Origin of the sequence: Burkholderia lata (assembly GCF_000012945.1) — a bacterium.
Taxonomy (GTDB): Bacteria; Pseudomonadota; Gammaproteobacteria; order Burkholderiales; family Burkholderiaceae; genus Burkholderia; species Burkholderia lata.
The window spans coordinates 1,707,468-1,938,153 of the sequence record NC_007511.1 but is presented as its reverse complement, the minus strand read 5'-3'; the positions used below and the strand labels follow the sequence as shown (position 1 = coordinate 1,938,153).

The following is a 230,686-nucleotide window of genomic DNA, read 5'->3' as shown; positions in this document are numbered from 1 at the left end:
TGCAATCGCAGAGCTTACTGTTGCGCGGAATGCGTGGCAAGCGAACCGGAATCGTCTGTCGGGATGCGACATTTATGCCGACCGGGAAAGAATCCGGTGCGGTGTTCCCGCAGACGAATCCACCGATCGGCATCTGCCCGGAAACGTGCCGCGGAACCTCGGATGATTGCGGGCGTTTCGCCACGCATCACCGCATTCCGCAGCACATCCCGGGTTCGACGTGCTTGCTGCCTTCGACGTTGCGGGATGCCGCGTGCTCAGCCTGCGGTCGCGTAGCGCGGCGCAGGCGTGTCGGCCGACAGGTGCGGCGCCATCGTGCGGCGCGCGGCCTCGTAGGCAGTCCATTCGTCACCCGCGTGCAGCGACGGGATCGTCACGAGTTCGCCGCGATCGAAGCCGACCAGCGCCGCGTCGACCATGTCGTTCGCCGACATCACGATTTCCTTCGGCAGATGTTCGAGCGGCAGGCCGCCCGTCTGCCAGAAGTCGGTGGCGGTCGCGCCGGGCAGCACCGCCTGCACCTGCACGCCCTTGCCGGCGAGCTCGTGATGCAGCGACTGGCTGAACGCGAGCACGAACGCCTTGCTGCCGCCGTACACGCCGTTCAGCGTTTCCGGCGAGATCGCGACGATCGACGAAATGTTGATCACCGAGCCGCGGCCGCGGGCGACGAAGCCGGGCACCGCCGCATAGGTGAGGCGTGTGAGCGCGGTCACGTTGAGGTCGATCATCCGCGTCATCGCGTCGACGTCGCTGTCGAGCAGCGGCGCGTGCGTGCCGATGCCCGCGTTGTTCACGAGCAGCGTGATGCTCGCATCCTGCTTCAGCTTGGCCTCGACGGTGGCGAGTGCCGCCCGGTCGTTGAGATCGGCGCCGATGATCTCGACGCTGCGCCGGGTCTCGTTCGTGATGCGCTCGGCGAGGGCGACCAGGCGGTCTCGGTTGCGTGCGACCAGGATCAGGTCGTAGCCGCGGCGTGCGAGGCGGTCGGCGTAGACGGCGCCGATGCCCGACGAGGCGCCGGTAATGAGGGCGGTACCGCGATGTGCTTGCGTCATGATGTGCTCCGTTTCGAGGGAAATGGCCGGATGGCGTGAAGCCATTCTGGTCTCGAATCGCTGCGACACAAATGACGTAGATGGGTATGATTCAGGACATCGGGCGACCCACTCGACCGGGACAGGAGAGCGCACATGCACCGCATCGGTTTTCTGATCAGCGACGGCTTCCAGATCATGGCGCTCGCCGCGCAATCGGTGTTCGAGTACGCGAACATGGGCATGAGCAAGCCGTTCTACGTGATGGACAACTATTCGGTCGACGGCGGCGACGTGCGCTCGTCGCTCGGCCTGCCGGTGGCCACGCACGCGCTGCGCGGGCGGATCGCCGTCGATACGTGGATCGTCGCGGGCGTCAACGATCCGATCGCTTCGCCGGCACCGGCCGACGTCGTCACGTTCCTGCGCCGCAGCCATGCCCGCGCGCGACGGATCGCCGGCATCTGCACCGGCGCATTCGTGCTGGCCGAGGCCGGGCTGCTCGCGCAGCGCCGCGCAACGACGCACTGGGCGTATGGCCGCGACATGCAACGGAACTACCCGGAGATCCGCGTCGAGGAAGACCGGATCTACATCGTCGATGGCCCGATCTGGACGTCGGCCGGGATGACGGCCGGTCTCGACCTCGCGCTCGCGATGGTCGAAAAGGATCTCGGCGCCGATGCCGCACGCTCGGTCGCGCACAAGCTCGTGATGCACCAGCGGCGGGCCGGCGGCCAGTCGCAGCATTCGGAAATGCTGGAGCTCGCGCCGAAATCCGACCGGATCCAGAACGCGCTGAACTACGCTCGGCAGCATCTCGGCCGCGCGCTGACCGTCGAGGATCTCGCCGAAGCCGTCCATCTGAGCCCGCGCCAGTTCAGCCGCGTGTTCACGCTCGAAACGGGGCAGTCGCCCGCGAAGGCGATCGAGCGGCTGCGGCTCGAATCCGCGCGGCTGATGATCGAGCAGAGCCGCCATTCGCTCGACGTGATCGCGAAGGAAAACGGCTTTCGCGATCGCCGGCACATGCGAGAGGCGTTCGTGCGCGGGTTCGGCGTACCGCCGCAGGCGATGCGGCGCGACGCACGCACGGACGAGCGGGAAACAGGCTGACGCCCGTGGGCGCGAGACGCCAGCGCGAGTCGGAAAAATCGCGCAGAATTTCCGGCATCCTTTGCGAGGAGACACCATGCACGCCGAGCCGTTCGACATTGCGATACCCGATCACGCGCTGGATGACCTGCGTCGGCGCCTGCGCGACCGTCGTCCGCCGATGCTCACGCCCGCCGAGCCGTGGCAGCAGGGTATGGACGGCGCGTGGCTGCGTGAACTGAACGGGTATTGGGCCGAACGCTTCGACTGGCGTGCGGTGGAGCGTGCGCTGAACCGGTTGCCGCAGTTCGTCGCGGATGCCGATGGCCAGCGCGTGCATTTCATCCATCGGCGTGGGGCGGGACCGAAACCTTATCCGCTCGTCATCACGCACGGCTGGCCCGGCTCCGTGTTCGAATTCCACGCGCTGATCGATCGTCTCTGCGATCCGGCGGCATTCGGCGGCAATCCTGACGACGCGTTCGATGTCGTCGTACCGTCACTGCCGGGCTTCCTGTTCTCGCCCGCGCCAACTGCGCCCGGCACGTCGGCATTTCAGGTCGCCGACCGCTGGGTGGCGTTGATGTCCGGTCTCGGCTATCGACGCTTCGGCGCACAGGGCGGCGATCTCGGCGCAGGTGTGTCGATTGCGCTCGGCGCGCGCCATGCCGACCGGGTGGACGGGATCCATTTGAACTACCTGCCCGGCAGCTACGAGCCGCCGACGGACGCGGCTTTGCCGCTGACCGAGGACGAACGGGCCTTCGTGACGCAGCGCGGCGAGTGGGCCGCGCTGGAAGGTGGATACGCGCATGTGCACATGACGAAGCCGCAGACGCTGGCCGTCGCGCTCAACGATTCGCCGGCCGGCCTGGCCGCATGGATCGCCGAGAAATTCCGTGCGTGGAGCGATTGCGACGGCGACGTCGCACGGCGGTTTTCGCACGATGCGCTGCTGACCGGAATCTCGCTCTACTGGTTCACCGGCTGTATCGGCTCTTCAATGCAGATGTATTGGGAAAACCGGCTGCAGCCCATGCGCTTCGCGGCCGGGCAACGCGTGACGGCGCCCGTCGCGTTCGCGCGCTTTCCGAAGGAAATCAGCCGTCCGCCGCGCAGCTGGCTCGAACGCGTGTTCGACGTCGTGCAATGGACCGACATGCCGAGCGGCGGCCATTTCGCGGCGATGGAAGAGCCGGATCTGCTGGCCAGCGATATTCGGCGATTTTTCCGGCGGTTTCGGTCATGAGCCGGTCGGCCGGCGAAGCGGGTGCAGTGCACCGGTGGCCATCCAGGCGATAGAGCGCACGAACGCCGCGCGGATCGTGACGCGACGCTGTCGCCCGCGTTACCGCGTGACGAACGGCGCGGCGTCGTCCGGCGCCGTGCGCGCGTGCTTGCGCTGGCGCAGCAGCGCGACGCGGCAGTTCTCGCGTGCGGCTTCGCGGCCGTCGTCGTCGAGCAGCACGAGATCGCCGCGCATCACGTTGAGCGTGATCACGTCCTCGCCCGGCGCGCCGAGCGTTTCCGGCGTATGCACCGAGCCGGCCGGTTCGAGCACCGTCGAGCCGGCGTGCGCCACCCAGTCGTATTCGCGGTAGCGCCACGCACCCTGCAGCGTATGGACGAACACCTCGCCGTCGTGACGGTGGCGCGGCAGCGTGCCGCCGGCCGGCATCTTCAGCAGCGCGGTCAGCGTGTCCTCGGCCGCATTGATGTGCAGGTACTTGATTTCCAGCCCCGGCAGGTCGGCGCTCATCGGCAGCCACGGCAGCGCTTCGCCAGGCAGGCACGAGATCGGCGGCAGGTCGGTGGAGAGCGGGGCGGACGGCTGCGTCATGGCGGGAGGCGGAGCGGAAATGGGGAGCCCGCATTATCGCAGAGCCGGCTCGTGCAGCCGAACAGGACGTTTCGCGTTGGTTCTCGCGCGCATGCGCAGAGGCGATCCTTACAGCTTGAAATATGCAGCTAAACTGTACAGTTTGACTGTCTATCTGCTATCTTGAATTTATGAACACGCCATTGCCTTCGTCCGAAGCGCTCCCGCTGGCCGGCCTTGCCGGCGACCTCCGCATCTCGGTCGGCAAGCTGATGCGGCGGATGCGGGAGCAGATCCACCCGAACGACCTCACGTCATCGCAGAAGTCGGTGCTGTTGCGGCTCGACCGCGACGGCCCCGCGACCGTGTCGGCGCTCGCACGCGCCGAAAGCGTGCGGCCGCAGTCGATGCGCGTGACGGTCGCGACGCTCGAGACGCTGGGCGCCGTCAGCGGCGAGCCCGATCCCTCCGACGGCCGGCAGACGCTGATCGCGCTCACATCCGGTTTCCGCAAGGTGCTGCAGGCCAACCGCGCGGCCAAGGACGACTGGCTGTTCCGCGCGCTTCACGCGCAACTGTCGGAGGCCGAGCAGGCCGAGCTCGCGTCGGCCGTGAAGCTGCTGCAGCGGCTTGCCGAATTCCAGGAACCGCCGCGTCCGTAATCTGACTCGCCCCGTTTGCCGAAAGGACAGCCTGAACATGAACCTCCCGCATCTCGTGTCGTATTTCTTCGGCGGCGCGTTTCTCGCGAACGTCGTGCCGCATCTCGTCAGCGGGTTGCGCGGCGAGCCGTTCCAGACCCCGTTCGCGAATCCGCCCGGGCGCGGCTTGTCGTCGTCCACGGTGAATGTCTTGTGGGGAGTCGCGAACCTCGTGGTGGCCTATGTGCTGGTGTGCCGGGTTGGCGATTTCGACGTCCGGATCACGTCCGACGCGGCGGCGTTCGGCCTCGGCATCCTCGCGCTCGGCCTGTTCCTCGCGCGGCACTTCGGCGACCTGCACGGCGGCAACGAGCCCGAAAGGGAGCGGCCATGAGCGTGCCGGCGGCGGGTGTCTTCCGCTCGCTTCGCAGCTTCAACTATCGCGTGTGGGCGATCGGCTCGCTCGTGTCGAACATCGGCACGTGGATCCAGCGTACCGCGCAGGACTGGCTCGTCCTCACGCAGCTCACGCATCACGACGCGTCGGCCGTCGGCATCGTGATGTCGCTGCAGTTCGGCCCGCAGCTTTTGCTGCTGCCGTGGACGGGGTACGCGGCCGACCGTTTCGACCAGCGCAAGCTGCTGATGGCGACGCAGACGCTGATGGGCGGGCTCGCGCTGTTGCTGGGGCTGCTGACGGTGACCGGCGTCGCGCAACTGTGGCACGTGTATCTGTTCGCGTTCCTGTTCGGCTGCGCGTCGGCGTTCGATGCGCCGGTGCGGCAGACGTTCGTCGCGGAACTGGTCGCCGATCGGGAGCTGGCGAATGCCGTCGCGCTCAACTCGACGTCGTTCAACGCGGCGCGGATGATCGGGCCGGCGGCGGCCGGCTTCATCATCGCGTCGGTCGGCACGGGTTGGGCGTTCCTGCTCAACGGGCTCAGCTTCGTCGCGGTGCTGGCGTCGCTGTCGATGCTGCGTGCCGACGAACTGCGTGCGCACGCGCGGGCCGACCGCACGCGCGGCAGCCTGCTCGATGGGTTCCGTTACGTGTGGCAGCGCCCGGACCTGAAAGCGATCCTCGTGATGCTGTTCCTGATCGGCACGTTCGGGCTCAATTTCCAGCTGTTCATCTCGACGATGGCGGCCAGCGTGTTTCATGTCGACGCGCGCGGCTTCGGCGTGCTGTCGTCGATGATGGCCGTCGGCACGATTACCGGTGCGCTGCTCGCGGCGCGTCGCGACCGGCCGCGTTTCCGGCATCTGTGGATCGGTGCGGCGTTGTTCGGGCTCGGCTGTACGCTCGCCGCGCTGGCGCCGGGCTACTGGCTGTTCGGCGCCGCGCTCGTGCTGACCGGGATCGCCGCGATCACCTTCATGAACTCGACCAACAGCCTCGTGCAACTGTCGACCGAGCCGGCGATGCGCGGGCGCGTGATGGCGCTGCGTCTCGCGGTGGCGCTCGGCGGCACGCCGATCGGCGCGCCGGTGGCCGGCTGGGTCGCGAATCATCTTGGCCCGCGCTGGACGCTTGGTGTCGGCGCGATGTCCGGTTTTGCCGCGGCGCTGGTCGCGACGCATTTCATGAAGCAGATGCGCGCGCAGTCGAGCACGGGCGACGGCGCTTGACCAGCAGTGAAGCCGGCGTAGGCTGCCCGACCGTTCAGCCGTTCAGCCGTTCAGCCGTTCAGCCGTTCAGCCGTTCAGCCGTTCAGCCGTTCAGCCACCCAGCCACCCAGCCACCCAGCCACCCAGCCACCCAGCCACCCAGCCACCCAGCCACCCAGCCACCCAGCCACCCAGCCACCCAGCCACCCAGCCACGACAGTCGTTACGCCGCCGGCCGCGCCACGGCATGCGCGGCTTCGAGACAGGTCTGGAACAGCAGCGCGGCCCGCGACGGCCGCGGCGAGCGCCGCAGCAGGCTCACGAACCGGCACCGGTAATTGAACCGGTGCGGTGCGATCGGCTGCATCAGCCCCTTGTTTTCAAAGCTTTCCGCGTAATGGTCGGGAAGGAAGCCAAGATAGCGGCCGGACAGGATCAGCGTGGCGATCGACTCCTGGTCCGACGCGGTCGCGCTGCGAGTGAGCTTCGCGCGGTGGCTCAGCTCCATGTTCGGCGAATGGAAGCCGAGGCCCGCGAACGCATGGTGGCCGATCGTCGTCCACGTGAGCTTGCCGTGCGGCGCATCGTAGAGCGGATGCTGGCGGCCGCAGTAGAGCAGCATCCGTTCGTCGAACAGCTCCGAGTACACGAGGCTGCCCGAGTTGCGGTGCGCGGGAATGATCCCGACCTGATAGCTGCCGTCGATGATCCCGCGCTCGACCTCGTTGATCGACGCGACATGCAGGTTCAGCGCGACGTCGGGGGCTTCGTCGGCGAACTGGCGGATCGCGTCGCCGAGCCGCGCGTTTGCGTTGGTGGCCGTCTTGTCGAATACCGCGATGTGCAGTTCGCCGCCCATCCGGTCGTGAATGCCGTCTATCCTGCTGCGAAATGCTTCCATCGACGCGAGCAGCCGCAACGTTTCCTCGTACACCGTCTGGCCTTCGGGCGTCAGCGTGAAGCCCGCGCGGCCGCGCCGGCACAGCACGAGGCCGAGGCGCGTTTCCAGATCCTTCACGTGCCGGCTGATCGTCGAGATGCCGATATTCAGTTCCAGTTCGGCCGCGGCCATCCCGCCGCACTGCACGACGCCCTTGAAGACCCGCAGCAGGCGGAGATCCATGTCGCTGAGCTGCCCGAGCAGCGCGCGACTCTTCGGTTTCTTTGCTTGCATAAATGTGCAAGTGAACATTGATATTGCGATATTCAAAAGACTAATTGGCCTCCCGACAATGCGCAATATCAACATAAGGAGGAGGGGCGCCGCGCGCCGACCGACATGACCGACATCACCACCGCCCAGCAGGACGAAACAAACCTCCGCACCGACGCCGCGTGGCTCGACGCGCACTGGATGCCGTTCACGGCCAACCGCCAGTTCAAGGCCGATCCGCGCATGATCGTGTCGGGCAAGGGCGCGTACTACACGGATGGCGAAGGCCGCAAGATTTTCGACGGCCTGTCGGGTCTCTGGTGCACGGGCCTCGGTCACGGCCGCACGGAAATCGTCGAAGCCGTGAGCCGCCAGGTCGCGCAGCTCGACTACGCGCCGGCGTTCCAGTTCGGCCATCCGAAATCGTTCGAACTCGCGAACAAGATCAAGGACCTGACGCCGGCCGGCCTCGACTACGTGTTCTTCACGGGCTCGGGCTCGGAAGCGGCCGACACCTCGCTGAAGCTGGCCCGCGCTTACTGGCGCGCGAAGGGCAAGGGCACGAAGACGCGCCTGATCGGCCGCGAGAAGGGCTATCACGGTGTGAACTTCGGCGGCATCTCGGTCGGCGGGATCGGGCCGAACCGCAAGCTGTTCGGCCAGGGCCTCGACGCCGATTTCCTGCCGCACACGCAACTGGCTGAAAACAAGTTCTCGCGCGGGATGCCCGAGCACGGCGCCGAACTGGCCGACCGCCTGCTCGAGCTGATCGCGCTGCACGACGCATCGAACATCGCCGCCGTGATCGTCGAGCCGTTCTCCGGTTCGGCGGGCGTGGTGGTGCCGCCGAAGGGTTACCTGAAGCGCCTGCGCGACATCTGTACCGCACACGACATCCTGCTGATTTTCGACGAAGTCATCACGGGCTTCGGCCGTGCCGGTGCAATGACGGGCGCCGACGCGTTCGGCGTGGTGCCGGACATCATGAACTTCGCGAAGCAGGTGACGAACGGCGTGCAGCCGCTCGGCGGCGTGATCGCGACGAAGGAAATCTACGACACGTTCATGGCCGCGGGCGGCCCCGAGTACATGCTCGAGTTCCCGCATGGCTACACGTATTCGGCGCACCCGGTGGCATGCGCGGCCGGCGTCGCGGCGCTCGACCTGCTGGTGAAGGAAGACGCAGTGGCCCGCGTGCGCGATCTCGCGCCGCATTTCGAGGCTGCGGTGCACGGGCTGAAGGGCCAGCGCCATATCACCGACATCCGCAACTACGGGCTGGCTGCCGGCCTGACGATCGCCGCGCTGCCGGGCGAGCCGGCACGGCGCCCGTACGAGATCGCGATGCGCTGCTGGGCGAAGGGTTTCTACGTGCGCTACGGCGGCGACACGATTCAGCTGGCGCCCCCGTTCATCTCGGAGAAGCGTGAGATCGACAACCTGGTCAACGCGCTGTCCGACGCATTGAACGAAGTGGACTGAGCCGCGGCTTGCCCTGAGCGATAACCGAATTCACGAAAGAGTCAGATACATGAAACACGACAGCAATGTGACGTCCACCGTCGGCCACCTGATCGACGGCAAGCGCGTCGACGGCGGCAGCCGCGTCCAGCCGGTGTTCGACCCGGCCACCGGCGAATCGCACAAGAGCGTCGCGCTCGCCGACAAGCTGACCGTCGAAGCCGCGATCGCGTCCGCGCAGGCCGCGTTCCCGGCCTGGCGCAATACGCCGCCGCTGAAGCGCGCCCGCGTGATGAGCCGCTTCAAGACGCTGCTCGAGGAGCACGCCGACGAGCTGTGCGCGCTGATCACCGCCGAGCACGGCAAGGTGCTCGCCGATGCGATGGGCGAGCTGCAGCGCGGGATCGAGAACGTCGAATACGCGACCTACGTGCCTGAGCTGCTGAAGGGCGAGCACAGCAAGAACGTCGGCCCCGCGATCGATTCGTGGAGCGAGTTCCAGGCGCTCGGCGTCGCGGCCGGCATCACGCCGTTCAACTTTCCGGTGATGGTGCCGCTGTGGATGTGGCCGATGGCCGTCGCATGCGGCAACACGTTCGTGCTGAAGCCGTCGGAGCGCACGCCGTCGTCAACGCTGCGCATGGCCGAGCTCGCGCTCGAAGCCGGCCTGCCGCCGGGCGTGCTGAACGTCGTGAACGGCGACAAGGAAGCGGTCGACACGCTGCTGACCGACCCGCGCGTGAAGGCCGTGAGCTTCGTCGGCTCGACGCCGATCGCCGAATACATCTACTCGACCGGCTGCGCGCACGGCAAGCGCGTGCAGGCGCTCGGCGGCGCGAAGAACTTCGCGGTCGTGATGCCCGACGCCGATATCGGCAACGCGGTGAACGCGCTGATGGGCGCCGCATACGGCTCGTGCGGCGAGCGCTGCATGGCGATTCCGCTGGTCGTCGCGATCGGCGACGAGACGGGCGACCAGGTCGTCGCAGGCTTGAAGGCCGAGATCGAGAAGATGAAGGTCGGCCCGGGCAACGGCGCGGGCGTCGACATGGGCCCGCTCGTCACGCAGCAGCATTTCGAGAAGGTGACGGGCTTCGTCGAAGCCGGTGTGGAAGCGGGCGCGACGCTCGTCGTCGACGGCCGCAGCGTGAAGGTCGACGGCCACGACGGCGGCTATTACCTCGGCCCGTGCCTGTTCGACAACGTGAAGCCCGGCATGCCGATCTACCAGCACGAGATCTTCGGGCCCGTGCTCGGCGTGATCCGGCTGAAGTCGCTCGACGAGGCGATGGCGCTGATCGACGCGCACGAGTACGGCAACGGCACGTGCCTGTTCACGCGCGACGGCGAGGCCGCACGCTACTTCGGCGACAACATCCAGATCGGCATGGTCGGCATCAACGTGCCGCTGCCGGTGCCGGTTGCGTACCACTCGTTCGGCGGCTGGAAGCGTTCACTGTTCGGCGACCTGCACGCGTACGGCCCGGACGCCGTGCGCTTTTACACAAAGCGCAAGACGATCACGCAGCGCTGGCCGTCGGCTGGCGTGCGCGAAGGGACGGTGTTCAGCTTCCCGTCGAACCGCTGACGCGCCACTCGGCTGCGCGCGTCGTCCGCCCGCCTGACGGCGGACGATGCAACGCGGCCGGCGTGATCGCCAGCGGCAGAAGGCCCGCCCGGATCGATGATCCGCGCGGGCTTTTTGACGTCCGCGCGGCGCGCGCGGAAGACGGCGGAATGACGCTTACGGCGCGACCACGTGCCACATGTCCTTGAAGTTGTCGCCGTTGCGGTCGCCCTGCTTCATGTCCTTCGAGAAGAAGTACAGCGGCTTGCCCTTGTAGGCCCATTGCGGGCTGCCGTCTTCGCGCTTGACGATCGTGTAGGGCCCGACCGGAACGTCGGTCGCGCTGGCCTTGTACGGCGGCCAGAAGGATTCGCACTGGCCCGTGCACGCGCTGGTGCCGGCGTTGGCCTTGTCCTTGTCGAACGTATAGACGGTCATCCCGTTCGCGGCGACGAGCGAACCGTTTTCGACTTTCGTGATCGAGCCTTGGGCCGACGCCGAAGCGGATGCAATGACGAGCAGGGCGGAGCTGACGAGCAGCGCGGCTTTCATGAGGGCCTCCTGTAATCCGGTGGGCGGCCGCGATCGTGCACGGGCGAGCGTGCGCCAGGATCGCGATGAATGGTGCCGGAACGCGGTGCCGTCGCCGCCGGTGCGAGCGACGCAGGGTCGAATGGCGGCGAACGGAGCGCTCCATTCACGATAGGCGGTTTTTGGCGGGGCTGCGAGAACATCGGGGGCGTATCGGCCGCGCGTGGGCGTTACACAACGGCGCGGCGATTGCCATCATGCTCCGGCTCCGCGATTTGCCATCCGTCCCCTTGGTACGAAGTACGCATGCCAATGCGTCAGCGCCGCGCGCGATTGGTCAGCGCGACGCCCGCGATCACGAGCGCCCCGCCGGCCAGCATCGACGGCGACAGCGGCTCGCCGAGCAGCGCAACCGACAGCAGCACGCCGAACACGGGCACCAGGTTGGTGAATACGGCCGCGCGGGCCGGCCCGAGTTCGCGGATGCCCTGCGAATACCAGACGAACGCGACCACGGTGCCGACCGCACCGAGGTAGAGCATCGACGCGATGGCCTGCCACGTCAGCGGCGTGGTGCTTCCGGCGGGCGAGCCGACCAGGTGCGCGACGATCAGCAGCGCGAGGCCCCACAGCGCCGCATACGTCGTGGCCGCCAGCGGCGACAGCCCGTCGAGCGCGCGCCGGCCGATCACCGTATAGGCGGCCCAGCTCAGCACCGCACAGAGCATGTAGCGTTCGCCTGCGCCGAACGTGTTGCCGAGATCGGTCAGCACGCGCAGCAATTCGCCTCGGCTGATCACGACCAGCGCGCCGAACAGCGCGACGGCAATGCCGGCCCAGCGCGACAGCGACAGGCGTTCCCCGCGCACGACGATCGACAGCAGCACGGCGGTGGCCACCGGGTTCAGCGCGACGAACAGCGCGGTGCGCCCCGCCGGCATCCGCGCGAGCGCTGCGAAAAAGCACACGTTGTACAGGAAGATGCCGGTCGCGCCGAGCCCGAAGGTCGTCACGACCTGGCGGCTGCTCAGTTTCGGCAGCCCGCCTTCGATCTTCCACGTCAGCACGACCAGCAGCAGCGCGGCGATCGCGAAGCGGCCGGTGGCCGCGGTGGTCGCCGGCATCGACGCGGCCAGGATCCGGCCCGCGATGAACGTGCCGCCCCAGAACAGCGCGACGAGCGTGAGCTTCACGTAGATGGCCGCGTGCGGCCGGGTGGCGACGAGGGCGGCAGGCGGGGCGGGAGCGTTCATGCGACGGCGTTTCTCGATTAATGCCTGTGGCGGCAACGCGTGTTCGACCGCGCACGGCAGACGATGCGGAATCGCGCGATGGCCGGCTGGCAGGCTGGATTCAGGTGAATGGGGGCGGATGTTGCGTCGTCAGCGAAACACCGGCGCCGACGCGAGCGCGGTCAGCACGACGGGCATCGCGAGCGCTGCAGCGATCGTCTGGAACGCGGTGATGCCGGCCATCAGCGGCGCATCGCCGCCGAGCTGGCGCGCCATGATGTAGGACGCCGACGACGTCGGCAGCGCCTGGAACAGCAGCGCGACCGTCAGCGCCGCATCGCCGAGCCCGAACAGGCGGCCGGCGGCGAACGTGATGAGCGGCATCGCCATGAACTTGAACGCCGACGCGACGCACACCGGTTGCAGCCACGCACGCGCCGCATCGAATTTCAGCGCCGCGCCGACGCACAGCAGGCCGAGCGGCATCGACGCGACGCCGAGCGCGCGCACGGCCGGTTCGACGGCCGCCGGGAACGAGACGCCGCCGGCCTGCATCGCGATCCCGAGCACACACGCGACGACGAGCGGATTCGACAGGATCTGGCGCGCGAGCGCCGCCGCGCCGAACCGCGTATCGCCGTAGCGCGCGAACACGAGCACGCACATCAGGTTGACGGTCGGGACGATCGCCGCGACGCACACGGCCGCGAGCGCGATGCCTTTTGCGCCGAACAGGCCGGCCGCGAGTGCGGTGCCGACATAGTTGTTGAAGCGCACGGCGCCCTGGAACACCGACGTGAAGCCGGCGCCGTCGACCCGCACGAACCGGCGGACCAGCAGAAGAAGCGCCGCGGCGAGTGCGGTCGAACCGACCAGCGCTGCCGCGAGCGGTAAAACCGGCAGCGATTGCAGCCGCGCGTTCGCGAGGCCGTCCGCGAACAGCGCGGGCAGCAGCACGTAGTAGCACAGCCGCTCGGCCTGCGGCCAGAACGCGTCGGCGATGAAGCCCGTGCGCCGCAGGCCGTGGCCGAACGCGACCAGCAGCGCAACCGGCGCCAGCGCGAGCAGGATCGGGCCGATCATCGGCGTGCCTTCACGCAAGCTGTGCCGGCGGTGCGGGCCGCCTCGAGCGGCTGGCACGCAAAGCGACGGAACGAGGCGGGAATCCATCCGGCGGGCAACATGGCGACATGCAATCGAAAGAGTCACGATGCCGCCAAGTTAACACGCGCAAGCAACAGGAATAATTGTTAATTATCGGGTGTTCAATGAGAAATTCTCATTGATGATGCGGTGACTTCGGCGGCCAGCGCACGCGCGAAACGTTCGGCAGGGCGCGACTGGTGCTCGAGCAGGACCACCGCGCGCCCCATCTGCGGCTGGCCGAACGGCAAGCGCGTGACGGGCGGCAGGCGCGCGAGCGTCGAATCGGGGAGCGCGACGATCGCAGCACCGAGCCCTCTCGCGACCATGCGCGCGATCGTTTCCGCACTGTCCAGCACCATCTCCTCGCGCACGCGCACGCCCATGCGGCGCAGCTCCGCGGCGATCATGCGGCCGGCCCATGCCTGCGCATCGAAGCGGATGAACGGCAGCGAATCGAGCAGCGTGACCGCGTCGCGTTCCGCATGGTCCGGCGGCGCGAGCAGCCAGAAGCGGTCCTCGTACAGCGTGGTCCACGTCAGTTCCGCCGGATGCGGGCGCACGGGGTTGGTCGTGATCGCCGCATCGAGTTCGCCGGCCGCGACGCGGTTCGCCAGTTCGGCCGACATCCCGGCCGACACGTGCACGCGTAGCCCCGGGTGCGCCGCGCGCAACGCGAGCAGTGCGTCGGGCAACGGGCCGGACAGCGCGGTCTGGATCGCGCCGATCCGCAGGCGGCCGACCAGCTTCTTCTCGTCACTGAGCGCATCGGGAATCCGGTCGACCATCGCGAGCACCTGCTCGGCCTGCGCCAGCAGGATATTGCCGGCCTCGGTGAGCACCGGCTGCCGGCGCGAGCGATCGAACAACTGCACGTTGTATTCGCTTTCGAGCGTCTTGATCTGCAGGCTCACCGCCGATTGCGTGAGGCCGATGGCTTCGCCGGCGCGCGCGAACGTCCGGTATCGGGCGATGGCGACCAGCGTTCTGAATGCGCGTAATGACATGAGCGGACGGAGGTGGGCAGAGGCGGCCCCGGCCGGCGCGATTGACGGTCGCGTTGCGGGTAACGGCTCGCAGGGCCGCCGCCAGGGTTCGCGACATCATGCCCGCGCGTCTCGAATCGGGCAACCGGGCTGCATGGGGCGCGCCGGGCGTCGTCGATGAGTCACGGTGCCTCGGGCATTCTTTAAAATGATATAGTTCTATTTTTAGAATGTTTAAGCCGAGCAAGCGTGCTTGATGGAGCACCGTGACGCGGGCGCCGGCGTGTCGAGACCGAAGTGGAAAGAGGAGCAGGGGCATGACGAAGGTGGCACATCCGGGTTTGTCGTCGCAGCGGCTGAAGGCGCTCGACACGCGGCTGAACGAGCGGTACGTGGCGTCCGGGCGCTTGCCGGGCGCGGTGACGATGATTCATCGCCGTGGCGAGCTGGCGCACGTGAACGTCGTTGGGTCGATGGACGTCGAGCGGGCGAAGCCGATGCGCGAGGACGCGATTTTCCGCATCTATTCGATGACCAAGCCGATCACGAGCGTCGCGTTCATGACGCTGGTCGAGCAGGGGCTGGTCGCGCTGGACGATCCCGTGTCGAGCGTGATTCCGGCCTGGAAGGATCTGGGCGTTGCCGTGGCGGGCGCACGGAGTCTCGGCGGGTTCCAGACCCGGCCGGTCGAACGCGAGATGCTGATGGTCGACCTGCTCCGCCATACGGCCGGGTTGTCGTATTTCTTCCAGGCCCGCACGAACGTCGATGCCGCGTACCGCGAACTCGCACTCGGCGAACCGGGCAACCCGGGCGGTCTCGACGGCATGATCGCGGACCTGGCCCGGCTGCCGCTCGACTACTCGCCGGGCGACGAATGGAATTATTCGGTCGCGACGCACGTGCTCGGCTATCTCGTCGAGAAGATTTCCGGGCAGCCGTTTGCCGACTACCTGAAGCAAACGCTGTTCGACCCGATCGGCATGCCTGACACCGGCTTCTTCGTACCGGACGAGCAGGCCGAGCGTCTGTGCGCGTGCTATCGCCCGGGCGCCGATGGCGGCCTCGTGTTGCAGGACGACCCGGCGGCCAGCGCGTTTCTCCGGCCGCCGGCGCTGGCGTCTGGCGGCAGCGGGCTCGTGTCGACGGCGGGCGACTACCTGCGCTTCTGCCGGATGCTGCTGAATCGCGGCTCGATCGACGGGCACCGGATCCTGAGCCCGAAGACCGTCGAGCTGATGACGATCAACCATCTGCCGGGTGGCCAGACGCTCGACCGGATGTCGCGTTCCACGTTCAGCGAGGCTGTCTACCCGGGGCTCGGTTTCGGGCTCGGCTTCGCGGTGACGCAGGACCTGGCCGCGACGATGCAGCCGGGCAGCGTCGGCGATTACTTCTGGGGCGGCGGCGCCAGCACGGCCTTCTGGATCGATCCGGCCGAGGACCTGATCGTCGTGTTCATGACGCAGTTGCTGCCGTCGACGACGTACCGGATCCGTCGCGACCTGCGGCATTGGGTCTACGGTGCGATGGGCGACGACGATGGCGGTGCGCCGGCGTGACGCGGTGAGCGCGTCAGGCCGCCGGCTTGCGGGTGGTTTTCCGGGTGCCCGTGCGCGGCGACGGGATCAGGTCGGCACTGCGATCGTCGCCGTCGAGATCGTGCGTGATGTCGAGCACGAAGCGGTCGGCGCGATAGAGATAGAGCCCGGCGTGGACGATGCAACCGTCGTCGTCGCTCCACCAGCGACGCATGCGAATCAGCATGTCGGCCATGCTGCAGTCGGCGCCGTCCGACGCGAGCAGGTCGGCCGTCTCCTGGTCCGCATACGCGGCCGTGATTTCCTGGCGGGCCTTCGCGAGCGGAAGGCGGTTGTATTGACGGACGAGATAGCCGACCTTGTGCCGCGCGTCGCTGCCTTTCGGAAACCGGTCGTAGGTTTCGCGCGCGACGTAGCTGTCCATCACGCCGTAAGGCGTGCCGTCGTGCAGATGAAGCGTGCGGATCCGCATGTAGGCGGCGCGCATGGGCTGGCCGGTCTGCAACGCGGCGGGCAATTCGGTCACGGCTTCACGCAGCAGCACGCGCAGCGTCTGGCCGGGCGCAAGCTGCAGCGGATCGTTGATCGCGGCGCGCAGCGCCGGGTTATCCGCCGGCGAGACGACATCGGCCGTGACGAACGTGCCGCGGCCGCGGGCGCTGCTCACGAGCCCTTCGGCGCTCAGTTCGGCCAGCGCCTGGCGCACGGTGATCGTGCCCGCCTGATAGAACGCGCACAGTTCGGGAATCGGCGGCAACTGGTCGCCGCGCTTCCATTCGCCCTGATGGATGCGTCCACGCAGCAGGCTGGCAATCCGCGCATAAAGGGCGACCCCTTTGCGCTCGGGGGACGACGACGGGTTCAATCACGGGCTCCTGGAATGATGCGGGCGGCGGGATGGCAGAGCGTGGCGCGGCGGGTGTGTCGGGCGCGGCTCAGATAAATGCCTAACATTCTACTCTTGGAATGTATGGGCTCAGGCAGGCGTCCGTGCCGGTGCGCCGCCGATCGTCACACCCACAGCCGGTACATCCAGAACGATTCGTCTTCGATGAAGCGTTGCGTGAATTCGCTCGGCGAGAACCCCGTGATGCGCTTGACCTCGCGGCTCAGGTGCGCCTGGTCGGCGAACCCTTCGTCCAGCGCCAGCGTGGCCCAGTTGAACGCGGCGCCGGCTTCGAACCGGTCGCGCGCCGCAAAGAACGCGCTTTCCGTCCTGACGAGCGTTTGCCATTCGCGCAGCGATCGGCCGCTGTAGGTCTTGATACGTCGCTCGACCTGGCGTGGGCTGTGGGTATGCCGCCATTCGCGCGCCTGCAGGGCGAGGCGCTCGACCCAACTGCGTCCCGCATTGCGTAGCGACGACAGCGGCGTCGCGGGTCGTAACGCCCGCCAGCGGGGCGCAAGATGACGCTCGATCGCCGCCAGCGCGTCGGCATCGCGGTCCGCGCCGACCAGTGCATCGAGCAACGGATGCCAGTCGCCGCCGAGGCAAGCGTGCGCGTCCAGCACGCGGTCATGGATGTCCGCCAGCGCGAGGTCGAACAGCGCCCGCGCTGCATCGGCCGTGAAACAGATCATGCCGATCTGCCCGCCTGTCGGCGACCAGGCGACGGTGGGGAACGAATGACTGCCCGAGAGCGTTGCCGCCGCGTCGAAGGGGCGCCACCGCGGGCCGTCGACCGTGTTTTCGACGAAGCCCGCGTCGAGGCCGCGGTACCACGACACGCACACGAGCGGCGTGGCCGGAAAATGCGAGAGCCGCTGCGCGTCGCTCAATGCGAATCCGCGCGTGTCTTGCAGGGCGATCGCAACGACCGCGCCCTGGAGCGCAGCCGGCGCAGGATACAGCCGCGCATGCGGCGGCCGGCCGCCGCTCGGCACACGGGGCGCACGGGCAAGCGGGTCAGGGCACGATGACGGGATCGGAGGCGGGCCGGAGCACATGTCGCCGGAGTATAGGGACGGTTCACATGGCTGTCGATGTCGTTTGCGTTCAAGACCGCATGCGTACCGGTGCAGATAATCCGCTCCATGAACACGCGATCCACTTCCCAATGTCCATTCCATGCGGGCGCTTCGGCTTCGGCGCCCGTGCTTCACCCGCCCGGCGTATGGCCGCCGGGGCCGCCTGCCGGCCTGACGGGTTGGGGTCTGTTGCGCGCGATGTCGCGCGACCTGCTCGGCACACTTGCCGGCTGGCAGCGTACCTACGGCGACGTCGTGCACTTGCGCGTACGGCCCGAGCATGCGGTGGTCGTGACCGACCCCGCGCTCGTGCGCGAACTCCTGGTTACGCATCACGATGCGCTCGGGCGCTGGGAGCGAGCCATCCGGGTGTTCGCGCAGGTCCACGGCCATAGCGTGCTGGTCGCCGAAGGCGATGCGTGGCGCGACAAGCGGCAGGCGTTGCAACCGAATTTCATGCCGAAGCCGGTGCAGGCGTTCGTACCTTCGATCGCGGCGACGGCCGGACATGCGCTCGCGCAGTGGCCCGCGCGCGATCCGGACTGGCCGATCGAAAGCGCGCTGACGTCGCTGGCGATGGACGTGATCATGCGCACGATGTTTTCCGACGCGATCGGCGACGATGCGCGTGCAGCCGAGGAAGCCGTGCGCACGGTGAGCGCGGCAGCCAACGCCGATTTCTACTGGCCCGCGAGCACGCCGGACTGGGTGCCGTGGAAGCGCGGCAAGGCGCGGGCGATGGCCGTGCTGAACGGGCTGATCGATCGGCAACTGCATGCGCGTCTCGACCTGCCGGCGCGTGCGTGGCCCGACGATCTGCTGTCGCGCCTGTTGCGACTGCATCGGGACGACGCGCGGCGATGGCCGTTGCAGGCGGTGCACGACGAATGCATGACCGCGTTCCTCGCCGGCCACGAGACGACGGCCGGGGCGCTGACCTGGTGGGCGTGGTGCATGGCAACGAATCCGGCGGCGCAGGCCGCCGCGCGCGACGAGGTGTCGCGTGTACTAGGCGGTTGCGCACCGTCCGCCGAGACGCGATCGTCGTTGCGCTACCTGACGCACACGCTCGAGGAAACGCTGCGCCTCTATCCTTCCGCGCCGATCCTGATCAGCCGCCGCGCGTCGCGGCCGATCGTGCTGGGACCGTGGCAGTTTCCCGCGCGGACGCTGTTCATGCTGCCGCTGCAACTGATGCAGCGCGATGCGCGATGGTTTGCGGAGCCTGACGTGTTCCGTCCCGAGCGTTTTGCGGACGGCGCGCCGGCCGCGCCGCGCGGAACCTACATGCCGTTCGGCACGGGGCCGCGCGTGTGTCTCGGGCAGCATCTGGCGATGACGGAAATGACGGTCGTCGCGGCGATGATCCTGCAGCGCTACGAATTGTCGGCGCAGCCCGGCATGATGCCGCCGCGGCCGGTGCTGAACGTGACGCTGCGGCCGGAGCGGCTGCTGCATCTCGCGATCGCGCCCGCCGCGGACGGCGGTACCGTGTGATTCGAGCGGCGCGCTGAATCGACGGCGCATCGAACGCGACGACGTTCGCGGCGGATTCGCGTGTCGCGAACGATTGCCGTTCGCGCGATGCGGCGTCATCGAATCGTCGGAATGTCAATGCGTGCCGGTCGCTGCTTTCGGCGCCCCTGGCGCGGCATTGCGCAGCACCTATGCTTGAAGGGCCCGGCCCGGGCGAGCCCAAGGAGGATGGTCATGCGCATGCTTCTCAACATACGAATCCCTCACGAGCCGTTCAACACGCTGGTGCGCGACGGCAGCGTCGGCGACGTGATCTCGCGAATACTCGAAGCGGTCAAGCCGGAGGCCGTGTATTTCACGGAGCAGAACGGCGGGCGCGGGGCGGTCGTGATCGTCGACCTGAATGATCCGTCGCAGATCCCGGCGCTCGCGGAGCCGTGGTTCCTGATGTTGAATGCGGACTGCGAGTTCCGCGTGGTGATGTTGCCGGACGATCTCAAGAACGCCGGGCTCGCGCAGATCGGGGCGAAGTGGAAGTAGACGTGGCGGAAATCAGCGCATGACGATGCCCCTGCCCGGGAACCGGGCAGGGGCATGGCGCAGCCTTCGCGTGCCGGCTATCGCGCAGGCTGCGTCGGTTCGGCGTTCGCCGCTTGCGTGTCTTTCGGCCGCAATAGCAACAGCAGGCCGCTCAGTGCCGCCGCCGCGACGAACACGAAAAAGAACTGTTCGTTCCATCGGCGCAGGCTGTCGGACGCCACGCCGCCGGCACTCCCGGCCGCGGCGCCGGCTTCCAGCAGGAACGTGAAGACGGCCGGCACCGGCGCGGAACCCAGGTAGGCCAGGAATGCGAACTGCAACCGGCCGCGGGTCAGGAGCGACCAGACGTCCTTGCCCATCAGGCCGGCGACCAGCACCACGGGCGGGACGAGCACGATCGATGCGGCACTGATCGCGCACAGAAACAGCCAGCCAAGTCCGATGATCGGAATGAGCGACATGAGTCGGGGCTCCTGTTTTCGGGCAATCCTGTTGTCGACGGCGTATCCGCATCGGCCTTGCCGGATGACCACGGCATGCGGCGCTTCACGGAGTGTGCCCGATTCCACGCCGGTTGCCATCCGTCGGCATCGGTGCGGTCATCCCGCCGCGTCTTCTCCCAGCGCCTGGATGAAGCGCGAAAACAGCTCGGGCTGCGACGAAATCCCGAGCTTCGCGTACAGGTGCCGCCGGTGCACCTTCACCGTTTCGGGTGATATCGCGAGCCGCTCGGCGATCGCCTTCGACGAATTGCCGCGCAGCACCATTCGCGCGATCGACATCTCGCGATCGGTCAGCACGCCCGCGCCGAAGCGGGCGAGCGCCTGCTCGACCCGCGCGCCGAGATCGGCATCGGGTGTCACGCGTGCCGCGTCGCCCACCAGCCGCCAGTGCTGCCGGATCGCCGCGAGCACCCACGGCATCGCGGCCGTCAGCTTGCCGAGCGGCTCGACGTCGAACCGCGTGCCCGCACCGAGCGACAGCGACAGCAGCATGTCGGCGTTCGGCCGGACGAGAATCTGGATCTCGTCGTCGCCGACCGCGTCGCGGAAGTAGCTCAGGAAATATTCGCTCTGCCGGAACAGGTCGGGCGCGACTTCCTCGAGCCGGTAGCAGCCGTCGGCGAGCCCGTCGTGCGCGGCCTGCAGGAACGGGTCGAGCAGGTACACGCCGTTCAGGTAGAGCGGCACGGGCGACGCGGCATCGGTGCCGCCCGTGTCGTATTCGTCGAGCACGAGCGGCACGCCGTCGCGGCCGATCGCGGTCGCGAGCGCGTTGTCGAACGGCACCATTTCATTGAGCAACAGCACCAGGAATCGCCAGAAGCGCGGCTGGCCGAGATGATCGATTGCGCGGCCGAGCGCCTGGTGCATCGCGATTTCGGAAAAGAGACGATCCATACCACCACCGGAAGGGCGTAACACGAAGGGGGAATAGCGGTCCTGAAATTGGCTTCCTAGACTGCCACGCAATCAATCGGGCCCGAGTATGGGCGTTCAAAAAAAAGTGGCAAAGGATTGGCCAAGCACAGGAGAACGAAATGGCGATGATGTCGGAATCGACGGGCACGCTGCAAGCGGCGCCTGCAACGGAAGACGCGCCGCGCGCGCTGTCGCAGACGCTCAGTGTGCGCGATGCGGTGATGATCACCGTATCGGGCGTGACACCCGCGAGCTCGATCTTCGTGATCGCGCCATTCGCGATCCAGCAGGCCGGCAGCGGTGCGGTGCTGTCGTTCCTGCTCGGCGGCGTGCTCGCGCTGGCGTTCGCGCTCTGCTATGCGGAGCTCAGCGCCGCGCACCGCAGCGCGGGCGGCGAGTACGTGATGGCCAAGCGCGTGTTCGGCACGCTGCCCGGCTACCTGACCTTCATTACGGTGCTGTCCGTCAGCGTGTTCATCCCGGCCGTGCTGGCGAGCGGCGCCGCGCCATACCTGAACAACGCACTCGGCACGCACTTCAGCAACCAGTCGGTCGCGTTGACGATCGTGCTGCTCAGCTACCTGCTCGGCATGCTGAACATCAAGACGAACGCGTGGATCACGGGCGCGTTTCTCGTCGTCGAGATCGGCGTGCTGATGCTGATCGCGGGCCTCGGCTTCGGTTCGCCGCATCGTGGCGCCGACGCGCTGATCGCGCCGGTCGTCGCGAGCGGCAACGCGCTCGTGCCGGCGACGCTTGCCGCGATCGTCCCGGCGATCGGCACGGCGATCTTCTGCTACAACGGCTTCGGCTCGGCCGCCTATCTCGCGGAAGACCTGCGCGGCGGCAACCGCAATGTCGCGAAGGCGGTGATCTACTCGCTGCTCGTGATTCTCGTTGTCGAACTGATTCCGCTCACCGCGATCGTGCTCGGTGCACCGTCGCTGACCGAACTGACGAAGAGCGCCGACCCGATCGGCTATGTCGTGCGCTCGCTGAGCAACCCGGCCGTGTCGCGCGTGGTCAGCGGCGGGATCTTCCTGTCGGTGTTCAACGCGATCATCGCGATCGTGATCACGATGGGCCGGCTGCTGTACAGCAGCGGCCGCCATGCGCTCTGGTCGCGCACCTGCAACCGCGCGTTCTCGACGATTCACCCGCGCTTCGAATCGCCGTGGCTCGCCACCATCGCGCTCGCGGTGCCGTCGGCAGGGCTCGTGTTCGTGTCGAGCCTCGACGAGCTGACCGCGTTCACGGTCGACCTGCTGCTGCTCATCTATCTGGTCGTCGGGCTGGCCGCGCTCGCGAGCCGCTTCGTGCGCCGTGACGTCGAGCATCATTACCGGATGCCGTTGTGGCCCGTGACGCCGCTCGTCGCGGTGGTGGGCGCCGCCTATACGCTCTACACGACGCTCGCAACGGCCACGAAACCGACCGACCTGATCATCATCGCGGGGCTGCTGATCGCCGCGCTCGTGATGTATGCGGTCTGGGCGCGCCACAGCGAAGCCTTCCGCACGCTCTGAGCGCCGGATCGAAGCTTGTCCCATCGAAACACTGAAACACCGAACCATTGAAAGACTGGAGGAAATGCATCATGCGCACGAGGGATCTCGGCATCCGCATCGGACTCGGCACACCGGGCCGCTTCAACGCGATCACGGACGTTCCGGGTGTGCGGGTCGGACATTGCACGCTGAACGTCGAGAACGGCGACGCATCGATCCGCACCGGCGTCACCGTCATCGAGCCGCGCGCCGGCGCCGTGCACGATTCGCCGTGCTTCGCGGGCGTGCACGTGCTGAACGGCAACGGCGACGCAACGGGTCTTGAATGGATCCGCGAGGCCGGCCTGCTGACCACGCCGATCGCCTATACGAACACGCACAGCGTCGGCGCGGTGCGCGATGCGCTCGTCGCGAACGAGCGCGAAGCGGCGGCCGGCCGCGTTTACTGGTGCATGCCGGTCGTGATGGAAACCTACGATGGTTTGCTGAACGACATCTGGGGGCAGCACGTGAGCGCCGCGCATGTGCAGCGCGCGCTGGCCGCCGCGCAGTCGGGGCCGGTTGCCGAAGGCGGCGTGGGCGGCGGCACGGGGATGATCTGCCACGAGTTCAAGGGCGGTATCGGCACCGCGTCGCGCGTGCTGGCGGCCGATGCGGGCGGCTGGACCGTCGGCGCACTCGTGCAGGCGAACTACGGCGTACGCGAAATGCTGCGCGTGGCCGGCTACCCGGTCGGCGAAGTGCTGCGGCACGTGCCTTCGCCGTTCCGTGCGCCGGACGCGCAAGGCGAGGCCGGAATGGGCTCGATCGTCGTGACGATCGCGACCGACGCGCCGTTGCTGCCGCACCAGTGCACGCGCCTGGCGCAGCGTGCGAGCGTCGGGCTGGCGCGCGTCGGCGGCGGCACCGAGGATTCGAGCGGCGACATCTTCCTTGCGTTCGCAACGGGCAACGACGGCCTGCCGGCGGCGAACTACGGCAGCAAGGGTGCGCCGACCACCGGCGTGAAGATGGTCAACAACGACCATATTTCCGCGCTGTTCGTCGCGGCGGCGGAAGCGGTGGAGGAAGCGATCGTGAATGCGCTCGTCGCGGGCGGCGACGTCGAGTCGCGCGGGGCGCGGGTCGAAGGGCTGGGGCAGGCGCGCTTGCTGGATGCGTTGCGCGAGGTGGGCTGGCGGCCGGGGCGCGGCGCCTGAAACGGCATGCGCCGCTTCAATCGAAGCGGCGTGGAGGGGAGCGGCGATGCGGCGATCGGCCGGGCCGCGATCGGCCGGGCCGCCGCTCACCCGCGCATGCGATGCGGGCGGTGCGGGCCTGGCCGTGACGACGCGGCGTCATGCTCAGCTGCCGAAGTAGATGTTGCAGAAGCTGACGGGGCCGACACACGCGTTCGGGTCTTCCTGCTTCGATTGCGAACGATCGACACGGCCGGCGGTTGCGACGGCTTCGGCGCGGTTCGCCTGTTGCTGTGCGACGTCTGCCGGTGCCGGCTGTGCGTGAGCAACAGCAGCGGTGAGCGACAGGGCAACGAGGGCGAGGTGCAGCGGCTTCATTTTGGTTTCTCCTGGGTGAGTGCCAGTCTCGCTGGCAGTGAGGAAACTATAGGCTCGCACTGCTTAAAGATTAATCACCGCGGCTGTAGAGCTTATTTCCATCCGGAACAAGGATCCCGTTGCGCACGCACCGATCGTCAATGGCGGTGCCGGTTGAACGGCGCGTCCTTGTCCAGCAGCGCGCTGCGCATGAAGTGCAGGCAGCCGACGATGCGCTGCATGCGATGCCGCTCGTTGGGCACCGCGTACCACGCCTGCAACGTGTGCTGCGCCGCGCGGATCGCGAGATTCACCGATTTCAGCGTGCGCGCGTGATGGCCGGGCGTCGGATCGTCGAAGAAGCGCGGCAGCTCGTGCAGCACCGCGTCGATCGAGCCGGTCCAGCGCAGCGTTTGCGGCGGCTTCGATGCGCAGAACGCGTTCAGCTCGTCGCGCAGGTCGATCACCGCGTGGCCCACCTCGAGTGTCGACAGCATCCAGCGCATCGCGTCGCGATGCTGTCGCGTGCGCCGCACGAGCAGCGTGCGCAGTTGCGCCATCAGGTCGTGCGTGCTCGACTGGAAGCGCTGCGCGAGGCGCTCCGTCGACCCTTCGCACGCCAGCGTGACCTGGCGGCGCAGGTCGTGCGCGATGCGGCCCGTGAGCCACGGCATGTGGGTGGGGAACACGACCGCGAATACGAGCGAGCACGCGAGCATCGCGATGACGATCGCCAGCCCGTTGTTGATCAGCACCTCGGGCGTATAGGCGATCACGTTGTCGGGCCCCGCGAGCAGGCAGAAAAACACCGCGAAGCCGATCCCGTAGCCGGACAATCCCGGCCGCATCGCGAGAAACGCGCCGAGGCCGAGCACCGGCGCGAGCGCGGCGCACAGCAGCGGGAAGCCGTCGATGTTCGGATAGACGTAGCACAGGAACAGGTAGCCGACGGCAGTCGCGAACGCCGCGCCGACGCTCATCTGCGCGACGAACTTCGGCGCGCGCGGCGACGTCGAGCTGAGCGCGCACGCGATCGCGGTAGCGATCACGGCGAGCGGGCCGCTCGGCCATTCGGAGGCAAGCCAGAACGCGCTCATTGCACCGACGGCAACGATCGTGCGCAGGAACGCGAACCCGACGAAGAACGAATTGGTCTTCACCGCGTAATGCGTGACCGAGCGCTCGAACGCGTGATCATCCTGGTCGAGCGACGCATAGGTGTCGGCGTAGCCGAGATATTCGCCGATGAAGCGGTACAGCAGCTCGATCGCCGTATCGAAATCGAGCAGCCCGCCGGCCGCATGCGCCTCGATGTCTCGCCGCGACGCGCGCGCGGCTTTCGGCAGCGCGCTGTGGAAGCGGCGCAGTTCGAGCAGGGCGCCGGTGGCCGGCGCGATGCCGCGCTGCCGCTCGTCGCGAAGCGCGGCGAAGCGTTGCGCGAGCGCGTCGACGTGCGGCGCCAGCGCATCGAGCACCGCGTCCGAGCCACTGGCGCGCAATCGCTTGACGAGCTGGTGCAGCGCATGCAGCCGCGTGCACGCGTTCATGAACTCGCTGTTCAGCCGCGCGAGGCGGCGGCTGCGTGCGCGAATGTGCGGATCCTCGAACGACGCGAACGCGCGGTTGGCCTCGAAGCCGACGATGTCGTCGACAAAATCGGCGAAGCGCCGCTCGAAATCGCCGCGCGCGACGTCGCCCGCGAGCGCGCCGGCCGTGAACGCCGCGAACGTCGCATGGCGGGTGCCCAGCGAGCGCATTAGCGCCTTCGCGGAGCTGAGCGGCAGGATCAGCGCGCTGACCGCGCCCGAGCACGCGATGCCGAGCGCGACTTCCGCGGCGCGGGTGAGCGCGGACTGGAACAGTGTCTGCGGGGTCATCACCGCCGGCAGGCCGATCAGCGCCGCGGTGTAGCCGGCGAGCACGAAGCCGTACCAGCGGAAGTGGCGGTTGCGCACCGCGAGCGCGATGCAGGTGCCGATCCACAGCGTGATGCCGGCCATGTACAGCTCGGGCTGCTGCGCGAACAGCCCGCCGAGCGCGAGCGCGGCGACGAGGCCGGCCGCCGTGCCGAGCACGCGGTAGAAACTCTTCGCGAACACCATCCCCGACAGCGGTTGCATCAGCACGAACACGGTCGTCATCGCCGTGCGCGGCTGCGACATCTCCAGGCGCATCGCGATGCCCATCGCGAGGAGCGCCGCGAACACGGTTTTCGCGAGGTGCAGCCAGATCAGCCCGTCGCTCGCGGCCCAGTCGCGCGCCGCGTCGCCGAGTGGATCGAGCCATGTCCTCCATCGTGCCGGTTCGATGGAAGGTCGCTCGATCGCAGGTTGTGGCTTCATGAAAAGAGGGGGCCGGTACGGGGCCGTGCGAGGTGCGCGGCGCGTCCGAACGGGTCCGTTCGACTGTTGAGGCGCCGATTGTAGGAGTGCGGCGCCCGCGCATTAACGCAGTTGCGGGGAAACGATAGTTGCAGCCGGAGTAACAATCTGTCGCATCCCGTGGAGGAAAATAGCGGCTCCGCTACAGGTTGCTCACAGGAATGGATACCCTACAAAACATGCGGGTGTTTTCGCGCGTCGTCGAGACGGGCAGTTTCACCGCCGCCGCGCAATCGCTGAATTCGACGACGGGCGCGATGTCGCGCGCGGTGTCGGAGCTCGAGGCGCGCCTGCGCACCCGTCTGATGAATCGTTCGACGCGCCGTCTCGCGCTCACGTCGGCCGGCGAAAGCTATCTGCGGCGCTGCCGCCAGATCCTCGCCGACGTCGACCGCGCGGAAGAAGAGGCGAGCTGCGCGCACGAACGGCCCGCGGGTGTGCTGCGCATGCACAGCTTCGCGAGCGTCGGTCATCACTATGTATTGCCCGCGCTGACGCGCTATCACGCGCAGTTCCCGGACGTGTCGATCGAGCTGTCGCTGTCGCAGCGCATGCCCGACCTGTTCGACGGGACGAGCGACATGGCTGTCGTCACCGCGTCGTCGCTGCCCGATTCGGAACTCGTGTCGCACCTGCTCGGCTCGACCTTCAGCATCCTGTGCGCGTCGCCCGACTATGTGAAACGCCACGGCGCGCCGGTCCGCCCGCAGGATCTCTCCGCGCACGCGTGCCTGACGCTGTGCACGCCGGCGTTCCCGACGCACGAATGGGTGCTCGAAGGGCCCGAAGGCGTCGAGCAGATCCACGTCACGGGGCCGGTGCAGACCAATACGGCCGAATCGCTTGCCCTGGCAATCCGCGACGGCATCGGGATCGGCATGCTGCCGCTGTACTCGGCGATCGACGCGTTGCGCGACGGCACGCTCGTCCGCGTGCTGCCCGCGCATATCCTGCAGAAGATGAACGTGTACGCGCTGTATCCGTCGCGCCGCTTCGTCGATGCGAAGGTGCGGACCTGGGTCGAGATGCTGCGGGCCCAGGTGCCGGGGATGATCGCGCGCGACGTCGAGATGCTGAACGCGATCGATCGCGAACCGCAGGCCGCCTGAGCGGCGGACGCGCACCGGCGCATTGCCGGCTTCTTTTCTTCACGCAAACCACGCGAACGCAACCCGCGCCGCACCCGCAAGACATCGTTCACGCGGGTGCGGCGCTTCGTCATGCCGTTACAGCGCGGGCTTGGCGGCCGCGCCCGATTCAGTTACCGGTTCGGCGGCGTGGCCGTAGGCGGCCTGCGCAGCCTTCTGTTCCGCGAGACGCTTTTCATGAAGTCGTTCCTGCGCCGCCATGATGTCGTCCGGATAGTTGTTGACTTCGCCGCGCGCCGGGTTGTAGCCGACCGACTCGAGATCGATCAGCTCCTGCAGCACTTGCGCGCGCGTGACGGGCGACTTGGCGGACTGGGCGAAGGACAGGGCCGGTGCAGCGAGCAGGACGGCAGCGGCGGCGGTAACGACGAGCGATTTCACGAGGTTCTCCTGGGTACGGGGTGGGCGGCCGGATCGACGCGCGATGCGTGACCCTGACCTTTGCTGGCAGTCTACGCAGCGCCTGCGCGCGTAAAAACCCCGATTCCAGGCAGGCTGCCTTCCAGATGGAACAACATTGATGCGGGCCGCCCGCAGCCAGCGAACCCGCGTGCGAACGCAGGTTCACGGCCGGCGGGCGACGATCCACTACGCCGATCAGAAGCGCGTGCGCATGCCGATCGTGCCGACGATCTGGTTCGCCGTGCTCGATGCGCCGCCCGAGCCGTTGATGAACGCCTGGTAGCCGCGGCCCGCTGCGTGCTGATACATCGCTTCCGCGTAGACGTCCGTGCGGCGCGACAGCTTGTAGACGGCCTGCAGGTCGACCTGGTGCCACTTCGGATCGGTGCCGTGCTTGCTGTCGGGGTTCGACACGCTGGCGTCCGTGTACACGTAGGCCGCGCCGAGGCTGACGGCCGGCGTCACCGCATAGCGCACGTTCACGTCGTAGTTGTTGAACGCGACCTGGCCGGTCGAGCCGAACGAGCCCGTGTTGTCGTACTGCGAACGCGTATAGACGAAGCCGACGGTGGCCGGGCCGAATCCGTAGCTGATGCCGCCGCCGTACGAACGCATGCGGTCCGAACCGATCGACCAGCCGCCCTGGTTCAGGCTCTTCGCTTCGGCCGCATCGGTCGCGCCGGGGCTCGCGCTCGTCGAGCCCTTCGTGCCGTTCATCTGCAGGTACGCGCCGGCCAGCTTCAGCGGGCCGTTCGTGTAGCTCGCCGCGACGCTGTACGCGCGGTTCGCGCCGAAGTTCGTCGCGTTCGAGAACGCATACATCGCGCCGACCTTGAAGCCCGCATAGGTCTCGCTCGTGTACTTGACCGCGTTGTTGATGCGCAGCGAGTGGTTCAGGTTGTCGTTGTCGAACGGATGCGCGAAGCTCGCGTCGCCGAAGTCGCCGGCCGTGGCCGACAGCGGCGCGACGAAGTCGACCATCGTGTCGTACTGGCGGCCGAGCGTCAGCGTGCCATAGCCGTTCTGGCTCAGGCCGACGTACGCGTGACGGCCGAACAGCTTGCCGTCCTGCCCGAGCCCGCCGTTGTTCACGTTGAAGCCGTTCTCGAGCACGAACAGCGCCTTCAGGCCGCCGCCGAGATCCTCGGTGCCGCGAAACCCGACGCGGCTGCCGTTGACGGTGCCGCTGTTCAGGCGCCACAGCGACGCACCGTTGGCGTTGTTGGTGTAGACGATGCCGGCGTCGATCAGGCCGTACAGCGTGACCGAGCTCTGTGCGTGAGCGACGGGGGCGAACAGCGCGGCGGTGCATGCGCCGGCGATGAGGGTTTTTTTCAAGTCAGGGCTCCTGCGTGTGGGACTGGGAACGAAAGTTCGGCGCAAGTATAGGAACGCATCGCGCGTGCAAGGCCGCCGGGGCCGCGAGCGCACCTTTCCGGATCCGGCAAGAGTCCTTCACAAAACTGACACGACGTGCGGCGCGTGCCTGACGCTGGCGGTTTCTGCGTGGTCGCGCGCGGCGGGTATCCGTTCATCGCGGGCCGGTTGTCGCGTCGCTGCAACATGAGCGGGACGCGGCGCGTCGGTTGATCGGTGCGCATCGACACTGTTCACCGTGAAGCGCGCGGGCCTGAACTTCATCTCGTGCCCGACCTAGAGCATCCACCTGCAGGGGCGCTTCGACACGTTTCCGAAGCGGTGCGCCGGTAGGCCAACGCCACGCGGTCGATCCGCCACGGGCACGTGATCCTGCGGCGCGAACCGGAGCACGTCACCTGTCCGGATTGACGCGGACTGCGCGCTGACGGCGGGCGGCCAAAGTCCGTCCGACATCGTGTATTCATGAAATGCATGAGTCGATTCGAAAAATACGTTTGTCTCATGATGAGCGCCGGCCTACGATGCGGTCCTGTTGACGGCGTGCGGGTTGCACGCCGTCTTTTCGATTCCATTCGCCGACTCCATGCGCCTCGATCTCCCGTCCGCCCCCGCATCCTCTTCGCCGGCCGCCAGCCCGTTCGCGCGCTTGGCCGTCGTCACGATCCTGACCGGCGTCGGCGCGGGCCTCGGCGGCATGCTGCTCGCGCTGCTGCTACATGCGATCCAGCACGTCGCGTACGGCTACAGCGTCGCGCACGTGATCGGCACCGAAAGCTTCCTCACCGGCGTGACCGGCGCCGATCCGCTGCGCCGCCTCGTGGTGCTGGTCGTCTGCGGGATCGTCGCCGGCGGCGGCTGGTGGGCGCTGTACCGGTATGGCCGGCCGCTCGTCAGCATCCGTCGCGCGGTGCGCGCCGCCGACCCGCGGATGCCGGTCGTCAGCACGACGGTTCACGCGCTGCTGCAGATCGTCACCGTCGCGCTCGGTTCACCGCTCGGCCGCGAAGTCGCCCCGCGCGAGATCGGTTCGCTGCTTGCCGGGCGGCTTGCGCATGCGGCGGGCCTCACGCCCGACGACTGCCGGCTGATGGTCGCGTGTGGTGCCGGCGCGGGCCTCGCGGCCGTCTATAACGTGCCGCTCGGCGGTGCGATCTTCGTGCTCGAAGTGCTGCTCGGCACGTTCGAACTGCGTGCGCTGGTCGTGGCGGTCGCGACGTCGGCGATCGCCGCGGCCGTCGCGTGGATCGGCCTCGGCAACGAACACCAGTACACGGTGCCGCCGTTCGTGCTGAGCACGCCGCTGGTCGCGTGGTCGATCATCTGCGGTCCGCTGTTCGGTTTTGCCGCGTACGGCTTCGTGCGGCTTACGACGCGTGCCCGCGCGAACGCGCCGAAAGATTGGCGGCTGCCCGTGCTCGCGCTGGTCAACTTCGCGGTGATCGGCGTGCTTGCGATGCGGTTTCCGCAATTGCTCGGCAACGGCAAGGGCCCGGCATCGCTGGGTTTCGACGGCACGCTGACGATCGGCCTTGCCGCGGCGCTGCTCGTGCTGAAAGTGCTGATCGAGGCCGGCAGCCTGCGCGCCGGCGCGGAAGGCGGCCTGCTGACGCCGGGCCTGGCGAACGGCGCGCTGCTCGGCGTCGTGCTCGGCGGGCTGTGGAGCCTCGTGTGGCCGGGCGCGTCGATCGGCGGGTGTGCACTTGTCGGTGCGACGGCGTTTCTCGCCGCGTCGATGCAGATGCCGATCACGGCAGTGGTGCTGCTGGCCGAGTTCACGCGCGTGGATCACGACAGCCTCGTGCCGATGCTGCTTGCGGTAGTCGGCTCGCTGGTCGCGTACCGGTTCGCGCAGCGGCTGGCCGAGCGTCGGGTGAATTCGGTTGCAACCGTGAGCACACCTGCGACCGCCGTTCGATAACGCACCCGCATTCGTCCTTTTCACCGGCGGTGCCGATTGCACCGCCGGTCGTCGTTTTCCTCCCCGTTTCCCCGTTCGCGCCGGCACGCGATCGCAGCCGCGCTCCCAAGCGCGTCCGCCGGTTCTGTGCAAGAATCCGCGCGTTTCCGCGCCTCAACCAACAACGACACGCGCGGACGTCCCTATCAGGAAACGAGGAGCTCAAGTTGATTCAGCGTATTTCCCAATTCTTCACGCAGGTGGTCCACCGCGTGTTGCCCGACCCGTTGATTTTCGCGATCCTGCTGACGGTCGTCGCGTTCGCACTCGCGTTCGGCCTCACGCCGAACACGCCCGTGCAGCTCACGACGATGTGGGGTTCGGGTTTCTGGAACCTGCTCGCGTTCTCGATGCAGATGGTGATGATTCTCGTCACCGGCCACGCACTCGCGAGTTCGCCGCCGGTGAAGCGCATGCTCGTCGCGCTCGCGAGCACCGCGCGCACGCCGGGGCAGGGCGTGATGCTCGTCGCGTTCGTCGGCGCGCTCGCGTGCGCGATCAACTGGGGCTTCGGCCTCGTGCTCGGTGCGATGCTCGCGCGCGAAGTGGCGCGCCGTGTCGCCGGCAGCGATTACCGGCTGCTCGTTGCGTCCGCGTACATGGGCTTCCTGAGCTGGCACGGCGGATTGTCGGGTTCGGTCCCGCTCGTCGCGGCCACGAAGGGCAATCCGATGGAAAAGACCATCGGGCTGATTCCCGTGTCGCAGACGATCTTCACCGGCTACAACGCGTTCATCACGATCGGCCTGATCGTGATGCTGCCGTTCCTCGCGCGGATGATGATGCCGAAGCCGGGTGAGGTCGTCAGCGTCGATCCGGCGCTGCTGGCCGAACCGCCGAGCGTGGAGCGCCAGCTCGGGCCCGACGCGACGTTCGCGGAACGGCTGGAGGAAAGCCGCTTGCTGTCGGTTCTCGTCGCGGCGCTGTGCGCGGCGTTCCTCGTGCTGAAGTTCGTGCAGAAGGGCTTCGCGCTCGACATCGACACCGTGAACCTTGCGTTCCTCGCGGCCGGCATCCTGCTGCACCGTACGCCGATGGCCTATGCGCGCGCGGTGGCCGGTGCGGCGCGCGGCGCGTCGGGGATCATGATCCAGTTCCCGTTCTACGCGGGCATCCAGGCGCTGATGGATCACTCGGGGCTCGCGGGCGTGATCACGAAATGGTTCGTCGATATCGCGAACGTGCACACGTTCCCGCTGCTCGCGTTCCTGAGCTCGGCCGTGATCAATTTCGCGGTGCCGTCCGGCGGCGGCCACTGGGTCGTGCAGGGTCCGTTCGTGATGCCGGCCGCCCAGGCGCTCGGCGCCGATCTCGGCAAGGCCGCGATGGCGATCGCGTATGGCGAAGCGTGGACCAACATGGCGCAGCCGTTCTGGGCGCTGCCCGCGCTGGCGATTGCCGGGCTCGGCGTGCGCGACATCATGGGGTATTGCGTGACGACGCTGCTGTTCTCGGGTGTTGTGTTCGTCGCGGGGATGTATCTGTTCTGACGCGGCGGGGCGAGAGGCGGGCGGCACGACCTGACATCGGCGGCCCGAACGCAGATCGCCATCCGCCACTGGATCGGGCAGAATCGGTTCCCCCAGTTTCCGCCGACGGAGCCTGCATGACCGATCCGAACGAACCAACCGGCCGCCAGGCGTACGCGAGCTTCGCGCAACGTTACGCCGACATCGCGCCGACGAAGGCGCACAACGCGCTCTACGAACGTCCGGCAACGATGGCGCTGCTGGGCGATGTCGACGGCCTGACGGTGCTCGACGCCGGCTGCGGGCCCGGCATCTGCAGCGCGCACCTCGCAAGTCACGGCGCGACGGTGCATGCGTTCGACGTCACGCCGGAGATGGTCGCGCTGGCGAGAACGCGCTGCGCGGGCCTCGCGGTCGACATCGTGGAGGGCGATCTGGAGGGGCCGCTCGCGTGGTTGCCCGACGCAGCGTTCGACAAGGTCGTCTGTTCGCTCGCGTTCGACTACGTGCGCGATCTTGCGCCGACGCTGCGCGAATTCCGGCGCGTCGCGCGGCCGGGCGCTACGCTCGTGTTCTCGATGGCGCATCCGATGCGCGACTGGATGGACGAACGCACGCGCGGCGAGGGCACCTATTTCGATACGTCCCGCTTCGGCTTTCACTGGTCGGGTTTCGGTGAACCGAAGCCCTACGTCGAAGCGTGGCGGCGGCCGCTCGCCGACATCCTGAACGCCGTGGCCGACAGCGGCTGGCGGCTCGACCGGTTCGTCGAGCCGAAGCCGCTGCCCGAGATGAAGGCCGCATCGGAGCGCCTTCATGCGGAGCTGTCGCTGGCCCCGGCCTTCCTTTGCATCCGCGCGCGCTGCTGACACGACGCAGCGCGGCGGTCATCCTGCACTCAGCGTTTCACCGGTTCATCGTTCAACGTACCGAGGAACGCTTCGATATCCTTGATATCCTGCGCCGTCATCGCGGGCTTGTCGCCCGGCTTGCGATCGAACGGCGCGTCGGTCACGTCGACGTTCGCGCGATATTTCGGCGGGATGTCGTCGTACTCGTCGACCTTGCCGTCCGCACCGCGTGAATAAAACTTCTGCGGCGAGATGCTGCGCTCGTTGTAGAACGCCATCACCTGGTCGAGCGTGTGGAACACGCCGTTGTGGAAGAACACGTGGCGCGTCGCCGAATTGCGCAGCGTCGGCGTCAGGAACATCGCGCAATACTGCGTCTGGTCCTTCAGGTCGTCGCGGAATGGCCCGCACACGCCGAGATCGTAGAACGCCGGGTTGCGGTTCTGCGCCAGTTCCTTGTTGCGCGGCGCGCCGAGCGCCTCGTACTGGTAATCGGTAAACATCGGCGGCAGCCCGTCCTTGCCGGGCTTCGACAGATGGCAGCCCGCGCAATTCGCCTTGTCCGGATCGTTGAACAGGCGCAGCCCGCGCAGTTCGGCCTGCGAGAGGCGCGCACGGCCTTCGAGCCAGCGGTCGTACTTGCTGTTGTACGGGTGGAACGACGGATCTTCCACCTGGTAGCGCGCGATCGCGAACATCGCTTCCGATACCGCGAGCTGCGGGCTGTCGAACACGCGTGCGCCGAACAGTTGCTCGAGTTGCGCACGGTGCGACGACTGCTTGAGCTTGCGCGCGACGTCGTCGATGCTCGCGTTCGCCATCTCGACCGGATTCAGCAGCGGGCCGAACGCCTGCTGCTGCAGCGTATCGGCGCGGCCGTCCCAGAACATCCCGCCCTGCGGCACGAGCTGCGGCGCGGCCGACGTGCCGGCCACCTTCTGCGCCTTGACGACACCGGCCGCGGACGCAGCCTGCTGCGCGACGGTCGGCGCGGCGTCGTTTTCACCGGCATCGGGGCCGATGCTGAAATTCGGCTGGCGGTACAGGTACATCAGCGACGGCGGCGGGCGATAGCCCTGCTGCGTCATCGCGAGGCCGCCCGGCTGCACGTCGAGCGCGTTCGGCGGGCCGTACGCGTGATCGGGGCTGTGGCACGACGCGCACGACTGCTTGCCCGACGCGGACAGCGACGGATCGGCGAACAGCGCGCGGCCGAGCTGCGCGACCGCCGACAGCGGCTGCGCGGCCGGCCGCTGCAGCACGACCGGATGCGGGTTCGCGCCTGTCCAGTCGGCGACGACGGTGCCGATCGCCGCGGGCACCTGCGCGGGGAATGCGATCGCGAACGCGCCATAGCCGAGTACGGCGGCGCCGATCACGAACGCCGCGCGGCGCAGGAGGCGGGACGGCGTGCGCGACGCGCGGGGGCCGGTGGTGTCGGGAGACGGGAACGCGGGGCGAGCTGTCATGCTGTCGGTCGGAAATCGGGCACCGCACGAAGCGGCGCGTTAAACGGAAACGGCCGGCGCGTACTGCGCCGGCCATGCGGTCACGAAGTACCGGTCAGATCGCCGGTGCCGCGCTCAACGCGGTGCCGAGCGTCGGGTCGAGATACAGCGGCGTCGTGTTCGGCTTCGACGAGAAGTCGAACAGCGCGCGCAGGTCGCCTGCCGTCGCATCGAACGAACCGCCGCCGATGCGCTGGCCGCCGAGCCAGTTGTCCTCGATGAAGCGCACGACGGACGACTGGTCGAGCATCGTGTGGTCGACGTAGTTCTGCTTCGCATACGGCGAGATCACGATCAGCGGGATGCGCACGCCCGGGCCGCAGCGACCGTTCACGGTCGCGCCGTTCACGCCGGTGGTGCCGCCCGTGCCGCACTTGCCGCTGCCGTTGACCTGGTCGACCGGGTCCGACGATGCGCGCGTCGGCGCCGTGTACACGTGGTCGTACCAGCCGTCCGAGTCGTCATAGGTGACGATCACGGCCGTGTTCTGCCAGTCCGGCTGCTGCTGCAGGAAGTTGACGACCTTCGTCACGAACGCCTGCTCGTCGAGCGGATCCGAATAGCCTGCGTGCGCGTCCTGTGCGGCCGGGGCCTTCAGGTAGCTGACCGACGGGAAGTTGCCGGCCTTCACGGCGGCGAAGAAGTCGTCCGTGTCGTACTGGTGGTTCGCCGGTTCGGCGGTCTTGCCGTCCGTCTGGAGGCTCGAACCGATCGCGGCGACCGAGCTCGGGCGCGTGTGCTGCGGGTTCGAGGTCGACGCGTAGTACTGGAACCAGTTGTGGTGCGGGATGTAGTCGGACGTCGCGGCGTTCACGGCGGTGGCGACCGTGCTGCGGCTGCAGCCCGTGGTGCCGTTGCCGTTCGTCGTCGACAGGTTGAAGCCACCCATGAAGCCGCCCCACGTGATCTTTGCGCCGTTCAGCAGGTCGCCGATGTTCTTGCCCGTCATCAGTGCCTGGTCGGTCGTGCTCGAGCACACGTCGTTGCCCGGGTCGACGTCGTTGATCATCGTGAAGCCGCCCTGGCCGTCATTGATGTAGTACGAGCTCTTCGCGAGCGTCGACGGCTGCGCGGACGTCTTGACGATCTGCATCCCGTTGGTCTGGCCCGACACCACGTTCAGCGCGCCCGGCGTCGACGGGCCGTACGACGTCGTGTACATGTTGTCGCTCATCGCGAAGCGCTGCGCGTAGTTCCACAGTGCGGTCACGGTGTTGCCGTCGAAGTAGCCCATCACCTGGCCCTTCGTGCCGAACGCGCCGGCGCCGCCGGACGAGCCCTTGCCGGTGTATTTCGGGAACAGGTCGGCGAGGCCGTTGTCCTCGGCCTGCTGCTCGGCCGTGTATGCGTGGTTCTGGTCGGCGGTCGCGGCCTGCGTGCGGTCGAGGCGGAACGGGTTCGCCGCGTCGGTGCCATTGGCCGTGTTCGTGAAGTTCGGGTTCGCGGTGAGCAGCGTGCCCGTCAGGCCGTTGGGCGTCGGCGTGCCGGACTTCGCGTTGAACGCCGGTTCGCCCGACGGGTTCGTCGCGTTCGGGTAGGTACCGAAGTAGTGGTCGAACGAGATGTTTTCACCGTAGATCACGACGACGTGCTTGATCGGCGTGGCGGTCTGCAGCGCATCCTGCGACGACACGGCGGGCGTCGACGTGGGGTCGTCGCTGCCGCCGCAGGCGAACAGCGCCAGCGCTGCGGCTGCGCAGGCGGTGACGAGCAAGGCTTGACGGAACATCGGGAAACTCCAGGTAAGGTCTTCGATGGTGGAGAGCGGCCCCGTCGCCGTGTCGGTTCGGCGCGGAGCTCGTGAGAGAGCACGCGCATTGGAACAGTCCCGTATGAAGATATGGGGACGGAGTGGTTTCGTCGCGATTGCGCTGCGGTATCGATTTCATTACGGCGGAACGCGCAGCGAAAGTGAACGGAAAGGGGCAGACCGCATGCCTCCTGCGCGTCACATACCGCGGCGCGTGGGCCCGCTGCCGCGGATGCCGCGCGGGGCGGGCGAAAGGGCGTCGTCGACCCGTTCGCGCACGGTGCTGCGCTGCGCCCGTTTTTTGACAATCGGATGACGTATTCATACGATGAACGCCCTGCGGCGACGATTCCGCGTCGCCGACCGTCAGCGAGTATTCAGCGTGCCGATCCCCGTTTTGTTTGCCGTTCTGTGCGCGGCGTTCCTGCACGCGTCATGGAACGCGCTCGTCCGCAGCAGCGGCGACCGGCTCCGGTCGGCCACGGTGCTGCAGATCGCGATCGGGTCGTTCGCGCTGCTGTTCCTGCCGGCCGCTGCGCCGATCTCGGCGGCGAGTTGGGCGTGCGTCGTCGCGTCGGCCGTGCTGCACGTCGTCTACACGCTGCTGCTGGTGCGCGCGTACGAGCACGGCGACCTGACCGTCGCGTATCCGGTCGCGCGCGGCACCGCGCCGCTGCTCGTCACGCTCGGCGCGGCGGCGTTTGCGGGCGAGCGGCTGAATCTGGGCGCGCAGGCGGGGCTCGTGCTGATCTGCGCGGGCATCCTGGCGATCGGCCTGGAGCGCGGGCGCGGCGCGAAGCACCGGATGAGGCAGGTACTGCCGACCGCGTTCGCGACCGGCGTGTCGATCGCGGCCTACAGCGTGGTCGACGGGATCGGCGTGCGGGAAAGCGGCAACACGGTCGGCTATACCGCGTGGATGTTCGTGCTGACGGGCGCGATGATGGCCGCGTACTACCGGCTGCGGGCGGGGCCGTTGCGGCTGACGCAGGATGTCGGCGAAACGGCGAAGGCTGCGTGCGGCGGCGTGTTCGCGGCGCTCGCGTACGGCATCGTGATCTGGGCGATGGATCGCGCGCCGATGGGGCCGGTCTCGGCGTTGCGCGAAACGAGCGTGGTGTTCGCGGCGCTGATCGCCCGCGTGTATCTCGGCGAGCGGTTGACGCCGCGCCGGGCGGCCGGTTGCGTGGTGATCGCGGCGGGGGCGTTGCTGATCAGTGCGTTTGAAGCGGTGAGATAAACGGGCCGGACTGGCGCGCGGCCCGCCATATCAGGCCTCGACCGGCATCGCACTCGTGCACTTGATCTCGTCGAGGCACACGCTCGAATGCACGCCGCTCACGCCGGGAATGCGCATCAGCGTCTCGAGCAGGAACCGCGACAAGCCTTTCAGATCGTGCGCGACGACCTTCAACACGTAGTCGATGTCGCCCGTCACGGAGAAGCATTCCTGGATCTGCGCGAGATCGGACACCAGTTTCTGGAACTTCGACAGGTCGCGGATATGTCCGCGCTCCATCGTTACGTGCACGAAAGCGGTGACGCCGAAACCGAGTGTGTCGGGGCACAGCCGGGTTTCATATCGGCGGATCGCGCCGATTTCTTCCAGCCGCCGGTGGCGGCGCAGCGTCTGCGCGGGCGACAGGCCGACGGCCTTCGCCAGGTCGAGGTTCGACGCGCGGCCGTTCTCCTGCAGGATCGAGAGCAAGTGGCGATCGAGGCGATCCAGAACCGGTTCATGCATTTTTGTTTCCTCATCTGTCTCCTGGATGCAATCTTATCTCATAATGTAGGGTTTGCATGAACGGGTTACGAAACCCGATTTCGCCGTCGCGACGCTAAACTGACGCCGGATTTTCGTGTGCGAACGCAGCAATGCGGATGCGGCGACAGTCGGCGGCCGGTCTGGCAGGCACGCCGACGCGAATCGGGCGCCGCCACGCGAAGATTGCAGTCCCCAACCCGGCGGCTCCACGAACGGCCCCGGCACAGCAAAACAGCGCCCGGCACACCGAGGCGCGCCGCACCTCGCTGCAGGCGGGGGCGGACAGAGTGGAGAAGACATGGTTTCTGGAAACGAGAGCGACGGCCTGAAGCGCGGGCTGAAGAACCGGCACATCCAGCTGATTGCGCTCGGCGGCGCGCTCGGCACAGGACTGTTCCTCGGCATCGCGCAGACGATCAAGATGGCAGGCCCGTCCGTGCTGCTCGGCTACGGGGTGGCCGGCATCATTGCGTTCTTCATCATGCGCCAGCTCGGCGAGATGGTTGTCGACGAGCCCGTCGCCGGCTCGTTCAGCTACTTCGCCGACAAGTACGTCGGCCACTTCACCGGCTTCCTGTCCGGCTGGAACTACTGGGTGCTGTACATCCTCGTCAGCATGGCCGAGCTGTCGGCCGTCGGGATCTACGTGCAGTACTGGTGGCCCGGCGTGCCGACCTGGGTGTCGGCGCTGGTCTTCTTCGTCGCGATCAACCTGCTCAACCTGGCCAGCGTGAAGTCGTACGGCGAGACGGAATTCTGGTTCTCGATCATCAAGGTCGCCGCGATCGTCGGGATGATCGGCTTCGGCGGCTGGCTGCTCGCGAGCGGCCATGCGGGGCCGGAGGCAAGTGTCCGGAACCTGTGGCAGCACGGCGGCTTCTTCCCGAACGGCGTGTCGGGGCTCGTGATGTCGATGGCCGCGATCATGTTCTCGTTCGGCGGGCTGGAGCTGATCGGCATCACCGCGGCCGAGGCCGACGATCCGAAGCGCAGCATCCCGCGCGCGACCAACCAGGTGATCTACCGAATCCTGATTTTCTACATCGGCGCGCTCGCCGTGCTGCTGTCGCTGTACCCGTGGGAAAAGGTCGTCACCGGCGGCAGCCCGTTCGTGCTGATCTTCCACGCACTGAGCAGCAACCTGGTGGCCAACGTGCTGAACGTGGTCGTGCTGACGGCCGCGCTGTCGGTCTACAACAGCGGCGTGTACAGCAACAGCCGGATGCTGTTCGGCCTCGCGAAGCAGGGCAACGCGCCGAAGGTGCTGTGCTCGGTGAACAAGCGCGGCATTCCGCTCGCCGCGCTCGGCGCGTCGGCGCTCGCGACCGGCGTATGCGTGCTGGTCAACTACTTCATGCCGGGCAAGGCGTTCGAGGTGCTGATGGGCCTCGTCGTGTCGGCGCTGATCATCAACTGGGCGATGATCACGCTGATCCACCTGAAGTTCCGCCAGGCGAAGCGCGCAGCCGGGGAGGAGACTTCCTTCCGCAGTCTGGGCTATCCTTTCACGAATTACCTGTGCCTGGCATTCATGGCCGGCATTCTCGTCGTGATGTACCTGACGCCGGATCTCCGCCTGTCGGTGTACCTGATCCCGGTATGGCTCGCGGTGCTCGCGGTCGGGTATCGCTTCCGTCAGAAGAATGCAGGCTATGCGGTGCACGACAGCGCATCCGCACGCTGATACAGGCCACGACCGACCATTCTTCCAAACGAGACCGACATAGCCATGTTCGAACACATCGACGCGTACCCGGGCGACCCGATCCTGACGCTCAACGAGAACTTCCAGAAAGATCCGCGCGACCAGAAGGTCAACCTGAGCATCGGCATCTACTTCGACGCCGAAGGCCGGATTCCGGTGATGGGCGCCGTGCGCGAAGCCGAAACCGCGCTGCAGCGCGACAGCGGCGCGAAGCCGTACCTGCCGATGGTTGGCCTGCCCGCGTATCGCGACGCCGTGCAGGCGCTCGTGTTCGGCGCCGATCACCCGGCCCGCGCGGCCGGCCGCATCGCGACGCTGCAGACGCTCGGCGGCTCCGGCGCGCTGAAGGTGGGCGCCGATTTCCTGAAGCGCTACTTCCCGGACTCGCAGGTGTGGCTCAGCGATCCGAGCTGGGAAAACCACCGCTTCATCTTCGAGCGCGCCGGCTTCACGGTGAACACGTATCCGTACTACGACGAAGCGACGGGCGGCCTGAAGTTCGACGCGATGCTCGCGGCGATCGACGCGCTGCCGGCGCGCAGCATCGTGCTGCTGCACGCGTGCTGCCATAACCCGACCGGTGTCGACCTCGACGAAGGCCAGTGGGAGAAGCTGATCGACGTGATCGAGGCGCGCGGGCTGCTGCCGTTCGTCGACATGGCGTACCAGGGCTTCGGCGCGGGCCTCGACGCAGATGCTTTCGCGGTGCGCGAACTGGCTCGCCGCGGCGTGCCGGCGCTGGTCGCGAACTCGTTCTCGAAGAACTTCTCGCTGTACGGCGAGCGCGTGGGCGGCCTGAGCGTCGTCTGCGAGGATGCGGCCGCAGCCGACCGCGTGCTCGGCCAGCTGGCCGGCGCCGTGCGCTCGAACTACAGCAACCCGCAAACCTACGGCGCGAAGGTCGTGGCGGCCGTGCTCGGCACGCCCGCGCTGCGCAAGCAGTGGGAAGAGGAACTGGCGGCGATGTGCCGCCGCATCGCGCGGATGCGCCAGTCGATCCATGACGGCCTGCGCGACCACGTCAGCGGCGAGGCACTCACGCGCTATGTGAAGCAGCGCGGGATGTTTACGTACACGGGCCTGACCGAATCGCAGGTCGACGCGCTGCGCGAAGTGCACGGCGTGTACGTGCTGCGTTCGGGCCGGATGTGCGTCGCGGGCCTGAACGACTCGAACGTCGCCATCGTCGCGGATGCCATCGGCAAGGTGCTGAAGAGCGGCGTCTGAGCGCGGCGCGCCCCGGCGCGCAACGCGGCTGGCCGAACCGGCTGCCTCCCGCAAGGGGGCAGCCGGTTTTTTGTTGGGCGGCCGCAATGTGCGCCACCGGGCTGACGCGGGGGCACGCACGGGGGTACGATCACGGCATCCAACGCATTTCGGAAGGAGCGACATGGGCATCCGGATCATCCAGCTCGGCACGCCGCGCGCGGCCGGCGAGGGCCTGCGGATCGGGACGGTGCGGCGGCCGCCGCGCGGCGTTCCGAAGGCGGAATTCGCGTCGCGCAACTACTATGATGTATGGCTGCCGACGCTGTCGCCGAGCCCGGAACTCGTCGCACAGGCGCAAGCGGCCGAAACCGATGCCGAATGGAACGCGTTCCGGCGTCACTTCCGCGCGGAAATGGCGCATGGCGATGCGCCGAAGGTGCTCGACCTGCTGGCGGCGCTGTCGGCGACCACCGCGTTCTCGATCGGCTGCTACTGCGACGATGAACGCCATTGCCACCGCAGCGTGCTGCGCGAACTGCTTGCAGAGCGCGGCGCGGCGATCGAGCCGGACGCGGGCTGAAAGCGGTTTGAGGCGCCGCCGCGCAGCCGCGCCGGCATGCTGCCGCGCCGTTATCGTGCGGCGCAGCGAAGCGGTTGACGTGGGTCAAGCGTGCGGGCGCGCGCGCCACTATGCTCTTGTCATGGAGCCATCACGACGATGACAGGCGGACAGATGCAGATTGCCTTCCCGCCGGAACCACCCGAATATTGCGCACGCGACCTGGTCGTGGCGTTTTCGGCACTGGTCGACGGGCGTTGCGTACAGTGTGCGATCACGGCCGAGGCGCTGGAAGATCATTTCGGCGCGCCGTCGCTGCTCGAACGCGACCTGCTGGCCGCATTCGACGCGCACCGGTCGGCGATCGAGGCGATGGCGCGACGGATGCTCGAGGAAATCGGCGGCCGGCCGGTGCTGCTGCACAGCGGCCACTTCCGGCTCTGAGACGGATATCGCAGGAGGGCGCATGACACTGCAGGGCAACATTCACGAACGCGACTGGTCCGTCGAAGTCGAGACGCGTCCGTGCGAATCGGGCGAATTCCGCTGCCGCGTGTCGGTCGAGCACGGCGCCGGTGCCGCGCGTTTTCATCACACGTTCGAGCACAGCCATGCGTATCCGACCGAGCGCGAGGCGATGATCGAAGGGCTGCGGGCCGGCATGACGTGGATCGAGATGAAGACGTCGCAGACCTTCAACGTATGACCGGTTCCGCGCCAGCAAAGGCGCGGGCAGGCTATCGGCCGGGCAGCGATCGAAGAAGTCGCGCCGCGCCACGGGTAACGCGTGCCGCCGCCTTTCGGTGCGGGCGGCACATGCAAGGCGGTCGACGAGCGGGCGGCCCCGTCAGGAGACACGACATGGGCGTGGGCATGCAGATCGCCTGCCACGGATTCGCGGCTTCGGCCGCGGTCGAAGCCGAAGCCGGCGCGCAGCTGGTGCGGCTCGAGCGGTTTCGCGCGCTGATCGGCGGGTGCCACCTCGCGATCGAATCGCGTGCTGCCGCCGACGGCGCACGCCGGTACGACGTGCGGCTCGACCTCGTGATGCACGACACGGCGCTCTGGCCGCTGCCGCCGTGTGTCGGCGACGACGTGGACGACGCGCTGCGCCGCGCGTTCATGCAGGCCGAACAGGCGCTGATCGCGTGCCAGGCTGGCGGTGCAAGGGTGGGGCTGCGCAACGCGGCGACCGGCGGCGCGGTGCAATGATGCGCCGCGCGCGGGGCCGGGCGTCGTCCTGGTCTTGTTCCGTCAGACCCGTGCGAGCGCTTGCGAGTCGATGATGCGCACGCGCTTGCCGCGCGTTTCGACCAGCGCTTCGCGATGGAACCGCGAGAACATCCGGCTCACGGTTTCGAGCTTCATCCCGAGATAGCAGCCGATTTCCTCGCGCGTCATCCGCAGGTTGAATTCCGTCGCCGAATAGCCGCGCGCCTCGAAGCGCGACGACAGGTTCAGCAGGAAATGCGCGACGCGTTGCTCGGCCGACATCGTGCCGAGCAGCAGCATCTGGCTCGATTCGCGGACGATCTCGCTGCTCAGCATCTGGTAGAGGAAGTGCTGCATCGGCTTGATCTCGCGGCACGCCGCTTCGAGCGCGCCGAACGGGATGATGCACACGACACTGTCCTCGAGTGCGATCGCGTCGCAGCAGTGCTGGCCGCCGCCGATGCCGTCCATCCCGAGCGTTTCACCGGCAATCTGGAAGCCCGTCACGTGCTCGCGGCCGTCGCGATGCATCATCACCGTCTTGAACGAACCCGCGCGCACCGCATAGATGCTCTGGAACGGATCGTCGGTGCGGAACAGCGCGTCGCCCTGGCGTACCTGCCGGGTCGTGCAGATGATCGAGTCGAGGCGGCCGAATTCGGCCGCGGTCAGGTGCGGCGGCAGGCACATCGAACGCATCGCGCACACCGAGCAGCGCGCGGCGGGATGTTTGGCGGCGTCGGCGCGCGTGACCGCGCGAAGCGGAATCGTCGGCCGAGGCGTGATGGATACGTCGGCGGCGCAAGGGGTGGCTGTGGACATGAGTCACTCCGGCTCGTCAGGGGCGGTGCACGCGAGTGTGCACCAGGGATTCGATGACCTGGCATGCGGCGTCGAATTCGACGGTCTTGTCGAAGAAGTAGTCGGCTCCGGCCGACGCGCATGCCTCTCTGAATGCCGGCGCCGAGTGATTCGTCAGCACGATCGTGACGATGCGCGGCGCGGCCTTCGACAGCGTCCCGATCAGGTCGAGGCCGCTGCCGTCCGCCAGCCGCAGGTCGACGATCACCACATCCGCCTGGCTGCTGCGGATATGCATCCACGCGTCCTGGCCGTCTTCCGCCTCGCCGACGACGGCGACACCGCGGATCGCGCCGACGAGCAGCGCGATCCGCTGCCGGACGGCGACGGCGTGATCGACGAGAAACACCCGGAGCGCGGCGGGTAACTGGCTGGCATTCATGCCGGCAGTATCGTGTTGCGCCGCCGAAAATGAAATCGGCCGAATTGGAAGTTGATGTAGGCCGCTGCGACGCGTTGTAGGGCGATTCCTACAACGCGTACGGGAAACCGCCGGAGCGGCCCCGAGGTGGCGATGCCGCGAGCGCGGCTGAAGGGTTGCGCCGCCGGGTCAGCCGGCCCGGCGTGCGGCCAGCGCATCGCGCGCGGTGCGGCACGCGGCCAGATCCCACGCGGCACAGCCGACGCTCTTGAACAGCAGCGGCCCGCTGCGGTCGAATGCGCCGCGCAGCACGTCGGCGAGCGACGCGACATCCTGCCAGTCGACCTGCGCGACGATCAGGTCGCCGGCTTCGTGGCGCGCGCCGGCCGGATCGTCGACGACCAGCCGGCTGGCGCGCACGGTGTTCGCGTCGATCTCGGCCGCGTCCGCGGTGAACGCGCCGACGCCGACCACCAGCCGGCCTTCGCGCGCGGCTTCGCGATAGACGGGCGTGCGGCTGGTCGTGAGCGTGACGACGACGTCGATCGCATCGGGAATCGCGTCGCCGTCGAGCGGCACGAGATGCGGTGCCTGTGTGCGGTGCGCGGCGCAGAAGGCAGCCGCGCTGTCGGCGCTCGTGCCGCGCACGTGAAGGCGCGCGTCGGGAAAGATCGCGGCGAGCGCTTCCGCGTGATTCGCTGCCTGTTTCCCGGTGCCGATCAGCAGGATGTCGCGCGGGGCGACGCCATGCAGCGCCTGGATGCCGAGCGCGGTGATGGCCGCCGTGCGGCGTCCGGTGACCGTCGGGCCGTCGAGCGCGAAACGCATCTCGCCGGTGGTCGCGTCGTATGCGGTGACCTGGCCGAGGATCGTCGGCAGCCCGCGCGCGCCGTTGCCCGGGCACACGTTCACGAGCTTGTGGGTCGCGAGGTCGCGCGCGCTCGACGGCATCGACAGCATCACGCCGCCCGCCTGCAACGGCACGACCAGGCGTTCGGGGCTGACGATCTCGCCCGCCGCATAGTCGGCGACGGCCTGCCTGAGCGTGGCGAGCAGCGCCGGGTAGTCGAGCAGCGCGGCCGTGTCGGCCGCATCGAAAACGGGAATCGGGGAAAGAGCGGTCATCGTGTACGTCGTATGCGTCGGTGAGCGTGGACGACGGGCGCATGCCGCGCCCGCCACAGGGCTGCCGGATACCGTGACACAGGGCAGTGTGGATCGAATCTATACCACTTGCTGGCCCACCCGCAACCCAGAAAATAAAGCGGCTTGCCGGTTTTGGTTCTAATATCTGTCCAGAAGGGCCGCCGTAGCCTCGATGCCGGCGCGCTCCGGTATAGTGCGAACCCATTCCAGATTCACGCCCGCGACCGGGCAGGAGCGACAACGATGATGTCCGCGCGTCCCGACACACTCGAAGGCGGTTTCAGGCCGCTGCAGATCTACGAGCAGGTGGCCGAGAAGATCCGCGACGAGATCCGCGCGGGGCGCTATGCCGCCGAGTCGCGGCTGCCGTCCGAACGCGAGCTCGCGGGGCTGTTCCAGGTCGGCCGGCCGGCCGTGCGCGAGGCGCTCGGCGCACTGCAGAACGAAGGGCTCGTGTTCACGAAGCGCAATTCGGGCACCTACGTCGTCGCGTCGCCGCTCGACGTGCTCGCACAGCGCGGCGACACGCACCGGGCGTCCGAGCCCGATTTCAGCCCGACGTCGACGCTCGACGTGCGGCTGATCCTGGAGCCAGCGATCGCACGCCTCGCGGCCGCGCACGGCCGTGCCGACCCGGGCGCCGAACGCTATCTGGCTCAGATGGAGACCATTACCGACGTCGACGACCCGCATCAGCGCGCGCTCTGGAACGAGAGCGACCGGCTGTTCCACCGGCAACTCGCGTTGATGACCGGCGACGCGCTGATGGTGAAGATCGCGGACGAAGTCGCGAAGACGATGGACCAGCCGCTGTGGAAGCGGCTGAAGGACGACGGCATCTACGATGCGGGCCGGATCCGGCTCTACGTGTCCGAGCACCGGCTGATCTACGAGGCGATCGTGTCCGGCGACGCCGATGCGGCGGCGTTCTATGTCGAGCAGCACATCCTCCGCGTGCGGCGCGACATCGCACCAAAGTGACCGCGCCCGGTTCGTTCTGGTCTGAAAAATGACCAGAATCGAAGTTTTTATTTTTTAATTGCTTGCATGGTGACCACGCGTGTCCTACATTGGTTTCACACAAAACCAATCAGGAGACATCATGCGACACCTCGTTACCGCGCTCTCGGTGGCTCTCGCCGCCGGCGCGCTGACTTCCGCGCATGCGCAGGAAGTCGTGATGATCGGCCATTCGGCGCCGCTGACCGGCCCGCAGGCCGCGAACGGCAAGGACAATGAAAACGGCGCGCGCCTGGCCGTCGACGAGCTCAACAAGGCCGGCATCAAGGTCGCCGGCAAGGCCGTCACCTTCAAACTGGTTTCCGACGACGACCAGGCCGACCCGAAGGCCGGCGTGCAGGTTGCACAGAACCTCGTCGACAAGGGCGTCGTCGCGGTGCTCGGGCCGTACAACTCGGGCGTCGCGATTCCCGCATCGCGCGTGTACTCGACTGCCGGCGTGCCGATGCTGCCGGTCGCGTCGAACCCCGCGCTGACCAAGCAGGGCTTCAAGAACATCTTCCGGATCGGCGCGAGCGACGAACAGCTCGGCGGCACGATGGCCACTTTCGCCGCGAAGACGCTGAACGCGAAGACCGCCGCCGTGATCGACGATCGCACCGCTTACGGGCAGGGCGTGGCCGAGCAGTTCATGAACGTCGCGAAAGCGAACGGGATCAAGATCGTCGACCAGGAATACACGAGCTCGTCGGCCACCGATTTCCTCGGCATTCTCACCAAGATCAAGGCCAGCAACCCCGACGTGATCTTCCTCGGCGGCTATGCGGCACAGGGCGCGCCGATGGCCAAGCAGATGAAGCAGCGCGGTCTGCGCGCGAAGCTGCTCGGCGGCGACGGCATCTGCTCGGCGGACATGGGCAAGGTCGCGGGCGACGCGGCGTCGATCGTCTACTGCGCGCAGGGCGGCGTCGCGCTCGAGAAGACGGCGGCCGGCCGCGAATTCCTGAAGAAGTACCACGACACGTATCACACCGATCCGCAGGTCTACGGCGTGAACTACTACGACGGGATGAAGCTGCTCGCCGACGCGATGGTCAAGGCCGGCACGACCACCGACAAGGCGAAGCTGATCGCGCAGCTTGCGAAGTCGGACTACAAGGGCGTCGCGGGCACCTATTCGTTCGACGCGAACGGCGACCTGAAGGGCGCGCCGACCACCGTCTACGTGATCCGCAACGGCCTGCCGGAACCGTACGCGAAGTAACCGGCCAGCCTGCCATCGGACGGCGGCGCGGCCGCCGTTCTTCGTTTCAACGCTTTCGATCACCCATGAAAATTACCCGATCCCTTTCCACCGTCGAAGTCCATACCGGCGGCGAAGCGTTCCGCATCGTCACGAGCGGGCTGCCGCGCCTGCCGGGCGACACGATCGTCCAGCGCCGCGCGTGGCTCAAGGAAAACGCCGACGAGATCCGCCGCGCGCTGATGTTCGAACCGCGCGGCCACGCCGACATGTACGGCGGCTACCTGACCGAGCCCGTGTCGCCGAATGCGGATTTCGGCGTGATCTTCCTGCACAACGAAGGCTACAGCGACCATTGCGGACACGGCGTGATCGCACTGTCGACCGCGGCCGTCGAGCTCGGCTGGGTGCAGCGCACGGTGCCGGAAACGCGGGTCGGCATCGACGCGCCGTGCGGCTTCATCGAGGCGTTCGTCAAATGGGACGGCGAGCATGCGGGACCGGTGCGCTTCGTCAACGTGCCGTCGTTCATCTGGCAACGCGACGTGTCGGTCGAGACGCCGTCGTTCGGCACCGTGACCGGCGACATCGCGTACGGCGGCGCGTTCTATTTCTACGTCGACGGTGCGCCGTTCGACCTGCCGGTGCGCGAAGCGGCCGTGGAAAAGCTGATCCGCTTCGGCGCGGAAGTGAAGGCCGCCGCGAACGCGAAGTACCCGGTCGTCCATCCGGAGATTCCGGAAATCAACCACATCTACGGCACGATCATCGCGAACGCGCCGCGCCACCCGGGCTCGACGCAGGCGAACTGCTGCGTGTTCGCGGATCGCGAGGTCGACCGCTCGCCGACGGGTTCCGGCACCGGCGGCCGGGTCGCGCAGCTCTACCAGCGCGGGCTGCTCGCGGCCGGCGACACGCTCGTCAACGAATCGATCGTCGGCACGGTCTTCAAGGGGCGCGTGCTGCGCGAAACGACGGTCGGCGACATCCCGGCCGTGATTCCGGAAGTGGAGGGCAGCGCGCATATCTGCGGGTTCGCAAACTGGATCGTCGACGAACGCGATCCGCTGACCTACGGTTTTCTCGTGCGCTGAGTTGCGGCGCCGATCGGCTGCGCGTGGCGCGGCCTCCCGTTTGTAGTACCAGGCTTGGCGCGTCGTTCCCGTTACGGGGCGCGCGCCTTTTTTGCGTGTGAACCGCCGCGCAGCCGCCCCGCGTGTGCCGCCGCCGCGCCATTGCAGTCCGGCGGGCCGCGCGAGTTTGGTACGATGCACCCTTTTCAGCCGAGCTCCACCCGCGTGAATCGCCGAAACGTGTCGTCAGTGCGTGACTTCTGTGCCAGATGGGTCGCGCGCGCCCAACCCGTCGCGGCTGCCGCCGTCGCGCGGGTCAAGCCTCTCGCCGCCACCGCGTGGCACCATGTCCGTCACCCGACCCGCCGCGGCGTGCTGCTCGCCGGCGCCGCCGTGCCGACGCTGTTCGTGGTGTACGTGGTCGTGCTCATCCCGTTCACGCCGGGCATTGGCGACATCCGCAAGGCACGCGTCGACCAGCCCGCGCAGGTGCTGTCCGCCGACGGCAAGCTGCTGGCCGAATTCAAGCCGTCGAACCGCGAGTGGGTGCCGCTCAAGCAGATCTCGCCGCACATGGTCGACGCGCTGATCGCGACCGAGGATCACCGTTTCTACGAACACCACGGCCTCGACTGGAAGCGCACGGCATCGGCCGCACTCCATACGTTCTCGGGCAGCCGCCAGGGCGGCTCGACGATCACGCAGCAGCTCGCGCGCAACCTGTACCCGGACGAGATCGGCCGCGCGCCGACGCTCACGCGCAAGGTGAAGGAGGCGATCACCGCGCTGAAGATCGAGGCGGTCTACAGCAAGGACCAGATCCTCGAGACCTACCTGAACACGGTGCCGTTCCTGTACAACGCGTACGGCGTCGAGATGGCCGCGCGCACCTATTTCGACAAGTCGGCCGACGAGCTCGACGTGCTCGACAGCGCGACGCTCGTCGGGATGCTGAAGGGCAACAGCTACTACAACCCGGTGCTGAATCCCGAGCGCGCGCTGCAGCGGCGCAACACGGTGCTCGGCCAGATGGTGAAGTACGGCAAGCTGTCGCCCGCGCAGTTCACGCAGTTGCAGCGCCGGCCGCTGCGGATCGACTTCGAGCGGCAGAAGGAGCCGCCGGGGCCGGCGCCGCATTTCGCGCAGCAGCTGCGCAAATGGCTGATCGCGTGGGCCGACCGCAACGACTACAACATCTATGCGGACGGGCTGATCGTGCGCACCACGATCGACTCGCGGCTGCAGCAGATGGCGACGCAAGCACTCACGCTGCAGGGCAACCAGCTGCAGGGCATCGCCAACAATGCATGGAGCGGCCGCGACGGCTGCGGCACCGACAACGAGGTGTTCCGCACCTTCATGCGCGAGTCGCCCGAATACAAGGCTGCGCAGGACGCCGGCAAGGACGACGCGGCCGCGATGAAGCTGCTCGCGGCCGACCGTGGTTTCATGCGCGCGCTGTGCAAGACGAAGACCGACGTGCAGGCCGGCTTCCTCGCGATCGATCCGCGCGACGGTCAGATCCGCGCGTGGGTCGGCAGCCGCGATTTCACGAACGAACCGTTCGACCACGTCGCGCAGGCGCGGCGCCAGCCGGGCTCGACGTTCAAGCCGTTCGTCTATGGCGTCGCGTTTGCAAACGGGATGAAGCCGGACGACACGTTCATCGACCAGCCGGTCGAGATCCCGTTGAAGGGTGGCGAGATCTGGCGGCCGAATGACGACGTGCCGCCGACCGGCAAACCGATGACGTTGCGCGACGCGGTCGCGCTGTCGCGCAACCGGATCACCGCGCAGGTGATGGAGAAGGTCGGGCCGGCTTCCGTGGCCAGGCTCGCGCGCGACATGGGCGTGCGCGAAAGCCCGCTCGAACGCGTGCCGTCGCTGGCGCTCGGCACGAGCCCCGTCACGCTGAAGGAAATGGTCGCGTCGTACGCGACGATCGCGAACGGCGGGCTGTATGTCGAGCCGCAGATGGTGACGCGGATCGAGAACCGCCAGGGCGACGTGCTCGCCGAATACGCGCCGGCGCCGCCCGAGCGCGCGCTCGACGCCGAAACCGACAAGACGCTGCTCAGCGTGATGCGCGATGTCGTGACGCGCGGCACGGGCGGCAGCATCCGCACGCGCTTCGGGATCCGCGGCGACGTCGCCGGCAAGACGGGCACGACGCAGGACAACGCGGACGGCTGGTTCATCCTGATGCAGCCGGGCCTCGTCGCCGGCGCGTGGGTCGGTTTCGACGACGGCCGCGTGACGCTGCGCAGCGACTACTGGGGGCAGGGCGCGCACAGTGCGCTGCCGATCGTCGGCGATTTCTTCCAGCGTGCGCAGCGCGCCCGGATCGTCGACACGAAGGCGAAATTCGATACCGAGCCGTCGCCGGGCTGGTTCGCGTCGCTGCGCGAGCGCGTGACGGACCTGTTCGACACGTGGTTCCCGCCCGAGACGAAGAAGGCGCCCGCGCCGGTCAGGACGCAGCGGGTGGAGCGTGCGCCCGAGGCTGATACGGGCGCGGCCTCGGCCGCGTCGGATGCTTCTGCACCCGAAGCGGCATCGGGCGGCATCGTCGAGGAATGGGTGCCGGCGTCCGAAGTGGCCGCGTCGGCCGCCGCGCTGTCGGCGGGTGCATCGCAGCCGCAAATCGCGCAGCCGCCAGCGGGAGCGAGCGCGACGGGCGGAAGCAGCGCGGGCCTCGGCGCCGCACCGGCCGCAACCCCTTCGGCCGCACCGGCTCAGCCACCGGTGCCGGCCGCACCCGACGCGACCGGACCTTCTCAGTAACGGAGCCGTTCAGATTTCGCGCGAAGCTGCCGTAATCATGGTGTCATGACAGCTCGCGCGGTCGCTCCGCGCCTCCCCGATGAGGCTATCTACCGACTACGTCCCGCTCGCGCGTGACGATCTCGCTGCCGGCGTCCCGTTCGGCTTCGATCTCTACGATGCCGACGGCGCCGCGCTGCTGCCGGCCGGCACCACGCTGCACGATGCCGCGCAGCATGCCTTCCTGTTCGACCATTTCCGGCCGGTACGGCGGCGCGACGACGCCGAACCGGAAGTCGCGCCGCGCGTGCCTGACGCGGTGCCTCACGCGCCGCGGATGGGGTTGTCGGCGGGCGCTTCGGTCGGCATCCGCCGCCGGGTCGGCGCGACCCGTGGGCTGCAGCGCTACCGGCTGATCGGCATCGCTGCGTCGGGCGCGCTGTTCGTCGAGCCGCAGCCGGCGGCGGCGTTCGACTTCGCGCGTGGCGACGACATTGAGGCTGTGGCGATCGGCCGTGCCGCGGTGTCGCGTTTCGGCGCGACGGTCGAATCGGTGCAGGCGGCGGGTGCCGCGCGGTTCCTGGTGCTGTCGCCGCCCGGCTTCGTCGACCGGCTGCGCACGCGCGCGGAGCCGCGCGTGCCGGTGCGGATCGCCGCCTGCTGCGCGGGCGGGTCGGAGGGCGCGGAAGGGATCGGGATGGTGCACGACATCAGCGTGAGCGGGCTGTCGATTGCCGTCGACCGGCCGATCGCCGCAATTGGCGAACCGTTGCGCGTACAGCTTCCGTACGCGACCGGCGACCGGGTCGAGCTACTGGCGCTCGACAGCACGGTGCGGGCCGTCCACGCCGATCCGGCGGCGCCCGCGCTGACGCTGCATCACGCGGCGTTCGGCGAGACCGGCGCCGACGACCTGATCCGCCTCAAGGCCCTGCTGTTCGACCGACTGATGGCGTCGTCGGATACCGACCGGCGGCGCTGAGGCGGGGCACAGCGCACCGGATGCCCCGCCACGGTATTCATTGCATGAATGCCGACAATCATCTGATGATTCAAGTGATTCCGCGGCGATTGTATGTTTTCCGTCAACAGTGAATTCGCAATTTAAGTATTTACCCTGATAGCGTGGCCTCCTAGACTTCTACTCATGCGCAACGACCCCGAGTCCGAAGCGCCTGACAAAACAATCCTGGAGGTAACGCATCATGAAATCGCTGATCAAGGCAGTTGCACTGGCCGCTCTGGTGGCCGCACCGGTTGTCTCGTTTGCACAAAGCCAGCAGCCGCTGACGCGCGCTCAAGTGCGCGCCGAGCTGGTCCAGCTCGAAAAGGCCGGCTACAACCCGAACGACTGGATGAACTACCCGGAAAACATCCAGGCCGCACAGGCAAAGATCGCCGCCGCACAGAACACCGGTGCGCAAGCTGATGCAACGGGCTACGGTGCGAACCCTGCCGCAGCGTCGCAGTCGGGTCAGCGTGTGGTCGTGCCGGCCGCAACCGACCGTTCGTCGGTGTTCTTCGGCCACTAAGCCAGGCAGCGCCCGCAAGGGCGCCCGGTTTGCCGTTTCATCTGAAACCCGTACACGGTATCCGTGTGCGGGTTTTGCATTTGGGCCGCGTGAATGGTTGGGGCCGCGCGAACGTGCTGCGCCAGAGGCGCATCACCGCGTGCTGCCCGCTTGCCGGGCCCGTGTCGCGAGCACGGCCGCGACGCCGCCGAGAATCGCGGCCGATGCGAGCGCGAGCCGCCAGGTCGGCTGTTCCGACAGCAGCAGCACGGCGCCGCACGCGGCAATGGGCGGGACGGAGAGCTGGACCGCCGCGGCGCGCATCGCCGTGAGATGCCGCAGCGCCGCGTACCAGACCACGTAGCCCAGCCCCGACGTCAATGCGCCGGAAAGCGCGGCGAGCGCGACGCCGGCGGGCGTGACATGCAAGCGGGTGGCGAGCGCGACGCTCAGCGCGAGTGCCAGCGGCGCGGCGCGCAGGAAGTTGCCGGCGGTCGCCGCGACCGGATCGACGGGCCGGCGGCCGCGTATCGAATAGATGCCCCAGGCGATGCCGGCGGCCGTCATCAGTGCGGCGCCGCGCGGCGTCGGCGCGGCGAGTCCCGGTGACACGAGATAGACCAGGCCGCCGAGCGCCGCGCCGAAGCCAGCCCAGCCGGTCGCGGCAAACCGTTCGCCGGCGTGCCATCCCGCCGCAAACATCGTCAGTTGCACCGCACCGAACAGGATCAGCGCGCCCGTGGCCGCGCTGACGGTCAGATACGCAAACGAGAAGCACGTGACGTACACGAACAGCATCGCCGCAGCCGGCCAGTCGGCGGGCGGCGCGGGCCGTCGTGCCCCCGCACGCGCGACGATCGCGAGCATCAGCGCGCCGGATACGAGGCGCAGGCTGCCGAAGCTGGCCGCGTCGATCCGTCCGGCCTGCAGCGCGAGTCGGCACAGCAGCGAGTTCGACGCGAAGGCGAGCATCGCGATCGACGTCAGCGCGACGACGCGCATGCCCGGCCGGACATGCAGCGCGAAGGCGGAGGCGGGCGGTCGCATCGCGGGCCTCACGCGTGGCTGGCGACGATCAGCACGGCTGCGCCGAACAATGCGGCGCCGAGCGGCGCGGTGAGCGCCTGCCCCCACGACGCATTCTTCTCGAGGGCCATCAACGCGGCGAGCGCCAGCATCCAGCCGAGACTGCCGACGCCGACGACGAACATCAGCAGCATCAGCGCCCAGCAGCAGCCGATGCAGAAGAGCCCGTGGCTGACGCCGAGCGCAAACGCGTGACGCATCGGTGTGCGGCCGCGCCAGCGGCTGATCACGAAACTGAAGGGCGTGCGGCACCGGTCGAGGCAGTGCGTCTTGAGTCCGCTGAACTGGAACGCGCCGGCGAGCGCGAAGACGGCCGCGCCAATCAGCCAGCCACGCCACGCGAGCGCCGGCACCCGCGCGACACCGGTCAGCAGCAGCCCGTGCAGGCCATGCGCGACGAGACCGAAGCCGCTCCACGTGGCGACGTAGCCGATGCCGACGAGCGCGAGCAGGCGCGTCTGGTCGGGGCGGCTGGCCACGACGCGGGCGAACGCGTCGAACAGCGACAGCGTCGTCGGCAGCATCATCGCGAGGATCATCAGCGTCCAGCCGGCCGCGGCGAACGCGGCCGGCAGCCACAGCGTGCCGCCGGGCAGCGCGCGGCAAAGCGCGCCGAACGGTTCGGCCAACGCGCTGTCGCCGTGGTCGAGGTACCGCCCGTACGGACTGCGCGTCCACGCCCACAGGGTGAGCCAGGCGAACGCGACGAGACTCGCGAGCACGAGCGGAAACAGGCGCCGGTGTAGCGACGCAGCCATGACCGTTGGCGGGCGATCGCGCTTCACGCGTCGAACAGGAACGTGCTCTGCAGCGCGTTGTGATTCTTCAGGTCGACGTCGATGCCGATCGCCGCATTCTTCGACCGATAGACGGGCGCCTTGCCGACGAACACCGGTGCGCCGGGCACCGTCGAGAACACGGTGTCGGTCAGCGTCGTCTGCGCGCCGCTCGGGCCGAGGTACGGCTCGAGTTCCGCGTGGTAGTCGGTGCCGATCGACAGCGTGCCGCGCGCCCCTTCGACATTGAACGTGATGGGGGCGCGTTCGATCGACACGACCTTGCCGATCAGTTTGGCGAGGTCGGCGATCGGGCCGCCGGCCTGGCCCGTGTAGACCTTGAGCAGCGCCTGCTCCTGCGCCTCGGACGCCGTGTCGCTGAGATAGATCGCCGCCGTCCAGTTGCCTTGCAGGATGTTGCCCGGCACGCGGCACACCGCGGCGATCGTATTGCCGCCCACGTCGACGCCGTCGATGGCGCCCTTGTCGACGTGCCACGCGACGATCGTGTCGCAGACGCCGAAATCGGGATCCTCGCCGATCCAGCACGGGCAGAGTACGCGACAGTTGCAGACCTCGAGCAGACGGCCTTCAAGGTGATAGCTCATGATTCCCTCCAGGGAGCGACGGCGATGGCACGTTGGGCTGGGTGGAGGAAGCTGACTGACGAATCGTCACCCCGCTCGGCGATGCGAACGCGAAATGCGCAGAGGAATGCGCGGAAGCGGAGACGGGATGGATGCGATAGCGCGGGCCTGAAGCGGCGTATCGATTTTCCAGTGTAGGTGTGCGGAGGCGATATGCAAGCCGTTGCCTGCTCCGACGTCGGCTGACAAGCCGGCGCGCGTGCGCTAGCATCGCGATCGGTGTCGCCGCGAGACGGCGGCCGATGCGCGACAGCGCAGCAAGCCCGACACCGGGTTCCACGACTTCAACGAACAACAAGGAGCAACCATGCGTGTCTTGACCGGTCTGCTGTGCTCGCTCGCGCTGGCGGCGAACGTCGCCCATGCGCAGGCGAATTGTGCCGACGCGACGGATCAGGCGGCGATGACGGCATGCGCCGATCGCGCGTACAAGAAATCCGACGGGGAACTGAACCGGACTTACCAGGCCGTCACCGCGCGCCTGCGCGATGCGCGGCCGCTCGCCGACAAGCTCGTGAACGCGCAGCGTGCGTGGATCGCGTATCGCGATGCCGAATGCAACTTCTCCAGCGCGAACGCCGAGGGCGGCAGTGCGTATTCGATGGTCGTGTCGACCTGCCTCGACGATCTGACGAAAGCGCGCACCGAAACGCTGAAGGGCTATCTGTCGTGCGAGGAAGGCGATCTCGCCTGCCCGGTGCCGGCCAGGTAAGCGCGGTGTGCCACCCGGCCGGGCGCATGCCGCGTGGCCGGTGGCGGTGGCATACGCCGTCCATCCGCTGCCGGACGTCGTCCGTTACACGTCGTCCGTTTCGTCGAGCAGCTTGTGCCGCATCGCGTAGCGCACCAGCGCCGCTTCGTGCGGCATCTGCATCTTTTCCAGAATCCGCGTCTTGTACGTGCTGACCGTCTTCGCGCTCACGCACAGCGCGTTGGCGATCTCGGTCAGCGTCTGGCCGGCGGCGATCCGCCGGAACACGTCGAATTCGCGGTCGGACAGCCGCTGGTGCGGTAGCGTCTCGGCCGGCTCGTTCAGGCTCTGCGCAAACTGCTCGGCCATCGCGAGGCTCACGTAGACGCCGCCCGATGCCACCTTCGTGACCGCGCCGACCAGCTCGGCGCTCGCGCTTTCCTTCGTCAGGTAGCCCGACGCGCCGGCGCGGAACGCGCGCACCGCGTATTGCTGCTCCGCGTGCATGGTCAGCACGAGGACGCGCAGCGCGGGCTTCTCGTCCTTGATCTGCTTGATGAGTTCGACGCCGTTGCGGCCCGGCATCGACAGGTCGAGCACGAGCACCTGTGCGGGCGTGGCGCGCACGAGCGCGATCGTCGACGGGCCGTCGCAGGCTTCGCCGGCCACCTCGAATCCGGTGGCGTTCTGGAGGATGTGCCGCAGACCGTCGCGTACGAGCGTATGGTCGTCGGCGATGAGCACCTTGATCATGAGATGAGCGTTTCCTGTTGGACGGTACTGAGCGGGAAGGCGACGGTGATCGAGAAACCGCGCGCGAGCGCGGTGTCGATCGTCACGGTGCCGCCCAGCATGTGGGCGCGTTCGCGAATGCCGATCAGGCCGAACGATTTGTCTTCGTGGGCCGGGCCGCCGGGCGCCGAGCCGCGGCCGTTGTCTGCGACGCGCAACACGCAGAAGCCGTCCTCGACGTCGAGCCGTAGCGCGACGCGGGTCGCATCCGCGTGGCGCGCGACGTTCGTCAGCGCTTCCTGGACGATCCGGAACAACGTGGTCGCGCCCGCGCTGGTGAACGTGAGGCCGCCGGTTTCGATGTGCCGTTCGACATCGATCCCGTAGCGGTTCGTGAAATCGTTCGCGAGCCATTCGATCGCGGGCACGAGGCCGAGATCGTCGAGCATCACGGGTCGCAGGTCGGCCGCGATGCGCCGCACCGACGCGACCGTCGCGTCGATCAGCCGCCGCATGCCCTGCAGGTGCGTCTGCACGTCCTCGTCGGGCTGCGTGCGGCCGGGCACGCGCAACTGCTGCTCGACCACCGACAGATCCATCTTCAGCGCGGTGAGCTGCTGGCCGAGGTCGTCGTGCAGCTCGCGCGCGATGCGGGTCTTTTCCTCTTCGCGCACGTTCTGCAGGTTCGCCGACAATTCGCGCAATTCTTCGCGCGACAGCTTCAGCGCGTTTTCCGCGCGCTGGCGCTCGGTGATGTCGCGCAGCATGACCGTATAGAGCTTGCCGGACGCGTCGCGGATCTGCGAGATCGACGCCTCGATCGGGAATTCCTCGCCGTTGGCGCGCAGCCCGAACAGCACCCGCTGCCGGCCCATCTGCCGCTCGGACACGCCTGTCACGCCGAACTGGTCGACGTGCTTCGCGTGCGCGGCGCGGAACCGCTCGGGGATGAAGCGCGACAGCGGGGCACCGATCGCCTCCATCGCGGACACGCCGAACACCTGCTCGGCCATCGGATTGAAGATCACGACCGTCTGCTTTTCGTCGATCGTGATGATCGCTTCCATCGACGAACGGATGATGCCCATCATCCGCGCCTCGTTGAGGATGCCGCGGCTGCTCGCGCCCGAATCGGCGGCGCCGGAACGGCCGCGCAACAGCGCGTGGACGAGCACCGCGAACGCGATCGACGCGATCAGCCCCGCGGCGAGCACGGTGCCGGCCGCGCGTTGTGCGCCGGTTGCGCTCGGGCGGCCATCCGCGGAGTACGCGAGCGTCAGCACGGTGCCGCCGAAATTCAGCTCGTCGGTGCGACGCATCAGGTCGGGCGATGCCGAGGCCTCGTCGGTCGTCGTTTCGACGCTCACGATCGCGCGCCGATCGCCGCCGGCAGTGATCCACACGTCGATGCCGCGTTCCGCATCGAGCGCACGCTCGATCAGGCGCCGCGGGCTCAACGCCGCGAACAGCACGCCGTCGGCGCCGGTTTCGCGCAGGCCGGGCGCGTTGGCGACCGCATGCGGCGACGCGGCGACCGGCAGGAACAGCGTGAAGGTGCGGGCGTCGCGGGACGTGTCGTCGTCGGCCGGGTGGACACCGAGCGCGATGTCGCCGGTCTGCAGCGCGCGCGCGAGCGGCGCCGCGTCGGACGCGCCGAAGCGCACGACGGGGGAATTCGATGCCGGTGCGCTGAGCACGGCGGTCGCGAGCGTGCCGGCCGGCATCGGCTTCGCGCCGGCGAGGGCAGTGCGCGTCGCGGGCGGCAGCGGCGCGTAGCCGATCTGGCGCACCGGTGAGCGGCTGCTGTCGAGGTCGAGCATGTCCGCATACCGGCGCCATTGCTCGGGCGTCATGCCCGGGACGAGGCTGTACACGCCGCGCGCGCCTTCGAGCACGGCCACGCCGGATTGCAGCTCGTGGCGCAGCATCGCGGTCACATGCGTCGTGCGGCGTTCGAAACGCGTATGGACGGCGCCTTGCCACTGCTCGCGCACGAGCAGCGCGACGCCAAGCGACAGCGCCGCGCCCGCGCACAACGCAACGACGCCGGCCGCGAGCGGCTGGCGTAACATGATCTGGAGGCGCGTGGGCCCTCGGGCGTCACGCGTCGGGGTTCCACTTGCGGTCATTCGATAGCCATTCTGTTGTCGGGGCTGCCGTGGGCACTCGGCAGCGCAGCAAAACCGGACAAAACTCGCACCGGCTGCATGCAACGTCTATTTTCAAGATGAAATTGTGCGCGATTTACACGGTTTTTGTAATGGGGTCACTAGAAATTGCGGCAACCGGCGTGGAGCAGCGGGCGTGCCGGCCGCGCTTGACGCGCATCAACGGGCGCGTCGGCACGTGGGGCAGACTGTTCGGCAGGCCACCTGGCACCGGGCCGGGTGGCGATAACGGGCCGCCGTCGCGCAACGCGCGATGCGTGCCCGGTCGGAGGGACGGACCATGTACAAGCGGATTTTCGTCGGGCTCGATGGCAGCCCGAGTGCGCGTCTCGCGCTGAACGAGGCGATCCGGATCGCGGCGGCGTCCGGCGGCGAAGTCACCTGCGCATATGTCGTCGAGCACCGGCCGCAGCTCGTCGACGTCGATGCGGGTTTCGCGGCCGAGCGCGACGGCGATGCGGCCGCGACTGACGCCGCGACGCCGGTGCTCGACGATGCGAAAGCGGTGCTCGCGCAGGAGCACGTGCCAGGCACCGTGCGTGCGCTCGACGCGTACGGCGAGGATGTCGCCACGGTGCTGATGCGCACGGCGGCCGAAGCCGATGCCGACCTGATCGTGATGGGCACGAGCGGGCGGCATGGCTTGCGCCGGCTGCTGCTCGGCAGTGTCGCCGAATCGCTGCTGCGCGCGGCCGACCGGCCCGTGTTGCTGGTGCGGCACAGCGAGCCCGGCACGTCGGCGGCTGCGTGACGCACGCGGCAAGGCGCTGACGCTGGCGCTGGCGCACGGGCGGTCGCGGGCAGCGACGGGCCCGCGTATTCGCCGGATGACGGCGGGATGAAACGGAAACGCACGGCGCACGACGTGTGAGCGCGGCTGTCCTTTCTGTCACATCGGCGGGGCGAGGGCGGCGCGCCCGATGCACCCGACGGGCGCAATCGCGTGCCCGCGGTTGCATCCCGACACGCAGTTCTGGCAGCATCGACCGGTGTCCGCCTGGTCGCCGTGCGCATGGCCGCGGCGATCGACGCAGCAGCATCCGGCGGCACGCGGTCGTGTTCGCGATTCGCGATGAGCGAAGCGAGGCCGTGCGCCGGGTGCCCGGTTCCTGACCTTACCGACGTCATCCGCCATGCCGATTTCCGCTACCGACCTGATTCGCCAGTTCGACCTGCAGCCGCATCCCGAAGGCGGCTATTTCCGCGAAACCTACCGTGCGACCGATTCGGTCGTGCGTCCGGCCGACGGCGCGCCACGCGCCGCATCGACCGCGATCTACTACCTGTTGTGCGACGGCGCGTATTCGTCGTGGCACCGGATCCGTTCCGACGAAGTCTGGCATTTCTACGCGGGCGACCCGATCGAAGTGTGGGTGCTCGACGAGCGCGACGGGCTGACGATCCACCGGCTCGGCAACCCGCTCACGCATCCGGGCACCGTGTTCCAGGCAGTCGTGCGGGCCGGGAGCTGGTTCGGCGCGCGCTGCGCGTTGCCGGAGCACGTCGCGCTCGTCGGCTGCACGGTGGCGCCGGGCTTCGAGTTCGCGGAATTCGAACTGGCCGACGCAGCCGCGCTGGCTGCCGCGTTTCCCGACTACGCGGAACACGTCGTGCAGCTTGCCCAGCGTACCGACATGTGACTGTCACGGCGGTGCAACCAACGGCGCGAAGCCCGTGCCGATGGTGCGTGTTCCGCGCGGCCGCGGCCAAACCCGTTTAGAATGCCGTGATGCATCGGGTCGGCTGCGGGCGTGCCGCGGCGGCCGTTGCCCAGCCGTACCGACGGCCCCCGTCGTGCGGCTGCATGCCTTCCAGGAGCGCCGCCGTGTGGCACTTTCCCATCGCTATTCCATCGTCGCTCGGCCCATGGGCCGTGTTCGCGAGCGTGTTGATCACGCAGCTCGGCGTGCCGGTGCCGGCCGTGCCGATGCTGATTCTCGGCGGCACGATGGCGGCAATGGGGCAGGCGTCCTGGGTCAGCATGTTCGCGGCGGCGATCGGCGCGACGATGCTGGCCGATTCGCTGTGGTTCTTCATGGGCCGCACGCGCGGCCGGCGCCTGCTGAACGGCCTCGTGCGCTTCTCGCTGTCGCTCGACACCACGCTGCGTTTCGCACGTAACGTATTCGAAAGATACGGTGCGCCGCTGCTCGTGCTGTCCAAATTCCTGCCGGGTCTCGGCCTCGTGTCGGCGCCGCTGCTCGGCACGACCGCGATCGGCGTCGGCGTGTTCCTGTTCTGGGACCTGGCCGGCGCGTCGCTGTGGGCTGCGTTCTGGCTGGTCGGCGGCGCGGCCATTCACGACCAGATCGTCCAGTTCGTGCTGTGGGTGCGCGCGAGCGGCGGCACGATCCTCGACGCGTTCCTCGCGATCTTCATCACGTTCCTGCTGTACCGCTGGGTGCGTCGCGTGCAGTTCCGCCGCTATCTTGCGCAGGTGCGCATCTCGCCGCCGCAACTCGTCGAGATGATGACGTCGGACGAGCCGCCGCTGATCTTCGACGCGCGGCCGAAAGCGATTCGCGAGCGCGAACCGTACCGGATCGCCGGCGCGGTGCCGGTCGATCTCGATTCGCCGGACCTGCTCGACCCGGAAATGCTGAAGCGGCCGATCGTCGTCTATTGCGTGTGCCCGAACGAAGCGACCGCGAAGCGCCTGATCGCGAAAATGCAGCGCAAGAAGATGATCCACAACATCCGGGCGCTGAAGGGCGGCCTCGATGCATGGGAGAAGCACGGCTATCCGGTCGAGCCGATGCCGGCCGATCTCGATGCGTCGCGTTATTTCGTGCGTCCGGATCACGGTGCGATCGAAGGCGAATATACGGTGCGTGCGACGCTGTCGAAGTAACGTCGGGTGGCCGTTCCTGAAGGATGGTGTTCGGGATTCATCCGAGCGCGTCGATATTGAGATCTCTTCCCGGTCGCGAATCGAGCGAAGTACGCTGATTACAAGGATTGCGGAAAACCGGACCGGCGCCTCGCCGATTTGCCGGGAGCCAGCGGTACAAGTGCGAAAGGTCGAGTGGTTCATATTCGGGAACGATTATCGAAGCTGTCGCCCGCACGTTTTCACGCAAGTGGACACCTCTAATCTGCGCCCATTATATAAAAGCGGTTTTGCAGAGCGGTGAGAGGGAAGCGCGGTGCCACTGACATTCCCCCTCACCGGTGATACCTACTACTCGATTCGGCAAGACGCGCCGAGCCACGCGACAAGCATCACGACTTCGCTTCAAAATCGTCGACCTGAAGCGCTTCGAGAACAGCCGGACACGCATCTCACCAGTCGCAGCGTCGTTCGCCTTGAATCCGGCGATTGGCGGGGCGCTTGCCGGAGTTACTTGGCAGCGGCTGTTTCACTCGGAACCGGTGCGCCGAGGGGCGTGAGCTTCACAGCCCCGGTCGGGGTCTGGACGTAGACCGCGTTCAACGCCTGGAACGTGACATAGCTGCCGGTCAGCAGGTAATACGCGACGACGTCTGCGCCCTGTTTGAAGCAGACGACGTACCCACGGGGGTCAACACGCGTCCCCCAACTTTGTGGTTGCTGCGGGGGAATGGCGAAGTAATTCGGATCTCCGTTGTCGTTCCACCTGCTGACCGATGCAAACGCTTCGTTAAACGAAGAGTTGTAAATCGTAATGCCAGTAACCTTGGTATCTTCCACGACATCACCTCGATTTAAGTTTGATTAATAAGACCCAATTAAAGAATTTAAATAATCGGCCTGGATAATTGGGCTGCCCTTTTGATTCATTCTGAATCGATCGGGCAACTTGATTCTATGTGGGGGTGATTGGAATGCAATGGAATATTTGTCATGCATTGTTAATTGTTGAAGCGTATTTATTTGGTTTTCGCGGATGTAAATAATGCCATGCAATTGGTTGTGTTTATGATGCGGTGATTTTAATTTGATGAGCACTTGCGTCGATTGTGCATGCGTCATCGATTAAATGAAAACCGGCTTTCCGTAACCTTGCAGCGCAAGCGCAATTTCGGTACCATCGCCCGCATCGTTGCGGCCCCGTTGTCGCCCGTCACGCGCACAACCGCGTCACACGGGCCGCATGAGCGTATTCCGTGAAATGCCCGATCCGTTTTCCGGATTGTTCCGGAACATACGGATAATCCGCGGCGATTCCCATCGAATTGACGCAGTATCCATGTCGTTTCTAAATCAGAAAACGACCGTGGGGATTATTTCGTTTTCGGAATGCCGGGATGGGCATGAACGGTCGCGCATTGATATCGACAATGACGGCGGCCCCTTCACGGCTGCCAGGAGACGGACTTGAATCAACCAGAAGACCAATTGCACCGTGGGCTGGAAGAGCGGCACATCAACCTGATGGCGCTCGGCGCGACGATCGGCGTCGGCCTGTTCCTCGGCTCGGCCTCCGCGATTCGCGTCGCCGGCCCGGCCATCCTGCTGACCTACCTGCTGGGCGGCATCGCGATTTTCCTGATCATGCGCGCCCTCGGCGAAATGGCGATCGCCAATCCGGTCGCCGGCGCGTTCAGCCGCTACGCACGCGACTACCTCGGGCCGCTCGCCGGCTACCTGACCGGCTGGACCTACTGGTTCGTGTGGATCGTCACCTGCATGGCGGAAATCACGGCGGTCGGCGTCTACATGCACATGTGGTTCCCCGGCGTGCCGAACTGGATCTGGGCGCTTGCGGCGCTCATGGCGATGGGCTCCGTGAACTTCATCGCGGTCAAGCTGTACGGCGAATTCGAGTTCTGGTTCGCGCTGATCAAGATCGTCACGATCGTGCTGATGATCATCGGCGGCGGGTTGATGATCGCGTTCGGCATCGGCAACGGCGGTGTCGCGATCGGCCTGTCGAACCTGTGGGCGCACGGCGGCTTTATGCCGAACGGCATCAACGGCGTGATCGCCGCGTTGCCGATCGTGATGTTCGCGTATCTCGGCGTCGAGATGCTCGGCCTCACCGCCGGCGAGGCGCGCAATCCGGAGAAGTCGCTGACGAAGGCCGTGAACTCGGTGTTCTGGCGCGTGCTGATTTTCTACATCGGCGCGCTGTTCGTGATCATGTCGCTGTATCCGTGGGACCAGATCGGCACGCAGGGCAGCCCGTTCGTGATGACGTTCTCGCGGCTCGGCATCCCGGCCGCCGCCGGCATCATCAACTTCGTCGTGCTGACCGCGGCGCTGTCGTCGTGCAACAGCGGCCTGTTCAGCACCGCGCGGATGCTCTACAACCTCGCGCAGCAGGGCCAGGCACCGAGCAAGCTTGGCAAGGTCAATCGCAACGGCGTGCCGGTGTACGGCGTGATCGTGTCGGTCGCGCTGCTGCTGATCGGCGTGCTGCTCAACTATCTCGCGCCGCAGCACGTGTTCACGTGGCTCACGTCGGTGTCGACGTTCGGTGCGATCTGGACGTGGTGCGTGATCCTGATCGCGCAGATGCGCTTTCGCCGCACGCTGTCGGCCGACAAGATCGCGCGCCTGCCGATCCGCGTGCCGTTCTATCCGCTCGGCTCGTTCGTCGCGCTCGGTTTTCTCGTGCTGGTCGTCGTGCTGATGGCGTTCACGCCCGACACGCGCGTCGCGCTCGTGATCGGGCCGGTATGGATCGTGCTGCTCGGCATCACGTATGCGCTGTTCTACGCGAACCGTCCGGCGGCATCGGTGCCGACGAAATCGTAAGCGCCAAGGGCAGGGCCCGCGCGACGCTTGATCGCGATCATGCACGCGCGGGCCGGACGACCTATGCTGAACGAATCGATTGTCCGCGCTTCGCGTGGCAACCCGCCGATTTCAGTGACGACCGCGACCGCGGCGGCTGTCCGGCCGCCGTGTGCCGCTTCCGCGCGAAGCTCCCGTCGTCGTTCCGCGACGACGCGCACGCACGGAGGCCTTCGCCATGCAGCCTGCCCAGCCCATCCCGACACTTGCGCGGATCGCGCTGGCCGTCGATCCGACGCCCGAATCGCTGTCCGCCGCACGCTATGCGCGCACGCTGCTGCGTCCCGGCATGCGATTGCGGATCGTCTGCGCCATCGACAACCCGCGCCTCGTCTTGCCCGACATCCCGCGCATCGACGCACTGCTGACGTCCGCGCGCGAGGACCTGATGCGCGAGGCGCAAGTCATCAACGAACGGATCGCGACGTTGTTCGCCGACAGCGGCATCGAGGTCGAGCAGGCCATCGTCGATACGTCGGTGACGGGCGGTTCGGTAGCCGATGCATTGGTGAGCGATACGTCGGCATGGAACGCGGACGTGCTGATGGTCGGCGCGAATCCGCATCACGGGCTGCTGCGGCTCGTCGAAGGCGCGATGTCGGACACGCTGACGACACGCGCGCGCTGCGCGCTGCTGATCGTGCCGGCCGCCTATGCACGGCCATCCGACGGTGGCCTTCAGCGCTTGATGTTCGCTGTCGACGGCAGCGAACCGTCGCTGCACGCGGTGCGCGTCGGGCTCGGCTTCGCGGCGCCGACGACGCTGCTGTACGCGGCCTACGTGATCGATCGCGCGGTTCGTCTGACGGATATCGTGCCGGTGCGCGCACTCGAGGATGCGTATCGCGCGGAGGGCGAGGATGCGCTCGCGAAGATCGGCCCGCTGTTCCATGCGACCGGGAACCCGACCAAGCGCAGTGTCGTCGAAACCCGCCCGACCAGCGACGACGTGGCCCATGCATTGATGCGCGACGCCGTGCACTGGCGTGCCGAACTGCTGGTGGTCGGCACGCATGGCCGGCGCGGCATCGCTGCCTGGCTGATCGGCAGCGTCGCGCGTCGCGTTGCGCATCTCGCACAGGTGCCCGTGCTGCTCGTGCGCGGTGCCGAATAAATCGCGCGGCGTCGCGATCGAAGCGCGCTTGGGTTGACCTGCATCAGAAACGGCGCGCCTCGCGCGTGAGACATTGACGGAACATCCGGCAACGCAGCCGGTCTGTCTTGCAGGGTCCACGCAGCCACGCAGCAACACGCGTGCAAAAGGTTGCGATCGACGGTGCATTCACGGCCGTCATATCAATTTCCGGAGCCGCAACGTGCGATGCACGGTGCGTCATCCGATCGAGAACTCTCTGGCACGAGGGTAGGCAGCTCCGGTTGCCTTGGAGGACGGGCGGGGTGCAAAGCACCCCGTCCGCTTTCCGCGTTCGTGTTGTCGTTGGCCCCGTCTGGATTGCTTTCCCCGCAGGAATCGTTGTCATTGCGGCCGTGTCGAACGGCGCGTCATGATGCGTGATGGCGCGCGGTGGCGCCGATGCGGATCGGTGATGGTCGCGGCATGCGCGCTGCTGCCGTACCGGCACGGCGTGCGGCAGGCGCTGCCGGCGTTGCGTGGTACACGGCCGTTGCAAGGCCCCCGAGCCGTGCAACGGCTGCTTGTACGCTCAGGGGGTGCGAAGCATCGCGCGCAGGTCGTGCCGCCGGCCTGCGCCCCGGCGCACCCGCGGGCGCTGGTGCGCGGCATGCAGCGGCGCGCACGCGCTGCACGTGCGGTTGCGCTGGCGGCTCGCGTGCGGCCAGCCGGGGCGTGCCTTGCGACGTGGCTCGGCAACGGCCGGCGCGTCGGGTGCGGCCCGCGCGCAGAGTGCCGCGGCGAACCGTTGCAACGCGAGAACCGAGCCCGCGACGCTCTGGTACTTTTCGCGGCCGATCTGCCCGTCGAGCGTGACAAGCAATCCGGCTTCGCGTGCGAGCGCAAGCAAGGTGTCGATATCGTCGGACGGAAGGTTGCCGGACGACACGGCCTGGGTGGGCAGGGCGCGCGCGTTGCCCGACGCGCGCCGCTGGCCGTCCCGGCCCGGTAAGTTGCGATGTGTCATGGTTGGTCTCCTGCGCCAGGCCCCGCATGCCGGCTCGACGGCCGGCTGAGCGATGACCCGTATGAACGTTTCGTCCATGTCACCAGTATCGTGTCGCGCCCGTGCGCTGCCAAGCAGCGCGCGCTGAAGTCGCTGTCAGGTAATGCGCGTCGCCTATCGGAATCCGCTGACACGCAGGGCGGCCGATCGGCCGTCCCGGCGACGATCCGGCCCGTTCGTTCCGACGAATGGGCAGCGCGTGACGGACGTCGCTTGACGCATGATTTCGGCCGGTCTAACTTCGCCACTGCATCGGCGTCGGGCAGCGTCCATCGTTTGCCGGTCAGTCGGTGTCGCGCCCCGGGGTGGCGTGGCAGGGCTTCCAGTCTCGTTCGCGGGCAGTTTGCGCCGCGAATCTTGCGCGGTCGGTTCGGGGACGGACCGGCACGGCGGCACGCAACGTGTCGTTGATCGCGCGCAAACACGCGCTGGCGCATCGCACGCCGCGCTGCCGTTCAGTCTTTAAGCTTCCGGTACCTTCTTCTTTTCGTTCCTCGACCGTCAGGAGTCCGTCGATGTCCAAGGACAATTTGCTCGATTCACTCAAGGAAGCCGCCAAACAGCGCGCGATCGGTTCGGATCAGTTGCGTGCGATGCTCGACGACGAAGTGCGCGTGTTGTCGTCCGGCGCGCGGGTGCACGATTACATCCACGTGTTCGCGATCCGGAACCTGCGCGAACGGATGCGCCAGCAGGACGATTTCGACCACGACACGCGGGCCGATGCGCCGTCCGCCGACGCCGATCCACGTCCGAGCCATCGCCTGTGACGGGCTGGCGCCGCGGCTGATGTAGCGGCGCCTGACACCATCCATCACCTGGCCAGGGCCGGATCCTGATCGACCTTCATGCCTCCGTCGACAGCGAACCGGCCTGTTTCAACGCCCTTTCGATTGCAGTGCCCGAGATCGCCGGCACCGTCGCCGCGTCCAGCGGCGGGCGTGCGCGCGCATCGCCGACCGGCGCAACCCTCCTGACGATTCGCTGACAACCGGCATTGCGTTTTGTCATACGTTTCACTGAATTGTCACAGCGGCCTCAAGTAAGCGGCGCGATTGCCGTTTACCCGGTGAATTCGTCCACCGGGCGTTCGCGCTCCCTTACCGAGTCGTTGCCATGTTCTCGTCCATCCGGGCCCGCATCCTAGCCGCGTGCGTTGCCATCGTCGTATTCGCGCTCGTCGCCACCACGCTCATCAACTACTTCATCGCGCACTCGTACAACGATGATGCGATCGACCGCAACCTGACTTCCGTCGCCAGCGGCCACGTGGTCGGGATCGCCGACTGGGTCGCCACCCGGAGCCGGATGATCGCGTCGCTGCAGGACGCCGCGCTGACGCCCGATCCGCTGCCGGTGTTCAAGCAGATGGCCACGGCCGGCGGTTTCACGAACGTCTACGCGGGCTACGCCGACAAGGTGTTCCACTTCTCGGACCCGACCGGCATTCCGCCCGACTACGATCCGACCGGCCGCCCGTGGTACAAGCAGGCCGCGCAGGCCGGCAAGCCGGTCGTTACGCCGCCGTACGTCGACGCCGGCACGGGCAACCTCGTCGTCACGTTCGCGGTGCCGATCCTGCGTGACGGCGCGCTGAAGGGCGTCGTCGCAGCGGACGTCTCGATGGACGCCGTGATCGCGAACGTGAAGACGATCCACCCCACGCCCGCGAGCTTCGGGATGTTGATCGACAGCAACGGCCACGTGGTCGCGCACCCGGACGCGAAGCTCACGCTGAAGCCGGTCGCAGACGTGTCGCCCGAACTCGGCGCGACGAACGGCGCCACGATTGCAGCCGCGACCGCGCCCGTCGAGGTGACGGTCGGCGGCGACGCGAAGCTGGTGCGCGCGCGCCCGGTACCGGGCACGGACTGGTACGCGCTGGTGCTGCTCGACAAGAACGAAGCGACGGCCGGGATGCGCTCGTTGCTGACCGCTTCGCTGATCACGCTGCTCGTGATCGTCGGGGTGGCGTCGCTGATCATCGGCGCGATCACCGCGACCGCGTTCCGCCGCCTGTCGCAAGTGCGCCAGGCGATGGCCGCGATCGGCTCGGGCGCCGGCGACCTGACGCAGCGCCTGCCGGCCGACGGCCGTGACGAGGTGGCCGACATCGCGCGCTCGTTCAACAGCTTCGTCGACAAGCTGAACGACGTGATGCGCCAGATCCGCGATGCAAGCGAATCGGTACGCACGGCCGCGAACGAGATCGCGGCAGGCAACCAGGATCTGTCGTCGCGCACCGAATCGGCGGCGGCGAGCCTCGAGGAAACGGCCGCATCGATGGAAGAGATCACCGCGACCGTCGGCCAGTCGGCGGCAGCCGCCGGCCAGGCGGACGAACGCGCGGCAGCCGCGTCGCGGATCGCGTCGCATGGCGGCGTGGTCGTGTCGGACGTCGTCGCGACGATGGAAAAGATCGAGGAAGCATCGGGCCGGATCGGCGACATCATCGGCGTGATCGACGGGATCGCGTTCCAGACCAACATCCTTGCGCTGAACGCGGCGGTCGAAGCGGCGCGCGCGGGCGAGCAGGGCCGCGGCTTCGCGGTCGTCGCGCAGGAAGTGCGCAGCCTCGCGCAACGCAGCGCGCAGGCCGCACGCGAAGTGAAGGTGCTGGTCGAATCGACGGTCGCGAGCGTGTCGGCCGGGTCCGGGCAGGTGCGTCAGGCCGGCGACACGATGCGCGAGATCGTGTCCAACGTGTCGAACGTGACGACGATCATCTCCGAGATCACGCACGCGGCGAACGAGCAGACGCGCGGGATCCAGGAAGTGAATCGCGCGGTCACGCAGCTCGACGAAATGGTGCAACAGAACGCAGCGCTCGTCGAACAGTCGACCGCCGCCGCAACGGCGCTGCAGTCGCAGGCGAACGCGCTGGCGACCACGGTCGGGCGGTTCAAGGTCGCTTGACGCGGCTTGCGGGAAAGACGGCCGCGCCGCTCAGGAGCGGCCGTTGTCGCGCATCAGCGCAAGCCGGTTGTACAGCGTTTTCAGGCTGATCCCGAGCGCTTTCGCGGCGCGTGGCTTGTTGCCGTCGAAGTGGTGCAGCGTCGCCGCGATGAAGCGCTGCTGCGCATGGTGCAAGGTCGCGCCGAGCGGCAGCGCCATCGTGTTCTCCGACAGGCGCTCGGGCGGCATCGCCGGCTTCGGCAGCGTGACGTCGATGCCATCGTCCGCCAGGATGTACGCGCGCTCGATGGTGTTGTGCAGCTCGCGGACGTTGCCGGGCCACGAATACGCGCGCAGTGCCGCGATCGCTGCGTCGGTCAGCCGCTTGTGCGCGTGGTGCCGCGCGTTGAGCGCGTCGACGAATTCCAGTGCGATCGTCTCGATGTCGCTGTCGCGCTGGCGCAGCGGCGGGACGTACAGCGCAAACGCGGCGAGCCGGTAGAACAGGTCCTCGCGCAGCCGGCCGTCGCGCACGGCTTCGGCCGGGTTGTGGCGCGTGGCCGACACGATGCGCACGTCGAGCGGAATCGGCTCGGTGCCGCCCACCCGCACGATCACATTCGACTCGATCGCCCGCAGCAGTTTCACCTGCAGCGGCGCGGGCATCTCCGCGATCTCGTCGAGCAGCAGCGTGCCGCCGCGCGCGGCTTCGAAGACGCCTTCCCGTTGCGCGATCGCGCCGGTGAAGCTGCCTTTCTCGTGCCCGAACAATTGCGATTCCGCGATATCGGGTGGAATCGCGCCGCAGTTCACGGGGACGAACGGGCCATCGCTCCGGGCGCTGAGATCGTGCAGCCGGCGCGCGACGATATCCTTACCGACCCCGCTTTCGCCGGCAATCATCACGCTGGCGCGGGTCGGTGCGATCTTTTCGATGCGGCCGAGCAGCGTGCGCATCGCGGTGGACCGGCCGGACAACCGGCGGCCGTCTGCACGTTGCTTCGACCGGTTTGCGGTTTCTCCCATTGGCATGGATCGGCATTGGCGGGGCCGTTTTGAAAATCGGCACCACGCGTTCCGTTGATTGCAATATTTTCATCGACAGCGAAATGGCTGCGAAGGTGCCGCAAAATAGAAATTTCCAATGTGCGCAGCGGGGACGGAAGGAACAGACCATCGATTCCTGGCATGAATCGCGGCATTTCTGTGCGATCCAGGGTCGTATCGGTGCTTTTTTACATCGTTCGGATGAAAAAGCCGGTGGTGACCGTTGTGCGCCGATGCGGCCCACCAATCCGCCTGTGTCCAACCGTCCGCTGCAGCCCGGCCCGCAGGGCTGCCACGCGGCCAGGCAGCCGGCACGGCCCACCATTCGGCCATCCGCGGCCCGCGTCGGGCATGCCACTTGCTGATACCACCGGGCTCGCCCGGCACGCTCGACGGCAGGCCGGATGGTCGACCAGCGGCGTGACGCCGTGCGACCGGAGCCGGCGCGAGGCAAGGATGCAATGAGGACCCTGACCCGAGAGCTGTTACGGCAGGGTGCATGGATCGTGCTGGCCGTCGGGCTGGCGTCCGCGCTGCAGGCGTGGGCGGTTCGCGTCGTCGGCGAGCACACGCCATTTGCGCCGCTGCCTTTTTATGCAGGCGTGGCGGCAGCCGCATGGCTGACGTCGTTCGGCGGTGGCCTGGCTGCGGCCGCCGTGAGCGTGGCCGTGATCGGCACGCTGTGGTGGCGCGATGCGCCGCTGGCGACGCTGCTCGCGCAGGCGGGCGCATTCGTCGCGATCAGCTTCGTCGAGTGTGTGCTCGTGATGGCTGTGAAGCCGCTGCTTGCGAACGATCGCCTGCGCGATCCCGATCCCGATCCCGATGACGACGGCGACGCCGATGCCGATGCCCGCGAGCCGCATCGCGAGCCCGAGCCCGTGCCCGCCACCGCGCGCGAGCCCGTGCCTGACGACAGCCTGTTGCGCCACGTGGTCGACGCGTCACCGGACGCGATCGTCGGTGTCGATGCCGCACGCCGGATCACGAGCTGGAATCCGGCCGCGCGGAGGATCTTCGGCATCGACGCGGCGCAGGCCGCCGGGCGCGACGTCGCCGCGATGATCGCGCCGCGCTGGTTGCGGCACCATCCGTTGCCCGCGTCGTTCGCGAACCTGCACGCGTCGGTCGGTCCGCTCGACGTATTGTGCGTGCGACGCGACGGCGGCCGTTTTCGTGCGACCTTCGCCGCCGCGCCGATGGTCGATACGCAGGGCAACTGCACGGGCCTGTCGATGACGCTGCGCGATGCGCACGAACGCCGTCGCGGCGAGCGGCGCAACCTGCGTTCGCTGCGCGGCGCCCGCGACGCGCGTGCACAGGCTGACACGTCGAACCGGCTGAAGGACGAACTGCTGGCCACGGTGTCGCACGAACTGCGTACGCCGCTGAACGTGATCTACGGCTGGGTCGAGGTGCTGCGCAACGTCGACGGTCAGGGGCTCGCGCAACAGGCGGTCGACGCGATCGATCGCAGCGCGCGGTCGCTGTCGCACATGGTGGCCGACCTGCTCGACGCGTCGTCGCTCGCGACCGGCCGGTTGCGCCTCGAGCGCGTGCCGGTCGATCTCGTGCGGGTCGTGCGCGATACCACCCGCGAACTCGACGCGACGGCACAGGCGAGCGGGCTCGAGCTGTCGACCCACTACGCGATGCCCACCTGCGTGATTCCGGCGGACCGCGAGCGCGTGCGCCAGGTCCTGTCGAACCTGTTGTCGAATGCGATCAAGTTCACGCCGCCGGGCGGCCGCATCGTGGTGTCGCTGGCCCGGGCAGGCGAGCGCGTGCGGCTGTCGGTCGCCGATACCGGGCAGGGCATTGCGCCGGAATACCTGCCGCACCTGTTCGAGACGTTCAGCCGGCCCGAACGCGCATTCGCGTCGCCGAAGCGCGGCCTCGGGCTCGGCCTGTCGATCGTGCGCAACATCGCCCAACTGCATGGCGGCGACGTCGTCGCGACGAGCGCCGGCCCCGGACGCGGGACGACCGTCACGGTCACGCTGCCGGCCGGCTGGGACGTCGACGATCCGGTCGAAAACCTGCTGCACGCGGCGGGCGCACCGGAGACAGCGACGCTCGACGGCCAGCGCGTGCTCGTCGTCGACGATGATGCGACCTCGCGCGCGAGCCTCGCCGCGGCACTCGAAACGATGGGCGCGCAGGTGTCGACCGCGCAATCGGGGCACGACGCGCTCGACGTGGTGGAACGGCAGGCGCCGAACGTCGTGCTGTCGGATCTCGCGATGCCGGACGGTGATGGCTTCTGGCTGCTCGACCGCATCCGCCATTTGCCGGGAGGCAGCGGGCATCTGCCCGTCGTCGCGGTCACGGCCCACGCCGGTAACGCCGACCGGCACCGCGTGATGGCGGCCGGCTTCGACGCATATCTGCGCAAGCCGGTGGACATGCCGACGCTCGCAAGCGTGATCGCCGATGTCGCGCCGGACGCCGCGCACGATCGGAAAGAGCGCGGCCGGTAGCAGCCGGCGTGGCCACTTGCCCGGTCATCCACGAGGCAAGGAGGCGCGATGGACGCAACGGCAACCCGCGCGGCCGGTCCGTTCCGTCCCGACACACGGAGGTCCGGATGAAAACGAATCGAATCCACCGGCCGGCGGCGATCGTGCTGACCGCGATCGTCGGTACATCGACCGCCGCGTTCGCGCATGCACAGGCGGCACCGGCTTCGTCGGCGCGGGTCGCGCCGGGTGTCATCCGCCCCGGCACGACGGCCGACGAGGCCGGCATGACGCAGAGGCCGACCGGTATCGACGTCGAATTCGTCGACAAGGCCGGCATGATCGGCAAGGTGGAGCGGCAGGCCAGCCAGCTCGCGCTCGACCGTTCGTCGAACCCGGCCGTGAAGGCGTTCGCGCGCCGGATGGTCGATGACCACGGACGGATCGCGGGCGAATTGCGGCAGCTTGGCGCGGCCAAGGGCGTACCGGTGCAGTCGCGGATGCTCGTCGATCCGGCCGTGACCGCGTTGCGAACCAAAGAGGGCCATGCGTTCGACACGGCCTATGTCGCGCTGGCGGGCCCGCGCGCGCATGAAGCGGCGATCCGCCTCTACGAAGCCGAGGCGCGGAACGGCCGCGATCCGCAACTGCGCGCGTTCGCGGCCAACGCGTTGCCGACGCTGAACGCACACCTGGCCGCCGCCCGGCAACTTGCGCAGACGGTGGCGGCCGCGCACTGAGCGACGATCGCGCTACCGCTTGCCGCTGTCCGGGCTTTCAGGGGTTTCAGACGCTTCGGGGCCGCCCGGCGACGCCTCGTACGGCGGTGAGTCGAGCGCCGTTTCACCTTCCTCGATCAGCCAGTACGGCGAACTGTCGTAGTACGCATGCAGCGCCTCGGCCCACTCCGGATCGGCCATGGCCGGCCAGCGGTTCCGGTCGAAGCCGGGGGCTTCGCGCACGCGTTCGGTGGCGACCGGCAGCACGAAGCATTGGCGCTCGACGTCGAGCACGAGGACGTTCCACGGCACCGCGAGCAGCTTGTCGCCGATCCCGGGCAGGTTGCCCGACGACACGACCGCATACGCGATCCGGCCGGAGCGCACGTCGAGCATGATGTCGGCGACCTGGCCGATGTCGTCGCCGTCCATCGTCAGGACGCGATCGCCTTCGAGCGTGCGGGCAGCCATCACGTCGGGCCCCGGCCCGCGGCTGGCCGTGCGGCGGTTGCTGCCGACGATGCGCGTGTCGTCGCGCGACGGAGTGTCCGTTGTCATCGAATACCTCCTGGTCGAAGCGGCGCCCGGGCGGGCCGCGAGACATGAACGGGCGCCGGTCAGCGCCGGCGCGGCAGCGACACGTCCTCGAGCGTATTGGCGAGCTCGTCGCGCTCGGGGCCGCCCGCGCGCGTCGCGATGTCGCCGAGCGACACGATGCCGACCAGCCGCCGGTTGCGGTCGAGCACCGGCAGCCGATGCAACTGCACGTCGGCCATCCGCTGCTGGACGTCGCCGACACCGTCGTCCTCGACGCACCACTGCACGGGCCTGGACGCGACCGCCTGCACGGGTGTATCGGAAGAATGGCCGTGCGACAGTCCGCGCATCGCGAGGTCGCGGTCGGTCACGATCGCGACGAGTTCGGGGCCGTCGCAAACAGGCAGTACGCCGATGTCGAAGCGCCGCATCAGTTCGGCCGCGTGGCGAATCGTGTCGGTCGGCGCGACGCACACTACGTCGCGCGACATGATCTCGGTGACGCGATACATGAACGCCTCCTTCGTGAGCAGGACGATCCGGGAGCAGATGGCGTGCCGCGTGCGGGCCGCACACGCCGGGCCAGCGCAAGCCCGTTACTCGCGTGAACAGGCCCCGGGCGGTCAGGCGACGGAGAAATTTGCCAGCCCGCTTGTACATCTTCCACGGCAGCAGCCGCGAACGGGCGGGGCAGGATGTCAGTGGCCGATGCCCGTCATTGCGACGATCGCGAGCACGACCGCGCTTTCGATCGCCGCCAGCGCTGCGACGCCGGCGGCGCCGCTGATTTCATGCCATCTGCGTTCAAGGCGTTTCATCAGATCAACTCCGAATTGCTCCGGCACGCCGCTGCGCCGCCGCGCAGCGCGAGCCGGTTGCCGCCGTCAGCCGTGATCGGGGGGCGGGGAAGGGACGTGCGGCGAACGGCGTTCGTGCTCGCCGGACGGCTTGGCAGGATCGATACGGGTCGCGCCGCCAACGGCGGGCGGGTCGCTGGCCGGAAACGTCTCCTCGAGTCCCTCGTCGATGCGTTCCTCCGTCTTGTCTTCGGACGGCGGGCGTGACGTGGCGAGCCAGAGCAGTCCGGCAGCCGGTGACACGGCGTGGTGGCGGCCGGGGGCGTGAACGGTCATGGTCGAACCTCCTTGGTCATGGATACGGGCGCAAGCGCCATGCCTGCGCGGGGCCGACGGCACGACGCTTGCGCGTCGGCGAAACCGCACGGGGCGCGGCGCAGCCACGCGCGCCGTCGGCGTGAACGAGAGGACATCGTGATGAGTGCATCCAGGGAAAGGATACGTTACGACGCGAACGTATGCGGCGGCGATTTATCCCACGTGCGCGAGCGTTTCGACACGTGGAAGCGCGAGTCGCGGATCTATCGGCCCGAGCGGCGCATGTTCGACGGCAAGGACGAAGTACGCGAACTGAACGACGTCATCTATGACGGCCCCGAGCGCGCGCAGCGGGTGCTCGTCGCGGAATGCACGCCGTCCGACCGGTTCGCGCTCGCGGTATGGCTGACCACGGAGGGCCGCTCGATGTGGCTGGTGATGGCGGCGTACGACGATTGAGCACATGGCCGCGTCCGACCGGCGCGGGCACTCGGGCCGCGCAGGAGCGGGTACGCCGCTTGCACGCGATGACGGCGCCATCGAGATGCGCGCGCCGTCACGCAGGAGAGACATGAATACGCCATTCACGCTGCACCGCCCCGAACCGACGACACCCGACGTCGACCCGGACCCGACGCCCGGGCACGACGATCCTGTCGATCCGCCCGTGCCTGACGGGTTGCCTCAGGGCGACCCGCCGTCGCACCCGCCGCCGATGCGGATGCCGGGAGGAGGGCATCACCACCGTCCGCGCGAACACTGAAAAAAGGAGGACCCTCATGGACATTCACGTGCAATCGCCAGACAAGCGCGCGATCGCTCAGGTGCTGGGCCGCTATTTCGAATCGCGCTCGTTGCGCTATCACATCGAGGAACTGCCGGGCGGCGTGCTGCAGATCGGTTTCCGCGCCAGCGGCCACCCGGTTGCCGTCACTGTGTCGTTCGACGATGCCGCGTACGACACCTATACGCATTGGGACGCGAGCCAGAAACAGCTCGCGCTCGGCCGGCTCGCCGACGGCTTCTCGCGGATGATGTCGACGCGCAGCCCGGCCGCGCTGGCCGGTGACTATCACGTCGAGCGATTCTGATTCCACCACGCTTCAAAGGACGGTCGCTGCGCACGGCAAAGTGCCCGCGCGCAGCGGGCGCTTTGCGTCTGCGCGCGCGTCGCGTAGGATGTCCGTTAATTCAGCGCACGCTACGTTCGCGCCGCAGGCTGCCAGCCGCTGCAGCCGAAGAGGCACAATGCGCTTTACTTCAGGTTCGTTTCGCGCAACCGACGGGGACCTTGATGACTGTTGCTCGCCCTTTGCTGTCCCCCGGCGCACGCCGGTTCGTTTCCGGCGTGTCGGCCTGCGCGGCGCTCGCCGCGGCTGGCGCCCGCGACGCGTCGGCCCAGACGCCTTCGCCGCTCGGCGAGTGGCAATACTCGGCGGGCGTGCCGCTCGAAAAACTCTACGATCCGAACGTCTCCACCTGGGATATCAGCATGGGCGCCGCGATGACGCTGCAGCCGCGCTATGCAGGCTCCGACCGCTATCGGGTGATGGGCGGCCCGACGATCGATATCCGCTATCGCGACCTGTTCTTCCTGTCGACGGGCGAAGGGCTCGGCGCGAACGTGCTGCGCGGGCCGAACTGGCGCGTGAGCCTGTCCGTCGGGTACGACCTCGGGCGGCGCTCGGCCGACGATATCCAGCACCTGAACGGCCTTGACAACATCAACGCGGCACCGGTGATGAAGCTGGCTGCCGATTACGTGATCTCGAAGGAATTTCCGCTCGTGCTGCGCGCAAATATCCGGCGCAGCATCGGCGGCTCGAACGGCTGGGTCGGCGATTTCTCCGCGTACATGCCGCTGCCGGGCAGCAACGAGCATTTCTTCTGGTTCGCGGGGCCGACCGTGTCGTTCGCCGATTCGCGCTACATGAACAGCTGGTTCGGCGTGAGTCAGGGCGCCGCCGCGCGGTCCGGGCTGCCGGCCTATTCGTCGGGGGCCGGGATGAAGTCGTTCGGCGCGGGCGTGACGATGGCCTGGTTCGTGAACAAGCACTGGTTCGTCACGATCGACGGCGCGATCGAGCAGCTCGTCGGCCGCGCCGCGCGCAGCCCGATCACGCAGCAGTCGACCAACGGCGTGTTCGACATGTCGGTGAATTACCAGTTCTGAGCGGGGCCGGGCAGCCGATGGCCGAAGGGGCGTGCGGCATCGGCCGTCACATTTGATATGATTCCGACCTGTACAAATGTACAGTGATCAATCCCCGTGACGCCTGCATCGCCGACGCCCCCGGCGTTTTACTACCTGACCAATTTCGAACGCGCGCTCGCCTGGCTCGGCGCGCGTTACGACGACCTGTTCGACGCGCACGAGCACGCGTTCGTCCGGCAGTTCGCGACGCTGCCGCAGGCGTCGCGCGCGCTGCTCGTGCGGATGCTGATGCGCAACGGCTCCGACTTCCGTGCCAGCAAGCTCGTCTACGACGAAATCGGCTGCGCGCTCGACGCAGCCGCGCCGCTCGTCGAACTCGGCTGGGTCGATCCGGCGCCTGCGCTGACGCTCGACGAACTGTTCGCGCTGTCGACCAAGGCCGATCTGCTGCGCATCTTCCCGGCACTCGCCGCGCATGCGGGCGAGCGCAAGCCCGAATGGCTCGAACGGCTGCGTCCCGCGCACGACGTCGCGCAATCGTTCGACGCGTGGTGCGCGCAGGCCGACGACCGCGTGCTGCGCGTGACGGTCGGCGCGCTGTGCGACCGGCTGCGCCTGATGTTCTTCGGCAATCTGCATCAGGACTGGAGCGAGTTCGTGCTCGCCGATCTCGGCGTGTTCCAGTACGAAAGCGTGCCGATCGCGCCGTCGTCGCGCGCGTTCCAGCAGCGCGGCGACGTCGATGCGTATCTCGCGCTGCAGATGTGCCGCGATGCGCTCGACGCCTGGCCCGACGATCTGCCGTTCGACGACCTGATGCGCGCCATCGACGCGGTCGGGTGCGCGCAGCCGTGGCTTGCGACGCGCCGCGCGAAGCTGCTGTTCGCGCTCGGGCAAACCTGCGAGCGCCGGGCCGACTGGGCCGCCGCGCTTGACGCGTATGTGCGCAGCGCATGGCCCGGCAGCCGCCATCGACGGATCCGCGTGCTCGAACGCTGCGGGCGTGACGACGATGCGCTCGCGCTGGCACTCGATGCGCGCGGCGGCTTCGAGAGCGACGAGGAGCGCCAGCGTGTCGAGCGCATGCTGCCGCGCCTGCAGCGCCGGCTCGGGCAGCGCGTCGAACGTGCGGCCGCCGCGGCGGACGTGCCGCGCGAAACGCTCGTGCTTGCGCGCCCCGATGCGTTCGTCAGCGTCGAATTCGCGGTGCGCGACCATCTCGCGCAACCGGCGTCGCCGGTCCATTACGTCGAAAACACGCTGATCAATTCGCTGTTCGGGCTGCTGTGCTGGGAACCCGTGTTCGCCGCGGTGCCCGGTGCGTTCTTCCACCCGTTCCAGCGCGGCCCGGCCGACCTGCACGCCCCCGATTTCGTCGCGCGCCGTGCGGACGCATTTGCGGCGTGCTTCGCACAACTCGATTCGGGTGCATATCGCGACACGATCCGCCGGCATTTCGCGACGAAGGCGGGGCTGCAATCGCCGTTCGTGTTCTGGGGCGTGCTGAGCGACGAACTGCTCGACGAGGCGCTCGCGTGCCTGCCGCCCGAGCATTTGCGGCTGTGGTTCACGCGCCTGCTCGCGGATATCCGCAGCAACCGGTCGGGGCTGCCCGATCTCGTCCGCTTCTGGCCCGGCGAGCGCCGCTACGAACTCGTCGAGGTGAAAGGCCCCGGCGACCGCCTGCAGGACAACCAGACGCGCTGGCTCGCGTACTGCGTCGCGCACGGCATCCCGGTGCGCGTGATCGATGTCGAGTGGGCCGGTGAGGGCGTCGCGCACGCCGAAGCGGCGGGACTGTCGGCATGAGTTACGTCGTCGCGGTGCGGGCGATGTGCGAGTTCACCGCGCGACGCGGCGATCTCGACCTGCGCTTCACGCCCGCGCCGACCGCGCTCGAAGGCATCGCCGGCCACGGTGCGGTCACGTCGAATCGTGGCGCACGCTACGAAACCGAGATCGCGCTGACGGGCACCTGGGGCACGCTCACCGTGCGCGGTCGCGCGGATGGCTACGACCCGGTGGCGAATCGCCTGGAGGAGATCAAGACCTATCGCGGCAGCCTCGATGCGATGCCGGCCAATCACCGCGCGCTGCACTGGGCGCAGGCGAAGGTCTATGCGCACCTGCTGTGCGACGCGCGCGGCTTCCAGGAAATCGATGTCGCGCTCGTCTATTTCGACATCGTGTCCGAACGCGAGACGGTGCTGACGCAAACGCTGGGAGCGGCTGAACTCGCGACGTTCTTCGCCGAGCAGTGCGCGTGCTTCGTCGGCTGGGCGGAGCGCGAGACGGCCCACCGCACGGCGCGCGATGCAGCGCTGCGCGCGCTCGCGTTTCCGCACGGGCAGTTCCGCAGCGGCCAGCGCGAGCTGGCGGTGGCCGTCTATCGCGCGGCACGTGATGAGCGCTGCCTGATGGCGCAGGCGCCGACCGGCATCGGCAAGACGGTCGGCACCGTGTTTCCGCTGCTGAAGGCCTGCGGCGAGGGCGAGCTCGACCACGTGTACTTCCTGACCGCGAAAACGCCCGGCCGCGCGCTCGCGCTCGAAGCGGCAACGACGCTCGGCGCCGGCACGCCCGCGCTGCCGCTGCGCGTGCTGGAACTCGTCGCGCGCGACAAGGCGTGCGAGCACCCGGACAGCGCGTGCCACGGCGAATCGTGTCCGCTGGCGAAAGGTTTCTACGACCGGCTGCCGGCCGCGCGCGACGCGGCGATCGAGGCCGGGCTGCTCGACCGCGACACGGTGCGCGCGGCCGCGCTCGCGCACGACGTCTGCCCGTACTACCTGTCGCAAGAGCTCGCGCGCTGGTCCGACATGGTGATCGGCGACTACAACTACTACTACGACGGCAGCGCGATGCTGCACACGCTCGCGCAGCAGAACCAGTGGCGTGTCGGCGTGCTGGTCGACGAAGCGCACAACCTGCTCGATCGCGCGCGCAAGATGTACAGCGCGTCGCTCGATCCGTTCGCATTCGCGGCGGCCCGCGAGGCCGCGCCCGCTGGGCTGCGCAAGGCCTTCGACCGGCTCGCCCGCGCGTGGGGCACGGTCAGTCGTGCGCAGGCCGAGCGCTATGCCGCGTATCCGGAGATACCGGGCCCGATCGTGTCGGCCGTGCAGAACCTCGTCGCAGCGATCGGCGAGCACCTGACCGACGCGCCGCGCGCGAACGGCGACGCACTGCTGCGGTTTCATTTCGAGGCGATCCAGTTCGGCGTGCTTGCGGAAGCATTCGACAGCGCGTCGATCTTCGACGCAACGCTGCACAGCGAACCGATGCCGCGCCAGCCGGCGCTCGACGGCGTCGCGTCGGCCGGCCGCCGGCGACGCGTCCAGTCGACGCTGTGCGTGCGCAACGTGATTCCGGCCGGCTTTCTCGCGCCGCGCTACGAAGCCGCGTGCGCGACCGTGCTGTTCTCGGGCACGCTGAGCCCGTTTCACTTCTACCGCGACACGCTCGGGTTGCCGGGCGACACGGGCTGGCTCGACGTCGACGGGCCGTTCCGCGCCGAGCAATTGACGGTGCGCGTTGCGAGCCACGTGTCGACGCGCTGGCGCGACCGCGACCGTTCGCTCGAACCGATCGTCGACCTGATCGCCGCGCAATACGCGACGCGGCCCGGCAACTACCTCGGCTTCCTGAGCAGCTTCGACTACCTGGGGCGCGTGGTCGCGCTGATGCAGACTCGGCATCCGGACGTGCCCGTCTGGGCGCAGGCGCCCGGCATGGCCGAAAGCGAGCGCGACGCGTTTCTTGCACGCTTCGACGCGGGCGGGCGCGGTGTCGGCTTCGCGGTGCTGGGCGGGGCGTTTTCGGAGGGCGTGGACCTGGTCGGCGAGCGGCTGATTGGCGCGTTCATCGCGACGCTCGGGCTGCCGCAGGTCAACGACGTCAACGAGCAGATGCGGCGTGCGATGGACGCGCGCTTCGGCAACGGCTACGACTACATGTACCTGTATCCGGGCTTGCAGAAGGTCGTGCAGGCGGCCGGGCGCGTGATCCGCACCGAGCACGACGAAGGCGTCGTGCACCTGATCGACGACCGTTACCGGCGGCGCGAAGTGCGCGATCTGCTGCCGCGGTGGTGGCGAATCGGGTGAGACGGAAGAAGCGCTGCCGGCAGACGGCCGATTCCGGCAAGTGGGTGCCATCCGTCGCGTAGCGAGATCGGGCGGCCGTGGACGCGGCCTGGGTGGGTGCTGCCGCTACAGCACATTCAGCATCGCGAGCGCGGCTTCCTGCAGGTGCGGCAGGACGCGCCGCACGGCCGCGTCGGTCGTCTCCGCGCCGATCGGCATGTTCGTGCTCAGCGCGGCAACCACTTCACCGTGACGGTTCTTCAACGGCACCGCGATCCCGCGCACGCCGACCTGCAATTGCTGCTCGATCGCCGCGAAACCGGCGTCGCGCGCCTGGTCGACCTGTTCGAGCAGGCGGGCCTTGTTGGTGATCGTGTGCGGCGTGAACGGCGGCAGTTCGGTATCGTCGAGCCACGCGCGCACGGCTTCGCGATCGGGATGATGGGCGAGCAGCACGACGCCCGGCGACGTGAGCGGCGCCGGCACGCGCGCGCCGAGCACGAAGCCGGTCGTCATCACGCGCGACACACCGTTACGCGCGATGAATACGAGTTCCCAGCCGTCGAGCACGCTCACGTACGCCGACTCGTTCAGCGATGCGCTCAATTGCTGCAGATAGGGCTGGACCGTGCGCGGCAGGCGCGCCGAATCGAAGTACGACCAGCCGACCCGCAGCACGCGCGGCGTGAGGCCGTACAGCTTGCCGTCGGTGTACACGTAGCCGAGCGATTCGAGCGTCAGCAGGTAGCGTCGCGCGGCCGTGCGGGTGAGGCCGGTGCGCGCGGCGGCCTGGGTGGGCGTCATGCGTGCGTGCTGGCTGTCGAACGCCTCGAGGATCGCCAGGCCTTTTTCGAGGCCGGCAATCCAGTCGCGTCGGTCGAGTTCGGGCTTTTTCATCGTCGGAAGGGGGCTGAGTGCGCGGTAATCGCGCGCGAATGGGCGATTATCGCGCAGATCGGCTCTGCCGCGACGCCCAGCCGGGGCTTGTACGATTCGACGCTGGATGTGTGCCCCGAGCCCGGAACATGACCGTCGACGACAACCGGCGATACGCCGAACGATCGGAGCGGCCGGACGTGCACGCCTTATGTGGAATACACGCCGAGAGTCTTGCGGCTATTGCGCCGCATTGCAGGGACGATTGCTCTGGCGAAGCCGCGCTAGAATCGCCGCCTCGACTGGAACAGAACAATGAAAATTCGCGAATCCGTGTTGGCCGTGCTCGTCACGGCCGTGCCGCTGCTTGCCGCGGCGAATCCTTCGTCCGGCACGCCGCTCCCGAAGCCGACCGTCGACGTGCGTGCGTGGCCGCGCATGACGTCGCCGACATTCGGCTGCTACGTCGAAACGACCTTCGGCTACCGTGACAAGCGCTTCAATTGCGCGTTGAAGAAGTACCGGAACACCGGCGACGCGTGCAAGAACACGCAGGCCTACTACGAAGGCCCGGCGTTCCCCGACCGGCTCGCGGCCAGCGTGCATCCGCTCGCGACGAAGGTCGATCTGGACTGGGAGCAGGGCCGGCTGCAACTGGTCACCGTCACGCTGAAGGGGACGTGGAACGAAGCGGACGTGCGCAAGGCGTTCGGGCTGCCGCGCGCGGAAGGGAGCAAGCTGACCGAAGCGGAGTTGCGGTCGGAGCCGAGCAACCTGATGGACACGAGTGTCCAGTATCCGTCGGCCCCGCTCGACAAAAGCCTCGCGAAGCGCCCGAGCAACCCCGCGCGAGGCACGACGGCCGTGATGCTCTACGGGTTCGACCACATGGGCGGCGGCGATGTCGATTGCGGGGGAGGCGAGTAACGCGGGAGGAGGCGGCCGGCGCAGCCGCCGACCGGGTGCGGAGGATGGTACGGCGCCCGGATGACCGGCGCCGTACCGTCAGGGTTTTACTCGCTGCTCGTCCACTCGACGTTCGCGCCGACCGAGCGCAGGTTCTCGACGAAGTGCGGGTGCGCGCGGCGGATCGGCAGCGCGTTCATGATTTCCGAGCGGCCTTCGATGCTCGCGGCCACCATCAGCAGCGCGATCGCGACGCGGATGATGTACGGGCTCTCGACGCGCGCCGGCGTCAGTTGCAGCCCGCCGAACGTGATCAGCCGGTGCGGATCGGACAGCAGCACGTGCGCGCCGAACTTCGACAGTTCGCCAGACCAGCCGAGCGCACCGTCGTACACCTTGTTCCAGAACATCGCGCTGCCTTCCGCGCGCACGCCGAGCGCGATGAAGATCGGCAGCAGGTCGACCGGCAGGTACGGCCACGGCGCGGCTTCGACCTTGGTGAGGATGTTCTGCGTGAACGGCCGGCGCACGCGCAGCGGGCCGTCGCGTTCCGCGCGCGACCAGCCGTCGCGGTGCGTGACGTTGACGCCGAATTTCGCGAACGTGCGATCGATCAGCGGGAAGTGCTCGGGCGACGAGTTGCGCACCGTGATGTCGCCGCCCGTGATCGCGCCGAGCGCGAGGAACGTCGCGATCTCGTGGAAATCCTCGGCGAAGCGGAACTCGCCGCCGCCGAGCTTTTGGCCGCCCGTCACGCACAGCCGCGACGTGCCGATGCCCTCGATCGCGACGCCGATCATCGCGAGGAACTGGCAGAACTCCTGCACGTGCGGCTCGGACGCGGCATTCATCAGCGTCGACGTGCCGTTCGCGGTCGTCGCGCACAGCGCGAAGTTCTCGGTGGTCGTCACCGACGCGTAGTCGAGCCAGTGGTCGTTGGCCGTCAGCGGGCCGTCGGTGCGGACGATCAGCGAATCGGGCGTGCGCTCGATGTGCGCGCCGAAGCGCTCGAACACCTCGACGTGCGGATCGATCTCGCGCACGCCGAGCGTGCAGCCCTTCACGTCGTTCTCGAGGCGCGCGACACCGAAGCGCGCGAGCAGCGGCGGGATCAGCATGATCGACGAGCGCATCGCTTCCGGCAGCCGATGGACGGCCGGATCGAACTTCGTGTTGCGATGGTGGAGTTCGAGCAGGCCCGTCGTGAAGTCGACCGACACGTCGCTGCCGAGCGTGCGGAAGATGTCGAGGATCTTGCGCACGTCGGTGATATCCGGCACGCCGATGAGGCGCAGCGGCTGATCGGTCAACAGGGTGGCGCACAGAATCGGCAGGACGGCGTTCTTGTTCGCGGACGGCTTGATGTCCCCGCGCAGCGGAGTGCCGCCGTGGACGATGAGATTCGACATGATATGGGGGCGTATCGGTGACTGACGTAGGCCCATATGATGCCATTGGTCGGCGGGCGGCGTGGAATGTTCAGAGGGGAAAAGGGGGAATCGCGGCGTGTAACTGACAGTGTTTGACGTCGCGCGCACGCACTCGACGCAGTGGCGCCGTTGCCGGTCGCCGTCGAGCAATGCGTGATGGCCGGCCGCGGGGCTGGCCGGCCATCCGGTGAGGCTGTTACTGCGCCGCCCGCATCCGCGCGGCGACCACCAGCGAAATCAGGCAGCCCACCGCGAGATAACCGGCGACGAGGTGCCACGAACCGCCGGCCACGCTGACGAGGCCGACCGCAATGAACGGCGTGAACCCGCCGCCGACCACGCTCGCGAACTGGTAGCCGACGCCCGCGCCGCTGTAGCGGTATTCGGCGCCGAACAACTCGGTGAACAGCGGCTGCTGGACGCTCACGACCATGTCGTGTGCCGCATTGGCAAGCAGGATCGAGAAGATCACGATCCACGCGATCGATCGTGCCTCCAGCGCGATGAAGAACGGCACCGCCGACGCGACGCCGATCAGCGCGCCGATCAGGTAGATGCGGCGCAGGCCGTAGCGGTCGGCCAGCCACGCGAAACACGGGATCGTCACGCAGCTCACGGCGCCCACCAGCAGGCCGATGTTCAGGAACAGGTCGCGCGACATGCCGAGGTTGGTCGTCGAATAGCTGAGCGCGAACGCGGTAACGATATACATCGTGAACAGTTCGGCGAGGCGCAACGCGATGATCAGCAGGAATGCCTTCGGATGGCGCGTGAGCGCCTCCAGTACCGGCAGGCGCAGTTTGCGGTTGCCGTGTTCGACTTTCTCGACGAACTCCTGCGATTCGTCCATGTTCTTGCGCACCCACAGCCCGATCAGCACGAGCACGATGCTGAACACGAACGGCAGGCGCCAGCCCCACGACTTGAATGCGGCCTCGCCGAGCGTGTGGCTCAGGATCGACACGATGCCCGTGGCCAGCACGAGGCCGACACCGTAGCCGACCTGCACGCCGCTGCTGTAAAACGCCTTTTTCTGCTTCGGCGCGCTTTCGACGGCCATCAGCGCCGCGCCGCCCCATTCGCCACCGACCGCGAAACCCTGGATCGCGCGCATCAGCACCAGCAGCACGGGTGCCCACCAGCCGATCGTCGAGAACGCCGGCAGCAGGCCGATCGCGACCGTCGACAGCCCCATCAGCATCACGGTCAGCACCAGCATCCGCTTGCGGCCGAGCCGGTCCCCATAATGGCCGAACACGACGCCGCCGAGCGGCCGGAACAGGAAGCCGACGCCGAAGGTCGCGAACGCGGCGAGCGTGCCCATCGTCGGGCTGACTTTCGGGAAAAACTCGGAATTGAATACCAGCGCGGCGACGATCCCGTACAGCAGGAAGTCGTACCAGTCGACAACGGCGCCGACGAAGCTGCCGATCGCGGCCTTGCGGGCCTGGCTGCGTATGCGGGCGCTGGCGGCGGCGTCGAGGGTGTCGAAGGTTGGGGTCATGGCGGTGTCTCCTGGCACGGCGCATCGAGGAATCGTGGCGGCGCCGCGTCCGATGCTGCATTGAAGTCGATGAGTGAACGGAGAATAGGGCGCGCGCCGCATGGCGGCAATTGGCCAATCGGACAGAGTGCGCGATTATCGTTCAAGTCCGTGCGATTATCGAACGCTTTCCGGGTTTGCACTAGGCGGCATGACGATATCCCGTTTGGCCAGGGTGTGCCGCCGTGAACGAACTGGTTAAAATCTGCAGCATTGATAACTCGCCCGTTCGGGGCGGATGCGCGGTCGCCACCCTGGCCGCGCATGCCGCACGCAACAGGCGCCATCCCCATCGACGCATGCCCCCGGAGACTGGAATGCCCGGCAATTCCCACCCCCTGTCCAGCGATACGCCGCCCGTTGCCGATCCGGCTGCCAATCCGCTCGGGATGGCCGGCCTCGAATTTGTCGAATTCGCGGCGCCCGTGCCGGAGGCGCTCGCGCAGCGCTTCGAGCAGCTCGGGTTCAAGGCGATCGCGCGGCATGTCAGCAAGAACGTCACGCTGTACCGGCAAGGGCAGATGCATTTCCTGATCAATGCCGAGCCCGATTCGTTCGCCGCGCGCTACGCGGAGGAATACGGGATGGGCGTCTGCGCGATCGGGCTGCGCGTGGCTAGCGCCCGGCGCGCGTTCGAGCGGGCGATCGAGCTCGGCGCGTGGGCGTTCGAAGGCGAGAAGGTCGGCGTCGGCGAATTGAAGATTCCGGCGATCCAGGGCATCGGCGATTCGCACCTTTATTTCGTCGACCGCTGGCGCGGGCGTGACGGCCAGCGCGGCGGCGTCGGCGATATTTCCATCTTCGACATCGATTTTCGGCCGATCGACATCGCGACCGCGCATACTGATCTCGAATGCGTGGGCGTCGGGCTGCAGCAGGTCGATCATTTCACGCAGACCGTCGGCGCGGGCCGCATGCAGGAGTGGCTGGATTTCTACCACGACCTGCTGCATTTTCGCGAAATCCACGAAATCGACGCGCACTGGCATGTGTCCGAGGAATCGCGTGTGATGGTGTCGCCGTGCGGCGCGGTGCGGATTCCGGTCTATGAGGAAGGCACGCGGCGCACCGAGCTGATGCATGCGTATCTGCCCGACCATCCGGGCGAAGGGGTGCAGCACGTCGCGCTGGCCACCGACGACATCCTGTCCTGCGTCGATGCGCTGCGAGCGAACGGCGTCGAATTCATCGAGCCGCCCGCCCGCTATTACGACGACGTCGACGCGCGGTTGCCGGGGCACGGTGTCGATCTCGATGCGCTGCGCCGTCGCGCGGTGCTGGTCGACGGCGAGATCGGCAGCGACGGCGTGCCGCGTCTGTTCTTCCAGACCTTCGTCAAGCGCCGGCCGGGCGAGATCTTCTTCGAAGTCGTGCAGCGCAAGGGGCACCACGGGTTCGGGGAAGGGAATCTCGCGGCGCTCGCCCGCGCGCGCGACGCCGGCTGAGCGACTGCGAGGCCCCGGGCATCACGCGTTACACGGCAAGCCTCACGCGCCCGCGGCCGGCACGCGGTTCGGCGCGGGGTCGTTCGGCTCGCGCAGCACGCACGCGGTGCCGCCCGGCGTGTACATCGACACGACACAGCGGTTGCACGACGTGCAGCCCGACTGCGCGAGCCGGCCGTCGCGCAGCCCGTTGACGAAGTCCGGCTCGAACACGAGCGCGCGTGCGAGCGCGACTGCGTCGAACCCTTCGCGCATCGCCAGCTCGACGTTCCCGCGTGAACGCACGCCGCCGAGGTAAGCGAGCGGCATCCTGACGGCCGCGCGCACCTTCTTCGAGTGCTCGAGGAAATACATCTCGCGAAACGCGCCCATCTTCGGCTCGGTGAGCTTCTGCAGCGCCATCGCGGTGCGCACGATCGCGTTGTCGGCATTCGCGCGCGCCTCGCCGGGCAACGGGCTGCCGAACAGTTGCCACACCGATTCGACGTTCATCCCGCCGCTGAGCACAAGCAGGTGGGCGCCTTCGGCTTCGAGCCGCCGCGCGATTTCGCACGCGTCGTCGGCCGTACCACCGCCGCGCACGCCTTCGGTCACGCCGATCTTGCAGACGACGGCGAGATCGCGGCCCACCGCATCGAGCACGCGGCGCAGCACCTCGACCGGGAACGTGGCGCGCCGTGTCGCGTCGCCGCCGTACGCATCGCGACGGCGGTTATATAGCGGCGACAGGAACTGGCTGAGCAGATAGCCGTGGCCCATGTGGATCTCGACTGCATCGAAGCCGGCGTCGCGCGCATGGCGTGCGGCCTGCGCGAATTCATCGGCGATGGTCGACATCTGGTCGCGCGTCATCGCCTGCTTCAGGAAGCGGCCGCTCATCACGCCGACCTTGTTGAGGCCGCCCGATGCGCTCAACGGCCGTCTGGTCGACAGCGAAGGCAGGAACGTGAAGCAGCCGCCGTGCGTGATCTGCGCCGATGCCGCAGCGCCGTGGCGATGGACGGCGTCGGTCAGCGCGCGGAACTGGCGCACCGTCGGCACGTCGAGCCGTGCCTGGTCGACGAACGTGCGGCCGTCGTCGCTGATCGCGCAGTATGCGACGGTCGTCAGCGCGGCGCCGCCTTCGGCGATGCGTTCGTGAAAGCGCACGAGCGCGCGCGACGGCACGCCGTTCGGCGTCATGCCCTCATTGGTGGCGGACTTGATCAGGCGGTTGCGCAGCGTCAGCGGGCCGATCTGCAGCGGGCTGAACGCGGTTGTGAGGTCGACGGATTCCATGAGGGGGCGGGCGTCGGGAATGGGCACGGCGACCATTGTGCGGCGGTGGTGCAGGCGCGCATCGTCCGGGTGGATGAGCCGGAGGGCTGACGGGGGCCACCCGGGCCGGCCTCACGATCCGCGAACAGTGTCATCCGGCGTGATGGGTTGCCGGCTGCGTTTGGTCCAGCATCGCGGCGGATGCACCGGCTCAGTCCGGGTGAGGGCCGATGCGCCGGCGCAACCGGTGCCCAACGGGATCTCGATGGCGGCGGATGTGTCAGTCCGACCCGGATGATCTGTCGAGTCGGTGTATTGAATCGCCGTATCCGGTTCTCAAGCCCGGCCGATGCGCCAGCGCAACCTGTAACGAACGTGGCGTCGAGTCAGCGCATCGGAAGCCACCAGACGCTCAAGCCCGCGCCAAACCCGACCGCCAACTGTCGAGCCATTACGCGAGATCGCCCGCTCCCAGCTTGCGCGCCTGCCGACGCATGCCGTCGAAGATGGCGTCCGCCACGTCCGCCGGAAAATCCGCCGGAATCTGCGCGGCGGCTTCGGCGATCGCGGGTTCCGTGCGTGCGACGACGGCCGCCATCGCAGCGCGCACGTCATCTTCGGTCAAGCCGACCCGCCGGCCCTGCGCGATCCAGTGGCGCGACTGGATCTCGCCGATCACGTAGTGCCGGTTCTTCCCGCACACGGCCATCGCGAGCCGCGCGCGGCGCGGCGGAAGCTGGTTGCGGCGCGTGCCGATGATCGGATGCGCGGACAGCACGTCGTACAGCGGTGTGCTGCGGTACGTGTTGCCGGGCAGGTGCGCGATGCTGAAGTTCTTTGCGTGGCCGTCGATCGCCGCCAGCACCCAGAACACCAACTGCGCGACGAAGAAATTCATTCGGTCGGGTGCGGCGTCGGCCGAATTCGCGAGGATGCCCATGATCGTCTCGATGCCGGGGCCGCCGTCGGATTCGTATTTCGCGCCGGAGGGCGTGCCGGTCGCCTGGCACATGTCCTCCTGCGGCAACCGCAGGATCCACGTGCGGTCGCGCGACGGACGCCGGTCGAAGCGCTCGACGATCAGCGCCTTCTGGTCGTCGAACCGGCCGATTTCGCACGGTGCGACCGGCAAACCGTATGCGGCGACGAGCTTCGAGCACAGCCATTCGTTTTCGACGGACGTCCGCATGTCGGCCTGCATGTTTCCGACGCGCCCGAGCGGCAGCTTGAAGATGTGCGTCGTCGGCGTGCTGCCGGACGGCCGCAGCCAGCGGTTTCCCTGACGCAGCAACGCGGTCTTTTCCTGCGCACCGGCAATCGACAGGCGCAGGTCGCCTTCCGGCTCCGCGCGGCCAGGCAGCGGCGCGGCGGTCGCGTGGCGCAGCACGTCGGCAACGGCCGCGTCATCGAGCGCCGTGCCGTCGATCGACTCGAGATCGACAGGCGTTTCGCCGGGCGGCAGCATCTGGACCGCGCCGACGCAATCGCGGCCGATCGACGCGAGCAGTTCGAACGGCGCCGTCGATCGAAGCCGGTAACGCTGGGCGATGCGGCGGCGGATCGGCTCGCTGTCCGGCAGCAGGTTGTCGAAGTAATCGGCGACGATCGTGCCCTGGTGCGGCTGGTTCCCGGGCGTGAAGGGCAGCGAGAGCGACAGCGGCCGCCCCTGTGGATCGTCGAGCCACGTCGGCAGGTAGACGAGACGCTCGACGCCGCGCCGGACTTCCCAGTAGCCGACCGGAATGCCGTTCATCCACAGGTCGAGCCGGTCGTGGCGAGCACGCGTGGCCATCGTCACCAGTCCTCCCGCTTCGAAACCCGTGGCTTGCCGGGTGTTGTGGTCGCGGGCCGCTTGCGCTTGGCGCCGGTTGCGGGTTTGGCTGGATTCTGGGCCGGCGTGGTGCCGCGCGCCGTATCCTGCTTGCGTTTGCTCGCGGCCGGTTTGCGCACCGCCGGTGCGGCATCGGGCGCGGGAGCCGGATCGGCCGATGCCGCCGACACGTCCTGCTTGCCCAGGGCGAGCGTCATGTGAACGCCGAGCGTGTTCAGCACCTTGAAGAGCCGCTCGATGCTGACAGCCGACGGGTTGGCCTCGAGCTGCGCGTAGGATTGCTGCGTGACGCCCAGGCGGGCGGCCAATTGCGCCTGCGTGAGGCCCGCGGCTTTCCGGAAGCCGACGAGTATCGGACGCAGCTGGGTCAGGGTCTGGACAGGAAAGGCCATTGGGCGCTCCGCAGAATAACAGGCGATCGTTTGTAATCGAAAAATACAGTCTATGGCATGTATTGTCAAAATACAAACCAGAGACTGTATCCAGAAAAAACAAACGATCGCCTGTCAAGCGAAAAACCCGCCTGCCATCCCGTGTCAACGCTTCACGCCACTCGCAGCGGGCTCGCGAGCGCACCCCGCGCGCTTTCCGGATCGTCGTCGCCCAGCGGAATGAACGCCATGATCTCCAGGTCGTGTCCCGACAGCGCAGGCAGCCGGAACGGGCTCGACAGCACGTTCAGCCGCCGCACGCCAAGCTCGCGCAGGATCTGCGAGCCGATTCCCGTCACGCGTCCGTCGCGGCGCGCATGGCTGGCCGGCGCCCGCATCGGGTCGCCGCGCATGTCGCAGTCGAGCAGCACCGCCACCCCGCAGCCGGCCGCGTCGATCCGTTGCAGCGCGGCGTGCAGTGGCCACGAATGCGCGGACGGCTCCGCATCGAGCAGGTCGAGCAGCGAATGGCATTCGTGCACACGCGTCAGCACGGGCGTCGACGGATCGGGCTCGCCGCGCACGAGCGCGAGATGCGGCGCGCCGTGCACGGTGTCGCGATACTCGATCGCGCGGAATCGTCCCCACGGCGTATGCAGCGGCCGCTCGCCGACGCGTTCGACGAGCGATTCGTGCTCACGCCGGTAATGGATCAGGTCGGCGATCGTGCCGATCTTCAGCCCGTGCTGCGCGGCGAACACCTTCAGCTCGGGTAGCCGAGCCATCGTGCCGTCGTCGTTCATCACCTCGCAGATCACCGACGCGGGCGTGAGCCCGGCGAGCGCCGCGAGATCGCAGCCGGCCTCGGTGTGCCCCGCACGCACGAGCACGCCGCCCGGGCGCGCGGCGATCGGGAACACGTGGCCGGGCTGCACGAGATCGTCCGGGCGGGCGCCGGCCCGCACCGCCGCACGGATCGTATGCGCGCGATCGGCCGCCGAAATGCCGGTGGTCACGCCTTCGGCCGCCTCGATGCTGACGGTGAACGCGGTACCGAACGGCGTACCGTTGTGATCGGCCATCGGCGGTAGCTTCAGCTGCTCGCAGCGCTCGGCGGTCAGCGTCAGGCAGATCAGCCCGCGCCCGAAGCGCGCCATGAAATTGATCGCGTCGGGTGTCACATGATCGGCCGCGATCACGAGATCGCCTTCGTTCTCGCGATCCTCTTCATCGACGAGCAGGACCATCCGGCCCGCCCGCAGCTCGTCGACGATCTCCAGCGTGCCGGCGAGCGTCATGGTGCCTCCGTCGCGTCGAACGCGCGGCGCAGCGCATCGGCGCCGAAGGTCAGCACGCGGTCGGCCGCATCGACGGCGCCGAGCATGCTCGCGAAACCGTGAAGCTGCCCAGGCCAGCGCACGAGCGTCACCGGCGTGCCGGCCTGCGCGAGACGCAGCGCATACGCTTCGGCCTCGTCGCGCAGCGGATCGAATTCGGCGCTGACGATCGTAGCCGGTGCCGCGCCCGCGACGTCCGGCGCAGCGAGCGGGCTCGCAAGCGGCGACGCGCGATCGGCGCCTTCGTCGAAATACTGGCGCTTGAACCAGCGCATCATGTCCGCCGTCAGGAAATAGCCGTTGCCGAGCGTTTCGTACGACGGATGCTCGGTCGCGCAATCGACGACCGGATACAGCAGCAACTGGTGCGCGATCGCAATGCCCGAGCCACGCAACTGCAGTGCGGCGACTGCCGCGAGATTGCCGCCGGCGCTGTCGCCGGCCACGGCCAGCGCGCCGGCGCGTGCGCCGAGATCGCGCGCGCTGGCGGCGGCCCAGCGCATGGCGTCGCATGCGTCGTGCGCGGCAGCCGGGAAGCGCGCCTCGGGCGCAAGCCGGTAGTCGACCGACAGCACGAGCGTGCGCGCACGGGCCGCGAGGCTGCGGCACAGGTTCGCGTGCGTATCGATCCCGCACGACACGAAGCCGCCGCCGTGGAAGAACACGGTCAGCGGCAACGGCCCGTCGACCGCGGGGCGATACAACCGTGCGGACAACTGACGGCCCGACGCGGGAATCTGCCAGTCCTCTTCGGCGACGACAGCGTCGCCTGGGGCAAACGCGCCGCCGTCGGCAAGACTCGCGCGATACGCGGGAACGGTGAGTTGCGCGAAATCGATCGCGGGTGCCTGGGCGAACGCGGCGAGCAGCGCCTGCGCCTGTGGGTCGAGCGGCATGGGGACTCCTGTCTGAATCGTATGCGGTTTGAATCAGGTAAACCCGTGTCGCGGTTTTCCCTGAGTCCGCGCCGGACGCTTGCCGGCACGGCCTGACGGGCATTCCAGCGCAGCGGGCAGGGCGCCACATCATCCGATCGGACGATGGTTCGTTTGCACGGATGGCCAATTCTCACCATTCAGTGAATCTCCCGATGACGCCGGAATTTAGACGCGTCTTAATCATGGCGGCGCGGTTGGGTCGCGCCGGAAACATGTCGTATGGAGGATGGAGCGTGCTGATGGAGACGAGATGGGCTCCGCAAGAGAGCCAGGCAACCAGTGACGAGGCCGACATCGGCGTCGCGGATTTCAGCGAGCTGATGGCGCGCATCTACCAGGGGCCGCTGGAGACGCCGCCGTGGGCCGGTGCGCTTGAACTCGTCCGTCGCTGGCTGCAGGCCAACTACGTGACGCTGATCCTGCGCGCGGCCGCGAGCGACCGCCGCGCGCCGCTGTCCGTGCACGCGTCGGAATTCGGCCCGGTGGTGCCGGGCGACGGCGAGGCGTCGTACAACAACTACTACTATTCACTCGACCCGTTCGTCGGCCTGCCGGCCGATCGCGTGGTCACGGTCGACGACGTGTTCGGCGACACGGGCTGGCTGTCGAGCGAGCTGTACAAGCAGTTCCTGAAGCCGCAGGACGTGCGCTATATCCTCGGCGCCGACCTGCGCACGTCGTCGGGCGTCGAGTGCCGTTTCCGCGTGTGCCGCAACCACGCGTCGAAGCAGTTCTCCGCACGCGACAAGGCGATCTGCGCGCTACTGCTGCCGCACCTGAAGCGCGCGGTGGAATTGCATTCGCGGCTCGACACGGCCGAGGTCGAACGCTCGATCTATGCGAACGCGATCAACCGGATGCAGATCGGCACGATCACGCTCGACGAGAACGGCACGATCATCGACCTGAACAGCGTGGCCGACGAGATCCTCAAGCAGAACAACGGTCTGACGATTGCGCGCGGCACGATCGAGGCGACCGATGCGCAGGAGAACCGCACGCTGAAGCGCCTGATCCGCCATGCGGTGATGGGGCACCACGGCACGGCCGCGGCGACCGTCGAGGCGATGCCGATCACGCGCAGCTTCGACAAGCCGCGCCTCGGGCTGCTGGTGCGCACGGTGCTGCTGTCCGACTGGTCGGAGGACAACAAGCGGCGGCCGGCCGTCACGCTGTTCCTGCGCGATCCGGACCGCAAGCCGCAGGGCGCGCAGGAAATCATCCGCAAGCTGTTCGACCTGACGCCCGCCGAGACGTCGCTCGCGTTGCTGCTGACGAACGGGCTGACGCTCGAGGAGGCTGCGGAGGAATCGGGGATCAGCAAGAACACGGCGCGCACGCACCTGCGCGCGATCTTCTCGAAGACGGGTGTCACGCGCCAGGCGACGCTCGTGCGGATTCTGCTCGGGAGCGTCGTGCCGCTCGGGTAAGCGACCGCCAAGGCCGATTCATCGGAACCGGCCGCATTCGTCTGGCGATACATCGACGTGAGTCAACGCGTCGTGTGTCGCACGACGATGGCGTTGACCGCATGCAAAAGAGGCTCGCACGGTGCGAGCCTCTTTCCATTCAGCGCAGCAGATGGCAGCTACCTTGCCACCCGCGATGCAGCGCGATGCTCCCTACGTTCGCGAGCCACGCGTCGACCGATCGGCCCATGCCGACAGCGCGGGCCACTGCGCACAGCCGCGCCGGATGAAACCGACACCCGTACGGATCACAAGCGCGCCGATCGCGAGCGCCGCCAGATCGTCGAGACGGCCGAAGCCGACCAGTGCCGCGCTCATCGCGAGCGCCGCCAGCAGCGACGACAGCGCATCGGTCCGCACATGCCAGCCGCTCGCCTCGAGCAACGCTGAACCCGTCTCGCGCGCCTTGCGCAGCATCCAGTGCGACAGCACGGCCTTGCCGGCGAGCGTGACGGCGACGAGTGCGAGCGTCGTTGCGCCCGGCTGCACGACGGGCGGCGTCGCGAACCGGTTCGTCGCATGCCAGATCATCTGCGCGCCGGTCGCAACGAGCAACGCGCCGAGGCCCGCGAGCGCGAGCGGTTCGTAGGTCGGGCGTCGCTCCGGCGGCAGGCGCGCGTCGAGCCGGCACGCAACGAGGATCAGGGCATCGGCTGCGAGATCGATCGCCGCGTGTGCGACGTCCGCGAGCAACCCCGACGAATGCGCGGACCACGCCGCGACCGTCTCGACGACGAGCAGCAGCAGGTTGATCGCGAGACTGACGGCGAGGGCGCGGGACGTGGCCGCATAAACGTGGGGCGTGGCGCGCGACGTGCGCTGCATGGCGGATTCGTCTGTCGATAGCGTGGGTCAGACCCGAACGCTACCGGTCGACGGTGGCAGCTCCATGACAGGCGCCGGACGCGGCCCGGCCTGTCAGCGCTGGCCGTCCGCCGACGGCAGCAGCGCGGCGAAGCGATCCGCGAGTGTCGGGCGCGACCGCGCGGGCCAGATCGCGCCGAGTTCGAACAGCGGCAGCGCGGCGCCATCGCGGACGGTGCCGTAGGCGACGCCTTCGAACGCGAACGTATGGATCGACTGCGGCAGCAGCGACACGCCGCATCCGGCGGCGACGCACGAGACCACGGTGAGCGTGCGGTTCACGTCGAGCACGATGTCGACCGGGTGCCCGGCCTGCCGGAATGCGCTGAGGATGCCGGCGCGGATCAGCGGCAACTGGTCGTGCGGAAACCACACGAGGCCGGTGCCGGCGAGATCCTCCAGCGTGACCGTGCCGTCGGGCTGGCGCCGGAAATCCTTCGGCAGCACGGCGACGAGCGGATCGCGCCGGATCAGCTTCTCGCGCATTCGGCCGTTGACGGGGACCGGCGTATGCAGCAGCCCGATGTCGATCTCGCCGCGCTCGAGCGCGATCGCCTGCTCGGCATTGCTCATCTCGCGCATCACGAGTTCGACGTCGGGCGTGCTTTCGCGCAGCGCGCGGATCGCGCGCGGCAGCGTGTCGAACAGCGCGGCGCTGACGAACCCGATCGTCAGGCGCCCGGCGCGCTGCGCGCCGATCTCGCCGGCCCGGTGCGCGGCCGCGTCGAGGCGCGCGAGGCTCAGGCGCAGGTCGTCGACCATCGCGAGGCCGGCCGCCGTCAGCGTGGCCCCGCGCCGCGAGCGATCGAACAGCCGGACCCCCAGTTCCTTCTCCATCCGGTTCAGCGCCTGGCTGAGCGCCGGCTGCGCAATGCCAAGTTCGTTGGCCGCGCGCGTGAAACTGCCGGTATCGACGATCGCGAGGAAGTAGCGAACGTGCCTGATTTCCATAAGCTCACGTTATGAATAATTATTCAAAACATAGTAGCGAATTATCCCCACGCTTCATAGGATGCTCATCGAGCCACGACATCCGGCGCCCGGCGACGGAATGACCCCACGAGGAGACCCGCATTGAACTGGACCCGCGAGCTATCGACGACCGAACGGCGCACCTTGCGCGGCTGCTTTGCCGGCTGGGCACTCGACGGGCTCGACACGCAGATGTTCAGTCTCGTGATCCCCGTGCTGCTCACGACCTGGGGCATCGGCAAGGGGCAGGCCGGCCTGATCGGCGGCGCGACGCTCGTATCGGGCGCGCTCGGCGGGTTGCTGGCCGGGATGATCGCCGATCGCTACGGGCGCGTGCGGGCGCTGCAGATCACCGTGTGCTGGTTCTCGCTGTTCACGTTCCTGAGCGCGTTCGCACAGAACTTCGAGCAGTTGCTGGTGCTGAAGGCGCTGCAGGGGCTCGGGTTCGGCGGCGAGTGGACCGCCGGCGCGGTGCTGCTCGCCGAAACGGTCGGCGCGCGTCATCGCGGCAAGGCGATGGGCATCGTGCAGAGTGCCTGGGGCTTCGGCTGGGGCGGGGCCGTGCTGCTGTACATGCTGGTGTTCGCGTGGCTGCCGGCCGAATGGGCGTGGCGCGTGCTGTTCGCGATCGGCGCGCTGCCCGCACTGCTGGTGCTGTATATCCGCCGCGCGATTCCGGAGCCGCCGCGCGCGGCGACGCCGGTCGACGCATCGGCGCAGGCAACGGCGAGCGCCGACGAAGGGCCGACGATCGGCATCTTCGACCGCTCCGTGGTGCGCGCGACGGTGGTCGGCGGGCTGATTGGCGTCGGTGCGCACGGCGGCTATCACGCGATCACGATCTGGCTGCCGACCTACCTGAAGACCGAGCGCCACCTGTCGGTGCTGGGCACCGGCGCATATCTCGCGGTCGTGATCGTCGCGTTCATCTGCGGCTGCTTCCTCAGCGCGTACCTGCAGGACCGGATCGGCCGCCGTCGCAACGTGATGCTGTTCGCCGCGTGCTGCGCGGTGATGGTGAACCTGTACGTGTTCCTGCCGCTGAACGACGTCGCGATGCTGCTGCTCGGTTTCCCGCTCGGCCTGTTCTCGGCCGGCATTCCGGCGACGCTCGGCACGCTGTTCAACGAGCTTTACCCGCGCAACGTGCGCGGCCGCGGCGTCGGCTTTTGCTACAACTTCGGCCGCATCGTATCGGCCGGCTTCCCGGTGCTGGTCGGACGGATGGGCGAGTCGCTGCCGCTCGGCACGGCACTCGGCATCGACGCGGGCATCGCGTACGGGCTGGTCGTGATCGCGGTGTGGTTCCTGCCCGAAACGGGCACCCGCCGGCTGTCCGGCGCGGCGCCGGCCGGCAACGCGGATACCGAAAGCCAGCCGCGCGCCGAGGCGTCGCTGTAGGGTTCGCCGCCTCACGCCATCGAATCGCCCGGCAGTGCATCGGCCGGGCGCCGCTTGCAGACTCGTCATGGATCGTCTCGTGAATCACCTCGTCGAACAGGCTCCGGCCGCGTCGTCAGTGGACGCGTGGTATGCGGGGGACCCGGCCGTGGCCGCCATCGATGCGCATGCGCACGTGTTTGCGCGCGGCCTGCCGCTCGCACCCGTGGTCCGGCATGCGCCCGACTACGACGCGTCGCTCGACGCGTACGTCGCGCATCTCGCCGCGCACGGCATCACGCACGCGGTGCTGGTACAGCCGAGCTTCCTCGGCACCGACAACACCTACTTCGTCGACGTGCTGCGTCGCTACCCGCGCCGCTTCCGCGGTGTCGCGATGGTCGATCCGTCGATTTCGGACCGCGATCTCGATGCGCTCGACCGGGCAGGCGTGGTCGGGATGCGGCTGAACCTCGTCGGGCTGCCGATCCCGGATTTCGGCGCGCCCGACTGGCGCGCGTTGTTCGCCCGTATCAACGCGCTCGGCTGGCATGTCGAGATCCATCGCGGCATCGAGGATCTGCATGCGATCACCGCGCCGCTGCTCGCGCAGTCGTGCACGCTGGTGATCGACCATTTCGGCCGCCCGTCGCCCGCGCTCGGCGAGCGCGCGCCCAGCTTCCGCCGCCTGCTGTTGCTCGCGGATACCGGCCGCGTCTGGGTCAAGCTGTCGGCTGCCTATCGCAACAACCTGGCCGGCGACGGCGCGATCGATGCATTCGGTGCCGCGCGAGCGCTGCGCACCGCGTTCACAGCCGAGCGGCTGGTATGGGCCAGCGACTGGCCGCACACGCAGCATCGCGAGCGCGTCGATTTCGATGCGACGGTTGCGGCGCTCGAGCGCTGGCTGCCCGACCCCGGCGAGCGCCTGCGCGTGCTGCGCGATACGCCGCGAACCCTGTTTCGTTTCGACCAATGAGGCCCTGCATGTCCGATCACACCGCACTTCGTCGCGCCGGGTTCCGGCGCAGCATCGCCGCCCGCCAGGGGCTGCTCGTCGCCGGCACGTTCAATGCGCTCAGCGCCAGGGTCGCGGCCGATCTCGGCTTCGGCGCGCTGTACCTGAGCGGCGCCGGCGTCACCAACATGTCGCTCGGGTTGCCCGATCTTGGCTTCGTCGGGCTCGGCGAACTGGCCGAGCACACCGCACGCGTGCGCGATGCGGTCGAACTGCCGCTGATGGTCGATGCCGATACGGGCTTCGGCAATGCGCTGAACGTGCTGCACACCGTGCGGACGCTCGAGCGCAGCGGCGCCGACGCAATCCAGCTCGAGGATCAGGTGCTGCCGAAGAAATGCGGCCATTTCGCGGGCAAGGAAGTGATTCCGGCCGGCGAGATGGTCGGCAAGCTGAAGGCGGCCGTCGATGCGCGTGTGGACCCGAACCTGCTGATCGTCGCGCGCACCGATGCGGCTGCCGTCCACGGCATCGACGACGCGATCGAGCGTGCGCATCGCTATGCGGAAGCGGGCGCCGACGTGCTGTTCATCGAGGCGATGGACACGGCAGAGGATGTCGAGCGTTTGCCGGCGCTGTTCGATACGCCGCAACTCATCAACATCGTGATCGGCGGCAAGACGCCGACGCGCTCGCGCGACGACCTGGCGCGTCTCGGCTACGGCGTGGTGCTGTATGCGAACGCAGCACTGCAAGGCGCGGTGCACGGGATGCAGGCCGCGCTGACGGTGCTGCGCGATACGGGCCGGCTCGACGAAGACCCCGCACTCGTCGCGCCGTTCGCCGAACGGCAGCGGCTCGTCGACAAGGCCCGCTTCGACGCGCTCGACGCCCGCTATGGGGCCGACCGCGCGTAATCGCGCCGGCGCACGGGCGGCAAGGACGACCGCCCGGCACACCTTCGCCAGGACAGGAGACAACCCGTGGCAACTTCACCTAACGGAGCGGCCGGTGCGCCGCCGCGCATCGGTTCGATCGTCGGCGGCCTGGCCGGCAACCTGATCGAGTGGTACGACTTTCTCGCGTACAGCATCTTCTCGATCTATTTCGCGCCGGCGTTCTTTCCGGCCGACCGGCCGACCGTGCAGCTGATGAACACCGCAGCGATCGCGGCGGTCGGGTACATCGCGCGGCCGGCGGGGAGCTGGCTCGTCGGCCTGTATGCGGACCGGCGCGGACGCAAGGCGGCGCTGACGAAGTCGGTGCTCGCGATGTGCGCGGGATCGATGTTGATCGCCGTCACGCCCGGCTACGCGACGATCGGCGTGCTCGCGCCGGCGCTGCTGGTCACCGCGCGGCTGCTGCAGGGGCTCAGCATGGGCGGTGAATACGGCACCAGCGCAACCTACCTGAGCGAGATCGCGCCGCCGGACCGGCGCGGCTTCTACGTCGGCTTCCTGCAGGTGAGCGTGGTCGCCGGCCAGCTCGTCGCGCTCGGCCTGATGCTCGTGATGCAGCGGATCTTCGCCGGCACGCACGACCTCGAACATTGGGGCTGGCGGATTCCGTTCTTCGTCGGCGGCGTGCTCGCACTGTTCGCGCTTTACATGCGCCGCAACGTCGTGGAAAGCGACGCGTTCATCGCCAGCCGGGCGCGCGCGGCGAAGACGCGCATGACGGCCGACCTCGCGGCCCACTGGCGCGAACTGCTGCTCGCGATCGGGATCACGGTCGGCGGCACCGTGGCGTTCTACACGTACACGGTCTACATGCAGAAGTACCTCGTCAATTCGGTCGGGCTGCACAAGGAAACGGCGACCTGGATCTGCACCGCCGCGCTGCTGCTGTACATGCCGCTGCAACCGCTGTTCGGCCTCGTGTCGGACCGCGTCGGCCGCCGGCCGGTACTGCTGTGGTTCGGGATCGGCGGCACGCTGCTGTCCGTGCCGATCTTCACGACGCTCGGGCACGTGCACGAGCCGCTTGCGGCGTTCGCGCTGGTATTCGCGGGACTGGTCGTGCTGAGCGGCTTCACGTCGGTGCACATGCTGGTCAAGGCCGAGCTGTTCCCGCCGCAGATCCGCGCGCTGGCGGTCGGGCTGCCTTATGCGCTGACGACGGCGATCCTCGGCGGCACGACCGAATTCGTCGCGCTGCGGCTGAAGGCAAGTGGCAACGAGACGATGTTCTTCTGGTACGTCGCCGCGTGCGCGGCGATCTCGCTGCTCGTGTACTGGCGGATGCCGGAGACGCATCCGACAAAGCGCGAACGCGCGTCGCGGCCGGCAGTCGCCGCGCCGGCTTCGCGCTGATCCCGCACCGGTGGGTTACTGCGTCTGCTGCGCCGTGAGTGGCGCGGCGGGCGTCACGGTGCGGGCGGCAATCGCTTCCGGCGTATCGTCCGGCCAGGACGCGGCGCTCTGCATCCCGGGCGGCGGCGCCGGCAAGCCGCCGGGCATGACCGCTTCGTTGCCATCGCGGCCGCAGCCGGGCAGCCAGCCGGACACACCGAGGCTCCAGATCAGGGTTGCAAAGAGGCGCATCGTCACGCTCCGGCGCCCGGGCAGCGATAGACGCTGCCGGTCAGCGTGACGCCGGTCTGCCGCAGATAACCGCCTTCGCTACCGTCGAAACTCCCGCTCTGCACGCCGCGCTGCGTGAGCAGCACCACGACGTTGCCGCCGAGTGCGGCCGCGCGGTTCTTCAGGTCGTTGCGCGCGCCGGTTTCGAGCGTCGTGTCCGGAATGAAGCCGCCGATCAGGAAGTTGCCCTGGCTGCCCGTCACGTCACCGAGGTGACGGCAGGTGCCGCCGGGGTCGCGCATGACGATGCGCACGTCGCGGCTGGCAGCGGAAGGCTCGAGCGGCGCGCACGCTGCCAGCGCGGCAGGAAGGAACAGCAGCCAGACAGGTCTCATGTTTCCGCCGTTTCGAATGCGCGTGATCGCGCGACAGCGCCACTTTAGGGGCGCCGACGCGTCGGCACATCGGGCGAAGGTCGTGCGTTCGGGCCGCAAAGGATGCAACCAAAGTCGCAGACGGTGCGTATCGCCCAGGCGGGTTGCGCGATGCGGGAATGCAGGTTGGAGAGCGGGAAGCGCTGCCGCCAGCGAACGTCAGGCCTTCGGCGCCATCAGCCCCTCCCGCCACGCGAGCGCGACGGCCTGCGTGCGATCGGACAGATGCAGCTTCGACATCACGTTGCCGAGATGCGTCTTGACGGTTTTTTCCGTAATGCCGAGCGTCGCGGCGATGCGCGCATTGCTGCCGCCTTCTGCCAGGCAGCGCAGCACCTCCAGTTCGCGCGCGGTCAGCGCGGCGAACGGGCTGAGCGGCGGCTTGCGCAACGCGCCGATCATGCGCTGCGCGATGCCGGGGTGCAGCGTCGGTTCGCCGTGGACGGCCGCATGGATCGCCTGCAGCAGACGCTCGCCGCGCATCGATTTCAGCAGGAACGAATCGGCGCCGGCGTCGATCGCGGCGAGGGCGAGCGCATCGTCGTCCGACGACGTCAGCACCATGATGTGCGTGTCGGCGCTGGCTGCCCGGATCGCGCGAATGGCGGCGGGCACGCCCGCTTGACCCATGCCGGGCATCATCAGGTCGAGCAGCAGCACGTCGGGACGATGCGCCCGCACTTGCTCGACCGTCGAGGTTCCGTCGTCGGTTTCCGCGACGATCTCGAACGACGCATCGAGCCGCAACAGCCCGCGGATGCCTTCGCGCACGACTGCGTGGTCATCCGCAATCAGGATGGTGGTCATGCCGTCTCCATCGGATTGAAATGGACGGTCACGCGCGTGCCGTCCGCGCCCGACGCGATGTCGAGCATGCCGCCGGGCAGCGCATCCGCGCGCCAGCGCAGGTTGCCGAGACCCATGCCGACCGGCACGGCAGCCGGGTCGAAGCCGCTGCCGTCGTCGCGCACGACCCAGCGCCAGCGCGACGCCGGCGTACCGGGGGAGGCACGCACGGCGTCGCCCGGTTCGCACGCGATGTCGATGCGGCGGCAGCCGCTATGGCGCAACGCATTCGCGGCGGCCTCGTGCGTGATCATCAGCAGTTCGTGCGCGGCTGACGGGTGGGCGTCGAGTGCATGCGCGGTGCTTTCCGGCAGATCGAGCGACCAGTCGATGCCCGAGCCGGCCAGCAGGTCGTGCACCGCCTGCGAAACGGCTGCCCGCAGGCCGTCCTCAGCGATCGCGGGCAGGCTGAAGCCGGTCACCACGTTGTCGAGATCCTGCTGAAGATGATCGGCCAGGCGCCGCGCCGCACCGACGGTCGGCAACAGGTCGGGGTGGCGCTGCGCTTCGTACTCCAGCTCGGTCAGCTTGAGGCCGAGCACGAAGCTGCGCTGCTTCGCGGTGTCGTGCAGGTCGCGCGCGATCCGCGTGCGCTCGACCGACACCGCGAGCGCCTTCTGCATCCCGAACGCACGCGCGAGCGCATCGGCCATCCGGTTGAAATGCGCGGCCAGTTCGCCGAGCTCGTCGCGCGACTGGTCGGCGATCCGCGCCGACAGGTCGCCGGCCGCCCAGCGATCGGCCGCAGCCGTCATCCGCCGGACGCGCCGCACCAGCAACCAGACCAGCAGCCCCGCGAAGCTCGCGCCCATCGCGCCGAGATACAGCACGGTGCGTATCAGGTCGTACGCCGACGCATCGTCGGCGATCTCGTAGTGCAGTTGCCAGCCCGGCCAGTAATGGACGCCAATCTGCGCGATGGCGCCGCCCGCCAGCGCGACGGGCGTGACGATGGCCCAGTCGCCATCGCGGCGCAGCATCGTGTCGGGCGCGGCCAGATTGGTTGAAGCAGCAGAGAACGCGTCGGACAGCAGCGGCGACGCGGCCGGCGCGGTTGCGCATCCGGCACCGTCCGGCCGTGCAATGCGCACCTGGAGCCGACCGGCGCCGAAGAAGCCCATCATCGGCGCGAAATCCATCACGTCGCGTGCGCCGACGCGTGCGATCTGCCAGAACAGGGCGTCGGCCGCCGCGCGGCACGCAACCGGGTCACGCAGGTCGACGGTGCCGGTCGCAGCGGCCAGCGCAGGGCGGTCGAGGTTGCCGAGAAACCGGCGGATATCGCTTTCGGCATGCGCACGCCAGAGCACGCTCGTCAGCACCGACGACAGCACCATCGCCACGAACCCCACGACAATGAACGTCGGCACGAGCTTGACGAACAAGCCTCGGAAGCCGATCCGGAATGTGCGCAACGCGGGCTCCTCGTTCTTCTGTTTTCTTGACGGACGCACCGGATGGATGCCGACGACACGGCAAGGCAGCGCAACCGGCTTTCAATTGCGCAATGTTGACGGTTTTCGGACGCGGTTGCAGGGGCGTTTTCGCCGGGAGGGTGGATCGGCGCCCGCAATGGATTCAATAACAGTCCGGTCGCTTCACCAGCAGTCCGTCGGGTGTGTGCCGACCGGTATCGAGTGTCGACAGAAGCATCGTCCGCACGGGCGGCCCCTCCGGGTCGTTGTAGTGAACCATGCCATGCCTGATCCCCGTGATGACGATCACGTGACCGATTTCGTCATCGGACTCGTCAGGCCTGTCCAGGAATTTCCCCGCGGCCCAGATTGGACCGAACTCCGTCAGTACCGCGGCCAGCCACTCGGGCGTAATGACCGTCGGCTGATTGAGCGCCATGAGTCCTTCGACCGCGCACAAGTCGGGGATCCTGGACGAGGGGAGCCCCTGGTCCGCCCGCCATAGCGCCGGAATGCCCAGACGCGGCCCGGGGCGATGGAAGTACGAAACCATGCACGCCGCCGCATACCAGCACGCGTTTTTCAGGGCTTTGGAGCCTGACTTGGTCTTCTTGACGCCGCTCTGATCGACCATCGGCACGTTCAATCTGACGTCCACCATTTCGGGTCCCCAGGCAGGAGTGATCCATAAGCGTATGAAGAATCGGGCGCGAGGACAACCTCGTCGAGAGGGGCGGCATGCGCACGGATCGTGGGCGCCGATCGATTACACGCAGTACCGGAGCGATATGCGTCAATCTCGACATTATAGAAATAATGTCAAATTATTAGACTTTGAGGATTGGATATTTAACGGTTTACGTTATATTATTTACGAAATCACCGACCCAACCCCGCCATGTCCGATCTCGCTGCCGACGAATCCCGCCTGACCGCCGAAATCGAGCGTCTCAAGGCCGACTTCCCGAAAACTCGCGAGCTGTATCGCGAAGCCTGCGCACTGCTGTTCTTCCGCTTCGGCATCACGCCTACCGCGAACCGCCTGTACCAACTCGTCCGCAAGGGCAGCATGAGCACGCCGACGGCCGTCCTCGGCGAGTTCTGGGCCGAGCTGCGGGAAAAGAGTCGCGTGCGCATCGAGCATCCCGATCTGCCCGCCGATCTGCAGGCGGCCGCCGGTGAGCTGGTTGCAGCGTTATGGAGTCGGTCAAGCGCCGACGCGTCAGCCGCGCTCGACGCATTGCGCGCCGAAGTCGAAGCCGAGCGGACGGCGGCGAAGGCGGAAGTCGCGGTGCTGCAGGCCGAACTGGCTCGCACCGAAACCGCGCTGGAGCAACGCACGGCCGCCCTGCTGGCCGCGCAGGTGCGCATTCAGGAACTGGAGCAGGTGAGGGCGGCGGACGACGCATCGCGGCAAGCGCTGCAAGCGGATATCGAACGCCTCACGGCCGACAACGCGGAAGGCGACCGTGCACTCGCGCAGGCACGCGCGGATTTCACCACCCAGCTCGACCGATTGCGCGACGATGCCGGGCGGGCCGAGGAACGCTTGCGCGCGTCGGAGAAGCGGGCGCTTCAGGAGATCGATCGCGAGCGGCTCGCGGCCGCGCGGCTACAGAAGGAACTCGATGTGGTGGCATTGCGCACGGAGCAGCGCGATGCGCAGCAGCGCAAGGATGGGGCTGCGCTGCAGGCGCAGCTCGGCGACGCGCTGCACCGATGCGGCGTGCTGCAAGGGCAGCTCGACGGCGCGCAGGCGACCGATGCCGCACGGGGCAAGGAACTCGATGCGCTGCGGCGCGAAATGACAGCGCTCTCGCGCCGGTCGGCGCTGCGTGGCGCCAAGGCGGCGCCAGCCGCACAACGGGACGAGCGGAGGGCGCGCACGCGAAAGCGCGCAGACGAAGCGCCGCCGCGTTGACGGAGAAACCGCCAGCGTGCGTCAACCGAAGGCGACGCACGCCTGAAGCCTGAAGCCTGAAGCCTGAAGCCTGAAGCCTGAAGCAGGCAAGCGACCAAACCCCCGATCGCCCACCCACCTACCAATACCAATCAACTCGACACATACCGCGACGGCAACGCCGGCGCGTCCGCCGGAATCGTGACGAGCGACGTATTCAACCAGCCCTGCGGCGAGCCGTTCGACTGCGCATACGCACCGACGTAAGGCATCATCCGCGTCGTCTGATAGACCTGCGGCGTCCACCCGGCCGGCGCGAGGAAGATCGACGTCGCGCGCTTCTCGCTATACGCGGACGCACCGTACGTCGAGATATTCCACAGCGTCTGCTGATACGTCGCATAGTCGGCGTTGTGCCGCGAACCGCCCGCCTGCCAGCCCTCGAGCTGGATGAACGTGTTGTACGTGCCGGCGCCCGCGAGCAGGTTGTTCACCGTGCGTCCATACAGGAAAGACAGGATCAGCCCGCAGTTTGCCGGCGCGAAATCGCTGCCGACGCTCAGGTAATAGCGACCCGTCGTGTTCAACACCGACGCGTAGTGCGAGTTGCCGATATCGGTCGACGTCGTCAGCCCGCTCGCGCCCATGAAGCTGTCGAACGCCTGCATCGTGACGCCCGTCGGCAGGTCGCTCGTCGCGCTGATCGCGACGATATGCGAGCCGGCCGCGAGCAGCGTCAGGAACGCGGACAGCGTGCCCGCGATCCAGTTGCCCTGCGCATCGACGAACGGAAACGCGCGATAGCCCGTGAGCGCGAACACCGCCGGATCGGAGCCGGCCTGCCACGCGATCTGCGGCACCCACATCGCCAACGGGCCGGCGTTCGACGCGCTGGACACATACTGCTTCAGCGCGTCGATGAGCTGAGCATCGGCAGCGGGCAGTACGCCATAGGCCGCGCCGTTCTGCCAGCGCTGCACCCATTGCGCGACGAAGCCCGCGAGCTGGCCGCCGGTGAAGTCGGCGGGCGGCACGTAGCCGAGCGGGCCGGTACCTTGATACGCGGACTGGATTGCCGCGGCCGTGCGCACGTTGCTACCGAACATGCTGTTCGCGAAATCCTGGCAGTTGTTGGCCGGTGGCGTCGCGAGCTGCGACAGCGGGACGACCCACGCGCCGTTCGCGGTCGCGACGCCGCGATACAGCGTGAGATTCGCGACCGAGTCGTGCCCGGGAAACGTGGCGGCGTCGGCGCCCGATACGTAGCCGGCCGACGGCGTGACGCTGACGGTGGTCGGTTGCGACCCGAACGGATGCGTGTACGAAATCGCAAACGATGCGTCGCCGCCGGCAAGGCTGAACGATCCGGTGCAGTCGCCCCAGCTGTTCGACGCGCTGACGGCAGTCGATTGCCCGGTCGCGACCTGCGCTTGCGACGCCTGCGGCAGCGAGCCGCTCTGGCTCGCCGCATTGCCGTACGCGAGCGTCGTCGACGGGATCGCATTGACGACATTGATCGTGATCGAGCGGTCGGCAATGCCGTAGTTGCGGGTAGACGCATCCGCGGTGCCGGCGGCAGCGAACGACGACGCGGACGTCGGGTTGCCGTCGCCGCCGCAGGCAGCCAGCGTGCCGACGAGCGGCGACAGGGTCAGCGCGGCGCCGCGCTGGATGAAGCGCCGGCGGTGCGGCGCGGACGGGCGTTCGGGTTTCGAAGCGGTCATGGGCGTTCCTGGTCACGGGTTCGGGAGGCGACAACGACGTTCCGGCGCATTGCACACGTGTGCAATGCCGGCCGAAATGACTCGATCGCCGGCACATGCGCCGCGCGTATTTATGCGGGAAATCGATGAAACGCCCGCGACGAAACCGAGTCGTGCGTGTGACGCCACGCACGCAGCAGGGCGGGACAGGAACGAGGAATGCCGGCGCGCGGTTTGGGTACCCGGCGGGGATCGGGTAAAGTGCCGCTCAACATGCCGGTTCGAGGTTACTAGACGACCGGTCTAATCGTTGCTACCATACGCCATCATGAATGCATCTTCAGGCGCGGAAGTCCGCCAGCACATCCTGAATATCGCCAAGCCGATCATGCTCCACAAGGGGTTTTCGGCGGTCGGCCTGAACGAGATTCTCGCTGCGGCGGGCATCCCGAAGGGCTCGTTCTACCATTACTTCGGCTCGAAAGAGGCATTCGGCGAAGCGCTGCTGGAATCGTATTTCGACGGCTATCTCGAGCATCTCGACAACCTGCTCAAGCGTCAGTCCGGCACGGGCGCCGAGCGCCTGATGACGTACTGGCGCAACTGGCTGCACACGCAATGCGCGGACGATCCGGAAGGCAAGTGCCTCGCGGTGAAGCTCGGCGCGGAAGTGTCGGACCTGTCGGAAGCGATGCGCACGGTGCTGCGGCACGGCACGAGCCAGATCATCGAGCGGCTCGCGGGCGGCATCGAGGCCGGGCTGGCCGACGGTTCGCTGAGCGGGGTTGCCGATCCGTCGCATACGGCCGCGATCCTCTACGAGCTGTGGCTGGGCGCAACGCTGCTGGAAAAGATTCACCGTAACCGCAAGCCGCTCGAAAGGGCGATGGTCGAAACGCGGCGCATGCTGAACCTGCCGCCGCTCGAACCGAGCGGAGTGCAGTCGTAACCCAGGCGCGCATCGGCGCGCCTTGTTTTTACCCTCAATCTAGACGACTGGTCTACTCAACCGCGTATGACGAACGTGCCACGCCGCGTTACGCTGTCCCGATTGATTCAACCGCACGCATGCAGCCGCGCCGGCCTGAGCGCCGATGCTGCCGCCCGCGTGCGTCTCCCGCTGGTCCATCCCTGATCCGATCGTGCCCACGAAGCACGTCCATTCCTGTTGACGGAGGCTCACATGCCGCAAAGCAAGACCGCTAATCGCCAGATCATCCTGAATTCGCGCCCGGTCGGCGCGCCGACGCCGGGCAACTTCCGCACCGAATCCGGTGAGGTGCCGACGCCCGGCGCCGGCCAGGTGCTGCTGCGCACGGTCTGGTTGTCGCTCGACCCGTACATGCGCGGCCGGATGAGCGACGCACCGTCCTATGCGGCGCCGGCCGAACTCGGCCAGCCGATGGTCGGCGGCACCGTCAGCCAGGTCGTCTCGTCGAACCTGCCGGCGTTCCGCGAAGGCGACCTGGTGGTTGCAGGCGCCGGCTGGCAGGACTATGCGTTGTCCGACGGCCGCGACCTGATTCCGCTCGGCCGAAACTTCGCGCATCCGTCGTACGCACTCGGCGTGCTCGGCATGCCGGGCTTCACCGCCTATACGGGGCTGCTGAAGATCGGCGAGCCGAAGGCCGGTGAAACCGTGGTGGTCGCGGCGGCGAGCGGCGCGGTCGGCGCGGTGGTCGGCCAGATCGCCAAGCTGAAGGGCTGCCGCGTGGTCGGCGTCGCGGGCGGCGCCGACAAGTGCGCGTACGTGACCGATACGCTCGGTTTCGACGCGTGCGTCGACCACCGCGATCCGGCGTTTGCCGCGAAGCTGAAGGAAGCGTGCCCGAACGGCATCGACATCTATTTCGAGAACGTCGGCGGGGCCGTGTTCGACGCGGTGTGGCCGCTGCTCAACGACCACGCGCGCGTGCCCGTGTGCGGGATCATCGCGCATTACAACGACGCGGCCTACGACGACAAGGCCGTGTCGACCGGCCGCGACCGCGTGCCGGCACTCGTGGGCACGATCCTGCGCAAGCGCATCCGGATGCAGGGTTTCATCATCCTGGATCACTATGCAACCGGCTACGCGACGTTCATGAAGGACATGAGCGAATGGGTCGCGCAGGGCAAGGTGAAGACGCTCGAGGACGTCGTCCCCGATCTCGCCGATGCACCGGAAGCGCTGATCGGCTTGCTCGCCGGCAAGAATTTCGGCAAGGTCGTCGTACGCGTGGGCCCGGACGAACTGGCCTGACACGACGGTACCGGCTTGCAGCAACAACCGGCCGCACGCCGGCGTGACATGAAAGACATGACGCCGGCGCGCGGCTTTCCCGATTCCGTTTCGATAGGAGTGACAAGATGGCGCTTCACGTGATTGCTTCCCTGTTCCTGAAACCCGAACACGCGGAGGCCGCCGAGGCGGAACTGCGCAGCATGGTCGCGAAGACGCGCACCGAACCGGGCAACCGGCGCTACGACCTGTTCCGCGAGCAGGACGGCTCGCCGAACCTGCACCTGTACGAGATCTACGACGACCAGGCTGCGTTCGACGCACATCTCGCCAGCCCGTATTTCGGCGCATTCCGCGCGAAGTCGGCCGACTGGTTCACCGCGCCGCCGGTCATCAAGGTGCTGTCGGGCATCGACGTCGCCGAGTAATCCCGCTGTACTCCCGTCGCGGCTCGCTCCCACCCGGGCCGCACGGCACCCGCCGCACAGCGCGGCGGCAATGACAACACCGCGCGGCGCGTCGTTCGCGTCGCCTCCCCCATACACCGGCCCCGGAGGCTGAATGATCACCCTCAACATCAACGGCGAAACCCGCTCGGTCGACGCCCCCGACGACATGCCCTTGCTCTGGGTGCTGCGCGACGTCGTCGGGCTCACCGGCACGAAGTTCGGCTGCGGGATCGCCCAGTGCGGCGCGTGCACGGTGCATCTCGACGGCGTCGCCGCGCGCTCGTGCGTGCTGCCGGTCGCGGCCGTCGCGGGCCGCAAGATCACGACGATCGAAGCCGTCGGCGCGACGCCGGCCGGCCACAAGGTCCAGCAGGCGTGGCGCGAGCTCGACGTCGTCCAGTGCGGCTACTGCCAGTCGGGGCAGGTGATGGCCGCCACCGCGCTGATCGCATCGAACCCGAACCCGAGCGACGCCGACATCGACGCGGCGATGGCCGGCAACATCTGCCGCTGCGGCACGTACAACCGGATTCGCGCGGCCGTGAAGCAAGCCGCGAAGGAGGTGTGACATGTCGCGAGGACTGATCGAAGCCGGTAAGGCCGGCACAGGTGTGTCACGCCGTTCGTTCCTCAGGCTCGGCGTGTCGCTGGGCGCGGCGGCCGGCGGTGGATTGCTGCTCGGCTTCAGCCTGCCGGCCGCGGGTGACGATGCGCGCCGTTCCGTAATCGGCGGCGACGCCGCCGAACCGGCTCAACCCGGCGTGTTCGCACCGAACGCGTTCGTGCAGATCGACCGCGCCGGCAAGGTCACGCTGGTGATGCCGAAGGTCGAGATGGGGCAAGGCGTCTATACGGCGCTGCCGATGCTGATCGCGGAAGAGCTCGAAGTGCCGCTGTCGAGCGTGACGCTCGATCATGCGCCGCCGAACGAGAAGCTGTTCCTCGATCCGCTGCTCGGCGGCCAGCTCACCGGCGGCTCGACGTCGGTGCGCTATGCATGGGAACCGCTGCGCCGTGCGGGCGCGACCGCCCGGACGTTGCTGGTCGCGGCCGCCGCGAAGCAATGGAACGTCGATCCGGCCACCTGCCGCGCCGCGAACGGCGAAGTGCAGCATCCGCCGAGCGGCCGGCGCGCGTCGTACGGCCAGCTTGCCGATGCGGCGGCGAAGTTGCCGGTGCCGAAGGACGTCGCACTGAAGAAGCCGGCGGATTTCAAGCTGATCGGCACGCCTGCGAAGCGGCTCGATTCGCCGGAAAAGGTCGACGGCACGGCCCAGTTCGGGCTCGACGTGCGCCTGCCCGGCATGCTGTACGCGGTGATCGTGAACAGCCCGGTGTTCGGCGGCACGGTCGCCAGCGTCGACGACACGGCCGCGAAGAAGATTCCCGGCGTGCGCCAGGTCGTGCGCGTCGACAACGCGGTGGCGGTGGTCGGCGATCACACATGGGCCGCGAAGCGCGGCGCGTCGGCGCTGGTCGTGAAGTGGAACGAGGGCGCGGGCGCGAAGGTTTCGACGAAGGATCTGTTCGCCGATCTCGCGCAGGCGGCGGCGAACGGCAAGGGCGCGGTCGCCCGCAAGGACGGCGACGTCGACAAGGCATTCGCGAATGCGAAGACGCGCGTCGATGCCGTCTACGAACAGCCGTTGCTCGCCCACGCGACGATGGAACCGGTGAACTGTACGGTGCACGTGCGCGGCGACGGCTGCGAGATCTGGGTCGGCACGCAGGTACCGACGTTCGCGCGCGACACCGTACAGCGGCTCACGGGCCTCGCGCCGGACAAGATCGCCGTGCACAACCACCTGCTCGGCGGCGGCTTCGGCCGGCGGCTGGAGACGGACATGATTGCGCAGGCCGTGAAGGTCGGCAAACAGGTCAACGCACCGGTGAAGGTGGTCTGGACGCGCGAGGAAGACGTGCAGCACGACATGTACCGGCCGTGCTACTACGACAGGATTTCGGCCGGCCTCGACGCGAACGGCAAGCCGGTCGCGTGGCAGCACCGGATCGTCGGCTCGTCGATCATGGCGCGCTTTGCGCCGCCGGCGTTCCAGCACGGCGTCGATCCCGATGCGGTCGAGGTCGCGGCCGAACTGCCGTACGACCTGCCGAACCAGCTGGTCGACTACGTGCGCCAGGAGCCGCGCCACGTGCCGACCGCGTTCTGGCGCGGCGTCGGCCCGACGCGCGGCACGTTCGTGGTCGAGAGCTTCATCGACGAACTGGCCGCTCAGACCAAGACCGACCCGGTGCAATATCGCCGCGCGCTGCTCGGCAAGACGCCGCGCGCGCTCAACGTGCTCGACGTCGCGACGAAGGCGGCCGGCTGGGGCGGCCCGGCGCTGCCGACGGGGCAAGGGCGCGGCGTTTCGGTGATGCACGCGTTCGGCAGCTTCTTCTCGATCGTCGTCGACGTCGCGGTGGACAACGGCGAGGTGCAGGTGAAGCGTGTCGTGTGCGCGGTCGATTGCGGGATGGTTGTCAATCCGAACACGATCGAGGCGCAGGTGCAGGGCGGCATCATCTTCGGGATCACGGGCGCGCTGTACGGCGAGATCACGATCGAGGACGGCCGCGTCGTGCAGAGCAACTTCACCGACTACCGGATGCTGCGGATCAACGAGACGCCGCCGATCGAGGTGCATCTCGTGAAAAGCGGTGAAGCGCCGGGCGGGATCGGCGAGCCGGGCACGGCCGCGACGGCCGCGGCGGTGTCGAACGCGATCTTCGCGGCGACCGGCAAGCGGCTGCGCAAGCTGCCCGTCGGCGACCAACTGAAGACGGCTTGAGGGGAGGCGACGACCATGCGAAACCTCACCCTGAAGATGCTCGGCACGTCGTTGCTCGCCGTGTCGGCGTTGCTGGCCGGCACGGCCGCCCATGCCGCGCAGACGGCGCCGGCCGACAGCGCACTCGTCGCGCGCGGCGCGTATCTCGCGAAAGCGGGCGACTGCGTCGCGTGCCACACCGCGCCACGCGGCACGCCGTTCGCCGGCGGCCTGAAGATGGTCACGCCGATGGGCGCGATCTACACGACCAACATCACGCCCGATCCGGAGACGGGCATCGGCGGCTATACCGAAGCCGACTTCGCCAGCGCGCTGCGCAAAGGCGTCGCGAAGGACGGTCACAACCTGTATCCGGCGATGCCGTACCCGTCGTACGCGAAGCTGAAGGACGACGACGTGAAGGCGCTGTACGCGTACTTCATGCACGGCGTCGAACCGGTGAAGCAGGCGAACCGGCCGTCCGACATCCCGTGGCCGCTCAACATGCGCTGGCCGCTCGCGTTGTGGAACATGGTGTTCCTCGACACGACGCCCTATGCCGACAAGCCGGCCAAGGACGCGATGTGGAACCGCGGCGCGTATCTCGTGCAGGGGCTCGGGCACTGCGGGTCGTGCCATACGCCGCGCGGCGTCGGCTTCCAGGAGAAGGCGCTCGACGAAGGCGGCGCGGCGTTCCTGTCGGGCGCGCCGATCGACAACTGGTTCGCGTCGAACCTGACCGGCGAGCCCAACACGGGGCTCGGTCGCTGGAACGAGGCCGAGGTCGCGCAGTTCCTGAAGACCGGCGCAAACCGCCACGCGACCGCGTTCGGCTCGATGGTCAGCGTGATCAACCACAGCACGCAGGCGCTCTCCGACGACGATCTGGCGGCGATTTCCCGCTACCTGAAATCGCTGCCGGCGGCGGGCGGCACGGGCGCGCCGCCGTACAGCTATGATCCGAAGGCGACGCAGGCAGTACTGGGCCGGCCGGCAGCCGATCCGGGCGCGAAGGTGTATAACGCTTACTGCCTGCATTGCCACGGCGCGGACGGGCGCGGCTACGCGCCGCTGCTCGCACCGCTCGCCGGCAATCCGAACGTGCTCGAAGCCGATGCCGCGTCGCTGATCAACGTGACGCTGAACGGCAGCGAGACGCTCGTGATCGACGGCGTGCCGTCGGCGTATCCGATGCCGGCGTTCTCGAACCAGTTGAACGACCGGCAGATCGCCGACGTGCTGACGTTCATGCGCGCCGGCTGGAACAACGGTGCGCCGGCCGTGCAGGCGGCGGACGTCGCGAAACTCCGCAAGGCGACGGCGGCCGCGCGCTGAGCGCGGCCCCATGCGGAACGATGGCGGGCCGGTGTGCCCGCCGTCACTGCCGCCGGGTGCGTACCAGCCCCGGCGGCCTGGCTTTTTCTGTCAACCGGCGCGCGGCCGTTCGCGGCAGCGCGCGTTTTTCGACGCAATGTAGGGGTGTCTGGATGGCTAACGTGACTTATACGGATACGCAACTGCTGATCGACGGCGAGTGGGTCGACGCCGCGAGCGGCAAGACGATCGACGTCGTGAACCCGGCGACCGGCAAGCCGATCGGCAAGGTGGCCCACGCGGGCATCGCCGATCTCGATCGTGCGCTCGCCGCCGCGCAACGCGGCTTCGACGCATGGCGCAAGGTGCCCGCACACGAGCGCGCGGCGACGATGCGCAAGGCGGCCGCGCTGGTGCGCGAACGCGCCGACGCGATCGCGCAGCTGATGACGCAGGAGCAGGGCAAGCCGCTCACCGAAGCACGCGTCGAAGTGCTGTCGGCGGCGGACATCATCGAATGGTTCGCGGACGAAGGCCGCCGCGTGTACGGCCGGATCGTGCCGCCGCGCAACCTCGGTGCGCAGCAGACCGTCGTGAAGGAGCCGGTCGGCCCGGTCGCCGCGTTCACGCCGTGGAATTTCCCGGTCAACCAGGTCGTGCGCAAGCTGAGCGCCGCACTGGCAACCGGCTGCTCGTTCCTCGTGAAAGCGCCGGAAGAAACTCCCGCGTCGCCGGCCGCGCTGCTGCGCGCCTTCGTCGACGCGGGCGTGCCGGCCGGCGTGATCGGCCTCGTGTACGGCGATCCGGCTGAAATCTCGTCGTACCTGATTCCGCACCCGGTGATCCGCAAGGTCACGTTCACGGGGTCGACGCCGGTCGGCAAGCAACTCGCCGCGATGGCGGGCCTGCACATGAAGCGCGCGACGATGGAACTGGGCGGCCATGCGCCGGTGATCGTGGCCGAGGACGCCGACGTCGCGCTCGCGGTGAAGGCCGCCGGCGGCGCGAAGTTCCGCAATGCAGGTCAGGTCTGCATTTCGCCGACGCGCTTCCTCGTCCACAACAGCATCCGCGACGAATTCACGCGTGCGCTGGTCAAGCATGCCGAAGGGCTGAAGGTCGGCAACGGCCTCGAGGAAGGCACGGCGCTCGGCGCGCTCGCGAACCCGCGACGCCTCACCGCGATGGCGTCGGTCGTCGACAACGCACGCAAGGTCGGTGCGCGCATCGAAACCGGCGGCGAGCGGATCGGCACGGAAGGCAACTTCTTCGCGCCGACCGTGATCGCGGACGTGCCGCTCGAAGCGGATGTGTTCAACAACGAGCCGTTCGGTCCGGTCGCAGCGATTCGCGGTTTCGACAAGCTCGACGACGCGATCGCCGAAGCGAACCGTTTGCCGTTCGGCCTGGCCGGCTACGCGTTCACGCGTTCGTTCGCGAACGTGCACCTGCTCACGCAGCGCCTCGAAGTCGGGATGCTGTGGATCAACCAGCCGGCCACGCCGTGGCCGGAAATGCCGTTCGGCGGCGTGAAGGACTCGGGCTACGGGTCGGAAGGCGGCCCGGAAGCGCTCGAGCCGTACCTCGTCACGAAGTCGGTGACGGTGATGGCCGTCTGACGGTCGTCGATCGATCGCGTGCGCGGCGCTGTCGGCGTCGCGCGGGCGGTCGGCGCAGGCCGGGCGGGACGCCCGGTCTTTCGCCGGTTTTCCTGCCAGCCGGACATTCGAACGGCAACCACCCGGGTATTTCAATACGCGTGTCACTGCGGATCGATTGTTTCGATTCCGTCACCGGTAACGACCCACGCCATGCCGCGATCCTCGGTGAATCGACGCCGGCACCCGGTGCCGGCACGAGCGGAACACGATTCCTGCGACACCGCTCGGGTCACGTCGTCGGCAACCTGGCAAGTACGGACTGCACCTCGTACCCGGATGTCACACTTTTTGGTATAGGTTATTCAGAAGAAACCATAACAACCGGTGCGTCAGCGTCGGCCTAACCTGAGAGGAAACGGATGCATCCGCGGTCGGCAGCGCCGTACTACGTTGTGCTGGCGGGGACCTTGATAGCGTGCGCGCTAATGGGCCTCTGCATATTGCAGTTGTTTCAGAGCCGTCACGACGCGCTCGATCGCGCGCGCGACACGTCGCGGAATCTGGCGCTCGTCGCCGAGCGCGACATCGAGCGCAATATCGAGTTGTACGGCCTGTCGCTGGAAGCGGTGATTCAGGGCCTGCAGCGGCCGGACGTCATGGCAGCCTCGCCGGCGTTGCGGCGCGGCATCCTGTTCGATCACGCGATGACGGCGAAATTTCTCGGCTCGATGCTCGTGCTGGATTCGGCCGGCAACATCATCCTGGATTCGGCGAACGATGTGCCGCGACAGGGCAATTTCGGCGATCGCAAGTACTTTACGGTTCACCGGGACAATCCGGACGCCGGGCTTTACATCAGCGATCCCTACGCGTCCCGCCTGCGCGGTGGCTCGCTCAGCGTGGCGCTGACGCGCCGCGTGTCGAATCCGGACGGCTCGTTCGGCGGCATCGTGATGATCGCGGTCAACCTCGAGTATTTCCACACGCTGTTCGCCGGCCTCGCGCTGGGCTCGCACGGCGCGATATCGCTGGTCGGCACGGACGGCATCATGTTCATGCGCCAGCCGTACGACGTGCACACCATCGGCCGCGACATCAGCAAGGCGGCGACGTTTCGGCACTTCCTGACCGCGCCGGAAGGCTCGTTCCTCGATACCTCGACGATCGACAACGTGCGCCGCCTGTACTACTTCAAGACGCTGCCGCACCTGCCGCTGATCATCATGGTCGCCGAGGCGGAGCAGGACATCTACGCCGCGTGGCGGCACCGGGCGATCACGATCGGCGCGCTGGTGGCGACCTTCGGCGCGGCGTTCATCGTGCTGTCCTTCATGCTGGGCACCCAGTTGCGGCGCCGGATGCGGGCCGAATCCGAGCTGGTGATGCTCGCGCGCACCGACGGCCTCACCGGGCTCAACAATCGCCGCTCGTTCGGCGAAGTGCTGGACCTCGAATGGCGCCGTGCACGCCGTGCCCGCTCGGTATTCTCGCTGCTGTTCGTCGACGTCGACCGCTTCAAGGCCTTCAACGACACGTATGGTCACCAGGCCGGCGACGACGCGCTGACGGCGGTTGCGCGGTGCATCGGCGACAACATCCGGCGCCCCGCGGACACCGCGGCCCGCTATGGCGGCGAGGAGTTCGTCGTGATCCTGCCCGATACGCCGGCCACGGGGGCGACGGAGATCGCCGAGCGGATTCGCGCGGCCATCGACGGGCTGGCGATCGAACATGCGGAAAGCGAATTCGGGCGCGTCACCGCGAGCATCGGCGTGGCAAGCTGGGCGCCCGAGCAGGAAGGGGAAGTCGAGTCGGTGATCAAGGCGGCCGACGAGGCGTTGTACCACGCGAAGGAAACCGGGCGAAACAAGGTTGCCTCGCATGAAACGGACACCTGACACCGCCGCCGGCACGCATCGCCCATTGCCGATGACGGGCGTGCCGTCCGACGCTCAATGCCGGCCGCTGCCGCGGTAGCTTTCCACTTCCGCGTCGTACGCGGCCAGGAACGCCTTGCCGAACACCGACGCGAAATCGTCTTCGATCGCGAACACCGTGTCGCGATGGGTCGCCGCGTAGCGATCCCACATCCTCGCCTTGTACAGCACGGGCACGCGCTTCTCGTACCAGCGCATCGCGTCGTCGCGCTCGCGCAGGCGTTGCGGTGAAAAGCGCGTCAGCAGGTCCATCAACGCGGCGCGCATGCCGGCGACCATGCCGATCTGGTGCGCGTGCAGATCCTGGAACGCGTCGCTCACCGCGCTCTGCGGCGACATGAAGCCCGGCAGCGGCAGCCCGAACATCTGCCGCAGCACGGCGCCGCCGTCCGGCAGCAGCTTCAGCGGGTTGTTCTCGCGATCGAGCAGCATCGTCATGTGCGCCTTGACCTCGCGCTTCAGGATGCTGCGCGACGACAGCAGCTCGACCGTGCCGTTCGCGAACAGCGCCAGCAACTGGCCCGCGATGTACAGCTGTTCGGCCGACCACTGATGCGACTCGGCGGCCGTATCGAGCCCCGCGCCTTCGAAGAACGCGCTCAGCAGCTCATCGGGCGTCGGCGCGCGCGGCGCATGCGGCGCCGGTTCGTCGGCCGGCTGCGCATCGGCGGCGCGCGCGGCGGCTGGCTGCACACGCACGTGCTGCGTCCACTCGGGCGCATGGTCGGCCTGGGTCGTGGACGACGCTTCGCGACTGGCGCTGCCACGATCGACTTGCGACGCCGTGCCCGACGTGCCCGACGTACCGATATCGCCCGACGACTGCGCGAACAGGTCGAGCGGATCGATCGACAACTGGTTCAAGTCGCGCTGCGAGGGTGAGGGCGGGACGGTCTGCGCTGCGCGGTTCGCCGGCTGGGCGGCGTCCGCACGTGCGGGGCCACCTGGCCGTGTGCCGGTGTCCGCCGCCTTGCCGCGCGGCGCGAGACGATCCTGGAGTAGCCCCCACAGCCGGTTGCCGGCGCCTTTCGTATCGATCCGCGAAGCCGATGCTTGTGCGGGGGCCGCTGACGCGTGTGCCTGCGGCTGCGGATCGGCGTGCGCGCCGGTACCGGTCGCCATGTCGATGACCGGTGCCTGGTCGCCATCGCCGCCGTCGTCACGTTCGGCGCGCAGCACGTACGGCCCGATGCGGATGATGTCGCCGGTGTTGAGCGGGCGCTCCTGCGCATAGCCGACCGGCTCGCGGTTCACCTCGATCGTCGATACGCTGCTCAGGTTCTTTAGCAGGCACGCGTCGTCGCCGACCTGCAGCAGCGCCTGCAGCCGCGAAATCTGCCGTGTGTCGTCGCGCAACACGAGATGGTTGTCGCTGGCCCGGCCGATGGTGCCGCCCGGCGGATGAAACACGACGGCGTCGTAGGAGTCGTTTTCGACCGGCTCGCCGGCATGTTCGATCACGATCAGTTGCATGTCATACGTCGCTCGGTGAAGCGCTCGCGTGGCAGCCGGTTCGTTCAGGATGACGACGCATGCCTGCGGCGCGCGAATTCGAACGCGGGCCCCCAGATCGGATGCCCCTTCTCGGCAGGGGACAAGTCGAAGCGCGGGTTGAGGTCGAGAATTTTCGAGAACTCGGCGCGGCACGGCGTGATGCGGTTCGTCACGCAGTAGCTGAACGCGAGGAGCTTGTGCGCGGCCACCTGCGTGTCGGTGTCGGCGCCGTCGATCTCCTTCGCATGGCTCAGCAGCGCGATCGTGCGCCCGTAGTCGCCGCTGTCGTACGCGGCGCGCGCGCTATCGACCGTCGCGCGTGCAGCCGACTGTGTCGGGGACGTACTGCACCCGCCGGCCCCCAGCAACAATGCGCCGAGGAAAAGAACGAGCGATGAACGACCTTTCATTATTGAAATTAAAGATTGGCGGAATTGGAAGGTGGCACACAAGCGCTGTTGGATTCTAGTGCCAATCATCGGCACAGAACCGGCTGTTACGTTTTGTTTCATTTCGCCAATCCGTTTCCACCTGAATACAGAATCGACTACGAATTTCAGTGCTTGTGAAACAGGAAAAACGGCCTATAGTTCGCTGTGTTTTTCGGATTCGTCAGTTGTTTGGTCAGCACGCGTCAATGCACGAAAAACCGGACCGTCCGTTCGTGCAAAGCGAATAGCCTGGCACACCACCAGCGTCGCGAGCGTCCGTTGCTCGGCGGCCGGCCGGCTTGCGCCCCGTGCCCATCCGACAGGTGTCCACGCCACAGAACCGGGCCGCTCATGCGCACCGGTCGGATTAACTTTTGCCATTAATTTACCAACATCAATTCAATTGCCCATCATCTCGCCAAAGCGACTTTCAAAAACCCTGATTGATATGACCCGGCTTTTTACAAGAACAATTTGCCGACACGGATTGCAATGGATGGATATGCAGGTTACACAATTACCGATCAATTAATTGTCCCTTTTTCAATCAGATCATCCGGTTTCGAAGCTGAAAACCGGCGCGTGGCTATTGGGTGGCGAGGGTGGAATATGCAATGGCGGTCGAGCAGTTTCATCGTATGGGGATGCGTGATGCTGTTGCCGGGGTGCGGTGCGACGGAGCACGCCGCGGCGGTGCCGTATGCGATCACGGTTGACGTCGCGCCCGACGTCAACCCGGACATGAACCGCAAGCCTTCGCCGATCGTGCTGAAGGTGTTCCAGCTCCGCGCGGCGTCGTCGTTCGACAGCGCGGACTTCTTCTCGCTGCAGGACAAGCCGGAAAACGTGCTCGGCGCGGACCTGCTGGGCACCGACCGCGTGATCCTGCGGCCGGGCGAGTCGCGCACGCTGCACTATCGCGGCAACGTCGAGGCCGGCGCGATCGGCGTGGTCGCCGAATACCGCATGCTCGAAAAGAACCGCTGGCGGCTGACAGTGCCGCTGCCGCGCGCAAAGCAGCTCAATCTCTACAAGTTCTGGCAGACGTCGCCGGGCGAACTGAAGCTGTCGATCGCCGTACGCAATGGCGGCATCGCACTGAACGATGCGAAGGGGCGCCCATGACCGAACCGACGATGTCCGCGACGCCGGTCGCGGCGCTCCGCCAGCGGGTGGTGTGGACCGAGGGGATGTTCCTGCGGCCGCAGCATTTCCAGCAGCTCGAACGGCACTGGGAGCGCTACGTCGCGTTGCGCTGCCTGCCGCTGCAAGGCTTCTACTGGGGCTTCGACACGCTGGAGCTCGATCGCGAGCAACTGGCGCTCGGCAAGGTCGCGCTGCGCACCGCGTCGGGCGTGATGCGCGACGGCACGCCGTTCGACCTGTCCCATCCGGACGATCTCCCCGAACCGCTCGACGTACCGGCCGATGCGAAGGACCAGCTCGTCGTGCTCGCGCTGCCGCTGTGGCGCGGCGGCGGCGAGGAGGTGTCGTTCGGCGCGGGTGCGGGTGCAGGCAGCGGCAATGCCGCGAACGGTGCAAATGGCGCGAACAGCGGTGCCGATGTCGCACGCTACGTCGTGCGCGAATACGAAGTGGCCGACGCGAACGCGGTCGCGCTCGGCCCCGCGCTGCTGCAAACGGGACGCCTGAACGTGCGGCTGATGCTGGAGGCCGAACTGACCGGCGACTGGCACGCGCTCGGCGTTGCGCGAATCGTCGAACGGCGCACCGATGCGCGGCTACTCGTCGACGACGGCTACATTCCGCCGCGCCTCGTCGCGCAGCACGACACCGTGCTGCTGGCCTATGCGCGCGAGCTGCACGGGTTGCTCACGCAACGCAGCGAAGCGCTCGCGGAACGGCTGTCGGAGCCCGGGCGCGGCGGCGTGTCGGAAGTCGCGGATTTCCTGCTGCTGCAGCTCGTGAACCGCTATCTCGCGCTGACCTGGCATGCGCAGCAGCACGTGTCGACGCACCCGGAGTCGCTGTTCTGCGACTGGCTGAAGCTCGCGTGCGACCTGAGCACGTTCACGGCGGCCGGCCGGCGCCCTCAGTCGCTCGCGGTCTACGTCCACGACGACCTGCGCACGAGCTTCGCGGAGCTGATGACCGAGCTGCGCCGGTCGCTGTCGACGGTGCTCGAACAAAACGCGATCCAGATCGAGCTGCGCGATGCGGGCAACGGCATCCGCGTCGCGACGCTGGCCGACCCGGCGCTGCGCGACACGGCCGGCTTCGTGCTCGCGGTGCGCGCGGACGTGCCGGCCGACAGCCTGCGCGCGCGGTTTCCCGCGCAGGCGAAGCTCGGGCCGGTCGAACGGATCCGCGATCTCGTGCAGTTGCAGCTGCCGGGCATCACGATGCGCCAGTTGCCGGTCGCGCCGCGGCAGATCCCGTATCACGCGGGCCATACGTACTTCGAGATCGACAAGGGCAGCGACCTGTGGAAGCAACTGGCGCGCTCCGGTGGTCTCGCTTTTCATTTCGCCGGCGAATTCCCTGGGCTCTCGATGGAGTTCTGGGCGATACGCGGGTAAGGGCGGGGCGACGCGATGAATTCCTCCTCCGATTCGATCTCCCCCGGCACCGGCGGATTCGTGCCGCCGAATCCGGGCGGCATGCATCCGGCCGCGGCGGGCGCGGCCGGCCCGACCGCGACGCAGCCGCGCCCCGGGCGCTGGGCCGCGAGCGGAACGAACCCGCTCGTCGCGGCCGCGAATCCGTTGCTCAACCTGGTGCCGCAGATCCGCTCGACCGTCCATCACCCGAATCCGGCGTGGCTGCGCGAGCATCTGGTCGTCGAGATCCGGCAGTTCGAGGCCCGTGCGCAGGAAGCCGGCGTGCCGTCGGAAGCGATCATCGGCGCGCGCTACTGCCTGTGCACGGCGCTCGACGAGGCCGCCGCGTTGACACCGTGGGGCGGCAGCGTCTGGTCGTCGCACAGCCTGCTCGTGTCGTTCCACAACGAAACGTGGGGCGGCGAGAAATTCTTCCACCTGCTCGAACGCCTGTCGCAGCAGCCGCGCCAGCATCTCGACCTGCTCGAGCTGCTGTATTTCTGTCTCGCGCTCGGCTTCGAGGGCCGCTATCGGGTGCTCGACAACGGCCATGCGCAGCTCGACGCGCTGCGCCACCAGCTCGCGCTGACGATCCGCTCGGTGCGCGGCGAATTCGAGCCGGCGCTGTCGCCGCACTGGCGCGACGTCGTCACGCGCGATGTCGCGCGCCGGTTCGTCGTGCCGCTGTGGGTCTGCGTGGCGCTCGCGCTGCTGATCGGCTTCGGCGTGTTCGTCGGGCTGCGCATTGCGCTCGCCGGGCATTCGGATCGGCTGTTCGCGTCGATCGACGCGCTGCACGTGCCGAAGCTGCAACCCGCACAGGCGCCACCGCGCCCGGCACCGGCGCCGCGCATCGCGAAGTTCCTGGAACCGGAGATCGCGGCCGGCCTCGTATCGGTGCGCGACGACGCCGATCGGAGCGTGATCGTGCTGCGCGGCGACGGGTTGTTCAAGTCCGGCTCGACGTCGGTGATCGACCGCTACGTGCCGGTGCTCGCGCGGGTGGCCGACGCACTGAACAAGGTGCCCGGCAACGTGCGGGTGACCGGCTATACCGACGACACGCCCGTGCATACGGCGCGCTTCGCGTCGAACTGGGACCTGTCGCGCGAACGCGCGGAAGCCGTGCGCGGGATGATCGCCGCGCGGCTCGACCATCCGGAACGGCTCGCGGCGGAAGGGCGCGGCACGCTCGACCCGGTCGCACCGAACGATTCGCCGGCGAACCGCGCGCTGAACCGGCGCGTCGAGATCACGCTGCTGCCGGCGCCCGGCAGTGCCGCCGTCGGCGCGAGCGCCACGCAGGGAGCCAACTGACCATGAACCAGGCTGTCGCGCGTTTCGTCCGGCCGTTGCCGTCGCGGGAGATCTGGACTTTCGCCGGTCTCGTCGTGCTCGCGTGCTTCGTGTGGCTCGCAGGCCCGCTGTTCGCGTTCGCCGAGGTCCGGCCGCTCGAAAGCGGCTGGGCGCGCGGGCTCACGATCGCGGTGCTGTTCATCGCGTGGGGCGCGCGTGTCGCATGGCGCAGCTGGCGCGCGGGCCGCCTCAACGCGCAGTTGCTGAACCAGCTGCGCGAGGCCGCTCCCGGGCCGGCCACCGCCGACGATCCGGCAAAGGCGCAGCTCGACGAGTTGCGCAGCCGCTTCGACGAGGCCGCTTCGCTGCTGAAGAAGGTGCGCTTCGGACAGGCCGACACCGTGCGCAAGGGCCTGCCGCGCTGGTTCGACCGGATGTCGCGCCAGTATCTGTATCAGCTGCCTTGGTACGTGTTCATCGGCGCGCCGGGCTCGGGCAAGACCACCGCGCTCGTGAATTCCGGGCTCAGCTTTCCGCTCGCGGAGCAGTTCGGCCGCGCGGCGATTCGCGGCGTGGGCGGCACGCGGCATTGCGACTGGTGGTTCACGAACGACGCGGTGCTGATCGACACCGCCGGCCGTTACACGACGCACGAGGGCAATCGCGCGCTCGACGAGGCCGAGTGGAAAGGCTTCGTCGACCTGCTGAAGAAATACCGCACGCGCCAGCCGCTGAACGGCGCGATGCTGACGATCAGCGTCGCCGACCTGCTCGGCGCGTCGGAGGCCGAACGCACGCAGCACGCGATGGTGCTGCGCAAGCGGCTGCTCGAACTGCGCGCGCAGCTCGGCATTCGCTTTCCCGTGTACCTGCTCGTGACGAAGGCCGACCTGCTGGCGGGCTTCGCCGAGTATTTCAGCAGCTACGGCCGCACCGAATGCGCGCAGGTGTGGGGCTTTACGTTCCCGCTCGCGCAGAGCGAGGCGCCGGGTTTCGACCTGCGCGCGGCGTTCGACCGTGAATACCGGCTGCTGCACCAGCGGCTGAACGACGGACTGCCCGAACTGCTCGCCGCGCAGACCGACGCGCGCCAGCGCGAAATGACGTACCTGCTGCCGCAGCAGATCGCCGACCTGCAGGACATGCTCGGCCAGTTCGTCGCCGAGGTGTTTTCGGTGTCGAGCTACGAGCCGATGCCGATGCTGCGCGGCGTCTACCTGACGAGCGGCACGCAGGAGGGCACCGCGTTCGATCGCGTGATGAGCGGCATCAAGCGTTTCCTGAAGATCGAGGGCGTGCCGCCGGTCGCGCAGGTCGGCTCGACCGGGCGCAGCTTCTTCCTGAAGTCGCTGCTGCAGGAACACATCTTCCGCGAAGCCGCGCTCGCCGGCAGCGACCTGCGCTGGCATCAGAAGCGGCGCGTGCTACAGATCGTCGGCTACGTGCTGCTCGCGCTGGTGTGCGTGGCCGTGCTGGTCGCGTGGCTGCGCAGCTATTCGAACAATCGCGCGTATCTCGACCAGATCGCCGCGCGCGTGCCGGCCGTCGATGCGCAGATCGCCGGCGCGAAATTCTCCGATGCGGCCGACGTCGCCCGCCTGTTGCCCGTGCTCGACGCGCTCGGCAACCTCGCGAATGCGGGCGGCGTCGACCTGCAGCATCCGCCGCTTGCGTATCGGTGGGGGCTGTTCCAGGGCGAGAAGATCGACGAAGCCGTCGACGCCGTGTACCGGCGCGCGCTCGAAGACGTGCTGCTGCCGATCGCCGCGCGCCGGATGGAGGCCGCGCTGCGCGACGCACGGCCCGACGAGACCGAATACGCGTATGCGGCGCTGAAGGCGTACCTGATGCTGTACGACAGCGCGCACTACGATCCCGCGTTCGTGCAGGCCGTCGTCGATCTCGAAATGGAACGCGCGCTGCCGCCCGATTTCTCGCCGGCCGAACGCACCGCGCTGCGTGCGCATCTCGCCGCGCTGTTCGGCAACCGTGTCGCGGTGTCGCCGTATCCGATGAACGAGCGGCTCGTGGCCGACGTGCGCGACCGCTTGCGGCAGGTGCCGTTCTCGCAGCGGCTGTACCGGCAGCTCACGCTCACGCTGCGGCCGGCCACGTCCGCGTTCGACTTCAGCGTCGCGCGGGCGGTCGGCCCCGATGCTTCACTGGTGTTCCGCCGCCAGAGCGGCAAGCCGCTGTCGGAAGGCGTGCCGGGGCTCTATACGCGCAACGGCTATCGCAATGTGTTCGCGCCGCGCCTGGCCGGCGAGGTCGACACCTACGGGCGCGAGGAAGTGTGGGTGCTGAACCTCGGGTTGTCCGAGATTCCGGGCCCGAACGACGCTGCCGCGTGGGCGCGCGATATCCGCCAGCTCTACCTGAACGACTACCTGAAGATCTGGGACGACTATCTCGCCGACATCAAGCTGCAGCGCACGGCGACGCTCGCGCAGAGCATCCAGGTGGCGCGCGCGCTGTCGTCCGCCGATTCGCCGCTCACGCGGCTGATGGTCGCGCTCGCACGCGATACCGCGCTCGGCGATGCACCGGGCGGGGCGCGCAATCTCGCCGCGCGCGCGCAGGACAAGGTCGACGAGGCGCGCAGCTCGCTGTCGCAGATCTTCGCGGGCCAGGGCAGCGATTCGAGCGCGTCCGCGGCGGCGCCCGCGAGCGCCGAGCAGATCGTCGACAGCCACTTCGCCGGGCTGCGCGCGTTCGCGCCGGGCAGCGGCGACCAGGCCCAGGCGTTCAGCGAGGTGCTGAAGTCGATCGACGCGCTGTACACGTACCTGACGGCCACCGACGACGCCTTGAGAAGCGGCGCGCAACCGCCGCCGTCCGACGCGCCAGCCAGGCTGCGCGCACAGGCCGGCCGCCTGCCGACACCATTCCGCGAAGTGCTCGACGACCTGTCTAACGTCGCGAACGGCAGCGTCGCGACTGTCGAGCAGCGCAGCGTCGCGACGCGGGCCGGTGCGAACGTCGGTGACTTCTGCCGGCAGGCGATCGCGGGCCGCTATCCGTTCGCGCGTGGCTCGTCACGCGACGTCGCGCCGGCGGATTTCGCGCAGATGTTCGCGCCCGGCGGCCTGATGGACGACTTCTTCCAGAAGAACCTGCAGTCGATCGTCGATACGACGTCGCACCCGTGGCGCTTCGCGAACCGCAATGCGGACGCCGATCCGTCGGCCGCCGCGATGCTTGCTTCGTTCGAGAAGGCGGCGGTGATCCGCGACGCCTATTTCGGCGGCGGCGCACGCACCGCGCAGTTGAAGGTACAGATCCAGCCGCTCGAAATGGACCCGTCGATCACGGAGATGGTGCTCGACGTCGACGGGCAGATCGTCCGCTACGCGCACGGCCCGCTCGTGCAGAGTGCGGTGGACTGGCCGGGCCCGCGCGGCAGCAACCAGGTGCGGCTGCAGGTGTCCGGGCAGGCCGGCGCGACCGACGGCTTCTCGACCGACGGGCCGTGGGCGCTGCACCGGTTGTTCGACCGCGCGGCCGTGTCGGCCGGACGCGGCTCGGACCAGATGATTGCGCGGTTCACGGTCGACGGCAAACCGATCGTGCTGCAAGTGAATGCGGGCAGTGTCCGCAACCCGTTCAGGCTGCCCCAGATGGAGTCCTTTACATGCCCTCCGAAGCCATGAGCCCGACACCGCCGTTCACGCGTACCGACGGCGATGCGCCGGCCTGGTACGGGAAGATTCCCGGCGCCGGCGACTTCGTGAACAGCCGGTTGCCGCATGCGCTCGCGCTGTGGTGGGAGCGCTGGCTCCAGCAGGGAATGGCCGCGATGCGCCAGCGCGGCGCGGACGAGATCGAGCGCCACTACACGGTCGCGCCGGTCTGGAATTTCCTGATTCCGGCGGGCGCCGGCGCGTCGTGCATTCAGCCCGGCTGCCTCGCGCCGAGCTGCGATCGCGTGGGGCGCTACTACCCGGTGATCGTCACGCTGCCGATGCGCGCGGCCGATTACTGGAACGGGCTGCCGGATGCCGCCGACGCGTTCTACTGGCAGGTCGGCCAGGCGCTGCTCGACGCGATCCGCCATGCACGCGCGCCAGGCGATCTCGAGCAGATGCTGGAGCGCGTGCGGCTCACACAGGGCGACGACACCTACGCCGACATCGTCGAAGGCATGCCGGCGCCGCCGCCTGAACGGCCGGCCCCGGCTGCGTGGCCGGGGCTGTCCGGTTACTTCGATCCGCACGGCGGCACCAGTTTCTGGTGGACCAACCGCGCGGACGGGTCGCCGCTGCGCACGCACGCGCATACGGGCACGCCCGACAACGCGCTGTTCCTGACGCTGTTCGGCGGCAGCTAGCGACCCGGCTGACGGGCGGCGGGACGGCGAGCCGCCGGGCACGGCGGGCGGACAGGACGCGGTTTCGAGAGGTGGTGGAGATGAAGGACGCTGGATCGAGAGACAACGAGCACGACACGGCGACACGCGGCGACGCATCCGAATTCACGGTGCGGCCGCTGCCGCTCGGCCATCGCCTGGGCGAACTGCAACTCGACGAGGTGCTGGGCATCGGCGGCTTCGGGATCGTCTATCGCGCATTCGATCGCACGTTGCGGCGCGCGGTCGCGATCAAGGAGTACATGCCGTCGATGCTGGCCACGCGCGGCGGCGACTATACGGTGTCGCTGCGCTCCGAACGATTTGCGCAGGCCTTCGACGCCGGGCGCGGCGCGTTCCTCAACGAAGCGCGCCTGCTCGCACAGTTCGATCATCCCGGGCTCGTCAAGGTCCTGCATTTCTGGGAAAGCCACGGCACCGCGTACATGGTGATGCCGTTCTACGAAGGGCGCACGCTCAAGCAACTGCTCGACGGCGGGATGCGGATCAGCGAGACGCAGTTGCGCAATATCGTCGGCGCGCTGCTCGGTGCACTCGACACGCTGCATCGCGCGCAGTGCTTCCATCGCGACGTCGCGCTCGACAACGTGCTGATCCGCCCGAACGGCAGCGCGATCCTGCTCGACTTCGGCGCGGCGCGCAAACGGATCGGCGACCTGGTCGACGACGGCGCGATGATGATCAAGCCCGGCTACGCGCCGATCGAGCAGTACACCGACGATCCCGCGTTCAGCCAGGGGCCGTGGACGGATCTCTATGCGCTCGGCGCGGTGATGCACGCGATGATCACCGGTGAGCTGCCGCCCGCGGCCGTCGTGCGCAGCATCAAGGACACGTACCGGCCGCTCGCGTCGCGCGACCTGCCGGCCGGCGAGGTGTACAGCCCGGCATTTCTCGCGGCGGTCGACCATGCGCTGCAGTTGCGGATTCCGGATCGGCCGGAATCGGTCGCGGCGTTCGCGGCGGAGCTCGGGTTGCGGGACTTCGGGGCGGGTGGCGGGTATGGCGCGGCGGTCGTGCCGCCGGTGAGCGATGCGGGGAGGAGCGGGGAAGGGAAGCGCGAAGCTTCGGCTGGGTCCGGCACTGCGTCGGCGGCCGCCGCGGCTTCGATCGGCGCGGGCGGGACCGCTTCGGGGAACGCTGCGACGGATGGGCAGGCGTCGACATCCGCTGGTGCGGATCATGTGTCGACGCCTACGGACACGGCATCCGCATCGGCTGGCATGTCCGGCGCCCAGCCGGAAGCCGATGACGCGCCTTCGACATCCAAAGTGGCCGCAGAAGGCGCCGCGATTGCGGCTGCGGGCACGCTCGCAGCGTCGGGATCTCATGCGTCTCAGTCGGCCGCGAAACCGGGTGAATCCGACGCACCGCGCGGAAACGTCCAACGAGAGAAAGAACCACCCGCTGCAAGCGCTGACGTACAGAACGAAGCCGGAAAGCGATCGACAAGTACGGCGCCTGACGTCGGTGCGCAAGGTGCGGCAGGCTCCGGCAATGCAAACGCGTCCGCAGCTGCCGGCGCCGCCGGTTCGACCGCACCGCATCCTGCCGCATCGGCATCGGTATCGGCTTCGGCTTCGTCATCAGGTGGTGCATCCGTGCCAACCGGCACCCACCGCGGCCAGGCTCCGGCCGGATCGCGCAATCGCCGTCTGCCTGTCTACGTCGGTAGCGCGCTCGTCGCACTGATCGCCGTTGGCCTGGCCGCGACCTATCTGTCGCGTCCCGCCCGCGATGCCGGCGAGCCCGCGCCCGTCGCGAGCCAGCCTCAGGCCGGCACGTCACCGCCCGCGAGCACGCCGGGTGCCACGCTGGCCCAGCGGGGGCCGACACCGACCGTCGTGCCGCCATCGAGCCTGCCGGCCGGATCGTCCGCGCAGGTTCTGCCGCCGCCCGTCGCCGCGGCGCCGGCCAGTGTGCCTGCCGTCGAGGCCGCCGCGTCCGCGCCGCAGGTTGCGACCACCGTGACGAACCCGGCCCCGTCGCAAGCAGGTTCCGGTTCCGCTATCGCGCCCGCCGGCAGCCTCGATTCGTCGGAACGTGTTGTCAACGTGCCGCCGTCGGAGACAGAGACCGCAGTCGCCGCCGTCAACGCGCCGACGGCCGAGTCGCAGCCGCGTCCGCCGAAGGCGCAGGAAACCGTGCAGGTGCGTTTCAACGTGCGGCCATGGGGCGACATCTACGTGAACGGCGCACGGCGCGGCGCGAGCCCGCCGCTGCGTTCGGTATCGCTGACGCCTGGCGTCTACGTGATCGAGATCCGCAACGGCTCGCTGCCGCCGTTGCACCGCACCGTGGCGATCGACTTCGGCAGCAAACCGGTCAACATCGACTATGCATTCGAATGACGTCAGCCAGGCGGCGCTGGCCGCCGCCGCATTGTCCACGGTGCCGCCCGGCCTGCCGGCGACCCCGCGCGCCGACCTGATCGGCCAGCTGCTCGCGGAGGTCGCGCCCGATGCGCCGTGCGGCGCGAACCTCGAATACGACGCCGAGTTCCTGCAACTGCAGGAGCGCGCGACGCCGCGCGCCGAGCAGCAATACGGCGACACGGTGATCCCGGCCGAGGCGCCCGACTGGCGTGCGGTCGAGCGGCTCGCGCTTGCGCTGTCCGCGCGCACGAAGGATCTGCGCGTCATCGCCTGTCTCGCGCGAAGCTGGACCGAGCAACACGGCATTCCCGGCTATGCGGACGCGCTCGCGCTTGTCGCGAACCTGCTCGCGCGCTGCTGGGACGACCTGCATCCGCGGCTCGACGCGGACGGCGACCCGGACCCGACGCTGCGTATGAACGCGCTCGCCGAGATGGCCGGCGCGCACGACTGCGCGCGCGCGGCGCGCCGCCAGCCGCTGTTCGACGGCGGGCCGAGCGTGCGCGACGCGGAACGGCTGCTCGACGGCCGCGACGATACCGGCAGCCCCGTGGCGGGCAGCCGCGAAAGCCTGCTGGCTGCGCTGTCGGCTACGCGTAGCGACGGCACGACGCCGCTCGACGCGGCGCGCGCGGCATTGCACGCGCTGGAGGCGATCCGCGTGTGCGTGACGGACAAACTGGGCCGTGAATGGGCACCCGACGAAGGCGATGCGGAGAAAGCGCTGCAGCGGATCGTGCGCGAAGTGCCGCTGCCGGAGCCGCAACAGGTGTCGCCCGACCTGCAGCAGGCCGCGCCCGGCGACGCATCGCAGGCAGGCACGACAGCTACCGCGCCAACAGCAATGCCGAACGCCCACGCCTGGCGCGATGCCGAGGTCACGAGCCGCGACGACGTGCGCATCGGTCTCGACAAGATGTGCCGCTATTTCGAGCAGCACGAACCGAGCCACCCGGCGCCGTTGCTGCTGCGGCGCGCCCAGCGGCTGCTCACGCTCGACTTCTACGAAATCATCCGCGATCTCGCACCGGAGAGCCTGCCGAAGCTGGACCTGCTGAGCGGCGAGCGGAGCGAATGACACGAATGAAACACGCCGCCAAGCGGGCGGCGACGACGGACTGCGCAACCTGATCGATGTGAAGGAGTGGACGATGACGGACAGAACCAAGGCGGCAGGCAGCGGACAGAAGTTCATCGCGCGCAATCGGGCGCCGCGCGTGCAGATCGAGTACGACGTCGAGACCTACGGCGCCGAACGCAAGGTGCAGTTGCCGTTCGTGATGGGCGTGATCTCGGACCTGGCGGGCAAGCGCGCCGAGCCGTTGCCGGACTTGCCGGAGCGAAAGTTTCTCGAGATCGACGTCGACAACTTCGACGAGCGGATGAAATCGGTCGCGCCGCGCGTCGCGTTCCAGGTGCCGAACACGCTGACGGGCGAAGGGATGCTCAACGTCGACATGACGTTCGAGCAGATCGACGATTTCTCGCCGGCCGCGATCGCGCGCAACGTCGACGCGCTGCGCCGGCTGCTGGAGGCGCGCACCGAGCTGTCGAACCTGCTGTCGTACATGGACGGCAAGCACGGCGCCGAGCAGCTGATCGAGCGCGCGATCAACGATCCCGACCTGCTGAAGACCCTCGTGCGCAACCCGCACGAGCCCGCACAGGGCGGCGACGCGACCCAACCGGAGGCCCGCGATGAATGATCCCGTCCAGTCCCGCTCGGACACACGCGAGGCCGCGCAACCGGCCGTCGCGCACGACGAATTTGCCGCGCTACTGCAGAAGGAATTCAAGCCGAAGACGGCCGAGGCGCGCGAGTCGGTCGAGCGCGCGGTGCGCACGCTTGCGCAGCAGGCGCTCGAACATACGGTCGGCATGACGACCGATGCGTACGGCAGCGTGAAGCAGATCATCGCGGAAATCGATCGCAAGCTGTCCGAGCAGATCAACCAGATCCTGCATCACAACGAATTCCAGACGCTCGAAGGTGCGTGGCGCGGGCTCCATTACCTCGTCACGCACACCGAGACCGACGAGCTGCTGAAGATCAAGGCCTTGCCGGCGTCGCGCAACGAGGTCGCGCGGATGCTGAAGCGCTACAAGGGCGTTGCATGGGACCAGAGCCCGCTGTTCCGCAAGATCTACGAAGAGGAATACGGGCAGTTCGGCGGCGAGCCGTTCGGCTGCCTGGTCGGCGATTTCCATTTCAACCACAGCCCGCCGGACGTCGAGATGCTCGGCGAGCTGTCGAAGATCGCTGCGGCCGCGCACGCGCCGTTCATCGCCGGCGCGTCGCCGGAACTGATGCAGATGGATTCGTGGCAGGAGCTGTCGAACCCGCGCGACCTGACGAAGATCTTCCAGAACACCGAATACGCGGCGTGGCGCAGCCTGCGGCAGTCGGAGGATTCGCGCTACATCGGCCTCGCGATGCCGCGCTTTCTCGCGCGGCTGCCGTACGGCGCGCGCACCAACCCGGTCGACGAATTCGACTTCGAGGAAGACACCGATGCCGCGAACCACGACCGCTACACGTGGGCGAACTCGGCATACGCGATGGCCGCGAACATCAACCGCTCGTTCAAGCAGTTCGGCTGGTGTTCGTCGATCCGCGGCGTCGAATCGGGCGGGGCGGTCGAAGGGCTGCCGAGCCACACGTTCCCGACCGACGACGGCGGCGTCGACCAGAAATGCCCGACCGAGATCGCGATCAGCGACCGCCGCGAGGCCGAGCTCGCGAAGAACGGCTTCATGCCGTTCGTACACCGGAAGAACTCGGATTTCGCGGCGTTCATCGGCGCGCAGTCGCTGTACCAGCCGGCCGAATACCACGATCCCGACGCAACCGCGAACGCGCGGCTGTCCGGGCGCCTGCCGTACCTGTTCGCGTGCTGCCGCTTCGCGCATTACCTGAAGTGCATCGTGCGCGACAAGATCGGCTCGTTCCGCGAACGCGACGACATGGAGCGCTGGCTGAACGACTGGATCATGAACTACGTCGATGGCGACCCCATCAATTCGTCGCAGGAAACCAAGGCGCGCAAGCCGCTTGCGGCCGCGCAGGTGGTCGTCGACGAGGTCGAGGACAACCCCGGCTACTACACGTCGAAATTCTTCCTGCGGCCGCACTACCAGCTCGAAGGGCTCACGGTGTCGCTGCGGCTCATCTCGCGGCTGCCGACCGCGAAGGCGGCCAACGAGTGAGCGACGCAGCAGGCAACGATCGGCATTCAACGCGGCATTCATCCTGACATCGCACTGAAACGGAGACGGCAATGGGCGTGGCAATGTTTATGAAGGTGGACGGCGTGACCGGCGAATCGGCGGACGCACAGCACAAGGGCTGGACCGACATCCAGTCGTTCACGTGGGGCGCGAGCCAGCCGGGCGCGATGGCGAGCGGCAGCGGCGGCAATGCGGGCAAGGCGAGCTTCAACGATCTCGTCGTCGCCGCGTACATGGACAAGGGTGCACCCGCGATCATCAAGAACTGCGCGAACGGCAAGCACCTTTCGACGGTCGAGATCTCCGCGTGCAAGACGGGCGGCACGCAGGTCGAGTTCATGCGCGTGACGCTGCAGGAAGTGCTCGTCACGTCCGCGCAGGTCGCGGGCATCGATCCGGGCGACGTCGCCGACCGGCTGATGATGCACTACGGCTTCCAGGCCGCGAAGGTGAAGAAGCAGTACTGGCAGCAGAACGACAACGGCGGCAAGGGCGCGGAGGTGACCGTCGGCTGGAACATCAAGGAAAACACCGAGATGTGACGGCGGGGAAATGACCATGGACGACCCGCGAACCCGCGACGGCCGGGAGGGCAGCCTGCGCGACCGGCTCCAGCCCGCATTGCTCGACCGGCTCACCGACGACACGCCGCAGCGCGCGACCGAAGCGCCCGGCGCGCAGTGGATCGGCACCGAACGCCTGCGTGCGGCCGTGCTGCGCGATCTCGCGTGGCTGCTCAACACGCGCAACGCCGAGGACGGCTTCGTCGACTGGTCGGCGTTCGCGCACGCGCAGGCGTCGGTGCTCAACTACGGGATGCGGCCGCTCGTCGGCAAGCCGATGTCGGGCGTCGAGCGGATGTCGGTCGAGGCATCGATCCGCGATGCGATCGTCCGCTTCGAGCCGCGCATCGCGCCCGACAGCGTCGAAGTGCGCAGCGTGATCGACGCGCCGGGCGGCCGCGCCGGCGAGCGGCGCCACAACGTGCTGCTGTTCGAGATTCGCGGCACGCTGTGGTCGATCCCGCATCCGCTCGAATTCGTGCTGCGCTCCGACCTCGATTTCGAGACGGGCGCGATGTCGCTGCAATCGGTAGCGGGGGCCTGACGCGATGGATACGCGCCTGCTCGACTACTACAACCGCGAACTCGCGTACCTGCGCGAGCTCGGCGGCGAATTCGCGCAGCAGTTCCCGAAAGTGGCCGCGCGGCTGCGGCTCAACGAATCGGGGCCGCCCGACCCGTACGTCGAGCGGCTGCTAGAAGGCTTCAGCTTTCTCACCGCGCGCGTGCAGCTCAAGATGGACGCCGAGTTTCCGCGCTTCACGCAGGCGTTGCTCGATGCCGTGTATCCCGGCTACATCGCGCCGCTGCCGTCGATGGCGATCGTGCGGTTCGCGCCGATGCTGAACGAAGGCAGCCTCGCACAAGGCTGGCGGCTGCCGGCCGGCACCGCGCTGCGCGCGCGTCCGGCCGCATCCGAGCAGACCGCGTGCGAATTCCGCACCGCGCACGACCTGACGCTGTGGCCGCTCGAACTGACCGATGCGACCGTCACCGGCGCGCCGTCGTGGCTGCCGCGTGGCGCCTTCGCCGCCCGGCAGGACGTGCGCGGCGCGCTGCGCATCCGGCTGAAGGTGCGCGGCGGTGCCAAACTGTCCCAGTTGCCGCTCGACCGGCTGACGTTCCATCTCGCGGGCCCCGAGCGCGACGCACTGCACCTGCTCGAACTGATCGCCGCGCATGCGCTCGGTGTCGTGTGCCACGATCCCGCGCAGCCGCCGCGCTGGCTGCATACGCTCGACGCCGACGAGATCGTCCACGAAGGCTTCGATCCCGCCCAGGCGATCCTGCCCGACGACGGCCGCAGCTTCCACGGCTACCGGCTGCTGCGCGAGTATTTCGCGTTTCCGGCGCGCTTCCTGTTCTTCAGCATCGGCGGGCTACGCGCCGCGCTCGCACGCGCAACCGGCGACGAGTTCGAGCTGACCGTGCTGTTCGACCGCCATGACGCGGCACTCGAAGCGGCCGTCAGCGCGAAACACCTCGCGCTGAACTGCACGCCGGCCGTGAACCTGTTCGCGCGCCGTGCCGACCGCATTCCGCTGCAACCGGGCGCGCGTGAGCACCATGTCGTCGTCGATCGCAGCCGGCCGCTCGACTACGAGGTCTATGCAGTGCAGCGGCTCGCGAGCGAGCAGCGCGACGACGGCCAGTCACGCGAATTCCGGCCGTTTCATGCGTCGTTCGCGACCGACGACGGCAACCACGGCGCGTACTACATGGTGCGACGCGAACCGAGGCTGGTCTCCTCGCAGGCACGTGCGAACGGCACGCGCACCGGCTACGTCGGCAGCGAGACCTACGTGTCGCTCGTCGACAGCCAGTGCGCGCCGTACGACGAGACGATGCGCTACCTGGCGGCCGACACGCTGTGCACGAACCGCGACCTCGTGCTGCTGCAGCCGCCCGGCGACGCGAACACGTTCACGCTGCGCGTGTCGGCCCCGGTCGAAAGCATCGTCGCGATCCGCGGCCCGTCGCGGCCGCGCCCGCCGATCGCCGATGCGCAAACCGCGTGGCGGCTGATCCGCCATCTCGGGCTGGCCCGGCACACGCTGACCGATCTCGACGACGACGAGGGCGCGCATGCGCTGCGCGAACTGCTCGGCCTGCATGCCGACCCGGCCGATGCCGCAATGCGCCGGCAGATCGACGGCGTGCTGCGTGTGGCGTTCTCGCCAGTGTTCCGCCGGCTGCCGGCGTCAGGCCCGCTGATGTTCGGGCGCGGCGTGCAGGTCGACGTGACCGTTGACGACCATGCGTTCTCCGGTGACAGCCCGTTCCTGCTCGGCGCGGTGCTCGAACAGTTCTTCGCGCGCCACGTGTCGATCAACGCGTTCGCCGAATGCGTGCTGACCAGCGCGCAGCGGGGCCAGCTCGCCCACTGGCCGGCGCGCATCGGCAGGCGGCCCGCGATATGAAGCGCGATATGTCACCGGGTACCGGGCCCGCCGCCGAAGCCGCACGCCGCGACGCGTGGTGGGCACGCCTGCGCGCCGCGCCGCACGGTTACGACCTGTTCCAGGCGCTGCGCTGGCTCGATGCGCTGTCGCCCGGCCGCGCGCCGCTCGGCCATGCCACGCGCCCGCGCGACGAGCCGGTACGGCTCGGGCAGCAGCCGTCGCTCGCGTTCGCGGCGTCGATGCTGGCCGGCGTGAGCGACGCGGGCAGCGGCGTGCCGCCGCGCATCGCGATCCACGGGTTCGGGCTGTTCGGCCCGAACGGGCCGCTGCCGACGCACCTGACCGAATACGCGCACGAACGCGCGGCGCAGCACGACGACCCGACGTTTGCCGCGTTCGCCGACCTGTTCCATCACCGGCTGATCCTGCTGTTCTACCGCGCATGGGCCGACGCGCAGCCAACGGTGAGCCTCGATCGCCCGGAGCGCGCACGGTTCGACGGTTATGTCGCGAGCCTGATCGGGCGGGCGGCACACGGCGACAAGCCCGTCGCGAAAGCCGACACCCATGCCAACGCCGACACGCTCGCGCCGCATGCGCGCTACTTCCATGCGGGCCATCTCGTGCGGCACACGCGCAACCCGGAAGGGCTCGTGCAGATCCTGCGCCGGCATTTCGGCGTCGAGGCTCGCATCGTCGAGCATGTGCCGCAGTGGGTCGCGATCGAACGTTCGCAGCGCTGCACGATCCGCGCGACGCGGCCGACGTTGCGGGTCGGCGCCGTCGCGCTCGGCATCGCGGTGCGCGATGCCCAGTCGCGCTTCCGGATCGTGCTCGGCCCGCTGTCGCTCGACGCGTACCGCCGTTTCCTGCCGGGCGGCCCGCATGCCCGGCAGCTCGCGCAATGGGTGCGCGAATACGTCGGCATCGAGTTCGACTGGGATGTCCAGCTCGAACTGGCGGCCGACGCGGTGCCCGCGATCGCGCTCGGCGCGCCGCAGGGCATCGGCCGCACCGCGTGGCTCGGGCAGCGACTCGATCCGGGCCCCGCGCGTGACCTCGTCGTCCGCTACGACGTGCGGCGCGGCGGCGCCCCCCTTCATCGCGAAACTGCCTAAACGGGAACCGTCATGTCCGATATCGGCCGCGCCAATCTGTTCGGAAAACTGAATCCGTTCCTCTACGAGACGCTCGAGCAGGCGACCGGCTTCTGCCGGCTGCGCGGCAATCCGTACGTCGAGCTTGCGCACTGGTTCAAGCAGATGCTGCAACGGCCCGACGGCGACCTGCAGCGCGTGCTGCGCCACTTCGGGGTCGATGACGCCGTGGTCGACCGCGGGCTCGTTACCGCGCTCGACAAGCTGCCGCGCGGCGCGGGCTCGGTGTCGGATCTGTCCGTGCATATCGACGACGCGGTCGAGCGCGCATGGGTCTACGCGACGCTGAAGTACGACGCGACGCGCATTCGCGGCGCGGTGCTGCTGCTCGCAATCCTGAAGACGCCGCAGTTGCGCAACGTGCTGCTGGCGATCACGCGCGAATTCGAACGCATCGTGCCGGACGTGCTCGCCGATGCGCTCGGGTCGATCGTCGAAGGTTCGCCGGAGGCGCAGGCGGCCGGGCAGACGGCTCCCGGCGGCGACACGGCAATGCGCGGTGCAACCACAGCCGCCGCCGACGGCTCGGCGCTCTCGCGTTTCGCCGTCGACCTGACTGCCCGCGCGCGGGCCGGCGAGATCGACCCAGTGATCGGACGCGATCCGGAGATTCGCCAGATCGTCGACATCCTGCTGCGGCGCCGGCAGAACAACCCGCTGCTGGTCGGCGAAGCCGGCGTCGGCAAGACGGCCGTCGCGGAGGGTTTCGCGCTGCGGATCGCTGCCGGCGACGTGCCGCCGTCGCTGCAGGACGTTGCGCTGTACCTGCTCGACATCGGGCTGCTGCAGGCCGGCGCGAGCGTGAAGGGCGAGTTCGAGAGCCGGTTGCGCGGCGTGATCGACGAAGCAATGTCGTCCGAGCGGCCGGCGATCCTGTTCATCGACGAAGTCCACACGCTGGTCGGCGCGGGCGGGGCTGCCGGCACCGGCGACGCCGCGAACCTGCTGAAACCGGCGCTCGCCCGCGGCCTGCTGCGCACGATCGGCGCGACGACGTGGTCCGAGTACAAGCAGTACATCGAGAAGGACCCGGCGCTGACGCGGCGTTTCCAGCTCGTGCACGTACACGAACCGGAAGAAGCGGCCGCGCTGACGATGCTGCGCGGCCTCGCCGGGAAGCTCGAGGCCCACCACCGCGTGCTCGTGCTCGACGACGCGCTGCAGGCTGCCGTCACGCTGTCGCACCGTTACATTCCGGCCCGCCAGTTGCCGGACAAGGCGATCAGCCTGCTCGATACGGCCTGCGCGCGCGTCGCTGTCAGCCAGCACGCGGTGCCCGCGCCGATCGAAGATGCGCGCCGCCGGATCGACAGCCTGCGCGTCGAACAGGAGCGGATCGGACGCGAATGCGCGCTCGGCACCGGCGATACCGCACGGCGCGATGCGATCGAGCACGACATTGCCACCGCCCGAACCGAACTCGACCGGCTGGACACGCGCTGGCAAACCGAACGCGACGCATTGACGGCGATCGTCGATGCCCGTGCGTTGCTGCTCGACGACGATCCGTCGCATGCGCTCGATGCCGATGCGCGCACTGCGGCACAAACCCGTCTCTCGGCCGCGCAGCAGGCGCTGGCCGACCTGCAGGGCGAGGCGCCCCTCGTGCTGCCCGCCGTCGACACGCACGCGGTAGCAGCCGTCGTGGCCGACTGGACCGGCATTCCGCTCGGTCGCATGGTGCGCGACGAAACGCAGGCCGTGCTGAAGCTGGCCGATACGCTCGGCGAGCGCGTCGTCGGCCAGAAGCACGCGGTCGAGCTGATCGCCGAGCGCATCCAGACCGCGCGGGCCAAGCTCGACGATCCGAAGAAGCCGCATGGCGTGTTCCTGCTGTGCGGCCCGTCCGGCGTCGGCAAGACCGAGACCGCGCTCGCGCTGGCCGACACGCTGTACGGCGGCGAACACAACGCGATCACGATCAACATGAGCGAGTTTCAGGAAGCGCATACCGTGTCGACGCTGAAGGGCGCGCCGCCCGGTTATGTCGGCTACGGGCAGGGCGGGGTGCTGACCGAGGCCGTGCGGCGCCGTCCGTACAGCGTCGTGCTGCTCGACGAGATCGAGAAGGCGCACCGCGACGTGCACGAGATTTTCTTCCAGGTGTTCGACAAGGGCTGGATGGAGGATGGCGAAGGGCGCGACATCGATTTCCGGCATACGGTGATCCTGCTGACGTCGAACGTTGGCGCCGATCGCGTGATGCAGCTGTGCCGCGATCCCGAGCACCTGCCCGACACGCAGACGCTCGCCGATGCGCTGCGCGCGCCGCTGCTCGACGTGTTTCCCGCTGCGTTGCTCGGCCGGTTGACCGTCGTGCCGTACTACCCGCTCACCGACGCGACGCTTGCGCGGATCGTCGCATTGCAGTTGCGGCGGATCGAGCAGCGGATCGACGCGCACCACGGCATCCGGCTGCGCTGCACCGACGCGGCGACCGCGCTGGTCGTCGAGCGCTGCCGGACGATCGAATCCGGCGGCCGGATGGTCGACGCGATCCTCACGCATACCGTGATGCCGCGCATCGGCCGCGCGATCCTGCAGGCCACGCTCGAAGGCCGCACGCTGGCGTCGATCGAGCTGAGCGCCGCCGACGGCGAATTCGCGTACCGGTTCGACGAGGAGGAAACGACTTGAATCGCGTATTCACACTCGACAGCCTGCACGGCGACGACCTCAAGTTCCATACGCTCGACGGCAGCGACGAACTCGGCCGCCTGTTCGAATTCCGGATCGAGGCGCTCGCCGACAGTCACAGCCTGTCGCTGAAGGACTTGCTCGGCAAGCCGGTGACGGTCCGGATCGAACAGCAGGACCTGTCGACCCGCTACCTGAACGGTATCGTTGCGCGTGCGTCGCTTTCCGGCCGGCGCGCCGAGCGGTATTACGGCTACGAGCTGATCGTGCGCCCATGGCTGTGGCTCGCGACGCGACGCTCCGATTGCCGGATCTTCCAGAACAAGACCGTGCCCGAGATCATGCAGGAAGTGCTGGCGACGTACGGCTTTCCGATCGAGAACCATCTCGCCGAGTCGTATGTGCCGCGCGACTATTGCGTGCAGTACAACGAGACCGATGCCGCGTTCGTGTCGCGGCTGATGGAGTTCGAGGGGATCTACTTCTGGTTCCGGCATGCCGAGGACACGCATACGCTGATGCTCGGTGACGCGATGTCGTCGCACACCGTGCTGCCCGGCTACGAGACGATTCCGTACATCGCGCGCGACCGGACGGCGATCGCCGACGAGGAGCATATCGACGGCTGGCTGCCCGCGCAGGAAGTGAGTGTCGGGCGGCACCAGACCACCGACTACGACTATACGAAGCCGCGCGCCGATCTTTCGTCGCAGAAGGTCGATCCGCGTGGTCACGATCACGACAGTTTCGCGTCGTTCGAATGGCCGGGCGGCTATCGCGACGATGCGCCCGGCGCACACTACAGCCGCGTGCGGCTCGAGGAACAGCAGGCCGAGCACGAGCGGGCGAGTGCCGATACCGATGTGCGTGGTGTCGCGCCCGGTTATCTGTTCACGCTCGAACATTGCCCGCGCGCGGATCAGAACCGTGAGTACCTGATCGTGCGATGCCAGTACCGCTTCCAGGAGAACGCGTATGCGAGCGACCAGGGCGCGGAGGCCGTCGTGCATCAGACGATGATGCTCGTGCAGCCGTCGAGCCTGCCTTACCGGTCGCCGCGCGACACGCCGCGGCCGCGGACCAACGGGCCGCAGACGGCAACCGTGGTCGGGCCGCCCGGGGAGGAAATCTGGACCGACCAGTATGGGCGCGTGAAGCTGCAGTTCCGCTGGGATCGGTATGGGCAAAGCAATCAGGATTCGTCGTGCTGGGTGCGGGTGTCGAGTCCCTGGGCCGGGGGCGGGTTCGGGGGCGTGCAGATTCCGCGGGTAGGCGATGAGGTGGTTGTCGATTTTCTGAATGGCGATCCGGATGAGCCGATCGTCACCGGGCGAGTTTTCAACGGCGAGAAGATGCCGCCGTGGGGGCTGCCGGGGAGTGCGACGCAGAGCGGGTTGCTGTCCAGATCTTCACCGGGCGGAACGACTGATCACGCCAACGCGTTCCGGTTCGAGGACAAGAAGGGCGCCGAGCAACTCTGGATGCACGCGGAAAGGAATTTCGATGCGGAGACGGAGCTCGATCATTCGCTTTCTGTCGGGAACAACCATACGCATACGGTCGGGAACGACGAAACGATGCAGGTGAAGAACAACCGGCAACGGAGTGTGGGGCAGAACGAGACGGTGAATATCGGGCAGAACAGGGTGGCGCAGATTGGGGCGAATGAGACGCATGGGGTGACGGGGAACCGCAGCGTATCGGTCGACGGCAACAGTTCGCATACGGTGACCAAGGGGAATCACAACCTGGCGGTGGTCGCCGGCACGCATGACGTCTTCGTCGAGGGGAACAGCACGCATGTCGTCGGTACCGGATCGTATGCGACGAAGGTCAATACGGGAAACCATTCCGTGGACGTCAACAAAGTCGCTTCATTGGCGGCCGGCCAATACATCGACATGGGTTCAGGAAAGAGTGGCGTGTCGATCAACAAGGACAACGTCGGCGTCTCCATCGGCGGAACCGGAGGCGATACCGGTGTCGGGATCAGCGGCCAGGGTGGCGGTGTGGCCATCGCCGGATACGGCAAGGGCGTCAACATTGCGGGCTACGCACCTGGCGTGACGATTTACGGCGAGAACGATCTCAATCTTTCCGGCAAGTCGACGGCCAATCTTCAGGCACCGACGGTCAACATCGACAACGGCAAGAGTAGCTGCACCGTCAACGTCAACGCGACGAGGATCGTTCTGGCGACCGGTGGCGGCTCGATCACGCTCGACGGATCGGGCGTGACGATCCAGGGGACGATTGCCCACATCAATTGACTTCGACCGGCGCCTGCCGGTCACGCGATTGCATTCGAAGCATGGGAGACATTCGATGGAAAACGAATCGGATCAGATGATGGTCGACGACGCGCTCGAAGCTGAAACGGTGGAGGCGTTGCGCCGGTTGTTCGCCAACGATGCGACGCCGGATCGCACGCGGCCTGCCGAACGTCGCGAATCGTCGACGATGATCGGCGAAGTGACCGATACGCATCATCCCGACGCGATGGGGCTCATTCGCGTGAAGTGGACAGTGCAGGACGACGTCACACACGAACGCTGGCTCGAATGTGTGGCCGACGTGAAACCGCGCATCGGCGATCGCGTGTTGCTGCAGTCGCCTGCGAACTGGCCCGAGTACCTGATCGCCGGGCTGCTGGCGCGCAAAGGGCATGGTGAACCCGTCGAGCCCGTGGTCGAGCCTGCGATGGCGCTTTCCCTCGAAACCGACAAGTGCGTGCAGATCGCGGATGCATCGGGCTGCCCGCTGCTGCAGGTGCGGGCCTCTCCTGACGGGCCGGTCGTGACGCTGCTGAACCGGAACGTGAACATCGAAGTCGCCGGCAAGCTGCGGTTAAGTGCGCAAACGCTCGAACTGGAGGGCGGGCGAGGCGGTGTCGATATCCGGACCGAAGCGGACACCGTCGTCCGCAGCCGGTACGTTCGCCTGAACTGAGAAGGCGGCCTGACGTCATGCATCGTGAATTCTCCGCCATCGAATCGTCGCTCGAAGCGTTCATTGATCAGCCCGACGATCCGACGCTGTTGATCGAAGCAACCGACAACGACCTCGTGCCGGTTCTCAAGATGATGCAATCGCTCGACGAACGACTCGGCGATGCGGTTTTCCTGAATTTTCCGTTTCCTTGCGACTCCGCCGACGCGTATCTGCAGACATGCATGGAAGCGCTTTCACGTCAGATCGACGAAGCGAGCAGTGCGCGCATCGAACGCGGTGAAGCAGCCTGGCCGCCGTTGCCGCTGACATGCACCGACCCAAGGCGCTCGCCGTCGACACGGCTGCGCGATGCCGTCATGCACGTTCGCACGCTGATGCCGGAAGGCACCAAGGTCGTGTGGGCATGGCTACCGTCACCGATGGGCGATTTCGGCGGCTTTGCGAAGCTGGTGCTGCAATGCCTGGCGCTGAACGGCTTTGAGGCGTGGATGGAAGGACATCGATTCTGCATCCGCGACGACCGGAAGCATCCGTGCCTGATTCCGCTGGCGCGCGAGAAGAAGGCCGAGCATGTGCTGATTCTTCCAGTCGACTTCTCGTCCGAAAAGGCGACCCGTCATCTGGTCGACATCGCGAACGATGCGACGCATTCGCTCGAACAGCGTATGGGTGCCTTGCTGCAGATCGCCGGGATCGATCTTGCACATGGCAGATTGCCCGAAGCGCAGCGCAAGTACTACGCGCTCTTTTCCTTCCACGCCGAGCGCAAGGATGCGACCGGCTGCGCAGTGGCGTTGCATGGCCTCGGCGATGTGGCGTTGCGCCACGGGTCACCGCGCGATGCGAAGGACTGGTATGTGCGGGCGCTGCCGGCTGCGCTCGATGGCCGGAACCTGCTGGTCGCGCTGAATGCGCTGATGGCGACGGGTAGCTGTTGCAACACGCTCGGCGAGCATGCCAAGGCCGCGACTTACTTCGATCTCGCGAGCGGTGCCGCCGGCAGGCTGATGCTCGTGCATACGAAGATCGAGGCGATGGAGAAGGGCGGTGTCGCGCTACTGGCGTGTGGCCAGGCGGCGGAAGCGGCGAAAAGCTGGATCGCCGCGAAGGGATTGTGCGAAAAGTTCGGCTGCGAACGACAGCGCATTTCCCTCCTCGATCGACTCGTGTCGCTCTACGGGAACGCCGGTCTGAAAATTGAGGCGAGGGCATATGAGCTGGAGAAGGATCCGCTTTACATGACTCGCCTCCGTGGAGCCGTTGCGCCGACGGGCCACGATGCGATGGCCGGATACGAACGGGCTCGCCGATGAGTGAATTTGAAAGCCGGTTGACGCGCGCGTCGGCGCCAGCCGAGAGTCATTCAACGCCGTCGGAGTCGAAGGCCGACACCGCATGTGATTCGCTGCTCGATACGGTCAAGTCGACGTTCGATCCGTTCAAGGAGACGTTCTCGTCGGAAGGCGGCACGCTTCACCATGTCAGCGAGGCCGTGAATTCCCTGGCGTCACTGCAGGGCATGCCGTCGCAGTTGCTCAACACTGGCATCGCGCAGATCCCGCTGCTCGACAAGATGCCGGGGATGCCGGCCGCCACCATCGGTGTTCCGCATCTCGGTACACCGCACGCGCATAGTCATCCGCCGAGCAGCGGTTTTCCGTTGCCGAGTGTCGGGGCAACCATAGGCAGTGGGTGTTTGAGCGTACTGATTGGGGGTATTCCTGCAGCACGTGTACTGGATATCGGTATTGCGCCGACGTGCGGCGGGATAACGCCGTTCTTCGATATTCAGACGGGCTCGAGCAATACGTTCATCGGCGGGATGCGTGCTGCGCGCATGGGTATCGACATGACGCGGCATTGCAATCCGATGGGGCATGTCGGGCACTCGGGTGGCGAAGCAGCGAGCGCTGCCGAGAAAGGCGAGGAGGTGGCGAGCGAGGCTGCTCAGGTGTCCGGCCGGGCGAAGTTGCTGGGGCGGGCAGGGAAAGCGTGGTCGGTTGGTAATGCGGCGGTCGGGCCAGCGTCAGGGGTGGCGACTGCTGCCGATGACGCATCGCAAGGAGAAGTCGCCGCCGCTGCGATGATGGCCGCGCAAACAGCGGCCGATCTCGCGTTCATGGCGCTCAGCAACCTGATGGGCAAGGATCCCGGCATCGAACCGAGTATGGGGACGCTGCTCGCCGGGGATCCGACGGTGCTGATCGGCGGATTTCCGCTGCCGGACTCGCAGATGATGTGGCACGGGGCAAAGCACGGGATCGGGAAGAAGGTCAGGCCGAAGTTGCCGAAGTGGGCGCAAGAGTTGGCGTGCGAATTCAAGGGCGAGCCGATCAGTGCCGTCACTGGAGAGGTGAAGAATGATTTCACCGACTACGAAACCGACGAAACGCTGCCTTTCATATGGGGACGCCACTACTGCAGTGGGTGGAATGAGCGTAACGGAGCGCAGGGATACGGATTCCGACATGCGTGGCAGCGCGAACTGCAGTTGCTGCGCACGCGCGCAATCTATACCGATCCGCGGGGCACGAAATACACGTTCAGCAGAAACGCAGACGGTACATATGACGGTTGCTGCCAAGGCTACTCGCTCGAGCAGATCGACAGTCGAAGGTTCTTCATCCGGCACGAGGCCGCTGGCGACGCAGAGTTCGAGCGGGACGCCGAAACTGCACTTTCAGTCCGCTGCATCAGCCATCAGCGTGATCGCACACAAAGCCTTCTTCGCTGGCGTCCAGACGGACATATCGGGAAGATCGTGCAGACCGACCACGACGGCAACGTTCGCAGAACCGTCTCGTTACGGTACGACCAGTCCGGGCGGATTGTTGAAGTCGTGCTGACAGACGTCGATGGTCGGGACACTCGGATCGCACGGTATGCATACGACACCGAGAATTGCCTGACTTCGTATCGCAATGCGCTCGATGCGATTTCGACCTATGAATACGATGCACAGCGGCGTATGGCCCGACTCGCTGGTGCCAACGGGTATTCGTTCCTTTACTGCTACGACAGCGAAGGACGTTGCGTGGAAAGCGCTGGGCAGGACCGGATGTGGCACGTCAGATTCCAGTACCGACCCGGGCGGACGATTGTCACCGAGGGAGATGGTGGACGATGGACTATCCTGTACAACGAGATGGGAACCATCACCCATGTCGTCGATCCTTACGGTGGCATCGCCGAGTATGTGCTCGATCCATCCGGGCGAATCGTGGAGGAAATTGACTCGGGTGGGCGGACGTTGCGATGGCTTTACGACGCTAGAGCAGGGACCATCGGCCGCCTCGATCGATTCGGCAACCTCTGGCCGAACAAGGACGAACTGCCGAACTTGCCCAACCCGCTGGCGCACCATGTGCCGAACGCCATGCGCGGCCTGATCTGGGGAGAATTCAACGTCGACAATCTCACTGACACGGTGTTGTTGCCGCAAGAAATTGATCACTGGGCTTGGGGCTCTGCCACGGATGCAGTTGCGCGATGGCCCGATGAACGGCGACAGCAACGCGATGTTGCCGGCAGGGTGATTGCACGCACCAATATCAGCGGGCATACCGAGCGCTTCGAATACGATGCTGACGATAACCTGCTGCTGCGATTCGATCAGGATGGCGCCGCGACCCGGTATACCAGATGCTCATGGAATCTGCTGGCCAGCGAAGAGAATGCTCTTGGCGAGACGATCCGCTATCGCTATACCTCCCGTCGGGACGTTGCGTCTGTCATCGACGCGAATGGCAACGAATCCGCTTACAGCTACGACTTCAAGAAGCGAATGACGAGCGTGACACGACATGGCCGGTTGCGGGAGAGCTATGTCTACGACGGCGGCGACCGCTTGATCGAGAAGCGTGACGGCGCGGGCAAGTGGCTATTAAGGTTCGAAATCGGCGAGAACGGCCTGCCGCGCGAGCGAACCCTGGCGTCAGGTAGTAAGCATGTCTACGAATATGATCGCTTCGGCCATCTCACGAAGGCCTCTACGGACGCGCACGAGATCACGCGAACGTTTGACAATCTAGGAAGGCGCACATCGGACAAATGCGACGGCTTGGGCGTCCAGCACGAATACGATGGCCACCGGTTGGGGCGAACGACCTACCTCGAGCGGTTTGAGGTGGTCTACACATATACTGCAAGCGGCCAATCCATCCGAACGCCAGGCGGCCGCACACACTGCGTGCAACAGGGCAAGGACGGCCGAGTGTTGCTGCGGTTGGCCAACGGTACGCAGGCATGCTACATGTTCGACGACGTCGGGCGTTGCACTGGACGCATCACCTGGCGGACCGATTCTCCCGCGGCCTTTCATCGTGTCACGTATGAATACAGCGGCGCCGGAGAGCTTCGCCGTATCAGCGACAACCAAAAGGGGGATACGCAATACCAATACGACCGCGCACATCGTCTGATTGGCGAGATGAGCAGCGGCTGGCAAGCTTGCCGCTACGAGTACGATCCCGCCGGTAATCTGTTGGCTTTGCCGACCTGCCCGATGATGCAATATACAGGCGGCAACCGGCTATCAACCACGTCGCGCGGTCAATACACGTACGACGAACGCAACCATCTGTCCGAAGAGATCGCACACGATGGCCGGCGTACCACGTATCGCTACGACAGCATGGACTTGCTTGTCCGTGTCGAGTGGTCTGACCGGCACGATGCCTGGACAGCGGAATACGATGGTTTATGCCGTCAAGTAATCGCAGGGACAGACAATGACTCCACGGTGTATTACTGGGACGAAGATCGCTTGGCCGCACAGGTTGATCCCGGTGGCAAGGTACGTGTCTTCGTTTACGTCGACGAGAAGTCGCTCGTGCCGTTCATGTTCATCGACTATCCAAGCATTGATTCGCCTGCAACCTCGGGAAGCGAATATTTCGTGCTATTCAATCAGGTTGGCATGCCTGAACGCATCGAAGACGTCAGCGGCAGAGCAGTGTGGCTCGCACGGAAAATCCATTCGTACGGGGTTATCGAAGTTGCTGAGGGAAATTCACTTGAATACGATGTGCGTTGGCCCGGACATTTGTTTCAGCGTGAAACAGGCTTGCACGTCAATCGATTCCGATCATACAACCCGATGCTCGGACGATATCTCCAATCGGATCCGGTTGGGCATGCAGGGGGAGGGAATCTCTATACATATTCTGCCAATCCGGTCGTGGAAGTAGACGTACTCGGCCTGAATGCGCACGTTCATGGGGAGGATGCATCCGAGCCTTCGCCCGAAGGCCCTGCAGTCGCCGGCCGAACGCAGGAGCTGACCAAGGCGGAACTGAATCACCTCGCAAAAATCGAAAGACGGACAGCGGAAAGAGATGCAGCTATCGAGAGAATGAAAAGAGAGATTGAGAATCTCGAACAGGAAAAAAAGAAATTATCATTAGATGAAAAGAACTGGTACAGCTATCCCGAAACACCCGAAACAAAAAGACTTGACGCAATTAGGGAAAGGGTATTGGAGCTCAATGATAAAATTAAAAATTACCCGTTGGTTCGTGATAAAACGACGGAATTTCCAAAAGGATACTTGCAGAGCACGCATATCGAGATGATCAAGCGATATACTCGTGAAGGCAGGGAAGGCAAACTTCCGATCGATCCTGACAAGAACCCTGCAGGGCTGGTCGCAATGCGTAGCAAATTGACGTGGGTTGATGCGGATAACCATCCGATCCCTTACTACACAACCAATGACAAAGGCGAACAGGTTGTGAATGTAACATACGACCATCAGGTATCGGAGGCCGAAATGTACAACAGGGGCGCGACCATCGGAGGCAAGCACTATCCACCCGGCTGTGATTCCAATCCAGAGAATCGCAAGAAATTTCATAACGACACTGATAATCTCGCTGTGATGTCCCAGTCGGAAAATGCTTCGAAAGGAAGTAGTTCGAGCGAGACAAATGGCAATGAGCGGTTCAGTTACGACATACCCACTGGAGATCACTACTCATGACGAGCGATTTTCAATACAATTTCACGAGTGCCTTGAGACCTCGACCAAGGGAATTGAGCAATGACGTTCTTAGATGGAAGGCATTCGACGCTGATACGTTCGAAAGTTATATCCGATTTATCGGAGATCGTGCCTGCTCCCTGACAATCAGATTAGCGCCAGGACAGAGTACGGAGCCGATCTTGCCATTTTTGAATAATGTCACTTCAACGCAACTGGATTTGGTGAGCGACGCGACCCCTATCGGATTATTCCCGAGTCCTGCCTTGCGTGAAACCACATTTGATCTCGAAGTCGTGGTACACCCATCACTTATCAATGGCGCCTTTACCGAAGAGACGATCGCGATGGGCGATGTTATCTACACAGTCTTTCCTGCATATCGATGCGAATTTCCCGTTCGCAATCCTTCGGAGGACGCCGGGTTGAGATTGCAGAGAATCATACGCCGGTCGGAGTGGAGCCGATCGCCGGCTCCCGCATTGCGGGCGCGATTCTCGTTAGCAAACGGCTTTCGCAGTGCGAATGAGCACGAGATGCTTATATTCAGCCTAGACGAATTGGAGCGCGTGATTGGAGACGCCACACAATTCGGAGGCGTCGTTCACGTGGAAAATTTCGAAGGGGCGTGCGCCCGGTTCCAATTCACCAAGGTGCGCTGCGATGTGGAACTGGCCGGGGTTCGAAAGGCGATTGCTTGCGAAATGGTGCCAGCGTGGCTGAAAATTCTGGCTATCGATGGTGCGGTTGCAGCCAAGAGGAACTGACTCCCATGAAGGTCGGTTCACTTGGGTATTTATAATTTTACATAACGTGAATTATCGACAATTTGTGTTGTAGCAGCCATATCCTAATGTCGTGTTCTGGCTATTTACAGATGTCGTGTTTTTGACTGCTGGCATGCTGGATGGCTCGTTGAGCAAGCACGGGAGCCGACCATGCAGCCAGCCGGATTGGTGACACTGACGATGCGAGAGCTTGATCGACTCAAGGTGATCCAGGCTGTGGTGGACACGGGCTTGAAGCCTGGACGTGCAGCCGAACGGCTGGGCCTGAGCGTGCGCCAGGTGGAACGGCTGGTCATCCGGTATCGCGAGCGCGGGCCCGGCGGCGTCGCTTCAGGCCGTCGTGGCCGACCGGGCAACCGCAAGCTCGACGATGGGCTGGCGTTACGCGCCCTGACCGTTATTCGTGAGCGCTACGCCGATTTTGGACCGACGCTGGCCTGCGAGAAGCTCTGGGAGTGTCACGGCATTCGGCTGGCTAAGGAGACGGTCAGAAGGCTGATGACCGAGGCTGGGCTCTGGATTCCGCGCCGGCAACGACCGCCCAAGGTCTACCAGCCGCGAGCACGGCGGGCTTGCCTCGGTGAACTGATCCAGATCGACGGCTGCGATCATCGATGGTTCGAGGAACGGGCGCCGGCCTGCACGCTGCTGGTGTACGTCGACGACGCGACGAGCCGGCTGATGATGCTGCACTTCACGCAGACCGAGTCGACCTTCAGCTACTTTGAGGCCACGCGAACGTATCTGGAGCGCTACGGCAAGCCGGTGGCGTTCTACAGCGACAAGTACAGCGTGTTCCGCAACACGAGTGCCGGCAAGACAGGCCAGAGCGTGACGCACTTCGGCCGGGCGATGTACGAACTGAACATCGACACGTTCTGCGCGAACAGCAGCTCGGCCAAGGGGCGTGTGGAGCGAGCACACCTGACGTTGCAGGACCGATTGGTCAAGGAGATGCGATTAGTTGTTGCATGCCGCCCCGCCCGCTACGCATACGCCAATTGCCGCTGGGCGCCGATTTCGGCAACCCGCGTCATACCCAACTTGCGCACAATCAGCATCGCGATCTCCAGCGACTGCTCATAGTTCAACCTCGGATCGACCGTCGACTTGTAAGCACGGGCCAAATCGGCCTCAGTCAGATTGCGCGCGCCGCCCAGGCATTCGGTCACGTCTTCCCCGGTCAGCTCCAGATGCACGCCGCCCAGATGCGTGCCGCAGGCGGCATGAATGTCGAAGGCCGCCTCGAGCTCGGCGTGGATGTTCCCGAAGCGCCGTGTCTTCACCCCGCCCGGGGTCGTTTCGCCGTTGCCGTGCATCGGATCGCAGCACCACAAGACACGCCGGCCCTCGGCCTTGACCGCATGCAGATGCTTCGGCAACTCCGCTTCGATCTTCGCCGCACCCATGCGCGTGATGAGCGTCAAACGGCCGGCCTCGTTCGTGGCGTTCAGCGCGTCGATCGTGCGCAGCAACTGGTCGGTGCTCACCCCGGGCCCGACTTTCAGGCCGATCGGATTGCGGATACCTGAGCAGTATTCGATATGCGCGCCGTCCAGCTGCGCGGTGCGCATGCCGATCCACGGAAAATGCGTCGACAGGTTGAACCAGCCCCAATGCCGCGGCACTTGCCGTGCCATCGCCTCTTCGTAATTCAACAGCAGGACCTCATGCGACGTGTAGAAATCGACTCTCGCATCGCTGCCGGAGGGCTCGCCCGCGAGCGCCTCCATGAAGCGCAGCGATTCGCCGATCGAGTGCGTCATCTTGCGATACTCGCCATAAAGCGGCGAATGCGAGGCCCAAGCCAGATCCCAATGTTCGGGGTGGTGCAGATCAGCAAAACCGGCATCGCTCAGCGCGCGCACGAAATTCATCGTCAGCGCCGATCTGGAATGAGCCTCGAGCAGGCGCTGCGGGTCGGGCTCGCGCGCGTCTTTCGTAAAAGCGCTGCCGTTGACGATGTCGCCGCGGTAGCAAGGCAGCGTCACGCCGTCGCGCGTTTCGGTATCCGCCGAGCGCGGCTTGGCGTACTGGCCGGCAAAGCGGCCGACGCGAACCACCGGCAGCATCAAGCCATGCACGAGCACCAGGCTCATCTGCATCAGCACTTTGAGCCGATTGGCGATGATCGGCGCCGTGCAATCGGCAAAGCTTTCCGCGCAGTCGCCGCCCTGCAGCAAGAAACATCGTCCCGCCGCGGCGTCTGCGAGCTTGCGTTTGAGCGTCAGCACTTCCCATGCGGCGACGAGCGGCGGCAGTGCTTGTAGCTGTGCCAGGGCGCGATCGAGCGCCGCCACATCGCGATAAGCCGGCTGTTGCAGCGCCGGCTTCGTCTTCCAGGAAGCCGGTGTCCAATTCTCGGCCGCACGCGCCGAAGAGAGATTGCATTCCACAGTTCCACTCCCATAATGAAATGCTGCCGATCGAGCGGGTGTCGTCGCCTGGCATGCAAGCGACGCCCACGCTCCTTACCGCTACAGCTTGACGAGCACCGTGCCCAGATAACGTCCGCTGGACGTGTCGCACAACGCGCTCGGCGCGTTATCGAGGCCGTCGATCACCGTATGCGGGAACACGATCTCGCCGGCGCGCAGCCACTGCGCGAAACGCTCGAACCATTCGCCCTTCGCCTCCGGATTGTCGTCGGCGCTGTAGCCCCGCATCGTGATCCGCTTGAGGAGAAATTGAACGGTATCGATTTCGGCGGGTGCGGTCCGCCCCGTTCCCGTCGCGGCCAGCTGGCCCGACAGCGCGCCGAGGATCAGGAAGCGCGCCCCTTCGCGGGCGGCCGTGACGGCCGCCTGTAATTGCTCGCCGCCGACCGAATCGATCAGGACGTCGATGCCGCCCTGCGCCGCTTCAAGCAACTGCTCTGCGAACGGCGTGCTGCCGCCACGTATGACGGCAGCGTCATAGCCAAGCTCGGAAACCAGGCGTCGTGCCTTGTCGTGCGAACTCGTGCTGCCGATCACGCGCCCCGCTCCCAGCCGCCGCGCGATCTGTCCGGCCATCGCGCCGATCGCGCCGGCCGCGCTCGTGACGAACACCGTGTCACCCGGACGGATCGGCACGCCGCGCGTCAGCGCCGCGTATGCGGTCCAGCCGTGCCCCAGGTAGCCGAGGTAGCCGGCGGGCTCCGGCAGCGCCTCGCCGACGCGCTGACAGCCCCATGCGGGCACCACCGCGTAGTCTCGCCACCCGTGGAAGTGCGTGACGATGTCGCCGGACGACAAACCGCTGCCGGCGGGCGCGCTCACCACCTCGCCGAGCGCTTCGCCCATCAGCGCGTCACCCGCCGACAAGCACGGAAACGGCACACCGGGCACGTCTTCCGCGCCTTCGCTGATCATCGCGCGCAAGGAAGCCGAGACCAGGAAATAGCGATTACGCACCAGCACGTCGCCCGAGCCGGCCGCCGGCGCGGCGGCGGTGACGATTTCGAAATCGTCCGGTGTCGGCAGGCCTTTTAGCTTCGCCTTCAAGCGCACGTCGCGCCGCATGGGAATCGACAGATTCATGATCCGCTCCCGCCGTGCGCCGTGCGCGTCGATGAGGCGAACCATCCCGCTGGTATGCGCGCGACGCTGCGGCCGTAGGCTATCGTCGGGTCGTCCGAGGCATGCACGGTCGCTGTCCAGCCGTATCGGCCGAGCCAGTCGCGCACATCGTCGCGGGACGAGAGCCAACGAGCGCCCTGCGATTCGACGCGCGCTCGGGCTTCCTTGCCCTCCTCGCTCATCATGCGCGTGGCGAGATGCTCGAGCATGAGCGCGCTGCCCGGCGCCGACAGGTCGGCCACTTGACGGATCAGCGCATCGCAGTCCGTGTCGCGCAGATACATAAGCAGCCCTTCGATGAGCCAAATCGTGGGCTTGGCGGGATCGAAGCCGGCCGCGCGCAACGGGCTCGCCCAATTCGAGGTCAGATCGGCGACGAGCGGCCGCCAATCGCACTGCAGCGGCAACCCGGACTGCTTCATGAGCTCGCGTTTGAAGGCGATGATGTCGTCGAGATCGAGCTCGAACCAGCGCGTGCCGAACGGACACGCCAGGCGTGCCACGCGGCCGTCCACGCCGGCGGCCAGCGTGACGACCTGCCGGATTCCGCGGCTCAGGTTCGCGAGAATGGCATCGTCGAAGTAGCGTGTGCGAACGACGAAATATTGCGGAAAGTTCGCGCGCCGCGCGACTTCGCTGACATGCTCATGCGTCGGCGTGCCGGCCAAGTGCTCGATCAGCGCCGCGGCGAACGGATCGTGAAACAAGGCGTCCGGGCGCTGGCCTTCGGCATGACGTTGCCAGGCAATGAACAGTGCGGTTTGGCCGACGCCAACCGGAATATCGAAAGTAGACACAGACAGGTTCCTTATCCGCAAGAGAATCAAGGTTGGAGTTGCGTGGTTTTCCAATCGTTGCCATCGCGTTCGTACCTGAGGCGCCGGTGAAGCCGGTCGGAGCTGGCGGCCCAGAATTCCATCTCGTGAGGCTCGAGCCGATAGCCGACGAAGCGCGGCGGCCGCGGCAACGCGACGCCGAGCGCGAGCAGCTCGGCAGCGTGCGCGCGCAGCGCTTCGCGGTCGACGAGTTCGTCGCTCTGGTGCGAGGCGCTCGACATCGCATGCATCGGCACCGAGCGTCCGAACCAGAGCTTGTCGTTCTCGCTTTCCTCGAGCGGAACCGCCTGGCCGGAAATCATGATCTGCTGCCCGGTTTCGCGCCAATACAGCAAGCCCGAGGCCCAGCCCGTCTCCGTGAGTTCGCGTCCTTTGCGGCTCGTCGAATGCGTGCAGAAGATCACGCCGCGGTCGTCGATCGAGGAGAACGCGATGACGCGAGAAGAGATGCGTCCGTCGGACGTGGCGGTCGCGAGCGCGAGCGCCTTGGGCTCGCGGACGCGCGCGACATCGGCCGTCGCGAGCCAGCGCTTGAGCAGCGTGATCGGCTCGGACGGCGGATCGTCATATTCGGGGAACAGGACATCGACGCTTCCCGTGAGGCTTTCGAATCGACTGGTGTTCATGGCAATGTTTTCATGATGGCAAAAGACGGGGGCGCCGCTAGACGCCCAGACGGCCGCGCGCGACGACGACACCGTGACCGCTGACCTCGACCGCCTCGATGCCGTGCTCCGAGCCGTGCACCAGCGCATGCATGTGCGAGGGGCGCCTGATCTCGACGCCTTGGAGAAGATGCAGCGGCTCGCCCCACGAAATCAGTCCGTGGCGGGCAAGGTGAATGGCGATGGGACCGGCGGCGGAACCCGTCGCCGCATCCTCCACGACGCCGTAGGCCGGCGAGAACATCCGGCAGCGCCAGTGGTCGCCCGCTGGGGCCACGCACATGGCCGACATATCCTCGAACTCAGCCAACGCGCGATGGTCCGGATGCACGTCGGAAAGCGCGGAGGCGTCAGGCAACGTGACGAACACATGGCGCGGGCCGTTTCGATAGGCCTCCACGGGCAACACGGACGCTTCGACGCCGAGCGCTTCGAGCAGACGCTCGGCCCGATCAAAGCGCGTCCACGTCGGGATCGGCTGCTGCATGGTGACGTAAGCCTCGCCGGGCGCATCGGATCGCACATCGAACGGCACGAGCCCCATGCCCGTCTCGAACACGAAGCGATCCTGCGCCTTGACGTGCCTGAGTGCCACGGCCGTGCCGAGCAGCGGATGTCCCGCGAACGGCAACTCGTTGACCGGCGTAAAGATGCGCACGTGCACGTCGCCGCCCTGCTTCGGCGGCATCACGAACACCACTTCCGACAGATTCATTTCGCGGGCGATCCGCTGCATGCGCTCCGCCGGCAGCGGAACGTCGACCAGGAAGACCGCAACCGGGTTGCCTTCGAGCGGCGTGCGCGTGAAGGCGTCGACGACGATGTAGTCGATGGGATGCGACGCATGGATCGGCGCCGCCGCGTGTGTATTCGCGTGCGATGCTGCCGGTTCGAGCGCGCGCATGCGCGCCGCGATCTCACCGCTCGCGGTGCTGGCCTCCACCGAGAAGCGCAGCCGCTCGGCGACCGGCAAGCCGATCAGCGTCTGCGCGTCGTTCGGCGGCAGTAGATGCGCGGGCGGACGCTCGCCGTCCCAGAGCATGATCGCGCCCCAGCGATTCTTGTCTTCGTCGGCGATCCAGTGCTTCTCGCGCAAGCCCGGCACGTTCGACCAGCGCGCGAGGGTGCTGTCGTCCACACGCGCCTTCAGCGATTCGATGCTCTGCTCGGAACCATCGAGGTTCCACCAAACGATGTCGACAATCATGAAACGCGTGTCCTGTAGGGTTCTATAAAAAGCGTGAAGAGTCGTCAGGCGGTCAACGCCGTCATGCGTTTTTCGCGGCGTATCGCGTGTGTGATGGCTTCGCCGAGAATGCGCGGCCCGTCGACGGTCAAAACCGACTCGGCGTGGAATTGCATCGAGCTGAACGTTGGACCGCGCAAGGCATGCACTTCACCCGTGCGCGGATCGCGACTGATGGCCACCGTGCCGACGCCGTCGACGTCCATTTCGTCCCGGACGGTCTGCGCCACATACGTGTTGTAAAAGCCCACGCGCTCACGCTGGCCGAACAGATCGATCTCGACCTGGATGCCCTGATTGGGCACCTCGCGCCTAACGAGCGGAATGCCGAGGATGGCGTTCAGGATCTGATGGCTCAGGCAGACGGCCATGAACGGCTTGCCCTCGTCGATGAGATGCCGCAGCCACGCGTAGAGGCGGGCGATGCGCGGATCGCCGGCGTCGCTCGGGTCTCCCGGGCCCGGCCCCATGACGACGACGTCGTAACGCGCAAGGTCCACCGCGTCGTGAACGCCGCACACTTCGGTGGCGAGGCCGAGCGACGACAGTTGCTGGGCGATCATCGCCGTGAAGTGATCTTCGGCGTCGACGATGAGCGCGCGGCAGCCGCTCAACTCAGCCAACTCATCGGCCATCTCGCCTTGTCGCCCGCCATACGGCCGAAACCAGAAGTCCGCAATGCCTTCGTTGCGCTCGCGCAGCGCCGCCTGCACCGATGGATGCTGGCCGAGCGCCGGGCCGGCTTCCGGCGGATCGAATGCGTTCGATAGCGCGGCCACCTTGGCATGCGTCTCCATGACTTCCGATACCGCGTCCGAATGCCGGACGAGCGTCGAGCCGACGCCGATGCGAACGTGGCCGGCGCGGTCGATCTCCGCGGTGCGGATCAGGATGGCGGAGTCGAGCGTGCGCCCGCCGCGCGCATCGCGGCCGATCAGCGCTGCAATGCCGCTGTAGTAGCCGCGCCCGGCCCGCTCGTGCCGCGCGATCACGCGCGTCGCGCTTTCGATCGGACTGCCGGTGACCGTCGGCGCAAACATCGTTTCGCGCAGCAAGTCGCGAACATCGGCTTCGGTGTGCCCGACGATGAAATATTCGGTGTGGGCGAGCCGCGCCATCTCGCGCAAGTGCGGCCCCGTGACCTGCCCGCCGGCCGGGCAGATGCGCGCCATCATCTTGAGCTCTTCGTCGAGCACCATGTACAGCTCGTCGGATTCCTTGCGATCGCCGAGAAAAGCGTTGATCCCATCGATCGTCGGCCCGCTTTGCGGATACCGATAAGTCCCGCTGATCGGGTTCATCGTCGCGCAACCTTCATGCAGCGTCAGGTGGCGCTCCGGCGTGGCGCCGACGAACGTGCGTTCCCCGGTATGAATCACGAAGATCCAGTACGCGCCGACCTCCCGGCGCATCAGACGCTTGAAGACCGCCAGCGCCTTGGCTGGCGAATAGTCGTCGAGATCGCCCTCGAGCGTGCGCTTGATGACGAAGTTCGAGCCCGCGCCGGTGCCGATCTCGTCGGTGATGACGCGCTCGACGATCTCGGCGTAGGCCTCGTCGTCGATATCGAAGTGACGCTCGCCGAGCGCGGTATCGGCATCAGGAATGGCGGCGAGCGCAAGCTGCGCGGACACCGTTTCGTGCTCGTCGCAGGTGATGGCGACGAGCGGAGCGCCGTCGTCGTGTGTCTTGAAGCCGCGCTCGTGCAGCTGCCGGTATGGCACCATCACAAGCAGCTCCTGACGGTCCGCGCCCGTCGCCGTCGGCGCGGCCAACGGAAGCTCGGCCAGGGAAGACGGATAGGAAACCGCGCCGGCGAAGACGTCGATCATCGCGCGCTCTCCGGCGCTACCCGTCGAACGCGCGATCAACGCGAAGCACGGCGCTTGTCCGTGGAGGACGCGATCGAAAAGGTTGCGGTTCGGAGCGGCATTCATGCCAGCGCCTCCTCGGTGCTCACCACCTTGCCGCAACGCTGGGCCACGTATTCCAGCGCCTGGTGATGATGGTCTTCGGAAAAATCCGCCACGCCATCGGCAACGAAGAACGGTTGAATGTCGTTCGTGAACGCATCGACAGCCGACATCATTACGCCGATGTGCGCGTAGACGCCACACAGCATCAGCTGATCGCGACCGCTCTCCCGCATACGCTCGCGCAGGTCGGTGCGGAAAAATGCGCTGTAGCGCCACTTCGTGAGCATCCAGTCATCCGGGGACGGGCCGACGGCCTCGGCGACGTCCCGATCGGCCGGCGTCGTCTCCATGCCCGGCCCCCAAAAATCGCGCAGCAAACCGCGTTCCGTCTCGGTCATGCGCCCGGGATGAGCCGTGTACGCGACGGGAATACCGGCCTGCTTGCACCGTTTGCGCAGCGACGCGACATTGGTCGTCAACGTCTCGCGCAGCGTCGGCGGCAACGGCGAGAGGAAATAGTTCTGCATGTCATGAATGAGCAGCAACGCGCGCGACGGGTCGACACGCCATGACACGACATTCTCGGGCAGGCTGCTCGAATCGGGCAGCGCGTACGGTTGAATCGACGGGATACCAGCCATTCGTCTCCTCCATTGGGTATGCGTTAGCTCGGTAGACCATCCCGGCGCACTTCGGGAACCTCGATACCCAGCGAACGGAATTGCTCGCAAGGGTTCATGAATTCGCGCTGCTCCTTGATCAGTCCGTTTTCGAAGCGGAACGAGTGAAGGAAGTGATTGCGGTACTGGCCTCGGGGGTAGCCGGGGAAAACAATCGCGCCTTCGCCGCGGCACTCGACCCAGAACCAGTTCGGGTCTTGCGTCTCGAAGATCTGGATGTCGGTCCAGACCCAGTCGGGGAAGCATTGCAGCGACCACACGGCGTGCTCGCCGAGCTTCTCGCGGCCGCGAATCGCGATTGGCTGGCCGCTGTCGGTCGTCCACAGACCGCCGACGCCATCTTCCGTGAACAGTAGGTGGCGCTTGAGCCTCGCTTCGCCACGCGTGTGCATGTACTGCTCGACGATCTTGCGGTTGTGCTGTCGGGCCGCGACTTGCGCGCGATTTTCCGACGTGTTTTCGAGGGATTCGACGTCTGACATGCAAGCTCCTGAAGTCAAAGAGCGCCGCCCCGCCGGGAACCGGGAGGCTGCGTGGGATTACACGAGGTAGCTGATTTCGCGCGGATCGAGGCCGACGAGCGCGCGGCCGTAGACAAGTTGCGGAATGCCCATCCCAAAGCCCGCGTGGCGGCTCGCCACGTTCAGATCGCGCCAGATCAACTGCAGCGGATTGGATTCCATGAAGGCGGCGCTGCCGTAGGCCGTCATGAGGCGATCGATGGCCTCTCGGCACAGGCGCGTGACGCGCGTCGATTCCATCCGAAAGCGCGAACGCGTCACTTCGTCGGGCAGGACGCCGGCCGTTGCGTGGTGTTCGACCGTTTCGACGATGCGGCGGGCGTGCAGCTGCGCGCCGTCGATCATCATCGAAGCTTCGGCGAGATCGGTCTGGAACGCCGGCGAAACAGCCTGGCTCTTGAACGTGGATGAGGCGACGCGGCGCTCGTGGGCCTGATCGCGCACGAGTTCCAGCGCGGTGACGATCGCCCCGAGTTGCGGTCCGAGCAGACCGATCGACAGCAAGCCTGAGAACGCGCCGCTATATAAACGGTGCCGTTCCGACGGCAGGCGCGACCGGCCCTGCACGATCGGCGCGTAGGGTGTCACGCGATGGCGCGGAATGAACAGCCGGTTCGCCACTACCGTGTTGCTGCCGGTGCCGCGCATGCCCGTGATATGCCAGGAGTCGCGGACTTCGAGCTCGCTCATCGGCATGAGGACCAGGTTTATCGTCTCGTCGTCGGCATCGACGCCTTTCGGGATCAGCGCGCCGATCCATTCGGCGTGCAGGCTGCCCGATGCATAAGCCCACTCTCCCGTCACCACGACACCGCCGTCGACGCGTTCGACCTGGGCGCGCGAAGGCGCAATGATGAGCGCGGTACGCGTGTCGCGGTTACCGCCCCACACGTCGTCCTGCGTACTCTCGGGGAAGTGACCGATCATGTAGTTGCCCATGTTGAGCACGCTCGTGACCCACGACGCCGAGCAGCAGCCGCGCCCCAGCTCGTAGCAGACGTCAAACAGCGTGGCGGGACCCGCTTCGTAGCCGCCGAGCCGGCGCGGCGTGAAGAGCCGCATCAGACCCGCCTCGGTCAGAGCAGCGACGGCACGCTCGGTCAGGCGGCGCCCGGTATCGGCAGCGCGCGATTCTTCCGCGAGCACGCTGGCGACTTCTGCCGCCTTCGCGATCAATTGCTCATGCTCGACCACCGATTCATCGAGCGCAATGGCGTCATGTCCGGCCGAATTCCCATCCTGCGAGGTGCGTTCATTTGTCATTTCACGAGTCATGCACTGCGAGGTCTGTATCGTGCTCACGGCATCTCCAGAATAAACTTACAATTCCTATTGTTAAAAAATTTAAAACAATAATGGCTGCGATAAATTTAACTATCAATTAACCAGGAAATCGAAACAAACAAGAACCACCATTTTTAGTGCGAACACTCGGAATTCTGAAAATATCGCGCAACAACAGCCATGAGATCGGTATCTGGCTTTGCCTTACCAATCATAAAAGGCATTTTTATTTCGGTGCTATTAAATTGTTGTTACGTTTTTATTTAACTCGACCGAACATGTCAGCCCTTCGTAAGCAATACTGCCTCGTCGAGTTCCGGTTCAAAGCCTGACTGGTGGGGCGTCTCGGCGCCTCTTTACACAACAGGGCACCGCAAACGTTTTTCAGCTTCGCCTGTACTTCCAACTCTCGATCCTATTTAGCGGGCGCCGAGCTGTATCTAACAAATCGAGGCAAGCCTTCGGCGTAAACCGGGGCCATCAGGTTTCCCGCCCCATTTAATGACACAAATGTAAATACCGCCCCATTATGCTTGGCATTCCCATGGCTCCCATAAAGGACGGCTAAGCGTAGGATAAACTCAAGAAATAATCACCTGTCAAACTTGACGGGTTATACCACACCAAACAAAATGAGATCACGAGCGAAATACATTTGAAGATTATTTTAAAAATATAATCGACATACCCGAATCTGACCCATCAGACAATCGCGCAACCCGGTTTGAGGAACGCTTCGTGAATGTCGGCTCGACGCTCAAAGCGAATGCGAAGACGACGAAATGTGCCGAGCCCGCTACCGTGTTCCGTCCGGCGCTTCGCGTGGTGCTGTCGCTGACCGACTTCGGCACCGGCCGATGGCATTCGGCTGGCCAAGGAGACGGTCAGGAACCGATCAAAATCGACTTGCTCAGCTACTGCGCATCGCGTTACGACACGTCATTTACCGCGACCGCCCTGAAGTGGCTCGACATCACGGACGAACCAGCCATGCTAGTGGTGGCACGAGACCACCGAATCGACGTTCAGCTATTTCGAGGCCCCGTCGGTTCGCACGGCAAGCCGATCGCGTTCTATAGCGACAAGGCCGGCATGTTCTACTGTAAAGGCCATACTGGCGACGCCAGGTAAAGGCGTGACGCATTTTGGTCGGGCGATGTACGAGCTGAACATCGACACGCTCTGCGCGAACAGTAGCTCGGCCAGGGAGCGCGTCGAGCGTGCGCACCAGACGCGGCAGGATCGACTGGTCAAGGAGTTGAGATTGCGCGGAATCAGCACGGTCAACGACGCCAACGTTTATGCGCCCTCCTTCATCGCTGCTTACAACACGCACTTTGCGAAGCCGTCGAAGAGCGATTTCAATGCGCATCGGCCGCTGCGGGATGACGAGAATCTGAACATGGTGTTGACCTGACGTGAAACACGTCGGGTATCGAAATCGCTGGCAGTGTTGCACGACCTCGTCCCACGCGCATTGCCGCTGTCAATGTCAATAGATCACTCGTTGTCGCGCTATCCAGTGTATACAGCGCTCCCTCGCTCGAACGAACAACGTCGGCGAGCCTCTTGATTCCCCACCCAAGCGACGTTCACCCAAGGAACCGGTTCACGTCGCCACGCGCATTCTGCGTGACGCCCCTACGTTCTACTTACGACTACTGCAAGCTTTGAAACCTTTCTCGGCAACCCCGCCAAACCGCGATCTAAACATTTTAGATTTCATCAAAAAATATTTGACGCTCCGTTTTCTTCCTTGCTATCTTTCCCCGCAAGAAATACCGATGGGAGTTTGAATGGCGCAAATAAACCAAAAACCCGACAAATAACTTCCATTTTAATTACGACATTGCGAGAGCGATATCCGATTCGCAAAGCTGCAATTGCTTCCGCCAGGGAAAGGTTCTCGATTCACCGTCATCCAGCTTCGCTTCAGGCTGGACCGTTTCGTTAGGATGCGTCGCAAGGAAGTCGCCAGCATCGCGTTTTGCTTGAAGGCATGGCAGGTTTCATCCGCCGCGCCTGGCTTGCCGAGCCGCACCGTTCGCGCCACGCGAAGTTGCCTCGTCAGCCGCATGCAGCATTGCAATCGCCTGGAACAACCGTAGCAGCCCAGGTCGTCAAACGGCATCGCAATATCGTCTTTTCCGACTCTAATAAATTGCATTCCTAATCAATAGATAACGAATCGAAGCGGTTCTATCCGCAAACCGTGGACTGTACCCAACGCAATTGTCGGACCGCCGCGCGCAGGATCGCGGCACGGCCCGACAAACAAGAGGGCCGAGCGCAGAATCGGTGCCCGCGATACGCGAGCCCGATACCCGACTGGCCTCCGATTCTGATGGTGGGTGGGGAGGAATACCTATGTCGCCTTGAATTCTGCTGATCGTTCTGGCTTGCGTCAGGTTGCATCGGCCGCCCTTCGCTACCCGCGATTCGGGCCGCGCGCTGTACCCGTTCTTCGTCGAAATCTCGGAGCTCACAATGCAGAGAACTCAATACGTCAATCGCAAACGCCTGCAACGCTTTGCGCTGACGGCAATTGCAGTTGGAGTAGCAGCCACGATGGTCCCGCTGTCCGCCCAGGCGGCAACCAACTGGGTCCAGACGCGCACCAGCGCGTTCCTCCTGTCGAATGCACCGGCCACCGCCGCCTCGCAGGCACTGGCCGCGTCCGCCGCGGCACCCAGCTACTCGCTGAACAGCGTCGGCACGCCGGCGCTCACCGATACGCACGTGACGCCGCTGGAATTGAGCCAGCCGCTGCACGTGACCGTGGTCCTGAAGAACCGCAACGCGGACCAGCTCGACACCTTCCTTCGCGACGTCAACCAGCCGGGTAGCGCGAGCTATCACAAGTACCTCACGCCGGCCCAGTTCAAGGCTCGCTTCTCGCCGACCGACGCGCAGGTCGCGGCCGTAGTCGCTCACCTGAAGGCGAACGGCTTCAGCAACATCACGGTCTCTGACAACAACACACTGATCGCCGCCGACGGTAATGCCGGTAACGTGCAGCGCGGCTTCCAGGCGAGCATCAAGCGTTTCAACTATCGAGGCAAGCCGGTCTACGCGAACGATTCGGCAGCGCTGATCCCGGCGTCGCTCGGCCCGGTCGTCGATTCGGTGCTCGGCCTGCAGAACGCTGCCGTGCCGCACCGCCTGCTCCACCGTTTCGCGCCGTCCGCCGCCGTCGAGCCGAATGTGGTCTCGAAGAATGCGACCGCCGGCTCGCAAGTCGGCCACCAGCCGACCGATTTCGCAAAGATCTATGACGCGAGCGGCCTGCCCGCCGCGACCAATACCACGGTGGGCATCATCACCTGGGGCGACATGACCCAGACCATCGCCGACCTGAACACCTTCACGCAGAACGCCGGCCTGGCAACCGTCAACACGGCGGTGGTCGCGGGCGGCTCCGGTACGCTGGCCGACGACGGCGATCCGGGCGAGTGGGATCTCGACAGCCAGGACATCATCGGCACCTCGGGCGGCGTCAAACAGCTGATCTTCTACTCGGCCATCAACGGCGACAGCAACGACAGCGGCCTCACCGACGCGACGCTGACTGCCGCCTACAACAAGGCGGTAACCGACAACAAGGCGACCGTCATCAACGTGTCGCTCGGCCTCGACGAAACGGCCGCCAACTCGGACGGCTCGCTCGCGGCCGACGACGCGGTATTCAAGCAGGCTGTCGCACAAGGGCAAGTCTTCTCGGTCTCGGCCGGCGATGCAGGCGTCTATCAGTGGTCGACGTCACCGCAGGGCGCACCCGGTTATATCGGCACGTACAACGGTACGTCGGTCAAGACGACGATCAACCTGTCCAAGTACAGCGTGTCGTCGCCCGCGAGCTCGCCGTACGTCGTCGCCGTCGGCGGCACGACGCTCTCGACCACCGGCACCACGACGTGGGCCGGCGAAACCGTGTGGAACGAAGGCGTCGCCTATGCGGACCTCGACAGCAACGGCAACCCGGTCGACAACGCCGTGCGGATCTGGGCAACGGGCGGCGGCGTGAGCGCGTTCGAAACCGCGCCGAGCTGGCAGACCGCCGCGCTCGGCAGCACGGTGACGAAGCGCGTGCTGCCCGACGTGGCGTTCGACGCCGCGCAGGCGACGGGCGCGTACATCGTCATCAACGGGCAGACGAACCAGCTCGTCGGCGGTACGAGCCTCGCGTCGCCGATTTTCGTCGGCGGCTGGGCACGCGTCGAATCGGCCAACAACAACAGCCTCGGCCTGCCGACTTCGGCGTTCTACCAGGGCCTGCCGACCAATACGTCGCTGCTCCACGACGTGACGTCGGGCAACAACGGCTACAGTAGCCACGGCTACACCGCGAAGGCCGGCTGGGACGACGACACCGGCTTCGGCAGCCTGGATTTCGCGAAGGTCAGCGCGAGCTCCGTCAAGTAACGCGGCACGACCCGATGGGGCGCGGCAAGCTCGCCGCGCCTCTCATTGCAAAGTCGGGCTCACAGGATGGCGCTGCTTACCGGGGCCAGCCTCACATTCATCCCGCACCTCGATTTTTTGCCGCGAAACACGACCGCAGCCGCCTCGTTCGGCTAAAATCCCCGCGCCTGCAAAGCGCGCGGAAAACGCGGGGCCGATGACGGCTGCATCGCGTTATCCAACGCGGCGGCACCACCAATCGGAACAGACATAAGCAAAGACTCCGCAACCACACAACGCGGATCCAAGGTAGCGGTATGGCCAAAGTGCTGTTGCTCGACGACGAGGTCGAGTTGCGCGAGGAAATCGCCGCGTTCCTGGAAAAACGCGGCTGGACGGTCGATCAGGCCGGCACGGTCGCGGAGTTCCAGGAACGCGCGTCGGATCTCGCATTTGCGATCATCGACGTGATGCTGCCGGACGGGAGCGGCTTCGATGCGGCCGTGTGGCTCAGGGCCCGGCATCGCGACTGCGGCATCGTCATGCTGACCGCCCGCGGTGACACACAGGACAAGATCGACGGCCTGATCGGCGGCGCCGATCACTATCTCGTCAAGCCGGTGAAACTGCTCGAACTCGACGCCATTCTCCAGGCGCTCGGCCGCCGGGTGGCAAACGACTGGCGGCTCGACTGTCAGGCGCGCGTGCTGTCCGCGCCGGTCGGCGGCCGGCTCGAACTGTCGGCAAGCGAGATCGCCTTGCTCGCCCTGCTGGCGCGGCATCCGTCCAAGGCGGTGAGCCGGCGGCAGATCGCCGAGGATTTCGGGTTCGACTGGGTCGACTACGACGAGCGCCGGCTGGAAACGATGGTCAGCCGTCTGCGGCAGCGCTGGCGCAGCGAGGCGGGCTCGGAACTACCGCTGAAGACCGTCCATCGCACCGGCTACACGTTCGCCGCGCCGCTGATGCTCGCCTGACCGGCAACGGCCGCCCTCTCCGCGTTCGCAGGCAAAAAGACCGTCGCCCGGCAGCCGTGCCCCGCTTCACTGACCAGGTTCAACGTGCCGCCCTGCATCTCGACCATGCGGCGTGCCAGCGGGAGACCGAGGCCCGTTCCCGGCTTGCGGCCCACGTTGCGGCCGCGGAAGAAGCGCTCGAACACGTATGGCAGGTCCGCCGGCGCAATGCCGGGGCCGTCGTCCTCGACTTCCAGCTCCACACCGCCCGGCACACGCCGGCCGCGCAGCACGATCCGGGTGCCGCCGGGGGTGTATTTGACGGCATTGTCGGCAAGGGTACGCAGCACGAGGCGCGTGAGGCTGCTGTCACACGCGAAGGCGTCCGGCAGGTCTTTCGCGTCGATTTCGAGGCGGTGGCCATCGGACAGCGCCCCGGCGGCGGTGGCCGCATCGTCGAGCAGCGCCGCCAGCCGGGTGTCGCCGATGCGGGTTCCGCGTCGCAGCAGCTCGAACCCGTCCTCGTGCAGCGAGTCATTGATCAGTACCGTCAAGCGCTGCGTCGCGCGCAGGATCTTCTGGTAGCGCGACGAGGTCAGCGGATCGCTGCCGGAGTCGTCGAGGTCAAGATTCTGGGCGGTGGCATCGATGACCGCCAGCGGCGTCCGCAGCTCATGCGAGACGGTCGCCAGAAGCTGGCGCTGCTCGTCCTGTGCGCGCTTTTCCATCGCGAGCGATGCTTCCACTTGCTCCATCGCCTCCCGCAGCGCCTGGGTGCGCAGCGCGACCTTTGCTTCCAGATCGCGCTCGGCCTGGCGGGCGACGCGCAACGCGTCGGCCTGTGCCGTTTCCATCGCATTGCGCATCGCGTTGTAGCGCGAGCTGATCGCCGAATTCATGATCAGCATGAATGCGAGCATCCCCAGGTATCCGGCGTTGTCGGCGAGCAGGCCCGGCGGAATCCAGCCCACGTTGCGCGCGACGCGTAACGCACTGCCGCCGAGCAACAGCAGCAGCACGAGCACGACCACGCGCGCGTGCCGGTAGCCGCGGGCGGTGAGCCAGAGCGACACGCCCATCGTGACGAGGATGACCGCGATCTGCCAGAACAGGTAGAACGGCCGCACCCACCAGACATTGACGACCAGCATCAGCGGCGCGACAGCCAGCGCCACGACGATCGTCAGTGCGGAAAAAGCGATCGTCGGCCGGCGCCAGCGCCCGTTGAACAGGCCGAGGTAGTGCGCGGTGAACAGCGTGCCGGCGGGCGTGCCGAGCAGCCAGCTGAGCAGGTAGACCGCATTGCTCGCGGCCGGAAAATCCGGCAGCAGGTACTGATAGATGTAGCCTTCGGCGCCGAGCGCGGTGAGCAGGTTCACGACGACGCTCAGCCCGTAGAGCCCGAACGACGCATCGCGCGTCACCCGGAACAGCCACAGGCTCGAGACGAGCAGCACGAGATGCGCGGCGTCCAGCAGGCCGAACAGCAAGGATTCCTTGCTCGTGGCGGAGATGAACGCGTCGGGCGACCACAGCGCCATCGAGAAACTCATGGTGCTGGTGCTGCGGATTCGGAGATAGAGCGTGACCGGTTGGCCCGCCGGAAGGTCCAGGCGAAACACGGGGTTCCGGTACGCGATGTCGCGTTGTTCCACCGGCTTGCGATCACCTGCGACGTGGCGCTGGTACCCGCCGCCCGGCTGCGGCACGTACAGCGTGACGTCGTTCAGCAATGACGACCGCAATTCCAGGAGCCACATCGGCGGTGCGCTCGCCGGGCGGGTCACGGTCAGGCGCAGCCACGCCGCGCCGTTGACGTAGCCGAGCGCGGGCTCCGACGTCTGGCCGACGAACCCGCGCGCGATCCCGGGCTGCGACACGCGCTCGACCGTGAGCGTGTCGCCCGGATCGCGCAACAGATCCCAGCCGTTGCGGATGCTGACCTGCCCGCCGTCCGGCAGCGTAATCGGCGTGGCCGCGAAGGCCCCCGAGGCCCAGGTAATCAAGATGAGGAAGATGAGCCGGAACATCACGCGATTCGTACGGGTGTCTGCGATCGGGCGACACTATAACCGAACACGCGACGCCCGCCGGCACCCCGACGCCGCCCGCACCCCGGATGTCAGAACTTGTCAGTTTTCGCGGCGCACGCTCATTTAAGATGCACGCCAATCAAGGAGGCCCGGGCGCGGTTCGCCGCCAGTGAATGCCCGAAACCCTTGACCAGCGGCGCCACCCTTGCCTACGCCCCGCACGACGACGGCGCATCGACGCCGAAAACAACGATATGGCCGGGCTGGCGGCGGCATTCCGACGAGCATTGACAATAAATCAGGCACGAGGCGCTCGTTGAGCAGCAATGCCGTCGCCACCGACGGAGGTCGGCAGGATTGGACGGGCTTCGGTGGTGTTGCGCGCGACGATGACGGGCAGCGGTTCGTCCTTCTCCAGCCTCGCCTGGCCCAATGGGGCCGGGCGAGGCCGGACGCGCCGCGGTGCCCGGCCTCTCGATCGTGCGAATTCAGATGAACACCCTGCGTCAGGCCAGATAGGCAGCCACTTCATCCGGCGTCAGGAATCGCACCAGCGTCACGGACGGGTTCTGCGCCGGATGACAGACACCATTGAAGCCGTTCCAGCTCCGCTTGATACCCTCTTCCGTGTCCAGCGCGATCAGCACGCATTGGCCGTGCTTGCGGTGGCTGCGCAGCGGCGCTTCCCCCCAAGCGAGCGCCAGGTTGTGGACCAGCACGCCGTTCTCATACGCATGCGCCTGCAGCCAGTGAAACTCCGACGTGTCCTGATCTTCGTCACCGCTCCTCGGCGCAATCGGCTTGCCGACGCGCAGCGTCTGCGCGTGCTCGCCGATCAGGCGCTGCAACAGCGTGAACGCGTGGAACGTATTGTTGACCGCATGCACGCTGGCCACGAAGCCGGTGCCGGAAGCCGGCAGCACGACGACGCACTCCGGTTCGTTGCTCATCGCCGACGCGAGGCACAGAAAGTACAACTGGTCGAACGGCAAACTGTCGTTATCGGCCATCCGGTCAAGCAACGACTGCAAGGCAGCATCGGCGACGAGATCGCGGTGATTGTCCTGACTGCGCATCAGCATCGCCATCAGCGGCAGCACCAGCGTATCGACCGCGTCCCGCAACGCATCGACCTCCCAACGCTGCTGCGCGCCCAGTGCATCGAGCTGCTGCTGAGCTGCTTGCCAGTCGCGCCGTTCGTCGTCGGTGGCCTCATCGTCGCCCTCCTCGACCGCCCGTGCGCAAAACGGCGCGAGTTCGGGCAACCACGCCCCAAGCCTCGCCTGCGCGGCCGGAAACAGGATGCGCGGATCGGCCCCGCGCTCGACGATCGCGCCACCGAGCAGCGCCAGCAACGCCGCGCGATTCGGGTGCAGCGCCGGCAGCTCGGCCGCACACGCGTGCAGGATGGCGTCAGCGCAGGCAGGGTCCTGCGCCTGCTCGCGCAATTCGTCGATTTCGGTCAGTTCGAAGAAATCGTCCATCGTGAAGAGATCGGCTTCGTCGAGGACGGGCCGGTGCAGGACGGCAAGGAGTTCGGGTGTCAGCGGCGTCATGGCGGGTGTCGGTGCAAGGAAGAACGTGCGATATCGGCGTAGTCGAAGCGGACGGGGCAGCACTCGCCCGCCTCGGCGGCAAGCGCGTGTTACTCGCGCATCCCCTCCAGATCGCGGATCAACTCGCTCGCCGAGATCTCGTCGAGCGTCGACAGCGAATCCGCCTCGCGAATACTGCCCCAGTTCGACGGCGAGCCGGCCTGCAACGCACCGAGCTCCTGATCCGGATACATGTCGACCGCCCCGACGATGATCCCCGGATCGAGCGACAGTTCGATCACCTTGCCCGCGCCGAGCGGCTTCGTGAAATACCAGATGCAGCCGGCATCCTCCACCTGGCCACGGCGCCAGCCCTTGTTGACGAGCCCGAGCACGCGGCCGGTCGGTACCTTGACACCCTTCCAGCGTTCGAGCAGCCGCCCGTTGCGCTCATCGTCGGTCAGCCGGTACACGTCGCGCCCGAGCTGGGCGAACGGCTGCAGCAGCTCGTAGTCGGCGAACACCTGCCCGAACGCGGCGGCGTCGGCCGGCGCGATCTCCAGCGCATGCGGCACGCCGATGCGGATCGTCGCGCCTTCCGGCAACGTGAACGCGTCGTCGTCGGCCGTGGCCGCGGTGCCGTCTTCCGCCACGCGGAAGCAAGCCTTCAGCGTGCCGCCGAAGTTGCCGCCGTCATCGACTTCGTACACGCCCCAGATGAGACGCTGAACCAGGTGACGCACCAGCGGATGCTCGGCGAGAAACGCGCGAAACACCTCCGGCGTCCAGCGGCGGCGGCCGCACATCGCCACCTCGAGCCTCGCGAGCTGCTGGCTCGCGATGGTGCGCGCATCCTTCTTCAGCAGCTTGAAGCGCTCGACCGCTTCCTTGCCCTTCTCCGCATCGTCGGTCTTCTTCGGCTTCGGCAAATCCGCGAGCCGCGCGCCGGCCACGCCGTCGGCACCGGTCTCGCGCACATACGGCTTGAGCGTCTCGTCGAAGCCGACCCGGAACGCACGCGGACCGAAGTCGAGCAGCATCGTGCCCTGCGCGTCGAGCCCGAGATCCGGCGCGAGACGATCTTCCAGCTCCTCCGACGACAGCCCGCGTGCTTCCGCGATCGCGTCGATCTTCTCGCGCGCGCGGTCCTGCAGCGCACGGAACTTGACCTTCTGCGCGATGCCGTTGAGCAGCATCAGCGCGACGTCGCTGCCGATCGAGGCCAGCACGTCGAGGCCGGTCGCCGCGCGTGCGTGCGCCGATTCGCCGGGCCACGTGCGAATCAGCGGCGTCAGCTTGCGTGCGGTGTCGTCGTTGCCGAACAGGCCCAGCGCGTTCAGTGCCCAGCCTTCCTTGCCCGGCGCGCCGGCATCGAGCCATGCGTTGAAGCAATCCCACGAGAAGTCGGCCAGCGACTCCGCCGTGCATGCGTCCTTCACGATGTCGATGCCGCCGTAGATCCCTTCACTGGTCGGGAACGTCAGCATCTGGCCGAGAGGGTCGAGCGCATCGTCCGGCAGCGCCTTGCCGTTCTTCAGCACCGGCCGGCGCCAGCCGCGCGGCTGCCAGAATTCGGGCAGCTTGCTGCGCTTGGTCGGGAACCGGTCGAGCGGGCTCTCGTCGAGCACCGCGCGCACCGCCTGCGGCACCGCGGCGTCGGCATAGCGCGAGGCGACGTCCATCAGCAGCGCCTCGTGGCCGTTCGCCTGCAGCAAACGCAGCGCGGTGCCGGCGCAGTCGCGCGCTTCGCCCGGCTTGCCGAGCGACGGCGCGATCAGGCCGCTGGCCGCATGCTCGGGAAACTTCAGCAGCCACGCACGGCCGTCGTCGCGCAACGTCTTCAGCTTCGCGAACGCGCGGGCCGCGATCGGCGCGCATTCGATGGCGCCGTAGTTCAGCGCGTAACTGAAATTCTCCGTCGGCTTGCTGCGCACGGTTGCCATGAGGCCGGGCAACGCGGGCAAGCCGAAAGTCGCCATCAGCATGTTGACGCCGGCCGTGCTGTAGTCGCCTGCGATCGCGTTCCAGATGTCGACGGCCACCGCGGCCGGCAGCAGCGTCAGGTACTCGGCGCGCAGCGAGTACCAGAAGTACCGCTCGCGCTTGCGCTCGTCGATCATCGCGCGCCACGCGGTGACGAACGCCGGCGCGTCGCCTTGCCGGATCGCCTTTGCCGCAGCCTCGCCGAGCGGCCCGTAGTACTTCTTGCTCGCGTCGAAACCCAGGCCCGCGGCCAGCGTCAGCGTGTTCTTCGCCGCCTCGGCAAGTCGCTTCGCCTCCCACTGGTCCGGCGTTTTCGCGTGGTTGCGCTTCGCTTCGTCCCAGCATTCGATCGCCGCCAGCTCGAGCGGCTCCAGCGTCAGTGCAGCGGCCTTCTTCTGCCGCGCGGCAAGCCACGGCGGCGCGGCGAGCACGCCCGGCAATTCGTCCGTCGATGCGACGTCGGCCGGGCCGGCCAGCAGCGCGAGCAGTTTGTCGATCACCGCCTGTGCCGGTGCGTCGAGCCACGGCCGCAGCCCGTCGACGTGCGCCGTATGCGCGCGCAGCAGGCGTGTCAGGCTCGGCGTCAGCAGGCCGGCATCCTTGCCGCCCGCGGCCACGAGCCGCGACAGCGCGACCATGCCCGCCACCGGCCAGCGATCGAGCGACAGCGACAGGCGCGCGAGTGCGCCCTTCGAACCGCTCGCGACCTTCGCCAGTGCCGCCACCGCGTCGGGCGTGCCGATCGCGGCGAGCGCGTCGCCCGCCGCATCGTCGGCGGCGCCGCGTTCGAGCACGTCGAACGCCGCCGCGCCGCGCTCGCGCAGCGCAGTCGCGACCATCCGCGACAGCCCCCAGAACGAATGGCCATAGCTGTCCGGCCGGATTTTCGCGGCGATCGCGATCGCATCGGGATCGGTCGCGGTCAGCAACATCCAGTGCAGCGTCTCGGGCACGTCGCGCTCGGCACCCAGCCGGCGCACCAGGGCATTCGACACGTGCGGCGCATCGGGCAACAACAGTGCGGGAATCGGCTGGCGGGTCGGGTGCAGCATCGGCAACGCGGCCTCGCTCCTGTCGACGCAGGCCTGCCAGTCCGCCTCGCTCGCGGCGGCGAGATGCTCGCGCAGCGCCGCCTCGCTGCCGACGATCGGCCCGCGCCAGCTACCGCGCACCGGGCCTTCGACATTCGTCGTGAAGCGGTGGACGCGGCGCTGCGCCTGACGGTCGTAGTCGGCATGCACCTGGATTTTCAACGCATCGAGCAGCACGTCGATCGTGCCCGTCAAGCCGTATTGCGCAACCAGGTAATCGACGACCGGGCGGCTGATCGTGGTTTCGCCGTGATAGTCGCCGACGGTCATCGCCAGCGCGAACAGCGCGGCATCGGCTTCCGCATCCGCCACCGGACCGGCAATCGGCGTGCGCGCGGCCAGCCGGTCGAGCATCCGCTGGACGGCCGGGCGCAGCGCCGCATCGGTCGCGCCGATGTCGATCGAGTAACCGTCCTTGCCTTCGATCTTCAGCCACGCGGCGCGCACGTCGAGCACCGTCACCTCGACGGGAAAGCGGCGCGACGCATAGGCTTCGCGCTGCATCTGCGGCGACAGGCGCACGGGGTCGCCGTGCGCCAGCCACGGCGGTGCGCCCGTGTCGGCGACCGCGGGTGCGGCGGGCGCCAGTGCGGCGGCCTCGGTCGCCACCGACTCGCCCAGCGCCACGGCTGCCGCCTGCGCGTGGTCGTGCACGGCGGCCGACGTTCCCCAGCCGTACAGCAGACGGCGCGACTTCAGCAGGTCGAACGCCATCGCGGCGCCCTGGTCGCCGACGTTATAGCGGCGCTTGATCGCAGCGACCGTCAGTTTCTCGCCAGGCTTCATCTCGCCGTTCGCGATCTGCGCGCGCATGATTTCGAAGACGCGCTCGCACTGGGCGTCGATACTTTCGGTGGCGACGGGCGGCACGGGTGCGGGGGCCGTGGTTGATGCGGCCGTCGAAAGCGGCGCCAACGCGGCCGGCTGGCCCGGAGGCGCGGGCGGCGCACCATGCGCGACATTCGCCGCTGCGGGTTGCGCGCTCGCGGCCGTTTCTGCCTCTGCCTTTGCGGCCCCCTCCGGCACGGCGGTCGAAGTGGCCGACGGCACGGCGGCCGGCGGCTTCGCGGCGGTCGCGCCGATGCTGGTGCCGGCCGCCACCGCGACTTCCGCATAGCCCTTGCCGGTCTTTTCCTTGACGAGCTTGTCGAGCGCGGCGCGCGCCTTCGCGTCGTCCGCGAACGCCTTCGTCTGGCTCTGGCCCGCGGTGCCGATGCGGCCCCAGCGGATATTGAGCCCGGAGCCGTCCTGCTCCACTTCCCAGAACTTGCTGGAATTGCCTTCGATCAGTTCAAAACGACGCATCCGTTCCCTCTCACTCGGATCGACGACGCAGCACGATGCCGCGCCTGCATGTCGTGGCCGCCACGCAGCCACGACGCCCTCTCGTTCATTCATCCCGCGATCCGTGCAATTTGCACGACGACTCGCGATGTCGGGCGCTGCCTGCTCGCCCGGTCGACGGTCATGCCGTCATTGCTCGACGATGCCCAGCAGCAGCAACGTCAGCGAACCCAGTTGCGCCAGAAGCGACGCCGGTTGCGCGGCACGCAGGCCGTCAGCCAGCGCGCGCAGCAGCCGGCCCGCATGCGCGAGGCCGGCCCGCTCCAGCCGCGCAGCCTGTGCCAGCGCGCGCTCGACCGCACCGCCGCCCTGGTGGCGCATGCCCTGCCTCAGCCACTCGGCCAGCAGCGCCAGCGTGTCCTCCGCGAGCGCGACCAGCGCGGGCGACGGCTCGCGCCCGCCGGCCAGCGGCAGCGGTTGCGGCGCCGCCGCCTCGGTCTGCAGTACGACGGCGCGCTGCGCGGTCAGCACGGCCAGCGGCCGCATCACGGCCGTGCCCGCGTGCAGGCGCACGGTGCCCGCCAGTGCGCGCAACGCGCCCCATTCGCCGGACAACGCGCGCGCCAGCGCATCGACTGCGCCAGGCGCCACGGCGCGATGCGGCAGCGCGAGATGCAGCACATCTTCGCCGCCCGCGTCGGCCGCACCGGCTTCGCCCTGCGCGAGCCGCGCGTGCAGCACCTGCGCGGCCGCATCCCAATGGACCGAGCGCACGACCATCGGCTCGAACGCGACGACGTGCAGCGACCCGGCTGCGCCGGCCGCCGCGCCATTCGCCGCCTGTCTCGGCCGCACGAAATCGGGCAGCGCGTCACGCAGGTGCGCGACGAGCGCCGCGATGCCCGGCTGGCGGATCGGCGCAGCGAGATCGTCCCAGGATTTCGGTGACAGCGGCAGCACGCCCGTCTGCCGTACGCCGGCCGCGATGTCGACCGCACCGTTCGCGCGACGCTTCGCGGTTTTCGTGACGACCTGCCCGGCCGCGATCTGCCGCAACGGAAAACCCGCGACGCGGCGGCCGGCCAGATCTGGTGCCCGGCCGCCGGCCGCGACGTCGGCGGCACGCGGCCAGTTTCGCGTCAGCACCATCACGGTCTGCGTGTCGGGATCGGCGAACAGCACGCTCGCCCCCTCTTCCGCGTCGTCGGCCCACAGCTCGACGCCGAGCGACACCAGCCGCAGATGATCGAGTTCGACCTCGCCCTTCACGCCGATGCCGAGCATCTGGCGGGCCGGCACCGCGGCACCGTCGCGCTGCGTCGCGGCGGACCTCGCCGCGCGCAGGCGCGCCCACAGTTCGGCCAGCACGCGCACGAGCCGCAGCGGCTCGAAACGGCTGCTGCGCGCATGCTGCGCGTGCACCAGCTGCCAGGCTTCGTCGAGCGCGTCGTCGACCCACTGCCAGCCGCGCTCGCGCAGGCGGCCGCGCAGCGACTCCACGCGTGCGGCGAGCGCGATCGGCGGCTGGCTCGAGCCGTCCAGCCACAGCGCGTGCACCAGCGTGTCGAGGTCGGCGATCAACGCGTGCGCCGCATCGTCGCGCAACGGCGAGCGGTCGTCGTCGCTCTCGCCTTCGTCGCCGGCCGGCGGACGCACCTCGACGATCGCCTCCGATACGCCGTCGGCCGGTGCGCCGGCCTGGCGAAACGCCCAGACGGCGACCACCACGTGCGCGCAGCCGCTGCCCTGCCGGCAATCGCAGCGCGCATGCGCAAGCGAGCGTCGCGAGAAGAACCGCACCGTACACATCGGCAGTCGTGCAACCGGGGACCCTTGCGCGCCGGCCCACGGCTGCACGGCCACGACGGGCCGCGCCGCCGCCATGCGCACGGCCTGTTCGAGCACCGACGGCGCGAAACTCGCCGCCAGCGCGGCATCGTCGAAATCGGCGGGGCTCCATGCACGATCCGCGGACGACGTGCCGCTCGTGTCGTCATCCGGCGGTGCAAAGTCCGGGCCGTCGCGCGCCACGTCATTCGGATTGCGTGCCGCTTCGTCGCGCGTATCGACCGGCTCCGTCTTGCCGTCTCCGCCCGCACGCACATCGGCCGAATCGGTCGCATCGACCGCTTCGTTCGCCTGCATGTTCGCCTGATAGGCCAGCACCAGCATCACGCGATGCCGGCACATGCCGCTTGCCGTGCAACTGCATGCGGCATCGCGCAACGTTCGGCCCGGCGGCAGGCTGGTCCGCACGCCGTCGTCGAACGACGCATGCACCGTACCGTCGCCGTCGACAGCCAGTGCCGGCAACGCGCCGGCCGCGACATCCTTCTGTGCCCGCTTGACGAACCCGGCATTGGCGAGCGCGGTCAGCGCCTCCGGCGTCAGTTCGAGCAGATCGTCACGCATCGGCGCGCTCATCCCTGCACCTTCTCGGCGAGCCACGCGGCCAGTTGCCCGGGCGTCATCGCGCCGATTTGCGCGCCGGCGTTCACGAGCCGCGCCGCCATCTCGCGGTCGTACGCGGGCTCGGCCGCCGAATCGAGCGCAGCCAAACCGAGCACGCGCGCGCCGCTCTCGGCCAGTGCCTTCACGCGACGCACGAGTTCGTAGCCGCTGCCGCCTTCATAGAAATCGCTGACGAGCACGACGACCGTGCGCGCGGGATTCGCAACGCAGGATTGCGCATACGCGACGGCTTTCGCAATGTCCGTGCCGCCGCCGAGCTGAACCTTCATCAGCAGCTCGACCGGGTCGGATACGTCGGCGGTCAGGTCGACCACCGACGTATCGAAGGCCACGAGCCGCGTGCGCATGCCCGGCAATTGCCACAGGCACGCGGCCATCACCGCGCTGTGGATCACCGAGTTGACCATCGATCCGCTCTGGTCGACGAGCAGCACGATGTCCCACGGCTCGGCCTGGCGACGCGTGCGACTGTTGAAGACCGGCGTGTCGAGATACAGCTTGCGCCGCTCGGGATGCCAGTGGCGCAGGTTCGCGGCCAGCGTGCGTGTGTAGTCGAAGTTGCGCGCGATCTTCATCCGCGAGCGCCGCCGCCGGTCGCGCGTGCCGCTGAAGGCCTGTCGCACCTCGGTCGCCAGCCGCTCCATGATGCGCCGGACCACCTCGGCAACCAGCCGCCGCGCGGCCGCGAGCACCTCGGGATTCATCAGGTGCTTCGTGTGCAGGACGGCGCGCAGCAGTGATTCGGATGGCTCGATCCGCTCCAGCACCTCGAGGTTCGTGACGACTTCGTCGATGCCGAAGCGCTCGACCGCATCGCGTTCGAGCCGGTCGATCACTTCTTTCGGAAACAGCGTGTGGATCGTGTTGATCCAGTCCGGCGTGCTCAGCGCGGACGGCCCCAGGCCGGCACCGCGCTCGCCACGCTTCGCGCGATCGTCGTCGCGACCGTACAGCCATTCGAGCGCCGCGTCGGCAGCCTGCGCGTCGGCGCCCGGCGTGCCGCACGCGGCTTCGGCCGGTTCGCCGAGCAGCAGGCGCCAGCGTTCGAGCGGACCGGGAATGTTCAGCGGCATCGCAGGTCTCGCGGAAACCACGCCGCTCCGTGCCGTGACGGCGCGACATCGTGGTGAAGTAAGAAGAAGCCGGGCGCATGGCGGCCCGTCGATTGATGGATCACGACGCCTCCGGATCGGGCGTGAGCCCCCAGCGCCGCAGGCGGCCCAGCACCTGCGCCTCGATGCGTGTGGCGTGCGCGACCGCCTCGGGCGATGCGTCTTCCGCGTGCCGTTCCGTCAGCACACGTCGCGACAGGTGCGTGGCCTGGTGCAGCGCGAGCACCTGGTCGGCGAGCCGCCCGCGCTCCTGAGGCGGCAACCATGCGAACGCGCCGCGCAGCCCCGGTAGCGCGAGCACGAAATCGGCATCGTCGAGCGCGCGCACGGTCGCATCCATGCCGGCAACAAACGCGGGGGCACTCGCCAGTGTCTCGCGCGCCAGCGCAAGCAAGCCGCCGAGCGCATCGCCGAGCGCGGCGGCCGGCATCGCCTGCAGCAGCGCCATCGCGTCGTCGATACCCGCGACGGGTTGACCGTCGTCGGTGCTGGCGTGTGCGGCGAGGCCGAGCAGCGCGCCAAGCGCCGCGCCGCGACTCGCGGGCGCCGCCGCCGTATCGGCCGCCTTGCGCCGCCAGACGGCCAGCGCGCGCAACGGTTCGATCGTGAGCGGCGCTTGACCATCACCATCGGCGCCGGCCAGCACATCGGCCACGATCCGGCGCAGCGCGACGTGCCCCTGCACATGCGCATCGAGATCGGCCGGCGCCAGCGCGGCGGCCGGCTCCAGCAACCATAGCGCGCGATCGAAACCGGCCTCGACGACGATCCGCAACACCGGCGCATCGTTCATGCCGAGCAGATGGCCATGACGCAGCAGCGTATACAGGTTGCCGAGCGCCGGTGCGAGCGACTCGAAACGCTGTTCGCGCGCGACCGCATCACGCAGCGTATCCAGCAACTGATCGCTCAGTGCCGCCAGTCCGGCCCACGCGGCACGGTTCAGACCATCCGCGAGCGGCGCGATGCGACCGCCGGCCTGGCGCAATTCATCCTCGAGCCGCGCGCGTGCCGCGTCGGCCAGCGTCGCGCCCCACGCACCGGCTTCGATCAGCGCCGCCTGCTGCTCGAGCGGCTCGCCGAGCTGCCAGACCTCGTCGCGCTCACCCGACATCGCCAGTTGCGCGCCCTGGCGGCGCACGATGCCGGGCACGCGCAGCAGCGCCAGCCGGTGCAGCACGCGGCTGCGCGCACGCCCTTCGTCGGTCAGCAGGTCGAGCGTCAGCGTGCCGCGCAGCACGATGCCCAACGCGGCCAGTTCGTCGCGCACCGCGGCGACGAGCGGCGGTTGCGGCGTGCCGGGCGCGAGTTCACCGGCAACGTCGCCGGCCAGCGCATCCATCGCCTCGACCAGCACCGGGTCGGTGCCGGCCCGCAGCGGCCCGCGATAGGTCCACGGCAGCGGCGCGTCGAGCGCGTCCTTCACCAGCGCGCCGGCCAGCGCGTCGAGCCAGTCGCAACGCAGCGGCCGCACGTGGCCACGCAGGCGGGCCAGCCCTTCGGCCCGCACGTGCACGGCGATCAGGTCTGCTGTCGAGACGGGAAGCTTGCGTGCGCGCAGCCGCTGCATCACGTGCTCGAGCACGCGACGCGCGGCCCCTTCGGCACCGTGTTCCCAGACCCACTGGTAATAGGCCGGCGAAGGCATGCCCGACGCGTAGCCCGCGAACGCGTCGAGGCGCTTGAACGTGTAAGGCACGAGATAGGAACCGTAGCGGATGCTGTGCGCGGCCTCGTCGGCGGCATTCGCATCCGTCTCGGGAACGCCGGGGTCGTTCGCCTGTTCGTCGAGCGCGGCGCCGGCACCGGCACCGCCGTCGATCGAGCCGGGTTCGGGCGTATCGGGCAACGCGGCCGGCAGCGTGCGCCAGAGTCGCGCCAGCGCGGGCGCGTGATAGCCGCCGCAGACGACCAGCACGTCGTCCGCCTGCCCGCCCGCTTCGGCGACCGCCCACGCGATCCAGCGCGCCATCATCCGTTCGCGCGCCTGGTTGCCGAGCGAGCCCGGATCGTCGTCGCGCAGATGCGAGAAATAGGTCGACAGGCGTTCCGCGAGTTCGTCCAGTGCGTCGGGCGTATCGCCGACGTCCTCGAACAGGTGATCCCACAGCGCATCGCGGCCCTGCACGGCAAGCGTGTCCGCCAGCGCGCGCTCGTAGGCGTCGGCGCGTGCCTCGTGTTCGGCGTCCGCGACATCGGCATAGCGGTTCTCCAGCCGCGAGAATGCCGCGTGCCATGCGGGCAAGTCGATGAAGCGAACCATCGCGCCGACTTCGCGCCCCGCCTGCAGAGCCTGCCATTCCGGCGAATGCTCGGCGAACGGGGTCCACGAGCCGTAATGCGCGGCATCGCCGGACAGATAGCTGTAGATCGCGATCGGCAGGCGGTGCGGACGATACAGTTCGTCGAGCCGGTCGTTGAAATCGGCCGGCCCTTCGATCAACACGTAGCGCGGCCGCCGCGCGCGGATGCGCTCGGCCACCAGCCGCGCGCAGGCGGGGCTGTGATGCCGGATGCCGACGATGTGAGGAGTGTTGGACGTGTCGGTCTGCATGCGGCGCCCGTCAGTCGACGTCGATGCATGCGGCGGCGCCGATTGCGCCCGGCCGGCCCGTGTCGCCGTGCGCGCAGTGCGCGTCAGGCGCAACCCGTCCCGGCCGCGGCATATCGCCGTGAACAGTCGCATTCATGCTGTGCGTCACGGCAAACGGTGGCGCGCCGCATAGTACGCGCGCCAGTGCGCCCCTTCGCGCCGTGCGGCCTTCTGTTCGAAGTAGCGGCGCAGCTTCGCGCGATCGTCGGCGTTGTCCTTGACGACGGTGCCGGCGATGCAGTCGACGAGATCCTGCGGCGACCCTTCGCGCTGCTCGAGAAACCATGCGCGCACCCCGACCGCATGCGCGACGTTCACCGCTTCGGCCGTCGACATCACCGCCGTCAGACGGTCCATCGCGCCGTCGCTGCCCGACGCGTCGCCGGCCCCGCCGCGCAGATCGCGGAACGTGGTGACCAGCAGTTCCAGCACCGGCTGCGGCACGGCCGCCGGAATGCCGCTGCCGGCCAGGAGACGCGCGCTGGCTTCGCGCACGAGCGCGAGTTCGCTGTCGAAGTCGAGAATCGGAAACACGGTTTCGAAATCGAAGCGCCGCTTCAGCGCCGCGCTCATCTCGTTCACGCCACGGTCGCGCGTGTTCGCGGTCGCGATGATGTTGAAGCCTTCGCGCGCGTACAGCATCCCGTGTTCGCCGTGCAGTTCCGGCACCGCCATCACGCGGTCCGACAGCATGCCGAGCAGGCAGTCCTGCACTTCCAGCGGCGCACGCGTGATTTCCTCGAAGCGCACGATCCGGCCGTCGTGCATGCCCTGGTACAGCGGCGCGGGCACGAGCGCACGCGGGCTCGGCCCTTCGTTGATCAGCAACGCGTAGTTCCAGCCGTACTTGATCTGGTCTTCGGTGATCGACGCGCCGCCCTGGATCGTCAGCGTCGACGTGCCGCTGATCGCGGCCGCCAGCAGCTCGGACAACATCGATTTCGCGGTACCCGGCTCGCCGACCAGCATCAGCCCGCGGCCGGTGGCAAGCGTGACGAGCATGCGCTCGATGCTCGCGATCGGCGCGACGATCTTCGGCGCGATGCCGAGCGCACGATCGCCGGCAATGAATGCGCGGGCGGCCGTCAGGCTCAATTGCCAGCCCGGCGGACGGGGTTGGGCGCCATCCTGTGCCTTCAGCTCGGCGAGCTGATCGGCATACAGGACTTCAGCGGGCGGACGCTGCAATGCATGCGGTTGAGACTGAGCCATGTCTGCTTCTTCTTGTCTTGTCATCGCGGTCGGGCTCGAATGCCCTCGGAGCGCGAATTATATCGTCGAGCGCGAAGTCACGATTCGGCGATGCCGGTTTTTGTCATCTCGCGGGTGGGTCGCGGGAGCAGGCGCTGGTTCGCGATGGGTCGGGCCTAATGGAAACCGCAGTGGGCCGCACGGTGCGCGTGTGATGCCACTGCCGCGTCGGCCGGGCTCGAGGATGATGCCCGGCCACGCCGGACGAGGGGCAGACGAACGTGGCTATATGGAAAGTAGAAAGCGGAATCGGGCAACCCGACGTGCCCGATCCGACGAGGGGAATTCGCTGAACACGTGAGCACGCGACCGTCCGGAGGCGATCCGGACGGTGGTGGAATGGGTCTCCAGCCTGATCGCGCAACCTGGCAACTGAAACTGGCGACGCAACAGACTAGGCACTGCGAACATCGACCGGGTGCTTGCGGCCATCGCCGCGGCCGCCCGGTTCGTACTTGCCGACTGCCGTCAGCATGCGCTGACCGCCGGCATCACATCACGCTCGCGAAGATTCGCCAGCGTAGGCCGGCGGCATCACGGCATCTCGTGCCGCCAATCGGATCAAACCGCGATACGCGCCAACCGGCTGCGGATGATCTCCGTCGCTTCGCTGACGATGCGATCGACGAGTTCCTTCACGGTCGGGACGTCGCGGATCAAGCCGACGACCAGGCCGCACGACCAGGCGCCCGCGTCGAGCGCGCCCTCCTTCATGATGCGCGGATACACGCCGGCGACCTCTTCGACGATATCGTCGAACCGGATACTCGCACCGAGCCTGTGTTCCTTTTCGAGAATGCGATCGACCGCGGCATTGCGCAGCACGCGTTCGGTATTGCGCAACGGGCGCATGACCAGACGCGTGTCCAGTTCGGACGCGGCGACCAGCGCCTGCTTCACGTTCTCATGCACCGGCGCTTCGCGGGTGGCGATGAAGCGCGTCCCCATGTTGATGCCATCCGCGCCAAGCGACAGTGCCGCAACCAGCGACCGCCCGTCAGCCATGCCGCCGGAGGCCACGAACGGAATCTTGAGCTCGTCGGCAGCGCGTGGCAGCAGGATGAAGTTCGGAATGTCGTCCTCGCCCGGATGGCCACCGCATTCGAATCCATCGACGCTGACCGCATCGCAGCCGATGGCCTCCGCCTTGAGCGCGTGGCGAATCGACGTGCACTTGTGGATCACCTTGACATGCGCGTCCTTGAGCGCGGCCAGGTAGGGCTGCGGGTTGTTGCCGGCCGTTTCGACAATCTTGACGCCACCTTCGACGATGGCCCGGATATAGCCGGGATAGTCGGGGGACGTGACAGTCGGCAGGAACGTGAGGTTCACGCCGAACGGCTTGTCGGTCATCTCGCGGCAACGCCGGATTTCGGCAGCCAGATCTGCCGGCGATCGCTGGGTCAGGCCGGTAATGATGCCGAGGCCGCCTGCGTTGGAGACAGCCGCCGCGAGCTCCGCGTACCCGACGTGGTGCATGCCGCCCTGGATGATCGGATATTCGATGCCGAAGAGTTCGGTGATCCTGGTTTTCATGATGTTTTCGGTTCAGGTTGAGACGAAAGCGCCTTTGCATGCCGGGAACGCGTTGCGACCACGACGCGCGCCACGGCACGGCTGAATCACCGGCGCGAAGCCGATGGAAATCCACGCAACCCGGCAACGGAAGCGCCGGAGATACCCGCGCGCCGGCCGCCTTTGCCTTCGCGCAGCCCGGACGGCACGCGATGCCGCCCGGCGCTGCTCGTCCGCCTTGACGATCGAGTCGCCGCCCGGCGCGCCGGTGCCAGGTGGATACCGACAGTTTCCTCGCAGTTCGAATTGCCGTACATTGGCTAAACTGACACATTGAATGCGATATCCGCCACGCCATGCCCCGCGCCGCCATCCTTGCGTATGACGATTGCTACGCCTCCAGCCTGGGCGGGTTCGCCGACATCCTTCAGATTGCAAACGCGCATGTGCGGCGCCAGAGAGGCGATGGACAAGCGCAATTCGAATGGCGGTTCGTCTCCCCGACCGGGGCGCCCGTCATGGCGAGCAACGGGCTACAGCTGAACACGGAGCCGATCCGGCCGCGCGAGCAGTTCGACCTGGTGTTCATTCCCAGTGCGCACTATGCGAGCGGCAAGGCCTTCGACCAGTTGCTGGCACGACAGTCGGCCGCATGCGACTGGCTGGTTTCGCAATGGAACGCCGGGGCCTACCTGGCGGCAAATTGCACCGGCACTTTCGTACTGGCCAACACCGGCCTCCTGGACGGGCGGCCCGCGACGACCACGTGGTGGCTGGCGGACCAGTTTCGCAGCCGGTTTCCCCGGGTCGACCTTCAGCTGGAACCCGTCGTCACCGAAGCGGATCGCCTGATCTGTGCGGGCGCGTCAGCGTCCTACCTGTTGCAGACGATTCATGTCATCGAGCGTTTCGCCGGGGCGGTCATCGCTGCGCAGTGCGCCAAAACGATGCTGATCGACGTCAGCCAGACGAAGCAATTGCCGTATCTCCCGCTGCTGACGGACAAGACGCACACCGATTCGCTGGTTCACCGCGCGCAGCATTGGCTGCAACAGCACATGACGAAGGACGTGAAGATGTCGGAGATGGCGCATGACCTCGGCGTGAGCGAGCGCACGATCATCCGCCGATTCCAGGCCACGCTGAATCAGCCGCCATTGCGATATTTGCAGAGCCTGCGCATCGAAGCCGCGCGCGGTTTGCTGGAGGCCGGCGATCTCAGCCTCGAGCGGATCACGGCCCGGGTGGGGTATAGCGATACGAGCTCGTTCTGCCGGCTGTTCAAGGAGAAGGTCGGGCTGAGCCCGGGTGCGTATCGTGATCGGTTTCGGCCTGCCGCGGAATCGCAATGATGACCGGTGGAAGTACAACCCCGTTCGCGCGGCGCTACGCCATCAGCGCCGGGACGCGGCTGCATGGGAGCTGAAACGCGTAGCCCGGCGACGTGACGGCACGCGCTGCCGCCCCCTGGAGCCCGAATCAACGCACCCACAGCTCGGCGAACGACACGAACCCCAGCGGCGCGGCCTCGTCGACACCGGCAACATGCGATGCCAGCTCGACATGCTGGTGCTCGTGCGAGATCGGGATCAACCACGCCGCATCGACCAGTTCCTTGCCGATGACCTCATAGTCCGCCATCCGCGCGCGCGGATCGGCTTGCGCCTGGACCGCATGCAGCCGGCGGTCCAGTTCGAGCGCGGCATGTTCCGACATCCATTGCCGGAACATGCTGTCGGCCCCGAACCATTCGAAGCAGCCGAAATCCTCGTCGTCGTGCAGGATCTCGCTGCCCAGCATCAGGTCGGCCGAATCCCGCCAGTCGCGCCGGATCAGCTCGGCATAAGGCAGCGCCAACACGCTCAGCCGGATATTCGCGTCGCGCAATCTGGCCTCGATTGCACGGGCCAGGCCCCGTTCATCGTCGGTCTGCCCCGTGACCAGCGTGAGCTCGGTGTATTGCGGCACGAAGGGTTCGGCGGCTGGTGTCGCGACGCGATGCCGCCACGCCGGCAGCAGCCCGGCCGCCGGCCGCCTCGCGGGATCGTCGTGACCGAACAAGCGGGCTGGCGCGAGCCAATCCGCCAGCGCCAGCCGGTCGGCACGCTCGCGGAACGCTTCGCGCGTGGCGTTGCAGACCAGGTACGTACAGCCCGCCTGCACGCGCACGATGCCCTTCTCCTCCGGCGCATGAGAAGCGGAGTACCCGAATCGGAGATCGAATCCGTCCGGCTGCTCGGCCGATGGCAGGAACCAGAGATCCAGCTCGTCGAGCAACGCACGCTCGCGATAGTGATCGCCGAATGCCGACAACGTGATCCGGTAGTCGCTGTGGCGCGTCAGCCTGAACGGCCCCGTGCCGACCGGCATGCGCGCAAAGTCGGCGTTCCGGCGGCGTGGCACGATCGACGCGTTGGCCGCCGCGACGCGCTGCGGCCAGAGATGATCGACGTCGCCGAGACGACATACGATCCGCCGCCCTTCGCCGATTTCCACGTCGAGCAGATGCCGGTACAGGCGCTGGAAATGGCTCGGCTCGTCGCGCATGCGCAGCAGGGTGTACCGCACATCTTCCGGCTCCAGAAGCCTGCCATCGTGGAAACGGACGTTCGGCCTGAGCCAGAAGTGCCAGACCCGCCCTGCCTCTTCCGGCTCCCAGTGATGCGCCAGCGCCGGCCTGACGCGCTGCGTGTGCCTGTCGAATTCGGTCAGTCGTGAAAATATCTGCCGCACCAGATGGGCCTCCAGCCGGCTGATCACCCGATAGGGATCGAGTTCGTCCACCGCCCGATAGAGGGGAATGCGCAAGCGATGGCCGTGAGAGCCGGCCGGATGGATTCCGAGGAAATCCGGAAGCCGCTTCAACAATTGCTGGCGCTGCTCATCGCCGAGGCTCGCGAACGCCTGCTCCAGTTCACCGTCCGCCAGCAGGCAGGACAGGCGATCGAGCACCGCATGCTGCGGGGCAACCAGCATCGTCAGCTTCGAGAAGTGGCCGCGGCCACGCGCCGCCTCCCACCGCAACCACCCTTGCGCCTCCATCTTGCGCAGCAGGCTCCGCACGTTGCGCTCGGTGCAGTTCAATGCCCGCGCAAGCGCCGGCAACCCGGGCTGGCCGCCCTGCTCGTCGAGAAACTCGCCAAGCCGATGAAACTGGTCGATCAGTCGCATAAAAGAGGAAACAAAGATTTCTGAATTTGCCGTTTTTATTCTGCTTGCCGTTATGCAGAATGTCCACGCACACAAAACAAGCCGATTCAAACCACCCGACCCGATACAGGCCAACAAGCAATGATCGAATCGATAGCGAGTTTATCTATCCAGGCTTTCGATTCGATCGCCATCGCATCAATATCGCCGTTTTAACGCGGCGTCGCCCTGGCCATCATCAACCTTTCCGGATAGTGAATGAGCGAGAAAGATTTCGGATATCAACCGTCCCACAATACGCTGGTCCATCAGGTCGAACGGCCGCATGGCGAACCGCGTCGCGAGCATTTCCGTTTCGTCCGGCAGCCGCTGGCGCCGTTGGCACCCGGCGAAGTGCTGGTGAGAAACGTGCATTTCTCGGTCGACCCGTATATGCGCGAATGCATGGACGGCGACTGGGCGCTGCACGCGCCGCTGGAAGGACGGACCATCGGCCAGGTGCTGCGCACCACCGACCCGATGCTTCGCCCCGGCGACTGGGTATTCCATCGCCAGGGGTGGCGCACCTACGCCCAGGTGCCGGCGCAAGCGCTGCGGGTCATCCGGCCCGTCGAGGGGGTACCGCTCACCGCCTGGTTGAGCATCCTGGGCGGCACCGGATTGACCGCGTGGGTCGCGCTGACCCGCATCGTCCGCCTGCAGCCCGGCGAATCCCTATATGTATCGGCCGCCGCTGGCGGCGTCGGTACCGCGGCCGGCCAGTTCGCCAAATTGCTGGGCGCGAACCGGATCGTCGGGAGCACCAGCCACGAGCGCAAGGCGCGACAATTGACCAGCGGCCTCGGTTACACCGACGCGTTCGTTTATCAGCCGGGGCAAGTCGGCGCGCAATTGCGCGAACGGATTCCCGAAGGGTTCGACGTCTACCTGGACAACGTGGGCGGCGAGCAGCTCGAGGCAGCCATTGCCGTCCTGAAAGACCACGGGCGCGCGGCGCTGATCGGCGCGGTCGCGCAATACAGCGCATTGCAGCCGCCTGCCGCGCCGCGCAATCTGTTCGACGTGGTGGGCAAGAGCCTGACGCTGCAGGGTTTCCTCGTGAAGGACTACGCAAACCTGCAGCAGGAGCTCGAGGCCTTCGCCATTCCCCACCTCCAGCGCGGCGACATCGTCGCGCCGGAGACGATCACGAAGGGCTTCGACACGATCGTCGACGCGTTTCTCGCGATGCTTGCCGGCGGCAATCTTGGCAAGGCCATCGTCAGCGTCGATACCGACGATGCTGGTGCGCTGTGATTTTTGCGTCGAGTTCGCGTGCCAATAATCTTCAAATCGAATGAAGAGAAAGCATGGATTTCAATTTACTCAACTTGACTGGATCAATTGATGATTTCCCATTTCAAATGACCAAGCGCGACCAGCGACTTTCCAACTTCATACACACAACGATAGAAAAAATGTCTATTTCTTAAACGAAATTCGATTGATCCGAAGTGCTCGCGATCTACCGGATCAACGCATTCTGGCTCGCTGATTCATCAGCCGACGCCCGTCGGTGAGCGCCGGCGATGAACGCATCGTGAAGTCAGCCCGCCGCCGCGTGCACACGCGGCCGGCGCGTATGCCACCCGACCGTCTGCTCCAGCGCAGCCGCGACCTGCAGCAAGACCGCTTCGCTGCCCATCGGCCCGGCGAGCTGCACGCCGACCGGCCGATCGCCCGACCAGCCGGCCGGCAGCGAGATCGCCGGCGTGCCCGTCACGTTGAAGAGCCCCGTGAACGGACAATAGTCGAACACCTTGTCACACCAGCCGCGCGCATCGAGCGTCGCGTCGTTCTGGTCGAGGTAGCCGAGTTCGACCGTCGGCATCCGCATGACCGGTGTAACCAGCAGGTCGTAGCCGACGAAAAAGGCACCGACCGCACGCGACACGCCATTGAACTGCATGAACATCCGCTGCAGGTCCAGCCCCGACAGCCCGCGACCGTGTTCGATGCATGCATGCGTGCACGCTTCCACGTCGCGCGGATCGTACGGGCGCCCGAGCGCCTCGGCCGCTCCCAACGCGACCGAGGCCAGGAATGCGGTCCACGCGGTGCAGCTCGCGGCCGCGAGCGCTTCCGCGTCGTACGCAGGCGTCGCGGCGTCGACGTCGTGGCCAAGGTGCTCGAGCGTGCGGGCGACCTGCTCTGCCGCGGCGACGCAGTCCGGATGCGTGACGCCGGTTCCGGGAAAGCGTGTCGCGACCGCCACGCGCAGCCGCCGTGCAGGCGTGCGGATCGCATCGGCATAGCGTACGGGCGGACGCCCGATGTCGAACATCGCGCCGGGCTCCGGCCCCTCGACCGCATCGAGGATCGCCGCGCTGTCGCGCACCGTGCGCGTGACGGCAAACTCGATGCCGAGGCCGAACAGCGGCAGGTTGTAGTCCGGACCGACCGGCGTGCGGCCGCGCGACGGTTTCAGTCCGACGAGCCCGCAGGCGGCCGCCGGAATCCGGATCGAACCGCCGCCGTCGTTCGCATGGGCAGCCGGCACGATGCCTGCCGCCACCGCCGCCGCCGAACCACCGCTCGATCCGCCCGCGCTGTACGCGGGATTCCACGGGTTGCGGGTCGGTCCGTGCAGGACCGACTCCGTCGTCGCGTTGAAGCCGAATTCGGGCGTCGTCGTCCGGCCGAACGTCGCGAAGCCCGCGCGCCTGAAACGCGCCATCAGCTCGCTGTCGGCGGGCGACACGTCGTGCCCGGCCAGCAGCCGCGAGCCGCTGTCGTTCGCGATGCCATCGGCATGCAGCACGAGATCCTTGACAAGGAACGGCACGCCGGCAAACGGGCCGTCCGCCGCGTACTCGAGCGGTGCGTCGAAGGTTTCGATGATCGCGTTCAGTTCCGGATTGACGCGTGCGGCGGCCGCTTTCGCGGCAAGCATCACGTCGTCGGCGCTGACGCGTCCGGCGCGAATCTCGTCGGCCAGGCCGGTGGCGTCGTAGCGCACGTATTCATCGATGTTCATGGGCGTTCTCCTGCGTTCCTCGGTGGCGCCGGGCGGCCGTCTGCCGCCCGCCGTGACGGATGTCGTGGTGGTCGGGGCTGACTGAAGCTGGAATGAAGCGGGGATGAAGCGACTTCATTGAAGCCCACGAAAAATCCGCCCGAAATCGTTCAGATGAACGATGGGAACCGGCAGGAAGCATGCGGTGAAACCGATGACGACCGTGCGTGTGCCTACGCAAGCGCGCCGTCGTCGTCCAGCACGCGGATCAGTTCGCTTTTGGTGGTCACGCGCAGCTTGACGTACACGCGGCGCAGATGATGCCGTGCGGTCGCGGGCGCGATGCCGAGCCGTTTCGCGACGCCCTTGTACGTGCAGCCGTCGCAGAAGATGCGCGCGACCGCCAGTTCGCGCGGGCTCAGCACGCCGCCGACGCCGACCGACCGCGCACGCACCAGCACGTAATCGCCGAGCCGTTCGCTTTGCAGCCGGATGTGTGTCCCGCTGAACACCGGGTTCGACGACGCGTCGTCGAACATGCGGGCCCGCGCCGCCTTCGGCAAACCCGCGCGATCCCACGACGGCCATTCGAGCGCGGCGAGTTCGAAAAACGTATCGTCCGCATACTGCAGCACGCCGTGCGAATCGAACAGCGCCGACGCGGCGCGGCCGACCGCACCGTCGGTCGCGTGCATCCAGTACAGGCGGTTGTATTCGAGCGCCGCCGCCATATGTTCGATCGCGAGTTCGAGCAGATGGGCGTCCGCAGCCTCGAAGCGGCGGCGTGTGCGGCGATACAGCGACAGGTGCGTGGCCCGGTGACGCTCGGGGTCCGTGCAGACGGCGAACAGCACCTGTGCGATGCCCTGGGCCTTGCAGAAATGCTGCATCGCGGCGTCCATCGGGACAGTCGACGTCGATGCGACGACGATCTTCTCCGGCGACGTTTCGGCCAGACGCGCCAGCGGATCGCGCAGCTTGACCTGTTCCCAGTCGTGCATGAAGCCGGGGTTCAGGTTGTGCAGGCACGCGCTGTGCGGCAGCGGGCCGTCGGGCAGGATGCTCGAATGACCGAACCAGGCGCCGTCGAAGTCGATGTGCTCGTTCATCAGCAGCAGGAGCCGCCGGTCGAATTCGTCGACGCGCGCCGCATGCGGCAACCGGTAGAGCGGCAGCAGCAGACGGCCGACACGCTGCGCAAGCGCGGTACCCCGTTGCGGGGCTGAGTGGGGGCGGATCGCGTCGCGAATCACTCGTCGTCTCCTGTCGCGTGCTGCGGCACGCGGGTCGTTGTCGTCGGTTGCCGTCAGCCGCCGTTCGTCGGGCGATTCTGTCATTTTTGCGGACGACGAGCCACTGGTCGGGCGCGCGCCCTTCCATCCCCATCCCTGCCACCGCCGCGCTATTCGTTTGTAGAATCGACGTGTTTATCGTTTACGGCACGGTAAAAGACATGATCCTCAGCCGCCGCCCCGACGCAGTCTTGCGGCGCTTCATCGACTCGGTCGGTGCGTCGCACCCGCCGTTTCCGAGCCGGAATGAACCGTGCCGCAAGCGCGTGCTGCCGGCCGGCGCGATGCACCTCGCGAATGTCGCGCGTTCACGGGACGGTCGCCCGAACAGTACCGGCAACGCGCGAACGCAAACAGCTTTCACGCGCCGCGCTGGCCCGATGCCAGGCGAGGCAGTCAACTGTGTTCAGGACCGGGCCCGCGAGGCCCGACAGGATCGAGCGACACCCACACCACCCACCGGAGGGCATCATGGCGATTCACGAAGTCTTTCCCTATTTGCGCGCCAAGCGCGCGGACGACGCCATCGCGTTCTACGCGAAGGCATTCGGCGCGCAGGAGAAATTCCGTCTCGTCGAGCCGTCGGGACGCATCGGCCACGCGGAATTGCAGCTCGGGCCGTGCACGCTGATGATCTCGGACGAGTTCCCCGAATACGATATCTTCGCCCTCGCCCCGGATGGCAACGCACCGATGTCGCTTCACCTGCATGTTGACAACGCCGACGCGACGATCGCCGCCGCGATCGCGGCCGGCGCGCAGCTGACACGCGCGATCCAGGACCAGTTCTACGGCGAGCGTTCGGGCAAGATTCGCGACCCGTTCGGTTACGATTGGCTGATCGGGCATACGATCGAAGCAATCGAACCCGATGAAATGCAGCGGCGTTATACGGCGCTGCTGTCCGGCGACCCGCAGAAAACCTGAACGGCGCACCGCGCGCGCCGGTCGACCACCCCGACATTCGCGATGCACTATCACCCCGACGACATCTACCGGCTTTACCGGGGCGTGCCGACGCTGCTGCTGAACCGTCCCGCGCCGGCCGAACAATTCCTGGCCGCCGCCGTCGAGACCGGCGCCGAACTCGGGCACGTGCTGCGCGACTACCCGCAGGTCCGTTACCAGCCGCTCGACTTCCACTACCTGTGCCAGCAAAGCCTGTCCGTGATGGATGACGCACTGCTGGCCGACCTCACGCACGACATGGATCACGGCTGGCGCGGCGCGCAATGGGCCGCGCTGTTGATCGCGTTATCGGGCGACGCTCGCCATCTGCCGCACCTCGACGCGGTCAGGCGCCACCGCGGCGTCGAATGGACGGCCGGGCTGGCGGATGCGGCGACAGGCCCCGATGCGCGCTCGTCGACCTTCCGTGGCTGTCGGTCGATCGTGCACTTGCGCGATCAGCTTGCCGCGTTGCCGCGCGTCTCTGTCCGGTTACGACGCGGGCTCTCGCCGGAAGCGCTCGAAGCCTGGACGATCGCCGTCCGTGCCGCATATCGAAGCGGTGGCGTTGAAACCGCGCTGCCGGTTGCCCGGCGCTAACCTGCTCGCCGTCGATCGCTCGACAGACGATCATGTGACGGCGGCTTGAATCACCCGACGTCGCCCGCGCACGTATCGCAAGCAAAGCAACGTTCTTCCCCGCGCACAGCCCCCGCCTCGCCGCGATTCCACGCGATTTCGCAGAGGACCTTTCCTGTGCAACGCCTTAATCGACCGCCACACGATCTCCAATAATGGCCGCTCGATCCGCCGGCCACCGGGCCGGGAAAACGATAAAAACTCCTATGCATTCCTACAAGATGAACAAGCACGCCAGCACGCGACTCGCGGGGACCGCCATTGCCACCTGCCTGACCGCCCTCGCGTCAGGCGGGGTACACGCACAGAGCAGCGTGACGCTGTACGGCCTGATCGACACGTCGATCACCTACGCGACCAATCAGCGGACGCACGGCGCCGGCTCGCCGGGCAGCGGCACCGTCGCGATGACGAGCGGCGCACTGAACGCGTCGCGCTGGGGGCTGCGCGGCCGCGAGGATCTGGGCGGCGGGACGGCCGCGGTCTTCACGCTCGAAAACGGCTTTTCGGGCACCACCGGCGCGCTGTCGCAGAAAGGCGTCGACATGTTCGGCCGCCAGGCATGGATCGGCCTGAGCTCGAAGACGGCCGGCACGCTCACGTTCGGCCGCCAGTACGACCTGATCCTCGATTTCGTGACGCCGCTCGGCGCGTCCGGCCCGGGCTGGGGCGGCAACCTTGCGGTTCACCCGTACGACAACGACGATTCGAACCGCAACCTCCGCATCAACCACGCGGTGAAGTACACGAGCCCGACTTACCACGGGCTGACGTTCGGCGCCATGTACGGGTTCTCGAACACGGCCGGCCAGTTCGCCAACAACGCGGCGTGGAGCGCGGGCGTGTCGTATGCGAGCGGGCCGCTGAAGCTCGGCGCCGGTTACCTGAAGATCAGCCGCGACCGCAATGCGCCGAACCCAAATGGCGCGCTCAGCACGGTCGACGGCTCGGCGACGATCACCGGCGGCAACCAGCAGATCTGGGCCGCGGCCGGCCGCTATGCATTCGGGCCGCATTCGGTCGGCGCCGCGTGGTCGCACTCGACCACCGACGGCGTGACGGGCGTGCTCCAGGGCGGCAGCATCGCGCCGCTGAAGGGCGAATCGCTGGTGTTCGACAACTTCACGATCGACGGGCGCTACGTCGTCACGCGAGCGTTGAGCCTTTCGGCCGCCTACACGTACACGATGGGCCGCTTCGACACGCGCACCGGCCAGACGCGCCCGAAATGGAACCAGGTCGTGGCGCAAGCCGACTATGCGCTGTCGAAGCGCACCGATGCATATCTCGAAGGCGTCTACCAGAGCGTGAGCGGCGGCAATGGCAATCCCGCGTTCAACGCGACCGTCTGGACGCTGACGCCGTCGGCGAACAGCAACCAGGTCGTCGTCGCACTCGGGCTGCGGCACAAGTTCTGACGACGCAACACGATCGGCGCAGCGCAATGCTACCGCGCCGATCGTGTCAGGCAAACCGCCCCGTCGTCATGCTCCGTGCCGAAAAGGCCGCGCCCGTGCGCGGCCTTTTTCGCTGTGGTTGCGCCCGCACGGAGGCAAGAATGCCGCCCGGTCTGTCGCGTCGGCGCAAAAAAATGCGGAGAAACTGGTCACGCTGTGACATTTTTCCTAATCTGTTTGCAGCGACGCCGAGATTTGGCGTTCCGGTCGCGACACTCTTTCATATGGCGCACCACCGGCTTACGAACACGATTCACATCAAGGGTGCCGGACCTTTCGCGCCGTTGCGGCCGGATACGGACGTGCCGATCGCACGCCCCACGCGTTCAACGCAGTCAACCGCTGGAGACGAACGATGAGCAAAACGAACCGATTTGCGGTCCTGGCAACCGTGGTACTGCTGGCCGGTTGCCACCACGCGGCCAAGACGCCCGAGAATGCCGGCATGGCGCCGACGCCGTCGAGCGAAGCCGTCGCAACGGTAACGGCCGACGAGCTCAATAATCCGAACAGCCCGCTCGCGAAGCGCAGCATCTACTTCGATTTCGACCAGTATTCCGTCAAGCCCGAATACCAGTCGCTGCTGCAGGCGCACGCCGACTACCTGCGCAGCCATCCGTCGCGGCACGTGCTGATCCAGGGCAACACCGACGAACGCGGTACGTCCGAATACAACCTTGCGCTCGGCCAACGCCGCTCGCAGGCCGTGATGAGCGGGCTCGAAACGCTCGGTGTGCCGGCCACGCAACTCGAGGCGGTCAGCCTCGGCAAGGAAAAGCCGGTTGCGCTCGGCCACGACGAGGATTCGTGGGCACAGAACCGCCGCGCCGATCTCGTCTATCGTTGATCGCGGGCCGCCGCGACGGCGGCTTCCGCTTCAGGAACAGCATCGCAACCCGCAGGCCGCGCAAGCGGCCGCGCGGTTCCGCCCGCGGCATGCTCGCGAGCAACGACACAGCGCCCGATGACGCACCGCGCCGCGTTCAACGCCGGCGTGCGAGCCGCCGATGAAGCCAGTGCGACAGCACGGCCGACGTCACGATCGCATCGAGCGTGGCGATCGCGTCGATGTCGCCGACCTTGTCGATTTTCAGCAGGTAGGCCACGAGTTCGACGAAGCCGATCATCGCGCCTGCCCCGACGACCATCCCCATCAGCACGAACCAGCGCCGCCGGATCCGCGTGCCGATTGCGCCCATGATGCCGCCCGCCACGGCCGCCGGCACGAAATAGCCGAACAGGAACGACGCGAAGAAGATCAGCGGCACCATGCCGGCGCTGACCTTCAGTACCTCCCACGACGGACCGTCGATCAACGACCACGCGATCAGCATCACGGCCGGCCAGACGAGCGATGCGACCAGCGGGCCGCCGACGGCAAACGACACGCAGCCGAACACGACGGGATGGGACAGACGCGACGGCGGACGTTCTGCGGTAGCGCTCATGTTTTTGTAGTCGGAATCGGAATGGCGGCTGCCGGAGTGTACCAAGGCACGGCAAGATGCATCCGGTCTGCCCCCCGTCACGGGCCACGATCCGCAAAAAGCATGGAATAAACCGCCCTCCCGAAACGTTTCATGTTCCGTCAGCACGCAGACGCGTGGTTCACGCGAACCGGCCTTTCCCGCGGCCTGCGCGTGGCAAGGAGGCGGACATGAAATCGTCAAGGTTGGCTGCGGCGCTGATCGCCGCGCTGGTGCTCGTGCTGTCGGCGGGATGTATGTCGTCGGGTAGTGGCCCTGCGCAGGGACCGGGCATGAGCCGGTATGGCGGTGGCAGCTCGGGAAGCAGCGGAGGCGGAGGCGGAGGCGGCAGCGGCTACTGAAGAGCCGCCGCGAAAAATCGGACGACGCGGCGCACGCGAGCACCGGAAACCGGTTGACTCGCGCGCGACGCCCCGCCCTGCGGCACGACTTAGCGCATGGCCTTCACGTCGGCCGGCGTGACGCTCGCGGGCTGGCCGCCCCACGTCGCACGCAGGTAGTTCGCGAGCTGCGCGAGTTCATCGTCGCTCAGCGTGTGCGCGAAACCCGGCATCGGCTGCAGGTTCTCGAACCCGGCAAACTTCTGCTCGCCGATGCCGTCGAGCATCGCGACCAGCAGGTTGCGCGGGTCGCCCTGACGCACCGTCGAATTGCCGTTCATCGGCACCGCCACGTGCGGCTTGCCTTCGCCGTTGAAGCCGTGACAGCCCGCGCAGACCGCGAGATACACCGAGCGGCCGGCCGCGAGCTGCGCGGCGTCGGCCGACACCGGCTTCACCGGTTGCGGCGCGGGCGGCGTGTCGCCCAGCAGGTACACGGACAGCGCGCGCAGGTCGTCCTTCGTCATGTACTGCGTGCTCAGGTGCACGACCGGGTACATTTCGCCGAACGCCGAGCCTTGCGGCGCGATGCCGACGCCGAAGAACGTCTGCAGGTCGGCACCCGTCCAGCCGCGCGCGGCCAGGCCGGCCGGCGTGATGTCGGGCGCGGCCACGCGGCCGAGCGCGGCGCCGGCGAACGGCTTCGCGCTGTCGAGCTGGCCCGTGAACGCACGCGGCGTATGGCATTCCGCGCAGTGGCCGAGTGCACCCGCCAGATAGCGGCCGCGCTGCCAATCGGCGGACTGGCCGGCCGACGCATCGGGCAGGCTGTCCTTCAGGAACACCATGTCCCAGAAGACCATCCCGAAGCGCAGGTTGTACGGGAACTTCAGCTCGTGCTCGCGGTTTTCCTGGGCGACCGGCTTGACGGTCTTCAGGTACGCATACATCGCGTCGGAATCGGCGCGCGTGAGCTGACGGTACGACGTGTACGGCATCGACGGATACAGGCGCTTGCCCGGCGCCTTGCCGTCGTGCAGCGCGGCGTAGAAATCGTCCGCGCTCCAGCTGCCGATCCCGTGATCCTTGTCGGGCGTGATGTTCGAGCCGTAGAACGTGCCGAACGGCGATTCGAGAGGCGCGCCGCCGGCGAACGGTGCGCCGTCCTTCGCGGTGTGGCACGCCGCGCAGTCGGCGGCCTTGACGAGATAGCGGCCGCGCGCGATCTGGTCGGCACCGGGCGCGCCGGAAGCCGCGTTCGAGGCCGGTGCGTCATGGCCGCCGCACGCAGCGAGCAGCAGCGCGCAGGCCGCGGCGAGCGCGGGGAAGCCCGCAGCCCGCGCGACACGATGAGCGAATGTGCGTTTCATGCGGCGTCCTTCACGAGTCCCGGCGTCGTCAGCACCACGTCCTTGACGGCTTCGTAGTAGCGGACATAGCCCGTGCAGCGGCAGAGGTGCGCGTCGAGCGCCTCGGTGATCGTGCGCTCGACGTCGGCCTTCGCAACCGGCTCGCGCTTCAGGCGTTCGATCAGCACGGTCGCCGCATTGACGAAGCCCGGCGTGCAGTAGCCGCACTGGAAGCTGAAGTGCTCGAGGAACTTCTGCTGGATCGGCGACAGCTCGACCACTTCGCCCGCTTCGTTGCGCTTCGCGTGACCTTCGATCGTGCGGATCGAGCGGCCGTGGAAGAAGTGCGCGCCGGTGATGCAGGTGCGCATTTCCTCGCTCGTGCCGTCCGGCTTGTCGACGATCACGACGCACGCGTGGCAGATGCCCTGCCCGCAGCCGAGCCGCGAACCGGTGAGGCCCACGTACTCGTGCAGGAACTCGATCATCATCAGCCCTTCCGGCACCTGCATCGGGCCGACGGACTTGCCGTTGATATTGATCGACAGCGGTTTCGACTGGAACCGAACGAGCGGACGCTCGACGGCGGCCGGTGTCGAAGCCGGTACAGCCGGGGCCGGGGCCGATGCCGGTGCGGCCGAAGCCGCGCTCGGCGCGGAAGCGCCGGTCGCAGCGGCGCTGGCGCTCGCGGCCGAAGCCGCGGTTTGGGCGGTCGTCATGCGAGCACCTCCTGAATCTTTTGCGGGGTCACCGGCAGGTCGGTGAAACGATGGCCGATCGCGTGCGCGATGCCGTTCACGATCGCGCCGACGACGGGAATCATCACCACTTCGGCGACGCCCTTCGGCGGATCGGTCTCGGACAGCGGCGGCAGCACGTCGCCCGTCTGCGTCCAGACGGCAACGTCGGACGCGCGCGGCAACTGGTAACGGTTGAAGTTCCACGTGCCGTTGCCGGGGCCGTCTTCATAGAGCGGCAGGTACTCGTGCAGCGCGTGGCCGATGCCCATCGCGAGACCGCCCTGCAACTGGCCCGACACGAGCTGCGGCGAAATCTGGTTGCCGCATTCCATGATCGAGTGGTGCGTGAGCAGCTCGACCTTGCCGGTCGCTTCGTGCACGGCCAGCTCGACCAGCGTGCCGACTGCCGTGTAGTACGTGACGGCCGCGTTGTTGCGGCTCGTCGGCGGGATGAACACGCGCTTGCGGTCCAGCACGCGGTAGCCGTTCGCGGTCGGCGCCAGCGTGCCGCGCATCGCGGTCGCGCCGGCCGGTGCGGCGGTGCCGGGCACCGGGCCGTTGTCACCCGTCTTCGGCGCGCCGACGCGCAGCGACAGCCCGTCGATCGGCAGACGCTCGACCGAGCCGCCCACTTCGAACTCGGCGTCGGTCCACTGCCAGCGGTTGAACACGTGCACGACGGCGCCGGTCGGCAGGCCGAGCGCATAGGCCTGCTTCGCGAGCTGCTCGAACGACAGCGGCTCGAGGCCGTCGGCGGTCAGCTTGCCGTCGACCCAGCGCGCGTCCTCGATGCGGATCGTGTACGGCGCCGCCTGGCCGCCGCCGAGGCCGCGCGTCCAGATCGACATCGCAGCCGGCCACAGGCCGTAGCGGAACACCGCGCGCGCGGCTTCGCGCGTGCTGTGCGTGAAGTAGTACGCGGAGTTCGTCGCGCTCGACGGCGACGCATAGCTCGGCGACCAGCGCGGGTTCGCGCTCAGGCGATCCTGGTCGGCCTGCGACATGATGTACGGATCGCCGCTGGTCTCGACCGGCAGGTCCGGCCATTCGGTCACGGCCACGCGCACTTCCGTTGCCGGACGACCCAGCCATTTCGCGACCGCGACGGCCTGCGACGTCGACATCCCGGTGCCGATCTCGGCTGCCGTATGTTGCAGCGACACCTTGCCGTTCTCGTCGAATTCGACCTTCGCGAACGACGCTTCCGCGCCCGTGCCGAAGTCCTTCTGCACGCACGCGAAGCCGACGCCGTAGCGCTTGCCCGGGTTCGCGGCCTCGTATTCGGCCTTGCGTGCGGCACGGCGCGTCCACAGCGGATGCTGCTTCGAGCGCTCGAGCACCTCGTCGACGCGCAGCGCGCCGGCGGGAATCGCACCCTGCGTGTTCTTCATCCCCGAACGCAGCGCGTTGCGCAGGCGGAAATCGATCGGGTCGATGTTCAGCTGCGCGGCGATCTCGTCGACCGCCATCTCGGTCGCCGCCATGCTCTGCAGCGTGCCGTAGCCACGCGCGGAGCCGGCATCGATCGCGCGCGACGCGATCGCGACGGCAGCCAGGTCGCTCTTCGGGAAGTAATAGATCGATTGCGCGGCCGTCGCACCCACCATCGCCACCGACGGCGAGAAGTTCGAGCGCCCGCCACCGTTCGCTTCGAAGTCGCCCTTGAACGACTGCAGCAGGCCCGTGTTGCGGTCGACCGCGATCCGGTAATGCATCTTGAACGCGTGACGCTTCAGCGACGTCTGGAACTGCTCGTAGCGGTCGTTCGCGAAACGCACCGGGCGGCCGTCCGCGTACAGCGCGCAGACGAGGCCGTAGAACGGCACGTTGAAGTGATCCTTGGAGCCGTAGCCGACCGTGTAGCACGGATGCACGAACAGCTTCTTCACCGGGAAGCGGCACTTCGCGACCATCGCGGCCGCGTTCTCCGCCACTTCAAGCGGCGACTGGGTCGGCACGACGAGGTGCAGCGACTGCGTCGCGCTGTCGTACCAGCAGTTCGCGTTGTCGGGCTCGAGCGCGGACGTGTCGACCGACTGCGTGTTGTACTCGCGGTCGAACACGAGCCAGTCGGCCGACGGATGGTCGAGCTCGCCGGCGATCTGCCCGGCCAGGAACATGCCCTGCTCGTCGAGCTTGCCGTGCTCCTTGCCGTCCGGCCACACCGGCAGGTGCTTGCGCATCATGCTCGGGAAGATCGGCGCGTCCTTCAGGCTCGAATAGACGTCGTCGTCATAGGCGGTCTTGCCGCCCACCCGCACGTAGCGGAAGGTGCCCCACGGATCGCGCTCGAGCGGGCCCGTGACCGCGCCGTAGCGGATCACATCGTCGCGGAACTTGAGCGCGTTCTTCGCGAAGCGGAAGCGCGCGAAGTCGTGGTAGATGAGGATCGCGACCGCATGGCCGAGATACGCGGGCGTCTTGCCGGCCGGCAGCAACATGTCGTCGCCGTAGAACGTCGGGAACGCGACGCCGTCGCGCGCGAGATCGTCGGCCGTGACCACGCGGTCCGGCTTCAGGTCGTCGCCGAGCAGCGACAGGTCGAAGCCTTCGTACGTGCGGTCGGCCTGCGTGACGCGCAGGATCAGCGCATGCGACTGCTGCTGCGGCCAGTGAGGCATGTCGGCTGCGCGCACGTCACGGGCGAACACTTTCGAGCCCGTGACCTTCGCGATGCCGTCGATGCGGAATTGGGGGATGCCGGTGACGCTATCCCATTTGACGGGGGTGAGGAGTTTTTCTTCGAAGAGCGCCGCGAATGCGCGGCTGCCCAGGGGCGCGACATACACTGCGACGCCCGCCAGCACGCTGGCTTTCAGAAAACCCCGCCGTGACAGGCCGTGGTTTTTCATTGGGGGGAACCTCCTGATGCGGCTCGGACGGCGATCGGGTGTCGCGACGTTCGGAGCGGCGCGCATTCTGGCATTGTTTTAGATATATCGCCTATAGTATTTCTCACATGAAATACTTATTGAATTTCTTATAACGGCATTCAGCCGGGCTGCGACAGCCGGTCGCGGGACGCGATTCGTCTGCATCGCGCCCTCGTTTGCAGCGGTTTCGATCGGTTTGACCGCGCCCGACGGGCATGCGCGCAGTGCATGACGCCGGTCTCCTGCCGGTCGCCGCGACGCATTCCGTTCGCAACGATGCTGCCCCCGCGCCGGCGAATGCGCAAGACTTTCGCGGGCGTGGTTTACGACTATTGGCCGATACGGCGCCCGGTGCCGCCGGCTTGCCCGGGCAACCCGCGCCGCCCGTGTTTCATGGTAATGTCGTGCGCATCCGGCCTGGCCGGGCTTCCGCCATGTGCCGTGCGGGCGCCGCCAGCCATCGCGACATTACGCGACATCGTGTCGAGGTTAAAAACCATGGCAGTCAGGACATCTCTCCTGCACTCCGTTCTCGCCACTCCCCCCTCCGGCAACCACCGTGTGACGGCCGCGCTGCGCCCGTCGATGCTCGTTACGCTGTTCGAAGACGTCCGCCCGATGGCGCTCTCCGGGCTCGCGAGCGGCTTCGTTGCGGCCGTCGCGCTGATCCGGCTGCAGCAGCTCTGGTGCCTCGCGTGGCTGATCGTCGACGCCGGCCTGCTCATCGCGCGGCTCTCGATCGCGCGTGCCTATACGGTTCAGCGCGACGCCGGCGACGACCGCGCCGAATACTGGGCGATGCACTACGCGCCCGTGTCGCTCGTCGCGTGCTTCGTGCTCGGCCTCGGCGTGATGGGCTGCGTGCAGGCCGTCGACGTCGAGCTCGGCACGCTGTCGGTGATGGTCGCGGGCGGCGTGTTCGGCGGGATCGCGTCGCGCAATTCCGCGCTGCCGCGGCTCGCGATGATGCAGGTCACGCTCGGCGTGCTGCCGATCGGCGTCGGTGCGCTACTGGCCCACCGGTCGGGTGCGTGGCTACTGCTGCCGCCGCTCGCGATCTATCTTGCCGCGATGCGTACGGTCGTCCAGCGTCACTATCGCGTGCTCGTCGCGCTGATCGCCGCGCGCCAGCGCAACGCCGAACTCGTCGCACGCTTCGACGCCGCGCTCACTTATATGCCGCACGGCCTGTGCATGATCGACGGCGAGCGCCGCGTGATCGTCGCGAACCGGCGCACCGCGCAACTGTTCGGCTCGCCGCGCGAGATCATGCTCGATACGCCGCTGCCCGCCGTCATCGCTGCGCTCGGCGCGAACGACACGACCGATCCCGGTGGCGCCAGTCTCGCCGCTCAGTGCGAGGTCTGGCTGACCTGCGATGAACCGGTGCCGCTCGACGTCGTGCTCGGCGACGGCCGCCAGCTCGAACTGACGCGCCATCGCGTGCCGGACGGCAACGCGGTGATCATCGTCGAGGATGTCACCGCGCGCCGCCAGACCGAGCAGCACATCCGGCATCTCGCGCGACACGACGCGCTGACGGGTTTGCCGAATCGCCACGAACTGCATGCCCAGCTCAAGCGGATGCTCGCGCGCCGGCCGCGCGCGCCGGACGCCGCGCTCGCCGTCATGTACCTCGACCTCGACGGCTTCAAGGCGATCAACGACCGGTTCGGCCACCAGGCCGGCGACGACGTGCTGACGCAGGTCGCCGTGCGGCTCGGCAAGACGCTGTCGCCCGGCGAGCTGGCCGCGCGAATCGGCGGCGACGAGTTTGTCGTCGCGATCGACGACACGACGATGCACGCGTGCTCGCTCCTCGCCGCGCGCATCATCCGGCAGATCTCGGCACCGTACACGCTGTCGATCGGCGAGACGGTGAACCTCGGGATCAGCATCGGCATCGCGCTCGACGACGGGCACGGCTCCCCCGACGAACTGATCCGGCAGGCCGACAGCGCGCTGTACGACGCGAAGTCGGCCGGCAAGGGAATCTACCGCTTCTATTCGAGCGGCAGCAGCCGGGTCACGCCGGTCACCGCGAGCTGACCCGACTGCGCACCCCGGCTGCATCGCCCGCTTTCTCCCGCCTCCGCATCCTCCCGACGATTCAATTCCGAAACGCTTTGCGTGGTCGCTCGTGGCGTTGCGCGTTCGCGTGTCACGTGACGTGTTCCGTAACATCGCCGCTCGCCACTCGTCACGTTGGCTGCAGAAGCCGGCACGATCGACACGGCGCAAGGCTTTTCAAGCCTGGCACTCTTATTGCTCCCTGTCAGGGAAACAGGTTGTCAGGGAGACCCAACATGAATACCGTCGAAGTCCTCAGCCGCAGCGAAACCATCGACGAACTGGATGTGATCGACGGCGCATCGCTGATCCGCCGGCTCGTGTCCGAACGCCGCATGCCGGCCGCACGCGAGACCCGATGCGTCGACAATCCACCGCTGACGCTGTACGGCGCATTTCGCCAGGGCGTCGCCGATCACGTCGCGCGCCGCGCGAATCCGTATCGTGCCGGCAGCCGTTTCTGGGCACTGTGGGAAGAAGGACGTCTCGAAGCTGAAACATCGAGCCGGTAAGCCGGCTGCACGCGCCGGCCCTGTCGCGGCAAGGGGCCGGCGCGAAACATCAGGCCCGAATGCGGCCGGCCGACCCACCGGCATGCGTTCATCGCTGCAACATCGCAAGGAGTTCGCGTATCGGCTTTGCAACTCGCCCGTACGCATCCATGCGCTTGCCGGTTGATGGTGTTCGGCGTTGCGCGCTTCGGGCACGGCGCGCGGCGGTCGTTTCCCGATAAGATGGCGAATTCCGTTCATCGAACGATGCCGCCATGACCGCCTCTTCCTCGCAACGCAATCCCATCCACTGCGAAATCGATCTCGACGCACCCGGCAAGCACGCGGGTTACCTGCGGTTGCCGCATTCCGTGCACCGCTCGGCGTACGGCTGGCTGCCGATCCCGATCGCGTCGATCCGCAACGGCGACGGCCCGGTCGCACTCGTGATGGCCGGTAATCACGGCGACGAGTACGAAGGCCAGATCATCGTGTCGCAACTGATGCGCGAGATCGAGCCGGAGATGGTCAGCGGGCAGCTGATCCTGCTGCCGATGGCGAATTTCCCCGCGGCGGATGCCGGCCTGCGCGTGTCGCCGCTCGACGAAGGCAACCTGAACCGCAGCTTCCCCGGCGACCCGACCGGCACGCCGACGCAGATGATCGCCCACTACATCGAGCATGCGCTGCTGTCGCGCGCGGAGTATCTGGTCGACCTGCACTCGGGCGGCAGCTCGCTGCTGTACCAGGGCGGCAACATGCTCGCGATCGATCCGCTCGACGCCGACGAAGCCGCGAAGCTCAACGGGCTGCTGGTCGCGTTCGGGTTGCACAACGCGCTGCTGCACGCACCGAACCCCGTGCATTCGGCGTCGGCCGCGCGGCGCCAGGGTGCGATCTCGATCGTGACCGAACTCGGCGGTGCGGGCATGGCCGATCCGTCGCTGATCCGGATGGGCCGCCACGGGCTGCTGCACTACCTCGGCCATATCGGGCTGCTGCACGGCGCGCTCGTGCCCGATGCGCCGCCGACCGTCACGCGCTTCATGCGGGTCGACGGCGAGCGCCATTTCGTCTACGCGTACGAGCGCGGGCTGTACGAGCCGCTCGTCGAACTCGGCGATCAAGTGAAGGCCGGGCAGCCGGCCGCGTGGGTGCATTTCCCCGATACGCCGCTGCGCGAACCGGTGCTGCACCGCTTCAAGGGCGACGGCGAAGTGGTGTGCAAGCGCGTGCCCGCGCAGGTGCAGCGCGGCGATTGCCTGTTTCAGCTGGCCGAGTTGTCGACGCCGCCGAGCATCGGCCAGACGGCCTAAATCCGGACCCATCTCCTTTCCTTGCTGTCTGCCAGTCATGGCGGACGGCATGCGCTCGCCATTAACCAACTTGACAAATTAACTTACTTGGTTATGATCGCAGATGGAAAAGAGAACGCCTCATTGCAAGCTGCTTCGCGTCAAAGCGCTCGTCGAATCCGGCAAGGTCCGGTTGACCACGAGTGCGGTACTCGGCGCTCGACAACTGGGTTTCACGGAAAGGGAGGCGCTCGGTGTCGTGCTGTCGCTGACCGATCTCGACTTCCACAAGAGCATGACGACGTACGCCGACCACACGATCTGGCAGGACGTCTACCGGCCTTTCACGGTGCGCGGCGACGTGTACCTGAAGCTGACGGTGATCGACGATGTGCTGATCGTGTCTTTCAAGGAGCGATAAACATGAAGTGCCCTGCATGCGGTGCCGCCAAGCTGGTCCGCGACACGCGAGACATCCCTTATACCTATAAAGGCCAGTCGACTGTCGTCCGCGATATCACCGGCGATTTCTGCCCGGCCTGCGGGGAATCGGTCCTGGATCTCGACGAGGCGACCCGTCTCGGCGAAGCGATCACCGAGTTCAACAAGCAGGTGAACGCCACCATCGTCGACCCGAAGTACATCGCGAAGGTGCGCAAGAAGCTGAGGCTGGATCAGCGCGAGGCGGCCGAGATCTTCGGCGGCGGCGTCAACGCGTTCTCCCGTTACGAAACGGGCAAGACGAATCCGCCGCTCGCCCTCGTGAAATTGCTGAAGCTCCTGGATCGTCACCCCGATCTCCTCGCCGAAGTTCGAGCGGCATAGGCACTCGCCCGTCGGCATCACGCGCATGCGTCAAGCGCGGGCTTCGACGCCTGCGCGCTCCCGTCGCAATACTCACCCCACTCCCCCTGCAAGCCTTCTGACGTCCGCTGCGAAATCCTTATCGAAATTGCTTCGTTCGCCTTTGCCGGCCGCGCCGCTAACGTGTTCAAAACGGCGGCGGCCCGCCATCTGCATCCCAGCAGGACGTGCACCGGCCGCCGCCATCACGACAACCGCGTCGCGATAACGGAACAGACCGGACGGGCCGCGTGCCCGCACCCCGCCAGGAATGTCCGCATCGCGCGCCCTTCGCGATGCCCATGGCCACGACCGACCGCATCATCGACACGACGACGCTCGACGTCCGCGCGCAACCGCTGATCGACGCGCTGATCGACGAATATTCGACCCGCTACCACGCAGATCGCCCCGACAGCCACGCGTCCGCACGCGAAGAACTCGCACGCTACCCGGCCGAACTGTTCGCGCCGCCCGAAGGCGCTTTCGTGCTGCTGCTGCGCGACGGCGAGACGATCGGCGGGGGCGCGTTCAAGCGCTACGACGCGCAGACCGCCGAACTCAAACGCATCTGGACCCGCTCGGACCTGCGCCGCCAGGGCCTGGCACGCGTCATCGTCGAGGCGCTCGAACTGCGCGCCGCGCAGCAAGGCTATCGCCGCATCTACCTGACCACCGGTTTTCGCCAGCCCGAAGCATGGGCGCTGTACGACCGCACCGGCTATACGCGGCTGTTCGATTCGTCGATCGCACCCGAGGCGTATTTCCACCTGCGGTTCGGCAAGGATCTCGCCGATCCGTCGCGCACGTCGACGCTGGCCGACCTGTGGGCGCCCGTGCCCGAACCGGTGCTGTCGCGCTGACCGCGACCGCCTCCCTGCATCCCTCCGATCTCCGCTTGCCACCACAGGACGCCTTCATGCAACGAGCCGTACCGCTTTCTTCCCGTGCTGCGCGCACGCTGGCCGCCGCACTGATCGGCCTGACCGCATTCGCCGCAGCCGCGGCCGCCGCCACGTTCGACCTGAGCCCCGAACAGCGCGGCCGCCCGCGCGGCGTGGCCGATGCGGCCGTCGAGCGCGCAGTGCCCGCGTCGTTCAAGTTCGCCGAACCCGGCACGCTGACGATCGGCGTTGCGCCGAGCCTGCCGCCGATCAGTTCGTATGCGACCGACGCGCGCACGGTGATCGGCTTCGACGCCGACGTCGGCCAGCTCGTGTCCGACAGCTTCGGCCGCAAGCTGAAGATCGTCGCGCTCGCGTGGGCCGACTGGCCGCTCGCGCTCGAATCCGGGAAAGTCGACGCGGTGATCTCGAACGTCACCGTCACCGAGGAGCGCAAGCAAAAGTTCGATTTCTCGACCTACCGCAAGGACCAGGTCGGCTTCTACGTGCGCAACGACAGCAAGATCCAGGCGATCCGCGAGCCGAAGGACGTCGCGGGGCTGCGTGTCGTGACCGACGCCGGCACCAACCAGGAAAAGATCCTGCTCGCATGGGATCGCGAGAACGTCGCGCACGGGCTGAAACCCGTGCAGATCCAGTACTACGACGACCAGGCGATGCGCATCGTCGCCGTACAGTCGGGCCGTGCCGACGTCGTGTTCAGCGTGAACTCGGTGCTCGCGTACCAGAGCGCGCAGCAAGGCAAGACACGGCTCGTCGGCGCAATCAGCGGCGGCTGGCCGCGCACGGCCGATATCGCGATCGCGACGCGCCGCGGCAGCGGGCTCGCCGATCCGCTCACCGTCGCGCTGAACGGGCTGATCAGGAACGGCCGCTACCAGCAGGTGCTTGACCGCTGGAACCTCGCGTCCGAAGCGATCGACCAGTCGCGCACGAATCCGCCGGGGCTGCCGAAGAGCTGAGCGCCGCGCCCGCCTACCGTCCATTCACGCTCTCCCCACGCTCACGCAGGAACGCCGCCCACCATGTCTTATTCGCTTTCGCTGCTGGACAAGAGTCCGATCGCCGACGGCGCGAACGCCGCCGACGCGCTGCGCTTCACCACGACGCTCGCGCAACGCGTCGAACAGCTCGGCTACGAACGCTTCTGGGTCGCCGAGCATCACGGCACGCCGGGTTTCGCGAGCTCGGCGCCGGAAATCGTCGTCGCACACCTGCTCGCGCATACGTCGCGCATTCGCGTCGGCTCGGGCGGCGTGATGCTGCAGCACTACAGCCCGTTCAAGGTCGCCGAAGCCTTCAAGGTGCTGGCCGCGCTCGCGCCGGGCCGCGTCGATCTCGGCATCGGCAAGGCGCCCGGCGGGTTGCCGCTGACCACGCGCGCGCTGCAGTGGTTCCACGACAAGGCGCGCAAGCCGGACTTCGCGGGCCAGTTGGCGGAGCTCGACGCGTTTCTCGGCTGGGGCGTCGCCGAGGATCACCCGCTTGCCGGCGCGGTCGCGCTGCCCGTGCCGCCGCAGCCGCCCGAACGCATCCTGCTCGGCGGCTCGCCGGACAGCGGCGCGCTGGCCGCTCGCAACGGCTGGCGCTTCTGCTACGCGGGGCATTTCAACGGCGACGACGCGAACCTCGAACGCTCGCTGGACGCATACCGCAGCGCGGATGGCACACGGCCGCTGGTCGCGCTGTACGCGGTGGCCGCACCGACGCGCGACGAAGCCGAGCAACTGATCGGGCCAATGAAAATCTTCAAGCTGCAGTTCGCGGGCGGCCAGAGCTTCAACCTGACCAGCGCGCAGGCAGCCGCCGAATTTGCGCGGCAGAGCGGCGCGTCCGACTACCGGATCGACGAGTTGCGCCCGACGGTGCTCGCCGATACGCCCGAGCGCATCCACCGCGCGCTCGATGCACTGAGCCGGCGGCTCGACGTCGATGCGTTCGTGATCGATTCGCCGGTGACCGACTACGCGGCGCGGCTCGCATCGGCCGAATGGCTCGGCGGCGCGCTGTCGGCCACGCCGTTGCAGGCGGCCCTCGCGGCCGACCGCTCCCTTTCCCCTGACCAGAACGCGTGACGCTCCCATGACGACCCGACGATCGATCCCCTTCGGCCTGATGCTGCAAGGCGCAGGCAGCCACATGAACGCATGGCGGCATCCGAGCAACCCGCCAGACGCGAGCATCAACCTCGATTTCGCGATCGGCATCGCACGCAAGGCGGAAGCCGCCGGCATCGCGTTCGCGTTCGTCGCGGACGGCCTCTACATCAACGAGAAGTCGATCCCGCACTTCCTGAACCGCTTCGAGCCGCTGACCGTCCTGTCGGCGCTCGCGGTCGCGACGAAGAAGATCGGGCTCGCGGGCACGATCTCGACGTCGTACAGCGAGCCGTTCACGGTCGCGCGCCAGCTCGCGTCGCTCGATACGATCAGCGGCGGTCGCGCGGGCTGGAACGTCGTGACGACACCGCTCGAAGGCACCGCGAAGAATTTCGGCAAGGCGCATCCCGACCACGAACTGCGTTACGAGATCGCCGACGAATACCTCGACGTCGTGCAGGGCCTGTGGGACAGCTGGGACGACGACGCATTCGTGCGCGACCGCGCGACCGGCCGCTTCTTCGATCGCGACAAGCTCCACACGCTCGACCACCACGGCCGCTTCTTCCAGGTTGCGGGCCCGCTCAACATCCAGCGCTCCCCGCAGGGCCAGCCGGTGATCTTCCAGGCCGGTTCGTCCGACACCGGCATCGGGCTCGCCGGTAAGTATGCGGATGCGGTGTTCACGCATTCGCCGTCGCTCGACGAAACGGCCGCGTTCACGCGGCGCGTGAAGCAGAGCGCGATCGAGCACGGCCGGCAAGGCAGCGACGTGAAGATCTTCCCCGGCATCGGGCCGATCGTCGGACGCACGGCGGCCGAGGCCGAGGACAAATACCAGGCGATCCGCAACCTGCTGACGATCGACGAGGCGCTCGCGTATCTCGGCCGCTATTTCGATCACCACGATTTCACGCAGTACGCACTCGATGCGCCGTTCCCGGAACTCGGCGAGCTCGGCCGCAACAGCTTCCGCTCGACCACCGACCGGATCAAGGCCGACGCGAAGCAGAAAGGCCTGTCGCTGCGCGAGACGGCGCTCGCGGTCGCCACGCCGCGCCCGAACTTCATCGGCACGGCCGAGCATGTCGCCGACGAGCTGATCCGCTGGCACGACGCGGGCGCAGGCGACGGTTTCATCCTCGGCTTTGCGGTGCAGGCGCAGGGCGTCGAGGATTTCGTCGAACTCGTGATCCCGGCGCTCGAGGCGCGCGGCCGCTACAGCCGCGATCTGCCCGGTGCGACGCTGCGCGACCACCTCGGGCTGCCGCGCAAGGTCAGCCGCCACGCGGTGCCTGACGCGTCGCACGAAACGGCGGCCGAAGCGCACGCCTGATGCCCGCTGCCGCGCCGCCCGTGCGCGGCGCGCCCGCCCGCCCGACCGATTCGAGGATTTCCACCGACATGAGCGACACGACCCACCTCGGCGGCGCGCTGCCGCCGCTCTCTTCCCCCGGCGCGCGCGACGCCGCCACGCGTTTCCGGATCGTGCCCGCGCGCCACCGTTCGCGCACGGCCGGCACCGTGCTCGCCGTCGCGCTGATCGCGATCGTCCTGCATTCGATTCTCGGCAACCCGCAATGGGGCTGGCCGGTGTTCGCCGAATGGTTCCTGTCGCCGCCGGTGCTGTCGGGGCTCGCGCGCACGCTGGTGCTGACGCTGCTCGGCGCGGTGTCCGGCCTCGTGCTCGGCGCGTTCGTCGCGCTGGCCCGGCTGTCGCGATCGCGGCTGCTGTCGGCGAGCGCGTGGACGTTCGTGTGGCTGTTCCGCTCGATTCCGCTGATCGTGCTGCTGCTGATCCTGAACAACCTCGGCTACCTGTACGAGCACGTGCGGCTCGGCGTGCCGTTCACCGACATCGTGTGGTTCGACACGCCGACGACCGACCTGATCAGCCCGTTCCTCGCGGCCGTGCTCGGCCTCACGCTGCACCATGCGGCGTTTTCCGCGGAGGTGATCCGGGGCGGCATTCTCGCGGTCGACCAGGGCCAGCTCGAAGCGGCCGCCGCGCTCGGGCTGCCGCGCGGCCGCCAGACCACGCGGATCGTGCTGCCGCAGGCGATGCGCGCGATCCTGCCGACCGCATTCAACGACCTGATCATGCTCGCGAAAGGCACGTCGATGGTCTACGTGCTCGCGATGCCGGAGCTGTTCTATACGGTTCAGGTGATCTACCGCCGCAATCTCGAAGTGATTCCGCTGCTGATGGTCGCCACCGTCTGGTACCTGATCATCCTGACCGTGCTGTCGGCCATCCAGGTGCAGGTCGAGCGGCACTATGCGCGCGGGGCGCTGCGCAACCCGCCGCCGTCCGTCATCACGTTCGCGCTTGCGCGCCTCGGCGTGCTGTGGCGGCGTGTCGCGTCCCGTCACACCGCATCGGTCGCGCAGGCTCACGGCGATAGCGACACCGCGACCGCCGTCGCACCGCGCGCCGGTGGCGAAGTGGCCGTGCATGGCGTATCGAAGCAGTTCGGCATGCAACGCGTGCTCGACAACGTCTCGTTCGTCGCACCGCGCGGCAGCGTGACCGCGATCATCGGGCCGTCGGGCTCGGGCAAGTCGACGCTGCTGCGCACAATCAACCATCTCGAACGCGTCGACGACGGCTTCATCGACATCGACGGCGAACTGATCGGCTATCGCCGCGACGGCGACGTGCTCTACGAGCTGAAGGAACGCGACGTGCTGACGCGGCGCACGGCCGTCGGGATGGTGTTCCAGAACTTCAACCTGTTCCCGCACCTGACGGTGCTCGAGAACCTGGTCGAGGCGCCGGTCGTCGTGGGCGGCATCACGCGCGACGCCGCCGAGCGTATCGCCCGCACGCTGCTCGTACGTGTCGGTCTCGCGGATAAAGCCGATGCATACCCGCGCCAGTTGTCCGGCGGCCAGCAACAGCGCGTCGCGATCGCGCGGGCGCTCGCGCTGCGCCCGAAGGTGCTGCTGTTCGACGAGCCGACGTCGGCGCTCGATCCCGAGCTCGTCAACGAGGTGCTCGACGTGATCAAGGAACTCGCGCGTTCGGGCACGACGCTCGTGATCGTCACGCACGAGATCGGCTTCGCGCGCGAAGTCGCCGACAACGTGCTGTTCATGGAGCGCGGGCGCATCGTCGAAGCCGGGGCGCCGGCCGTCGTGCTGGATGCGCCGTCGCATCCGCGGACGCGCGCGTTCCTGTCGAGGGTGCTGTGATGCGCGCAGTTCCCGACCTGCGAGGTGCGGCACGATGAACGACCGACGCCGGTTCATGACCACCGCGATGGTCGCGGCAGCGGGCACCCTTGCATGGCGCGCGGCACATGCAGCCGCCGCGACCGCGGACCTCGATCCGCGCCAGGCTGGCCGCATTCGCGCCACACGCGATGACGCAGCCGTTCATGAGGCAGCGGGCTATCGCTGGGTACGCGACGGCGCGTTCACGGTCGCAATCTCACCACACGCGCCGCCCGTGTCGACCTACGCGACCGACGCGCGCACCGTGGTCGGCGCCGATCCCGACTATGCGCAGCTCGTCGCCGACGCACTCGGCCGCACGCTCGTGCTGCTGCCGATCGCGTGGGCCGACTGGCCGCTCGGGCTGACGTCCGGCAAGTACGACGCGGTGATCTCGAACGTCGGCGTGACCGAGAAGCGCAAGGAAAAATACGATTTCACGACCTATCGGCTCGGGCTGCACGGCTTCTACGTGCGCACCGGCAGCCCGATCGCGAAGATCGCCGGGCCGAAGGACATCGCCGGCCTGCGCATCATCACCGGCGCGGGGACGAGCCAGGAGCGCATCCTGCTCGAGTGGAACAAGCGCAACGTGGCGCAGGGGCTGAAGCCGGCCGAGCTGCTCTATTTCGACGACGATGCGGCGTCGCGCGTCGCGCTGCTGTCGGGCCGCGCCGATGCGGAGTTGAACCCGAATGCGTCGCTCGCGTACGAGGCCGCGCGCACGGGCAAGATCCGCCTCGTCGGCGTCGTCAATGCGGGCTGGCCGGCCAATGCCGACGTGGCGATCGCGACGCGGCGCGGCAGCGGGCTCGCGCCCGCGCTGACGCTCGCGACGAACGCGCTGATCGGGAGTGGCCGCTATGGGCAGGCGCTCGCGCGCTGGGGTTTGCAGAGCGAGGCGATCGCGCATGCGGAGACCAATCCGCCGGGGTTGCCGTCGTTCTGAGCGCGTCGACGGGACGATGCCCGACATGACATCGCCCCGGCATTCCATGATGGCAATGCCGGGGCGCGTCGAAACAGCATCATTGGATCTAACGCGGCGCCTACGCCGACACCGCCGCGTGATACCGGTCGAGTTCCGCGACCTGCGCATGAATCGCCGGAATCAGGTCGCGCCCGTAATCGAGCGCATCGTCCACCGGATCGAACCCGCGAATCAGGAACGTCGACACGCCGAGGCGGTAATACGCACCGAGCGCCCGCGCGACCTGTTCGGGCGTGCCGACCAGCGCGGTCGAATTCCAGCGCGCGCCGGTCAGGTTCGCAACGCCCATCCACAGCCGCTCGTCGAGCACGTCGCCCTGCGCGGCGGCGGCCATCAACCGTTGCGAGCCCGCGTTCTGCGGCGCATGGCCGGCGATCGGCTGGCCGTTCGCGAGCCGCGCCGCGCGCACGCGTTCGCGAATCGCCTCGGCCTTCTCCCATGCAGCCGCCTCGGTGTCGGCAACGATCGGCCGGAACGACACGCTGATGCGCGGCGCCCGCCCGAACGGCGCGGCGGCAGCCCGCACCCGCGCGACCTGCTCGCGCACCGACTCAAGCGGCTCGCCCCACGTCATGTAGACGTCCGCATGCTCGCCCGCTACCGCCAGTGCGGCCGGCGACGAGCCGCCGAAATAGATCGGCACATGCGGCCGCTGCGCGCCCTTCACGAGCGGCGACGCGCCGCGCAGCCGGTAGAACGCGCCGTCGTGGTCGACCGGCGCGTCGGCCTGCCAGATCCGCTTCAGCACGTCGAGATATTCGCCGGTGCGACGGTAGCGCGCATCGTGCGGCACAAAATCGCCGTCGCGCTGCAGGTCCGCATCGTCGCCGCCCGACACGACGTTCAGCGCGAGCCGGCCGCCGCTGAAAACGTCGAGCGTCGCGATCTGCCGTGCGGCGGCCGACGGCACGATCACGCCCGGCCGGTGCGCGAGCAGGATGCGGATGCGTTCGGTCGCGGCGGCCGCGAACGACGCGACGATGAAGCCGTCCGCCGCATTGCTGAAATGGCCGACCAGGATCTGGTCGAAGCCGGCCGCCTCGTGCGCCTGCGCGAAGCGGCGCACATAGTCGGGCTGGACGGCTGCGCCGCCCGGTACGTCGACCTCCGCGCCGGGTGTCGCGGTGATCATGCCGATGATGTCGACAGGCATGTCGGGGTGTCCTTGTGGTTGTCGATCGGAAATCGTGTCGAGGACGGCCCGCTTACTGCGCGGCGGCCGTCTTCTGCGCAGGCGCCGCGAACGCGCCCGCATACGAGCGGTCGAGCAGCTTCGACGTGTCGTACGCCGCCGGAATCACCCCGGCCTTGTGCAGGAAGTCGGCCGTGTTCTGCGCATCCTTCGCGGCCGTCTCGTCGACCGGGCCGACGCGCTGCTTCGCGTTGTTGAGCCAGCGATACGCGACGTCGGGTTCGAGCTTCGCGCGCTTCGCCCACAGGTCCGCGTACTCGCGCGGATGGCTGTCGACCCACTGGCGCGCGGCCACCACGCGTCGCAGGAAATCGGTGATCTCGGCGCGCTTGCCGGAGGCGGCCTGCTCGTTCGCGGCAACGAAGCTCAGCGCCGGCATCAGCCCCTGCGCGGTCGTCACGGGCCGCGCACCCTGCCGCAACGCGAGCGTGCTGACGAACGGCTCCCACAGCGACACCGCGTCGACCGAGCCGTTCGCGAACGCGTTGGTCGCATCGATCGGCATCAGGTACGCGTACTTGACCGAGTCCGCGCGCAAGCCCGCATGTTCGAGCGCGCGCAGCACGAGCTGTTGGCTCCACGCGCCGCGCCATACGGCGATGGTCTTGCCCTGCAGGTCGGCCACGGTGCGCACCGGCGAATCCTTCGGCACGAGAATCGCGACGCCGTCGAGGCTCTGCCGCGACACGGCAACCACCTTCACCGGCGCGCCGCGCGCGGCCAGCGTGAGCAGCGCGGAATCGCCGAGAAAGCCGACGTCGATTGCGTTGCCGTTCAGCGACTCGGCAACGGGCGCAGCGGCCTGGAAATGCTTCCACTCGATCGTGTAAGGCAGGTCCTTCAGCACGCCGGACGCCTCCATCGACGCCTGGATGTTGAAGTAATTCTGTTCACCGACGCGCAGCGTGACGGTGTCCTTGGCAATGCCCGGCTGCGCGGCAAGCGCCAGCAAGAATGCCGTGACGATTCGGCTCAGCAACGTGATCTCCCGGAGGGTTGGCGGGCGGCCGCACGACGGCGGCGCCCGGTGGTCCGCCGTGCAGGGCGGCCGGCGGAACGGATGGAACCGGTGACGATACGTCGATCTGGATCATGAAACAAACGCAATATTCTTCTATGCAAAGATGCAAATATTTTATGAATTGACCGGCAGCGCCGGATGCCGCCCGTCGCGCTCATGGAAACCCGGTTCGAATGAATCCTCGACAGATATTTCGTGCGCGAAATAAATCACGGACTATATTTCGCATACGAAATAACTACCCGGACGAGGATGGCCATGACCTCCCAACCCATCGAGTTTTCCGCCGCAGACGGCTACGCGCTGCGCGGCACACTGTGGTCGCCGGACGCCGAGCCGCGCGCGCTGGTGCTGATCCATCCGGCAACGGCCGTGCCGGAGCGGTTGTATGCGGGCTTCGCGCGCTTCCTGACCGAACGCGGCTTCGCAGCGCTTACCTACAACTATCGCGGGATCGGTGCATCTCGCCCCGCGCGCCTGGGCGCGCTGAAGGCCCGCATGCGCGACTGGATGGAACTCGACGTGGGCGGCGCGACCGCGTGGGCGCGGCAGGCGTACGAAGGATTGCCGCTGCTGGCGGTCGGGCACAGCGTCGGCGGGCATGCGATCGGGCTGTCGGCCGCGACGCCGCACCTGCGCGCGGCGGTGCTCATCGCCGCGCATGCGGGCAGCACACGGCTGATCACGCAGGCAGCCGAACGCCTGAAGGTGCGGCTGATCCTGCGCGTGCTCGGCCCGCTGATGTCGGCGCTGCTCGGCTATGTGCCCGGCAAGCGGCTCGGGCTCGGCGAGGACATGCCGGCCGGCGTGTTCCGCGAATGGAGCCGCTGGACGACGCTGCCGCACTATTTCTTCGACGATCCGACACTCGGCGCGGCCGAGCGTTACGCGAAACAGCAGTTGCCGATCCTCGCGCTCGGCTTCGACGACGACCCGTGGGCGAACCCGACTGCGATCGGGCTGCTGGTAAGCTATCTGACCCGCGCGGCGGTCGAACGCCGCCAGATCGATCCGCACACGGCGGGCAGCGGCCCGGTCGGGCACATGGGCTTCTTCCGCAGCCGCCCCGGCACCGTGCTGTGGCCCGACGTGGCCGACTGGCTCGCGCAGGCACTCGACACGCCGCGAGCCGCGGGCCGTCCTTCCCTTTCCATTGCAGCCGGGAACCCAGCTTGAGCGAAGACCGACGACTGTTTTTCATGTTGAACATCGGCCAGCGGCGCGTGCAGCGCTGGATCGACCGCAAGGCGGAGACCGAGACGCGTGCGAGCGCCGCGCAGGCCGGCGTGCTGTTCTGCCTCGCGAAACAGGATGGCGCACTGATCGGCGAAGTCGGCGCCGCGCTGCAGCTTGCGCCGTCCGCGATGACGGGGCTCGCCGACCGGATGGCGAAAGCCGGCCTGATCACGCGTCATGCCGATTCGGACGACGGCCGCGCGACACGGTTATACCTGACCGACGAAGGCCACGCGGCACTCAAGCGTGCGCGCGTGCTGTTGCGCGAACTCAACGGCAAGCTGTGCGACGGGTTTTCCGACGACGAACTCGATGTCGTCGCGCGCTGGCTGCATGCGCTGCAGGAGCGGTTTCCGGTGGAACGCTGAGCGGCGGCGAAGACGCCGTGTCGTCACCGCCTTCCGAGTCACGCCGTACGCGTGATCTCACGTGCCGCGGCGCAAACGACGCAGCGGCACGTACCCGGTCAGGCTCAGGCAGCCTGCGGCAGCGCAGCGGCCACGGATCCCGCCTTCAGCGCCGCGACCTTGCCGATCGTATCGACGCACGCGTGCGCGAGTTCCGCGCCCTTCACGAGAAAGTGCTCGTGGAAGAATCCGACATGCTCGGCCGACCCGTGGAAATGATGCGGCGTCAGCACCGCCGACAGCACCACCACATCGGTTTCGAGCTGCACCTGCATGAGACCGGAAATCACCGCTTGCGCGACGAAGTCGTGGCGATAGATACCGCCATCGACGACCAGGCCGGCGCACGCGATGGCCGCATATTTGCCGGTTTTCGCGAGCAGTTTGGCATGCAGCGGAATTTCGAAAGCGCCTGCCACTTCGAAGAAATCGCAATCCGCCTGGCTCAGGTTCGCATTGACGAGTCCGTCGACGAACGCGTTTCGGCACTGGTCGACGATCTCCTTGTGCCAGCACGACTGGACAAAGGCGATACGCGGAGCGGCAGTGCGGGAGGGGGAAGCAAGTTGGGTCATCGATAGGTCCTGTGTGAGTTGAATGGGCGCACAGGGACAAGCCGCGTACCTTGCGTACGCAACGAACCCCGCTCTCTCTCATCCGGACTTTGACCGTCGGCCCCGGAATCCAACCGGGTCTGCTGACCTTGCCGGGCACATGCGTGCCGGCAAGCGCTCGCGGGCTACGCGCAATCGCGCGATTACCGCCGGTGGGGAATTTCACCCCGCCCCGAGAACGTTCGCGGCACATTGGCCGCGCCGGAAATCTATCACACTCCCGTCGCACTGGCGCTTCGACGTCACCGCTCGTTCCGTGCACCGGACGAACCCACGGCCCGCCTTTCCCGCGATCGGCTCGCCGCTCCAGTCGCCTTTTCGCCGATCCGACGGAAACCTTGCGACGACCTGCCATTCGGCTTGGAATTTGAAATGATATAACATATCATTTCGCGTGCTCGTCCGCCCGACGCCGTTCCACTTTGGGTGGCCGAGCCTCGCCGAGCCATGTTCCAACGGGTCACTGCGCGTCGCTGACGCAACAATATATCGTATCCAGCCGTGACTCGCATCGCTCGTTATCCGATCCGATTCCAACCGATTCACCGACCATGCGCGACCTCCCTCGTCTACCGCTTCGCCCGCTCTCGTCCCTTTCGCTGATCCTGTTCGCCGCCGTCGCGCACGCACAGACCGAACCACCCGCCGTGTCCGGCACGCCGCCGACCACTGCGCTCGCCCCGATCTTCGTGACCGCGAACCCGCTCGGCGACAGCGAACTGATCGCGCCGACCGTCCAGCTTTCTGGCGATGCGCTGACGCGCCGCCAGGCCGATTCGCTCGGCGAAACGCTGAACGGGCTGCCCGGTGTGTCGACCACCACCTACGGGCCGATGGTCGGCCGCCCGATCATCCGCGGGATGGATGGCGACCGGATCCGGCTGCTGCAGAACGGCGTCGCGGCCTACGATGCGTCGTCGCTGTCGTACGACCACGCGGTGCCGCAGGACCCGCTGTCGATCGAACGCGTCGAGATCGTGCGCGGCCCGGCTGCGCTGCTGTACGGCGGCAACGCGGTAGGCGGCGTCGTCAACACGATCGACAACCGGATCCCGCGCGAAGCGATCCAGGGCGTGACGGGGGCGCTCGACGCGCGCTACGGCGGCGCGAACTCGGTACGCGCGGGCGCCGCGCAGGTCGAAGGCGGCAACGGCCGCTTCGCGTTCCACGTCGACGCGTTCGACCGCGAAACGAGCAAGCTGCGAATTCCCGGCTACGCGCGCAGCAGCGCACAACGCGCGATCGACGGCCCCGACACGCCGCAGCCGTACGGCAACGTACCGAACAGCGACGGCCGCGTGCACGGTGGCGCGGTCGGCGCGTCGTACACGTGGGCGGACGGCTTCGCGGGCCTGTCCTACAGCGGCTACGAATCGAACTACGGCTCCGTCGCGGAAAGCGACGTGCGGCTGCGGATGCGCCAGGAACGCCTTGCACTCGCGTCCGAGATGCGCAACCTGAGCGGCCCGTTCACGAAGCTGAAATTCGACTTCGCATACACCGACTACCGCCACAAGGAAGTCGACAACGGCGAGACCGCGACCACCTTCCGCAATCGCGGCTACGAGGCGCGCATCGAGGCAACGCATCGCAAGATCGGCCCGTTCGAAGGCGCGATCGGCGTGCAGTTCGGCCAGAACACGTTCTCCGCGCTGGGTGACGAGATGCTCGTGCCGTCCACGCGCACGAACAGCGTCGCGCTGTTCGGCCTCGAGGAATGGCAGGTGGTCCCGGCGCTCAAGCTGAGCCTCGGCGGCCGTTTCGAGCACGTGAAGGTCGATCCCGATCCCGCCGGCGTCGAGAAATTCGCAGGGGCGCAGCCGCGCGAATTCAACGCGGGCAGCCTGTCGGCCGGCGCGCTGTTCTCGCTGACACCCGTGTGGTCGGTGGCAGCCAACGTCGCGTACACCGAACGCGCGCCGACCTTCTACGAGCTGTATTCGAACGGCCCGCACGATGCGACCGGCCAGTTCCTGATCGGCAACCCGAACGCGTCGAAGGAAAAGGCCGTGTCGACCGACCTGTCGCTGCGCTACGCGAGCGGCCCGAATCGCGGCAGCGTCGGCGTGTTCTACAACCGCTTCTCCAACTACCTGACCGAGTACAACACGGGCCGCGTCGTGGACGACGACGGCGAACCGGTCGCGCCCGGTACCGACGGCTCGCTCAACGAGGCGATCTACCGTGGCGTGCGCGCCGAGTTCTACGGCATCGAGCTGGACGGCAAGTGGCGCGCGTTCGCGCGGCGCGGCCATACGGTCGACCTGGAGCTGACGGCCGACTACACGCATGCGCGCAACGTCGACACGGGCCAGCCGCTGCCGCGCATCGCGCCGCTGCGCGCGACGCTCGCAGCCGACTACGGCTACGGCCCGTTCGGCGCGCGCGCGCAAGTCACGCATGCGTGGTCGCAGCATCGCGTGCCCGACAACGACTTCTCGACGGATGGCTACACGTCGCTCGGCGTGATGCTCACCTACAAGTTCCGCGTCGGCCCGACGCACTGGCTCGCGTACCTGCGCGGCGACAACCTGACGAACCAGGAGATCCGCTACTCGACCTCGGTCGTGCGCGGCTTCGCACCGGAAGGCGGCCGCAGCGTGATGGCCGGGTTGCGCACCACGTTCTGACCCTCTCACGGTCCGCGGCGCCCGCCGCGGGCCGCTTTCCGGCGCCCCCACTCCGCCGCGAATATCCGTTTATAGGCCATTACCGCCAATCGCGCGGCACACGCCGATGCCGCCACTCGGTTCCCTCCCCAATTAGCGTCCAACAAAAATCCTTTTATTCATCCATAAATCGAATCAAATTCATCAGACGATTATTAGCAAACAGACATTTTTTGTTTCGCCCAATAAAACCGGTTTCAAATTCCACGTATAAACCTTTGAATCACGGGCGCGCTGGCGGGTTTTGATCGAAATCAAGAACGCCCGCCTGGTAAGGTTTTCAGTGCTAAAAAAACTAATATCAGGGTTTTCAACGGGTAAAGAATCATCCGGTATACCCGTTAATGCCGGCACGAGCCCGTATCTGGTCGAACAATAATTTCAATTCGCTAACCACACGCACAGAGGCACACTGTGAAAATCGCCAGAATGAGCATCAAAACAAAACTCCTTGGCGGCTTCGGCCTGCTCGCCGCGGTCGTCGTGATCGTGTCGGGCATGGCACTCAAGGCGCTATCCGATACGAACGCCGAGTTTTCCCGCTACATGAACGGCATCAATGCGCGGGCGACCCTTTCCGCGCAAATCCGCACCGCGGTCGACCGGCGCGCGATCGCCGCGCGCAACCTCGTACTCGTGACCAAACCGTCCGACCTCGAGCTCGAACTGGCCGAGGTGAACCAGGCGCACAAGGACGTGCAGGACCATCTCGCGAAGCTCAAGGACATGATGGCGAACGCGACCGATACCTCCGATCGCGCGCGCGAACTGGTGGGCGACATTGTGCGCATCGAAGGCAGCTACGGGCCCGTCGCGCTGCGCATCGTCGGCCTCGCGCAGGCCGGCAAGAAGGACGAGGCGACCGCCGACATCGACGACAACTGCCGCCCACTGCTCGCGCAACTGGTACGCGCCACCGACGCATACGCGACCTATACGCATGAGCGCGAACTCGCGATCGCGCAGCAATTCGCGGATCGCTATGCGATGGAGCGCAACCTGCTGGCCGGCATCTGCCTGATCGCAGTCGCAGTCGCGGCATGCGGCGGCCTGTGGCTGACGCGCAAGATCACGGTGCCGATCGGCTCGGCTGTTGACGTCGCACGCACGGTCGCGAACGGCGATCTCGGCAGCCGCATCGACGTGAGCGGCAACGACGAGACGCGCGATCTGCTCGACGCATTGCGAACGATGAACGAGCGGCTGATCGGCATCGTCGGCCGCGTGCGCGATTCGTCGAACAGCATCGCGCACGCGGTCGGCGAGATCGCGTCGGGCAACCTCGACCTGAGCCAGCGCACCGAAGAACAGGCCGCGTCGCTGCAGGAAACCGCCGCGACGATGGAGGAATTCACGTCGACGGTGCGATTGAACGCGGAGAACGCGCAACAGGCCAGCTCGCTCGCCGCGAACGCATCGGACGTCGCACAGCGCGGCAGCTCGGTGGTCGGCCGCGTGGTCGACACGATGACGGAGATCGGCCACAGCTCGTCGAAGATCGCCGACATCACCGGCATCATCGAAGGCATCGCATTCCAGACCAACATCCTCGCGCTGAACGCGGCCGTCGAAGCGGCACGTGCCGGCGAACAGGGTCGCGGTTTCGCGGTGGTCGCGAGCGAGGTGCGCAGTCTCGCGCAACGTTCGTCGACGGCCGCGAAGGAGATCAAGGAACTGATCTCCGCGTCGGTGCAGACGATCCGCGACGGGTCCGAACTCGCGGGCGAAGCCGGCAAGACGATGTCGGACGTCACGCAGGCCGTAGCGCGCGTGACGGACATCATGGGCGAGATCGCGGCCGCATCGGCCGAGCAGAGCCGCGGCATCGACCAGGTGAACCTGACGATCACGCAGATGGACGAGACGACGCAGCAGAACGCGGCGCTCGTCGAGCAGGCCGCGGCCGCATCGAAGTCGCTCGAGGCGCAGGGCCGCGAGCTGTCCGAAACGGTTGCCGCATTCCGGATGCCGTCCGGCACGCACGTGACGTCGCCGGGCGCATACGCGCAAGAGCCCGTCGCGCATCACTGGCAACCGGCCACTGCGTAACCGATACCGCAAGGAGGCGACGATGCGCACGCTGTTCCGCCGTACTGCCTGCGTCACGCGTGCGCGCACCGCGCGAAGCGCGGCCGCACGCGGCACGCGGTGCGGCTGCGCATCGTCACCGTCCGGCGCGGCAGGTTCGCATGCACGACATCGTGCCTCGCCGATTCGCGTCGCGCGCTCGCGGCACGCATACGTGTAGCTCGGTGTAGCTCGCGCATCGGCGCAGCCGCCGTATCGACGGTCGTTTCTACCGACCGGTGAGAGGCTTCGTGCGCGCGTCGCGATCTGCACATCGTCACGCACGATCGCACGTGATACGCCCGCTTCCGCATCGCATGGCGCACGCTGCGTCTACAGCGTCGCGCAAGTTTCGATCCCGCCCGTGTATCGCGCGTTGCCACACCGGCGACATGGAGATCGCGCTGCATGCGCACGCGCACCGCTCGCCGATGCAGACTTTTAAAACGCACGAATGACGAGTATGCTTAAAAAAGCACTCCCCGTTCGGACGGCGAATCGCGTGCCCTGACTCCCGTCCGATCGCATTGCGGCCCCATCGCTGCGCACACTGCGTATCGATGGCGGCGTCTGCTTCTCGCGCCACGGCCGCACGAACCTTTCCCCCAACAATCGTCAGGAGAGCTGGTGAGCCGACTCGTCGTCGTATCCAATCGCATTGCAGATCCTCGTAAAGCCGCGGCCGGCGGGCTCGCCGTCGCCGTGAAAGACAGCCTGCAGGAATCCGGCGGTGTCTGGTTCGGCTGGAGCGGGAGGCTGCGCGGCGGCGACGATCAACCTACGCATGGCGACGAGGTGCAGATCCAGAACGTCGGCGGCATCCAGCTCGCGACGATCGATCTCGACCCGCAGGATTACGACGCGTACTACCTCGGTTATTCGAACAACGTGCTGTGGCCGGTGTTTCACTACCGGCTCGATCTCGCGCAGTTCGACCGCCGCTTCGCCGACGGCTACCGGCGCGTCAACCAGCTGTTCGCGCGCAAGCTGCGCACGCTGCTGCGGCCCGACGACACCATCTGGGTCCACGACTACCAGCTGATTCCGCTCGCCGCCGAGTTGCGCGCGATGGGCTGCACGAATCCGATCGGCTTCTTCCTGCACATCCCGATGCCGCCGCCGCCGATCATGGCCGCGATCCCGGAACACGAATGGCTGATGCGTTCGCTGTTCGCCTACGATCTCGTCGGCTTCCAGACCGAGTCGGATCTGCTCCACTTCGAGCATTACGTCGAAGCGGAAGCCGGCGCTGCACGGCTACCCGACGGCCGCCTGCGCGCGTTCGGCCGCACGCTGTCGGCCGGCGCATTCCCGATCGGCATCAACGTCGACGAGTTCGAATCGCTCGCGCGCGATCGCGACGGCATCGACATGTTCGAGCGGATGCGCGACGAGTATTCGCGCCGCCAGCTGCTGGTCGGCGTCGACCGGCTCGACTACACGAAGGGATTGCCGCAGCGCGTGCATGCGTTCCGCCAGTTGCTCGAGCAGTATCCGGAGAATCGCAACCGCGCGACGCTGATCCAGATCGCCGCGCCGAGCCGCGAGGATCTCGGCGCGTACGACGACCTGCGGCGCGAGATGGACAGCCTGTGCGGCGCGATCAACGGCGACTACGGTGAGCTCGAGTGGATGCCGATGCGCTACATTCACCGCACCGTCGCGCGCAAGCGCTTGCCGGGCCTTTATCGTGCGAGCCGCGTCGCGCTCGTCACGCCGCTGCGCGACGGGATGAACCTCGTCGCGAAGGAATTCCTCGCCGCGCAGGACGCCGCCGATCCGGGCGTGCTCGTGCTGTCGCGTTTCGCCGGCGCGGCCGAACAGTTGAAGTCGGCGCTGCTCGTCAATCCGTACGACACGCAAGGCACCGCACAGGCGATTCAGCGCGCGCTCGCGATGCCGCTCGAAGAACGCCGCCAGCGTCACGCGGCGTTGATGGCGATCGTGCGCAAGACCGACGTGCACTGGTGGCGTACGCGCTTTCTCGACGCGCTCGCCGAAGCCGCCGAAGTCGCGGCCGCGACCGAATCCTGACGCGCGCTCACGCGTCCGTCGCCGCGTATTCGAGCGCCGCGCCGTTCACGTCGCACAGGTCGACCGACACCGGAATGCCTTCGCGCAGGCTCTCCGTCAGCACGCAATACGCATCGAACTGATCGAGCACGCGCGTCGCGGCCGCGAGATCGGCCCACGTCTTGCCGATCGACAACCGTACCGACATCGCGCCCACCCGCACCCTGCCTGCTTCGTTCTGCACCATGTCGACGTCGATATGCGCGGCAATCGGCTGCGGATCGACATGCTGCTTTTCCAGCGCGAACAGCAGGCTCGCCGCGAGACAGGTCGCGACGGCCGCGGCCAGCAACCGGATCGGGTTCGGCCCGCGCCCGTCGCCGAGCGGCGGCGGTTCGTCAGTCAGCACCGGCGCCAGCGTCGTGCCGGCAAATGAAACTTCGAAACAGAAACGCGCCTGCTGCGCGACATCGACCGATACGTGCGCCTCGCTCATGGCGACTCCGTGATGATCATCGGGGAAAGGAATGCCGGCACGCAGTCGCTTCGACGCGCGCCGCTCGCAGGTTTGCGGCATCTTCAGCGATCGGGTTCGCGTGGCGGCCCGTACGCGACGAAATCGCGCTCGACCGAAGACGCCTGCTCCGTTTCGACCGCGCCGCCGCGTGCGCCGGCTTCGTCGTCCGGCGCCGCCGTCTTTGCCGGCGACGGTTCGACGCGCCCGTCGATCAGCGCCTGCAGCGCGTCGCGTTCGAGCACCTCGCATTGCAGTAGCCGTTGCGCGATGCGTTCGAGCGCCTCGCGGCGGTCGGCGAGCGTCGCCGCGACCCGTGCATGTGCGTCGGTCAGCAACGTATGCACCTCGTCGTCGATCATCCGCGCGGTGTGCTCGCTGCAGCGGCCGTCGCCCGCATGCCATGCGCCGGGCATGCCCTGGCGCGCATCGCCGTCGTCGAACGTCGCGAGCCCGATCTTCTCGCTCATCCCGTACTGCATGACCATGTGGCGCGCCATCGCGGTCGCGCGTTCGAGATCGTTCTGCGCGCCCGTCGACACGTCGCCGAACACGAGTTCCTCTGCCACGCGGCCACCGAGCAGCGCATCGATCCGGTCGAGCAGCTCGCTTCGACGCAACACGTAGCGATCCTCGGTCGGCACCTGCTGCGTATAACCGAGCGCCGCGACACCGCGCGGAATGATCGACACCTTCTTCACCGGATCGCAATGCGCGCGGCTTTCCGCGACGAGCGCGTGGCCGGCCTCGTGATACGCGATGGTCAGCTTCTCCTGCGCGTTCATCACGCGGCTCTTGCGCTCGAGGCCCGTCAACGCGCGGTCGATCGCCTCGTCGAAGTCGGCCATGCCGATCGCCGGCTTGCCGAGTTCGGCCGCATGCAGCGCCGCCTCGTTGACGACGTTCGCGAGATCGGCGCCGACGAAACCCGGCGTGCGCGACGCGAGTTCGCCGAGATCGACGTCGGCGGCGAGCTTCACGCGTTTCACGTGTACGCCGAGGATCTGCCTGCGGCCGTTCACGTCGGGCCGGTCGATCGCGATGTGGCGATCGAAGCGGCCCGGCCGCAGCAGCGCGGGATCGAGGATCTCGGGGCGGTTCGTCGCAGCCATGATGATCACGCCGGAGCCGGCCTGGAAACCGTCCATCTCGACGAGCAACTGATTGAGCGTCTGCTCGCGTTCGTCGTTGCCCGACATCGGCCCGACGCCGCGCACCTTGCCGAGCGCATCGAGCTCGTCGACGAACACGATGCACGGCGCCTTCTGCTGCGCCTGCTCGAACAGGTCGCGCACGCGCGCCGCGCCGACACCGACGAACATCTCGACGAACGCCGAGCCGCTGATCGAGAAGAACGGCACGGCTGCCTCGCCGGCCACCGCGCGCGCAAGCAGCGTCTTGCCGGTGCCCGGTGCGCCGACCACCAGCACGCCCTTCGGGATCTTGCCGCCGAGCCGCTGGTAGCGGTCGGGGTTGCGCAGGAACGCGACGAGCTGCTGCAGTTCGGCCTTCGCTTCGTCGATGCCCGCGATATCGTCGAACGTGATGCCGGTTTCCTGCTGCACGTACACGCGCGCGCGGCTCTTGCCCATCCCGGTGAAATCCTGCAGCCCGCCGCGCTTGCGCAACATCATGTTCCAGATGAACACGAACAGCACGAGCGGCAGCAGCCACGAGGCAAGCGATGCGATCCAGCTGGTATCGGGCGCGCCGTGATAGCGGATGCCGGCGGCGGTCAGCGTGTCGGTCAGGTGCTCGTCGGTCACGCGGTTGGTCGTGAAGCGCCACGGTGCGCCGGCCTGCTGCACGGCCGCCACTTCCGACGCCGGCAGCATCGTGCCGGCCTGCGGCATCTTCAGCGTGCCCGAGATCGCTGCGGGGCCGACTTCGAGATCGTCGACGAGCCGCGCGGTGACAAGCCGGTGGAAATCGCTGTACGCGATCGACGCCGACGTCGGATGCAGCATCAGCAACTGCGCGGCGAACAGCACGAAGAAGCCCGCCGCGATCAGCAATCCCGGGTAGTCGAATTTCCTGTCCATGGCATCGGGCCGGACGTGCACGCTACGTTGCGCGGCACGGCGGACGTGTGCGGGCGCACGCGCAGCCGGCGCGCGCCATCGGCGGCCATGCGGAAGCGGCATTCATGCGCGCCATCGTCGCCTCGCCTCATCGCCTCGTTCGTCGCATCAATGGCACCGCGACGACGCCGTCGGCCGGCGCCGCCGGGCAATCCTCGCCCGGGCGGCACGCTGCGACGCGCCGCCCCTGAATCCAGTCTAGCTCGCGCGCGAGCGTCGCGCATCGCCCGAGGCGCGACTCGAATCGTCCGACAAACACCTTTCACCCGCCCCCGTTGCCGCGTTATAGTCGCGTTCGTGACATTTTTGTGACAGACGCATCGCACCTGCCCGGATGCAACACGGGCCGTTGCTTTCCATCCCGCGGCGCGGCAGCCTGTGCGACACCGCCACGCATCACGCCCCCGTCCACCCGCCCATTCGAGGAACCCACGACGTGAACGACACCCCCGATCGCCCCGACGACCTTCCCGCCGATCCCGACCGCCGCCGAGTGCTCGGCGGCCTCGCCGCGCTCGGTGCGGGTGTCGCGCTCAGCGGCTGTGAATCCACGGCAGGCAGCGCGCCGCGTTCCGCCGCCGACCTGCGCATCGACGAAGCGTTGCGCCAGCGCGTGCGCCACATCGTCGTGATCTATGCGGAAAACCGCAGCTTCGCGAACCTGTACGGCGATTTCCCGGGCGTGCGCCATCCGCTGAGCGAGGTGCGGCCCGAACACGCGCAGCAGCTCGATCGCGACGGCAAGACGCCGCTGCCCGTGCTGCCGAAGATCTGGGGCGGGCTCGTGCCGCAGGCGCAGGAAGTGGACGGCAAGCGCTACGCGATCGCCGAGCGCGACATCGACAAGCTGCCGAATGCGCCGTTCCTGATTACGGACGCACAGGGCAAGGCGCTGCCGAACGGCGTGATCACGCGCGACCTGTGGCACCGCTTCTACCAGAACCAGATGCAGATCGCGGCCGGCCGCAACAACCAGTTCGCCGCGTGGGCCGATTCGGGCGGCCTCGTGATGGGCCACTATCGCAACTCGGCCGACACGCTGCGGCTGTGGAATCTCGCGCGGCAATACACGCTGTGCGACAACTTCTTCATGGCGGCCTTCGGCGGTTCGTGGATGAACCACATGTTCCTGATCTCCGCGCAGCCGCCGCTGTATCCGGACGCGCACAAGCATCCGCATGCGGCGAAACTGCTGTCGAAGGTCGAAGGCGACGATCCCGCCGGTACGCGCCTGAAACTCGCCGACAATTCGCCTGCGTCCGCGCTCGACGGCCCGCCGAAGTTCGCCGCCGACGGCGCGCTGACGCCGGACGGCTACGGCGTGAACACGATGGCGCCGCCGTACCAGCCGAGCTACGTGCCGCCGCCCGATCCGGGCAACGCCGCGTATGCGGATCCGGCCGACCATCGCGTGATGCCGCCGCAGGGTTATGCGACGATCGGCGACCGCCTGTCGGAAAAGAACGTCGACTGGGCGTGGTACAGCGGCGCGTGGCAGTACGCGCTCGAACATCGCGATACGGGCAACGTGCCCGATTTCCAGTACCACCACCAGCCGTTCAACTATTTCGCGAACTACGCGCCCGGCACCGACGCGCGCAGCAAGCACCTGCGCGACGCCGGGCTCGGCGACGCGCCGTCGACCAACCACTTCATCGCCGACATCGATGCCGGCCGCCTGCCGGCCGTCACGTTCTACAAGCCGCAGGGCAACCTGAACATGCACGCCGGCTACGCGGACATCGAATCGGGCGACCGTCACATCGCGACCGTGATCGACCATATCCGGCGCGGTCCGCAATGGGACAACACCGTGATCGTGATGACGCACGACGAGAACGGCGGCTGGTGGGATCACGTCGCGCCGCCGGAAGGCGACCGCTGGGGGCCGGGCTCGCGGATTCCGGCGCTCGTGATCTCGCCGTTCGCGAAGAAGGGTTTCGTCGATCACACGCTGTACGACACGAACTCGATCCTGCGCTTCATCAGCCGCGTGCACGGGCTCGCGCCGCTCGACGGCGTGGTCGCGCGCAACAAGGCGTTCGCCGCGCGCGGCGCGACGCCGCCGGGTGATCTGACGAATGCGCTCGATCTCGGCTAAGCGCCGACTGGCCTGACTGGTTGGCGGCTTGACCGCTTGACTGCTGGAAACGACGACGCCCCGGGCAATGCGATTGCCCGGGGCGTCGTTCATTTCCGGCCTGACAACGCTACGCGGCGCGGCGCACTGCGTCGCACTCCACTTGCGCGGCGTGACGCCCGGCCTGCCGGCCGAAGAACGTCGCGTCGGCCAGCGACAGCCCCGAGCTGTACCCGGCGCCCCAGCGCGGCAGCCCGCAGGTCGTACGGCCCGCCGCATAGAGCCCCGGCACCGGCGCGCGTGATGCATCGACCACCTGCCCGGTCGGCAGCGTGTCGAGCCCGCCGAGCGTGAAGTGCGGATAGAACGCATAGTCGATCCGGCAATCGAGCGCGACGAACGGCGGCTCGATCAGCGGCTGCAGCCACTTCTTCGCCTTGTGGAACAGCGGATCGACACCTTCGGCCGCATGGCGGTTGTACACGTCGACGGTCGCCGTCAGCGTGCCGGCCGGCATCTGCAGGTCGCGTTCGACTTCCTCCCACGTTTCGCCAGCCGCCGCGATGCCGATCCGCGCGATCGCAGGCGGCTCCTGATACGTCGCCTGGTCGACGAGCAGGTAGATCCGGTCGTCGGCCTGGTGAAATGCGTGATGACCCGTGCGGCCGTGATAGCCGTCCTCGTTGATGAAGCGCTGGCCGCGCGCGTTCACGAAGATGCCCTTGATCAGCGCTTCGGGCGCGTAGAACGGCAGGCTGACGAAGCCCTGATCCATGTGGATCGCCGCGCCGCCCGCGCTCTGGCCGAGCAGGATGCCCGAGCCGTCGTCGCCGGGGCTGCCGATCGGTTCGTCCGAGCGCAGGAACTGCGGCGCGTGCCGGCGCACCATCTCGCGGTTCATCGCGAAGCCGCCTGCGCACAGGATCAGCGCGCGACGCGCCCGCACGAACGCCGTCTCGCCATAGGCGCGCAGCACGACGCCGCGCACCGTGCCGCCATCATCGACGATCAATGCGAGCGCGCGCGTGTCGTAGCGCGTCGCGACGCCGAGCGCCGCGACGCGTTCGGCCAGCACGCGCATCAGCATCTGCCCGCCGCCCCAGCCCGGCCATTGCGGCGTGTGCCCGCGCGGGCACGGCTTCGCGGCCTCGCTGAACGGCCAGGCTTCCTCGCTGCCCGACCAGATCAGGCAGTCGTCGGTTTCCGGTTCGACGATCCGCTCTGCGATGAACGTGTTCTTGTACGTGAGGCCTTGCGCGACGAGCCAGTCGTGGTGCGCCAGGCTTTCGTTCGCGTAGAGGCGCACCTTCGCGTCGTCGGCGTCGCGGCCGCC

At 67.3% G+C, this 230,686-nt stretch carries 185 protein-coding genes, 4 pseudogenes and 1 riboswitch (1 of these 190 running past the window's edge); of the genes and pseudogenes, 107 read left to right on the top strand and 82 right to left on the bottom strand.

What is annotated here, in order from left to right; genetic code table 11:
- Window positions 1–257: 257 nt before the first annotated feature.
- Window positions 258–1,058, bottom strand: a complete 801-nt coding sequence (locus tag BCEP18194_RS31295) for an SDR family NAD(P)-dependent oxidoreductase (protein WP_011355308.1) — start codon at window positions 1,056–1,058, stop codon at window positions 258–260.
- Between the two features lie 135 nt (window positions 1,059–1,193).
- On the opposite strand from BCEP18194_RS31295, the gene BCEP18194_RS31290 reads away from it, so the two are divergent.
- Together BCEP18194_RS31290 and BCEP18194_RS31285 are read left to right on the top strand one after the other, a co-directional pair.
- The gene (locus BCEP18194_RS31290; RefSeq protein ID WP_011355307.1) at window positions 1,194–2,153 is read left to right on the top strand and encodes a GlxA family transcriptional regulator; all 960 of its coding nucleotides are present in this window, start codon (window positions 1,194–1,196) and stop codon (window positions 2,151–2,153) included.
- A 76-nt stretch (window positions 2,154–2,229) separates the two neighbouring features.
- Window positions 2,230–3,381, top strand: coding sequence for an epoxide hydrolase family protein (locus tag BCEP18194_RS31285; RefSeq protein WP_011355306.1), 1,152 nt, complete (start codon window positions 2,230–2,232; stop codon window positions 3,379–3,381).
- Between the two features lie 99 nt (window positions 3,382–3,480).
- Here BCEP18194_RS31285 and BCEP18194_RS31280 read toward each other — a convergent pair whose 3' ends face one another.
- Window positions 3,481–3,972 (bottom strand): 2,4'-dihydroxyacetophenone dioxygenase family protein, encoded by a 492-nt coding sequence (locus BCEP18194_RS31280; protein ID WP_011355305.1) that lies wholly within the window; start codon window positions 3,970–3,972, stop codon window positions 3,481–3,483.
- Between the two features lie 170 nt (window positions 3,973–4,142).
- Between BCEP18194_RS31280 and BCEP18194_RS31275 the strand changes: the two genes are divergently transcribed.
- The 3 genes from BCEP18194_RS31275 to BCEP18194_RS31265 are packed head-to-tail and all read left to right on the top strand — an operon-like array spanning window position 4,143 to window position 6,221.
- On the top strand, window positions 4,143–4,613 hold the full coding sequence (locus BCEP18194_RS31275; RefSeq protein WP_011355304.1) for a MarR family winged helix-turn-helix transcriptional regulator: 471 nt from the start codon (window positions 4,143–4,145) through the stop codon (window positions 4,611–4,613).
- A 37-nt stretch (window positions 4,614–4,650) separates the two neighbouring features.
- On the top strand, window positions 4,651–4,986 hold the full coding sequence (locus BCEP18194_RS31270; RefSeq protein WP_011355303.1) for a hypothetical protein: 336 nt from the start codon (window positions 4,651–4,653) through the stop codon (window positions 4,984–4,986).
- Entirely contained in the window at window positions 4,983–6,221 is a 1,239-nt protein-coding gene (locus BCEP18194_RS31265; protein ID WP_011355302.1) for an MFS transporter, read from the top strand. The genes BCEP18194_RS31270 and BCEP18194_RS31265 overlap by 4 nt, the downstream gene beginning before the upstream one ends.
- Before the next feature lie 202 nt (window positions 6,222–6,423).
- Here the strand turns inward: BCEP18194_RS31265 and BCEP18194_RS31260 are convergent, their stop codons facing one another.
- A complete protein-coding gene (locus BCEP18194_RS31260) occupies window positions 6,424–7,374 on the bottom strand; it encodes a LysR family transcriptional regulator (protein WP_041493316.1) in 951 nt (316 codons plus the stop codon).
- Between the two features lie 105 nt (window positions 7,375–7,479).
- Between BCEP18194_RS31260 and BCEP18194_RS31255 the strand changes: the two genes are divergently transcribed.
- Entirely contained in the window at window positions 7,480–8,835 is a 1,356-nt protein-coding gene (locus BCEP18194_RS31255; RefSeq protein ID WP_011355300.1) for an aspartate aminotransferase family protein, read from the top strand.
- A 49-nt stretch (window positions 8,836–8,884) separates the two neighbouring features.
- Entirely contained in the window at window positions 8,885–10,402 is a 1,518-nt protein-coding gene (locus BCEP18194_RS31250) for a CoA-acylating methylmalonate-semialdehyde dehydrogenase (protein WP_011355299.1), read from the top strand.
- Window positions 10,403–10,558: 156 nt separating this feature from the next.
- Here BCEP18194_RS31250 and BCEP18194_RS31245 read toward each other — a convergent pair whose 3' ends face one another.
- The 4 genes from BCEP18194_RS31245 to BCEP18194_RS31230 all read right to left on the bottom strand — a co-directional run bounded on the left by BCEP18194_RS31245 (window position 10,559) and on the right by BCEP18194_RS31230 (window position 14,294).
- Entirely contained in the window at window positions 10,559–10,933 is a 375-nt protein-coding gene (locus tag BCEP18194_RS31245) for a COG4315 family predicted lipoprotein (RefSeq protein WP_011355298.1), read from the bottom strand.
- 296 nt (window positions 10,934–11,229) lie between these two features.
- Entirely contained in the window at window positions 11,230–12,165 is a 936-nt protein-coding gene (locus BCEP18194_RS31240; RefSeq protein WP_011355297.1) for a DMT family transporter, read from the bottom strand.
- Window positions 12,166–12,294: 129 nt separating this feature from the next.
- Complete coding sequence (locus BCEP18194_RS31235; protein WP_041493315.1) at window positions 12,295–13,227, bottom strand: AEC family transporter; 933 nt, start codon at window positions 13,225–13,227, stop codon at window positions 12,295–12,297.
- A gap of 182 nt (window positions 13,228–13,409) precedes the next feature.
- Window positions 13,410–14,294 (bottom strand): LysR substrate-binding domain-containing protein, encoded by an 885-nt coding sequence (locus tag BCEP18194_RS31230; protein ID WP_011355295.1) that lies wholly within the window; start codon window positions 14,292–14,294, stop codon window positions 13,410–13,412.
- Between the two features lie 296 nt (window positions 14,295–14,590).
- Between BCEP18194_RS31230 and BCEP18194_RS31225 the strand changes: the two genes are divergently transcribed.
- Window positions 14,591–15,835, top strand: coding sequence for a serine hydrolase domain-containing protein (locus BCEP18194_RS31225; protein WP_011355294.1), 1,245 nt, complete (start codon window positions 14,591–14,593; stop codon window positions 15,833–15,835).
- A 13-nt stretch (window positions 15,836–15,848) separates the two neighbouring features.
- Here BCEP18194_RS31225 and BCEP18194_RS31220 read toward each other — a convergent pair whose 3' ends face one another.
- Both BCEP18194_RS31220 and BCEP18194_RS31215 read right to left on the bottom strand, forming a co-directional pair.
- Window positions 15,849–16,679: a GntR family transcriptional regulator gene (locus tag BCEP18194_RS31220; protein ID WP_011355293.1), complete on the bottom strand. Its 831-nt coding sequence runs from the start codon at window positions 16,677–16,679 to the stop codon at window positions 15,849–15,851.
- 146 nt (window positions 16,680–16,825) lie between these two features.
- Window positions 16,826–17,761, bottom strand: coding sequence for a helix-turn-helix transcriptional regulator (locus BCEP18194_RS31215; RefSeq protein ID WP_041493314.1), 936 nt, complete (start codon window positions 17,759–17,761; stop codon window positions 16,826–16,828).
- Between the two features lie 87 nt (window positions 17,762–17,848).
- Here BCEP18194_RS31215 and BCEP18194_RS31210 point away from each other — a divergent pair, with 87 nt between their 5' ends.
- Window positions 17,849–19,279 carry a cytochrome P450 gene (locus BCEP18194_RS31210; protein WP_041493585.1) on the top strand — a complete coding sequence of 477 codons (1,431 nt, stop codon included), beginning with the start codon at window positions 17,849–17,851 and terminating at the stop codon, window positions 19,277–19,279.
- Between the two features lie 213 nt (window positions 19,280–19,492).
- Window positions 19,493–19,798 (top strand): hypothetical protein, encoded by a 306-nt coding sequence (locus BCEP18194_RS31205; protein ID WP_011355290.1) that lies wholly within the window; start codon window positions 19,493–19,495, stop codon window positions 19,796–19,798.
- Between the two features lie 77 nt (window positions 19,799–19,875).
- Here BCEP18194_RS31205 and BCEP18194_RS31200 read toward each other — a convergent pair whose 3' ends face one another.
- Window positions 19,876–20,379 carry a hypothetical protein gene (locus tag BCEP18194_RS31200; RefSeq protein WP_244272989.1) on the bottom strand — a complete coding sequence of 168 codons (504 nt, stop codon included), beginning with the start codon at window positions 20,377–20,379 and terminating at the stop codon, window positions 19,876–19,878.
- An 18-nt stretch (window positions 20,380–20,397) separates the two neighbouring features.
- Window positions 20,398–21,198: a helix-turn-helix transcriptional regulator gene (locus tag BCEP18194_RS31195; RefSeq protein WP_011355288.1), complete on the bottom strand. Its 801-nt coding sequence runs from the start codon at window positions 21,196–21,198 to the stop codon at window positions 20,398–20,400.
- Between the two features lie 140 nt (window positions 21,199–21,338).
- Between BCEP18194_RS31195 and BCEP18194_RS31190 the strand changes: the two genes are divergently transcribed.
- Both BCEP18194_RS31190 and BCEP18194_RS31185 read left to right on the top strand, forming a co-directional pair.
- Window positions 21,339–22,745, top strand: a complete 1,407-nt coding sequence (locus BCEP18194_RS31190; RefSeq protein WP_011355287.1) for an APC family permease — start codon at window positions 21,339–21,341, stop codon at window positions 22,743–22,745.
- 71 nt (window positions 22,746–22,816) lie between these two features.
- Entirely contained in the window at window positions 22,817–23,926 is a 1,110-nt protein-coding gene (locus tag BCEP18194_RS31185) for a P1 family peptidase (protein ID WP_011355286.1), read from the top strand.
- Between the two features lie 144 nt (window positions 23,927–24,070).
- On the opposite strand, the gene BCEP18194_RS31180 is transcribed toward BCEP18194_RS31185, so the two are convergent.
- On the bottom strand, window positions 24,071–24,283 hold the full coding sequence (locus BCEP18194_RS31180; RefSeq protein ID WP_041493313.1) for a hypothetical protein: 213 nt from the start codon (window positions 24,281–24,283) through the stop codon (window positions 24,071–24,073).
- Window positions 24,284–24,420: 137 nt separating this feature from the next.
- Window positions 24,421–26,604, bottom strand: coding sequence for an FUSC family protein (locus BCEP18194_RS31175; protein WP_011355284.1), 2,184 nt, complete (start codon window positions 26,602–26,604; stop codon window positions 24,421–24,423).
- A gap of 200 nt (window positions 26,605–26,804) precedes the next feature.
- On the opposite strand from BCEP18194_RS31175, the gene BCEP18194_RS31170 reads away from it, so the two are divergent.
- Window positions 26,805–27,752, top strand: a complete 948-nt coding sequence (locus BCEP18194_RS31170) for a LysR family transcriptional regulator (protein WP_011355283.1) — start codon at window positions 26,805–26,807, stop codon at window positions 27,750–27,752.
- A 117-nt stretch (window positions 27,753–27,869) separates the two neighbouring features.
- Here BCEP18194_RS31170 and BCEP18194_RS31165 read toward each other — a convergent pair whose 3' ends face one another.
- Together BCEP18194_RS31165 and BCEP18194_RS31160 are read right to left on the bottom strand one after the other, a co-directional pair.
- The gene (locus BCEP18194_RS31165) at window positions 27,870–28,172 is read right to left on the bottom strand and encodes a DUF4148 domain-containing protein (protein ID WP_011355282.1); all 303 of its coding nucleotides are present in this window, start codon (window positions 28,170–28,172) and stop codon (window positions 27,870–27,872) included.
- 216 nt (window positions 28,173–28,388) lie between these two features.
- A complete protein-coding gene (locus BCEP18194_RS31160; protein WP_011355281.1) occupies window positions 28,389–29,531 on the bottom strand; it encodes a porin in 1,143 nt (380 codons plus the stop codon).
- Window positions 29,532–30,156: 625 nt separating this feature from the next.
- On the opposite strand from BCEP18194_RS31160, the gene BCEP18194_RS31155 reads away from it, so the two are divergent.
- The 3 genes from BCEP18194_RS31155 (at window position 30,157) to BCEP18194_RS31145 (ending at window position 33,868) form a co-directional block, all read left to right on the top strand.
- Window positions 30,157–31,491: a chloride channel protein gene (locus tag BCEP18194_RS31155; protein ID WP_011355280.1), complete on the top strand. Its 1,335-nt coding sequence runs from the start codon at window positions 30,157–30,159 to the stop codon at window positions 31,489–31,491.
- 206 nt (window positions 31,492–31,697) lie between these two features.
- Entirely contained in the window at window positions 31,698–33,020 is a 1,323-nt protein-coding gene (locus BCEP18194_RS31150) for a TIGR00366 family protein (protein ID WP_011355279.1), read from the top strand.
- A 116-nt stretch (window positions 33,021–33,136) separates the two neighbouring features.
- The gene (locus tag BCEP18194_RS31145; RefSeq protein WP_011355278.1) at window positions 33,137–33,868 is read left to right on the top strand and encodes a class I SAM-dependent methyltransferase; all 732 of its coding nucleotides are present in this window, start codon (window positions 33,137–33,139) and stop codon (window positions 33,866–33,868) included.
- Between the two features lie 29 nt (window positions 33,869–33,897).
- Here BCEP18194_RS31145 and BCEP18194_RS31140 read toward each other — a convergent pair whose 3' ends face one another.
- A complete protein-coding gene (locus BCEP18194_RS31140) occupies window positions 33,898–35,319 on the bottom strand; it encodes a cytochrome-c peroxidase (RefSeq protein ID WP_011355277.1) in 1,422 nt (473 codons plus the stop codon).
- Window positions 35,320–35,413: 94 nt separating this feature from the next.
- Entirely contained in the window at window positions 35,414–37,087 is a 1,674-nt protein-coding gene (locus BCEP18194_RS31135; RefSeq protein WP_011355276.1) for a phospholipase C, read from the bottom strand.
- Window positions 37,088–37,436: 349 nt separating this feature from the next.
- Between BCEP18194_RS31135 and BCEP18194_RS31130 the strand changes: the two genes are divergently transcribed.
- Complete coding sequence (locus BCEP18194_RS31130) at window positions 37,437–38,348, top strand: EamA family transporter (RefSeq protein ID WP_011355275.1); 912 nt, start codon at window positions 37,437–37,439, stop codon at window positions 38,346–38,348.
- A 30-nt stretch (window positions 38,349–38,378) separates the two neighbouring features.
- Here the strand turns inward: BCEP18194_RS31130 and BCEP18194_RS31125 are convergent, their stop codons facing one another.
- Window positions 38,379–38,852 carry an Lrp/AsnC family transcriptional regulator gene (locus BCEP18194_RS31125; RefSeq protein ID WP_011355274.1) on the bottom strand — a complete coding sequence of 158 codons (474 nt, stop codon included), beginning with the start codon at window positions 38,850–38,852 and terminating at the stop codon, window positions 38,379–38,381.
- A 319-nt stretch (window positions 38,853–39,171) separates the two neighbouring features.
- Here BCEP18194_RS31125 and BCEP18194_RS31120 point away from each other — a divergent pair, with 319 nt between their 5' ends.
- The 6 genes from BCEP18194_RS31120 to BCEP18194_RS31095 all read left to right on the top strand — a co-directional run bounded on the left by BCEP18194_RS31120 (window position 39,172) and on the right by BCEP18194_RS31095 (window position 43,558).
- Window positions 39,172–40,557 (top strand): amino acid permease, encoded by a 1,386-nt coding sequence (locus BCEP18194_RS31120; RefSeq protein WP_011355273.1) that lies wholly within the window; start codon window positions 39,172–39,174, stop codon window positions 40,555–40,557.
- Between the two features lie 45 nt (window positions 40,558–40,602).
- Window positions 40,603–41,805, top strand: coding sequence for an amino acid aminotransferase (locus BCEP18194_RS31115; RefSeq protein WP_011355272.1), 1,203 nt, complete (start codon window positions 40,603–40,605; stop codon window positions 41,803–41,805).
- Window positions 41,806–41,968: 163 nt separating this feature from the next.
- A complete protein-coding gene (locus tag BCEP18194_RS31110; RefSeq protein ID WP_011355271.1) occupies window positions 41,969–42,367 on the top strand; it encodes a DUF488 domain-containing protein in 399 nt (132 codons plus the stop codon).
- A 138-nt stretch (window positions 42,368–42,505) separates the two neighbouring features.
- Window positions 42,506–42,790 (top strand): DUF1488 domain-containing protein, encoded by a 285-nt coding sequence (locus tag BCEP18194_RS31105; RefSeq protein ID WP_011355270.1) that lies wholly within the window; start codon window positions 42,506–42,508, stop codon window positions 42,788–42,790.
- Window positions 42,791–42,812: 22 nt separating this feature from the next.
- The gene (locus tag BCEP18194_RS31100; RefSeq protein WP_011355269.1) at window positions 42,813–43,052 is read left to right on the top strand and encodes a hypothetical protein; all 240 of its coding nucleotides are present in this window, start codon (window positions 42,813–42,815) and stop codon (window positions 43,050–43,052) included.
- A gap of 155 nt (window positions 43,053–43,207) precedes the next feature.
- Window positions 43,208–43,558, top strand: coding sequence for a hypothetical protein (locus BCEP18194_RS31095; RefSeq protein WP_041493312.1), 351 nt, complete (start codon window positions 43,208–43,210; stop codon window positions 43,556–43,558).
- Between the two features lie 42 nt (window positions 43,559–43,600).
- Here the strand turns inward: BCEP18194_RS31095 and BCEP18194_RS31090 are convergent, their stop codons facing one another.
- From BCEP18194_RS31090 to lhpI, 3 genes are all read right to left on the bottom strand, one after another.
- Entirely contained in the window at window positions 43,601–44,380 is a 780-nt protein-coding gene (locus tag BCEP18194_RS31090; protein ID WP_011355267.1) for a helix-turn-helix domain-containing protein, read from the bottom strand.
- A 16-nt stretch (window positions 44,381–44,396) separates the two neighbouring features.
- Complete coding sequence (locus tag BCEP18194_RS31085; protein WP_011355266.1) at window positions 44,397–44,801, bottom strand: response regulator transcription factor; 405 nt, start codon at window positions 44,799–44,801, stop codon at window positions 44,397–44,399.
- A 168-nt stretch (window positions 44,802–44,969) separates the two neighbouring features.
- Complete coding sequence (gene lhpI / locus BCEP18194_RS31080) at window positions 44,970–45,905, bottom strand: bifunctional Delta(1)-pyrroline-2-carboxylate/Delta(1)-piperideine-2-carboxylate reductase (RefSeq protein WP_011355265.1); 936 nt, start codon at window positions 45,903–45,905, stop codon at window positions 44,970–44,972.
- A 264-nt stretch (window positions 45,906–46,169) separates the two neighbouring features.
- On the opposite strand from lhpI, the gene BCEP18194_RS31075 reads away from it, so the two are divergent.
- From BCEP18194_RS31075 to BCEP18194_RS31050, 6 genes are all read left to right on the top strand, one after another.
- Window positions 46,170–46,907 (top strand): FadR/GntR family transcriptional regulator, encoded by a 738-nt coding sequence (locus BCEP18194_RS31075; protein WP_011355264.1) that lies wholly within the window; start codon window positions 46,170–46,172, stop codon window positions 46,905–46,907.
- Between the two features lie 121 nt (window positions 46,908–47,028).
- Window positions 47,029–48,150, top strand: coding sequence for a branched-chain amino acid ABC transporter substrate-binding protein (locus BCEP18194_RS31070; protein ID WP_011355263.1), 1,122 nt, complete (start codon window positions 47,029–47,031; stop codon window positions 48,148–48,150).
- A gap of 65 nt (window positions 48,151–48,215) precedes the next feature.
- A complete protein-coding gene (gene lhpH, locus BCEP18194_RS31065; RefSeq protein WP_011355262.1) occupies window positions 48,216–49,223 on the top strand; it encodes a trans-3-hydroxy-L-proline dehydratase in 1,008 nt (335 codons plus the stop codon).
- A 174-nt stretch (window positions 49,224–49,397) separates the two neighbouring features.
- The gene (locus BCEP18194_RS31060; protein ID WP_011355261.1) at window positions 49,398–51,986 is read left to right on the top strand and encodes a penicillin-binding protein 1A; all 2,589 of its coding nucleotides are present in this window, start codon (window positions 49,398–49,400) and stop codon (window positions 51,984–51,986) included.
- 79 nt (window positions 51,987–52,065) lie between these two features.
- On the top strand, window positions 52,066–52,947 hold the full coding sequence (locus tag BCEP18194_RS31055) for a PilZ domain-containing protein (RefSeq protein WP_011355260.1): 882 nt from the start codon (window positions 52,066–52,068) through the stop codon (window positions 52,945–52,947).
- A gap of 223 nt (window positions 52,948–53,170) precedes the next feature.
- The gene (locus tag BCEP18194_RS31050; RefSeq protein ID WP_011355259.1) at window positions 53,171–53,497 is read left to right on the top strand and encodes a DUF4148 domain-containing protein; all 327 of its coding nucleotides are present in this window, start codon (window positions 53,171–53,173) and stop codon (window positions 53,495–53,497) included.
- Between the two features lie 132 nt (window positions 53,498–53,629).
- Here BCEP18194_RS31050 and BCEP18194_RS31045 read toward each other — a convergent pair whose 3' ends face one another.
- Genes BCEP18194_RS31045 through BCEP18194_RS31035 form a run of 3 tightly spaced genes read right to left on the bottom strand, consistent with a single transcriptional unit; the run spans window position 53,630 to window position 55,946 of the window.
- Window positions 53,630–54,523 (bottom strand): DMT family transporter, encoded by an 894-nt coding sequence (locus tag BCEP18194_RS31045; protein ID WP_011355258.1) that lies wholly within the window; start codon window positions 54,521–54,523, stop codon window positions 53,630–53,632.
- Window positions 54,524–54,531: 8 nt separating this feature from the next.
- On the bottom strand, window positions 54,532–55,320 hold the full coding sequence (locus BCEP18194_RS31040; protein ID WP_011355257.1) for a DUF2182 domain-containing protein: 789 nt from the start codon (window positions 55,318–55,320) through the stop codon (window positions 54,532–54,534).
- Window positions 55,321–55,343: 23 nt separating this feature from the next.
- Window positions 55,344–55,946 carry a DUF1326 domain-containing protein gene (locus BCEP18194_RS31035; RefSeq protein WP_011355256.1) on the bottom strand — a complete coding sequence of 201 codons (603 nt, stop codon included), beginning with the start codon at window positions 55,944–55,946 and terminating at the stop codon, window positions 55,344–55,346.
- 346 nt (window positions 55,947–56,292) lie between these two features.
- On the opposite strand from BCEP18194_RS31035, the gene BCEP18194_RS31030 reads away from it, so the two are divergent.
- Window positions 56,293–56,697: a lysozyme inhibitor LprI family protein gene (locus BCEP18194_RS31030; RefSeq protein ID WP_011355255.1), complete on the top strand. Its 405-nt coding sequence runs from the start codon at window positions 56,293–56,295 to the stop codon at window positions 56,695–56,697.
- 84 nt (window positions 56,698–56,781) lie between these two features.
- On the opposite strand, the gene BCEP18194_RS31025 is transcribed toward BCEP18194_RS31030, so the two are convergent.
- Entirely contained in the window at window positions 56,782–57,429 is a 648-nt protein-coding gene (locus BCEP18194_RS31025) for a response regulator (protein WP_006483707.1), read from the bottom strand.
- Entirely contained in the window at window positions 57,426–59,537 is a 2,112-nt protein-coding gene (locus tag BCEP18194_RS31020) for a PAS domain S-box protein (RefSeq protein WP_011355254.1), read from the bottom strand. Before BCEP18194_RS31020 ends, BCEP18194_RS31025 begins: the two co-directional genes overlap by 4 nt.
- Window positions 59,538–59,856: 319 nt before the next feature.
- Between BCEP18194_RS31020 and BCEP18194_RS31015 the strand changes: the two genes are divergently transcribed.
- From BCEP18194_RS31015 to BCEP18194_RS31005, 3 genes are all read left to right on the top strand, one after another.
- Window positions 59,857–60,327, top strand: coding sequence for a universal stress protein (locus tag BCEP18194_RS31015; RefSeq protein ID WP_011355253.1), 471 nt, complete (start codon window positions 59,857–59,859; stop codon window positions 60,325–60,327).
- 382 nt (window positions 60,328–60,709) lie between these two features.
- Window positions 60,710–61,216 (top strand): cupin domain-containing protein, encoded by a 507-nt coding sequence (locus BCEP18194_RS31010; RefSeq protein WP_011355252.1) that lies wholly within the window; start codon window positions 60,710–60,712, stop codon window positions 61,214–61,216.
- A 185-nt stretch (window positions 61,217–61,401) separates the two neighbouring features.
- Window positions 61,402–62,427 (top strand): DedA family protein/thiosulfate sulfurtransferase GlpE, encoded by a 1,026-nt coding sequence (locus BCEP18194_RS31005; RefSeq protein ID WP_041493311.1) that lies wholly within the window; start codon window positions 61,402–61,404, stop codon window positions 62,425–62,427.
- 489 nt (window positions 62,428–62,916) lie between these two features.
- On the opposite strand, the gene BCEP18194_RS31000 is transcribed toward BCEP18194_RS31005, so the two are convergent.
- Window positions 62,917–63,246: a hypothetical protein gene (locus tag BCEP18194_RS31000; RefSeq protein ID WP_011355250.1), complete on the bottom strand. Its 330-nt coding sequence runs from the start codon at window positions 63,244–63,246 to the stop codon at window positions 62,917–62,919.
- A gap of 627 nt (window positions 63,247–63,873) precedes the next feature.
- Between BCEP18194_RS31000 and BCEP18194_RS30995 the strand changes: the two genes are divergently transcribed.
- Together BCEP18194_RS30995 and BCEP18194_RS30990 are read left to right on the top strand one after the other, a co-directional pair.
- Complete coding sequence (locus BCEP18194_RS30995; protein ID WP_011355249.1) at window positions 63,874–65,256, top strand: amino acid permease; 1,383 nt, start codon at window positions 63,874–63,876, stop codon at window positions 65,254–65,256.
- A gap of 217 nt (window positions 65,257–65,473) precedes the next feature.
- Window positions 65,474–66,409: a universal stress protein gene (locus BCEP18194_RS30990; protein WP_011355248.1), complete on the top strand. Its 936-nt coding sequence runs from the start codon at window positions 65,474–65,476 to the stop codon at window positions 66,407–66,409.
- Window positions 66,410–66,959: 550 nt separating this feature from the next.
- Here BCEP18194_RS30990 and BCEP18194_RS30985 read toward each other — a convergent pair.
- Both BCEP18194_RS30985 and BCEP18194_RS41445 read right to left on the bottom strand, forming a co-directional pair.
- The gene (locus BCEP18194_RS30985; protein WP_011355247.1) at window positions 66,960–67,394 is read right to left on the bottom strand and encodes a hypothetical protein; all 435 of its coding nucleotides are present in this window, start codon (window positions 67,392–67,394) and stop codon (window positions 66,960–66,962) included.
- Window positions 67,395–67,716: 322 nt separating this feature from the next.
- Window positions 67,717–67,956 (bottom strand): hypothetical protein, encoded by a 240-nt coding sequence (locus BCEP18194_RS41445; protein WP_157687325.1) that lies wholly within the window; start codon window positions 67,954–67,956, stop codon window positions 67,717–67,719.
- Here BCEP18194_RS41445 and BCEP18194_RS30980 point away from each other — a divergent pair.
- Entirely contained in the window at window positions 67,949–68,203 is a 255-nt protein-coding gene (locus BCEP18194_RS30980; protein WP_011355246.1) for a DUF3562 domain-containing protein, read from the top strand. The genes BCEP18194_RS41445 and BCEP18194_RS30980 overlap by 8 nt on opposite strands.
- A gap of 346 nt (window positions 68,204–68,549) precedes the next feature.
- Complete coding sequence (locus tag BCEP18194_RS30975; protein WP_011355245.1) at window positions 68,550–70,349, top strand: methyl-accepting chemotaxis protein; 1,800 nt, start codon at window positions 68,550–68,552, stop codon at window positions 70,347–70,349.
- Window positions 70,350–70,379: 30 nt separating this feature from the next.
- Here BCEP18194_RS30975 and BCEP18194_RS30970 read toward each other — a convergent pair.
- Window positions 70,380–71,427, bottom strand: a pseudogene (locus BCEP18194_RS30970) (sigma-54 interaction domain-containing protein).
- A gap of 409 nt (window positions 71,428–71,836) precedes the next feature.
- Between BCEP18194_RS30970 and BCEP18194_RS30965 the strand changes: the two are divergent.
- Together BCEP18194_RS30965 and BCEP18194_RS30960 are read left to right on the top strand one after the other, a co-directional pair.
- Window positions 71,837–73,855, top strand: coding sequence for a hybrid sensor histidine kinase/response regulator (locus BCEP18194_RS30965; protein ID WP_011355243.1), 2,019 nt, complete (start codon window positions 71,837–71,839; stop codon window positions 73,853–73,855).
- A gap of 107 nt (window positions 73,856–73,962) precedes the next feature.
- Window positions 73,963–74,574: a DUF4142 domain-containing protein gene (locus BCEP18194_RS30960; protein WP_011355242.1), complete on the top strand. Its 612-nt coding sequence runs from the start codon at window positions 73,963–73,965 to the stop codon at window positions 74,572–74,574.
- A 12-nt stretch (window positions 74,575–74,586) separates the two neighbouring features.
- Here the strand turns inward: BCEP18194_RS30960 and BCEP18194_RS30955 are convergent, their stop codons facing one another.
- The 3 genes from BCEP18194_RS30955 to BCEP18194_RS40400 form a co-directional block, all read right to left on the bottom strand.
- Complete coding sequence (locus tag BCEP18194_RS30955; RefSeq protein WP_011355241.1) at window positions 74,587–75,111, bottom strand: PRC-barrel domain-containing protein; 525 nt, start codon at window positions 75,109–75,111, stop codon at window positions 74,587–74,589.
- Between the two features lie 59 nt (window positions 75,112–75,170).
- On the bottom strand, window positions 75,171–75,602 hold the full coding sequence (locus BCEP18194_RS30950) for a CBS domain-containing protein (RefSeq protein WP_011355240.1): 432 nt from the start codon (window positions 75,600–75,602) through the stop codon (window positions 75,171–75,173).
- 372 nt (window positions 75,603–75,974) lie between these two features.
- On the bottom strand, window positions 75,975–76,223 hold the full coding sequence (locus tag BCEP18194_RS40400) for a hypothetical protein (protein WP_011355239.1): 249 nt from the start codon (window positions 76,221–76,223) through the stop codon (window positions 75,975–75,977).
- Window positions 76,224–76,364: 141 nt separating this feature from the next.
- Here BCEP18194_RS40400 and BCEP18194_RS30945 point away from each other — a divergent pair, with 141 nt between their 5' ends.
- The 6 genes from BCEP18194_RS30945 (at window position 76,365) to BCEP18194_RS30925 (ending at window position 82,466) form a co-directional block, all read left to right on the top strand.
- Window positions 76,365–76,664 carry a hypothetical protein gene (locus BCEP18194_RS30945; RefSeq protein ID WP_011355238.1) on the top strand — a complete coding sequence of 100 codons (300 nt, stop codon included), beginning with the start codon at window positions 76,365–76,367 and terminating at the stop codon, window positions 76,662–76,664.
- Window positions 76,665–76,776: 112 nt separating this feature from the next.
- Entirely contained in the window at window positions 76,777–76,968 is a 192-nt protein-coding gene (locus BCEP18194_RS41435; RefSeq protein ID WP_157687320.1) for a hypothetical protein, read from the top strand.
- Between the two features lie 16 nt (window positions 76,969–76,984).
- Window positions 76,985–77,296 carry a hypothetical protein gene (locus tag BCEP18194_RS30940; protein WP_011355236.1) on the top strand — a complete coding sequence of 104 codons (312 nt, stop codon included), beginning with the start codon at window positions 76,985–76,987 and terminating at the stop codon, window positions 77,294–77,296.
- A 203-nt stretch (window positions 77,297–77,499) separates the two neighbouring features.
- Window positions 77,500–78,378: a MipA/OmpV family protein gene (locus BCEP18194_RS30935; protein ID WP_011355235.1), complete on the top strand. Its 879-nt coding sequence runs from the start codon at window positions 77,500–77,502 to the stop codon at window positions 78,376–78,378.
- A 96-nt stretch (window positions 78,379–78,474) separates the two neighbouring features.
- Window positions 78,475–80,169 (top strand): VRR-NUC domain-containing protein, encoded by a 1,695-nt coding sequence (locus tag BCEP18194_RS30930; protein ID WP_011355234.1) that lies wholly within the window; start codon window positions 78,475–78,477, stop codon window positions 80,167–80,169.
- Window positions 80,166–82,466, top strand: a complete 2,301-nt coding sequence (locus tag BCEP18194_RS30925; protein ID WP_011355233.1) for an ATP-dependent DNA helicase — start codon at window positions 80,166–80,168, stop codon at window positions 82,464–82,466. Before BCEP18194_RS30930 ends, BCEP18194_RS30925 begins: the two co-directional genes overlap by 4 nt.
- Window positions 82,467–82,571: 105 nt before the next feature.
- Here BCEP18194_RS30925 and BCEP18194_RS30920 read toward each other — a convergent pair whose 3' ends face one another.
- Window positions 82,572–83,342: an IclR family transcriptional regulator domain-containing protein gene (locus BCEP18194_RS30920; protein ID WP_011355232.1), complete on the bottom strand. Its 771-nt coding sequence runs from the start codon at window positions 83,340–83,342 to the stop codon at window positions 82,572–82,574.
- 294 nt (window positions 83,343–83,636) lie between these two features.
- On the opposite strand from BCEP18194_RS30920, the gene BCEP18194_RS30915 reads away from it, so the two are divergent.
- Window positions 83,637–84,248 (top strand): hypothetical protein, encoded by a 612-nt coding sequence (locus tag BCEP18194_RS30915; RefSeq protein ID WP_011355231.1) that lies wholly within the window; start codon window positions 83,637–83,639, stop codon window positions 84,246–84,248.
- Between the two features lie 86 nt (window positions 84,249–84,334).
- Here BCEP18194_RS30915 and BCEP18194_RS30910 read toward each other — a convergent pair whose 3' ends face one another.
- On the bottom strand, window positions 84,335–85,636 hold the full coding sequence (locus tag BCEP18194_RS30910; RefSeq protein ID WP_041493310.1) for a UDP-N-acetylglucosamine 1-carboxyvinyltransferase: 1,302 nt from the start codon (window positions 85,634–85,636) through the stop codon (window positions 84,335–84,337).
- Window positions 85,637–85,853: 217 nt separating this feature from the next.
- Window positions 85,854–87,161 carry a shikimate transporter gene (gene shiA / locus BCEP18194_RS30905; RefSeq protein WP_011355229.1) on the bottom strand — a complete coding sequence of 436 codons (1,308 nt, stop codon included), beginning with the start codon at window positions 87,159–87,161 and terminating at the stop codon, window positions 85,854–85,856.
- Window positions 87,162–87,517: 356 nt separating this feature from the next.
- Between shiA and BCEP18194_RS30900 the strand changes: the two genes are divergently transcribed.
- The gene (locus tag BCEP18194_RS30900) at window positions 87,518–88,645 is read left to right on the top strand and encodes a 4-hydroxyphenylpyruvate dioxygenase family protein (RefSeq protein WP_011355228.1); all 1,128 of its coding nucleotides are present in this window, start codon (window positions 87,518–87,520) and stop codon (window positions 88,643–88,645) included.
- Between the two features lie 42 nt (window positions 88,646–88,687).
- On the opposite strand, the gene BCEP18194_RS30895 is transcribed toward BCEP18194_RS30900, so the two are convergent.
- The 5 genes from BCEP18194_RS30895 to BCEP18194_RS30875 form a co-directional block, all read right to left on the bottom strand.
- Window positions 88,688–89,923, bottom strand: a complete 1,236-nt coding sequence (locus BCEP18194_RS30895) for an NADH:flavin oxidoreductase (RefSeq protein WP_041493309.1) — start codon at window positions 89,921–89,923, stop codon at window positions 88,688–88,690.
- A 430-nt stretch (window positions 89,924–90,353) separates the two neighbouring features.
- Complete coding sequence (locus BCEP18194_RS30890; RefSeq protein WP_011355226.1) at window positions 90,354–91,694, bottom strand: type II toxin-antitoxin system HipA family toxin; 1,341 nt, start codon at window positions 91,692–91,694, stop codon at window positions 90,354–90,356.
- A gap of 2 nt (window positions 91,695–91,696) precedes the next feature.
- Window positions 91,697–92,125, bottom strand: coding sequence for a helix-turn-helix domain-containing protein (locus BCEP18194_RS30885; protein WP_011355225.1), 429 nt, complete (start codon window positions 92,123–92,125; stop codon window positions 91,697–91,699).
- A 152-nt stretch (window positions 92,126–92,277) separates the two neighbouring features.
- Complete coding sequence (ribBA, locus tag BCEP18194_RS30880) at window positions 92,278–93,402, bottom strand: bifunctional 3,4-dihydroxy-2-butanone-4-phosphate synthase/GTP cyclohydrolase II (RefSeq protein WP_011355224.1); 1,125 nt, start codon at window positions 93,400–93,402, stop codon at window positions 92,278–92,280.
- Window positions 93,399–94,337, bottom strand: coding sequence for an alpha/beta hydrolase (locus BCEP18194_RS30875; protein WP_011355223.1), 939 nt, complete (start codon window positions 94,335–94,337; stop codon window positions 93,399–93,401). The genes ribBA and BCEP18194_RS30875 overlap by 4 nt, the downstream gene beginning before the upstream one ends.
- A gap of 281 nt (window positions 94,338–94,618) precedes the next feature.
- On the opposite strand from BCEP18194_RS30875, the gene BCEP18194_RS30870 reads away from it, so the two are divergent.
- Complete coding sequence (locus BCEP18194_RS30870; RefSeq protein WP_041493308.1) at window positions 94,619–95,809, top strand: helix-turn-helix transcriptional regulator; 1,191 nt, start codon at window positions 94,619–94,621, stop codon at window positions 95,807–95,809.
- A gap of 192 nt (window positions 95,810–96,001) precedes the next feature.
- Here the strand turns inward: BCEP18194_RS30870 and BCEP18194_RS30865 are convergent, their stop codons facing one another.
- Both BCEP18194_RS30865 and BCEP18194_RS30860 read right to left on the bottom strand, forming a co-directional pair.
- Window positions 96,002–96,673 (bottom strand): cation diffusion facilitator family transporter, encoded by a 672-nt coding sequence (locus BCEP18194_RS30865; protein WP_011355221.1) that lies wholly within the window; start codon window positions 96,671–96,673, stop codon window positions 96,002–96,004.
- A 93-nt stretch (window positions 96,674–96,766) separates the two neighbouring features.
- Window positions 96,767–97,663, bottom strand: a complete 897-nt coding sequence (locus tag BCEP18194_RS30860) for a LysR family transcriptional regulator (protein ID WP_011355220.1) — start codon at window positions 97,661–97,663, stop codon at window positions 96,767–96,769.
- A gap of 123 nt (window positions 97,664–97,786) precedes the next feature.
- On the opposite strand from BCEP18194_RS30860, the gene BCEP18194_RS30855 reads away from it, so the two are divergent.
- The 4 genes from BCEP18194_RS30855 (at window position 97,787) to BCEP18194_RS30840 (ending at window position 102,334) form a co-directional block, all read left to right on the top strand.
- Window positions 97,787–99,085, top strand: coding sequence for an MFS transporter (locus BCEP18194_RS30855; RefSeq protein WP_011355219.1), 1,299 nt, complete (start codon window positions 97,787–97,789; stop codon window positions 99,083–99,085).
- 67 nt (window positions 99,086–99,152) lie between these two features.
- Window positions 99,153–100,043 (top strand): amidohydrolase family protein, encoded by an 891-nt coding sequence (locus tag BCEP18194_RS30850; RefSeq protein WP_011355218.1) that lies wholly within the window; start codon window positions 99,153–99,155, stop codon window positions 100,041–100,043.
- Between the two features lie 8 nt (window positions 100,044–100,051).
- The gene (locus tag BCEP18194_RS30845) at window positions 100,052–100,939 is read left to right on the top strand and encodes an isocitrate lyase/PEP mutase family protein (RefSeq protein ID WP_011355217.1); all 888 of its coding nucleotides are present in this window, start codon (window positions 100,052–100,054) and stop codon (window positions 100,937–100,939) included.
- A 66-nt stretch (window positions 100,940–101,005) separates the two neighbouring features.
- Window positions 101,006–102,334, top strand: coding sequence for an MFS transporter (locus BCEP18194_RS30840; protein ID WP_011355216.1), 1,329 nt, complete (start codon window positions 101,006–101,008; stop codon window positions 102,332–102,334).
- Between the two features lie 15 nt (window positions 102,335–102,349).
- Here BCEP18194_RS30840 and BCEP18194_RS30835 read toward each other — a convergent pair whose 3' ends face one another.
- The 5 genes from BCEP18194_RS30835 to BCEP18194_RS30815 form a co-directional block, all read right to left on the bottom strand.
- Entirely contained in the window at window positions 102,350–102,565 is a 216-nt protein-coding gene (locus BCEP18194_RS30835) for a hypothetical protein (protein ID WP_041493307.1), read from the bottom strand.
- Window positions 102,566–102,567: 2 nt separating this feature from the next.
- Complete coding sequence (locus tag BCEP18194_RS30830) at window positions 102,568–102,939, bottom strand: DUF4156 domain-containing protein (protein ID WP_011355215.1); 372 nt, start codon at window positions 102,937–102,939, stop codon at window positions 102,568–102,570.
- Between the two features lie 198 nt (window positions 102,940–103,137).
- Window positions 103,138–103,785 carry a response regulator transcription factor gene (locus BCEP18194_RS30825; RefSeq protein WP_011355214.1) on the bottom strand — a complete coding sequence of 216 codons (648 nt, stop codon included), beginning with the start codon at window positions 103,783–103,785 and terminating at the stop codon, window positions 103,138–103,140.
- Window positions 103,782–105,239, bottom strand: coding sequence for a HAMP domain-containing protein (locus BCEP18194_RS30820; RefSeq protein ID WP_011355213.1), 1,458 nt, complete (start codon window positions 105,237–105,239; stop codon window positions 103,782–103,784). The genes BCEP18194_RS30825 and BCEP18194_RS30820 overlap by 4 nt, the downstream gene beginning before the upstream one ends.
- Window positions 105,240–105,402: 163 nt before the next feature.
- Window positions 105,403–105,900 carry a papain-like cysteine protease family protein gene (locus BCEP18194_RS30815; protein ID WP_011355212.1) on the bottom strand — a complete coding sequence of 166 codons (498 nt, stop codon included), beginning with the start codon at window positions 105,898–105,900 and terminating at the stop codon, window positions 105,403–105,405.
- Window positions 105,901–106,137: 237 nt separating this feature from the next.
- Between BCEP18194_RS30815 and BCEP18194_RS30810 the strand changes: the two genes are divergently transcribed.
- Complete coding sequence (locus tag BCEP18194_RS30810) at window positions 106,138–107,160, top strand: DNA-binding protein (RefSeq protein ID WP_011355211.1); 1,023 nt, start codon at window positions 106,138–106,140, stop codon at window positions 107,158–107,160.
- Between the two features lie 131 nt (window positions 107,161–107,291).
- On the opposite strand, the gene BCEP18194_RS30805 is transcribed toward BCEP18194_RS30810, so the two are convergent.
- Window positions 107,292–108,863 carry a hypothetical protein gene (locus tag BCEP18194_RS30805; RefSeq protein WP_011355210.1) on the bottom strand — a complete coding sequence of 524 codons (1,572 nt, stop codon included), beginning with the start codon at window positions 108,861–108,863 and terminating at the stop codon, window positions 107,292–107,294.
- Between the two features lie 307 nt (window positions 108,864–109,170).
- On the opposite strand from BCEP18194_RS30805, the gene BCEP18194_RS30800 reads away from it, so the two are divergent.
- The 8 genes from BCEP18194_RS30800 to BCEP18194_RS30765 all read left to right on the top strand — a co-directional run bounded on the left by BCEP18194_RS30800 (window position 109,171) and on the right by BCEP18194_RS30765 (window position 119,096).
- Window positions 109,171–109,791, top strand: a complete 621-nt coding sequence (locus tag BCEP18194_RS30800) for a TetR/AcrR family transcriptional regulator (RefSeq protein ID WP_011355209.1) — start codon at window positions 109,171–109,173, stop codon at window positions 109,789–109,791.
- A 234-nt stretch (window positions 109,792–110,025) separates the two neighbouring features.
- Complete coding sequence (locus BCEP18194_RS30795) at window positions 110,026–111,084, top strand: NADP-dependent oxidoreductase (RefSeq protein ID WP_011355208.1); 1,059 nt, start codon at window positions 110,026–110,028, stop codon at window positions 111,082–111,084.
- Between the two features lie 107 nt (window positions 111,085–111,191).
- Window positions 111,192–111,491, top strand: a complete 300-nt coding sequence (locus BCEP18194_RS30790; protein WP_011355207.1) for a putative quinol monooxygenase — start codon at window positions 111,192–111,194, stop codon at window positions 111,489–111,491.
- 133 nt (window positions 111,492–111,624) lie between these two features.
- Complete coding sequence (locus BCEP18194_RS30785) at window positions 111,625–112,080, top strand: (2Fe-2S)-binding protein (protein ID WP_011355206.1); 456 nt, start codon at window positions 111,625–111,627, stop codon at window positions 112,078–112,080.
- Between the two features lies 1 nt (window position 112,081).
- Window positions 112,082–114,304, top strand: a complete 2,223-nt coding sequence (locus BCEP18194_RS30780; RefSeq protein ID WP_011355205.1) for a xanthine dehydrogenase family protein molybdopterin-binding subunit — start codon at window positions 112,082–112,084, stop codon at window positions 114,302–114,304.
- Window positions 114,305–114,319: 15 nt separating this feature from the next.
- Complete coding sequence (locus BCEP18194_RS30775; protein ID WP_011355204.1) at window positions 114,320–115,618, top strand: c-type cytochrome; 1,299 nt, start codon at window positions 114,320–114,322, stop codon at window positions 115,616–115,618.
- 152 nt (window positions 115,619–115,770) lie between these two features.
- On the top strand, window positions 115,771–117,216 hold the full coding sequence (locus BCEP18194_RS30770; RefSeq protein ID WP_011355203.1) for an NAD-dependent succinate-semialdehyde dehydrogenase: 1,446 nt from the start codon (window positions 115,771–115,773) through the stop codon (window positions 117,214–117,216).
- Window positions 117,217–117,617: 401 nt separating this feature from the next.
- Window positions 117,618–119,096 carry a sensor domain-containing diguanylate cyclase gene (locus BCEP18194_RS30765; protein WP_011355201.1) on the top strand — a complete coding sequence of 493 codons (1,479 nt, stop codon included), beginning with the start codon at window positions 117,618–117,620 and terminating at the stop codon, window positions 119,094–119,096.
- A gap of 54 nt (window positions 119,097–119,150) precedes the next feature.
- Here BCEP18194_RS30765 and tagH read toward each other — a convergent pair whose 3' ends face one another.
- Window positions 119,151–120,608, bottom strand: a complete 1,458-nt coding sequence (gene tagH / locus BCEP18194_RS30760) for a type VI secretion system-associated FHA domain protein TagH (RefSeq protein ID WP_011355200.1) — start codon at window positions 120,606–120,608, stop codon at window positions 119,151–119,153.
- Window positions 120,609–120,652: 44 nt separating this feature from the next.
- A complete protein-coding gene (locus tag BCEP18194_RS30755) occupies window positions 120,653–121,039 on the bottom strand; it encodes a TssQ family T6SS-associated lipoprotein (RefSeq protein WP_027791608.1) in 387 nt (128 codons plus the stop codon).
- Window positions 121,040–121,669: 630 nt separating this feature from the next.
- On the opposite strand from BCEP18194_RS30755, the gene tssJ reads away from it, so the two are divergent.
- From tssJ to BCEP18194_RS40390, 20 genes and pseudogenes are all read left to right on the top strand, one after another.
- Entirely contained in the window at window positions 121,670–122,185 is a 516-nt protein-coding gene (gene tssJ / locus BCEP18194_RS30750) for a type VI secretion system lipoprotein TssJ (protein ID WP_011355198.1), read from the top strand.
- On the top strand, window positions 122,182–123,600 hold the full coding sequence (gene tssK / locus BCEP18194_RS30745) for a type VI secretion system baseplate subunit TssK (RefSeq protein ID WP_011355197.1): 1,419 nt from the start codon (window positions 122,182–122,184) through the stop codon (window positions 123,598–123,600). The genes tssJ and tssK overlap by 4 nt, the downstream gene beginning before the upstream one ends.
- A gap of 15 nt (window positions 123,601–123,615) precedes the next feature.
- On the top strand, window positions 123,616–124,938 hold the full coding sequence (locus tag BCEP18194_RS30740; protein WP_011355196.1) for a DotU family type VI secretion system protein: 1,323 nt from the start codon (window positions 123,616–123,618) through the stop codon (window positions 124,936–124,938).
- A gap of 2 nt (window positions 124,939–124,940) precedes the next feature.
- A complete protein-coding gene (tssM, locus tag BCEP18194_RS30735) occupies window positions 124,941–128,567 on the top strand; it encodes a type VI secretion system membrane subunit TssM (RefSeq protein ID WP_011355195.1) in 3,627 nt (1,208 codons plus the stop codon).
- On the top strand, window positions 128,549–129,244 hold the full coding sequence (tagF, locus tag BCEP18194_RS30730) for a type VI secretion system-associated protein TagF (RefSeq protein WP_011355194.1): 696 nt from the start codon (window positions 128,549–128,551) through the stop codon (window positions 129,242–129,244). The genes tssM and tagF overlap by 19 nt, the downstream gene beginning before the upstream one ends.
- Before the next feature lie 80 nt (window positions 129,245–129,324).
- Window positions 129,325–131,634 (top strand): serine/threonine-protein kinase, encoded by a 2,310-nt coding sequence (locus BCEP18194_RS30725; protein WP_011355193.1) that lies wholly within the window; start codon window positions 129,325–129,327, stop codon window positions 131,632–131,634.
- Window positions 131,621–132,736 (top strand): type VI secretion system protein TssA, encoded by a 1,116-nt coding sequence (gene tssA / locus BCEP18194_RS30720; RefSeq protein WP_011355192.1) that lies wholly within the window; start codon window positions 131,621–131,623, stop codon window positions 132,734–132,736. The genes BCEP18194_RS30725 and tssA overlap by 14 nt, the downstream gene beginning before the upstream one ends.
- Before the next feature lie 73 nt (window positions 132,737–132,809).
- Entirely contained in the window at window positions 132,810–133,364 is a 555-nt protein-coding gene (gene tssB / locus BCEP18194_RS30715) for a type VI secretion system contractile sheath small subunit (protein ID WP_011355191.1), read from the top strand.
- Window positions 133,357–134,865, top strand: coding sequence for a type VI secretion system contractile sheath large subunit (gene tssC / locus BCEP18194_RS30710; protein WP_011355190.1), 1,509 nt, complete (start codon window positions 133,357–133,359; stop codon window positions 134,863–134,865). The genes tssB and tssC overlap by 8 nt, the downstream gene beginning before the upstream one ends.
- Window positions 134,866–134,936: 71 nt before the next feature.
- Window positions 134,937–135,428: an Hcp family type VI secretion system effector gene (locus BCEP18194_RS30705; RefSeq protein WP_011355189.1), complete on the top strand. Its 492-nt coding sequence runs from the start codon at window positions 134,937–134,939 to the stop codon at window positions 135,426–135,428.
- Between the two features lie 16 nt (window positions 135,429–135,444).
- Window positions 135,445–135,993, top strand: a complete 549-nt coding sequence (tssE, locus tag BCEP18194_RS30700; protein ID WP_011355188.1) for a type VI secretion system baseplate subunit TssE — start codon at window positions 135,445–135,447, stop codon at window positions 135,991–135,993.
- Window positions 135,994–135,997: 4 nt separating this feature from the next.
- Complete coding sequence (gene tssF, locus BCEP18194_RS30695; protein WP_011355187.1) at window positions 135,998–137,869, top strand: type VI secretion system baseplate subunit TssF; 1,872 nt, start codon at window positions 135,998–136,000, stop codon at window positions 137,867–137,869.
- Window positions 137,794–138,969 carry a type VI secretion system baseplate subunit TssG gene (gene tssG / locus BCEP18194_RS30690; protein ID WP_085964654.1) on the top strand — a complete coding sequence of 392 codons (1,176 nt, stop codon included), beginning with the start codon at window positions 137,794–137,796 and terminating at the stop codon, window positions 138,967–138,969. The genes tssF and tssG overlap by 76 nt, the downstream gene beginning before the upstream one ends.
- 12 nt (window positions 138,970–138,981) lie before the next feature.
- A complete protein-coding gene (gene tssH / locus BCEP18194_RS30685) occupies window positions 138,982–141,645 on the top strand; it encodes a type VI secretion system ATPase TssH (protein ID WP_011355185.1) in 2,664 nt (887 codons plus the stop codon).
- Window positions 141,642–143,915: a type VI secretion system tip protein VgrG gene (gene tssI / locus BCEP18194_RS30680; protein ID WP_011355184.1), complete on the top strand. Its 2,274-nt coding sequence runs from the start codon at window positions 141,642–141,644 to the stop codon at window positions 143,913–143,915. Before tssH ends, tssI begins: the two co-directional genes overlap by 4 nt.
- Before the next feature lie 55 nt (window positions 143,916–143,970).
- Window positions 143,971–144,594, top strand: a complete 624-nt coding sequence (locus BCEP18194_RS30675; RefSeq protein ID WP_011355183.1) for a hypothetical protein — start codon at window positions 143,971–143,973, stop codon at window positions 144,592–144,594.
- Between the two features lie 17 nt (window positions 144,595–144,611).
- Window positions 144,612–145,910, top strand: a complete 1,299-nt coding sequence (locus BCEP18194_RS30670; RefSeq protein WP_011355182.1) for a hypothetical protein — start codon at window positions 144,612–144,614, stop codon at window positions 145,908–145,910.
- Entirely contained in the window at window positions 145,907–150,577 is a 4,671-nt protein-coding gene (locus BCEP18194_RS30665; protein WP_011355181.1) for an RHS repeat-associated core domain-containing protein, read from the top strand. Before BCEP18194_RS30670 ends, BCEP18194_RS30665 begins: the two co-directional genes overlap by 4 nt.
- Window positions 150,578–150,759: 182 nt before the next feature.
- Window positions 150,760–151,344, top strand: coding sequence for a hypothetical protein (locus tag BCEP18194_RS41430; RefSeq protein ID WP_157687318.1), 585 nt, complete (start codon window positions 150,760–150,762; stop codon window positions 151,342–151,344).
- A 171-nt stretch (window positions 151,345–151,515) separates the two neighbouring features.
- Window positions 151,516–152,340, top strand: a pseudogene (locus tag BCEP18194_RS40390) (ISNCY family transposase); the annotation flags it as partial.
- Window positions 152,341–152,351: 11 nt separating this feature from the next.
- Here the strand turns inward: BCEP18194_RS40390 and BCEP18194_RS30655 are convergent.
- From BCEP18194_RS30655 to BCEP18194_RS42485, 10 genes and pseudogenes are all read right to left on the bottom strand, one after another.
- Complete coding sequence (locus BCEP18194_RS30655) at window positions 152,352–153,761, bottom strand: class II 3-deoxy-7-phosphoheptulonate synthase (RefSeq protein WP_011355178.1); 1,410 nt, start codon at window positions 153,759–153,761, stop codon at window positions 152,352–152,354.
- An 81-nt stretch (window positions 153,762–153,842) separates the two neighbouring features.
- Window positions 153,843–154,886, bottom strand: coding sequence for an MDR family NADP-dependent oxidoreductase (locus BCEP18194_RS30650; RefSeq protein ID WP_011355177.1), 1,044 nt, complete (start codon window positions 154,884–154,886; stop codon window positions 153,843–153,845).
- Window positions 154,883–155,722, bottom strand: coding sequence for an SAM-dependent methyltransferase (locus BCEP18194_RS30645; RefSeq protein WP_011355176.1), 840 nt, complete (start codon window positions 155,720–155,722; stop codon window positions 154,883–154,885). The genes BCEP18194_RS30650 and BCEP18194_RS30645 overlap by 4 nt, the downstream gene beginning before the upstream one ends.
- A gap of 26 nt (window positions 155,723–155,748) precedes the next feature.
- A complete protein-coding gene (gene phzG / locus BCEP18194_RS30640; RefSeq protein ID WP_011355175.1) occupies window positions 155,749–156,387 on the bottom strand; it encodes a phenazine biosynthesis FMN-dependent oxidase PhzG in 639 nt (212 codons plus the stop codon).
- A gap of 37 nt (window positions 156,388–156,424) precedes the next feature.
- Complete coding sequence (locus tag BCEP18194_RS30635) at window positions 156,425–157,531, bottom strand: PhzF family phenazine biosynthesis protein (protein ID WP_279626966.1); 1,107 nt, start codon at window positions 157,529–157,531, stop codon at window positions 156,425–156,427.
- Between the two features lie 146 nt (window positions 157,532–157,677).
- A complete protein-coding gene (locus tag BCEP18194_RS30630) occupies window positions 157,678–159,609 on the bottom strand; it encodes a phenazine-specific anthranilate synthase component I (RefSeq protein WP_011355173.1) in 1,932 nt (643 codons plus the stop codon).
- Window positions 159,606–160,163, bottom strand: a complete 558-nt coding sequence (locus BCEP18194_RS30625) for an isochorismatase family protein (RefSeq protein WP_269466155.1) — start codon at window positions 160,161–160,163, stop codon at window positions 159,606–159,608. Before BCEP18194_RS30625 ends, BCEP18194_RS30630 begins: the two co-directional genes overlap by 4 nt.
- Window positions 160,164–160,252: 89 nt before the next feature.
- Window positions 160,253–160,750, bottom strand: a complete 498-nt coding sequence (locus BCEP18194_RS30620; protein WP_011355171.1) for a PhzA/PhzB family protein — start codon at window positions 160,748–160,750, stop codon at window positions 160,253–160,255.
- 57 nt (window positions 160,751–160,807) lie between these two features.
- Window positions 160,808–162,091 (bottom strand): acyl-CoA dehydrogenase family protein, encoded by a 1,284-nt coding sequence (locus tag BCEP18194_RS30615; RefSeq protein WP_041493303.1) that lies wholly within the window; start codon window positions 162,089–162,091, stop codon window positions 160,808–160,810.
- Window positions 162,092–162,775: 684 nt separating this feature from the next.
- Window positions 162,776–162,895 (bottom strand): annotated as a pseudogene (locus BCEP18194_RS42485) (IS5/IS1182 family transposase); the annotation flags it as partial.
- A 190-nt stretch (window positions 162,896–163,085) separates the two neighbouring features.
- Between BCEP18194_RS42485 and BCEP18194_RS30605 the strand changes: the two are divergent.
- From BCEP18194_RS30605 to BCEP18194_RS30595, 3 genes and pseudogenes are all read left to right on the top strand, one after another.
- Window positions 163,086–163,487: pseudogene (locus BCEP18194_RS30605) on the top strand (ISNCY family transposase); the annotation flags it as partial.
- 1,073 nt (window positions 163,488–164,560) lie between these two features.
- A complete protein-coding gene (locus BCEP18194_RS30600; RefSeq protein WP_011355167.1) occupies window positions 164,561–166,495 on the top strand; it encodes a S53 family peptidase in 1,935 nt (644 codons plus the stop codon).
- A 296-nt stretch (window positions 166,496–166,791) separates the two neighbouring features.
- On the top strand, window positions 166,792–167,451 hold the full coding sequence (locus BCEP18194_RS30595) for a response regulator transcription factor (RefSeq protein WP_011355166.1): 660 nt from the start codon (window positions 166,792–166,794) through the stop codon (window positions 167,449–167,451).
- Here BCEP18194_RS30595 and BCEP18194_RS30590 read toward each other — a convergent pair.
- From BCEP18194_RS30590 to BCEP18194_RS30555, 8 genes are all read right to left on the bottom strand, one after another.
- On the bottom strand, window positions 167,418–169,460 hold the full coding sequence (locus BCEP18194_RS30590; protein ID WP_011355165.1) for a sensor histidine kinase: 2,043 nt from the start codon (window positions 169,458–169,460) through the stop codon (window positions 167,418–167,420). The two genes, BCEP18194_RS30595 and BCEP18194_RS30590, sit on opposite strands and share 34 nt — an antisense overlap.
- A gap of 509 nt (window positions 169,461–169,969) precedes the next feature.
- A complete protein-coding gene (locus BCEP18194_RS30585) occupies window positions 169,970–171,019 on the bottom strand; it encodes a hypothetical protein (RefSeq protein WP_050781626.1) in 1,050 nt (349 codons plus the stop codon).
- 89 nt (window positions 171,020–171,108) lie between these two features.
- Window positions 171,109–175,377: a WGR and DUF4132 domain-containing protein gene (locus BCEP18194_RS30580; protein WP_011355162.1), complete on the bottom strand. Its 4,269-nt coding sequence runs from the start codon at window positions 175,375–175,377 to the stop codon at window positions 171,109–171,111.
- Between the two features lie 168 nt (window positions 175,378–175,545).
- A complete protein-coding gene (locus BCEP18194_RS30575; RefSeq protein WP_244273112.1) occupies window positions 175,546–177,768 on the bottom strand; it encodes an SWIM zinc finger family protein in 2,223 nt (740 codons plus the stop codon).
- Window positions 177,769–177,776: 8 nt separating this feature from the next.
- Complete coding sequence (locus BCEP18194_RS30570) at window positions 177,777–178,901, bottom strand: vWA domain-containing protein (protein ID WP_041493302.1); 1,125 nt, start codon at window positions 178,899–178,901, stop codon at window positions 177,777–177,779.
- Window positions 178,902–179,001: 100 nt separating this feature from the next.
- The gene (locus BCEP18194_RS30565; RefSeq protein WP_011355159.1) at window positions 179,002–181,494 is read right to left on the bottom strand and encodes a DUF5682 family protein; all 2,493 of its coding nucleotides are present in this window, start codon (window positions 181,492–181,494) and stop codon (window positions 179,002–179,004) included.
- A gap of 144 nt (window positions 181,495–181,638) precedes the next feature.
- A complete protein-coding gene (locus tag BCEP18194_RS30560) occupies window positions 181,639–182,745 on the bottom strand; it encodes an ATP-binding protein (protein ID WP_041493301.1) in 1,107 nt (368 codons plus the stop codon).
- 600 nt (window positions 182,746–183,345) lie between these two features.
- Window positions 183,346–184,320 (bottom strand): NAD(P)H-dependent flavin oxidoreductase, encoded by a 975-nt coding sequence (locus BCEP18194_RS30555; RefSeq protein ID WP_011355157.1) that lies wholly within the window; start codon window positions 184,318–184,320, stop codon window positions 183,346–183,348.
- Between the two features lie 335 nt (window positions 184,321–184,655).
- Between BCEP18194_RS30555 and BCEP18194_RS30550 the strand changes: the two genes are divergently transcribed.
- Entirely contained in the window at window positions 184,656–185,651 is a 996-nt protein-coding gene (locus BCEP18194_RS30550; RefSeq protein WP_011355156.1) for a GlxA family transcriptional regulator, read from the top strand.
- Between the two features lie 127 nt (window positions 185,652–185,778).
- Here the strand turns inward: BCEP18194_RS30550 and BCEP18194_RS38870 are convergent, their stop codons facing one another.
- Complete coding sequence (locus tag BCEP18194_RS38870; RefSeq protein ID WP_011355155.1) at window positions 185,779–187,470, bottom strand: SgrR family transcriptional regulator; 1,692 nt, start codon at window positions 187,468–187,470, stop codon at window positions 185,779–185,781.
- Between the two features lie 237 nt (window positions 187,471–187,707).
- On the opposite strand from BCEP18194_RS38870, the gene BCEP18194_RS30540 reads away from it, so the two are divergent.
- Window positions 187,708–188,745, top strand: a complete 1,038-nt coding sequence (locus BCEP18194_RS30540; protein ID WP_011355154.1) for an MDR family NADP-dependent oxidoreductase — start codon at window positions 187,708–187,710, stop codon at window positions 188,743–188,745.
- A 289-nt stretch (window positions 188,746–189,034) separates the two neighbouring features.
- Here BCEP18194_RS30540 and BCEP18194_RS30535 read toward each other — a convergent pair whose 3' ends face one another.
- Window positions 189,035–190,465, bottom strand: coding sequence for an amidase (locus BCEP18194_RS30535; RefSeq protein WP_011355153.1), 1,431 nt, complete (start codon window positions 190,463–190,465; stop codon window positions 189,035–189,037).
- A 212-nt stretch (window positions 190,466–190,677) separates the two neighbouring features.
- On the bottom strand, window positions 190,678–191,697 hold the full coding sequence (locus BCEP18194_RS30530) for a helix-turn-helix transcriptional regulator (RefSeq protein WP_041493300.1): 1,020 nt from the start codon (window positions 191,695–191,697) through the stop codon (window positions 190,678–190,680).
- Between the two features lie 510 nt (window positions 191,698–192,207).
- On the opposite strand from BCEP18194_RS30530, the gene BCEP18194_RS30525 reads away from it, so the two are divergent.
- The 4 genes from BCEP18194_RS30525 to pal all read left to right on the top strand — a co-directional run bounded on the left by BCEP18194_RS30525 (window position 192,208) and on the right by pal (window position 195,627).
- Window positions 192,208–192,663, top strand: coding sequence for a VOC family protein (locus tag BCEP18194_RS30525; RefSeq protein ID WP_011355151.1), 456 nt, complete (start codon window positions 192,208–192,210; stop codon window positions 192,661–192,663).
- A 42-nt stretch (window positions 192,664–192,705) separates the two neighbouring features.
- On the top strand, window positions 192,706–193,284 hold the full coding sequence (locus tag BCEP18194_RS30520; protein WP_011355150.1) for a hypothetical protein: 579 nt from the start codon (window positions 192,706–192,708) through the stop codon (window positions 193,282–193,284).
- Between the two features lie 245 nt (window positions 193,285–193,529).
- Window positions 193,530–194,741 carry a porin gene (locus tag BCEP18194_RS30515; RefSeq protein WP_011355149.1) on the top strand — a complete coding sequence of 404 codons (1,212 nt, stop codon included), beginning with the start codon at window positions 193,530–193,532 and terminating at the stop codon, window positions 194,739–194,741.
- Window positions 194,742–195,135: 394 nt separating this feature from the next.
- A complete protein-coding gene (gene pal, locus BCEP18194_RS30510; RefSeq protein ID WP_011355148.1) occupies window positions 195,136–195,627 on the top strand; it encodes a peptidoglycan-associated lipoprotein Pal in 492 nt (163 codons plus the stop codon).
- 136 nt (window positions 195,628–195,763) lie between these two features.
- Here pal and BCEP18194_RS30505 read toward each other — a convergent pair whose 3' ends face one another.
- The 4 genes from BCEP18194_RS30505 to BCEP18194_RS30490 all read right to left on the bottom strand — a co-directional run bounded on the left by BCEP18194_RS30505 (window position 195,764) and on the right by BCEP18194_RS30490 (window position 201,528).
- Entirely contained in the window at window positions 195,764–196,228 is a 465-nt protein-coding gene (locus BCEP18194_RS30505) for a hypothetical protein (RefSeq protein WP_011355147.1), read from the bottom strand.
- Window positions 196,229–196,697: 469 nt separating this feature from the next.
- The gene (locus tag BCEP18194_RS30500) at window positions 196,698–197,957 is read right to left on the bottom strand and encodes a cytochrome c (protein ID WP_011355146.1); all 1,260 of its coding nucleotides are present in this window, start codon (window positions 197,955–197,957) and stop codon (window positions 196,698–196,700) included.
- On the bottom strand, window positions 197,954–198,655 hold the full coding sequence (locus BCEP18194_RS30495; RefSeq protein WP_011355145.1) for a (2Fe-2S)-binding protein: 702 nt from the start codon (window positions 198,653–198,655) through the stop codon (window positions 197,954–197,956). The genes BCEP18194_RS30500 and BCEP18194_RS30495 overlap by 4 nt, the downstream gene beginning before the upstream one ends.
- Entirely contained in the window at window positions 198,652–201,528 is a 2,877-nt protein-coding gene (locus BCEP18194_RS30490; RefSeq protein WP_011355144.1) for a xanthine dehydrogenase family protein molybdopterin-binding subunit, read from the bottom strand. Before BCEP18194_RS30490 ends, BCEP18194_RS30495 begins: the two co-directional genes overlap by 4 nt.
- Before the next feature lie 519 nt (window positions 201,529–202,047).
- Here BCEP18194_RS30490 and BCEP18194_RS30485 point away from each other — a divergent pair.
- From BCEP18194_RS30485 to BCEP18194_RS30430, 11 genes are all read left to right on the top strand, one after another.
- Window positions 202,048–203,598: a sensor domain-containing diguanylate cyclase gene (locus BCEP18194_RS30485; RefSeq protein WP_011355143.1), complete on the top strand. Its 1,551-nt coding sequence runs from the start codon at window positions 202,048–202,050 to the stop codon at window positions 203,596–203,598.
- Window positions 203,599–203,855: 257 nt separating this feature from the next.
- Window positions 203,856–204,131, top strand: a complete 276-nt coding sequence (locus BCEP18194_RS30480; protein ID WP_011355142.1) for a hypothetical protein — start codon at window positions 203,856–203,858, stop codon at window positions 204,129–204,131.
- A 254-nt stretch (window positions 204,132–204,385) separates the two neighbouring features.
- Complete coding sequence (locus BCEP18194_RS30475) at window positions 204,386–205,426, top strand: succinylglutamate desuccinylase/aspartoacylase family protein (RefSeq protein ID WP_011355141.1); 1,041 nt, start codon at window positions 204,386–204,388, stop codon at window positions 205,424–205,426.
- Window positions 205,427–205,529: 103 nt separating this feature from the next.
- Complete coding sequence (locus BCEP18194_RS30470) at window positions 205,530–205,826, top strand: type II toxin-antitoxin system MqsR family toxin (RefSeq protein ID WP_011355140.1); 297 nt, start codon at window positions 205,530–205,532, stop codon at window positions 205,824–205,826.
- A gap of 2 nt (window positions 205,827–205,828) precedes the next feature.
- Window positions 205,829–206,230, top strand: coding sequence for a type II toxin-antitoxin system MqsA family antitoxin (locus BCEP18194_RS30465; RefSeq protein WP_011355139.1), 402 nt, complete (start codon window positions 205,829–205,831; stop codon window positions 206,228–206,230).
- A gap of 320 nt (window positions 206,231–206,550) precedes the next feature.
- Window positions 206,551–207,111 (top strand): GNAT family N-acetyltransferase, encoded by a 561-nt coding sequence (locus BCEP18194_RS30460; RefSeq protein WP_041493299.1) that lies wholly within the window; start codon window positions 206,551–206,553, stop codon window positions 207,109–207,111.
- Between the two features lie 56 nt (window positions 207,112–207,167).
- Entirely contained in the window at window positions 207,168–208,115 is a 948-nt protein-coding gene (locus tag BCEP18194_RS30455; protein ID WP_011355137.1) for an ABC transporter substrate-binding protein, read from the top strand.
- Between the two features lie 63 nt (window positions 208,116–208,178).
- Window positions 208,179–209,228 carry an LLM class flavin-dependent oxidoreductase gene (locus BCEP18194_RS30450; RefSeq protein WP_011355136.1) on the top strand — a complete coding sequence of 350 codons (1,050 nt, stop codon included), beginning with the start codon at window positions 208,179–208,181 and terminating at the stop codon, window positions 209,226–209,228.
- A 7-nt stretch (window positions 209,229–209,235) separates the two neighbouring features.
- Window positions 209,236–210,588: an LLM class flavin-dependent oxidoreductase gene (locus BCEP18194_RS30445; RefSeq protein ID WP_011355135.1), complete on the top strand. Its 1,353-nt coding sequence runs from the start codon at window positions 209,236–209,238 to the stop codon at window positions 210,586–210,588.
- Window positions 210,589–210,656: 68 nt separating this feature from the next.
- Window positions 210,657–212,447: an amino acid ABC transporter permease/ATP-binding protein gene (locus BCEP18194_RS42305; RefSeq protein WP_081436675.1), complete on the top strand. Its 1,791-nt coding sequence runs from the start codon at window positions 210,657–210,659 to the stop codon at window positions 212,445–212,447.
- 34 nt (window positions 212,448–212,481) lie between these two features.
- Window positions 212,482–213,417 carry an ABC transporter substrate-binding protein gene (locus tag BCEP18194_RS30430; RefSeq protein ID WP_011355133.1) on the top strand — a complete coding sequence of 312 codons (936 nt, stop codon included), beginning with the start codon at window positions 212,482–212,484 and terminating at the stop codon, window positions 213,415–213,417.
- 100 nt (window positions 213,418–213,517) lie between these two features.
- On the opposite strand, the gene BCEP18194_RS30425 is transcribed toward BCEP18194_RS30430, so the two are convergent.
- Window positions 213,518–214,612, bottom strand: a complete 1,095-nt coding sequence (locus tag BCEP18194_RS30425; protein WP_011355132.1) for an LLM class flavin-dependent oxidoreductase — start codon at window positions 214,610–214,612, stop codon at window positions 213,518–213,520.
- Between the two features lie 52 nt (window positions 214,613–214,664).
- Window positions 214,665–215,630 (bottom strand): ABC transporter substrate-binding protein, encoded by a 966-nt coding sequence (locus BCEP18194_RS30420; protein WP_011355131.1) that lies wholly within the window; start codon window positions 215,628–215,630, stop codon window positions 214,665–214,667.
- Window positions 215,631–215,930: 300 nt separating this feature from the next.
- Between BCEP18194_RS30420 and BCEP18194_RS30415 the strand changes: the two genes are divergently transcribed.
- Together BCEP18194_RS30415 and BCEP18194_RS30410 are read left to right on the top strand one after the other, a co-directional pair.
- Window positions 215,931–216,848, top strand: a complete 918-nt coding sequence (locus BCEP18194_RS30415; protein WP_011355130.1) for an alpha/beta hydrolase family protein — start codon at window positions 215,931–215,933, stop codon at window positions 216,846–216,848.
- Window positions 216,845–217,276 carry a MarR family winged helix-turn-helix transcriptional regulator gene (locus BCEP18194_RS30410; RefSeq protein WP_011355129.1) on the top strand — a complete coding sequence of 144 codons (432 nt, stop codon included), beginning with the start codon at window positions 216,845–216,847 and terminating at the stop codon, window positions 217,274–217,276. Before BCEP18194_RS30415 ends, BCEP18194_RS30410 begins: the two co-directional genes overlap by 4 nt.
- A 104-nt stretch (window positions 217,277–217,380) precedes the next feature.
- Here BCEP18194_RS30410 and BCEP18194_RS30405 read toward each other — a convergent pair whose 3' ends face one another.
- A complete protein-coding gene (locus tag BCEP18194_RS30405) occupies window positions 217,381–217,890 on the bottom strand; it encodes a 6,7-dimethyl-8-ribityllumazine synthase (protein WP_011355128.1) in 510 nt (169 codons plus the stop codon).
- A 66-nt stretch (window positions 217,891–217,956) separates the two neighbouring features.
- Window positions 217,957–218,113: riboswitch (FMN riboswitch) on the bottom strand.
- 367 nt (window positions 218,114–218,480) lie between these two features.
- Here BCEP18194_RS30405 and BCEP18194_RS30400 point away from each other — a divergent pair.
- The 3 genes from BCEP18194_RS30400 to otsA all read left to right on the top strand — a co-directional run bounded on the left by BCEP18194_RS30400 (window position 218,481) and on the right by otsA (window position 224,699).
- Window positions 218,481–220,559, top strand: a complete 2,079-nt coding sequence (locus tag BCEP18194_RS30400; RefSeq protein WP_011355127.1) for a TonB-dependent receptor — start codon at window positions 218,481–218,483, stop codon at window positions 220,557–220,559.
- Window positions 220,560–221,027: 468 nt separating this feature from the next.
- Window positions 221,028–222,647 (top strand): methyl-accepting chemotaxis protein, encoded by a 1,620-nt coding sequence (locus BCEP18194_RS30395; RefSeq protein WP_011355126.1) that lies wholly within the window; start codon window positions 221,028–221,030, stop codon window positions 222,645–222,647.
- Window positions 222,648–223,292: 645 nt separating this feature from the next.
- On the top strand, window positions 223,293–224,699 hold the full coding sequence (gene otsA, locus BCEP18194_RS30390; protein ID WP_011355125.1) for an alpha,alpha-trehalose-phosphate synthase (UDP-forming): 1,407 nt from the start codon (window positions 223,293–223,295) through the stop codon (window positions 224,697–224,699).
- A 7-nt stretch (window positions 224,700–224,706) separates the two neighbouring features.
- Here the strand turns inward: otsA and BCEP18194_RS30385 are convergent, their stop codons facing one another.
- Together BCEP18194_RS30385 and ftsH are read right to left on the bottom strand one after the other, a co-directional pair.
- Entirely contained in the window at window positions 224,707–225,174 is a 468-nt protein-coding gene (locus BCEP18194_RS30385) for an OsmC family protein (protein ID WP_011355124.1), read from the bottom strand.
- 83 nt (window positions 225,175–225,257) lie between these two features.
- Window positions 225,258–227,234: an ATP-dependent zinc metalloprotease FtsH gene (ftsH, locus tag BCEP18194_RS30380; protein WP_041493297.1), complete on the bottom strand. Its 1,977-nt coding sequence runs from the start codon at window positions 227,232–227,234 to the stop codon at window positions 225,258–225,260.
- 475 nt (window positions 227,235–227,709) lie between these two features.
- On the opposite strand from ftsH, the gene BCEP18194_RS30370 reads away from it, so the two are divergent.
- Window positions 227,710–229,374, top strand: a complete 1,665-nt coding sequence (locus BCEP18194_RS30370) for an acid phosphatase (protein WP_041493295.1) — start codon at window positions 227,710–227,712, stop codon at window positions 229,372–229,374.
- Between the two features lie 109 nt (window positions 229,375–229,483).
- Here the strand turns inward: BCEP18194_RS30370 and BCEP18194_RS30365 are convergent, their stop codons facing one another.
- On the bottom strand, window positions 229,484–230,686 hold the 3' portion of the coding sequence (locus BCEP18194_RS30365; RefSeq protein ID WP_011355121.1) for an FAD-dependent oxidoreductase. It continues 294 nt past the right edge of the window; only the last 1,203 of its 1,497 coding nucleotides appear in the window; the start codon falls outside the window, past its right edge — the gene reads right to left on this strand; the stop codon is at window positions 229,484–229,486.

Excerpts from the sequence above, each read along its gene's own strand:
- BCEP18194_RS31295 (WP_011355308.1), bottom strand. The coding sequence starts at position 1,058 with ATGACGCAAGCACATCGCGGTACCGCCCTCATTACCGGCGCCTCGTCG.
- BCEP18194_RS31290 (WP_011355307.1), top strand. The coding sequence starts at position 1,194 with ATGCACCGCATCGGTTTTCTGATCAGCGACGGCTTCCAGATCATGGCG.
- BCEP18194_RS31285 (WP_011355306.1), top strand. The coding sequence starts at position 2,230 with ATGCACGCCGAGCCGTTCGACATTGCGATACCCGATCACGCGCTGGAT.
- BCEP18194_RS31280 (WP_011355305.1), bottom strand. The coding sequence starts at position 3,972 with ATGACGCAGCCGTCCGCCCCGCTCTCCACCGACCTGCCGCCGATCTCG.
- BCEP18194_RS31275 (WP_011355304.1), top strand. The coding sequence starts at position 4,143 with ATGAACACGCCATTGCCTTCGTCCGAAGCGCTCCCGCTGGCCGGCCTT.
- BCEP18194_RS31270 (WP_011355303.1), top strand. The coding sequence starts at position 4,651 with ATGAACCTCCCGCATCTCGTGTCGTATTTCTTCGGCGGCGCGTTTCTC.
- BCEP18194_RS31265 (WP_011355302.1), top strand. The coding sequence starts at position 4,983 with ATGAGCGTGCCGGCGGCGGGTGTCTTCCGCTCGCTTCGCAGCTTCAAC.
- BCEP18194_RS31260 (WP_041493316.1), bottom strand. The coding sequence starts at position 7,374 with ATGCAAGCAAAGAAACCGAAGAGTCGCGCGCTGCTCGGGCAGCTCAGC.
- BCEP18194_RS31255 (WP_011355300.1), top strand. The coding sequence starts at position 7,480 with ATGACCGACATCACCACCGCCCAGCAGGACGAAACAAACCTCCGCACC.
- BCEP18194_RS31250 (WP_011355299.1), top strand. The coding sequence starts at position 8,885 with ATGAAACACGACAGCAATGTGACGTCCACCGTCGGCCACCTGATCGAC.
- BCEP18194_RS31245 (WP_011355298.1), bottom strand. The coding sequence starts at position 10,933 with ATGAAAGCCGCGCTGCTCGTCAGCTCCGCCCTGCTCGTCATTGCATCC.
- BCEP18194_RS31240 (WP_011355297.1), bottom strand. The coding sequence starts at position 12,165 with ATGAACGCTCCCGCCCCGCCTGCCGCCCTCGTCGCCACCCGGCCGCAC.
- BCEP18194_RS31235 (WP_041493315.1), bottom strand. The coding sequence starts at position 13,227 with ATGATCGGCCCGATCCTGCTCGCGCTGGCGCCGGTTGCGCTGCTGGTC.
- BCEP18194_RS31230 (WP_011355295.1), bottom strand. The coding sequence starts at position 14,294 with ATGTCATTACGCGCATTCAGAACGCTGGTCGCCATCGCCCGATACCGG.
- BCEP18194_RS31225 (WP_011355294.1), top strand. The coding sequence starts at position 14,591 with ATGACGAAGGTGGCACATCCGGGTTTGTCGTCGCAGCGGCTGAAGGCG.
- BCEP18194_RS31215 (WP_041493314.1), bottom strand. The coding sequence starts at position 17,761 with ATGTGCTCCGGCCCGCCTCCGATCCCGTCATCGTGCCCTGACCCGCTT.
- BCEP18194_RS31210 (WP_041493585.1), top strand. The coding sequence starts at position 17,849 with ATGAACACGCGATCCACTTCCCAATGTCCATTCCATGCGGGCGCTTCG.
- BCEP18194_RS31205 (WP_011355290.1), top strand. The coding sequence starts at position 19,493 with ATGCGCATGCTTCTCAACATACGAATCCCTCACGAGCCGTTCAACACG.
- BCEP18194_RS31200 (WP_244272989.1), bottom strand. The coding sequence starts at position 20,379 with ATGGCAACCGGCGTGGAATCGGGCACACTCCGTGAAGCGCCGCATGCC.
- BCEP18194_RS31195 (WP_011355288.1), bottom strand. The coding sequence starts at position 21,198 with ATGGATCGTCTCTTTTCCGAAATCGCGATGCACCAGGCGCTCGGCCGC.
- BCEP18194_RS31190 (WP_011355287.1), top strand. The coding sequence starts at position 21,339 with ATGGCGATGATGTCGGAATCGACGGGCACGCTGCAAGCGGCGCCTGCA.
- BCEP18194_RS31185 (WP_011355286.1), top strand. The coding sequence starts at position 22,817 with ATGCGCACGAGGGATCTCGGCATCCGCATCGGACTCGGCACACCGGGC.
- BCEP18194_RS31180 (WP_041493313.1), bottom strand. The coding sequence starts at position 24,283 with ATGAAGCCGCTGCACCTCGCCCTCGTTGCCCTGTCGCTCACCGCTGCT.
- BCEP18194_RS31175 (WP_011355284.1), bottom strand. The coding sequence starts at position 26,604 with ATGAAGCCACAACCTGCGATCGAGCGACCTTCCATCGAACCGGCACGA.
- BCEP18194_RS31170 (WP_011355283.1), top strand. The coding sequence starts at position 26,805 with ATGGATACCCTACAAAACATGCGGGTGTTTTCGCGCGTCGTCGAGACG.
- BCEP18194_RS31155 (WP_011355280.1), top strand. The coding sequence starts at position 30,157 with ATGCGCCTCGATCTCCCGTCCGCCCCCGCATCCTCTTCGCCGGCCGCC.
- BCEP18194_RS31145 (WP_011355278.1), top strand. The coding sequence starts at position 33,137 with ATGACCGATCCGAACGAACCAACCGGCCGCCAGGCGTACGCGAGCTTC.
- BCEP18194_RS31140 (WP_011355277.1), bottom strand. The coding sequence starts at position 35,319 with ATGACAGCTCGCCCCGCGTTCCCGTCTCCCGACACCACCGGCCCCCGC.
- BCEP18194_RS31135 (WP_011355276.1), bottom strand. The coding sequence starts at position 37,087 with ATGTTCCGTCAAGCCTTGCTCGTCACCGCCTGCGCAGCCGCAGCGCTG.
- BCEP18194_RS31130 (WP_011355275.1), top strand. The coding sequence starts at position 37,437 with ATGAACGCCCTGCGGCGACGATTCCGCGTCGCCGACCGTCAGCGAGTA.
- BCEP18194_RS31125 (WP_011355274.1), bottom strand. The coding sequence starts at position 38,852 with ATGCATGAACCGGTTCTGGATCGCCTCGATCGCCACTTGCTCTCGATC.
- BCEP18194_RS31120 (WP_011355273.1), top strand. The coding sequence starts at position 39,172 with ATGGTTTCTGGAAACGAGAGCGACGGCCTGAAGCGCGGGCTGAAGAAC.
- BCEP18194_RS31115 (WP_011355272.1), top strand. The coding sequence starts at position 40,603 with ATGTTCGAACACATCGACGCGTACCCGGGCGACCCGATCCTGACGCTC.
- BCEP18194_RS31110 (WP_011355271.1), top strand. The coding sequence starts at position 41,969 with ATGGGCATCCGGATCATCCAGCTCGGCACGCCGCGCGCGGCCGGCGAG.
- BCEP18194_RS31105 (WP_011355270.1), top strand. The coding sequence starts at position 42,506 with ATGACAGGCGGACAGATGCAGATTGCCTTCCCGCCGGAACCACCCGAA.
- BCEP18194_RS31100 (WP_011355269.1), top strand. The coding sequence starts at position 42,813 with ATGACACTGCAGGGCAACATTCACGAACGCGACTGGTCCGTCGAAGTC.
- BCEP18194_RS31095 (WP_041493312.1), top strand. The coding sequence starts at position 43,208 with ATGGGCGTGGGCATGCAGATCGCCTGCCACGGATTCGCGGCTTCGGCC.
- BCEP18194_RS31090 (WP_011355267.1), bottom strand. The coding sequence starts at position 44,380 with ATGTCCACAGCCACCCCTTGCGCCGCCGACGTATCCATCACGCCTCGG.
- BCEP18194_RS31085 (WP_011355266.1), bottom strand. The coding sequence starts at position 44,801 with ATGAATGCCAGCCAGTTACCCGCCGCGCTCCGGGTGTTTCTCGTCGAT.
- lhpI (WP_011355265.1), bottom strand. The coding sequence starts at position 45,905 with ATGACCGCTCTTTCCCCGATTCCCGTTTTCGATGCGGCCGACACGGCC.
- BCEP18194_RS31075 (WP_011355264.1), top strand. The coding sequence starts at position 46,170 with ATGATGTCCGCGCGTCCCGACACACTCGAAGGCGGTTTCAGGCCGCTG.
- BCEP18194_RS31070 (WP_011355263.1), top strand. The coding sequence starts at position 47,029 with ATGCGACACCTCGTTACCGCGCTCTCGGTGGCTCTCGCCGCCGGCGCG.
- lhpH (WP_011355262.1), top strand. The coding sequence starts at position 48,216 with ATGAAAATTACCCGATCCCTTTCCACCGTCGAAGTCCATACCGGCGGC.
- BCEP18194_RS31060 (WP_011355261.1), top strand. The coding sequence starts at position 49,398 with ATGCACCCTTTTCAGCCGAGCTCCACCCGCGTGAATCGCCGAAACGTG.
- BCEP18194_RS31055 (WP_011355260.1), top strand. The coding sequence starts at position 52,066 with ATGAGGCTATCTACCGACTACGTCCCGCTCGCGCGTGACGATCTCGCT.
- BCEP18194_RS31050 (WP_011355259.1), top strand. The coding sequence starts at position 53,171 with ATGAAATCGCTGATCAAGGCAGTTGCACTGGCCGCTCTGGTGGCCGCA.
- BCEP18194_RS31045 (WP_011355258.1), bottom strand. The coding sequence starts at position 54,523 with ATGCGACCGCCCGCCTCCGCCTTCGCGCTGCATGTCCGGCCGGGCATG.
- BCEP18194_RS31040 (WP_011355257.1), bottom strand. The coding sequence starts at position 55,320 with ATGGCTGCGTCGCTACACCGGCGCCTGTTTCCGCTCGTGCTCGCGAGT.
- BCEP18194_RS31035 (WP_011355256.1), bottom strand. The coding sequence starts at position 55,946 with ATGAGCTATCACCTTGAAGGCCGTCTGCTCGAGGTCTGCAACTGTCGC.
- BCEP18194_RS31030 (WP_011355255.1), top strand. The coding sequence starts at position 56,293 with ATGCGTGTCTTGACCGGTCTGCTGTGCTCGCTCGCGCTGGCGGCGAAC.
- BCEP18194_RS31025 (WP_006483707.1), bottom strand. The coding sequence starts at position 57,429 with ATGATCAAGGTGCTCATCGCCGACGACCATACGCTCGTACGCGACGGT.
- BCEP18194_RS31020 (WP_011355254.1), bottom strand. The coding sequence starts at position 59,537 with ATGACCGCAAGTGGAACCCCGACGCGTGACGCCCGAGGGCCCACGCGC.
- BCEP18194_RS31015 (WP_011355253.1), top strand. The coding sequence starts at position 59,857 with ATGTACAAGCGGATTTTCGTCGGGCTCGATGGCAGCCCGAGTGCGCGT.
- BCEP18194_RS31010 (WP_011355252.1), top strand. The coding sequence starts at position 60,710 with ATGCCGATTTCCGCTACCGACCTGATTCGCCAGTTCGACCTGCAGCCG.
- BCEP18194_RS30990 (WP_011355248.1), top strand. The coding sequence starts at position 65,474 with ATGCAGCCTGCCCAGCCCATCCCGACACTTGCGCGGATCGCGCTGGCC.
- BCEP18194_RS30985 (WP_011355247.1), bottom strand. The coding sequence starts at position 67,394 with ATGACACATCGCAACTTACCGGGCCGGGACGGCCAGCGGCGCGCGTCG.
- BCEP18194_RS30980 (WP_011355246.1), top strand. The coding sequence starts at position 67,949 with ATGTCCAAGGACAATTTGCTCGATTCACTCAAGGAAGCCGCCAAACAG.
- BCEP18194_RS30975 (WP_011355245.1), top strand. The coding sequence starts at position 68,550 with ATGTTCTCGTCCATCCGGGCCCGCATCCTAGCCGCGTGCGTTGCCATC.
- BCEP18194_RS30965 (WP_011355243.1), top strand. The coding sequence starts at position 71,837 with ATGAGGACCCTGACCCGAGAGCTGTTACGGCAGGGTGCATGGATCGTG.
- BCEP18194_RS30960 (WP_011355242.1), top strand. The coding sequence starts at position 73,963 with ATGAAAACGAATCGAATCCACCGGCCGGCGGCGATCGTGCTGACCGCG.
- BCEP18194_RS30955 (WP_011355241.1), bottom strand. The coding sequence starts at position 75,111 with ATGACAACGGACACTCCGTCGCGCGACGACACGCGCATCGTCGGCAGC.
- BCEP18194_RS30950 (WP_011355240.1), bottom strand. The coding sequence starts at position 75,602 with ATGTATCGCGTCACCGAGATCATGTCGCGCGACGTAGTGTGCGTCGCG.
- BCEP18194_RS40400 (WP_011355239.1), bottom strand. The coding sequence starts at position 76,223 with ATGACCGTTCACGCCCCCGGCCGCCACCACGCCGTGTCACCGGCTGCC.
- BCEP18194_RS30945 (WP_011355238.1), top strand. The coding sequence starts at position 76,365 with ATGAGTGCATCCAGGGAAAGGATACGTTACGACGCGAACGTATGCGGC.
- BCEP18194_RS41435 (WP_157687320.1), top strand. The coding sequence starts at position 76,777 with ATGAATACGCCATTCACGCTGCACCGCCCCGAACCGACGACACCCGAC.
- BCEP18194_RS30940 (WP_011355236.1), top strand. The coding sequence starts at position 76,985 with ATGGACATTCACGTGCAATCGCCAGACAAGCGCGCGATCGCTCAGGTG.
- BCEP18194_RS30935 (WP_011355235.1), top strand. The coding sequence starts at position 77,500 with ATGACTGTTGCTCGCCCTTTGCTGTCCCCCGGCGCACGCCGGTTCGTT.
- BCEP18194_RS30925 (WP_011355233.1), top strand. The coding sequence starts at position 80,166 with ATGAGTTACGTCGTCGCGGTGCGGGCGATGTGCGAGTTCACCGCGCGA.
- BCEP18194_RS30920 (WP_011355232.1), bottom strand. The coding sequence starts at position 83,342 with ATGAAAAAGCCCGAACTCGACCGACGCGACTGGATTGCCGGCCTCGAA.
- BCEP18194_RS30915 (WP_011355231.1), top strand. The coding sequence starts at position 83,637 with ATGAAAATTCGCGAATCCGTGTTGGCCGTGCTCGTCACGGCCGTGCCG.
- BCEP18194_RS30910 (WP_041493310.1), bottom strand. The coding sequence starts at position 85,636 with ATGTCGAATCTCATCGTCCACGGCGGCACTCCGCTGCGCGGGGACATC.
- shiA (WP_011355229.1), bottom strand. The coding sequence starts at position 87,161 with ATGACCCCAACCTTCGACACCCTCGACGCCGCCGCCAGCGCCCGCATA.
- BCEP18194_RS30900 (WP_011355228.1), top strand. The coding sequence starts at position 87,518 with ATGCCCGGCAATTCCCACCCCCTGTCCAGCGATACGCCGCCCGTTGCC.
- BCEP18194_RS30895 (WP_041493309.1), bottom strand. The coding sequence starts at position 89,923 with ATGGAATCCGTCGACCTCACAACCGCGTTCAGCCCGCTGCAGATCGGC.
- BCEP18194_RS30890 (WP_011355226.1), bottom strand. The coding sequence starts at position 91,694 with ATGGCCACGCGTGCTCGCCACGACCGGCTCGACCTGTGGATGAACGGC.
- BCEP18194_RS30885 (WP_011355225.1), bottom strand. The coding sequence starts at position 92,125 with ATGGCCTTTCCTGTCCAGACCCTGACCCAGCTGCGTCCGATACTCGTC.
- ribBA (WP_011355224.1), bottom strand. The coding sequence starts at position 93,402 with ATGACGCTCGCCGGCACGCTGGAGATCGTCGACGAGCTGCGGGCGGGC.
- BCEP18194_RS30875 (WP_011355223.1), bottom strand. The coding sequence starts at position 94,337 with ATGCCGCTCGACCCACAGGCGCAGGCGCTGCTCGCCGCGTTCGCCCAG.
- BCEP18194_RS30870 (WP_041493308.1), top strand. The coding sequence starts at position 94,619 with ATGGAGACGAGATGGGCTCCGCAAGAGAGCCAGGCAACCAGTGACGAG.
- BCEP18194_RS30865 (WP_011355221.1), bottom strand. The coding sequence starts at position 96,673 with ATGCAGCGCACGTCGCGCGCCACGCCCCACGTTTATGCGGCCACGTCC.
- BCEP18194_RS30860 (WP_011355220.1), bottom strand. The coding sequence starts at position 97,663 with ATGGAAATCAGGCACGTTCGCTACTTCCTCGCGATCGTCGATACCGGC.
- BCEP18194_RS30850 (WP_011355218.1), top strand. The coding sequence starts at position 99,153 with ATGGATCGTCTCGTGAATCACCTCGTCGAACAGGCTCCGGCCGCGTCG.
- BCEP18194_RS30845 (WP_011355217.1), top strand. The coding sequence starts at position 100,052 with ATGTCCGATCACACCGCACTTCGTCGCGCCGGGTTCCGGCGCAGCATC.
- BCEP18194_RS30835 (WP_041493307.1), bottom strand. The coding sequence starts at position 102,565 with ATGCGCCTCTTTGCAACCCTGATCTGGAGCCTCGGTGTGTCCGGCTGG.
- BCEP18194_RS30830 (WP_011355215.1), bottom strand. The coding sequence starts at position 102,939 with ATGAGACCTGTCTGGCTGCTGTTCCTTCCTGCCGCGCTGGCAGCGTGC.
- BCEP18194_RS30825 (WP_011355214.1), bottom strand. The coding sequence starts at position 103,785 with ATGACCACCATCCTGATTGCGGATGACCACGCAGTCGTGCGCGAAGGC.
- BCEP18194_RS30815 (WP_011355212.1), bottom strand. The coding sequence starts at position 105,900 with ATGGTGGACGTCAGATTGAACGTGCCGATGGTCGATCAGAGCGGCGTC.
- BCEP18194_RS30810 (WP_011355211.1), top strand. The coding sequence starts at position 106,138 with ATGTCCGATCTCGCTGCCGACGAATCCCGCCTGACCGCCGAAATCGAG.
- BCEP18194_RS30805 (WP_011355210.1), bottom strand. The coding sequence starts at position 108,863 with ATGACCGCTTCGAAACCCGAACGCCCGTCCGCGCCGCACCGCCGGCGC.
- BCEP18194_RS30800 (WP_011355209.1), top strand. The coding sequence starts at position 109,171 with ATGAATGCATCTTCAGGCGCGGAAGTCCGCCAGCACATCCTGAATATC.
- BCEP18194_RS30795 (WP_011355208.1), top strand. The coding sequence starts at position 110,026 with ATGCCGCAAAGCAAGACCGCTAATCGCCAGATCATCCTGAATTCGCGC.
- BCEP18194_RS30790 (WP_011355207.1), top strand. The coding sequence starts at position 111,192 with ATGGCGCTTCACGTGATTGCTTCCCTGTTCCTGAAACCCGAACACGCG.
- BCEP18194_RS30785 (WP_011355206.1), top strand. The coding sequence starts at position 111,625 with ATGATCACCCTCAACATCAACGGCGAAACCCGCTCGGTCGACGCCCCC.
- BCEP18194_RS30780 (WP_011355205.1), top strand. The coding sequence starts at position 112,082 with ATGTCGCGAGGACTGATCGAAGCCGGTAAGGCCGGCACAGGTGTGTCA.
- BCEP18194_RS30775 (WP_011355204.1), top strand. The coding sequence starts at position 114,320 with ATGCGAAACCTCACCCTGAAGATGCTCGGCACGTCGTTGCTCGCCGTG.
- BCEP18194_RS30770 (WP_011355203.1), top strand. The coding sequence starts at position 115,771 with ATGGCTAACGTGACTTATACGGATACGCAACTGCTGATCGACGGCGAG.
- BCEP18194_RS30765 (WP_011355201.1), top strand. The coding sequence starts at position 117,618 with ATGCATCCGCGGTCGGCAGCGCCGTACTACGTTGTGCTGGCGGGGACC.
- tagH (WP_011355200.1), bottom strand. The coding sequence starts at position 120,608 with ATGCAACTGATCGTGATCGAACATGCCGGCGAGCCGGTCGAAAACGAC.
- BCEP18194_RS30755 (WP_027791608.1), bottom strand. The coding sequence starts at position 121,039 with ATGAAAGGTCGTTCATCGCTCGTTCTTTTCCTCGGCGCATTGTTGCTG.
- tssJ (WP_011355198.1), top strand. The coding sequence starts at position 121,670 with ATGCAATGGCGGTCGAGCAGTTTCATCGTATGGGGATGCGTGATGCTG.
- tssK (WP_011355197.1), top strand. The coding sequence starts at position 122,182 with ATGACCGAACCGACGATGTCCGCGACGCCGGTCGCGGCGCTCCGCCAG.
- BCEP18194_RS30740 (WP_011355196.1), top strand. The coding sequence starts at position 123,616 with ATGAATTCCTCCTCCGATTCGATCTCCCCCGGCACCGGCGGATTCGTG.
- tssM (WP_011355195.1), top strand. The coding sequence starts at position 124,941 with ATGAACCAGGCTGTCGCGCGTTTCGTCCGGCCGTTGCCGTCGCGGGAG.
- tagF (WP_011355194.1), top strand. The coding sequence starts at position 128,549 with ATGCCCTCCGAAGCCATGAGCCCGACACCGCCGTTCACGCGTACCGAC.
- BCEP18194_RS30725 (WP_011355193.1), top strand. The coding sequence starts at position 129,325 with ATGAAGGACGCTGGATCGAGAGACAACGAGCACGACACGGCGACACGC.
- tssA (WP_011355192.1), top strand. The coding sequence starts at position 131,621 with ATGCATTCGAATGACGTCAGCCAGGCGGCGCTGGCCGCCGCCGCATTG.
- tssB (WP_011355191.1), top strand. The coding sequence starts at position 132,810 with ATGACGGACAGAACCAAGGCGGCAGGCAGCGGACAGAAGTTCATCGCG.
- tssC (WP_011355190.1), top strand. The coding sequence starts at position 133,357 with ATGAATGATCCCGTCCAGTCCCGCTCGGACACACGCGAGGCCGCGCAA.
- BCEP18194_RS30705 (WP_011355189.1), top strand. The coding sequence starts at position 134,937 with ATGGGCGTGGCAATGTTTATGAAGGTGGACGGCGTGACCGGCGAATCG.
- tssE (WP_011355188.1), top strand. The coding sequence starts at position 135,445 with ATGGACGACCCGCGAACCCGCGACGGCCGGGAGGGCAGCCTGCGCGAC.
- tssF (WP_011355187.1), top strand. The coding sequence starts at position 135,998 with ATGGATACGCGCCTGCTCGACTACTACAACCGCGAACTCGCGTACCTG.
- tssG (WP_085964654.1), top strand. The coding sequence starts at position 137,794 with ATGCGTGCTGACCAGCGCGCAGCGGGGCCAGCTCGCCCACTGGCCGGC.
- tssH (WP_011355185.1), top strand. The coding sequence starts at position 138,982 with ATGTCCGATATCGGCCGCGCCAATCTGTTCGGAAAACTGAATCCGTTC.
- BCEP18194_RS30675 (WP_011355183.1), top strand. The coding sequence starts at position 143,971 with ATGGAAAACGAATCGGATCAGATGATGGTCGACGACGCGCTCGAAGCT.
- BCEP18194_RS30670 (WP_011355182.1), top strand. The coding sequence starts at position 144,612 with ATGCATCGTGAATTCTCCGCCATCGAATCGTCGCTCGAAGCGTTCATT.
- BCEP18194_RS30665 (WP_011355181.1), top strand. The coding sequence starts at position 145,907 with ATGAGTGAATTTGAAAGCCGGTTGACGCGCGCGTCGGCGCCAGCCGAG.
- BCEP18194_RS30650 (WP_011355177.1), bottom strand. The coding sequence starts at position 154,886 with ATGAATCTGTCGATTCCCATGCGGCGCGACGTGCGCTTGAAGGCGAAG.
- phzG (WP_011355175.1), bottom strand. The coding sequence starts at position 156,387 with ATGAACACCAGTCGATTCGAAAGCCTCACGGGAAGCGTCGATGTCCTG.
- BCEP18194_RS30630 (WP_011355173.1), bottom strand. The coding sequence starts at position 159,609 with ATGAATGCCGCTCCGAACCGCAACCTTTTCGATCGCGTCCTCCACGGA.
- BCEP18194_RS30620 (WP_011355171.1), bottom strand. The coding sequence starts at position 160,750 with ATGTCAGACGTCGAATCCCTCGAAAACACGTCGGAAAATCGCGCGCAA.
- BCEP18194_RS30600 (WP_011355167.1), top strand. The coding sequence starts at position 164,561 with ATGCAGAGAACTCAATACGTCAATCGCAAACGCCTGCAACGCTTTGCG.
- BCEP18194_RS30595 (WP_011355166.1), top strand. The coding sequence starts at position 166,792 with ATGGCCAAAGTGCTGTTGCTCGACGACGAGGTCGAGTTGCGCGAGGAA.
- BCEP18194_RS30590 (WP_011355165.1), bottom strand. The coding sequence starts at position 169,460 with ATGTTCCGGCTCATCTTCCTCATCTTGATTACCTGGGCCTCGGGGGCC.
- BCEP18194_RS30585 (WP_050781626.1), bottom strand. The coding sequence starts at position 171,019 with ATGACGCCGCTGACACCCGAACTCCTTGCCGTCCTGCACCGGCCCGTC.
- BCEP18194_RS30580 (WP_011355162.1), bottom strand. The coding sequence starts at position 175,377 with ATGCGTCGTTTTGAACTGATCGAAGGCAATTCCAGCAAGTTCTGGGAA.
- BCEP18194_RS30575 (WP_244273112.1), bottom strand. The coding sequence starts at position 177,768 with ATGCGTGACGATCTGCTCGAACTGACGCCGGAGGCGCTGACCGCGCTC.
- BCEP18194_RS30570 (WP_041493302.1), bottom strand. The coding sequence starts at position 178,901 with ATGCCGCTGAACATTCCCGGTCCGCTCGAACGCTGGCGCCTGCTGCTC.
- BCEP18194_RS30565 (WP_011355159.1), bottom strand. The coding sequence starts at position 181,494 with ATGCAGACCGACACGTCCAACACTCCTCACATCGTCGGCATCCGGCAT.
- BCEP18194_RS30560 (WP_041493301.1), bottom strand. The coding sequence starts at position 182,745 with ATGGCTCAGTCTCAACCGCATGCATTGCAGCGTCCGCCCGCTGAAGTC.
- BCEP18194_RS30555 (WP_011355157.1), bottom strand. The coding sequence starts at position 184,320 with ATGAAAACCAGGATCACCGAACTCTTCGGCATCGAATATCCGATCATC.
- BCEP18194_RS30550 (WP_011355156.1), top strand. The coding sequence starts at position 184,656 with ATGCCCCGCGCCGCCATCCTTGCGTATGACGATTGCTACGCCTCCAGC.
- BCEP18194_RS38870 (WP_011355155.1), bottom strand. The coding sequence starts at position 187,470 with ATGCGACTGATCGACCAGTTTCATCGGCTTGGCGAGTTTCTCGACGAG.
- BCEP18194_RS30540 (WP_011355154.1), top strand. The coding sequence starts at position 187,708 with ATGAGCGAGAAAGATTTCGGATATCAACCGTCCCACAATACGCTGGTC.
- BCEP18194_RS30535 (WP_011355153.1), bottom strand. The coding sequence starts at position 190,465 with ATGAACATCGATGAATACGTGCGCTACGACGCCACCGGCCTGGCCGAC.
- BCEP18194_RS30525 (WP_011355151.1), top strand. The coding sequence starts at position 192,208 with ATGGCGATTCACGAAGTCTTTCCCTATTTGCGCGCCAAGCGCGCGGAC.
- BCEP18194_RS30520 (WP_011355150.1), top strand. The coding sequence starts at position 192,706 with ATGCACTATCACCCCGACGACATCTACCGGCTTTACCGGGGCGTGCCG.
- BCEP18194_RS30515 (WP_011355149.1), top strand. The coding sequence starts at position 193,530 with ATGCATTCCTACAAGATGAACAAGCACGCCAGCACGCGACTCGCGGGG.
- pal (WP_011355148.1), top strand. The coding sequence starts at position 195,136 with ATGAGCAAAACGAACCGATTTGCGGTCCTGGCAACCGTGGTACTGCTG.
- BCEP18194_RS30505 (WP_011355147.1), bottom strand. The coding sequence starts at position 196,228 with ATGAGCGCTACCGCAGAACGTCCGCCGTCGCGTCTGTCCCATCCCGTC.
- BCEP18194_RS30500 (WP_011355146.1), bottom strand. The coding sequence starts at position 197,957 with ATGAAACGCACATTCGCTCATCGTGTCGCGCGGGCTGCGGGCTTCCCC.
- BCEP18194_RS30495 (WP_011355145.1), bottom strand. The coding sequence starts at position 198,655 with ATGACGACCGCCCAAACCGCGGCTTCGGCCGCGAGCGCCAGCGCCGCT.
- BCEP18194_RS30490 (WP_011355144.1), bottom strand. The coding sequence starts at position 201,528 with ATGAAAAACCACGGCCTGTCACGGCGGGGTTTTCTGAAAGCCAGCGTG.
- BCEP18194_RS30485 (WP_011355143.1), top strand. The coding sequence starts at position 202,048 with ATGGCAGTCAGGACATCTCTCCTGCACTCCGTTCTCGCCACTCCCCCC.
- BCEP18194_RS30480 (WP_011355142.1), top strand. The coding sequence starts at position 203,856 with ATGAATACCGTCGAAGTCCTCAGCCGCAGCGAAACCATCGACGAACTG.
- BCEP18194_RS30475 (WP_011355141.1), top strand. The coding sequence starts at position 204,386 with ATGACCGCCTCTTCCTCGCAACGCAATCCCATCCACTGCGAAATCGAT.
- BCEP18194_RS30470 (WP_011355140.1), top strand. The coding sequence starts at position 205,530 with ATGGAAAAGAGAACGCCTCATTGCAAGCTGCTTCGCGTCAAAGCGCTC.
- BCEP18194_RS30465 (WP_011355139.1), top strand. The coding sequence starts at position 205,829 with ATGAAGTGCCCTGCATGCGGTGCCGCCAAGCTGGTCCGCGACACGCGA.
- BCEP18194_RS30460 (WP_041493299.1), top strand. The coding sequence starts at position 206,551 with ATGGCCACGACCGACCGCATCATCGACACGACGACGCTCGACGTCCGC.
- BCEP18194_RS30455 (WP_011355137.1), top strand. The coding sequence starts at position 207,168 with ATGCAACGAGCCGTACCGCTTTCTTCCCGTGCTGCGCGCACGCTGGCC.
- BCEP18194_RS30450 (WP_011355136.1), top strand. The coding sequence starts at position 208,179 with ATGTCTTATTCGCTTTCGCTGCTGGACAAGAGTCCGATCGCCGACGGC.
- BCEP18194_RS30445 (WP_011355135.1), top strand. The coding sequence starts at position 209,236 with ATGACGACCCGACGATCGATCCCCTTCGGCCTGATGCTGCAAGGCGCA.
- BCEP18194_RS42305 (WP_081436675.1), top strand. The coding sequence starts at position 210,657 with ATGAGCGACACGACCCACCTCGGCGGCGCGCTGCCGCCGCTCTCTTCC.
- BCEP18194_RS30430 (WP_011355133.1), top strand. The coding sequence starts at position 212,482 with ATGAACGACCGACGCCGGTTCATGACCACCGCGATGGTCGCGGCAGCG.
- BCEP18194_RS30425 (WP_011355132.1), bottom strand. The coding sequence starts at position 214,612 with ATGCCTGTCGACATCATCGGCATGATCACCGCGACACCCGGCGCGGAG.
- BCEP18194_RS30415 (WP_011355130.1), top strand. The coding sequence starts at position 215,931 with ATGACCTCCCAACCCATCGAGTTTTCCGCCGCAGACGGCTACGCGCTG.
- BCEP18194_RS30405 (WP_011355128.1), bottom strand. The coding sequence starts at position 217,890 with ATGACCCAACTTGCTTCCCCCTCCCGCACTGCCGCTCCGCGTATCGCC.
- BCEP18194_RS30400 (WP_011355127.1), top strand. The coding sequence starts at position 218,481 with ATGCGCGACCTCCCTCGTCTACCGCTTCGCCCGCTCTCGTCCCTTTCG.
- BCEP18194_RS30395 (WP_011355126.1), top strand. The coding sequence starts at position 221,028 with ATGAGCATCAAAACAAAACTCCTTGGCGGCTTCGGCCTGCTCGCCGCG.
- BCEP18194_RS30385 (WP_011355124.1), bottom strand. The coding sequence starts at position 225,174 with ATGAGCGAGGCGCACGTATCGGTCGATGTCGCGCAGCAGGCGCGTTTC.
- ftsH (WP_041493297.1), bottom strand. The coding sequence starts at position 227,234 with ATGGACAGGAAATTCGACTACCCGGGATTGCTGATCGCGGCGGGCTTC.